Below are 228,989 nucleotides of genomic sequence, written 5' to 3'. Positions count from 1 at the left end.
GATCTTGCTTGCCCTGGCGGGCTGCGCCACGCAGGGCAAGCCACCGCCGACCATCTCGCTCGATGAGCCAGTGCAGGCCCAGCAGCTACCCGAGCCACCCGCGCCGGTGGAGGTGGTGGCGGTGCCCGAGGTGCTGCCGATGCCGGCGCAGTTGAAGCCATTGCCCGAAGCCGAGGACGCCAAGCCCACGCCGGAGCCAGCCGACGAGAAGGTGCGCGTCTCTCGGGCCAATGCCGAGGCGCGCGTCGCACCCACGCGCGAGGGATACGTCAACGCGATTCAGGTGTGGCCGTTCACCGATGGCGCGCTCTACCAAGTCTATGCAGCCGTGGGCCGCGTGACCGTGATTTCGCTCCAGTCGGGCGAGGAGCTGGTGACGGTGGCCGCTGGCGATACCGTGCGCTGGATCGTGGGCGATACGTCGAGCGGCAGCGGTGCTGACCTGCGCGTCAATGTGCTGGTCAAGCCGATCCGCTCGGGCCTCAAGACCAATCTCGTCATCACCACCAACCGCAGGACGTACCTGCTGGAGTTGGCTTCGACGGAAAAGACGTGGATGGCGTCGGCTTCTTGGGAGTATCCGCGTGACCGGATACTGGCCTTGCAGCGCCAGGCGCAGGCGGCCAGCGCCGCCGCGCCGGTGGACTCCGGCTTGTCGCTGGAAAACCTGCGCTTCCGCTACGCGGTCAGCGGTAGCAACCCGCCGTGGAAGCCGCTGCGCGCCTTCGACGACGGGCAGAAGGTCTATATCCAGTTCCCCGCCGGCATCGCGCAAGGCGAGCTGCCGCCGCTGTTCGTGATCGGGCCAGAAGGCGACGGGCAACTGGTCAACTACCGCTTCCGCTCGCCGTACTACATCGTGGATCGGCTGTTCGGTGCCGCCGAACTGCGCCTGGGCGGGGACAAGGGCGACGTGGTGCGAATCGAGCGCACGGACGGCGTTGCACGGAGGAACTGACCATGAGCCAGGACGACACCCCCGACCTCGCCACGCCGCAGACGGGCAAGGTAGCGCCCGAGGCGGTGGCGCTGCGCGCCCAGCCGCGCCCGGTCACGCGCCTGAACCGGCGCACGCTGGCCATCCTCGCCGGCGGCCTGTCGGTCGCCGTGCTCGGGGCCACGATCTGGTCATTGCAGCCGCAGCGGCGCGGGACCAGCGAGCAGGCCGAGCTTTACAACGTCGATCGCGTCTCGAAGTCCGAAGGGCTGGATGCGCTGCCGACGGACTACTCGAAGCTGCCACCAGCCTTGCCGCCCGATGTGCCCGAGCTGGGGCCGCCGTTGCCCGGCGACCTTGGCCCGGCCATCGTCGCTTCGCAGCAGCCGGTGACACCGGGCTATTCGCCGCCAGGCCATGATCCTGAAGATGCCTTGCGCAAGGAGGCGGACGCGGCGGCGGCCTCGTCGGTGTTCTTCCGCTCGGGCGGCCAAGGGCAGACCGCCGCCACGGTCGCGCAGGCAGCGCCGGGGACTGCAAGCACGCTTGCGGCCTTCGATCCGCTCGCTGCTGGGCCTGCCTCGACGGCGGCCCAGCCCGCCGACCCGACCGCCGTGCAGAACCGGCAAGACCAGAAGGAGGCGTTCCTGAAAGCCGGTTCTACGGAAACCCGCAATTCCGGCAATCTGGCGCTGCCCGCGTCGCCTTATCAGGTGATGGCCGGAACGGTGATCGCCGGCGCGCTGGTGACAGGCATCAAGTCGGACTTGCCGGGCGACGTGATCGGCACTGTGACGGAGCCGGTCTATGACACGGCCACCGGCAAGTTCCTGCTGATTCCCCAGGGGTCACGCATCCTCGGGCGCTACAACAGCCAGGTCAGCTACGGACAGAGCCGCGTGCAGGTGGTGTGGAACCGGATCATCCTGCCCGACACGTCCTCGCTAACGCTCGACAACCTTGTCGGCACCGACCCGGCCGGCTACGCGGGCTTGGAGGATGACGTGGACTGGCACTGGAACCGCATCTTTGCCGGTGCGGTGCTGACGACGCTGCTTGGCGTCGGCGCAGAGCTGGCCGCGCCGGAGAACCGCCAGGACGGCAACCGCATCGTCATCGCCGGACGTGACAGCGCCCAGGACAGCATCAATCAGGTCGGGCAGGAGATCACCCGGCGCAATATGAATATCCAGCCGACGCTGACCAGCCGGCCCGGCCTGCCGGTTCGCATCATCGTCAACCGGGATCTGGTGCTGCGACCGTACCAGCCGCTGTTCTTCAATCGGGGAACTTCGCAATGAGCACGACCAAGAAGCTGCGGCTCGGGCCACTGCCCAAGATCGAGAACGTCAAGCTGACATTTGCCTGCCCGGCCAGCTTGAAAGCCGACCTTGACCGCTACGCCGCGCTGCACGCGCAGGCATATGGCGAGGCGATCGATGCCGTGACGCTGATCCCGCACATGCTGGAGGCGTTCATGGCGGGGGATCGGGGATTCAAGCGCACACAGCCCAAGAACGGAAAAGCCGCCCCTGCGTGAACAGGGGCGGCTCTGGATTGGTGCCCGAGGCCGGAATCGAACCGGCACGCCTTTCGGCGAGGGATTTTCTTACCACTTCGACTTTCGCCGCCGCCCTGCTCAACGCAGGGCGTTCGTGGTCTGGAGCACGCCTTCACCATAGCCTTGCGGCCGTAGGTGCCCGCCGTCTGCTCTCTACACCTTCCCAAGCGGCAGCTTGGGCTTGGCTCGGCGTTGGCTCGGGTGCAAGAGCATCCAGGGCGTTCGCCGACTTTGACGGGCTTCACTTCGGGCGTTTCCCCCCGAAGGCTCAAATTGTTCAAGTCCCTTGTGTCTACCGATTTCACCACTCGGGCGTAGTGCTCAACGCACTGAAAACACCTACCTCCATCTACTGGCGCCTAGCTGGCCCCTGGCCGTCAAGCCTAGCTGCAAAGCTACAGCTCGGATGCCCGCAAACTGTTGTCACTATTGACCTTCTGGCTCGGTAGTTCTAGCAGAAAGGACTTGACAAAACAGATTTTAAGTCCGCTGTGTCTACCAATTTCACCACCGGGGCCAAACGTGCATTGTCGCAGGCTCGGCGGCCGGATGTGCCGCACGTGGGATAGGAGACAAGGGGAAAGAAGTGGAGGCGCGTGGCGGAGTCGAACCGCCCTGGACGGATTTGCAATCCGTTGCATAACCGCTTTGCTAACGCGCCAGTGTCGATACAAAAAAAGGAAGCCAAGCTTCCTTTTGTTGCAGCGGCCGGCTTGGTGGACCGGCTGCGAATCTGGAGCGGGAAACGAGGCTCGAACTCGCGACCTCAACCTTGGCAAGGTTGCGCTCTACCAACTGAGCTATTCCCGCGTTGCAAGCCTTGCATTGTAGCCTGAAATTCTCGCGCTTGGCAAGTGCCCGAAAAATTTTTAGGCGGTGCCTGCAAGGCGTGTTCCTTCAGTGTTTCACCGCCGCGCCGCGGGTCGACTTCTTGGCGGCTGCCGGTGCCGCAGCGGCCTCGGGCGGCGCCACGGCGTCGTCATCGGTCAGCGGCACGGGCAGGCGCTCCAGCGCCACTTCCAGCACCTTGTCGATCCACTTGACCGGCACGATCTTCAGACCCTCTTTCACGTTGGCCGGAATCTCCTGCAAGTCCTTCACGTTCTCTTCCGGAATGATCACCGTCTTGATGCCACCGCGCAGCGCGGCCAGCAGCTTCTCCTTCAGGCCACCGATGGCGGTGACCTCGCCGCGCAGCGTGATCTCGCCCGTCATCGCCACTTCGCCGCGCACCGGAATACCGGTGAGGGCCGAGACGATGGCGGTGGTCATGGCGATGCCGGCACTGGGGCCGTCCTTGGGCGTGGCGCCGTCGGGCACGTGGATGTGGATGTCGCGCTTCTCGAACGCCTCCTCCTTGATGCCGAGCCCGCGGGCGCGCGAGCGCACGACGGTGCGCGCGGCCTCGACCGACTCCTTCATCACCTCGCCCAGCTGGCCGGTGCGCTGGATAACGCCCTTGCCCGGCATGGTGGCGGCTTCGATGGTGAGCAGGTCACCGCCGACTTCCGTCCACGCCAGGCCGACCACCTGGCCGACCTGGTTCTGCTGTTCGGCGCGGCCGTAGTTGAACTTGCGCACACCCAGGAATTCGTTGAGGTTCTCGGATGTGACCTTGACCTGCGGTTCCATCTGCTTGAGCTGCAGTGCCTTCACCACCTTGCGGCAGATCTTGGACAGCTCGCGCTCCAGCGAGCGCACGCCGGCCTCGCGCGTGTAGTAGCGCACGATGTCGCGCACGGCGTCTTCGGAGATCGACAGCTCCTCATCCTTCACGCCGTTGTTCTTCATCTGCTTGGGCAGCAGGTACTTGATGGCGATGTTGGTCTTCTCGTCCTCGGTGTAGCCCGAAAGGCGGATCACCTCCATCCGGTCCAGCAGCGCCGGCGGGATGTTCATCGAGTTGCTGGTGGCCACGAACATCACGTCCGACAGGTCGAAGTCGACCTCGACATAGTGGTCAGAGAAGGTGTGGTTCTGCTCAGGGTCGAGCACTTCCAGCAGCGCGCTCGACGGATCGCCGCGGAAGTCCATGCCCAGCTTGTCGATCTCGTCCAGCAGGAACAGCGGATTGCGCGTGCCGACCTTGTTCAGGCTCTGCAGCACCTTGCCCGGCATGGCGCCGATGTAGGTGCGGCGGTGGCCGCGGATCTCGGCCTCGTCGCGCATGCCGCCCAGCGCCATGCGAACGTACTTGCGGCCGGTGGCCTTGGCGACCGACTGGCCGAGCGAGGTCTTGCCCACGCCGGGCGGCCCGACCAGGCAAAGGATCGGCGCCTTGACCTTGTCCACGCGCTGCTGCACCGCCAGGTATTCGAGGATGCGGTCCTTGACCTTCTCCAGGCCATAGTGGTCCTCGTTCAGCACCTCTTCGGCATAGGCCAGGTCGTGCTTGATCTTGGTCTTCTTGGCCCAGGGCAGGCCGACCAGCACGTCGATGTAGTTGCGCACCACGGTGGCCTCGGCCGACATGGGCGACATCAGCTTCAGTTTCTTCAGCTCGCCGTCGGCCTTCTTGCGCGCCTCCTTGGGCATGCGCGCGGCCTTGATCTTGCGCTCGATCTCCTCGATGTCGGCGCCTTCCTCGCCTTCGCCCAGCTCCTTCTGGATCGCCTTGACCTGCTCGTTAAGGTAGAAGTCGCGTTGGTTCTTCTCCATCTGGCGCTTGACGCGGCCACGGATTTTCTTGTCGACGTTGAGGATGTCGACCTCGCGCTCGAGTTGCTCGAACAGGTTTTCCAGCCGCTCCTTCACGCTGGCCAGATCCAGCACGAGTTGCTTGTTCTCCAGCTTGAGCGGCAGGTGCGCGGCGATGGTGTCGGCCAGGCGGCCCGGCTCGTCGATGCTGGCGATCGAGGTCAGGATCTCGGGCGGAATCTTCTTGTTCAGCTTGACGTACTGGTCGAACTGCTGCATCACGGCGCGGCGCAGCGCCTCGACCTCGGCGTTGTCCTTGTCGGCGTCCGACACCTCCAGCGGCGTGACGGTAGCGACGAAATGCGTTTCGTCGCCATCCTCGATGTGGGTCACGGTGGCGCGCTGCTGGCCCTCGACCAGCACCTTCACGGTGCCGTCGGGCAGCTTCAGCATCTGAAGGATGGTGGAGACGCAACCAACCTCGAACATGTCGCCCACCAGCGGTTCGTCCTTGGCGGCGGTCTTCTGTGCCACCAGCATGATGCGGCGGTCGGCGGCCATGGCGGTCTCGAGCGCCTTGATGCTCTTGGGCCGCCCCACGAACAGCGGGATGACCATGTGGGGAAACACCACCACGTCGCGCAGCGGCAGCAGCGGCAGGTCGATCGGGGTGGGTGGCAGGGGGGTGGTTCCGGACATGAAGAATCCTCAGGTGATCAGCCTGCAAATGGCTGCTCAGGTGTCATTTTCAACCCAGCAGCGGGCTGGGCGTGCAAAGCAGGGGTAAATCGTCAGGGCCAGCGCGGGCGCCAGCGAGATTCGCTATTCATTGAATAGCTGCTCGCGCTTGCTCCGCCTGGCCTGAAGCCCGAAAAGCCTTGAAATCAGGCTTTCTTCGCCGCTTCACGATAAACCAGCAGCGGCGGCTGGTTTTCTTCGATGGTGTTCTCGTCGACGACCACCTTGTCGACGTTCGCCGTGTGCGGCAGCTCGAACATGGTGTCGATCAGCGCCCCTTCCAGAATGGAGCGCAGGCCGCGCGCGCCGGTCTTGCGCGCCAGCGCCTTGCGGGCGATGGCCTTGAGCGCGCTGGGGCGGATTTCCAGCTCGACGCCTTCCATCTGCAGCAGGCGGCTGAACTGCTTGACCAGCGCGTTCTTCGGCTCGGTGAGGATCTGCACCAGCGCGTCCTCCGTCAGCTCGGCCAGCGTGGCCACCACCGGCATGCGGCCGACCAGTTCGGGGATGATGCCGAACTTGATCAGATCCTCGGGCTCGACGTCCTGGAACGATTCGCTGATCGAGCGCTGCTGCTTGCTGCGCACGGTGGCGCCAAAGCCGATGCCGCTGGCCTCGGTGCGCGCCTCGATCACCTTCTCCAGCCCCGCGAAGGCGCCGCCGCAGATGAACAGGATGTTGGTGGTGTCGATCTGCAGGAAGTCCTGGTTCGGGTGCTTGCGCCCGCCCTGCGGCGGGATGCTGGCCATGGTGCCCTCGATCATCTTGAGCAGGGCCTGCTGCACGCCCTCGCCCGACACGTCGCGCGTGATGCTGGGGTTGTCGGCCTTGCGGCTGATCTTGTCGATCTCGTCAATGTAAATGATGCCGCGCTGGGCGCGCTCGACGTCGTAGTTGCAGCTCTGCAGCAGCTTGCTGATGATGTTCTCGACGTCCTCGCCCACGTAGCCGGCTTCGGTCAGCGTGGTGGCGTCGGCCATGACGAAGGGCACGTCAAGCTGGCGCGCCAGCGTCTGCGCCAGCAGCGTCTTGCCGCTGCCGGTGGGGCCGATCAGCAGGATGTTGCTCTTGGCCAGTTCCACATCGCCGCCCTTGGCCTCTTCCTTGTGCTTCAGGCGCTTGTAGTGGTTGTAGACGGCCACCGACAGGGTGCGCTTGGCCTTTTCCTGGCCGATCACGTAGTTGTCGAGGTTGGCCTTGATGTCGGCGGGCGTGGGCAGGTCGCCCCGGGCCTCGCCCGCGGCATCATCGGCGGGCACTTCCTCGCGGATGATGTCGTTGCACAGGTCGATGCACTCGTCGCAGATGAACACCGACGGGCCGGCGATCAGCTTCTTCACCTCGTGCTGGCTCTTGCCGCAGAACGAGCAGTAAAGCGTCTTTTCGCTGGAGGATGCGCCCTTCTTATCGGCCATTGCGTGTCAGTTTCATGATGGATCGGGGCATGATAACCAAATTGACAGCGCGCCACGGGGCGCGGCGTGGGTCATCCGCAACGGGCCAGCGGTGCTGGATTGTAAAAAAACAATAGCTGCTGGCGCTTGATGTGCCTTGATTTCAGATGAAAATCGGCCTGAAATCGCCTGCTGACAAGCGCAAGCAGCTATGAATTCAAGAGGGGGCAAGCCCCTCCCGGTCATGGCCGGTTGGCGATGACCTGGTCGACCAGGCCGTAGTCCTTGGCCTCGTCGGCGGTCATGTAGTAGTCGCGCTCGGTGTCCTGCTGGATCTTCTCCAGCGTCTGGCCGGTGCGCTCGGCCAGGATGCGGTTCATCTGCGCCTTGGTGCGCAGGATGTCGCGCGCCTGGATCTCGATGTCGGTCGCCTGGCCGCGCGCGCCGCCCAGCACCTGGTGGATCATGACCTTGCTGTTGGGCAGGCTGTAGCGCTTGCCCTTGGCACCGGCCGCCAGCAGGAAGGCGCCCATGCTGGCCGCGAAGCCCAGGCACATGGTCGACACGTCGGGCTTGATGAACTGCATGGTGTCGTAGATCGACATGCCGGCCGTCACACTGCCGCCGGGGCTGTTGATGTAGAGCGAGATGTCCTTGTCGGGGTTTTCGCTTTCCAGGAACAGCAACTGCGCCACCACCAGGTTGGCGGTCTGGTCGTTCACCTCGCCCACCAGGAAGATCACGCGCTCTTTCAGCAGGCGCGAGTAGATGTCGTACGAGCGCTCGCCGCGGCCGGACTGCTCGATGACCATGGGGATGAGGCCGAGGTTTTTCTGCGTTTCGTATTCGCTCATGAAAGAAAGCTCCGGGAAGGGTGTCTGGAAAGGCAAATGGGGCCGGAACCGGCCGATTCCAAGCCCCATTGTCGCCGCTCCGCCGTGGCCTGCAGGTTCAATGCCAAATTGGCCTTGAGCGCCCGCCAATTCAGCGCCAACAGCTATCTTATACGTAGCAATCTCCCATTTCAGGGATCGCCTCACTCGGCGGGCTGCGCAGCAAGCCCGCACCAGGTGGCCGCGGAGCAGGCCATGCAGAAACGCCGTGGCCGGGGTTTCCCCTGCCACCAGCGTTGTCCACCTTGGGGGAAGGCGCGTCAGCGCCTCTCAGGGGGTACGTCAGTTATTGCCCCATCAGCTCGTCAAAGCCCAGCGCCTTGTCGGTCACCTTGGCCTGCTTCAGCACGTAGTCGGTCACATTGTTCTCGATCACCATGGCCTCGACGTCGGCCAGGCGGCGGTTGTCGGCGTAGTAGTAGCGCACCACCTCGTCGGGCTTCTCGTAGCTGGCGGCCAGCTCCTCGACCTGGGCCTTCAGCTGCTCGGGCGTGGCCTGCAGGTTCTGCGTCTTCACCAGTTCGGCCACCACCAGGCCCAGACGCACGCGCTGCTCGGCCTGCGGGCGGAAGGTGTCCTCGGGGATCGGCAGCTTCTCGACATCCTTGATGCCGCGCGCCTTCAGGTCGGCGCGGGTGGCCTGCGTCATGCGGTCGATCTCGGCCTGCACGCTGGACTTGGGGATGTCCAGCTCGGCCTTGGCCACCAGCGCATCCATCACGGCCTGCTTGTTGCGCTGGTTCAGGCGGAACTTGACCTCGCGCTCCAGGTTCTTGCGGATGTCGCTGCGCAGGCCCTCGACGGTGCCGTCGGCCACGCCCAGCGACTTGGCCAGCTGCTCGTTCACCTCGGGCAGGTGCGATGCCTCGATCTTGCTCACGGTGACCATGAAGTCGGCGGTCTTGCCGGCCACGTCCTTGCCGTGGTAGTCCTCGGGGAAGGCCAGCGGGAAGGTCTTGCTTTCGCCCACCTTCATGCCGCGCACAGCGTCCTCGAACTCCTTCAGCATCTGGCCCTCGCCGACCACGAACTGGAAGTCCTCGGCCTTGCCGCCCTCGAACGGCTCGCCGTCGATCTTGCCGGCGAAGTCGATGGTCACGCGGTCGCCGTCCTCGGCGGCGGCGTCCTTGGCGCGCTGGGCAAAGCTGCGGCGCTGCTTGCGCAGGATGTCGATGGTGCGCTCGATGGCCTCGTCGCTCACGTCGGCGGCCACCTTCTCGATCTCGGCCGTCGCCAGGTCAGCGATCTTCACCTCGGGGAACACCTCGAACACCGCGTCGAACGCCATCTGGCCCTCGGGCGCGCCTTCCTTCTCGGTGATGGTGGGCTGGCCGGCCACGCGCAGGTTCGCTTCGTTGGCGGCGTTGAAGAAAGCCTCGCCCACCTTGTCGTTCATCACCTCGTACTGCACCGAGTAGCCGTACTGGCGCGCCACCACGCTCATCGGCACCTTGCCGGGGCGGAAGCCGTCCATCTTCACGGTGCGGGCCAGCTTGCGCAGGCGCGCGTCGACCTCGCTCTGGATGGATTCGACGGGCAGCGTCAGCGTCATCTTGCGCTCGAGCTTTTCAAGGGTTTCGACATTCACGGCCATGGTGTTCTCTCTCAAGGTTGATATCGTGGTGCGCGGGGGGGGACTCGAACCCCCACACCCTTGCGGGCGTCAGGACCTAAACCTGGTGCGTCTACCAATTTCGCCACCCGCGCGACGAGCTGAAACAAGGCAGGCGGTCGCAGGGCTGCAACCGCCCGACGGAATCTGGCGAACCGAGCATTTTACCCGGACACGGGCCGCCCGCTCAGGCCAGCGTGGGCTGCGGGGGCCTGACCCGGAACCATGCGGGTCACGCGCTGCGCGCGGGCCCCGCCGGGGCGGATTCATGGAACGCCGGTGTTCCGGGTTTCACCCGGAACCATGCGGCGTACATCGCCGGCAACGCCAGCAGCGTCAGCGCCGTGGCCACGATCAGCCCGCCCATGATGGCCACTGCCATCGGCCCCCAGAACACGCTGCGCGACAGCGGGATCATGGCCAGCACCGCCGCGGCAGCCGTCAGCACGATGGGGCGCAGGCGCCGCACGGCGGCTTCGACGATGGCGTCCCACGTGGGCACGCCGCGTGCACGGTCCAGCTCGATCTGGTCGATCAGGATCACCGAGTTGCGCTGGATCATGCCCATCAGCGCGATCACGCCCAGCAGCGCCACGAAGCCGAACGGCCGGTTCAGCACCAGCAGCGCCGCCGCCACGCCGGCCAGCCCCAGCGGCCCGGTCAGGAACACCAGCATGGCGCGGCTGAAGCTGTGCAACTGCAGCATCAACAGCGTGAAGGTGATGAACAGCATAACGGGCACGCCGGCGGCGATCGAGGCCGAGCCCTTGCTGGTTTCCTCCACCGCGCCGGCCACCTCGATGCGGTAGCCCGTGTCGCCCGCGCGCGCCCACCCGGCCTCCAGCGCGCGCAGGCCGGGCAGCAGCTGGTTGGTCACCGTGGCGCCCTGCAGGCCCTCCACCACGTCGGCGTTCACGGTGATGGCGTAGTCGCGGTTCTCGCGCCACAGCACGCCGGGCTCCCAGGCGAACATGGGTTTGGCGATCTGCGTCAGTGGGATCGATTTGCCGCTGGCCGTGGGCAGGTAGGCGTTGGCGATGTCGGTGATGGCGTCGCGCTCGGCGAGCGGCTGGCGCAGCACGATGTCGATCAGCTTGTCCCCCTCGCGGTACTGGCCCACGGTGCTGCCGCTCAGCATCACGCGGCCGGCCTGGGCGATGGACTGGCTGGTCACGCCCAGGGCGCGCGCCTTGTCCTGGTCCACCTCCAGCCGCATGGTCTTGACCGACTCGTTCCAGTTGTCGTTCACGCCGCGCGTGTTGGGGCTTTCGCGCAGCGCGGCCACCACCTCGTCGGCGTGCGCGCGCAGGCGCGCCGGGTCGGGGCCGATCACGCGGAACTGCACCGGGTAGGCCACCGGCGGCCCGTTGGGCAGCAGCTTGACGCGGCCGCGCACCTCGGGAAATTCCTGTGCCAGCACCGCCGGAATCTGCTTGAGCAGTTGCGCTCGCGTGGCCAGGTCATGCGGCATCACGATCAACTGCGACACGTTGGTCTGCGGAAAGATCTGGTCCAGCGGCAGGTAGAAGCGCGGCACGCCGGCGCCGATCCACTGCGTCACGCCGGTCACGCCGGGCTCGGCCAGCAACCGGGCCTCCGCGCGCCTGGCGACATCCTCGGTGGCGGCGAACGAGGTGCCCTCGGGCGACCACAGGTCGACCAGGATTTCCGGCCGCACCGAATCCGGGAAGAACTGCTGCTGCACCTTGGTCATGCCGAACACGCCCAGGCCGAACAGCGCCGCCGTGGCGCCGATGGTGAGCCAGCGGTGCACCACGCACCAGCGCACCAGGCGCCGGAAGCTGTTGTAGAACGGCGTGTCGAACACCTCGTGCGGCTGATGGACCGCCGGCTCGCCGCTGTTCAGCGCCTGCGCGCGCGCCGCGGCCACGTGCGGCGGCACGCGCAACAGCCAGGCGCCCAAGAGCGGCACGAACACCACCGATGCCACCCAGCTCACCAGCAGCGCGATCACCGTGACGGCGAAGATGGCGAAGGTGTATTCGCCCGTCATCGACTTGGCCAGCCCGATGGGCAGAAAGCCCACCGCCGTGATCAGCGTGCCCGTCAGCATGGGGATGGCGGTGATCTCGTAGGCGAAGGTGGCGGCGCGGAACTTGTCGTAGCCCTCCTCCATCTTGCGCACCATCATCTCGATGGCGATGATGGCGTCGTCCACCAGCAGGCCCAGGGCGATGATGAGCGAGCCGAGCGAGATCTTGTGCAGCCCGATGCCCCAGTACTGCATGAACAGGAATGTCACCGCCAGCACCAGCGGAATGGTGATGCCCACCACCAGGCCGGGGCGCATGTCCAGCGTCCAGCGGCGCCACAGCGGCTGCCGGCCCGCGCGCCTGTGCAGCCCCAGGCTGAGAAAGCTCACCGCCAGCACGATCACCACCGCCTCGATCAGCACCTTGACGAACTCGTTCACCGAGCTGGCCACCGCGCGCGGCTGGTCCTGGATCTGCGCCAGCTCCACGCCCAGCGGCAGCGACTGCTCGATGCGCGCGCTGGCTTCCTTCAGCGCCTTGCCCAGCGCGATCACGTCGCCGCCCTTGGCCATCGACACGCCCAGCGCCACCACCTCGCGCCCGTTGTGGCGCACCTTCACCTGCGGCGGATCGACGTAGCCGCGCGTGATCTCGGCCATGTCGCCCAGCCGCAGCTGCGTGCCCGTGGCGCCCCGTATCGGCATGGCGCGCAGTTGCTCGACGTCGTTGAACTGCCCGCCCACGCGCACCTGGATCACGTCCAGCGGCGTCTGCACCGCGCCGGCCGATTCCACCGCGTTCTGCGCGCCCAGCTGGCCGATCACCTGGTTCATGTCCAGCCCCAGCTGGGCCAGGCGCCGCTGCGAGATCTCGATGTAGAGCTTCTCGTCCTGCACGCCGAACAGCTCGACCTTGGCCACGTCCTTCACGCGCAGCAGGCGCTGGCGCACGTCGTCGGCGAAGGTCTTGATCTCGGCGTAGCTGAAGCCCTCGCCCGACAGCGCGTAGATCACGCCGTACACGTCGCCGAAGTCGTCGTTGAAGAACGGCCCCTGCACGCCCTGCGGCAGGGTGAAGCGCATGTCGCCCACCTTCTTGCGCACCGTGTACCAGACCTGCGGCACCTCGCGCGGGGGCGAGTTGTCCTTGAGCTGGAAGATGATCAGCGACTCGCCCGGCTTGCTGTAGCTGCGGATCCTGTCGGCATACGGCACCTCCTGCAGCGTGCGCTCGATCTTGTCGGTCACCTGCTCGGCCACCTGCGCCGCCGTGGCGCCGGGCCAGAAGCTGCGCACCACCATCACGCGGAAGGTGAAGGGCGGGTCCTCGTCCTGCCCGAGCTGGAAGTAGGCCGCCACGCCCAGCAGCATCAGCACCACCATCAGGTAGCGCACCAGCGCCTGGTGCTGCAGCGCCCAGCGCGACAGGTTGAAGCCCGGCTTGGGCTGCTCCGGCGCGGCAGCGCCGTCGATGGGCGAGGCTTGTTCGCTCATGCGGGCCCTCAGCGCGACGCGGCAACGGCCGGCGGCGCGGGCTCGTTAGCTACATTATTGGTAGCTGCCTGCGCAGTCTTGGCGGGTGCTGTAGCCGTTTTTGACTGATAAACCGAGACCTTCTGCCCCGGTGCCAGCACGTGCACGCCGCTGGCCACCACGCGCATGCCCGGCGTCAGGCCGTCCGCTATCACAGCCTCGTTGCCGTCGGCGCCGGCCACCTGCACCGGCTGCGAGCGCACGCTGCTGCTGGCCTCATCGAACACCCACACCGCCGTGCCCGCCCCTTCGCGGCGCAGCGCCGAGGTCGGCAGCTTGATCACCGCCGCGCCCTGCGCGCCGCTTTGCTGCGGCACCACCGTCACGGTGGCGCCCAGTGGCGGCGCCTCGCCCGCCAGCGCCACCTTCACGGCGTAGGTGCGCGTCACCGGGTCGGCGGCGGCGGCCACCTCGCGCACGCTGCCGTGCCATTGGCCATCGCTGGCCCAGGCCCGCACCGTCACCGGCTGGCCCACGCGCACGGCGGCCACGCGGTCTTCGGGCACGGCAAACACCACGTCGCGCGGGCCGTCCTGCGCCAGCCGCACCACCGGCGTGCCGGCGGCCACCACCTGGCCGACCTCGGCGTCCACGCCCGTCACCACGCCGCCGGCATCGGCCAACAGCTGCGTGTAGGCCGCCTGGTTGCCCTGCGACGACTGCTGCGCCCGCGCCTGGTCCAGCGTGGCCTGCGCGGCCTTCAGCTGGGCGCTGCGGCGCTCCATCTCGGCGCCGCTGATGAAACCCTGGTCGCGCAGGGACTGAAAGCGCTTCAAATCCGCCGCCGCCAGGTCGCGCTGCGTGGTGGCCGACGCCACCTGTGCGCGTGCCGCGTCGGCGGCCAGCTGGTAGTCGCGTGCATCCAGCTGCGCCAGCAACTGCCCGGCCTGCACGCGCTGGCCCGGCTCCACCGCGCGGCGCACGATCTTGCCCGCCACGCGAAAGCCCAGGCGCGACTCCACCCGCGCCCGCACCTCGGCGGCGTATTCGTGGCCGGCTTCGTAGGCCGTTTCGCCCACCGTCACCAGCTTGACGGCGCGCACCGGCTCCTCGGGCGGCGGCGCCTTGCCGCAGGCGGCCAGCAACGCGACCAGCAAGGCGCCACCCAGGGCGCGCCAGGGCGGAGAAACGAGCGGCATAAGGTCCTTGATGGCCCGGTCGGGCCGTGTGAAGAATTAATGACTGACTGGTTAGTAATCTACTGGAGCCGCTTGGGGGCTGTCAAGAAACCGGCCGCCGAACAGGGCCGCGCCGCGCGTGGGCCGGCCCTGCAGCGCGCCCTGGCCGCCGCTTCGTGCGAATGGGCTTTCAAAAATGCTTGTGCTTGGCCATCCAGCAGTCTCGGATGCCGCGCGGACCGCATCCGCTGTGTGGGAGCGGGCTTGCCCGCGATGCGGCATCTCGTCGCAACCGCCGCTTGATCGCGGGCAAGCCCGCTCCCACAACGCTGTCTGAGACTGTTGAGTCATCCAGCAAGAAAGACAACTGACTTCGCTGCGCTTCCGTGACCAAGACGCCATTCGTCAGGGGTCATGCGGCGGCAGCCGCGGTCATGGGTCATCGTTGGAGCGCCAAACGATCTCAGCCGCCCCGCCGACCAAGTTCAGGCCAGCCGGCCTGTATCCGCCACCCCGCCCTGCGGCACCACCACCACCTTGCCGCGCCGCTCGCGCGACAGCGTGGCGCGCAGCGCATCGGCGGCCTGCGCCAGCGTGAAGCGGGTCATCCCGGGCGGCGGCAGCACGCCGTCGCGCACGCGCCGGAACAGCGAGCCGCGCACCTGCCGCGCCCGCTCGGGCTGCGTGGCCAGAAAGTGCCGCACGTCCACGCCCAGCAGATCGGCGTTCTTCAGCAGCGCCAGGTTGGCCGGCAGCCGCCCGATGGCGCCGCCGGCAAAGCCCAGCACCAGGTGGCGCCCGTCCTTGGCCAGCGAGCGGAAGGCCGGCTCGAACGCGTCGCCGCCCACCGGATCGACCACCACGTCCACCGCGCCGCCCGGCGCACAGGCCTTCAGCGCCTCGCGCCAGTCGGGCTGGCGGTAATCCACCGTGGCCTGCGCGCCCAGCGCCCGCGCGGCCTGGCGCTTGTCGTCGGCCCCGGCGGCGGCGATCACGAACGCCCCCGCGCGCGCCGCCAGCGCCACCGCCGCCGCGCCCACGCCACCGGCGGCGCCCAGCACCAGCACACGGTCGGTGGCGGTCAGGCGCCCGCGCTCGAACAGCGTGAAATGGGCGGTCTGGTAATCCACCAGCATCGCCGCCGCCACCGGCAGGGGCAGATCGCCGGGCACCCCGTCCACGTCGGCCGCATCCACCACCACGCAGTCCGCCATGCCGCCGCCCAGCTGCCAGGTCACCACCCGGTCGCCCACCGCCAGCGTGCTGACGCCCGCGCCCACCGCCTCCAACACACCCGCGATCTCGCCGCCCGGCACGTAGGGCAGCGGGGGTTTGATCTGGTAGCGCCCCTGCGCCATCAGGCCATCCACGTAGCCCAGCGCCGTGGCGGCCACGCGCAGGCGCACCTGGCCCGGCCCCGGTTCGGGCACGGGCAACTCGGTCAGCGCGTAGCTGTCCAGCGAATCGAACGAGGTTCCGGCAAAGGCCTGCATGGCGTGTGTCCTGACGAAGTGGCCGCGCCAGCTTAGCAGCGGCATCGTCACGGCCGCCAGCGACAATCGCCGCGTGACAACCCCCGCCGCCATCGACCATTACGAGAACTTCCCCGTCGCCAGCTGGCTGTGCCCGCCGCGGCTGCGCCCGCCCATCGCGGCCATCTACCACTTCGCGCGCACGGCCGACGATATCGCCGACGAGGGCGACGCCGCGCCCGCCCAGCGCCTGGCCGACCTGGCCGCCTACCGTGCCGATCTGCACGCCATCGCCCGCGGCGCGCACCCCTCGCCGCGCTGGCCCGCCGTGTTCACGCCGCTGGCGGCGCAGATGCGGGCCTTCGCCCTGCCCCTGCAGCCGCTGGACGACCTGCTCAGCGCCTTCGCGCAGGACGTGGCCAAGACCCGCGACGGCGCCGCCTACGCCGACATGGCCGAGCTGCTCGACTACTGCCGCCGCAGCGCCAACCCCGTGGGCCGCCTGCTGCTGCACCTGTACGGCGTGACGGGCGACGAAGCGCTGGCCGAAAGCGACGCCATCTGCACCGCGCTGCAGCTCATCAATTTCTGGCAGGACCTCAGCGTCGACATCCCGCGCGGCCGCTACTACCTGCCGCTCGCCGACTGCGCGGCCCACGGCATCGCCATCACCCACCCCGCCACGCAGTTCGCCGCCCTGCGCTCTGACGAGAATACTACGCAATTGATAGCTGCCTGCGCCCGCCACGCAAGGGCCAGCATGCAAAAAGGCTTGAAACTCGTGCACCGCATCCCCGGCCGCGCCGGGTGGGAGCTGCGCGCCGTGGTGCAAGGCGGCCTGCGCATCCTCGACAAGATCGCCGCACTCAACCACCGCACGCTCGAGCACCGCCCCACCGTCGGCACGGCCGATGCGCCCGTCATCCTGTGGCGCATGTTGTGGATGTGAGGCCGCCGCCCCGCAAGCCGATGGGACAATCCCCCGCGTGACTTCCGCCGTCCAATCCCCGCAGGACTACGTCCAGCAGAAAGCCGCCGCCTCGGGCAGCAGCTTCTATTACGCCTTTCTGTTTCTGCCGCCGCCGCGCCGCGCCGCCATCACGGCGTTCTACGCCTTCTGCCGCGAGGTCGATGACGTGGTGGACGAAGTCAGCGACCCCGGCGTGGCCGCCACAAAATTGGCGTGGTGGCAGTCCGAGGTGGGCCGCGCCTACGCCGGCCAGCCCTCGCACCCGGTGATGCAGGCGCTGATGCCGCACGCGGCCGAATTCGGCATCGAGGCGCGGCATCTGCTGGCCATCATCGAAGGCTGCCAAATGGACCTGACGCAGACGCGCTACCTCGACTTTGCCGCGCTTGAAAAGTATTGCCACCTCGTCGCCGGCATCGTGGGGGAGGTATCTGCACGCATCTTCGGCCAAGTCGACGCCAAAACCACCGAATATGCGCACAAACTGGGCCTGGCCTTCCAGCTCACCAACATCATCCGCGACGTCGGCGAAGACGCGCGGCGCGACCGCATCTACCTGCCGGTGAACGAGCTGCAGCAATTCGACGTGAAGGCGCACGAGATCCTGAAAGGCGTGTATTCCGAGCGCTTCACGGCGCTGATGAAGTTCCAGGCCGAGCGCGCGCACGCCCTGTACGACGAGGCCCTGGCCCTGCTGCCCGCCGCCGACCGCCGCAGCCAGAAGCCCGGCCTGATGATGGCCAGCATCTACCGCACGCTGCTGCGCGAAGTCGAGGCCAGCGACTTCCAGGTACTGCACCAGCGCATCGCCCTGACACCGCTGCGCAAGCTGTGGCTGGCGTGGAAGATGCAGGCTTTAGGGCGCTTCTGAACCGGGCCAGGCGCTCAGTCCGCTCTGCGGCGACTCATGAATTGATAGTGTCTTGCGCCCGTACAGCAATGATTTGAAGCGAAAATGTTCTGAAACTGTTTGCTGGCGGGCGCGACCAGCTATCGTTTTTCATAGCTCATCAAGATGCTCTGGATGACGCGCCGCCCGTATCCGCTGTGTGGGAGCGGGCTTGCCCGCGATCAAGCGACTCGTGGCAACCAGCGCTTAATCGCGGGCAAACCCGCTCCCACAGCGCTTTCCAAGACTTGTTGCTGACCCAGCGTTCTGGATGATGAAGCCTTCCCCACCCGCACCGTCCACCGCGCCCTTGCGCCTTGCCATCCTCGGCGCCGGTTGGGCCGGCATGGCCGCGGCCGTGCGCGCGGTGGAACTGGGGCACCACGTCACGGTGTTCGAGGCCGCCCGCACCCTGGGCGGCCGCGCGCGCGGCGTGGCGCTGGCGCTGCCCGACGGACGCGAAGTCATGGTCGACAACGGCCAGCACATCCTGATCGGCGCCTACAGCGACAGCCTGCGCCTCATGCGCACCGTCGGCGTCGACCCCGACACCGCCCTGCTGCGCCGCCCGCTGGCGCTGCAATACCCCGACGGCAGCGGCCTCGCCCTGCCCGACTGGCCCGCCCCGCTGGACGCCGCCGCCGGCATCCTGGCCGCGCGCGGCTGGGCCTGGCGCGAGCGGCTGGCGCTGCTGCGCGCGGCGCTGGGCTGGCAGCGTGCGGGCTTTCAGTGCGACGAGCAGCTCAGCGTGGCCGACCTGTGCGCCGCCTTGCCGCAGCGCCTGCGCGATGAATTCATCGAGCCGCTGTGCGTGTCCGCGCTCAACACGCCCATCGCCCAATCCAGCGCGCAGGTATTCCTGCGCGTGCTGCACGACGCACTGTTCAGCCAGCGCGGCGGGTCCAACCTGCTGCTGCCGCGCGTGGACCTGAGCGCGCTGTTTCCGCAGTCCGCGGCGCGCTGGATCAGCGCACGCGGCGCCCGCGTCGTCGCCGGCCAGCGCGTCGACGCGCTGCACTGGGAGGCCCCGCACTGGCACATCGACGGCCAGCCGTTCGACCGCGTGCTCGTCGCTACTTCCGCATCGAATGCGGTGCAAATCGCCGTCCAGTCTGCGCAGGCAGCTGCGCCTTCGATAGCAAACCAGCTCCACGCCTGGGCCCATGGCGCCGCCCAATTGCGGCACCAGGCCATCACCACCGTGTACGCCCAGGCCGCCGCGCCCGCCCCGCGCCTGCGCGCGCCCATGCTGGCGCTGCGCCCCGGTGTGGATGCGCCGGCCCAGTTCGTGTTCGACCGCGACGCCATCACGCCTGCCGCGCAGCCCACGCGCCTGCTCGCCTTCGTCGTCAGCGACAGCCAGGGCGAGCGCGCCACGCTGCAGGCCGCCATCACCGCGCAGGCCGCGCGGCACTTGAAGGTGCAGGTCACGCCGCTGCTCACCATCACCGAAAAGCGCGCCACCTTCGCCTGCACGCCCGGCCTGCAGCGCCCCGCCAGCGCCATCGCGCCGGGCCTGCTGGCCTCCGGCGACTACATCGCCGGCCCCTACCCCGCCACGCTGGAAGGCGCCGTGCGCAGCGGCCTGCAGGCGGCCGAGGCGCTCCGCTAGAATCGCCGCTCAGCCATCGCGCGGGCGTCGTTCAATGGCAGGACCTGAGCTTCCCAAGCTCAAGACGTGGGTTCGATTCCCATCGCCCGCTCCACTTCGACTTTCCAGGGCCTTCCGCCGAACGCCAAGGAACATCGTAAGTGCTTGTCAGGATTGAGATTTTTTAGCTGATCTCGATCTGCTGACTTCCAGCGAAATCCACTCCCAGCCGCATCGAAACGGTACATTGAGTGGTACATCGGCAATGCGGAGGTTCTCAGTTCCGCATTGTTTCTGGAGGAGCCGGGGTCCGCTCGGGAACATGGCATCCAACTCGCTTCGCAGGAGTTGGTTCATGCTTTCAGACCTCCAGGTACGACAGGCCAAGACGAGCGGCAAGGCGTATGCGCTTGCCGATTTCGATGGCCTTTACCTCCACATTTCAGCCAACGGCTTCAAGGCGTGGCACTTCCGCTTCACCTGGGGCGGCAAGCGCGAGCGCATGTCCTTCGGCGGCTATCCCGCCCTTTCCCTGAAAGACGCCCGTGATCTGCGCGACGAGGCCCGGGCACTTCTGGCCAAGGGTGTCAACCCGCACTCCGACCGCAAGCGCAAGCGCCACGCCATCGTTCTGGCGGGCGAGCACACCTTCAAGGCCATCTATGACAAATGGCTGGCCCACCGTAGCCTGTCTCTGGAAGATGAAGGACGGCAAAGCACACCGAAGCAGATCGAGCGCGTTTTCAAGAAGGACGTATTTCCGGTTCTCCGGCACCTGACCATCTACGACGTCACCCGTGCGCATCTGCTGGACATCATCGGCAGAGTGGAAAAGCGTGGGTCTTTTTCGGTGGCCGAGAAGCTGCGCACTTGGTTCACCCAGCTATTCACCTACGCCTCGGTGATGGTGCCCAACATGGGCGACAACCCGTCCAAGGATCTGGATGTGGTGGCGATGCCGCTGCCGCCGGTCGAAAACAATCCCTTCCTGCGCATGCCCGAACTGCCGGCGATGCTGCAGACGCTGCGCAAGTACCGTGGCCGCCTCAACACGCAACTGGGTCTGCGGTTGCTGCTGCTCACGGGCGTGCGCACCGGCGAGCTGCGCTACGCCACGCCAGACCAGTTCGATCTGGATCGGGGCCTGTGGATCATCCCCGTCGTCAGGCTCAAGCAACGCAAGCAGCTCACCAAGAAGAAGCGCCAGCGCTTCACTGACATTCCGCCGTACATCGTGCCGTTGTCGTTGCAGGCGCAGGAAATCGTTCGGCATCTGCTGGAGAAATTCAAGCCAGCGCAGGTTTACCTCATTCCCGGCGACTGGGACCTCAAGAGCCGCATCAGCGAGAACACGTTCAACGGCGGGCTCAAACGCATGGGATACGAAGACCAACTCACCGGGCATGGCATCCGTGCCACCATCTCGACCGCGCTCAATGAATTGGGATATCCGCCAAAGTGGGTGGATGCACAACTCTCACATGCTGACCCGGACAAGACCAGCGCGACCTACAACCACGCCGAGTACGTGGAGCAGCGTCGCGTCATGATGCAGGACTGGGCGGACCGTCTGGATTTGTTCGAGCAAAATCAGGTCGAAGTTGCCAGCACGCACCTGACCATCACGCTGCAGGGCCTGCCCACTATTGCCGGGCATGCGGCCGCGCATCCGCCTGTCCTGAACCCCAACGCTCCCCAGTTGATCGTTGCTCCGATACCCGATGCGCCAGCGGTTCCGGCTTCCGTGCACCGGCTGTCTGCCGTGCATCTGCCCGAATACGCGCGGCCCAGGCTCTCGGAAGTACAGCGCGAGCGGTTGCAGTTGCTGGAAACGTTCGAGGCGCCGCACAATCTGCCGGTGCCCGAGTACGCCAAGCTGGTGGGCAAGTCGCGCCGCTGGATCTCCTACGAAATTCAGGCAGGCAATTTGCTGTCGATTCAGATGGGAAACCGCGGGCAGCGTGTTCCGGACTGGCAGCTCGACCCCCTCAAACGCAAGCTGATTCAGGCCATCTTGAAGCAGGTGCCGAGAAGCATCGATACCTGGCACATTTACCACGCGCTTCTGCGGCCATACGACGCCTTGGGCAAACTCCCTGCCATCGAGGCGGTCGGCCCGACAAACCTACACCTTGCAGCTCGCCTGGTAGCCGCGCAGAGCATTGAGGCCGATGAGCTTGCCGCGCATGCGGACTTGCCGATGCACGCCAGGCAGACCGTGCAGCAGTTGGTGCAAAAGGCCATGATGGTCGATGCGCCCGAAGACTTGGCCGCGCCCTAAGTGAGTAGGCTGGGCGGCCCCGTCGTCCTGCCGGCTAAGCGGCAATGTCGATCAACGCAGCCAGTAGGCGCTGGGGCTATCCAATGTCAGGCCGTTGACCAGCACAGCTCGATGTCACGTGATGCTATATGGCTATATCAGCATTCCGAGTAGGCATGAGCGCCCCGGATTCACCCAGCCAATCGTGGACATTAGGCATCAAATTCCTATCCGCGTTCTTCGTGAAACCGTGCGAATATCAAGCCATATCGAATCGGTCTTGATGGGCTTTGCGCCACCCATGACGCTGGTACCGTGAGCGCCAATATCGAGCCTGCGTCCTCATCGCTCGATGGGCCGGCACCCGATCGATTCTTGCACATCGAGCAAGACGAGGCCACCTGCGGCGGATGCCAATCATCTCGCCCGCCTACTATCAGGGCATCGTTCCAGGCAACCGCCGCAGGTCATAACGACACAACAGCCCTTGGCAGGGCAAGAAAGGAGCCGGTGATGTAGCGCTTCCGAAAGGAGACGAAGACATGCACAAGGACATTCCAACATCGAAGGTGTTCTATCGTCCCATCGAAGCCGCCATACGGTGGGCCGGGTTGCTGCGGTACCTGCCGATGATCCTGGCCGCGATCGCATCACCGCGCTTCCTGCCTCCATCGTTGAATTGCCCGCGATGGAATGAGTGCCGGCTGTACTCGGAGCGCATCTATGACGGCATCCTCAACGGGGAGCTGCCCTACGGCCACAACGGGATCACGCTCAATGACCCGAAGCTGCTGCAGTCGCCAGACTTGACCGTTCGCCATGTCGATCTGAAGCGCTGGATGCGCACCCACTATCCCGAGCACCGGCCAGGATTCCTGTTCAGCCGTGGCGAACGCATGGCGCATCCTTTCATCACCATGGAAACTGGACAGGCGATCCTGATCGAGCGGCTGGCCGTCGCCGTGTCGTCGCGCGTGCAGTGCCGGTGCCAATACTTCGCATTGGACACCGCACTTCGCGCTGCCTCCGGCGCAGCCGTCCAACGTGCAGGCGTCTTGCCTCGAACGCGGCTGGCCTTCGGCCATCGCTGCGTTCGCCGGGGCGCTGGCTGTCGGTACAGCCGCGCCACCGGGCCGCAATTGCCGGGAGCGGATGCGGGAGGCAAATGCGGAAGGCAAGACAAAAGGGTGCGGCACCTGTCGGCCCGCAAAGCCAGTCTGCACGTGGGAGTGGCGCGGCACGGAGCGGCTTCGCCGCCGTGCCGCGTGGGGCGCGAGCCCCGCGCCAATGCAGGCATGTCCGCGTGCTTCGCACGACCGGACACGCCGCAGCTCTCGGAGAGCGCAAGTGCAGATTGAACGCTTCAACGAGCCACGACTGCACCGCCAGCGCCTGCTGCTGATCGGCCGCCTGCAGCGCTTGCAGCGCCTGGGCCTGGCCGATGAAGTGCAGCCCGGCACCTGGGCCATTCATGCCGATGCCGAGAAGACCTTGCGCGCCCTGGGCGAGCGCGGCGACATCATCCGCACCATGCAGCGTGCCATGAGCGGCCAGCCGCGCGAGCTGGCGGTGTTCGAGCCGGGCGACGATGGCCGCACGATCATCGGGCGTGTCGCCGCGAAAGGGCTGGCCGACGAACTGCACGACCGGGGCTATCTGGTCATCGACGGCGTGGACGGCAAGGCCCACTACGTCGCGCTCAATGCCCGTGACGAGCTGGCGAACTACCCGGCCGGAGCCGTGGTGGAGGTGAAGGGTTCGGCCGACGTGCGCGCGGCCGACAAGAACATCACCGCGCTGGCGAGCGGTGGCCTGTACCGCACCGACCATCACCTTGCCATCGCGCAGGGCCAGGCCGTGCCCGGCCGCGATCCGCAGGAAGTCGTGGCGGCCCATATTCGGCGGCTCAAAGCCCTGCGTCGGGCGGGCATCGTGGAGCGCGTGGCCGAAGGGCTGTGGAAGGTGCCGGACGACTTGGCCGAACGTGGTCGCCAGTACGACGCCCAGCGCCTGGGCGGCGTGGCCGTGGAGTTGAAATCGCACCTGCCCATCGAGCGACAAGCGCGCATCATCGGCGCCACCTGGCTGGATCAGCAATTGATCGGCGGAGGCAAGGGGTTGGGCGACCTGGGCTTTGGCAGTGAGGTCAAGCAGGCGTTGCAGCAGCGCGCCGACTTCCTGGCCGAACTGGGATTGGCTGAGCGGCGCGGGCAGCAGGTGATCCTGGCGCGCAACCTGCCGGGCACACTGCGCAACCGTGAGGTGGCGCAGGCTGCCAAGGACATTGCCGCCGACACCGGCCTGGAGCATCGCCCAACGGCAGACGGGCAGCGCGTGTCCGGCATCTACAGGCGCAGCGTCATGCTCGCCAGCGGGCGCTACGCGATGCTCGATGATGGCATGGGGTTCAGCCTGGTGCCTTGGAAGCCGGTGATCGAGCACCGGCTGGGGCAGCAGCTCGCCGCGACGGGACGCGGCGGTGGGGTGTCTTGGGAAGTTGGACGCCGGCCTGGGCTGTCCCCAAGTTAGTCAGGCTGATGTCAACGATCCCACAGAATGGATTCAACGTAATCCGCTGCCACCCCAACTGGGGGCCATCAACCCCGGTAGTAGAGGCGCAGACGCGCGTCGCGTTCGACAGGCGACTCGCTGCGCAGTTCGTTGATCACTTGCTCACGCGTCTTGCCAGGACCTGCATCGGGCGTGCGGATCGGGTAGTTGCTCTCACCATAAGAAAGGCGGCCTTCCCGCATCGGAGCTTCGGCCTCCGCCTTGACTTGGGCGCGGGTTTTCTCGCTCTTGAAGTGTTCTGGATGAACGATGACGCCCTTTTCGTTGTTGGCGGGATGCTCGTACGCTGCCGAAGCCATCCCTGGAAGGCCCAGGGCAGCCACTGCGGCCGCGGCGGCGATCATGGAAGAAAGGGAGAGGCGTTGTTGGGTCATGATTGAAGCTCCTGACGAAGGTGGATGAAACTTGCATCTCTCATGCCTTGGTTAGGCGCTGAGGAGATGTGTTCATGGTAGAAACCCCTACCCAACAAAACCTAGACAGCCGAATGACATTTCCGACAGCTTTCCTCGTGGTCAGCGTCATGCTTGGATCGCACGATGCGGAAACACCAGGGCAAAGCATGTACGTCCATTGGATGATGTGACGGTGACGCGGCCGCCGTGGGCCTCGGCGATGGCGCGCGTGATGGCCAAACCCAAGCCCGATCCGTCAGTGTCCAGATGGGTCCTGGACGCATCGGCGCGGTAGAAACGGTCAAATAGCCGGGGCAGGATCTTGGCATCGATGTCGGCGCCGGTGTTTTCCACGGCCACCGTCGTGGCCTGTGCTGTGGCAGCGATGCGGATGGTGACGTCGCCGGCTTCGGGCGCGTGGCGCAGGGCGTTGGACAGCAGGTTGCTGACCGCGCGGCGGAACATCAGGCGGTCACCTTCGATCTCGCCATCGCCTTCCAGCCGCAGCCGGATGTGCTTTTCCTCGGCCACGGCCTCGTAGAAGTCGAGTAGCGCCAGCCCGTCCAGGCGGGCGGAGAACCGCTCCTTGTGCGGCAGGTCTACGCCACGCGCGGTCTTGGCCAGCAGCAGCATGTCGGACACCATGCGCGCCAAACGCTGAAATTCCTCGGCGTTCGAGGCCAGGATGTCGCGGTAGGTTGCAGCATCGCGCTTGGTCGCCAGCGCCACCTGGGTTTGCGTCAACAGATTGCTGATGGGGGTGCGCAGCTCGTGCGCGAGGTCTGACGCGAAATCGGTCAGGCGCTGGAAGTCCTCCTGCAGCCGATCCAGCATGCGGTTCAGCTCTTGCGCCAGGTCGGCCATTTCTACCGGCACGGCCTGCACGGGCATGCGCTCGCCGAGCTTCTGGCCCGTCACCCTGGCGGCCCGTGACTTCATGTCGCGCAAGGGCGCCAGCCCCTGGCGCGCGGCGAACCATGAGAGCAAGCCGCAGAGGGTGATGGCGGCGAGCACATACAGGGTCAAGCTGCGCCGCAGGCGGTCGAGAAACTGCGTGTGGTGATCCGTATCCGCAGCGATCCAGACCGTCAGGGGGGGGCTGGAGTAGGCAGTAGCTGCCTGAAAGGCCAGTGTATGAAACCTGGCATCGCCGTGCCGCCACACCCCGAACACCTTGTTTTCACCGACGCGCAGGGGCTTGTCGCCGCGCATGGGGGAAATGAACCCCGGGGACTGAAAGATCACCGCACCCCGCCCATCTTGCACCAGGGCGAAAAGGTCATGGTGATAGCTCAGCGCCTCACCCAGGCGCCAGCGCGTGTCGTCTGCCGAGCTTGCATTGCGCAGTATTTCCTCGATCAGATGCCGCTTGTCTTCCAGTGTTATCTGATCCAGCTCCACGAAGTGCCGCTCGGTCTCCACCAGGAACAAGGCGCCAAGACCCAGCACCACCGAAGCCGCTACCGCAGTGAAGAGCAGGGTCAGGCGCTGCGTCAGCGGCAACCGACCCCAACGAGCGCGAATCAACACCTATTCCTCCTGCGGTACGTCGAGCACATAACCCATGCCGCGCACGGTCTGGATCAGCTTGACCGGGTGGCCCTCGTCGATCTTCACGCGCAATCGGCGCATCGCCACTTCGATCACGTTGGTGTCGCTGTCGAAGTTCATATCCCACACCTGCGATGCGATCAGGGAGCGTGGCAACACCTCACCGTGGCGCCGCATCAAGAGTTCCAGCAGACCGAACTCCTTGGCCGTCAGGTCCACGCGCTTGCCGTTGCGCGAGACCCGGCGGCGCCGCAGATCCAGCTCCAGATCGGCAACCCGCAACATGGTGCTTTCGTTGCCCGCCGGGCTGCGGCGCAAGATGATGCGCACGCGGGCCAACAGCTCCGCGAACGAGAACGGCTTGACCAGATAATCGTCGGCACCAAGCTCCAGCCCCTTGACGCGATCCTCCACCTGGTCGCGTGCGGTCAGGAACAGCACTGGCATCTGCAGGCCGCGCTCGCGCAACGATTGCAGCACCTGCCAGCCGTTCAGCCCGGGCAGCATGACATCCAGGATCACGAGGTCGTAGGCACCGTGCAAGGCCATATGCAGCCCATCGGTGCCATGGGGCACCAGGTCCGCGACATACCCGGCCTCGCTCAAGCCCTGGCGCAAATATTCACCAGTCTTGGGCTCGTCTTCGACGATCAGTATCTTCACCCGCATGCTCCGTTAAAGGTCCCCACGCAAGTGTGCCGCGTTGGATGGCTGCCGACACGAAGCTAACAAGAATGTAATGTTCCAAACATCTTGCTGAAAGGGCGGGCTCTCCAGAATCTTCGACGTGAGATCAGAGATGCTTTCAGAGGAGACCATGGCCCATTCCCATCACCTGCCATCCTTCAGGGTCTTGTTGCCTTTGGCACTGGCGTTGTTCGCAGGGGCGGCTTTTGCACAAGCCCCAGCAGATCCCGAAGCTCCCCAGCCTCCGCTGCCGACGAGGCTGCAGTATTCGTCCGCCATCGATGCATACCAGGCCTATGCGGATCAACAGGTGCAATCCTGGCGAGAGGCCAATGATCGCGTGGGCCAAATCGGCGGTTGGCGCGCCTATGCCAAGGAAATCAAGACGGGCCAGCCCGCGTCCGCCAAGGACACTGCCCCCGCCAGCGATCCGCATTCTGGCCATCATGGGGGAGGCAAGCCATGATGCGTTTGCGTGCCACGCATGCCAAGCTGACCCTGTCCGCCCTTGGACTGGCGGTGCTGACCGGATGTGCCAGCGTCAGCCTGGATCAGAACATCAATCGTGTCAACGTCGAAGCGGGCGGTTTCACCGAAGGCAAGCTCGCCCTGGCGCGTACCCAGGAGGAGCGCGACCAGCAAGCACAGGCAGCTCAAAGCTTGCTGGCGCAGCCTCTGGGTCAAAAAGATGCTGTCCAGTTGGCCTTGGTGAACAGTCCGTCTTTGCAGGCCCTGCTGGCGCAAGGCTGGGCAGAGTCGGCCGATGCCGCGCAGGTGGGGCGGATTGCCAACCCCATCTTCAGTTTTGAGCGCATGAGGGCCGGAACTGAGCTGGACTTGGGGCGTGCGCTTTCCTTTGGCCTGTTGGATCTGCTGACCCTGCCGACCCGGTACGGTGTCGCCACCCGGCAGATCGAACTGTCCCAGTTGCGCCTGACAGGCAACGTGCTGGATCAGGTCACGCGCGTGCGCCAGGCCTGGGTGCGGGCCGTGGCCGCACAGCAGACGCTCCAGTATGCCAAGCAGGTCTATGACAGCGCCGAAGCGGGCGCCGAATTGGCCCGGCGCATGCAGGGCGTGGGCAACTTCAACCGTATCACCCGTGCGCGCGAGCAGGCTTTTTATGCAGATGCCGCCACTCGACTGAGCACGGCCCAACACCAGGTCACGGCCAGCCGGGAAGAGCTGGTGCGTTTGTTGGGACTGGATGAGAGCCAAGCGCAAGCGCTGAAGCTTCCAGAACGTCTGCCCGATCTCCCCAAGCAAGCACTAGATCCGCAGGCGGTTGGCTCGCTGGCGACCAAGGCACGCCTGGACATCCGTCTGGCGCAAACCGCGTTGGATGGTGCCGCCAAGGCCCAAGGGCTGAATATGGTGACCAGCTTCACTGATATCGAGCTCACCGGGCGTCGCAATACCACCTTCGACAATGCCGAGGGCACCCGCTCCAACGCACGCGGCTGGGAAATCGATGTGCGCCTGCCCATCTTTGACTGGGGTGGAATGCAGCGTGATGCGATGAACGCTCGAACGCTGGCGGCCGCCAACCAGCTCGAAGCCGCGGCCCGCGCCGCTGGCTCCAGCCTGCGGGAAAGCTATTCGGCCTATCGGACGGCCTACGACGTGGCGCGGCACTACAGGGACGAAGTGGTTCCGGTGCGCAAGGTGATCGCGGAGGAGAACCAGCTTCGCTACAACGGCATGCTGATCAGCGCCTTCGAACTGCTGGCCGATGCGCGCGACCAGGTCGGTGCCGTCACGGCGGCCCTGGACGCGCAGCAGCAATTCTGGCTGGCCGATGCCGCATTGCAGGCATCCGTGATCGGACGCCCCACCAACACCACCTTGTCGGTCACCACCAGCGCCCCCAGCGACGCGGGTGCCGGACACTGATGCAGAGACGATTGCCATGACATCCAGAAGAGATTTTTTCAAATTTGCCGGTATTGCTGGCGGCGCCGTTGCGGCCGGCGCGGTCAGCCGTGTCGCCATGGCGGCATTGCCCGAGCCGGTGATTCAGACTAGCCCAAACACCATGGCCCCGCTGATGCCCAATTCTGGACGGCCGTACAACCCAGTGGTGACGCTCAACGGCTGGACGCTGCCGTGGCGTATGAACCAGGGCGTCAAGGAGTTCCACCTGGTGGCCGAACCGGTGGTGCGCGAAGTGGCCCCAGGGATGAAGGCTCACCTGTGGGGCTACAACGGGCAGAGTCCCGGCCCGACCATCGAGGTCGTCGAAGGCGACCGTGTGCGCATCTTCGTGACCAATAGGCTGCCCGAGCACACCAGTGTTCACTGGCACGGCCAGCGCCTGCCCAACGGCATGGATGGCGTAACCGGTCTGACGCAGCCGGCCATTCCGGCCGGCAAGACCTTTGTCTACGAGTTCGTGGCGCGCCGCCCCGGCACGTTCATGTACCACCCGCACGGCGACGAAATGGTGCAAATGGCCATGGGGATGATGGGCTTCTGGGTCACGCACCCGAAAGCCAGGCACCCGATGATCGACGAGGTGCAACGGGACTTCTGCTTCCTGCTCAGTGCGTATGACATCGAGCCCGGGGCCGCGACGCCCAAGGTCGCGGAAATGACGGACTTCAACCTGTGGACATGGAACAGCCGTGTCTTTCCCGGCATTGACTCTCTGAACGTGCGCCTCAACGACAAGGTGCGCATTCGCATGGGCAATCTCACTATGACCAATCACCCGATGCACGTGCATGGCCACGAGTTTGTGGTCACGGGTACCGATGGCGGCCCGACGCCCAAAAGCGCACGCTGGCCCGAGGTGACCACCGACGTGGCAGTGGGGCAGATGCGCCAGATCGAGTTCGTCGCCGACGAGGAAGGCGATTGGGCCTTCCACTGCCACAAGAGCCACCACACCATGAACGCCATGGGCCACGACGTGCCAACCATGATCGGCGTGGATCACAGCGGCCTTGCCAAGAAAGTCAACAAGCTGATTCCGGACTACATGGTCATGGGCGAGCGCGGCATGGCCGACATGACGGAGATGGAAATGCCGATTCCCGACAACACCATCCCGATGATGACCGGCCAGGGGCCGTTCGGCTCGGTGGAGATGGGCGGCATGTTCAGCGTGCTCAAGGTACGCCGTGACCAGAAGCCGGGCGACTACAAGGATCCGGGCTGGTACAAGCATCCGGCAGGCACGGTGGCGCATGAGTACACCGGCCTCATGGCCGAGCCGGCGCGCTTCAGCGCCGAGGGCGGCCAATCCATGCCGCGCGCACGCAAGCCGGCAACGCCGACCGAAGTCAAGGTACGCAAGCCCACTTCGCATGGCGAGCATTGAGTTTCCCCTTCCATTTTCAACGAGAGACCACCCATGAAATTCACACGAACCACCATCTCGCAATTCTTCGCCATGGCTGCACTGGCCACATCGGGGGCAGCCTTCGCTAGCGGCACCCATGCAGGTGGCCACGGTGACGGGGGGGAGACAGCCATTGGCAAACCCGGCGTCGCCACCAAGGCCAGTCGCAGCATCACCATCGAAATGAGCGACAACATGCGTTACACGCCCTCAAACATTCAGGTCAAACAGGGCGAAACCGTACGCTTCGTTGTCAAGAATGTCGGCCAGGTCAAGCACGAACTCAGCCTGGGCACTGAGAAGGAACTGCTGGAGCACCTGGAACAGATGAAGAAGTTCCCGGACATGGAGCACGACGAACCCGGCAAGGTCACGCTCGCACCGGGAAAGCAGGGTGAAATCGTCTGGCAGTTCACCAAGGCGGGAGCCGTGAACTTCGCCTGCCTGATGCCTGGCCACTATGAGGCCGGTATGAAGGGCGCCATCAAGGTGGGCCGCAAGTGATGGCCTGAAACGCCGACTACAGCCGGCCCAGCCATAGATCCATCCATTTACCCAGAGGTCACCATGAAAACCATCCAACGTCTGCTCACCATCTCCGCCCTGGCTATGGGCGTTGCCCTGCCGATGGCGGGCCATGCCCAGGTCAGTCCCAGTACAGGTCAGGTCGCGGCGCCTGCATCGGACTCCATGACCGATGGCGAGGTCAAGAAGGTCGATCTGGACAACAGCAAGATCACCCTCAAGCATGGGGACATCAAGAATCTGGACATGCCCGGAATGACCATGGTCTTTACCGTTCGTGACAAGGGCCAGCTCACCAACCTTAAGCCCGGCGACAAGGTCAAATTCATGGTCATCCAGGAAGGCGGGAAGATGATCGTCACCGACATCCAGCCCGTGCGCTGAGCAAGGTCACAACCGCACCATGCCGCCGGACGCGGCTGCCCGAGTCCATCCACGGCCAGAAGGAAGCATCATGATTCACATTCGCCATTCCCTGATCGGTTTCTGTGTCGCCGCCGCCTCCATGGGTGTGCTGGCACAAGGCTCCGACGAGCACAAGGACCACCACCCGGCGGACGCTGCCGCCCCAGCAGCTACCGCGGCACCGGCTCCTTCGGCGGCATTGCCATCGCCCGGCCAGGCCATGGGCTCGGGCGACATGGCCGCCATGGATCGGCACATGCGGGCCATGCAGGCCATGCACGAGAAGATGGCAGCCGCCAAGACGCCCCAGGAGCGCCAGGCGTTGATGGCCGAACACATGAAGACCATGCAGGACGGCATGCGCATGATGAAGTCGATGCACGGCCAGATGGCATCGGGCAACCCACCCGCCGGTATGGCTGGCATGCAGCACGACCCGCAGATGATGGAAAAGCGCATGGCCATGATGGAGTCGATGATGCAGATGATGATGGATCGAATGTCCATGCCGCAAACCCCCACTCCCGGCACAAAGTGAGGAGGCCGTCATGACCCATGACCATGCATCCCATCCGCAGAGTGTGCAGACCGGCGGGTTCTGGCGCTCGCGCTATGCCATCGGCCTGCTCGTGTTCGGCGCCGTCGCCGGGTACTTCCTATGGACCGAACACCGTGCCCACCTGGCGCAATGGTGGCCCTATGCCTTCCTGCTGGCCTGCCCGCTGATGCATGTCTTCATGCACAAAGGCCATGGTGGTCATGGCGGCCACGGTGGTGGCTCCGGAGCCACTGGCCAGGGCACTGGACAAAACTCCGACAGGGGCTGACGCCATGGAGCACACGGGATCGTCGTATGGCCTGTGGACTCTGGTGGTGCTCAACGTGGCGATCTTCGTCATGTTCGCCTTCAGCTTCTTCAAGCCGGCCAGCGCGCGCGACTGGCGCAGTTTCGGGGCGTTCACAGCGTTCATCGTGGCGCTGTTCGTGGAGATGTATGGCTTCCCGCTGACCATCTACTTCCTGTCGGGCTGGCTGGGCCAGAAGTTTCCGGGCGTGGATCTGCTGAACCACAACGCCGGCCACCTGCTGGAACTGTTGTTCGGCTGGGGCGGCGACCCGCACCTTGGGCCGTTCCACATTCTCAGCTACCTGTTCATTGGCGGCGGCTTCTGGCTGCTGGCCACGGCCTGGCCCGTGCTCTACCAGGCCCAGCGGCAGGGGCGGCTGGCTGAAACCGGCGTTTATGCGCGGGTGCGGCATCCGCAGTACATCGCCTTCGTCCTGATCATGTTCGGCTTTCTCCTGCAATGGCCGACCCTGCTGACGCTGCTGATGTTCCCGATCCTCGTGGCGATGTACGCCCGGCTGGCGCACAACGAGGAACAGGAAAGTGCACGCCGTTTTGGACAGGCCTGGCAGGAGTATGCGCAGCGCGTGCCACGCTTCATTCCGCGCAGGGGCGCAAGGACGCGGTCTTGAGCGACGCATCCGCTGACCAGAATGTGGCCATGGGCATGAAATCAAGGAAGTTGCAATGACGTTGAAACCGCCGGCCTTGTGGGCCGCAGGACTGCTGGCCCTGCTGCTGGTGGCAGGGGCGGGTTACTTTTCCCTGCGCGCCGGTGAGCGGCAGGCGACGCCGCACAGCCTGCGTCCCGATGATCCCCAGGTGCTGCGCGTCGGCGCCCGCATCTACGCGCAGCAGTGTGCGGCTTGCCATGGGGCCAAGGGCGAGGGCCAGCCCAACTGGCGTGATCGTGGATCGGATGACTTGCTTCCTGCGCCGCCGCACGATCCCAGCGGCCACACTTGGCACCATCCCGACGAGCAACTGTTCGCCATCACTAAGCAGGGACTGGCCCAATTGATCAATCAGCCCGACTACCGTACGGCGATGCCCATCTATGGTGGAGTATTGAGCGACGACGAGATCGTGGCCGTGCTGTCATGGATCAAGGCGCAATGGCCGCCAGAGATACGGCGCCGCCACGACGAAATCAATGTCCAGTACCGCCAGTCTTTGTCCCGATAGCCATCGGGGCATGGGCCAATGCGGACCGAATGCGTCCACAAGGAAAGGGACTTGACCTTGCCGCGATGGCAAGGTCAAGAATCGAGATAACTCAACAAAGGCATGGGCATGAACCAACACCTGCATCACCACGGCCATACCGCAGACGAACAGACCCCGGCAACTTCTGCCGCGGTGCCCATGGAGGCCCCGGCGGGCACCATCTACACCTGCCCCATGCACCCGGAAGTGCAGCAGGATCATCCCGGCAATTGCCCGAAATGCGGCATGTCGCTCGAAGCGGTGATTCCGCTGGATGAGGAGGACAACAGCGAACTAATCGATTTCCAGCACCGCTTCTGGTGGACGCTGCCGCTGACCGTGGTGGTCACCATCCTGGCCATGTTCGGCCACCGCCTCGGCTGGTTCGACATGAAGACCCAGACCTGGGTCGAGCTGGTGCTGTCGCTGCCGGTAGTGTTGTGGACGGGATGGCCATTCTTTGTCCGCTGCTGGCAGTCCATCGTCAACCGCAGCCCCAATATGTGGACGCTGATCGGCCTAGGCACCGGCGCCGCCTTTGTTTACAGCGTGGTCGCCACCCTCGCGCCCGGCGTGTTTCCCGACTCGTTCATCGCCCACGGCCGCGTCGCCGTCTATTTCGAGGCGGCGGTCGTCATCATCTCGCTGACCATGCTGGGTCAGATCATCGAATTGAAGGCGCGCTCGCAGACTTCGGCGGCCATCAAGGCTCTGCTCGGCCTGGCCCCCAAGACGGCGCGCCGCATCAATACCGACGGCAGCGAGGAGGACGTGCCTTTGAACCATGTTCACGTCGGCGACCTGCTGCGCGTGCGGCCCGGCGAGAAAGTGCCCGTCGATGGCGTGGTGACCGAGGGCAGCAGTGCCGTCGATGAATCCATGCTCACCGGCGAGCCCGTGCCGGTGACCAAGCGCGCCGGCGATGGCCTGATCGGCGCCACGATGAACACCAGCGGCGCACTGGTGATGCGCTCGGAGAAGGTCGGCGCCGCCACCATGCTGTCGCAGATCGTGCAGATGGTGGCCAATGCCCAGCGCTCCAAGGCGCCGATGCAGCGCATGGCCGACGTGGTGGCCGGCAAGTTCGTGGTCGTGGTGGTGTTGATCGCAATCGCGACTTTCTTCGTCTGGGGATTCTTCGGCCCCGAGCCGAGCTGGGTGTTCGGCCTGATCAACGCCGTGGCGGTGCTGATCATTGCGTGCCCGTGTGCGCTGGGCCTGGCGACCCCGATGTCCGTGATGGTCGCCACCGGCCGCGCGGCCACGCAGGGGATTCTATTCCGCGATGCCGGCGCCATCGAAAAAATGCGCGAAGTGGATACGCTGATCGTGGACAAGACCGGCACCCTGACCGAAGGCAAGCCGGCCTTCGACACCGCCGTCGCCGACTCGGGCTACACGCCGGATGAGGTGCTGCGCCTGGCGGCCAGTCTGGATCAGGGCAGCGAGCACCCGCTGGCGGATGCCATCGTCCGCGCCGCGCGGGACAAAGGGCTGAGCCTGACCAAGGCCGACGACTTCGAATCGGGCAGCGGCATCGGCGTGCGCGGCACGGTCGAAGGCAAGCATCTGGTGCTGGGCAACACCGCCTTGATGCAGCAGGAGAACGTCGCGACCGATGCGCTCAAGACGGACGCCGAGCGCTTGCGCGGCGAGGGCGGTAGTGTGATGCACCTGGCCGTGGATGGCCGGTTGGCCGGCATCCTGGCCGTCACCGACCCGATCAAGGCAACCACGGCCGACGCCATCAAGACGCTGCACGACAGTGGCCTGCGCATCGTCATGGCGACGGGCGACGGCCTGACCACGGCCCGGGCGGTGGGCGCCAAGCTCCGCATCGACGAAGTGCATGGCGAAGTCAAGCCGGCCGACAAACTGGCCTTGGTGGAGCGGCTGCAGAAGGAGGGGCACGTCGTCGCCATGGCCGGCGACGGCATCAATGATGCGCCGGCACTGGCCAAGGCCGACGTGGGCATTGCCATGGGCACCGGCACCGACGTGGCGATGAACAGCGGACAGATCACCCTGGTCAAGGGCGATCTGCGCGGCATCGCCGCCGCGCGCGACATCTCCATCGACACCGTGCGCAACATGCGCCAGAACCTGTTGTTCGCCTTCATCTACAACGGTATCGGCGTGCCCATCGCCGCCGGCGTGCTTTATCCCATCACGGGCTGGTTGCTGTCTCCATTGATTGCAGCGCTGGCCATGAGCCTGAGCTCGGCCTCTGTCATCTTCAACGCGCTGCGGCTGCGGCGCGCACGAGGCTAACCCGCATCGAGACAATCAAAGAAAGGATATCGATCATGATGAACGGAATGTATATGAACGACATGGCCTGGTGGTTTGGCGCCCACTGGCTGACGATGCTGCTGGGTGCGGTGGTAATCGTGTTTCCATTCTGGAAGATCTTTGTCAAGGCGGGCTTTTCGGGCTGGCTCGGTCTATTGATGATCATCCCCATGATTAACCTGATCGTGCTGTATGTGCTCGCGTTTTCAGACTGGCCGAGTTCGAGGCGCGCCGACAAGCTGGATCCTGGAGAAACGAAGCTGAGCCCTCGGTGATCTTTCATGCACAGCGATCAGGTAGTCACGGGTGGATCCTTTGACGCTTCCACCCCGTGACTGGATTTTGATCCACGTCAATTCGTCACACATCCAGCGCAAAGAACATCCCACCATGGCTTCCATCCGACGCATCGTCACGCAATGGGGCCGCCGGATTGCCGGCGGCCTCATCTTGGCCTTGCTGTTCTCGCAGATGGCGCTGGCGATGTATGCCTGCCCCAAACCGGACTCTGCGGGACATATCGCCTCCATGCAGGCTGCAGGCATGGCTATGGAGGATCCGGTAGACATGCCATCCCTGCCCGACTGCCATGCCATGTCAGGTACGATGGATGATGAGGCGCCACAGTTGTGCCGTGCCCATTGCGACAGCGACGGGCAACTCGTGTCTTCGCTGCAGGGACTGGATACCCAATCCATTGCAGCCCATGCGGTCTGCATCACTTATCTGCTTCCGGAAATATTCGAAACGCAGCCAACGGCCGGCCCTATGGCTGGCTACGTTCAGCCCGACCCTCGAGCGGGTTTCCCTCCGATCTATCTCGCGCTCCAGGTTCTGCGGAATTGAAACACCAAGTCGCGCCCGCCGTGTATTGACGCGGCAGAACACGTGACTTCGTGGATATCAATTTCGAGGACCATCATGCTTATCTCTTCCTCCGGTGCTCCCGGCGAGCGCCGCCCCGCGCCTAGTCATGGCGCAATGCGTGCGATCTCGTGCGGCCCCCGGGTACATCGCCTGAGCATTTTGACCATTGCTCTCATGGGCGGCGTGTTTGCATCAAGCCAGGCCTAGCCGTGCAGCCGGCGCGACTTGCGCGGCCCCGTGACTTCGCAGGTCCAGATGTTCAGCCCGCTCGGCTGCTTGCGGTGCTGTCCCAGCTTCTCGAAGCGTTTCTGTACCCACTGCCACCCCTCCAGCTTCTCCTGCTTGGCCAGCGCGGCGACTTGAAGGTACTCCTGCGCGTAGCGCTGGAACACACCGGGGCTGACGAGGTAGCTCGTACCGGCGACGGTATGCACCAGGGCCTTGGCGTCGTTGATGATGAGCTTGCGCGTCTGGATGCTCTGACGCAGCCAGGCCATGAAGTGCGCCCCGGAGGGCTCCGCGCGATCCTGGGAAGGCGCGAGGCTCATCTGCGGCGGGGGCACGGTCGAAGGGGCCGGCTCGGGCTCGGCAACAGGGGAACTCGGGATCTCCGGTGCCGTGGGTGGAGCGGCGTCGCCCAGCAGGTCGAGCAGCGCGGCCACGCCGGTGTCCATGGCTGCGGATGCGATCGGCGCCGTGCTCGCGGATGCAGCTTCGATGCCTTCGGCGCGCGGCCCATCGGCCACCGTTGTCGCCTGCGGCGTCGGCTCCGCCTGTTCCTCTTCGACCTGCACACGGCCTGCGAACGGCGCCGGCCGGTCGGCGGCATCCCAGATCATCGCCGGCGAGAGTTTCAGGAAGGTGAAGGCGTGCGACCAGCCGGCGTCGCTGGTGACAGAAGCCTTCCAGATCGCCTTGCCATCCGGCGTCGGTTGCACGATGCCGTGATCCTGCAGTACGTTGAACACCGCCGTATTGCTCGCCGGAATGCCGTCGATGCCTTGCGATAGCAGATGTGCGCGCAGCTTGTCGGAGACGGTCTTGCTCACCAGCCACAAGGCGTCCTGGGTCAGCCAACCGTCCGCCGGACCGGCCTGGTTCAATTTGAATTCTTCCTTGAGCAGGTAGCGCAAGCCGTCGAGCAATTTGCGTTGCAGCGCATGCTTGGGCGCCGCCAGCGCCTTGCTGGGATCGCCGCCGAGTTCCTGGGCGACCGATGCCTGGTCGGCCTGCACGACCAACTCGCCGAGCGTGCCGGCGTGCTCGTACTGGCCGGCCAACACGTACAGCAGCGCTGCCCAGAGGTCGGGATAGCCGCAGAGCCAGTCGAAGATGTCCCGATCGAGAAGGCGCGCGTAGAGCAGCCCGGTGGCGGCGCTGTGCAGGCGGTACTCACGCTCCTTTCGGTAACGGAAGCGGTAGGGCTTTCGCAGCGGGCCGTGCCAGGGATGCCAGACGCTGCCGTCGGCATGTTCGACGTGCAGATCGACGGCAATCTTGCCGATGTCGTGCAGCAGGGCCGCGTAGGCCGTGCCTGCGGTCCAGGCTTCGGCCTGGGCCGCCTGTGCTTCCGGCGTGACGCCCGCAGGCAGCAGGTATGACTGCCGCAGCTTCAGCGCATAGGCGACGATCTCCAGGCCGTGGTCCAGCATGCCGCCCGGATAGGCGTGGTGGTGGTTCTCGGAGGCCGGGAACTGCTGGACCAACTCGGCGTAGCGCTCCAGTGGGGCGAGGTAGAGCGTGGCGAACTGCCGGCGCGAGAGCGATGTGCGCTGCCAGATGTGTTCCAGCAGTTTCTGCCGGCGCGGCGTGGCCAGCAGCGATGCGGCCGACTCCGGCCGCATCGACCCTTTCGGAGTTTCGATGGCGGAGGTGGGCGGCGTGCCGGCGGTGGGTGGCACCCTTTTGCGCTGGAACAGCGAGAGCATGGCGAACCCCGGATGACGGGCTGCTCGGGGCGCCTTTTGGCCTTTTCAGGATAGGGCCTTTCCCCTTGGCGCCCTTCCTTTGCCCCTTCCCAGCCCTTTGGCCTTTATCGGAAGCCTTTGGGTATAGGGCCGCTGCTGCGCGGGGCGCCACGATGAATGCGGCATGGGGCAATCCCGGCAAGTGGGGCGCTGCGGGACGCTCGTCAGCTCTGGCCCAAGCCGGTGTCGAGGGCGGCGGATTGCGCTGCGAAGTCGTCGGGACGGCGCTTGCGGAAGGTCTCCAGATTGGCGAGCTTCCAGCGCAGTGCCGGCAGTTGCGCGGCGTGCTGGCACTGCACCAGCGACCAGTCCGGTTCTGCGCGCGCCAGCCCGCTCAGAAACTGCTTGTGCGCGGTGCTCAGTCGCTGTGGCAGCTCGCGCCGCATCCTGGCGCGAGCATCGAGCAGTGTCTCCAGGGAGCAGTCCACTTCGGTCATGCCGACAAAGGCCCGCTCGTACTCGCCGGCGATGTCCTTGTCGTTGCCGAACAGCACTTCGTGGGGCGGCCGGTTGTGGCCCGCCAGATAGATCACGAAGCACTCGACCATGCCGTCGCTGATGTCGCCCGATTCGTAGAGCTGCCACACGTCGAACAGGTCGCGGGGGTGCTGCCGATCCAGCGCGGCCACCAGCTTGCTGGCGTACAGCTCGTCCGGTGCCAGAACCGGCAGCTCGAACTCGACGCCGAACAAATCGCTGGTCTTGGCACTCAGCGGCCGCCGCTCGACGGGCAGCACGCTGCCTCGGAACACGACGTTGACCTCGATCTTCACCTGGCTGGCATCGTTCTCGACGATCAGCTTGGTGTCCCCCAGGTCCTTGGCGCGAACCAGGCGTGTCTGCACGCCCAGCGGTGCAAGGCGCGCGGCGATGGCGGCCAGCTCCTGGTTGATGGCTTGCAGCGCTTCGTCGCGCGGCGTCTGCCACGGGAGGTATACCACGTCGATGTCCACCGACAGGCGCGGCATGTCCCGCACGAAGAGGTTGATGGCCGTGCCGCCCTTCATGGCGAAGATGTCGTTGGCGAACACGTCGGGCGCGACGGCCAGCAGCAGGCGAACGGTGTCCGCGTAGGTCTTATCCATGAGGTCTCAGGCTCAGCAAGGTGCCGTCATCGAGCCGGCTCATCCAGCGCGTGTTGCTGCCGGTGCGAACCGGGTACTGCTCCAGCAGGGCATCCACATCCACGAGGCTGGTCTCGCGTGCCCAGGTGAGGAACAGGCGCACGGCCTTCACGCTGGCGCAGCAGGACAGCAGTTGTCCGAGCAAGTCCTTGCGGGGGGAACGCAGTCCATCGAAGATGTTGCGGGCCTCTTCGAGGCTCTGCTTGACGCCGGCTTCGTACAGCAGCTCCAGAACGGCACGCTCGGAGGCAGCCACCCGCAGATCCTCGGGCAGGCCAGGCGGCGTGGTCAGGGTCTTGCCGGCCAGCGCCGTGTCCGGCCAGTCGAACAGGCGGGCGTGGACGTAGCGGGCCGGAAAGCGCGAGGTGAACCAGGCTGGCAACACGAAACGACCGTCGCCCCACAGCACCAGCGCCTCCCGGCTGCCCAGGTTGTGCCGCACACCCTGCAGGGCCAGGGCGCTCTTGCCGCCGACGTGCAGGCCGGGCACGCGCTGTTGCAGGAACTTCAGCGCACCGTAGACCCCGAATTCATCGTTCGGGAAGGCATAGACGCCATGGGCCAGGCGCACGAGCCACCCGCCGTCGGCATAGTGGGCGGCGAGCTGGGGCGACACCCCGAACTGGCTCAGGGTGGCAAGGTCGAACGGCGCCCCGCGGGGAAGTCCCGCCTGCAGCCGCTTGATTACCTGGTGCCTAGAATTTCCATCCATGTTATAAAAATAACACAGAATCCAATCGACCCTAGAGCCATTGCAGGAACGCGCAGGGAAAGTAGCATAAGGTTTGATTTCCATCGCAGAATCTAATCGACCTGCGACCCAGGCCGACCGGCTCTGCCAGCCGCAACCCGCCCTCCTGATCGCGGTCTATGCTGGAGGGCAGGCCCCGACCGGCCGCTCCATGAGGTGAGGTACCACTGAAGCCGAGGCACATGAGCATGACCACCAACACGCACAACGGGAGCTGGAGCCACCGGCTGGGCCGGGGGGCTGGCCGTGCCTGGCGTGGATACCAGCGCCGCGAGCAGCGTGTCGCCGGCCGGCTGGTGACGCGCGGGGTGCCAGCGGGCGCGGCGACGGCGGTGCTCTGGGTCGTCAAGCTGGCCGTGCTCGGTGCGCTGCTCTACTCCGCGTTCTGGCTGGCGCTGCTGCTGGCCTTTGCAGCGATCGCTGCCTGGATGGTACGCAACGCTGATGCCGACGAAAGCAGTGATGATGACGAGCCTCAATGGCGAAACGGCCTGGACGGATACGGTCTCTACCGGGGCGAGGTACGCATCGACGGCGGCAGCGCGGACGACGAGTAGCTCGCCACTCTCGGCGCTACTTCGCCTTCGCTGCTTTGATTGCAAGGTCAGCGCCTTTGCCTCCCGCAGATTTGGCGCCATCGGTGGCTGCTGAGAGCATCTGCGAAATGTTGCCTACGCGGACACCAACCCACGCGAGCGCAGCTACCCAGAAACCCGGTAGCACGATGAACATCATCGCCATGACGAAGTTAAGGAGCATGTCTGCTGTGGTCCATTCCCTCCCCCCGTCAATCCGGCATCACCATGTTCTCCGGCACGCGCTGCCAGAGCGGCGAGATGTTGTCCAGTTCGCGCACGAACTGCTCGAACAGCGCCTCGCTGTCGATGTCGTGGCCGGGCGCCACCTGGTCCAGCGCCTCGGCTAGCGCGAAGCGGGCCTGCGGGCCAAGGTGGTTGAGGACGGCGATGAGTCGAATGGTGGGCATGGCCCGGTTTCTAGAAGCCGGCCGTGACGGGCGCGTGTCAGGCGCCCGGCAGCCAGTGCGGCGCGCGCATTCCGTCACGCAACGCGCGACTTCAATACCGAGCCGCACGGTACCCCGCCTGAGAGATTTTCAGGCCAAATCAGCCCCCAGCGCTTGCCAGCCAAGCGCCAATAGCTATTTATACGATAGCGAATCGAGCGCCGATCATGCGCGCCCACACGGCGAGTCGTGCGCCGCACTCATGCCGTTTCGCGGTCCAAACGTTGGCTTTAGACGGATGACGCCATGACTTTGCCGCTGCGCGGGGTGATGACGAAATGACTATCGAAAATTCCGTAATACATGACACGCTGCCGGCCCTCACCCCAGCCCTCTCCCAGAGGGAGAGGGAGCTTTCTTTGGCGCGGCACGCGCTGTCATGCTTTTAGAAAACGTCGATAAATGACGAAACGACCAAACGACAGCAGTAATGGCGGAATGCCTCGCACGCGACTGGCGTCATGGCGGCGCAGCCCCCGTCATCAAAGCGCAGCGAGGTCGTTTCGTCATCGCATCGCGCAAGCTGCTGTCTTTCGTGACTGGCCGCCCCTCTCAGCCAGCGTTGTGGGAGCGGGCTTGCCCGCGATAGGGCGATGACCGGGAGCGCGGACGCCGCCATCGCGGGCAAGCCCGCTCCCACACCGCGGATGCGGTCCGCGCGGCATCCGGGACGGCTCGAGGATCAAGCCCTCTTTTGCACGCGCAGCAGCATCAGGCGTTCACATCCACCACCACCCGCCCGCGCACCTGCCCGGCCAGCAGGCGGGCGGCCACGGCGGGCGCGTCGGCCAGGGCGATGGTTTCGGTGTTGGCGGCCAGCGCCTCGGCCGGCAGTTCGCGCGCCAGGCGCTCCCACGCCTTGGCGCGGCGCACGTAGGGCGCCATCACGCTGTCCACGCCCGCCAGCGTCACCCCGCGCAGGATGAACGGCGCCACCGTGGCCGGAAAATCCATGCCCTGCGCCAGCCCGCAGGCCGCCACCACGCCGCCGTACTGGATGCTGGCGCACACGTTGGCAAGCGTGTGGCTGCCCACGCTGTCCACGGCGGCGGCCCAGCGCTCCTTCTGCAGCGGCTTGCCGGGCGCGTTCAGCGTGGCGCGGTCCACCAGCTCAGTGGCGCCCAGCGCCTTCAAATGCTCGGCCTCGTGCAGCCGCCCCGTCGATGCATGCACCGTGAAGCCCAGGCGCGACAGCAGCGCAATGGCGATGCTGCCCACGCCGCCGTTGCCGCCCGTCACCAGCACCGGGCCTTGCTCGGGCGTCACGCCGTGTTGCTGCAGCGCCATCACGCACAGCATGGCGGTGTAGCCGGCGGTGCCGATGGCCATGGCCTGGCTGGGCGCCATGCCCGCCGGCAGCGGCACCAGCCAGTCGGCCTTCACGCGCGCCTTCTGCGCCAGCCCGCCCCAGTGCGCCTCGCCCACGCCCCAGCCGTTCAGCACCACGCCGTCGCCCACGCGGTAGCGCGCGTCGCTCGATTCCAGCACCGTACCCGCAAAGTCGATGCCCGGCACCATGGGCCAGGTGCGCACCACCGGCGCCTTGCCGGTAATGGCCAGGCCGTCCTTGTAGTTCAGGGTGGAATGGCTCACCTGCACCAGCACCTCGCCGGCGGGCAGTTGGGCGTCGTCCAGCTCGGTCACGGCGCAGTGCGGCGCGCCGGGTTCGGTCTTGGTCAGCAGCAGGGCTTTGAACATCAGTGGTCTCCTCGTCAGTGCGGTGAATTGCGAACGACTATAAGCCGCGCACCCGACGGGCCTAGACTCCAAGGCGTCATGCCCCGCCCCCTGCGCCCTGCCGATTTCGCCGCCGACGCCCCCGCCGTGGCGCACGCGCTCATCGGCGCCACGCTGCTGGTCGACGGCGTGGGCGGCACCATCGTCGAGACCGAGGCCTACGACATGGCCGACGCCGCCTCGCACACCTTCGGCGGCCCCACCGCGCGCAACCGCGCCATGTTCGGCCCGCCCGGCCACGCCTACGTGTACCGCAGCTATGGCATCCACTGGTGCCTCAACTTCGTCTGCCGCGAGGCCGGCCACGGCGCCGGCGTGCTGATCCGCGCCCTGCAGCCCACCCACGGACTGCCCGCCATGCGCGCGCGCCGCGGGCTGCACGACGAGCGCCTGCTGTGCGCCGGCCCCGGCCGCGTGGGCCAGGCGCTGGGCATCACGCTGGCGCACTACGGCCTGCCGCTCGATGCGCCGCCCTTCAGCGTGCTCGGCGCCCCGCCCGGCACCCCGGTCGACGTGCTCACCGGCCCGCGCATCGGCATCAGCAAGGCCGTCGACACGCCCTGGCGCTTCGGCCTGGCCGGTTCGCGCTACCTCAGCCGCCGGTTCTGAGGCCTGTTGCACGGCGAGCGCCCCGCGCCGCCCCTTTGCTACCATGCCCCGCCATGCAGCAAGGCCCCGCATGACCCCCGCCGACTTCATCGCCAAATGGGGCCCCGGCGGCCCCGCCCACTCCTTAAGCGAACGCGCCGGCGCCCAGCCCCACTTCATCGACCTGTGTCGCCTGCTCGGCGTGCCCGAGCCCGGCGCCGTGCCCGGCGAAGACTACGTGTTCGAACAGCACACCCTGCTGCTGGGCGAAGCGCGCGGCTACGCCGACGTGTACTGGCGCAACCGCTTCGCGTGGGAGAACAAGGCGCCGGCCAAGAACCTCGACGCCGCCCTGCGCCAGCTGCAGCAATACAGCCTGGCCCTCAGCAACCCGCCCCTGCTGGTGGTGTGCGACCGCCTCGTCATCCGCATCCACACCCAGTTCAACGGCCACCCCAGCGAGCAGCACACCGTCCGCATCGACCAGCTCGACCAGCCCGCCACCCAAAGCCTGCTGCGCCGCGTCTGGCTCGACCCCGAAAGCTTTCGCCCGCAGAAAACCACGCGCGACATCACCGAAGCCGCCGCCCGCAGCTTTGCCACCCTGGCCGAGCAACTGCGCAGCCGCGGCAACGATGCCGAAACCGTGGCCCACTTCCTCACCCAGTGCCTGTTCTGCTTCTTCGCCGAAGACGTGGGCCTGCTGCCCGGCCGCATGTTCGAGCGCCTCGTCGGCAACCGCCAGCTCACCTCAGGCCGCCTCACCACCGGCCTGCAAAGCCTGTTCGCCACCATGCAGGGCGGCGGCCTGTACGGGCCGGACGACATCCCCTGGTTCAACGGCGGCCTGTTCCAGCGCATCGACGTGCCCCGGCTCGAAATCGTCGACATCACCGAGCTGCGCAACGCCGCCGCCCTCAACTGGTCCGCCATCGACGTCTCCATCTTCGGCACCCTGTTCGAGCGCGGGCTCGACCCCGCCAAGCGCAGCCAGCTGGGCGCCCACTACACCGACCCGGCCACCATCGCCCGCATCGTCGAGCCCGTCGTCACCCGCCCCTTGCTGCAAAAATGGGAGCTGACCGCGCAGGAGCTGCGGGCGCAAACGGCCAAAATCAAGAAACACGGCGACGCCGCCCACCGCAAGGCCCACGCCCGCTTCGTGCTGTGGCTCGAAGAACTGCGCGCCTTCCGCATCCTCGACCCCGCCTGCGGCAGCGGCAACTTCCTGTTCCTGGGCCTGAAGGCGCTGAAAGACGTCGAACTGCTCACCATCACCCAGGCCGCCGACCTGGGCCTCGACCGCGAGCAGGATCTGGTCACCGGCCCGCACAACGTGCTCGGCATCGAGCTGAACGAATACGCCGCCGAACTGGCCCGCGTCAGCATCTGGATCGGCGAGATTCAATGGCGCATCGCCCACGGCTACCCGCCCAAGACCAACCCCGTGCTCGAGCCGCTGGAGCAGATCGAATGCCGCGATGCGCTGCTGCAATTCCTCCCTCCCCCGCTGGGGGAGGGCCGGGGTGGGGGCACGCCCGCCCAGCCAGCCACCGCCCCGCCCCTCACCCCCACCCTCTCCCCAGAGGGGCGAGGGAGCCAGCCCGCCACCGAAGCCCCCTGGCCCGCCGCCAGCGTCGTCATCGGCAACCCGCCCTTCATTGGCGACAAGAAGATGCGCGGCGAGCTGGGCGATGCCTATACCGAAACGCTGCGCAAGACCTACGCCGGCCGCGTGCCCGGCGGCGCCGACTTCGTCTGCTACTGGTTCGAAAAAGCGCGTGCAGCGCTTGTCAGTCAAGCGCTGACTGCTGCGGGATTTGTAGCAACCAACTCCATCCGAGGCGGCAAGAACCGCGCCGTGCTCGACGCCATCGTCAAGAGCAGCCGCATCTTCGATGCGTGGAGCGACGAGCCGTGGGTGAACGACGGCGCGGCGGTGCGGGTGTCGTTGGTGGCGTTTGGGGAGGCTGGGCAACCGGTCCAACTGAACGGCCAACCATCTGAAGCCATTCACTCGGACTTGACTGGTTATCAGTCGGCCAAATCCGCAGTGGATTTGACATCTGCAAAGACGCTACTGCCCAACTTGAACGCCTGCTTCGTCGGCACGTCCAAGAAAGCTTCGTTCGACGTTCCGGGTGAACTTGCGAGATCGTGGCTCGGGAAACCCAATCCAAACGGCCGAAGCAACGCTGAAGTCGTCAAACAATGGATCAACGGCGCCGACATCGTGCGACGGCCGTCAGATACTTGGATCGTTGATTTTGGTGTCGACACGAAAGAGAGTGACGCTGCACTGTTTGAACTGCCTTACGAACACATCTTGCGGATAGTTAAGCCTGAAAAGGCGGCAGTACGCAATGAGGCCGAACGTCGGCGCTGGTGGCTTCACGCGCGCGCAGCGCCAGATATGCGTACGGCCCTGACATCTGTCTCGCGCTTCTTCGCAACATCGATCGTCGCAAAGCATCGCGTGTGGGTATGGTTCAGTTGCAATGTTCTGCCGAGTCATGCGACGTGCATAGTCGCCCGCGCCGACGACACCACCTTCGGCATCCTGCACAGCCGCTTCCACGAACTCTGGTCGCTGCGCATGTGCACCTGGCTGGGCGTGGGCAACGACCCGCGCTACACCCCCACCACCTGCTTCGAAACCTTCCCCTTCCCCGCCGGCCTGACGCCCGCCGACACGGCGCACCAGCAGACCGAGGCGCTGCCCAGCGGCGCCCGCATTCCGGCCGGGCTGGGGGCGCCGGCGGCGGCTGCGGATTCCAAGCCAAAAACGGCGCCAGCCCCGGCAGGGCAAGCGCCGGCGGCTATCGAAACCAAAGCAAGCAAGGCCCACGCCAGCGCCATTGCCGAGGCCGCGCACCGGCTGGATGCGCTGCGCCAGAACTGGCTGAACCCGCCCGAGTGGACGGTGAAGGTGCCCGAGGTGGTGCCGCTGGGCCTGGCCGCTTCGCCCTACCCCGACCGCATCGAGCCGCGCCCCGGCCTGCCCGAGGCCGACGCCAAGGCGCTGCAAAAACGCACCCTGACCAACCTCTACAACCAGCGCCCCGCCTGGCTGGCGCAGGCGCACGAGCAGCTCGACGCCGCCGTGGCCGCCGCCTACGGCTGGGCCGACTACACGCCGCAGATGCCCGACGACGAAATCCTGCGCCGCCTGCTGGCGCTGAACCTGGCGCGGGCTGGCAGCGGGGCTTGAGCGGGGTTGGCAAGACCATATACTCCCCAACTACCTGGCCGCTAGCGCCCGTCCGTCGGGCGCTGAGCATGCATACTCCACCATCATCTGCGCCCGATGCCCTGCGCTTGGACGTGACTGGGCAGCGCCCGCGGGCGGCCGCAGCACCGTCCTACACGGCGGCGCCACGCGCGCAGGCACAATGGGCGGGATCGCCCTTTTGCGGGGCCGCAACCTCTGGAGCACACGCATGACCACAGTGACCAACCCCGACAAGCTGGACTACGTGCCCGGCCAGGACGGCCTGCAGCCGGGCCAGACGGCGCGCGCCAAGGCGCCGGGGCGGCTGGAGTTTCGCGCCGGCGACGGCCCGCTGATCACCATCGAGCCCGATTACCAGCTGACGCTGGAGCGCGCGCCGCAAAGCCTGGTGATGAGCTGGCAGGAGGACGGCCAGCCAATGAACGCCGCCATTCCGGTGGTGGAGTTCGACGAGTACCTGAAGACGGGCAAGATCGTCATCCAGAAATAAGGAACCCACGCGCGCAGCGCCCGCACGGCGCGCGCGCCGGCGTCCTTTGATTGCGCGCAGCGGCCTTGCTCGGCTATTTCGAAAAACTTCTTCCGCCCTACCCCGACCCGGAGCCAGGACTGCCCCCCAAGGGCTTCCTGGCTTTCGTGTGGAGCGCTACCACGGGCCTGCGCGGCCATGTGGCGCTGATGGCGCTGCTGTCGGCGGGCACGTCGGTTTACGACGCGCTGCTGTTCGCCCTGCTGGGCCACGTGGTGGACTGGCTGGGCAGCGTGGCGCCGGGCCAGCTGTGGGCGGCGCGCGGCGGCACGCTGTGGCTGCTGGCGGGGGTGCTGGTGGCGTCGATCGGGCTGGTGGCGCTGCAAACCATCGTCAAGCACCAGGTGCTGGCGATCAACTTTCCGCTGCGGCTGCGCTGGAACTTTCACCGCCTGATGCTGGGCCAGAGCATGGCCTTCTACGCCGACGAGTTTGCCGGCCGCATCACCACCAAGATCATGCAGACGGCGCTGGCGGTGCGCGACATGATCTTCACCACCACCGACGTGGTGATCGGCATGGGCGTGTACATGCTCACCATCCTGGTGCTGGCGGCGGGTTTCGACGGCTGGCTGATGCTGCCGTTCGGGCTGTGGGCCATTGCCTACGGGCTGGCGTGCTGGTGGTTCGTGCCGCGCCTGGGCGCGGTGAGCCGCGCGCAGGCCGATGCGCGCAGCGTGATGACGGGGCGCATCACCGACGCCTACACCAACATCGCCACCGTGAAGCTGTTCTCGCACACGCGGCGCGAGGCGCACTTTGCCCGCGCGGCGATGGAGGACTTTCGCGCCACGGGCTACGCGCAGATGCGGCTGGTGAGCCTGTTCGAGACGCTGAACCACGCGCTGATCGTGGCGCTGATCATGGGCGCCTGCGGCACGGCGCTGTGGCTGTGGTCCATCGGCCAGGTGGGCACGGGCGCGGTGGCGGCGGTGACGGCGATGGCGCTGCGCCTGTCGGGCATGAGCCACTGGGTGATGTGGGAGATGACCAGCCTGTTCGAGAGCGTGGGCACCATCCAGGACGGCATCAACACGCTGGCGCGCCCGCGCGCGGTGGTGGACGCGCCCGATGCGAAGCCGCTGGTGGTGACGCGCGGCGAGGTGCGGTTCGAGGACGTGACCTTTCTGTACCGCGACGGCAGCCAGGCGGTGATCGACAAGCTGAACCTGACGATTCGCCCTGGCGAGAAGATCGGCCTGATTGGCCGCAGCGGCGCGGGCAAATCCACGCTGGTGAACCTGCTGCTGCGCTTTCACGACGTGCAGGGCGGGCGCATCTTGATCGACGGGCAGGACATCGCGCGGGTCACGCAGGACAGCCTGCGCCAGCACATCGGCATGGTGACGCAGGACACCTCACTGCTGCACCGGGCGATGCGCGACAACATCCTGTACGGCCGCCCCGATGCGAGCGAGGCCGAACTGGTGGCCGCCGCCACGCGCGCCGAGGCGCACGATTTCATCCAGCACCTGACCGACCTGCAGGGCCGCACCGGCTACGACGCCCATGTGGGTGAGCGCGGCGTGAAGCTGAGCGGCGGCCAGCGCCAGCGCGTGGCGATTGCCCGCGTGATGCTGAAGGACGCGCCCATCCTGCTGCTGGACGAGGCCACCAGCGCGCTCGACAGCGAGGTGGAGGCGGCCATCCAGGCCAGCCTGTACGAGCTGATGAAGGGCAAGACGGTGATCGCCATCGCGCACCGGCTGTCGACCATCGCCGCGCTCGACCGGCTGATCGTGCTGGACCGCGGCCGCATCGTGGAGCAGGGCACGCACGCCGAACTGCTGGCGCGCGGCGGCCTGTACGCCGGGCTGTGGGCGCGGCAAAGCGGCGGCTTTCTGGGCGAACAGGTGGACGACGCGGTGCCGGGGTGAGCGCTGGGCGCGGGCGGCACCTTGGCCGCATCGGTCATTGCGCGGCGCTGTTCCCCTCTCTTTGTAGGAGCGGGCTTGCCCGCGATAGGGCGATGGCTGGGGGCAGGAACGCCGTCATCGCGGGCAAGCCCGCTCCCACACAAGCCCGCATGGAGAGAACGATCTGACAGATGGCGCGTGAAAGCCCCTTCCCCCGCTGGGGGAAGGTTGGGATGGGGGCCAGCGCACCGCAGCCTGCAAACCACCGCCGCGCCCCCACCCCTGCCCTCCCCCAGCGGGGGAGGGAGTCAAAACCCTGCGACGGATGCTGGCGCGGACGCCACCTCGGCCGCATCGGCCATCCCGCGGCCCGGCTCCCCTCTCTTTGTAGTAGCGGGCTTGCCCGCGATAGGGCGATGGCTGGGGGCAGGAACGCCGCCATCGCGGGCAAGCCCGCTCCCACAGGGATGGAGCAGCGCGGCGCCCCGGCAGCCACGGCGCCGCCATATACTCCCCTTATAGATACCCGCTAGCGCCCGTCAAACAAGCGCTAACAACCGATACTCCCAGTTAAAGCGAGCCACCCGCCACGCCGGCATCGCCCCGCTCGCCCCTTACCCGCGCCCCACGGTCGAACCACGACACCAGCGCAATCGCCGCGAAGCCCGCCGGCACGCCGAAGAAGCCGGCCGACACCGGGTGGATGCCCCACCACAGCCCGCCCGGTGGCAGGCCCCACCAGGCGCGCCAGGCGGGGCTGGCCAGCAGCATGTAGCCCAGGGTGAGCCCGGCGCCCGCCAGCATGCCGGCCACCACGCCGCGCCGCGTGGTGCCGCACCAGAACAGGCCCATGACCAGCGCCGGGAAGAAGGTGGCCGCGGCCAGCGAGAACGAGGCGGTGACCAGCCAGATGATCTCGGCCGGCTTGAGCGCCGCCACCGCCGCCGCCAGCATGGCCACGGCCAGCAGGGCGAACTTGGTCAGGATGACGCGGTTGTCGGACACGCGCACCACGCCGTTGCGGATGGGCGCCGTGTCGTGCACCAGCGCGTTGCTGATGGTGAGCAGCAGGCCATCGGCGGTGGACAGCGCCGCCGCCAGCCCGCCGGCCGCCACCAGGCCCGACACCACGTAGGGCAACCCGCCCAGTTCGGGCGTGGCCAGCATGATCATGTCGGCGGCCAGGCGGATTTCGCCGAACTGCAGCACGCCGTCGCCATTGATGTCCTGCACCGAGATCAGGCCGGGGTCGACGCGCGCCCACTGCGCGATCCAGTGCGGCAGCTGGTCGAAGCTGCTGCCGACCAGGCCTTGCATGACCTCGTACTTCACCAGCGCGGCCAGCGCCGGCGTGGTGAGGTACAGCAGCGAGATGAAGCCCAGCGACCACGCCACCGAGCGCCGCGTGTCGGCCACGCTGGGCGTGGTGTAGAAGCGCGTGAGCAGGTGCGGCAGGCTGGCGGTGCCGACCATCAGGCAGAACATCAGCGCCAGGAAGTTGAGCCGCGACTGCTGGAACTCGGCCCGCTCTTCCGACGTGCCGCGCGGGTCTCCCGCGAAGGCCTGGGTGTGCCGTGGCAGGCCGCCCAGCGGCTCGGTGCGCTCCAGCGACTCGTGCATGGCTCGGGTCCACTGCTCGCGCGCGCTGGCTTCGTCGCGCGGCAGGTGCGCCAGTTCGCGCCGCGCCTGCATCACCAGGGTGAAGTCGGCCCCCTGCGCGCGCAGCAGGCGGATGCGTTCTTCCAGCAGGTCGCGCTCGCGCGCCAGCGATTCGGCGGGGTTCTGCAGGCGCGCGGCGAACTCGCTGGCGCGCTGCAGGTGGATGGCGCGCACCTGCTGCTCGGCCGGCGAGGCGATGAGCTGGGTCTCCAGCCGCTCGATCTTGAGCAGCTGCTCGCCGAAGGCCAGCGGCGCCATCGGCGTGCCGAGCTGCTTGTAGGCCAGCCACGACACCGGGATCAGGAAGGCCAGCAGCAGCACGATGTACTGCACCACCTGCGTCCAGGTGATGGCGCGCATGCCGCCCAGAAAGCTGCACAGCAGAATGCCGCCCAGGCCGAGCAGGATGCCGATCTCGAACTGCACGCCGGTCAGGCGCGAGGCGATGAGGCCGACGCCGTAGATCTGCGCCACCACGTACATGAACGAGCACGCCACGGCGCCCAGCGCCGCCAGCAGGCGCGGCCAGCGGCCGCCGAAGCGCACGGCGAAGAAATCGGGCACGGTGTAGAGCTGCATGGCGCGCAGGCGCGGCGCGATCAGCAGGCCGACGAGGCAGAAGCCGCCCGTCCACCCCAGCACGTAGGCCAGCCCGCCCGGCTGCGCCGCGGTGCCGCCGAAGCCCTGCAGGTACAGCGCGCCGGCCAGGCTGATGAAGGAGGCGGCGCTCATCCAGTCGGCCGCGGTGGCCATGCCGTTGTACATGGCGGGCACGCGGCGGCCGGCGACGTAGAAGTCCTCCGGGTCGGTGGTGCGCGCGTAGATGCCGATGACGGCATACACCATGACCGACAGGAATAGGAAGATCGGCCCGATCCAGCCGCGCGACAGGCCGGCACGCTCGGCCCAGGCCATCAGCAGCAGGAAGGCGACGAAGCCGACCACGAACAGCCCCAGGTGGCGGTGCAGCCGCCACTCGTAGGCGCGCGTCGGGTCGGCCAATTCAGCCGTCCTTTCGCTCGGCCGCGGCTTGCCGGGCCTCGACGCGGTTCATCCACCAGGCGTAGAGCACCACGATGCCCATGAACACCAGCACCGCGCCCTGCGCCGCCAGCCAGTAGTTGAGCGGCCAGCCGGCCAGCACCTGGTCCAGGTCGCGGGCGAAGAACGCCACGCCGAACGACGCCAGCGCCCACACCACCAGCAGCGCGGCACGCATGCGCCACGCGCCGCCGGCTTCCTTCTCGATGGCAACCGGCGGCTCGGGCATGGTCAGCGGCGGGCGTTCACTGCGCGAGCAGGGTCCAGGTCTCGATCACGCTGTCGGGGTTGAGCGAGATCGAGGCGATGCCCTCGTCGGCCAGCCAGCGCGCGAAGTCGGGGTGGTCGCTGGGGCCCTGGCCGCAGATGCCGACGTACTTGCCCTGCGCCTTGCAGGCCGAGATGGCGCGCTTCAGCATGGCCTTGACGGCGGGGTCGCGCTCGTCGAAGTCGGCGGCCAGCAGCTCCATGCCGCTGTCGCGGTCGAGGCCCAGGGTGAGCTGGGTCAGGTCGTTGGAGCCGATGGAGAAGCCGTCGAAGAACTGCAGGAACTCGTCGGCCAGGATGGCGTTGCTGGGCACCTCGCACATCATCACCACCTTGAGGTCGTTCTGGCCGCGCGCCAGGCCCTGGTCGGCCAGCAGCTGCGTGACGCGCTCGGCCTGGCCCAGGGTGCGCACGAAGGGCACCATGACCTGCACATTGGTCAGGCCCATCTCGTCGCGCACGCGCTTGAGGGCCTCGCATTCCATGGCGAAGGCTTCGCGGAAGTCGTCGCTGATGTAGCGCGCGGCACCGCGAAAGCCCAGCATGGGGTTTTCTTCTTCCGGCTCGTAGCGGCTGCCACCGATCAGCTTGCGGTATTCGTTGCTCTTGAAGTCGGACAGGCGCACGATGACCGGCTTGGGCCAGAAGGCGGCGGCAATGGTGGCCACGCCCTCGGCCACCTTGTCGACATAGAAGGCGCGGGGACTGGCGTGGCCACGGGCCACGCTCTCCACCGCTTTCTTCAGGTCGGCATCCACATTCGGGTAGTCGAGGATGGCCTTGGGGTGCACGCCGATGTTGTTGTTGATGATGAACTCCAGCCGCGCCAGGCCCACGCCCTCGTTGGGCAGCTGGGCGAAGTCGAAGGCCAGTTGCGGGTTGCCCACGTTCATCATGATCTTCACGCCGATGGGCGGCATGGCGCCGCGCTGCACCTCGGTGACTTCGGTTTCCAGCAGGCCGTCGTAGATGTGGCCGGTGTCGCCCTCGGCGCAGCTGACGGTGACCAGGGTGCCGTCCTTCAGCTTGTGGGTGGCATCGCCGCAGCCCACCACGGCGGGGATACCCAGCTCGCGCGCGATGATGGCGGCGTGGCAGGTGCGCCCGCCGCGGTTGGTGACGATGGCGCTGGCGCGCTTCATCACCGGCTCCCAGTTGGGGTCGGTCATGTCGGTGACCAGCACGTCGCCGGGCTGCACGCTGTCCATCTGGCTGATGTCGTTGACCAGCCGCACCGGGCCGGTGCCGATCTTCTGGCCGATGGCCCGACCCTCGGCCAGCACGGCACCGCTGCTCTTGAGCTTGTAGCGGTGCTCGGTCTTGCCCTGCTGCTGGCTCTTCACCGTCTCGGGGCGCGCCTGCAGGATGTAGAGCTGGCCGTCGCCGCCGTCCTTGCCCCATTCGATGTCCATGGGGCGGCCGTAGTGCTGCTCGATCACCAGGGCGTAGCGCGCCAGCTCCAGCACGTCGTCGTCGGTCAGCGAATAGCGGTTGCGCTGCTCGGTGGGCACGTCGATGGTCTTGACCAGCTTGCCATCGGCGGCTTTCTCCTCGGGCGTAGCGAACACCATCTGAATCAGCTTGCTGCCGAGGTTGCGGCGGATCAGCGCCTTCTTGCCGGCCTGCAGCATGGGCTTGTGCACGTAGAACTCGTCGGGGTTCACGGCGCCCTGCACCACCGTCTCGCCCAGGCCGTAGCTGCTGGTGATGAAGACCACCTGGTCGAACCCGCTCTCGGTGTCGATGGTGAACATGACGCCGGCCGCGCCCAGGTCGGAGCGCACCATGCGCTGCACGCCCGCCGACAGGGCCACCACGTCGTGCGCGAAGCCCTTGTGCACGCGGTAGCTGATGGCGCGGTCGTTGTACAGGCTGGCGAACACCTCTTTCATCTTGTGCAGCACCTGCTCGATGCCGACGACGTTGAGAAAGGTCTCCTGCTGGCCGGCGAAGGAGGCGTCGGGCAGGTCCTCGGCCGTGGCGGACGAGCGTACGGCGAAGCTGGCCTCGGCGTTGCCGCCCTGCAGCGTGGCGAAGGCATCGCGGATGGCCTGCTCCAGATCGGCCGGGAAGGGCTGCGCCTCCATCCAGCCGCGGATTTCGGCGCCGGCTTCGGCCAGGGCGCGCACGTCGTCGATGTCGAGCGTGGCCAGGCGCTGGCTGATGCGCTCGGCCAGGCCGTCGTGCGCCAGGAACTGGCGGAACGCATGCGCCGTGGTGGCGAAGCCGGTGGGCACGCGCACGCCCTGCGGCAGCTGGCTGATCATCTCGCCGAGGCTGGCGTTCTTGCCGCCAACGGCCTCGACGTCGGTCATCCTCAGTTTCTCGAAAGGCACGACCAGGGCGGTCGGCTCGAACAGTGCAGACATGGGAAAGCTCCTAAGTTTGAAAACCGGGGCGAACGCGGGTCGAACGGGCCTTTGTGGTGCTTGTTCGTGGCCGGCGCGAAGCACGTTCGCATAATGGGCACCGATTGTAAGGAGCGAGCCCCCGCCATGCCCGACCGCACCGTGTTCTTCATCTCCGACGGCACCGGCATCACCGCCGAGACCTTTGGCAACGCCATCCTGGCGCAGTTCGACTTTGCCCCGCGCCGCGTGCGCCTGCCCTTCGTCGACACGCCCGACAAGGCGCACCAGGCGGTGCGCCAGGTCAACCACACGGGCGAGCTGGAGGGCAAGCGCCCCATCGTCTTCACCACGCTGGTCGACCGCGAGGTGCTGGGCATCATCCAGGGTGGCTGCAAGGCCATGATGCTGGACATGTTCGGCACCTTCGTGGCGCCGATCGAGCAGGAGGTCGGCATCACCAGCCACCACCGCGTGGGGCGCTTTTCGGACGTGAGCAAGAGCCAGGCCTACCACGACCGCATCGAGGCCATCAACTTCAGCCTGGCGCACGACGACGGGCAAAGCAACCGCGACCTGGAAGGGGCGGACGTGATCCTGATCGGCGTCAGCCGCAGCGGCAAGACGCCCACCAGCCTGTACCTGGCCATGCAGCACGGCCTGAAGGCGGCCAACTACCCGCTGATCCCCGAGGATTTCGAGCGCCGGCAGCTGCCGCCCGCGCTGGTACCGCACAAGAAGAAGATCTTCGGCCTGACCATCGCGCCCGAGCGGCTGTCGGAGATCCGCTCCGAGCGGCGGCCCGGCTCGCGCTACGCCAGCATCGAGAACTGCCGCATGGAGATCAGCGAGGCCGAGGCCATGATGCGCCGCTCGGGCATCCGCTGGCTGTCGACGACCACCAAGAGCATTGAGGAAATCGCCACCACCATCCTGCAGGAAGTGCGGCCGGAGCGGTTGAGTTACTGAACTACCGAGGGGCTCAAGCGCGCCACAGCGCCACGACTACATCATTTTTCATAGCTTCTTGCGCTTAATATACAAGGATTTCAGATACTTTTATACCTGAAATCCTTTTGTATCCAGCGCAAGCAGCTATGATTATTGATAGCGACCGCGCAGCGGCCAACTTATTGACGTTTTCTAAAAGCATGACAGCGCGTGCCGCGCCAAAGAAAGCTCCCTCTCCCTCTGGGAGAGGGCTGGGGTGAGGGCCGGCAGCGTGTCATGTATTACGGAATTCTCAATAGAACCCGTCGCCCAGCGCCGCGATGCCGGCGCGCGCCACCTGCGAATCCTCGGCCGACTTCACGCCGCTCACCCCCACGGCGCCGATGCACTGGCCGTCCTTCATGATCGGCACGCCGCCCTCCAGCAGGCCGTCGAGCCCCGGCGCCGACAGGAACGCCGTGCGCCCGCCGTTGACCATGTCCTCGTACACCTTGCTCTCGCGCCGCCCCAGCGCCGCCGTGCGCGCCTTGCCCGGCGCGATGTGGGCGCTGACCGGCGGCGCCCCGTCCATGCGGTGCAGGTGCAGCAGGTGGCCGCCGTCGTCCGTCACCGCGATCGTCACCGCCCAGTGCTGCTTCAGCGCCGCGGCTTCGGCGGCGGCCACGATGGCGCGGGCGTCGGCGGCTTCAAGAAAGGACTTGGTTTTCATGTGCGGGTCCTCAACTGAACATGCTGAAGAAAACAGGGCGGCCTGAACGGCGCCGGCACCGGCCGTGGCGGCCATCCCATCCGGCTGCGCCAGTCGCACTGTGCGCCCATCGCGCATCCATTTGATTTTGAAGGGAATTTTTCGCCGCGTCACACACTCTACGTAAAATGTTCCGCATGGTCGCCGTGGTGGCGGCCGCAAGGTCGCCCAACCATTGATTCACAAGGAGATCCTCTCGCATGAATGACCGCACACTGAACTACGCCGACGCCGGCGCCATCGTCTCCCAGGAGCAGCGCAACAAGGTATTGCGCAACACCTACTGGCTGCTGGCCCTGAGCCTGCTGCCCACCGTGGCCGGCGCCTGGTTGGGCGTGTCCACCGGCATCACCCGCGGCCTGAGCGGCGGCCTGGGCCTGATCGTGTTCCTGGGCGGCGCGTTCGGCTTCATGTACGCCATCGAGAAGACCAAGAACTCCGCCGCCGGCGTGCCCGTGCTGCTGGCCTTCACCTTCTTCATGGGCCTGATGCTGTCGCGCATCATCGGCATGGTGCTGGGCTTCAAGAACGGCTCGGAACTGGTCATGACCGCCATGGGCGGCACCGCCGGCGTGTTCTTCGTCATGGCCAGCCTGGCCAGCGTCATCAAGCGCGACATCTCGGGCATGGGCAAATGGCTGTTCGTCGGCGCCATGGTGGTGTTCGTGGGCGCCATCGTCAACGTGTTCGTCGGCTCCACCGTCGGCATGCTGGTCATCAGCACCCTGGTCATCGGCGTGTTCAGCCTGTACATGCTGTACGACCTGAAGCGCATCATCGACGGCGGCGAAACCAACTACATCAGCGCCACGCTGGCCCTGTACCTGGACATCTTCAACGTGTTCCAGGGCCTGCTCGCCCTGCTGGGCCTGGGCGGCAGCAGCGACTGACGCGCCACCTCACGGCGGCGCAGCCCGCCCCGTGAAACCCAAGCACAAGGGGCCTGAACAAGGCCCCTTGTTTTTTCTGCCCGCAACGCCGCCGTCGGCGTGCCCGGCATCAACGCACGGATGCGCGCTATAATCTGCGGTTTCCGACGGTGGCTGTAGCTCAGTTGGTAGAGTCCCAGATTGTGATTCTGGTCGTCGTGGGTTCGAGTCCCATCAGCCACCCCAAAAATTGCGCAAAGCCTGCTGCCGACCACGGCAGCAGGCTTTTTTGTTGATCAATCCCCCGACGACGGCGCGAAAGCCTTTCGCGCCATGGCCGGGCCTGTGGCCTGCCCACCCGCGCTACCAGCCTCCTCGGCTCAGCGCAGGATGCCGGCAAAGAACGCCGACAGCTCGTCGAACGCGTCCAGCGGCAGCACATGGGCCGTGTACTGGTCGGGGCGCACCACCACCATGCAGCCGCGCTCGCGGTCGATGCCGCGCATGTCGAAGATGTCGCCCAGACCCTTGTGGTCGACGCAGAAGACTTTCTCGTGGTCCTGCAGGCCCAGCTTGCCCGTTCTGGGCTTGAGCAGCGACGGCATGTCCTCGTAGGCGAGCTGGTCGAAGGTCTGCTGGAACACGGCGCGGAAGTCGATCACCGCGTCCACGTCCTCGCCGGGGCGGGTGTGCTTGACTACAGGCGATTTCGGGTCGTTCTGCAGCCAGTCGGCCAGCTTGTGGATGGCCGAGCCCGGCTTGGAGCTGTCGGCCTTGCCCGCAAAGGCGTAGAGGCGCCAGCGCGCATCGGCCTCGGCCACGTGGCCCAGCTGCATCTGCTTGGCGTCGGACAGGCGCACCACCGGCGCCGAATGGAAGCGCCGCCCGATCTCCAGCCCCTTGGCCAGCGCCTGGTGCGTGCCGGTGGCGAACAGCGTGGAGGGGTCGTACTTCACCGCGGTGCCGCCGGTGAATTCCAGGTTGGCCTTGAACTGGCGGATGATGCGCGGCTCCTCGCTGCCGTCGCGCTCGGCCTGAGTGGTGGGGGCCGACATGATGCGCGCCCACTCGTGGTCGGTCTCGACCAGGCGCTTGGCCTCGGTCAGACGCTCCTTCGAGTAACTGCGCAGCAGGCTGGCGTCGGCGCGGCCCTGCAGCACGTGCACCAGCTTCCAGCCCAGGTTGAAGGTGTCCTGCATCGACACATTCATGCCCTGCCCGGCCTTGGGCGAATGGGTGTGGCAGGCGTCGCCGGCGGTGAACACGCGCGGGTTGCGGCTGGAGCCCTCGGCCACGTCGTCGAACTTGTCGGTGATGCTGTGGCCGATGTCGTAGATGGACCACCACACCACCTCCTTCACGTCCAGCGAATAGGGCGCGATGATGCGGTTGGCCGCCGCGATCATGTCGTCCTGCGTGAACTTGCGGCTGGCAGCCTTCTCGCCGTCTTTCAGCTTGTCCAGCTCGACATACATGCGGAACACGTAGCCGCCCTCGCGCGGCAGGATCAGCACGTTGCCCTCGTTGGCCGAGGAGATCAGGCACTTTTGCCGCACGTCGGGGAAGTCGGTGTTGGCCAGGATGTCCATCACGCCCCAGGCCTGGTTGGCGGCGTCGCCGTGCAGCACGCCGCCGATGGACTTGCGCACCGCCGAGTGCGCGCCGTCGCAGCCCACCACGTAGTTGGCGCGCACGGTGCGGGTGGCCCACCAGTTGATGCCACTGGCGTCCTTCAGCGTCACCGTCACGGGGTGGTCGTCGGTGGTTTCGTCCACGGCCACGCTGACCAGTTCCCAGCCGTAGTCGGGCGCCAGGCGCGAGGGCGAGTTCTGCATCACCTCCAGGAACAGCTCGTGCAGCCGCGCCTGGTTGATGAGGATGTGCGGCATCTCCGAGCTGTCGTCGGCCACGTCCTGCACGCGGCCGACGCGCTTGATGTGCGCGGGGTTGGCCGGGTCGGGCATCCAGAACGCGGTCTGGTTGACCCAGTAGGTCTCGCGCTTGACCTTGTCGGCGAAGCCGAAGGCCTGGAACATCTCCATGGTGCGCGTGTTGATGCCGTCGGCCTTGCCCTTGATGATGTTGCTGGGCATGCGCTCGACGATCATGGTGTCGATCTCGGGGAAGCGTGCCAGCTGCGCCGCCAGGCACAGGCCGGCCGGGCCGGTGCCGGCGATCAGCACGTCCACCTTCTCCGGCAGCGGCTCGTTGGTACCCCGGTTGCGGCGGTTGGGCGCGGCCTGCTTGATGTCGGGATTGCCACCCCGGAAGCCATCTTTGTAGAACTGCATTCCTGTCGTCTCCTCGGATTGAAAAGCGCCGCAGGCACCCTGCCGGCGCGCCGGCGAATGCTATCTACGCTTACTATCGATTGTCAATACGATATGTATGCTTATTAACTGGCGCGCCACAACGTCTGCACCACGCTGGCCGCCCGCGTGGTGTGCCCGGCGGGCTGTCCGCTGCCACAGCGCCCCACCATCCATGACAAAGGCGCCCAAGGCGCCTTTGTTGCTGGATCGCACCGCTCAACGGGAAGCCGGCGCAGCCCCCATCGTCAGGGCCGACGGCGCTTCGGGCCTGGGCACCAGGATTTGCGCCTTGTAGCGTGCCTTGAGCGATTCGTAGTAGCTGAGCGCCTCGGCCATGCCCCACAGCTGCTCGTAGCGCAGGCGGCTCTGCGATGCGAGCTCCGCGGTCTGCTCGGCGTGCGGCAGCACCTTGTCGACACGCGCCACGGCATAGCCATCGGCCCCCAGATCGACGCCGACAAAGGTGGGCAGCTTGGCGGGGTCGGCGCGCAACACGGCCTCGACGAGCGCAGCCGGCTGGCCCTGGGCCTCGTCGCGCGACAGCGCCACCGGCGCGGGCAGCGAGGTGGCCGTCGCCGGCTGCTCCGTCCACGCCTTCAGGCGGGCCTGGCCCTCCTGGCGGGCCTGCTCGGCGCCGCGCTGGGAGAGGAAGGCCGCACGCACTTCGTCGCGCACCTCGGTGAACGGACGGGCGTGCGCTGCGCTGTGCGACACGATGCGGCCGGACACGAGCTGGTTGCCGCCGGCGTCCAGCGCCTCGGTGTTGCGTTTCTTGTCGAGCGCGTCGGCGCTGAACAGCGCGTCCAGGAAGCGCTGGTTGGCCAGCACACCCGTCGCGCCCGCGGCGGGTGTGCGGGTGACGTTGTCGGCCGTGTGGATCTGCAGCTTCAGCTTGTCGGCCACGGGCTGCAGGCTGTCGGACTGTTCGTAGACGGCGTTGCGGAATTCTTCGGCCAGTTCGCTGAAGTGCTTCTGCGCCTCCTGCGTGCGCAGTTGCTCCTCGAGTTGCGCGCGCATGGTCTCGAACGGCGGCACGGCGGCGGCCTTGACGCCGGTCAGCTGGACGATGTGGTAGCCGAAGTCGCTTTCGACCACATCGCTGATGTCGCCCTGCTTGGCCAACGCGTAGGTGGCCTGCGAGATCACGGGGTCGATGCCCTTGTCGCGCTGGAAGCTGCCCAGATCGCCGCCGCTGGCGGCGCTGGTGTCGTCCTGCGAGGACTTGCGCGCCACGTCGGCGAAGCTGCCGGGCGCCTGCCGCAGCTGGGCCAGCAGTTCGGTGGCCGTCGCCCTGGCCTTTTCGCGCTCGGCGGCTGGTGCGTCCTTGGGTGCCACGATCAGGATGTGGCTGGCGCGGCGCTCTTCGGGCGTGCCGAAGGTGGCGGCGTTCTGTTCGTAGTAGGTGCGCAGGTCCTGCTCGCTCACGTTGACGGCTTTCTTGACGCCGTCGAGATCGAGCACCACGTATTCGATCCTGGCCGATTCCGGCGCCTGGTAACGCGCCGCATGGGTCTTGTAGAAGGCCTCCAGCTCGGCGTCCGTCGGGTTCAGCTTGGCGGCGAATTCGGCCGGGGCGAAGCGCACCACGCGGGCTTCGCGCCGCTCAAGGAAGGCGTTCATGGCCACATCCGCCTGCGCCTGGCTGGCAAAGCCGGTTTCCACCACGCCGCCCAGCACCTGCCGCGAAGACAGGTCGTGCCGCACGTTGGCCTCGAAGCCCTCGGGCGTGAGCCCCTGCTGGGCCAGCAGCTGGCGGTAGCGGTCCATGTCCAGCGTGCCGTCGGCGCGGCGCAGGGCGCTGATGGTCGGGTCCTGCTGCAATTCGGCGGCCAGGCGCGCGTCGGTGGCGATCAGGTGGCCGTGGTTGGCCGCGGCGATCAGCACGCGATCGCGCACCAGACGCTCCAGCGTGGCGTACTTGAGCGCCGGCGAATCCAGCAGGCTGCCGTCCAGCGACGGGTTGCTGGCGCGCAGGCGATCGGTTTCCATGCGGTGCGCGTTGTCCCACTCCATCTGCGTGATGGCGTGGCCGTCCACCGTGGCGACCTTGCTCGCGCCTTCGTTGAAGCGCGTGTAATCACCCACACCGAACAGCACGAAGGACGGGATGATCAGAAGGAACAACACCCCCATGATGAGCTTGGTGTGCCGGCGGATGAATTCGAACATGCGCGAGACTCTTCGTGTAGTCGGTCGAGAAATGAAAAAGGCGAACCGGGGTTCGCCTTTGCCGTGATCGGTAGAGATCTGGTGGGTGCTGACGGGGTCGAACCGCCGACCTACGCCTTGTAAGGGCGCCGCTCTACCAACTGAGCTAAGCACCCCACCTGAACTGGCCTGAGCAGATCAGTTCAACGCGTCCTTCAGCGCCTTGCCGGGACGGAACTTGGGCACCTTGGCGGCCTTGATTTTAATCGTTGCGCCGGTGCGGGGGTTGCGGCCCGAGCGAGCGGCACGCTTGCCGACGGCGAAGGTGCCGAAACCCACCAGCGACACGGTGCCGCCCTTGCGCAGCGTGGTCTTCACGGCGCCGATGGTGGCCTCGAGGGCACGGGTGGCCGCAGCCTTGGAAATATCAGCGTTCTTGGCGATGTGCTCGATCAGCTCGGTCTTGTTCACGTAAGTGCCCTCTCTCAAGAAGATTCAAGAATTCGGATTGTGACTTCAGTCGGGGTTGGCGGTGTAACCAACCTGCCTTGCCAGCATACCCGCGACAGGGCGGATGGTGAATGGATCGGCGCTTTGAACGCCCGGCCACCCTCGATAACCCCGGTCAGCGAGCGATGCATTCTAGACGTAGTTGTCTACTGCCAAGGCGGTATCTACCCTGCATGTGCGCCAGCGCAACAACCGCCCGCGTTTTGCCGCGCCAACTTGTGACACATTAATTCCGGCGGCCTGCAAAAGCGCTTGTTCACCTGCCGAGGCTTGACACGGCCGCCGGTCGCACCACCAAAGCGACGCCGAAGGCGGTGACGGCGATGCCGATGACGGTGGTCAGCGTGATCGGCTCGCCGAACAGCAGCCAGGCCATCACCGCCGTGGTGGGTGGCACCAGGTACATCAGGCTGGTGACCGACGCTGCCGCGCCGCGCTGGATCAGCAAATACAGCAGCGAGCTGCCGCCCAGCGTGAGCCCCAGCACCGACCAGGCCATGGCGCCGGCCGACTGCGCGTTCCAGCGGAAGGCCTCCGGTTCCAGCAGCGCCAGCGGCGCGGTGACCAGCGCCGCCGCCAGCAGCTGCACGGTGTTGGCGGTGCGCACGTCGCAAGGCTTGACGAAGCGCTTCTGGTACAGCGTGCCGGCGGTGATGCACAGCAGCGCGAACACCGCCCACGAGAAGTTGACCAGCGTCACATGGTCGCCCGCCTGCCCCTGCGTGAGCTTGCGCCACACCACCAGCACCAGGCCGGCAAAGCCCAGCAGCAGGCCCAGCCACTGGCGCGCGCTGACGCGGCTCATCGCCGTGCCGGTGGCCGACAGCCAGATGGCCGTCAACACGGGCTGGATGCCGACGATGAGCGCCGACAGGCCCGAGCCCATGCCGCCCTTCACCGCCGCCCACACGCCGCCCAGGTAGCCGCCGTGCATCAGCGCGCCGGTCACGCCCAGGTGAATCCATTCCATGCCGGTCTGCGGCCAGCGCACGCGGGCGATGGCGATCCAGACGCCGAAGCAGACGATCGACAGCAGGTAGCGGATCAGCAGAAAGGTGAACGGCGGCGCATGCGGCATGCCGTAGCGCGCCACGATGAAGCCGGTGGCCCAGATCAGCACGAACACCGCCGGCATCCAGCGGATCAGCGCGGACGTGTCCCGATCCGTCATCACGAGGCAGCGCCCGGAAGCCGTGCGCCCATCGGGCGCCCCACCAGTGGCCGCGCAGCAGACCACGTCAAAAGGCCGCGGAGCAAGCCAGGCCAGCGAACGCCGCGGAGTGGGCTTGGCCCGGCCGCTGGCGTTGTCCCCCCTCCGGGGGGATGGCGCCGAAGGCGACTCAGGGGGGAACTCATTTCACCCGCGCACGGATCTCGGGCAGGGCTTTCTGCAGGTAGTACACCATCGACCACACCGTCAGCACCGCCGCCACCCAGATCAGCACATTGCCCCACCAGCGCGTGTCGATGCTACCCAGCACCGTGCCGTCGTACAGCAGGAACGGGATGGCCACCATCTGCACCGTGGTCTTGAGCTTGCCCAGCATGTGCACGGCCACGCTCTTGCTGGCGCCGATCTTGGCCATCCACTCGCGCAGGGCCGAGATGGCGATCTCGCGCCCGATGATGATGAGCGCCACGAACACGTCGGTGCGCTGCAGGTGCACCAGCACCAGCAGGCTGGCACAGACGAGGAACTTATCGGCCACCGGATCGAGGAAGGCGCCGAACGACGAGGTCTGGTTGAGCTTTCGTGCCAGGTAGCCGTCGAGCCAGTCGGTCCAGGCGAAGACGATGAACATCACCGTGGCCACCAGGTTGGCCGTGGCCGGCTGCCACTGCAGGTAGAACACGCCGACGATGAGCGGGATGGCGACGATGCGCGTCCAGGTCAGCAGCGTGGGCACGGTGAAGAACATGGCGGCGATTGTGTCACGCCCCAACGCCGCGCCCACCCCAGTGCCTGCCGCCCCGCCCGCCTGCTGCGCGGCCCTGTGCAAGCGCGGCGCCTCGCGCCCGAACGCCCGCACCCGCCCATGACCGCGGACCTTGGTAATAGCCTGCTAGCAAACCATATACTCCCTAACTATATGTCTTTTAGCGCCTATCAATAAATGATTTCATACATATACCCCCATATACCAACCCGAACACCTTATCGCAGGCAGCGCGCGTGATCGATGCCGCACGCGGCAAACTCTTTGCAAGCCGATAACAGCGCGCCGCACCAGGCGGCGCCTGGCGCAGAAGCACATGCGCCACGACAAGGCCAAAGCCGCCTCGTCGCGCAGCACGCCCCTCGTTGCCATCGGTGAGGGCGCTGGGCCAGCCGGGCTAACATTGCCCGCCCTGCCCGGCCCCACTCCCCCTCGCGCGCCATGACCCAGCCCCAACCCCGCCCCTTCTTCACCGCCCCCAGCCCCGCCGCGCAAAAACTGGAGCTGCTGCGCGAGCTGTTTCCCGCCGCCGTGCAGACCGACGAGCACGGCCACGTCAGCGTCAGCGCGGCCGCCATCCAGCAGGCGCTGGACCCGGCCAACCCCGCCGGCGTGCGTGTGGAAGAAGACGGCTACGAACTGCGCTGGGCCGGCAAGCGCGAGGCCTACCACAGCGCCTTCGTGCCCACGTCCAAAATCGTGCAGCCCCGGCCTGAAGACAGCGAGAGATGGGACGACACCGGCAACCTGCTCATCAAGGGCGACAACCTCGACGCGCTGCGCCTGCTGCGGCAAAGCTACTTTGGCGCCGTCAAGCTCATCTACATCGACCCGCCCTACAACACGCAGAGCGACGCCTTCATCTACCGCGACGACTTCAGCGCGCGCCAGACGGAAATCCTCAAGACGCTTGGCTACAAGGCCGATGCGCTCGAATACATCCAGAACATCTACGGTGCGCGCACCCATAGCGGCTGGCTCAGTTTCATGTACCCGCGGCTGCTGCTGGCGAAGGATCTGCTGCGCGAGGATGGTGTCATCTTCATCAGCATCGACGACCACGAGCAGGCGCAGTTGAAGCTGCTGTGCGATGAGGTGTTCGGCCAGGAGAATTTTGTCGGGCAGTTGACCCTGCTCTCCAATCCAAAAGGGCGCTCACAGGACAAGTTCTTCGCCTCAAACCACGATTTCATTCTTGCCTACAGTCGGACGACACTCGAAAAGGGTGCCCTTGCCATCGAGAAGGACGCGGAAGAAATCGAGGCCGACTACGACTTGGTGGATGACGAAGGCGAACGCTACCGGTTGCTCGAGCTCCGGAACACGCACCGAGAGTTCGGCAAGCACAACCGCAGGAATTTGCACTACCCGCTTTTCGTCAACCCGGATGGTGATGTCTCGCTGTATCGCACGAATGGCGATGTGGAAGTTGTCCCTGACTGGGATGACGGATTCGAGGGGTGCTGGACTTGGGATCGAACGAAAGCAGCCAAGGAAATCGACCTGTTGCTCGGCAAGGAAGTGAAAGGTCGTTGGAAGATTTTCCGAAAGAGTTATGCGAGCGGCTCCAGCAAGATGCTGAAAACGATTCTGCAAGACAAGCTGTTCTATACGGAAAAGGGACAGAGGGAATTGAACCAGCTATTCGGCACGAAATCGAAAATCTTCCCCTCCCCGAAGTCACCCTTCCTGATCAAGACACTTGCGCAAACGAGCACGGGCGACGACGACCTCATCCTCGACTTCTTCGCCGGCTCCGGCACCACCGGCGAGGCGGTGATGCGGCTGAATGCCGAGGACGGCGGCCAGCGCCGCTTCATCCTGGTGCAGATTCCGCAGCCCATCGAAGCCAAGAAGCAGAAAGACGCACACCACTTCGTGACCCAGACGCTGGGCAAGCCCGAGGCGACGATTTTCGAGATCACCGCCGAGCGGCTGCGCCGCGCGGGCGCGAAGATCAAGGCCGATACCACCAACGCCCACGCGACCGCCGTGGACACGGGTTTTCGCGTGTTCGAGCTGGTGGATGACCCCGACGCGCTGGTGCTGCACCAGCCGCTGGCAGATGCGGCGCAGGCCGATTTGCTGCGCTTTCAGGAGCTGCTTGCGCCCGCCACACAAGGGCTGGAGGCCAAAGTTCTTTACAACCTGCTGTTGGCCGAAGGGCTGCCGCTGACGGCACGGCTGGCGCCGCTGCTGGACGGCGCGGCGTGGCGCGCGGACGACGTGCTGTTCATTCTGCGGGCGGTGGACACCGAGGCGCTGCGCGCCCTGGTGGAGGACGCGCAGGCGGCGGGCGCGCCCATTCGCGCGCTGAGCGTGTACGCGCCCTGGGTGCATGACGACAACTTCCTGCTGGGGCTGAAAACGCTGCTGGAGGTGCTGCACCTGTCCGAGGACAAGCTGCGCCTGCGCGGCTGAGGCAGACCGGAGCGCACGATGATTCAGCCCCAATTTCAATACACCCGCCTGGCTTACCAGGCGCGCGCGGTGGACAGCGTGGAGCAGGTGTTTGCCGACGTGCGCTTTATCGCGCCGGCCGATGTACACGCCAACCCCACGTTTGCGCCGCACGAGGCAGCGGCCACGCTGCGCGCCAATATCGAGCGCATTCGCGCCGACAACCAGATTGACGCGGGCACGGTGCAGGTGGCCAGCACGGCCACGCCCGCGCTGCCCACGCCCGCGTTGCAACTGGACGTGCTGATGGAAACCGGCACGGGCAAGACGTTTACTTTCATCGAGACGATGCACCGGCTGTACCAGAAACACGGTCTGGCCAAGTTCATCGTGCTGGTGCCCAGCAACGCCATTCGCCAGGGCACGCTGCGCAGCCTGCAAACGACGGCGGCGTTTTTCGCGCGTGAATACGGCAATCAGCACATTCGCGTGACCAATTATTCGGACAAGGCGGTGGCGGGTTTCATTCACGCGCCGAACCGGGGCATTTCGGTGCTGGTGGCCACCTACCAGTCGTTCGCAGGCGATAGCAAGCTGATCAACCGGCGCGGGGTGGAGGCCAATCTGTTCGGCCATGCCAAGAGCTACATGGAGGCGCTGGCGGCGATGCGCCCGGTGCTGATCATCGACGAGCCGCACCGCTTCGAGGGCAAGCAGACGCAGGAGTATCTGACGCGCTTTCGCCCGCTGCTGACGCTGCGCTTTGGCGCCACGTTTCGCCGCGACGAGTTCATCAACCTGATCTACACGCTGGACAGCCTGGAGGCGTTTCGCCAGCGGCTGGTGAAAGGCATCACGGTGGACACGGTGGGCACGGGCGCCGACATGGCCGAGGCGCTGACGCTGACGCAGGTGAGCGGCACGGCCAAGGAGCGCGCGGCGCAGGTGCGCTACCAGCGGGCGGGCGGGCAGAACGCCACGGTGACCTTGCAGGCGCGCGACAACCTGGGCGAGCGCACGGGGCTGCCGTATCTGGACGGGCACGTGGTGGAGAAGATCACCAAGGGCGAGCTGCTGTTCACCAATGGGCTGGCGCTGCCGCTGGAGGTGCCGGTGGGTTACGGCATGCTGGCCGACGAGGTGCAGTCACAGTTGATCGCGCGCGCCATTGCCAACCATTTCGAGCGCGAGGCGATGCTGTTCGCACGCGGCATCAAGGCGATCAGCCTGTTCTTCATTGATTCGGTGGGCAAGTACCTGCCCGACGGCCAGCGCGCGCCGGTGTTGCGCGAGCTGTTCGAGCGGCACTACAGCGCGCAACTGGCCGCCATGCTGGCGCGCGAGGATCTGACGCCCGACTACCGCGCCTATCTGGCGCGCAGCGCGCATGATGTGGCGCGCGTGCACCGGGGCTACTTTGCCCGGTCGCACAGCGAAAAGGGCGAGGAGGAGGCGATCAAGCTCATCTTGCAGGACAAGGAGCGGCTGCTGTCGTTCGATACCGACCTGCGCTTCATCTTCAGCATGTGGGCGCTGCAAGAGGGCTGGGACAACCCGAACGTGTTCACGCTGTGCAAGCTGGCGCCGGGCCATTCGCGCATCACACGGCTGCAACAGATTGGGCGCGGGCTGCGGCTGGCGGTGGACCAGCGGTTGCAGCGCCTGCCGGCGGACGACCCGCAGTTCGACACCATCAACGACCTGGCGGTGGTGGTGCCGGCCAGCGAAGGCGATTTCGTGCGCGCGATCCAGGGCGAGATCAGCGCGGCCAGCGTGCGGCGGGTGTCGGCGGTGTTCGACGACGCGGTGCTGGCCGAATACGGCGTGGCCACCAGCACGCGCCAGGCCAACAAAGTGCTGGACGCGCTGGCCGCCATCGGGCTGATCGAGCTGGACGACGACAGCGGCCAGGCCACGCTGCTGTGGCCGCGCGCGCAGTACCAGGCGCAGCGCGAGCGCATCGTGGCGGCGCTGGCCACGGTGCCGAACCTGCCGCCCGAGAGCGCGCAGGCCATGCTGCGCTACCTGGACTTGTATTACGAAGGCAGCGGCCAGGTGAGGCACAAGCAAGACCGCACGCCGGCCGTGTTGACGCCGCGCGCCGACCAGTACGCGCATTTCAAGGCGCTGTGGGAGAGCCTGAACCGCGATGCGGTGCTGCGCTACGAGGTGGACACGCCAGAGCTGATCGAGCACGCGCTGGCCGCCATCGCTGCGCATTTCGAGGTAAAGCCGCTGGCCGTTTCGACCACACGCACGGCGGGCGTGCAGCGGCTGGACGGCGTGCGCAGCGAAGTGGCCGACTACCAGGTGCTGACGCACTCGGTCATGACGCTGGCGGGTTTTGTCCGCGAGCTGGCCAACAGCACGCGACTGTCGGTGCAGACGGTGAGCACGATCCTGGCGCGCATGCCAGCGGACAAGTTCGCGCAGATTCGCCTGAACGAGAACCGCGCGCTGGTGACGCTGCGCGAGCTGTTCACGCGCTGCATTCATGAGCTGGTGATCAACAAGATCAGCTACGAGTTGCGCGAGGTGCGGGTGAAAACCGCGCTGACCGACAACAGCGGTCATCTGCTGAAGACGATTCCACTGGCACTGTGCGGGGCGGAGACGCACGCCATCGCCAATCCGGCGGTGCATGAGCGCTCGCTTTACGCCGAGTCGCTGATGCCGGTGGACAGCCAGATCGAGCGCGACACAGTGGACGAATCGGCGCAGCCGGCGGTGACCGTGTTCGCCAAGCTGCCGCGCATCGACATTCCAACCCCGCTGGGCGCATACAACCCCGACTTCGGCTACGTGCTGCATCGGGGCGGCAAGGCGCAGGCGCTGTATCTGGTGGTGGAGACCAAGGGCTACGCGCAACGCGGCGAGATTCCGCAGCGCGAGCAGTGGAAGATTGCCAGCGCACGACATTTTTTCAGCGCGCTACAGGCGCAGGGCGTGCCGGTGGCGTTCAAGACCAAGATCAACGCCGAATCCATGAGCGCGCTGCTGGCGGATATGACGGACAAGAGCGCATGACGGCTTGACGCGCGCGCCGGTGCGCCGGTGTGCCGTGGCAGCGGCGCTACCGCGTCAATGCAGCGCCCGGTAAATCTCTTCCGCCAGGGCGCGCGAGATGCCGTCCACCGTCATCAGGTCGTCCACGCTGGCCGCCTCCACCCCGCGCACGCCGCCGAAGCGCTGCAGCAGGCGCGCGCGCTTCTTCGGCCCGACGCCTGGAATCTCCTCGATGCGGCTGCCGCCCACGCGCACCTTGGCGCGCTGCGCGCGCATGCCGGTGATGGCAAAGCGGTGCGCCTCGTCGCGGATCTGCGCCACCAGCATCAGCGCCGCCGAATCGTGGCCCAGGTACACCTTCTCGCGCCCGTCGGCGAACACCAGCTCTTCCAGCCCCACCTTGCGGCCCTCGCCCTTCTCGACGCCGACGATCAGCGACAGGTTCAATCCCAGCTTTTCGAACACCTCGCGCGCCATCGCCACCTGGCCCTTGCCGCCGTCGACCAGCACCAAGTCGGGCATGCGCGCGGCGCGCGTCAGCGCCTCGGCGTCGCCCTGCTCGTGCAATGCCTCGGCGATCTTGCCGTAGCGGCGCTCCAGCACCTGGCGCATGGCGGCGTAGTCGTCGCCGCCGGTGATGCCCTCGATCTTGTACCGGCGGTATTCGCCGCTCACCATGCGGTGGCCCTGAAAGACGACGCAGCTGGCCTGCGTGGCCTCGCCCGCCGTGTGGCTGATGTCGAAGCATTCGATGCGCAGGTCGTCGAGGTTCTCCACCGGCAGATCCAGTGCCTCGGCCAGCGCGCGGGTGCGGGCTTGCTGCGAGCCCTCCTCGGCCAGCAGACGCGCCAGTTGCAGCGCGGCGTTCTGCTGCGCCATCTCCAGCCACACGCGGCGCTGGCCGCGCGGCGCGTGGGTGGCGGTGATCTTCAACTCTTCCTTGTCGCACAGCGCCTGCAGCAGCGACTTCGACACCGGCTCGCTGGTGATCAGCTGCGCCGGCGCTGGTACGCCCAGGTAGTGCTGGGCGATGAAGGCGTCGAGCACCTGCGCCTCCACCGTGGGCAGTTCGTCGTCGTCGCGCTCGGTGGCAATGGCATGCGCGTCCTCGACGTGCGACGGGAAGTAGGCCCGATCGCCCAGGTGCCGCCCGCCACGCACCATGGCCAGGTTGACGCAGGCGCGCCCGCCCTGCACCTTGACGGCCAGGATGTCGACATCGGCATCGCCCCCCACCTCCACCGCCTGCTGGTGCAGCACGCGCGACAGCGCCGCGATCTGGTTGCGGATGTCGGCCGCCTGCTCGAACTCCAAGTCTGAAGCGTGCGCCATCATGCGCTGCTCCAGCCGGTGCAGCAGGTCCTGTGTTTCGCCGCGCAGAAACTGCTCGGCATGCGCCACGTCGGCAGCGTAGTCCTCCTGGCTGATGTAGCGCACGCATGGTGCCGTGCAGCGCTTGATCTGGTACAGCAGGCAGGGCCGCGTGCGGTTGGCGAACACCGTGTCCTCGCACGTGCGCAGGCGGAACACCTTCTGCATCAGCTGGATGGTTTCCTTCACCGCCCAGGCGCCGGGGTAGGGGCCGAAGTAGCGGTGGCGCTTGTCGGTGGCGCCGCGGTAATAGGCCATGCGGGCATAGGCCTCGGGGCGCGGCGCGCCGTCGGCCGAATCGTGGGCGTGGCCGGTGCCCGTGATCTTCAAGTAGGGGTAGCTCTTGTCGTCCCTGAACAGGATGTTGTACTTGGGCCCGAGCTGCTTGATGAGGTTGTTTTCAAGTATCAGCGCCTCGGCCTCGGAGCGCACCACCGTGGTGTCCAGCCGCGCGATCTTGCTCACCATGTGGCCGATGCGCGTGCCGCCGTGGTCGCGCGCGAAGTAGCTCGACACGCGCTTCTTCAGGTGCCGCGCCTTGCCCACGTACAACACGTTGCCGCCCGCGTCGTAATAGCGGTACACGCCCGGCAGGCCAGGCAGCGCGGCCACCTGCGCCAGCAGCTCGGGGCTGTGGCGCGGGGGCGTGTTGGCGGCAGGCAGATCGCCGGTGGGCGGTGCGGGTTCGCTCATGCGTGCGAGTGTACGGAGGGGCGCCGCACGCCCTTGGCTCGCCTATGCAAAGGCACAATCGCCGCGTGCCTGCTTCGCCGCCCCTGTGGGACATCTTCTGCCAGGTCGTGGACAACCACGGTGACCTCGGCGTGTGCTGGCGCCTGTCGCGCGAGCTGGCGACGCGCGGGCAACAGGTGCGGCTGTGGGTGGACGACGCCCGCGCCCTGGCCTGGATGGCACCCGGTGCCACAGAAGGCGCCGTGCCCAGCGTGCGCGTGCTGCCGTGGACGCAGCCCATCGCCCCCGGCCTGTTGAACCTGCCGCGCGCCGACGTGTGGGTCGAAGCCTTTGGTTGCGAGATTCCTCCTGAATTCGTAGCTGCCGGCGCAGTCCAGACAGGCGCTGAAGGCCAAAATGGCTGGAAACCGCCGGTGTGGATCAACCTCGAATACCTGAGCGCCGAATCCTATGTGGAGCGCATGCACACCCTGCCCTCGCCCGTGCTGCACGGGCCGGCGGCGGGCTGGACCAAATGGTTCTTCTACCCAGGCTTCACGCCCGCCACCGGCGGCCTGTTGCGCGAAGCCAATCTGCCCGCGCGGCAGGCCGCATTCAACCGTGCCGACTGGCTGCGCACCCACGGCGTCGACTGGCGCGGCGAGCGTCTGGTCTCGCTGTTCTGCTACGAACCGCCCGCGCTGGGCCAGTTGCTGCGTGCCTGGGCGGAGGGCGACGAGCCCACCCGCCTGCTGGTCGCCGCAGGCCGTGCCACCGATGCAGTGCAGCAGGTGATTCAGCATGAAAATGGCCTGCAGCGCTGGATTGACGAGCGCAAGCAGCTATCAATTTCATACCTTCCGCACTTGCCGCAAACGGCCTACGACGAGCTGCTGTGGGCGAGCGATGTGAACTTCGTACGCGGCGAGGATTCGCTGGTGCGGGCCCTGTGGGCCGGCGCGCCCTTTGTCTGGCACATCTACCCGCAGCCCGAGGACAACGCGCACCACGCCAAGCTCGACGCCTTCCTCGACTGGCTGCAGGCGCCCGCGTCGCTGCGCCGGTTTCACCACGTGTGGAACGGCGTCACCCCCGGCGCCCTGCCCTTGCCTGACCTGTCCGCCTGGCGCGCCTGCGTGCAGGCCGCGCGCGAGCGGCCGCAGGCACAGGACGACCTGGCCACCCAACTGCTCCGCTTCGTCGCCCGGAAGGGTTAGAATCCAAGGCTTCGCGAAACACGCCCGGCGCGGGCGAAAAGCGGGCACGCAAGCCCCGCCACACGCGCCGACACCTTCGCTCTCACGCCGCAGCGCACACGGCGGCTTCAGTCCGGTGCACGAGCGGCACCCGCTCACCTCTCACACTGGAACCACCATGAAAATCGCCCAGGAAATCCGCGCCGGCAACGTCATCATGCACGGCAAGGACCCGATGATCGTCCTGAAGACCGAATACGCCCGCGGCGGCCGCGGCGCCGCCACCGTGCGCATGAAGCTCAAGGCCCTGCTCAGCAACATGGGCACCGAGGTCGTGTTCAAGGCCGACGACAAGATGGACCAGGTCATCCTGGACCACAAGGAGTGCACCTACTCCTACTTCGCCGACCCGATGTACGTGTTCATGGACACCGAGTACAACCAGTACGAGGTCGAGGCCGAGAACATGGGCGACGCCCTGAACTACCTGGAAGACGGCATGGCCGTGGAGGTGGTGTTCTACGACGGCAAGGCCATCTCGGTCGAGCTGCCCACCGCCGTCGAGCGCGAGATCACCTGGACCGAGCCAGCCGTCAAGGGCGACACCTCGGGCAAGGTGCTGAAGCCGGCAAAAATAGCCACCGGCTTCGAAGTGGCCGTGCCGCTGTTCGTCAGCCAGGGCGACAAGATCGAGATCGACACCCGCACCGGCGAATACCGCAAGCGCGTCTGACGCGCGCGGCCCATCCGCCAACGCACGCCCAAGCCCCGTTTCGGGGCTTTTTTCATATGGGCGGGCGTGTATATTGCGCCAGCAGCTTCAATAACAATAGCAAATGATGGACAGCACCCAAGACATCAAGGATTCCACCCGCTCGCCCCTGGCCGATGCCTGGGCCGAACTGCAGGCGCATGCCGACCGCGGCGAGCCGCTGCAACCCGATTCGTACCGCCTGGCCTTTGCCGACCCCGAGTTCCTGCTGCGCCCCGAAACGCGCGGCATCCGCTTCCAGCTCGAACTGCTCAAGCCCGAACTGGCGCTGACGGCCGCCGGCGTGCACAGCACCGTGGTGGTGTACGGCGGCGCCCGCTTCGTCGCGCCCGAGATCGCGCAGGAGCAACTGGCCGCCGCCCAGGCCAGCGGCGACACCCAGGCCCTGGCGCTGGCCGAGCGCGCCGTGCGCACGTCGCGCTACTACCAGGCCTCGCGCGACTTCGCCCGCATCGTGGCCACCTACAGCCTGCGCCAGCCGCAGGAGGAAAAGCTGTTCATCTGCACCGGCGGCGGCCCCGGCGTGATGGAGGCGGCCAACCGCGGCGCAGCCGACGTCGACGTGCCCTCGGTGGGCCTGAACATCGCCCTGCCGCACGAGCAGTCGGCCAACCCCTACGTCACGCCCGAGCTGACCTTCAAGTTCCACTACTTCGCGCTGCGCAAGATGCACTTCCTGATGCGCGCGCGGGCGCTGGTGGCCTTCCCCGGCGGCTTCGGCACGCTGGACGAGCTGTTCGAGGTGCTGACCCTGGTGCAGACGCGCAAGGCGCGCCCCGTGCCCATCGTGCTGTTCGGCCGCGACTACTGGAGCCGCCTGCTGAACCTGGACATGCTGGTGGAAGAAGGCGCCATCGCGCCGGAAGACCTGGCGCTGTACGAGGTGGTGGACACGCCCGAGGAGGCCTGGGAAGTTATCCGCGCGTTCTACAAACTGTAGGCGCCACCCGATCCGCACCGCCCATGCTCGCCCCCGACCCGGCCACGCAACCGCGCGACTTCCTGCTGCACCTGTTCCAGGCCGCCGTGGCGCGCGCACAGCCGGCGCAGGTGCTGGCCGGCTTTCTGCCGCCCCCGCCACGCGGCCGCACCGTGGTGCTGGGCGCCGGCAAGGCGGCCGGCGCCATGGCCCACGCACTGGAGGCCGCCTGGCCGGCCGATGCGCCGCTGGGCGGACTGGTCATCACGCGCTACGGCCACGTGCCGCCGCGCCCGGCGGGGGTGCCGCAGCGCGTCGAGATCGCCGAGGCCGCGCACCCGGTGCCCGACGCCGCCGGCACGCAAGCCGCCGCGCGCCTGCTGGCGCTCGCCGAGGGCCTGACCGCCGACGACCTGGTGCTGTGCCTGATCTCCGGCGGCGGCTCGGCCCTGCTGACACTGCCGGCCGAGGGGCTGACGCTGGCCGACAAGCAGCGCATCAACCGCGAACTGCTGGCCAGCGGCGCCGGCATCCACGACATGAACGTGCTGCGCAAGCACCTGTCGCGCATCAAGGGCGGGCGGCTGGCAGCGGCCTGCGGGCCGGCGCGCGTGCTCACGCTGGCCATCAGCGACGTGCCCGGCGACGACTTGTCCGTCATCGCCAGCGGCCCCACGTTGCCCGACGAGAGCACCTGCGCCGATGCGCTGGCCGTGGCGCGGCGCCACCGCATCGCCCTGCCGCCCGCCGTGCTGCAGGCGCTGGAGCGCGGCGCGCTGGAAACACCCAAGCCCGGCGATCCGGTGTTCGCCCGCCACGAAACCCGGCTCATCGCCACGCCGCGGCAATCGCTGGCGGCGGCAGCCGAAGCAGCGCGTGCCATGGGTCTGGCGGCGCACATCCTCAGCGACGAGATCGAAGGCGAATCGCGCGACATCGGCGGCATGCACGGCGCGCTGGCCCGCGCCGTGGCGCAGGGGCATGGCGCCTTCAGCCCGCCCTGCGTGATCCTGAGCGGCGGCGAAACCACCGTCACGCTGGGGCCCCGGCCCGAAGGCGCCGCCCCCGGCCGCGGCGGGCGCGCGGGCGAGTTCTGCCTGGGCCTGGCCGCCGCGCTGCAGGCGCAGCCGCGCGTGTGGGGCCTGGCCGCCGACACCGACGGCATCGACGGCGTGGAAGACAACGCCGGCGCGCTGGTGGCGCCCGACACGCTGGCGCGCGCGCAGGCCGCCGGCATCAGCCTGCCCGAACACATCGCCCGGCACGACGCCTACGGCTTCTTCCAGGCGCTGGGCGACCTGGTCGTCACCGGGCCGACGCACACCAACGTCAACGACTTTCGCGCCCTGCTGGTGCTGTAACCCTGGAAACGTGCCCCAACCAGCCGCGCCGGGCCGATTGCCCGCCGGTTGACATGGGTCAATGCCCGGGGCACGGCCGCCGGGCAAAGTGGCCGCATGCTGACTCCCACCTCCATCGACTGGCCGGGTGAGCCGTGCATCCTGCAGCCCGGCACCGCGCTGATGCGCCGCGCTGAGCCTGCCGCGCACGTGATCCACATCGAGCGCGGCCGCGTGGCCCTGGGGATTGCCGAGAACGGCGCGCTGACGCACCAGCTGGGCATGATCGAAGGCCCCTGCTGGCTCGACGCCACCTGCGCCGTGCTGGGTCTGGCGCCGCTGGTCGACGCCATCGCCGATTCCGAGGTGAAGCTGCGCCGCATGCCGCTGGCCGACTTCGAAGCCGGTGTGCGCGCCCTGCCCGAGGCCGCCCGCAGCGTGCTGCGCGACGTGGCCCGCGCGCACCGCCAGCAGACCGAGCTGGCCGTCAGCCGCCTGGCCAAGGACGCCGAGGCGCGCTGCGCCGAATGGCTGCTGCGCCACGCCGAGCCGGCTCAGGACGCGCCGGGCACGCTGGCCGTGATGCTGCGCCAGCGCAAGCGCATGATCGCCGCGCAACTGGGCATCGCGCCCGAAACCCTGTCGCGCGTGCTGCGCCACCTGCGCGAACGCAGCCTGATCAGCGGCTCGGGCCGCGTGCTGAACCTGCTGGATCTGAACGGGCTGCGGGCGCTGGCCGGCGCCTGAGCTGGTCCGGCGCGCTGCCGCGCGAACCGGTGATGCCGCGCATCACCAGCATATACTCCCCACCATACAGGCCGCCAGCGCCCGGCAGACGGGCGCTGGAGACACATACTCCCCCTTTTTTAGACCATTGATGAACCATCAAGCCGGCAGCGGCGCATCGTTCACCGCCTTGGCAGCACCGCCTGCTGCGCGCTGACGACTTCCTCCAGCGCCTGCGCAAAGCGGTCGCATGCCGCCTCGTCGAACGGCAGCGACAGCGCCATGAAGCCGCGCCGCGCCATGAACACGCCGCGCGCCAGCAGCTCGAAGAACACCAGCGCCCGCGCGCGGTCGTCGCCCGCGGCCAGGTCGTCGGCGCTGCGCAGCGGGCCGGCCAGCGACTGCATCTGCATCAGCGACCCCAGGCCGGTGAACTGCATGGCCACGCCGCGTTCGGCCAGCAGCGCGTTGAGCCGCGCGCGCAGCGCCTCGCCGCGGGCGTTCAGCGCATCCAGCGCCTCGGCCGTCAGCACCTGCGTCAGCCCGGCCAGGCCGGCGGCCATGGTGAGCACGTTGTTGTTGAAGGTGCCGGCGTGCTGCAGCGCGCCGCTGTGGCGCGGGTCGTAGCGCTGCATCACGTCGGCGCCCCCGCCGAAGGCGCCGAAGGACAGGCCGCCGCCGAAGTACTTGCCCAGCGTGGTCATGTCGGGCCGGATGCCGAGCAGCGCCTGGCGGCCGCCGAAGGACAGTCGCGAGGTCATCACCTCGTCGAAGACCAGCAGCGCGCCGCACTCGTCGGCCAGCATGCGCAGGCCGTGCAGAAAATCGACTTCGCCGGGGATGCAGCCGCCCGAGCCCAGCATGGGCTCGACCAGGATGGCGGCCAGCTCGCCCCGGTGCGGCGCCACGCGCTGGAGCACGTCGGCCAGGTCGTTGTAGCGCGCCACGATCCACTCGTGTGGCACGTTGACCGGCGAGCCGCCGCCGGCAAAGGCCAGCACGCCGCCGTGGTAGCCGCCCTTGAACACCAGCACCTTGCGCCGCCCGGTGTGTGCGCAGGCCGAGGCCAGCGCCATCAGGTTGGCCTCGGTGCCCGAGTTGGTGAAGCGCAGCAGCTCCATGGCCGGAAAGCGCCGCTGCACCTCGCGCGCCAGCGCACCTTCGCGCGCGGTGTGCGACGACAGGCTGAGGCCGTCTTCCAGCGCCTCGGCGATGGCGGCGCGGATGGCGGGCTCGGAATGGCCGTACAGCCCCGCGGTGAACTCGCCCAGCGCGTCGAGGTAGCGGTGGCCGTCGGCGTCCCACAGCCAGCAGCCTTCGCCGCGCACCATGGCGGGCGGAAACGGCGCGAAGAACAGCACGCTGCGCGTGTTGCCGCCGGGCAGCACCAGCGTGGCGTCGTTGAAGATGCGCTCGCTGGCCGGGCGAGCGTGGCGGTAGCGGTCGATGGCCTGGCCCAGGGCTTGGTCGAGATTGCTCATGATTTGATGGCTGTCAACGCAGGCGGGATGGCGACACCACAGCGGGGTTGACGCCATGTCGCGTGAGTTCATCGGGCAGCGCATCGCCGGCGATCAGGCTGGCCGCCAGCAGGCTGGCGCCGGCGGCGCTCTGGATGCCATAGCCGCCCTGTGCGCACAGCCAGAAGAAGCCGGGCAGTGCGCCGTCGAAGCCGATGACGATTTCGCCGTCGCGCACGAAGCTGCGCAGGCCGGCCCAGGTGGCGGTGGGGCGGCGGATTTCCAGCGTGGTGGCTTCCTGGATCTGGTGGATGCCCAGCGCGATGTCGAACTCTTCCGGCTGCACGTCGTGCGGCGCCACCGGGTCGGCGTTGGCGGGCGAGCCGAGCAGCTGGCCGGCGTCGGGCTTGAAGTACCAGGTCTCGTCGACATCGGCCACCATCGGCCAGTTGGACACGTCCACGCCTTCGGGCGGGCGGAAGGTGAAGGCGCTGCGGCGGCGCGGCTCGATGCCCAGCGGCGCGGCGCCGAACAGCGCCGCCACCTCGTCGGCCCAGGCGCCGGCGGCGTTGACCACGGTGCGCGCCTGCACCGTCTCGCCGCTCGACAACGCCACGCGCCAGGCATCGCCCATGCGCCCGGCCTGCGTGGGCACAGCGCTCGTCAGCACGCGCGTGCCGGCCTGCCGTGCGCCGCGCAGAAAGCCCTGCAGCAGCGCGTCGACCTCGATGTCGTAGCCATCCACGTCGAGCATAGCTTGTTCAAACAAATCGGGCTTCAGCGCAGGTGCCGCCTGCGCCAGCTGCTCTGCATTCAATAGCTTCAGCGCGGTGCCGGTGGCGGCCAGCTCGTCGCGCAGCGCGGCCAGTGCGCTGCGCTGCGCGGGCGTGGCCACGAACAGCGCGTGGCGCGGGTGCAGCAGCGGCTGCTCGGCAAAGCCGGCGGGCGGGTTCAGGTAGAAGGCGCGGCTGGCCCGGGTGAGCGCGCGCACGCCGGGCGGGCCGTAGCTCTCCATGAACATCGCCGCCGAACGGCCGGTGCTGTGCGTGCCGGGCTGCGCCTCGCGCTCCAGCAGCAGCACCGAACGGCCCGCGCGCGACAGCCGCCAGGCCAGCGAAGCGCCGGCGATGCCGGCGCCGATGATGAGCACGTCACAGGTCTGCATGGGGGCATTCTTTCACGCGGAGACACGCCGCTCACACTCGGGGGAACCCGCCATTCAAGGCACGCCGCCCTCACCCCAACCCTCTCCCTGCAGGGAGAGGGAGAAAGCGCCAGCAGGGCTGCGCAGCAAGCCCGCAAAAGGCCGCGGAGCAGGCCACGCGCGGACGCCGTGGCCGGTGTCCCCCCGGCCACCAGCGTCGTCCCCCCTCAGGGGCGAAGGCGCGCCAGCGCCTCAGGGAGGTTACCGTGCCGCGCGCAGCTTCAGCGAAAAGTCGCGCAGCGCCGCGATGCCGCTGTCTTCGGCACGCCTGCACCAGGCCTGCAGGTCGGCCACCAGCTGCTCGCGCGTGCGGCCGGTGTTCAGCCACAGCTGGCGCAGCTCTTCGCGCATGGTCACCATCTGGTCGAGCACCGGGTAGGCGGCGCGCGCCTCGGCCAGTTGCGGCACGGCGGCGGCGGGCACTTTCTCGGCATCGCGGTGCAGCCAGCGGCGGGCCGAACGCAGCGCGCCCGTGGGCTGGCCGGCGCTGGCGGTCTGCTGGCGGAACACGGCACGCATCTGGCGCGCGTAGCTGGCCATGACCTCGTAGCGGTGGGCGATCAGCGCCTCCAGTGTCTGGTCGTCGGCCACCGGGCGCACGGCGCCATAGGCCAGGCGCGGCGGGGTCTTCTTGGGGCTGGCCAGTCCCAGTTTGGCAAGAATGCTGATGTAGACCCAGCCGATGTCGAACTCGTACGGCTTGACCGAGAACTTGGCCGACGTGGGATAGGTGTGGTGGTTGTTGTGCAGCTCCTCACCGCCGATCACGATGCCCCAGGGGATCAGGTTGGTGCTGGCGTCGTGGGCCTCGAAGTTGCGGTAGCCCCAGAAGTGGCCCACGCCGTTGACCACGCCCGCGGCCCAGAACGGAATCCACGCCATCTGCAGGGCCCACAGCGCCGCGCCCAGGGCGCCGAACAGCAGCAGGTCGATCACCAGCATCAGGCTGATGCCGAGCATGGACCAGCGGCTGTACAGCTTGCGCTCGATCCAGTCGTCGGGCGTGCCGTGGCCGTAGCGGCGCAGGGTTTCCTCGTTCGCGGCTTCGGCGCGGTACAGCTCGGCGCCCTGCCACAGCACCTTGCGCAGGCCGTACACCTGCGGGCTGTGCGGGTCTTCGGCCTGCTCGCACTTGGCGTGGTGCTTGCGGTGGATGGCAGTCCACTGCTTGGTCGTCATGCCCGTGGTCATCCACAGCCAGAAGCGGAAGAAGTGCTGCACGGCCGGGTGCAGATCGAGCGCGCGGTGCGCCGAATGGCGGTGCAGGTACAGGGTGACGCTGACGATGGTGATGTGCGTCAGTACCAGGCCGATCAGCACCACCTGCCACCAGGCCAGGCCCAGCAGGCCATGGGCCAGCCAGCCGGCGGCTGCGCTCAGGGCCGGGGAATCGAAAAGCAGCGTCATGAAGCGGGGAGTCTTTCGCGGATGGAGCGCGCGGCAAAGGCCGGCGGCTCAAGGAATACAACGGTTGCGGCGCCCATAACGCCGACCGGGGCACCGCAACCCTGGCACCCTCATCCGATTCTAGGGATGGCCCCGCGCAAAGGGGCGCTGCGCCCCCCGATCAAGGGGATCGACCCCGGCTTTCGTGCGGTTTGCCCGGATCGCGTTCAGCCCTTGCGCTGCCACGCGGCGGCAAAGAAGCCGTCGGTGCCGTGCCGGTGCGGCCACAGGCGCAGGTACTGGCCGGGCTGCGCCGCATCGGTGGTGCACAGCGCCGCGGCGTCGGGCAGCTTCAGCGCCTGCAGCAGTTCGGCCACGTTCAGCGGCTCGAAGTCCGCGTGCTCGGCGCCGAAGGCGGCGGCGATGGCCTCGTTCTCGTCGGGCAGCACGCTGCAGGTGGCGTACACCAGCCGGCCACCGGGCTTCACCAGGCGCGCCGCACTGGTCAGGATGGCGAGCTGCCTGGCCTGCAACTCGGCCACGTCCTTCGGCTGTTGGCGCCACTTCAGGTCGGGGTTGCGGCGCAGCGTGCCCAGGCCCGAGCACGGCGCATCGACCAGCACGCGGTCCATCTTGCCCTTCAGGCGCTTCACGCGCTCGTCGCGCTCGTGCGCGATGGCGACGGGGTGCACGTTGCTCAGCCCGCTGCGCGCCAGCCGGGGTTTCAGCGCATCCAGCCGGTGCGCCGACACGTCGAACGCATAAAGCCGGCCGGTGTTGCGCATGGTGGCGCCAATGGCCAGCGTCTTGCCGCCGGCGCCAGCGCAGAAGTCGGCCACCATCTCGCCGCGCCGCGCATCCAGCAGCAGCGCCAGCAGTTGCGAGCCTTCGTCCTGCACCTCGACGGCGCCGCGCGTGAAGGCGTCGAGCTTCTGCAGCGCCGGCTTGCCGTCGATGCGCAGGCCCCAGGGCGAATACGGCGTCTCTATGGCTTTGATAGCTGCCTGCGCAAGCTCTGCCTGCGCTGCGGCACGTTTTTCCTTCAAGGTATTGACACGCAGGTCGAGCGGCGCGGGCTCCAGCAGCGCCGCAGCCAGGGTGTCGAACTCGTCGCCCACCTGCGCGCGCAGCGGCGCCACCAGCCAGCTTGGCAGGTTGTGGCGGTACTCGGGCGCCAGCTCGGCCGGCGGCACGGCATCGCAGGCGTCGAGCCAGGCTTTCTCGGGCTCGCTCAGCGCCTGCTTGAGAAAGTCGCGCGGCGCATGAAAGCCCAGGATGGCCAGCCGCCGCTCGCGCGACCCCGAGCCTGCGCGCGCCAGGTGCTCGTACAGCGGCTTGCGGCGCAGCACGGCGTAGGCCGTCTCGGCCAGCGTGGCGCGCTCGCGCGGGCCCAGCGCGCGGTGTTCGCGGAAGAAACGCGACACCACGGTATCGGCCGGGTGGTCCAGCAACAGAACACGCCGCACCAGTTCGGTGGCGGCGTCGAGCAGGGCTTTGGGGTGCATGGCGGCATTGTCGCACCTTGGGCGGTGCGTTTCGAATGAAAACTGGCTTCAGCGCTTGTGCAGCAAGCGCCAGCAGCTACATTGTTTGAAGCAAACCAGCCACGGCACGCGGGTAGATGATGTGCTCCTGCGTCAGCACCCGCGCGGCCAGCGCATCGGCCGTGTCGCCCGGCAGCACCGGCACCGCCGCCTGCGCCAGGATGTGGCCATGGTCCAGCTCGGCCGTCACCTGGTGCACCGTGGCCCCCGCCAGCTTGCAGCCTTCGTCGATGGCGCGCTGGTGCGTGTGCAGGCCCGGAAAGGCTGGCAGCAGGCTGGGGTGGATGTTGACCAGCCGCCCCGCGTAATGGGCCACGAACCCCGGCGTGAGGATGCGCATGAAGCCCGCCAGCACCACCAGCGCGGGCTGGTGGCGGTCGATCTCGGCCTGCAGCGCGGCGTCGAAGGTTTCACGGCTGTCGAAAGCCTTGTGATCCACCACGCCGGTGGCAATGCCCTGCTCGCGCGCAAAGTCGAGCCCCTTGGCGCCCGGACGGTTGCTGATGACTGCCGCCACGCGCGCCCCCAGGCGCACGCCCCAGCGCTCGCGCTCCGCCGCGCGCACGATGGCGGCCATGTTGGAACCGGTGCCGGAGATGAGGATGACGATGTGCTTCATGGCGCGCGGATTATCCTTGCCCGCTTGAACCCGATCCGCCCCCTGACCCCGCTAGAAGCCCGCGTGCTGGCCACGCTGATGGAAAAAGCGCGCACGGTGCCCGACACCTATCCGCTGTCGCTCAACCTCGTCGTCACCGGCTGCAACCAGAAGACCAGCCGCGAGCCGGTGATGACCGTGACCGACGCGCAGGCGCAGGAGGCGCTGGATGATTTGAAGGCGCTCAGCCTGGTGGTCGAATCGCACGGCAGCCGGGTGGCGAAGTACGAGCACAACTTCCAGCGCGTCTATGGCGTGCCCGACCAGTCCGCCGCACTGCTGGGCCTGCTGATGCTGCGCGGCCCGCAGACGGCGGGCGAGCTCCGCATCAACGCCGAGCGCTGGCACCGCTTTGCCGACATCTCGTCGGTGGAAGGCTTTCTGCACGAGCTGGCCGAGCGCCCCGACGACAAGGGCGGCCCGCTGGTGGTGCACCTGCCGCGTGCGCCAGGCGAACGCGAGGCGCGATGGGCGCAGCTGCTGTGCGGGCCGGTCGAGATCGCAGCCACTTCCGATTCGATAGCTGCTCGCGCCCTACCAACGGGCGCTGCAGGCCAAAATGACCGCATATCCGCGCTGGAAGCCGAAGTGGCCGCGCTGCGCGCCACGGTGCAACGCCTGTGCGCCGAGCTGGGCATCGTGTCGCCGGGCGGACGCGACAACGGCGACGAGCGTGATAAAAATCAGCCAGCTGACAAGGAGACGATCTGATGGATCTGGCATTCACCCCCGAAGAACTGAAATTCCGCGACGAGATCCGCGAGTGGGTCAAGGGCGCCCTGCCCAAGGAAATCTCGGAGAAAGTGCACAAGGCACAACGCCTGAGCCGCGACGACATGCAGCGCTGGGCGCGCATCCTGGGCAAGAAAGGCTGGCACGGCTACGGCTGGCCCCAGCAGTTCGGCGGCCCGGGCTGGACGGCGGTGCAGAAGCACCTGTTCGAGGAAGAACTGGCCATGGCCGGCGCGCCGCGCATCGTGCCCTTCGGCCCCGTCATGGTGGCGCCGGTGATCATGGCCTACGGCAACAAGGAGCAGCAGGAGCGCTTCTTGCCCGGCATCGCCAGCGGCGACGTGTGGTGGAGCCAGGGCTACAGCGAGCCGGGCTCGGGGTCCGACCTGGCCTCGGTGCGCACCAAGGCCGAGCGTCAGGGCGACAAGTACATCGTCAACGGCCAGAAGACCTGGACCACGCTGGGCCAGCACGGCGAGTGGATGTTCAACCTGGTGCGCACCAGCAACGAGGGCAAGCCGCAGACCGGCATCTCCTTCCTGCTGATCGACATGAAGTCGCCCGGCGTGAGCGTGCGGCCGATCAAGCTGCTGGACGGCGAGTGCGAGGTCAACGACGTGTTCTTCGACAACGTCGAGGTGCCGGCCGAGAACCTGATCGGCGAGGAAAACAAGGGCTGGACCTACGCCAAGCACCTGCTGAGCCACGAGCGGACCAACATCGCCGACGTGAACCGTGCCAAGCGCGAGCTGGAGCGCTTGAAGCGCATCGCCAAGGCCGAAGGCGTGTACGACGACCTGCGCTTCCGCGACCAGATCGCGCTGCTCGAAGTCGACATCGTGGCACTCGAGATGCTGGTGCTGCGCGTGCTGTCTGCCGAGAAGTCCGGCCGCAACGCGCTCGACATCGCGGGCCTGCTGAAGATCAAGGGCAGCGAGATCCAGCAGCGCTACACCGAGCTGATGATGCTGGCCGCCGGCCCCTACGCCATGCCCTACATCTTCGAGGCCATGGAAGCCGGCTGGCAGGGCGACCAAGCCGCGGCTGCCGGGCTGCAGGGCTTTCCGGGCGGCGACGTGGCCAACGCCACGCTGGCGCCGAGCTACTTCAACTACCGCAAGACCACCATCTACGGCGGCTCGAACGAAGTGCAGCGCAACATCGTCGCGCAAACCGTTCTCGGCTGAGCATGCATTTCTCCCTCTCCCCTCGGGGAGAGGGTTGGGGTGAGGGCGGATCGCGCATCGACAGGACACGCCGCACCCTCGCCCCTGCCCTCTCCCACAAGTGGGCGAGGGAGCCAGGACAGACAAAGGAAGACAAACATGGACTTCGATTTCTCAGACGACCAGCAGGCCCTGCGCGACGCCGTCGCCAAATGGGTCGAGAAAAGCTACGACTTCGAGCGTCGTCAAGCCACCGTCAAGGCCGGCGGCTTCGACCGCGGCATCTACAACGAACTGGCCGAGCTCGGCCTGACCGGCATCTACGTGGACGAAGACCACGGCGGCATGGGCATGGGGCCCGTGGAGGCCATGGTGGTGATGGAAGAATTGGGCCGCGGCATCGTCACCGAGCCGCTGACGCAGGCCTTCATCACCAGCGCGGTGATCCATGCCTACGGCGGTGATGACGTGAAATCCGCCTGGCTGCCCAAGATCGCCAGCGGCGAGGCGCTGGTGGTGCTGGCGCATCAGGAGCGCAAGGCGCGCTACAAGCTCGACGTGTGCGAGGCCACTGCAGCCAAGAGCGGCGATGGCTACACCGTCACCGGCCTGAAGAACATCGTGCCCGCGGGCGACCAGGCCGACGCCTTCGTGGTGCCCGCGCAGCTGGGCGGCAAGCTGTCCCTGTTCCTGGTCGCACGCTCGGCCAGCGGCGTAAGCACGCGCGGCTACCTGACGCAGGACGAGGCGCGCGCCGCCGACGTCAAGCTCGACAACGCCCCCGCCACACTGATCACCACCGACGGCCTGACGGCGCTGACGCACGCGGTCGACATCGGCATCGCCTGCCTGTGCGCCGAAGGCGTGGGCGCGATGGAGCAGACGCTGAAGCTGACAACCGAATACATGAACCAGCGCAAGCAGTTCGGCGTCACCATCTCCACCTTCCAGGCGCTGCGCCACCGCGTGGCCGACATGAAGATGCAGCTGGAGCTGGCGCGCAGCATGAGCTACTACGGCACGCTGAAGCTGAACGCGCCCGAGGCCGAGCGCCGCCAGGCGCTGTCGCGCGCCAAGGTGCAGCTGGGCCAGTCGATGCGCTTCGTCGGCCAGCAGTCGGTGCAGCTGCACGGCGGCATCGGCGTGACGGACGAGTACGCCGGCAGCCACTACTTCAAGAAGCTGACGCAGATGGAGATGACCTACGGCGACACGCTGCACCACCTGGGCGAGGTGAGCGAGCGCATGACGGAGACCGCTGGCGTCTTTGCCTGACAGCGCGGCGCACCGGCGCCGCCTATCATCCCGAGCGTGGTGCCCCGCAAGGCGCCACGCTTTTTTTCTGCCCCGCGCCGTGCCCGCCGCCGCCCCCACGCCCACCGCCAACCCACGCATCCTGCTGTGGCTGGTGGCCATCGGCTTCTTCATGCAGACGCTGGATTCGACCATCGTCAACACCGCATTGCCCGCCATGGCGCGCAGCCTGGGCGAATCGCCGCTGCGCATGCAGGCCGTGGTGGTGGCCTATGCGCTGACGATGGCGGTCATCATCCCGGCCACCGGCTGGCTGGCGGACCGCTTCGGCACGCGGCACATCTTCCTGCTGGCCATCGTGCTGTTCACCGCCGGTTCGGCGGCCTGCGCGGCGGCGCCCAGCTATAACGCGCTGGTGGCGGCGCGCGTGCTGCAGGGCGTGGGCGGCGCCATGTTGCTGCCGGTGGGGCGGCTCACCGTGCTGCGGCAGTTTCCGAAGGACCAGTTCGTCGCTGCCATGAGCTTCGTCGCCATCCCCGGCCTGATGGGCCCGCTGATCGGCCCCACCCTCGGCGGCTGGCTGGTGGAGGCGGCCTCGTGGCACTGGATCTTCCTCATCAATATCCCCGTCGGCATCGTCGGCGCGCTGGCCACGCTGCGCTTCATGCCCAACCTGCGCCATGCCGACCCCGGCCGGTTCGACCTGGGCGGCTACGCGCTGCTGGTGCTGGCCATGGTGGCCATCTCGCTGGCGCTGGATGGCATGAGCGGGCTGGGCTGGGCGCGCACGCTGGTGGTGCTGCTGCTGGTGGCGGGGCTGGCGGCGCTGGCCGCCTACTGGCTGCACGCCATGCGCAGCCCGGCGCCGCTGTTCACACCGGCGCTGTTCGGTGTGCACAGCTACCGCGTGGGCGTGCTGGGCAACCTTTTCGCGCGCATCGGCTCGGGTGCCATGCCCTACCTGATTCCGCTGCTGATGCAGCTGGCCATGGGCTTCTCGCCGGCGCAGGCCGGCATGCTGATGCTGCCGGTGGCGCTGGCCGCCATGGCCACCAAGCGCCTGGTCACCCGCATCATCACCCGCTGGGGCTATCGGCCGGTGCTGGTGGGCAACACGCTGCTGCTGGGCGCGCTGATCGCCGCCTTTGCGCTGATGACGCCCGAGCAGCCGCTGTGGCTGCGCGTGCTGCAGATGGCGGTGTTCGGCGGCGTCAACTCGATGCAGTTCACCGCGATGAACGCGGTGACGCTGAAAGACCTGGAGCCGGCGCGAGCGGCCAGCGGCAACAGCCTGTTCTCGATGGTGCAGATGCTGGGCATGAGCCTGGGCGTGACCTGTGCCGCCGCGCTGCTGCACGCCTTTGCCGACTGGCTGGACACCGGCGCGGGCCTCAGCGCGCTGCCGGCGTTCCGCGCCGCCTTCGTGGTGATCGGGCTGATGACGATGCTGTCGGCCGCCATCTTCTGGCAGCTGGACCGCGGGCTGCCCAGGCGGCCGGTGCCGCCGGAATCGCCGGATCCGGCTTGAGCGCATGCGGTGGGCGGCGGGCGAGCGCCCTCAGCCACCTCGCAAAAATAAAGGGGAGTATCCACCTCCAGCGCTTACAGGTCGGGCGCTAGCGTCCAGCATGCAGGGGAGTATGCAGCCCATTCCGATGTGGGAGCGGCCTTGGCCGCGATGGCGGCGCGTCGATGGCAGAGGCGCCTATCGCGGCCACGGCCGCTCCTACAAAAGACACAGCTGCTCGCGCCCCCCATGGGGCGCCGGCTCATTTCATTCCGAACCCTTGGCCAGCGCCTGCATCAGCGCATCGAACTCGGGCGCGCCGGCGGCCGTGTTGTCGAACATCAGCAGTTCAGGGTACTCGGCCGGATCCAGCGTGAACAGGCGCGTGCGGTAGTCGTCCCAGTGCGCCAGCTTCCACGCATCGTTGGCGTTGCCGCGCGCGGCGATGCGGCGGCGCGCCTCGGCCTCCTGCAGCGTCACCCAGACGATGCGCACCTGCACGTCGTCGGCCACGCCCAGCCATGCGCGGTCGGCCAGCTGGTGGGCCTTGACCTCGCGCGACAGCGGCCCGACCACGATGGTGCTGACGCCCAGGCCCAGGTTCTCGCGCGCGGTCTTCATCAGGCCGTGGTACTCGGGGTTGCGCAGGTGCTGCAGGTAGGGCGGGCTGTCGCGGTCGTTCGGGTCGCCCGTCAGCACGCCCATCACGGCCGAGCTGTAGTCGCCGTACAGCGTGTCCTTGTCGAGCAGGCAGAACGATTCGCCGGTGCACTGCACGTGCGCCTCGGCCATCAGCGCGGCGATGGTGCGGCGCGCCAGCGTGGTCTTGCCGGTGCCGGCGTGGCCGCAGAAGAAGATCAGTCGGGGCATGGCCGCAGCATACCCGCGCTGGCGGCGGTGCTCAGCCGTGCAGCCGCGAACTCTTGGGCAGGTGCGCCATCAGGAACTCCATCTGGTCCGCCAGGATGCGGCGGTTGCGCAGGATGAAGTCTTCCCACAGGCTGGGCACATAGGGCGCGTACAGCAGCGGCATGCGCGCCTGCTCGGGCGTGCGGTCGCGCTTGCGGTGGTTGCAGCCGCGGCAGGCGGTGACCACGTTCATCCAGCCGTTGCGGCCCCTCTGCGCCAGGGGAATGATGTGCTCGCGCGTCAGCTCGGTTTCGTGAAAGTGGCCGCCGCAGTAGGCGCACACATTGCGGTCGCGCGCGAACAGCTTGTCGTTGGTCAGGCCCGGGCGCAGGTCGAACGGGTTGATGCCCGGCACGCCCTTGGTGCCAATGATGCTGTTGACGGTGATGATGGACTGCTCGCCCGTCACGGCGTTGTGCCCGCCGCGGAACGTGGCCACGCGCTGGCCCACCTCCCAGCGCACCTCCTCGGCGGCGTAGTGGATCACCGCCTGCTGCAGCGATATCCAGGATTGCGGCAACCCTTGTGCCGACAGCTTGAGCACCTTCACAAAACGACTCCTCTTGCTGGAAGAAACCATCGTCTGTGGCCGGCGGCGCCAGTGCTGGCCACCCCTAGGCATGGGCAGGCCCATGTCAGCCAGACAATATACTCCGTTTTCATGACGTTTTTGCGTCCGGGCGCTTGACTGGCAAGCGCAACACGCTATCAAAAAAATACCACCCCGACCATGAAGATCTTCCGCGGCCTGCGCCACCCCGGCATCGCGCCCGGCTGCGCGTTGACGATCGGCAATTTCGACGGCGTACACCGCGGCCACCAGGCCATGCTGGCGCTGCTGAACAACGAGGCCGCGCACCGCGGCGTGCCCAGCTGCGTGATGACCTTCGAGCCGCACCCGCGCGACTACTTTGCCGCCGTCACCGGCAAGCCCGACCTGGCGCCGGCGCGCGTCTCCACCTTCCGCGACAAGCTGTGCGAGCTGGCCGCCTGCGGGGTCGACCAGTGCATCGTGCTGCCCTTCAACGCCGCCCTGGCCAGCCAGCCGCCGCAGGCCTTCATCGACGAGGTGCTGGTGCAGGGCCTGGGCGTGCGCTACGTGCTGGTGGGCGACGACTTCCGCTTTGGCGCCAGGCGCGCGGGCGACTACGCCATGCTGGACGCGGCCGGCATCGCCCAGGGCTTCGAGGTGGCGCGCATGCAGTCGTACGAGGTGCACGGGCTGCGCGTGTCGTCCACCGAGGTGCGCGCGGCGCTGGACGAAGGGCGCATGCAAGACGCGGCACGGCTGCTGGGCCGGCCGTATTCGATCAGCGGCCACGTGGTGCACGGCCGCAAGCTGGGCCGCGCGCTGGCTGAAACGGCGCCGGGCAAGGCGGACGGCTTTCGCACCCTCAACCTGCGCTTTTCGCGCCGCGCCCATGCCTGGAAGCCGGCTGCCAGCGGCATCTTCGTGGTCGAGGTGCACGGCCTGGGTGATGCGCCCCTGGCCGGCGTGGCCAACCTGGGCGTGCGCCCATCGCTGGACCCCAACGACGTGAACGGCGGCCGCGTGCTGCTGGAAACGCATGTGCTCGACTGGCCGCCGCACCTCGGCCCCGAGGGGGCCTACGGTAAAATCATCCGCGTGGACCTGCTGCACAAACTGCACGACGAGTTGCGCTATCACAGCCTGGCGGCGCTGACCGAAGGCATCGCGCGCGACTGCGCCGATGCCCGTGCCTGGCTGGCCGGCCGCCCGGCGCGAATTTGAAGGGGCGGCGGACGCCCCTCGCCCTCACCCGTCCGCACCAGCGCCCCACTCCTGTTTTCATAGCTTCTTGCGCTTGCTACGCCTGCGCAAACGGCCGATTTGATTCATATTTTTCGCACGGTTTCACACCATGAGCACCGAGAACAAGACCGACTACAGCAAGACGCTCAACCTGCCCGACACGCCCTTCCCCATGCGCGGCAACCTGCCCCAGCGCGAGCCGGGCTGGGTGCAGCAGTGGGACGAGGGCGGCCTGTACAAGCGCCTGCGCGCCGCCCGCGCCGGGCGCGAGAAATTCATCCTGCACGACGGCCCGCCCTACGCCAACGGCCAGATCCACATCGGCCACGCGATCAACAAGGTGCTGAAGGACATGATCGTCAAGGCGCGCCAGTTGAAGGGCCTGGACGCGCGCTACGTGCCCGGCTGGGACTGCCACGGCCTGCCGATCGAGAACCAGATCGAGAAGCTGTACGGCCGCAACCTGAGCCGCGATGAAATGCAGGCCAAGAGCCGCGCCTTCGCCACCGAGCAGATCGGCCTGCAGATGAAGGACTTCAAGCGCCTGGGCGTGCTGGGCGAATGGGACAACCCCTACAAGACCATGAACAAGCCGAACGAGGCGGGCGAGCTGCGCCTGTTCAAGCGGCTGATCGAAAAGGGCTTCGTCTACCGCGGCCTCAAGCCCGTGTACTGGTGCTTCGACTGCGGCTCGGCGCTGGCCGAGGCCGAGATCGAATACCAGGACAAGCGCAGCCACACGCTGGATGTGGCCTTCGAATCCGCCGAGCCCGAGAAGCTGGCCGCCGCCTTCGGCGTGCCGGCCTTCGACAAGCCCGCATTCGTCGTCATCTGGACCACCACCGCCTGGACGATTCCGGCCAACCAGGCGCTCAACCTGGGCCCGCACATCGAATACGCGCTGGTCGACACTTCGCGCGGCGTGCTGCTGCTGGCCAAGTCGCGCGTGGAGGATGCGCTCAAGCGCTACGGGCTGGAAGGCACCGTCATCGCCACCGCGATGGGCGACCAACTGGGCGGCCTGAACTTCAAGCACCCGCTGTACGACGTGGCCAGCCCCGACGGCAGCTACGGCTACCGCCGCCTCTCGCCGGTGTACCTCGCCGACTACGCCACCGACAGCGACGGCACGGGTATCGTGCACTCGTCGCCTGCCTACGGTGTGGACGACTTCAACTCCTGCGTCGCGCACGGGATGAAGCACAGTGAGATCCTCAACCCCGTGCAGGGCGGCGGCAGCTACGCGGCCGACTTCCCGCTGTTCGGCGGCATGGACATCTGGAAAGCCGCGCCGGTCGTCACCCAGACGCTGGCCGACGCCGGCCGCCTGCTGGCCACCGCCCCGCTGGACCACAGCTACCCGCACTGCTGGCGCCACAAGTCGCCGGTGATCTACCGCGCCGCCTCGCAATGGTTCGTGCGCATGGACGAAGGCGAAGGCGTGTTCACCAAGGACAAGGCCACCGAGACGCTGCGCACCACCGCCCTGCGCGCCATCGAGCAGACCGCCTTCTACCCGCCCGCCGGCAAGGCGCGTCTGCGCGACATGATCGCCAACCGCCCCGACTGGGTCATCAGCCGCCAGCGCGCCTGGGGCGTACCAATCCCGTTCTTCCTGCACAAGGAGACGGACCAGCTGCACCCGCGGACCATGGAGATCATCGACCAGGCCGCCGACATCGTTGAAAAGGGTGGCATCGAAGCCTGGAGCCGCGTGACCACCGAGGAAATCCTCGGCCCCGACGACGCGCCGCACTACAACAAGAGCAACGACATCCTGGAGGTGTGGTTCGACTCCGGCTCCACCTTCTGGCACGTGCTGTGCGGCACGCACCCCGACGAGCACCACGCCAGCGGCCCCGAGGCCGACATGTACCTCGAAGGCCACGACCAGCACCGCGGCTGGTTCCATTCGTCGCTGCTGCTGGCCAGCGCCATCCGTGGCCGCGCGCCCTACCGCAGCCTGCTCACGCACGGCTTCGTGGTCGACGGCCAGGGCCGCAAGATGAGCAAGAGCCTGGGCAACATCGTGGTGCCGCAGGAAGTCAGCAGCAAGCTGGGCGCCGAGATCATCCGCCTGTGGGTGGCCTCGACCGACTACTCGGGCGACCCGAGCATCGACGACAAGATCCTGGCCCGCGTGGTCGACAGCTACCGCCGCATCCGCAACACGCTGCGCTTTCTGCTGGCCAACGTGAGCGACTTCGACCCCGCCAAGGACGCCGTGGCGCCCGAGCAGATGCTGGAGATCGACCGCTGGATGCTCGCGCGCGCCGCCGAGTTCCAGAAGGACGTGATCGCCCACTACGAGGTGTACGAGTTCCACCCCGTGGTCGCCAAGCTGCAGCTGTTCTGCTCCGAAGACCTGGGCGGCTTCTACCTCGACGTACTGAAGGACCGCCTGTACACCACGGCACCGAAGTCGCTGGCACGCCGCAGCGCCCAGACCGCGCTGTGGCAGCTGACGCACGCCATGCTGCGCTGGATGGCGCCTTTCCTCAGCTTCACCGCCGAGGAGGCGTGGAAGGTGTTCGGTGATTCCGAATCGATCTTCCTGGAGGAGTATGCGCAGTTCGCCGAAACCGACGCCGCGCTGCTGGCCAAGTGGGCGCGCATCCGCGACATCCGCGAGGTGGTCAACAAGGACATCGAGGCGCTGCGCGAGAAGGGCGAAGTCGGCTCGTCGCTGCAGGCCAATGTCACGCTCACGGCGCCGCCGGAAGACCATGCGCTGCTGGCCAGCCTGGGCGATGACCTGAAGTTCGTCTTCATCACCTCTGCTATCGAACTGAAAGCTGGCAGCGCCCTGTCCACGGCGGTTACGGCCTCGAAAGCCGTGAAATGCGAACGCTGCTGGCACTACCGCGACGACGTGGGCGCCGACGCCGCGCACCCGACGATCTGCGGCCGCTGCGTGAGCAACCTGCACGGCGCGGGCGAAACCCGCACGGCGGCCTGATCGCCGCTTCGCGCTTATAGTCCATCGTCATTCCGGCGCAAGCCGGAATCCACCAGCTTGTCCACGAACCGCCGCGCTTGAAGGAGCACTGGATTGCGGTTTGCGCCGGAACGACGGTGACTTGAGCACCCTACGGAAAACAAGGAAACGGATCAAACCCCATGTCACGCAGAAAATCCGGTGCGCCCGGTCTGGCACTCTGGCTGGCGCTGGCCGCGCTGGTGGTGGTGCTCGATCAGTTCACCAAGCAACTGATCCTGGGCAATTACCAGCTCGGGGACAGCACGTATGTGACGAGCTTCTTCAACATCGTGCGCGCCCACAACACCGGCGCCGCGTTCTCGTTCCTGGCCGGCGCGGGCGGTTGGCAGCGCTGGTTCTTCGTCGCGCTGGCCGTGGCGGCCTCGCTGTTCATCGTCTGGCTGCTGCGTTCGCACCCGGGGCAGAAGCTGTTCGCTTTCAGCTTGAGCATGATCCTCGGCGGCGCCGTCGGCAACGTCATCGACCGGCTGCTGCACGGCTACGTGGTGGATTTCCTCGACTTCCACTGGTCGTTCTTGAGCCCGATGTTCTACCGGGGGCACTTCCCGGCCTTCAACATCGCCGACGCGGCCATCACGGCCGGAGCCATCGGCCTGATCCTGGACGAAATCCTGCGGGTGCGGCGCGGGCGGTAAAGCTCAGTACCCGCGCAACATGAACTCGATGCAGGCCTCCGCCACGGCCTGCTCGCCGTCGCTCAAGCGGCGTATCGGCGCACGCAGCAGGCGCGTGGGCACGGCCAACACGTTCGGAGTGTCCAGCACATAGAGGTCGCCGCCCACCGTCACGCTGCTTTGCGCGCGCTGCATCACTGGCTGGCCGGGCACGGCAAGCCGCAGCGGAACGCACCAGCGCGTGGCCGTCGTGACCAGATCGCTCTGCACGTCCAGAAACAGGGCATGACTGGCGCGCGGGTTGGGGTTGCGATAGAGGTCGAAGCGGGGCATGGCGGCTCAGCCGACGGCGCGCGCCGCTGCGTCCAGGTATTGCTGTAACTGCTCGGCGGCAGTTCCGTGCCCATCCACCTCGGCGGCATACGCCTCCAGCGCCTCCCGGTTCGCCAGCGCCCAGTCGTTGGCCTGCAGGTAGCCACCCGGTGGTCGCCAATCCGCGCTTGAGCGCGCGGGCGCTGACGCGCGCTTGCCGGCCACGACGCTCATGGGAATCAGTTCCACCCGTTGGTCGGCATGCACCACCATCTCGAACAACTGACCGGCAAAGCGCTTGCCCAGCGATATCTGGCCGCTGGCGCCGACTTCTTTCAACATGATGCACCTCAGAATGCTGACCATGCAATCATGCGGCATGATTCTGGGGCGGGTCAAGGCATGCCGCCTGCGCGACCAAGTGCAGCCAAGCTGCCTTGACAAAGGGTGCAGCGCCCTATTTCTGTCCAAATCAAGACCGCTGCATAACTGGTAGCACTCCTGATGCGCGTCCTTGGCCGATGCGCTCCAATCGCCCCAGGAGGTGATGACCGATGGACAGCTTCTTTCTGATGGGCGCGCGCCCGCTGGTCGAGTTCAGCCCGAGCATGAAGCTGCACGAGTTGCTTGACTGGAGCGCCATTGCTGGGCAGTTGACGGGCCTGTACCAGCGCGAGATCAGCGGCGCCGGTGGTCCCCAGCCCTATTCGCCGCTGGGCATGTTCAAGCTCATGCTGCTGGGTCAGTGGCACGGTCTGTCCGATACCCAACTGGAGCAGGCCCTGCGCGTGCGCCTGGACTTCATGGTCTTCACTGGTTTCGAACCCTCGGCCGGTGAGTTGCCCGATGCCAGCACCATTTGCCGCTTCCGCAACCGCCTGGTCAAGGCCGAACTCGACACGAGGCTGCTGGCGCTCATCAACAGCCAGTTGGAGCAACGAGGCCTGAAGGTGCAAGGCGCGCGCGGGGCCATCATTGATGCCAGCATCATCCCCAGCGCTGCACGCCCGAGGCAGCACGTCGAAGGTGAAGGCGAGCAAGCCAGACTCGTTGACAGCGCCGACAGTGAAGCGCGCTGGGTCAAGAAAGGCAAACACGCCTTCTTCGGCTACCGGGGCCACACGGCAGTCGACAGCGAAGACGGCTACGCCCGGCATGTGCAGGTGCACCCAGCCAACGAAGCCGAGATCAACAAGTTGCCTGAGATCGTCGAGGCACTCTCGCCTGGGATAGAGGCCGTGCTGGCCGACAAGGGTTATGCGAGCAAGGCCAACCGGCAGTGGCTCGCCGAGCGTGGCATCGGTGATCTGATCCAGCACAAGGGCAGCGCGGGCAAGCCGGTGCATGCGCTACTCAAGCAATTCAACAAGCAGATCGGCTCCATCCGCTTCAAGGTGGAGCAGGCCTTCGGCACGATGAAGCGCAGGTTCCACTTGGGCAGGGCGCGCTACTTCGGCACAGCGAAGGTACAGGCGCAGATGTGCTGGGCGGCATTGGGGATGAATCTGCTGAAGGCCCATCGCAAGCTCAAAGCGATGGAGCTTGCTGGGGCAGGTGCGCCCTGAAAGGCGAAACGGGGCGCTGAAACGCCCCCAAGCACAGAAATCCGGGGCAACAAACGCTCGAAAACATCCAAGATGGCGCCGTAGACCAGCATCACGCCTCAATCCGAGCGGTTATGCAATGGTCTTAAATCGCGGGCGCAGCGGCTTGCCAAGGGCGGACCGAAGTATTACCATGAATTTCAACGTAATACCCAGGAACGCCAATGACCACCACCATCACCGTCAAGGGCCAGGTCACGGTGCCCAAGCACATCCGTGACGCGCTCGGTCTGGTGCCGGGCACGCAGGTCGGTTTTGCGCTCAACGACGAAGGCGACGTGGTACTGCGCGCCGCCCAGCGCCAGCGCGGCAAGCCCACGGACCGCTTTGAAGCGGCCCGCGGCAAGGCCGACGTGAAGTGGCGCACGCAGGACCTGATGAAGCTGCTGCGCGCTGACTGATGCTGGTCGACACCAACGTCCTGGTCGATGTGCTGGAGGACGATCCGGAGTGGGCGGACTGGTCAATCGGGCAGTTGCGCACGCAGTCGCGCGTGCACCGGCTGGTCATCAACCCGGTGATCTATGCCGAGTTGTCGCTCACCTTCTCCACCGTCGAGGCGCTGGACGAGGTGCTGGCTGGGATGCAATTGCCCGTGGTCGAGATGCCTCGTCCCGCGCTGTTCCTGGCGGGCAAGGCATTCGCCCAATACCGGCGCCGTGGTGGCACCAAGGGCAATGTGCTGGCCGACTTTTTCATCGGTGCTCATGCCGCTGTCGCCGGCTGGCCGATCCTGACGCGCGACGGCAGCCGATACCAAAGCTACTTCCCCACGGTGAACCTGGTCATGCCCTGACGCTGCCATGGGCCGCGCCGAGATCAGAGCGTGAGGATCGTGCTGCCCGTGGTCTGCCTTGCCTCCAGCGCCCGGTGCGCCGCCTGCACCTCCGCCAGAGGGAAGCGCTGGTCGATGTGGATCTTCACCTTGCCACTGCGCACCACGTCGAACAACTCGTCGGCCATCGCCTGGCAGCGCTCGCGCGTGGCGATGTGCACGAACAGCGTGGCGCGCGTGACGTACAGGCACTTGGGTGCCAGCACGGCGGGCGCGAACGGAGGCACGGGGCCGCTGGCGTTGCCGAAGCTGGCCATCAGGCCGAAGGGGCGCAGGCACTCCAGCGATTTTTCCCAGGTGTCCTTGCCGACCGAGTCGTAGACCACCTTGACGCCCTGGCCGCCAGTGATTTCCTTCACCCGCGCGGCAAAGTCTTCCACTCTGTAATTGATAGCGTGCGCCGCTCCATTGGCGAGCGCCAACTGGCATTTTTCATCCGAACCCGCGGTGGCGATCAGTTGGTAGCCCAGGGCCCTGGCCCATTGGCAGGCGATCAGGCCCACACCACCGGCCGCCGCGTGCCACAGGATGTGGTCGCCCGCCTGCAGGCCTTCCGCCGGCAGCGTCTTGCGCAGCAGGTATTGCGCCGTCAGGCCCTTCAGCATCATGGCGGCGCCGGTCTCGAAAGGGATGTCGTCGGGCAGCTTGCACACGGCCAGTGCGGGCATCACGCGCGCCTCGCTGTAGCTGCCGGGCGGGTTGCTGGCGTAGGCGGCGCGGTCGCCGGCTTTCAGGTGCGTCACGCCCTCGCCCACCGCCTCGACGATGCCGGCGCCCTCCATGCCCAGGTTCAGCGGCATCGGCAGCTGGTACAGGCCGCTGCGCTGGTAGACGTCGATGAAGTTCAGGCCGATGGCGTGGTGGCGGATGCGGATCTGGCCCGGCCCGGGTTCGCCTACGGGCAGGTCGACAAGCTGCATTTCTTCTGCGCCGCCGTGGCGGGCAATCTGGACGGTCAGGGGCATGGCGGGTTCCTCGGGTGAATCGTTGCAGGGCACGATGGTGCCACGAAGGCCACTGCCCCGCGCAAGCCGGACCGCAGCGGAATCGGTTACTATGTATTCAATAGCTGCTTGCGCAGTATGGGCGTGCGCTGAAGGTCGATTTGGCTTATAAACCAGCCCGCGGCGCCAGCCGCCGATCCGCTACAGTCCGCCCTTCATGTCCGCGCGCCTCACGCCCCGCACCGCCGCCCTGCTGACGTTGCCGCCCCTGCTGTGGGCCGGCAACGCCGTGGTCGGGCGGCTGGTGACCGATCTGGTGCCGCCGATCACGCTGAACTTTCTGCGCTGGGTGCTGGCCTTCGCCATTCTGCTGCCGCTGGCCGCCTGGGTGCTGCGCCCGGGCAGCGGGCTGTGGGCGCACTGGCGGCGCTTTGCGCTGCTGGGGCTGCTGGGCGTGGGGCTGTACAACGCGCTGCAGTACCTGGCGCTGCACACCTCGACGGCGCTGAACGTGACGCTGGTCGCCTCCAGCATGCCGCTGTGGATGATGGCGCTGGGGCGGCTGTTCTTCGATGCGCGCATCACGCGGCCGCAGCTGCTGGGCGCGCTGCTGTCGATGGCGGGCGTGGCGGTGGTGCTGGCGCGCGGCAATCTGGCGCAGCTCGCCCAATTGCAGCTGGTGCCGGGCGATCTGTACATGCTGGCGGCCACCATCGCCTGGGCCTGGTATTCGTGGCTGCTGGCGCGCCGGGCCGAGCCCGATGCCATCCGCGCCGACTGGGCGGCTTTCCTTCTGGCACAGATCGTGTTCGGCCTCGGCTGGTCGGGCCTGATGACGGCGGGCGAGTGGGCGCTGACCGACGCGCGCATCCAGTGGGGCTGGCCGCTGGCGGCGGCGCTGCTGTTCGTGGCCGTGGGCCCGGCGGTGCTGGCCTACCGCTGCTGGGGTCTGGGCGTGCAGAGCGCGGGGCCCACGGTGGCGGGCTTCTTCGGCAACCTCACGCCGCTGTTCGCCGCCGTGATGTCGGCGCTGTTCCTGGGCGAGGCGCCGCGCCTGTACCACGCGGCGGCGTTCGCGCTGATCGTGGCGGGCATCGTGGTGTCGGCCAGGCGGTAGCGGCATGAAGACGCCACCACCGCCCTGGCCCCTGCCCCCGCCCACCGGCTGGTGGCGCTGGGCGCCGGGCGTGCACGTGCTGTTCAACTACCAGCGCGACTGGCTGGCCAGCGACATCGTGGCCGGGCTGGTGCTGTCGGCCATCCTGGTGCCGGTGGGCATGGGCTATGCCGAGGCGGCGGGCGTGCCCGCCATCCACGGGCTGTACGCCACCATCATCCCGCTGCTGGTGTATGCGCTGCTGGGGCCCAGCCGCATCATGGTGCTGGGGCCGGATTCGACCCTGGCCGCCGTCATCGCCAGCCTGATCCTGCCGCTGGCCGGCGGCAGCGTGGAGCGCGCCATCGCCCTGGCCGGTGTGCTGGCGCTGATGACCGGCGCCTTCCTGCTGCTGATCGGCTTCGCGCGGCTGGGGGTGATGGCCGATCTGTTCTCCAAACCGATCCGCCTGGGCTTCTTCAACGCCATCGCGCTCACGGTCATCATCAGCCAGTTGCCCAAGCTGATGGGCTTTTCGGCCTCGGTGGGCGGCTCGCTGGAGCGGCTGGTGGCCATGGTGCAGGGTTTTCTGGACGGGCGCGGCAACCCGGTGGCCATGGCCATCGGCATGGGCACGCTGGGGCTGATTCTGGGCATCCGCCAGGCGCGCCCGCAATGGCCGGCGGTGCTGATCGCGGTGGTGGTGGCCACCGGTCTCTCGGCGCTGCTCGATCTGTCGGCCACGGCCGGGCTGGACGTGATCGGCCCGGTGCCGCACGGCCTGCCGGTGCCCACCTGGCCGCTCACGCTGGTCACGCTGTCCGACCTGCGCGTGCTGGCACCGGGCGCGGCCATCATCGCGCTGCTGGTGTTTGCCGATTCCAGCGTGCTGTCGCGCCTGCTGGCCAAGCGCGCCGGCACCCGCGTGCAGCCCGACCAGGAACTGCTGGCGCTGGGCAGCGCCAACCTGGCGGCGGGGCTGATGCAGGGCTTTCCCATCAGCAGCAGCAACTCGCGCACGCCGGTGGCCGCCAGCGCCGGCGCGCAGACGCAACTGGCCAACCTGGTGGGCGCCGGCGTGATCGCGCTGCTGCTGGTGCTGGCGCCGGGCCTGCTCAAGGACATGCCGCAGGCCGCGCTGGGCGCGGTGGTCATCACCGCCTGCATCTCGTTCACCGACTGGCCCGGCATGATGGCCCTGCTGCGGCAGCGGCGGGTGGAGTTCATGCTGGCGGTGAGCAGCTTTCTCGGCGTGGTGTTCTTCGGCGTCATCCAGGGCATCGCCGGCGCCATCGCCCTGTCGCTGCTGGTGATGGTGTGGAACGCCTGGCACCCCTACCACACGGTGCTGGTGCGGGTGGCCGGGCGCAAGGGCTACCACGACTTCTCGCGCCACCCCGAAGGCCGCTTCGTGCCCGGCCTGGTGCTGTTCCGCTGGGACCAGCAGTTGTTCTTCGCCAATGCCGAGCTGTTTCGCGAGGCGCTGCTGCACGCCGTCGAGCAGGCCCCCACGCCCACGCGCCACGTCATCGTGGCCGCCGAGCCGGTGAACGACATCGACGTCACCGCCGCCGACATGCTGGCCGAGCTGGACCACGAGCTGGAGGCGCGCGGCATCGAGCTGCAGTTCGCCGGCCTGCCCGGCCACGTGCGCGATTTGATCATGCGCTACGGCCTCAGCCCGCGCTTCGACGCCGACCACTTCCACCCCACGGTGGGCAACGCCGTCAACGTCTACCGCGGGCGCCACCCCGTGGACTGGAAGGACTGGGACGAGCGCTGACTTCACGGCCAGCGCCTACAGCCCGCCCCCGCACCACGGGCCTACACTGGCACTTTCTCCAACCATCCTTCGAGGAGCCCCCATGCCCGTGAACCTGAGCGAAGAAGAATTGCAACTGCTGGCCGCGCTGCCGCAATCCATCGGCTCGGCCGTGGCCTTTGCCGGGCGCAGCGGCCTGTTCGGCACCGGCAAGGAGATGTTCGCCAGCGGCCAGGCGCTGATGGCCGGCGTGAAGGACTACCCCGGCAACGAGCTGATCCAGGCCATCGTGCCCGACCCCAAGGCCGCCGACAAGAGCGCCGAGCTGGAGCAGGCCCGCAAGACGCGCGACTGGGCCATGGCCCGCATGAAGGCCAAGGGCATCACCTCGGCCGAGAAGCTGACCGCGCAGACACTGGAAGACGCGCGCGAGGCGGCGCAGCTGCTCGACAGCAAGGTCGACGCCACGCAGGCCGCTCAATACCGCGAATGGGCGCTGAGCGTGGCCGAGAAGGTGGCCATGGCCTCGACCGAGGGCGGCTTCCTGGGCTTTGGCGGCACGCGCCTGAGCGACCCGGAGAAGGCGCTGATCGAGCAGATCAAGACCGCGCTGCGCGCCTGACGCGGGCGTGGCCGCCTGCCTGGCACAAGGTCGAACGCCGGCGCCAGGCGTTCATATACTCCCCCTATAACAGGCCGCTAGCGCCCGTCAGTCGGGCGCGAAAGCAGCATACTCCCCTGAAAACTTGTGGTCATGGGTTGGGGCGAATGCCGTGCGTACCACCACGCCCGTGCATCGGCAGCGCGGCCGGTCGGATTTCGCGCCACCCAACGCCGGCCCGCGGGTTACCGGCGGCGCCCCCTCATCTCGTCATCCAGGCGAAGCAAGGTCATGCGCCGCCAGGCGCGTCATGTCAGGGCTTCACCAGCCGATAGTGGTGCGCCACCCGCTTGGCCAGCACGGCCGAGGCCAGGTAGGCGTTGGCCGTGTCCTGCCGGTGCGTGACCAGCGTGATCGGCACGCGCGCGCCCATGATCAGGCCCGAGGCCGTGGCGCCCGCCAGGTACTGCAACTGGCGCCCCAGCATCGAGGCGGTTTCCATGTCCGGCGCCAGCAGCACGTCGGCCTGGCCGGCCACGGGCGACTGCGGGTGCTTGTCGTGCGCCGACTGCGCCGACACGGCGCTGTCGAAGGCCAGCGGCCCGTCGATCAGCCCGCCGGCAATCTGCCCGCGCTCGGCCATCTTGCACAGCGAAGCGGCGTCGATGGACGAGGGCACGCTGGCGTCGATCTCCTCGGCCGCCGACAGCACGGCCACGCGCGGCGTCTCCACGCCCATGATGCGCGCCAGATCCATCGCGTTGCGCGCGATGTCGGCCTTCTCGGCCAACGTGGGCGCGGCGTGCAGCACGGCGTCGGTCAGCAGCAGCGGCTTGGCGTAGGTGGGCACGTCGAAGCGGAACACGTGCGACAGGCGGCGACGCGTGTGCAGCGCGGGCACGGCCTGCACGGCGGCCAGCAGTTCGTCCTTGCGCAGGCTGCCGGCCATCAGCGCCTCCACCTTGCCCTCGGCCGCCAGCACGGCGGCCGTGGCCGCGGCGGCGGCGCTGTGCGGCGCGGCAATCAGCTCGATGCCCTGCAGGTCCAGCCCGGCCAGCTCGGCGGTTTCGCGGATGCGCTCGGGCGGGCCGATCAGCACCGGCTCGATCAGGCCCTCGCGCGCGGCGCGCAGCGCCCCTTCCAGCGCGCCCGCGTGGCACGGGTGCACCACGCCGCAGCGCACCGCGCTCAGACCCTGGCCCTGCGCCAGCAGCGCCTTCAGGCGCGCCTCGGGGTCGAACAGCTGGATGTGCGGCGCATGAATGCGCGGCTGGCGCACCTTCTCGGTGGGCGCCAGCACCTTGGCCACGCCCGACAGCACCTTGTCGCCGTGCTGGTTGGTCACCACGCAGTCCAGCTCCACGCGCTTCTTCTCGGGCTCCTTGGTCAGCACGGTCACGGTGACGGTGAGCGTGTCGCCAATCCGCACCGGGCGCGAAAAGCGCAGCGACTGCTCCATGTAGATGGTGCCCGGCCCCGGCAGCGTGGTGCCCAGCACGGCCGAGATCAGCGCCCCGCCCCACATGCCGTGGGCAATGACGCCGTGGAACATGCTGGCGTCGGCATAGGCCTGGTCCAGGTGCGCCGGGTTGGTGTCGCCCGAGACGGCGGCAAAGGCGCGGATGTCGTCCTGGCTCAGCGTGCGCACCAGGCGCGCCGTCTGGCCGATCTGCAGCTCGTCGAGGGTGACGTTCTCGATCATGTCGGGTTCGTTCAGGGTATCGGTGGGGGAAGAAGACATCAGCAGCACGGCCGGGGGTCGGAAAAAACCTATGGATAACCCTATCATGCCCAAGGCGTGTGGCAGGGTGATGAAACGCCTTGCCGCGCCGGGCGCCGATGCGTGCGAAAGGGCCGATGTGGGGGATTTGGTGGGGCCGGCCCTCACCCCCGCCCTCTCCCGCAAGCGGGAGAGGGAGCCCATGCCCCGACCGTGGCCGGCCGGCCAGCGAAAACTCCCTCGCCCCTCTGGGGAGAGGGCTGGGGTGAGGGGCCGCGGCGCGGGCGGGTGGAACGGCCGGCCCCCAACCCCAGTCCTCCCCCAGCGGGGGAGGAAGCCCATGCCCTCAACGGCAACCAGCCGCGGGCACCGGCTCCCCCTCAATACGTCCCCGGATACGCCCCCCCATCCGGCAGGATGTTCTGCCCCGTCAGGTAGCCCGCCTGCTGGCTGCACAGAAACGCGCAGATGGCGCCGAACTCATCCGGCGTGCCGAAGCGCCCGGCCGGAATCTGCGCCTGCTGCGCCGCGCGGATGTCGTCGATCGACTTGCCCGTCTTCTGCGCCGCGCCGGCCATCGTGCCCTTCAGCCGGTCGGTGTCGAACTTGCCCGGCAGCAGGTTGTTGATCGTCACGCCCTTGGCCGCGATCTCGGGGTTGCGCGCCAGCCCGGCCACGAAGCCCGTCAGCCCCGAGCGCGCCCCGTTCGACAGCCCCAGGATGTCGATCGGCGCCTTCACCGCGCTCGACGTGATGTTGACGATGCGCCCGAAGCCGCGCGCCAGCATGCCGTCGATGGTGGCCTTGATCAGCTCAATGGGGGTGAGCATGTTGGCGTCGATGGCCTTGATCCACGCGTCGCGGTCCCAGTCGCGGAACGCGCCCGGCGGCGGGCCGCCCGCGTTGGTCACCACGATTTCGAAATCCGCGCGCTGCGCGAACACCGCCGCGCGCCCCTCGGGCGTGGTGATGTCCACGGCGACCGGGATCACCTCGGCCTTGCCATTCAATTCGGCCCGCAGCGCGGCGGCAGCGGCATCCAGCGCCTCCTGGCCACGCGCCACCATCACCACGTTCACGCCCTCGCGCGCCAGCGCCTGCGCGCAGCCCAGGCCCAGCCCCTTGCTGGCGCCGCCGACCAGCGCCCATTTGCCTGCGATACCCAAGTCCATCAGATTTGCTCCTTGCTTGAAAACCTTGAATTTATCCGAGCCGCACAGAGCGCTGCGCTGGTGGTCGCACCGTTGATCTGCCGAGTCAGACCAGCCAGAAACTCAGTAACAGTGCCAGGCCAATGGCGACCAAACCAAGCATCACGATCAACAGCGCACGCCCGAAAAAATCTGGGTCGTAGTCAGGACTGTCGGGGTTACCAAAGTCGTACCTGCGCCCACGAATCAGTGATCGCATTCTTTTGCCAGCGGGCTGAGTCGTATCGGTGTGTTTGAAATACCGGTAGAACATATATCCCCACCAGGCAAGCACCCCCCAAAAGAGCCACTCAAAGTCCAGGTGAGTTACAAACTTCATCAGAACCCCCTTATCACCGCCCTGCCCGGCCGAACAGGAAGATGCCCGCCACCACCAGCGCGGTGCCGGCGGCCAGCCAGGGGGTGAAGGGCTCGCCCAGCAGCACGATGCCCATGGCGATGGTGGAGAGCGGGCCGATCATGCCGACCTGCGCGGCCAGCGTGGGGCCGATGCGCTCCACGGCCATCATCACCAGCAGCACCGGCACGGCGGTGCACAGCGTGGCGTTGAGGATGGACAGCCAGATGACCTGCGGCGCCACCTGGGCGGCCGCCAGCGGCTTGACCAGCACGAACTGCGCGATGCAGCACACGCAGGCAAAGGCCGTGGCCAGGCCCACCAGACGCAGCGAGCCGAGGCGTTGCACGAATTCGCCGCTGTAGAACAGGTACAGCGCGTAGGTGAAGGTGGAGATGAACACCAGCAGCGCGCCCCAGGCGGTGGCGCCGGTGGGGGCCACGCGCAGTTCCAGCCCGAAGACAAGCAGCGCGCCCGCATAGCTGACAGCCGTGGCCAGCAGGTGCCCGCGCGTGATGCGCCGCCCGCGCAGCGCCCAGCCGAGCAGCAGCACCAGCGTGGGGCCGAGGTACAGGATGAGCCGCTCAAGACTCGCGGTGATGTATTGCAGGCCCGCGAAGTCGAGCATGCTGGACAGGTAGTAGCCGATGAAGCCCAGGCCCAGCACGCCGGCCCAGTCGCGCCGCGCGAGCGGCGGCTTGCCGCGCCCGGCCCGCCACGCCATGACGACGAAGAACGGCAGCGCGAACAGCATGCGGTACATGATGAGCGTGACCGCATCCACGCCGTAGCGGTAGGCCAACTTGACGATGATGGCCTTGCCGCTGAAGGCGATGGCGCCCAGGGCGGCGAACAGGAGGCCGGTCGCTCTGCTATTCATAGCTGTTTGCGCTTGGTCCGCGGGCGCTGAGGGCTGATTTGGCTTGGAATTCAAGATGCGGGGTTGCTGAGGTGGCCGAGGTCACAAGTTGTGGAAGCGGGCTGGCCCGCGATGGCAGCGGCAGTGGTGGGCATCACGTTCATCGCGGGCAAGCCCGCTCCCACAGTGTGGGGAAGACGGCACGCGTGGGCCGCTGCCTGAAACGCGTGGCCCATCAAGCGCTGCGTGCCTGAAACCCATGCCGCACACGATGCGTGCACGCCTCAAAACCCCGCCACCAGGCCGTCGCGCCGGCTGTCGCTGGCGCCGATGTAGCCCTCGGTCTTCGGATCGCCCAGGCGCCAGATGAACTGGCCGGCGCCGAAGTCCTGGTAGCTGTCGGCCAGGGCTTCGATGCGGTGGCCGCGGTCTTTCAGGCCCTGCACGACGGCAGGGTCGGCGCTGGCCTCGACGTTGAGGGTGCCATCCGGGTTGGCGCGCCAGCGCGGGGCGTCGCACGCGGCCTGCGGGTTCTGGCCGTGGTCGAGCATGCGCACCAGCGTCTGCACGTGGCCCTGCGGCTGCATGTGCGCGCCCATCACGCCGAAGCTCATCACCGGCTGGCCATCCTGGCTGAGGAAGGCCGGAATGATGGTGTGGAAGGGCCGCTTGCCCGGCGCCACGACGTTGGGGCTGTCGCCCTGCAGGCTGAAGCCGTGGCCGCGGTTCTGCAGGCTGATGCCGAACCCGGGCTCGACACAGCCCGAGCCGAAGCCGAGATAGTTGCTCTGGATGAAGCTGACCATCATGCCGCTCTCGTCGGCCGCGGTGAGGTAGATGGTGCCGCCCTGGCGCGGCAGGCCGGGGCCGAAGTCCTGTGCCTTGTTGATGCGGATGAGTCTGGCACGGCTTTTGAGGTACGACTCGTCGAGCATTTGCGCGGGGGTCACCGCCATCCACGAGGGCTCGGCCACGTGGCGGTACACGTCGGCAAAGGCCAGCTTCATGGCCTCGATCTGCACGTGCTTGGCGCTGACGCTGTGCGCGCCCAGCGCGCCGAGGTCGAAGTGGCCCAGGATGCCCAGCGCCATCAGCGCGGCAATGCCCTGGCCGCTGGGGCCGATCTCGTGCAGGGTGTAGCCGCGGTAGCCGACGCTGAGCGGCTCGACCCATTCGGGCTGGTAGCGCTCGAAGTCGCTGGCCTCGATGACGCCGCCCTGCGCGGCGGCAAAGCGCTGGATGGCGTGCGCGATCTCGCCGCCGTAGAAGGCCACGCCGCGCGAGGCCGCGATGCGCCGCAGCGCCTGCGCCGCCGCCGGAAAGCGGAACAGCTCGCCCACCTGCGGCGCGCGGCCCCAGGGCATGAAGGCGTCGGCAAAGCCGGGCTGCGACTGCAACTCGGGCACGGCGGCGGCCCACTTCTGGCACACCACAGGGGGCACCAGGTAGCCGCGCTCGGCGATCTCGATGGCCGGCGCCAGCACGTCGGCCAGCGGCAGGCGGCCGAAGCGTTTGTTGAGCTGCACCCAGGCCGCCACGGCGCCGGGCACGGTGACGCTGTCGATGCCGCGCTTGGGCGGCGCGCTGGCATCGTCGCCGTATTTGCGGCGGAAGTAGTCCACGCTCCACTTGGCGGGCGCGCGGCCGGCGGCGTTCAGGCCGTGCAGCTGCTGGCCGTCCCACAGGATGCAGAAGGCGTCGCTGCCCAGGCCGTTGCTGACGGGCTCGCAGATGGTCATGGCGGCGGCGCTGGCCACGGCGGCATCGACCGCGTTGCCACCCTGCTGCAGCATGCGCAGCCCCGCCTGCGCCGCCAGCGGGTGCGAGGTGGCGACCATGTTGCGCGCGAACACGGGGTGGCGGGTGGTGGCGTAGGGGTTGTCGTAGCTGAAGGTCATGGCGAATATCGTCTGGGGCCGCACCGCGGCATGGACCAGGGTTCTACAAAAAACATAGCTGACTGCGCTTGATTTACCTGTATTTCAAGACGTTTTTTCTTGAAATCCTTGCTGGGTGGGCGCAAGGCACTATCAAATTCATACTTTCCCGATGCGATGACGAAATGACCTCGCTGCGCTTCGATGACGGCGGCTGCGCCGCCATGACGCCAGCCAAGGGCGAGGCACTGCGCGCATCACTGATGTCATTTCGTCATTTCGTCATCACGCCGCGCAGCGGCGAAGTCATGGCGTCGTCCATCAACAGCCGCCGTCTGGAACGCGAAACGGTATCAGGCATCGGGCCCGCGCCCCATCACGCGGTGGTGCAGCTGGCGCAGCGACCACCACACCAGCGCCACCACCAGCGGCACGGCCACGGCGATGCTGGCCTCGGCGCTGAAAGGCCAGCCCAGCGACTGCGCGCCCTTGAACAGGTAGCCCAGCAGCCCCAGCACGTAGTACGAGATGGCCGCCACCGACAGCCCCTCCACAGTGGATTGCAGCTTGAGCTGCAGCTCCTGCCGCCGGTTCATGCCGGCCAGCAGTTCGCGGTTGCTTTGCTGCTGCTCGACCTCGACACGCGTGCGCAGCAGGCTGCTGGTGCGTTCGATGCGCTGCGACAGCGCGGCCTGGCGCCGGTCGGCCGAGCGGCAGGTGTGCATGGCCGGCAGCAGGCGGCGCTGCATGAAGTCGTGCAGCGACTGCATGCCTTCGATGCGCGTCTCGGCAATGTCGGCCAGGCGCTGTTCGACCAGGCTGAAGTACGCCGCGCTGGCCGAAAAGCGCGTGTGCGTGGCGGCGTAGCGGCTTTCCAGCGCGGCGGCCAGGCGCGTCAGGCGGTCCAGCAGGGCGGCTTCGTCGGCCTTGGCGGCGCCCTGCACCTGCTCGGCCAGGGCGGCCAGTTCGGCCTCACCATCGGCCAGCCAGGCGCCGGTCTCGCGCGCCGCCGGCAGGCCCATCAGGGCGGCCATGCGGTAGGTCTCGATGTCGAGCAGGCGCTGCACCAGCCGCCCCAGGCGGCGCGGCGAGACCTGGCCGGGCGCCGTGTCGCCCACCAGCACCAGCATGCGGATGCTGCCGTCGGCCTGCAACTGCATGTCGGTGTGCAGGTCGGAGCTGCCGCTGATGACGGTGGAGCCGGTCACGCTGCCGGCATCGAACAGGCGGCGCACGGTGGCCGCACCATCGACGGCATCGCGCGGCACGGCCCACAGCTGCAGCTGCGTCAGGCACTGGCCCGGCAGCGCGCGGCGCCACGCGGGTGGCGCGGCCACGTCGGCGGCCTGCGGCTCGCCCTGGCCCAGCGCCAGCACCTCGTCGGCGGGCATCTCGCGCAGGAAGGTCCAGGAGACGAATTCGGTGTGCAGCTCCCAGCGCAGGTCGAACCCCGGCAGGTGGGCGCGGAAGTAGTTGGCGCCTTCGGGCGGCCCCTCGACGCCGGCGCCGGCCAGCAGATCGCGCAGGTGGGCGCGGCTGGCGGCGCGCGCGGCGGCGTCGGCCCACATCACGTGGTGGGCGATGGCCAGCGGCGCGTGCAGGGCCTCGGGCGGGCGGGCGTGCACTTCGCCGTGCAGGGCAGCGCGCAAGGGGTGGGAATCGGTCATGTTGGGGAAGAAGGAACTGCAAAGGACGCGCGAAGCGCCTTATTGTGGCCCACGCCCCTGGCGCCGGGCCCAGCAAAAACGGCGCCCGCAGGCGCCGTTTTGCTCGAAAAAGGCCGGCGTTGGCCGTCAGTCCTCGACGAAGGCCTCTTCGCGGCTCTTCTTGACCGCCGGCATCAGCACGATGATCAGCAGCGCCGCCGCCATGGCCAGCAGCGTGGCCGACAGCGGGCGCGTGACCAGCACGCTCCAGTCGCCGCGCGACAGCAGCAGCGCGCGGCGCAGGTTCTCCTCCATCATTGGGCCCAGGATGAAACCCAGCAGCAGAGGCGCCGGCTCCATGCCCAGCTTGATGAAGACGTAGCCGATGATGCCGAACCAGCCCACCATCCACACGTCCCAGGTGTTGTTGTTGGTCGAGTACACCCCGATGGCGCAGAACAGCACGATGGCCGGGAACAGCCAGCGGTAGGGCACCGTCAGCAGCTTGATCCACAGGCCGATCAGCGGCAGGTTCAGGATGATCAGCATCAGGTTGCCGATCCACATCGAGGCGATCAGGCCCCAGAACAGCTCGGGGTTGCTGGTCATCACCTGCGGGCCGGGCTGGATGTTGTGGATGGTCATGGCGCCCACCATCAGCGCCATCACGGCGTTGGGCGGAATGCCCAGCGTGAGCAGCGGGATGAACGAGGTCTGCGAGCCGGCGTTGTTGGCCGATTCGGGCGCCGCCACGCCGCGGATGTTGCCCTTGCCGAACGGCACTTCGCCGGGCTTGAGCTTGGTCTTCTTCTCGATGGTGTACGAGGCGAAGGCCGACAACATGGCGCCACCGCCGGGCAGGATGCCCAGGGCCGAGCCGATCAGGGTGCCGCGCAGGATGGCGGGCGTCATCAGCTTCCAGTCTTCCTTGCTGGGGTAGATGTGCTCGACCTTGCCGGTGAAGACTTCGCGCTTTTCGGACGGGTGCGACAGGTTGGCGATGATCTCGCCGTAGCCGAACACGCCCATGGCGATGACGATGAAGCCGATGCCGTCGGTCAGCTCGGGAATGTCGAAGCTGTAGCGCGCCACGCCGGAGTTGACGTCGGTGCCCACCATGCCCAGCAGCAGGCCGAGCACGATCATGCCGATGGCCTTGACCAGCGAGCCCGAGGCCAGCACCACGGCGCCGATCAGGCCCAGCACCATGAGCGAGAAGTATTCGGCCGGGCCGAACTTGAAGGCCACCTCGGTCAGCGGCACGGCAAAGCCGGCCAGCACCAGCGTGCCGAAGCAGCCGGCGATGAACGAGCCGATGCCCGCCGATGCCAGCGCCGGGCCGGCGCGGCCCTTGCGCGCCATCTGGTAGCCGTCGATCACCGTCACCACCGACGACGATTCACCCGGCAGGTTGACCAGGATGGCGGTGGTGGAGCCGCCGTACTGCGCGCCGTAGTAGATGCCGGCCAGCATGATGAGCGCGGCCACCGGCGGCAGCGCGTAGGTGGCCGGCAGCAGCATGGCGATGGTGGCCACCGGGCCCACGCCGGGCAGCACGCCGATCAGCGTGCCCAGCAGGCAGCCGATGAAGGCGTAGATCAGGTTCTGCATCGTGAAGGCGACGCCGAACCCCAGTGAGAGATGTTCAATCAGTTCCATGGTGTGCGTCTCCCACTCAACCAGAAATGAAGCTGGGCCAGACCTGGAATTGCAGGTTCAGACCCCAGACGAAAGCGGCCCAGCTGCCGACGGCCAGCAGGATGGCCAGGATCAGCACCTCGATGAACTTGAACTCGTCGCCGGCCAGCGCGGCCACGAAGGTCAGCACGACGATGGCGATGATCAGCCCCATGGCCGGGATGCCCAGCAGCGGCCAGCCGCCCAGCAGGATGCCGAACAGGAAGTTGGCCGCGATGATGAAGGCCAGCGGCTTCCAGGCCCAGCGGCCGATCGGGTCGCCGTCGGGTGTCTCCACCACCAGCGCGCGGGCCATCACGATGCCGCCGATGATGGCCAGGATGACACCCAGCAGCAGCGGGAAGTAGCCGGGGCCCATGCGGGCGCCGTCACCGATGTTGTATGTCGTCGCCCCCCAGGCGAATGCGATGCCGATCACCATGTACAGCAACCCGGCGAAGAAGTCCTTCTGACTCTTGATGCGCACGCGTCATCTCCTCAGTTCGATGAATCAGCGCGCATTGTCACCACCGGACACGGGTCGAATCATGTGGATTACACCTACTTTGCACAGGGATTACCCGCGGGAAAAAGCTGTCGCCTCGGGCACAGTGCGGCGCCTGGTTTTCGGCTAGCGGCACGCGCTCAGCGGCCTTGATAAGCTACGCTTTCAGTAGCTGCTGGCGCCCTGTCCACGGCGCCAACGGGCCCTTCGGCCTGAAATCGCAGCGCGCTATTCCAGCGGCGGCGTGGCGGCGATGACCTCTTCCAGCGTGGTCAGCCCATCGGCCGCGCGCATGGCGCCGGCCAGGCGCAGCGGCCGCATGCCGTCGGCAATGGCCTGCTTGCGCAGCGGCGACGGCCCCACGTCGTGCTGGATGACGCCCTTGAACGCCTCCGACACCGTGAGCAGCTCGTAGATGCCCATGCGGCCGCGAAAGCCGGTCATGCGGCAATCCACGCAGCCCACCGGCTTGTAGGGGCGGTAGTTGCCACTGTTGATCTTCCAGGGCTTGATGGCCTCGGCCAGCAGCTCGGTGGTGCCGCGCTCGTCGGGCTGCTTGCAGGCCGGGCACAGCGTGCGCACCAGGCGCTGCGCCAGCACGCCCAGGATGGTGGCATTGAGCAGGTAGGCCGGCACGCCCAGTTCCATCAGGCGCGTCAGCGCGCTGGGCGCGTCGTTGGTGTGCAGGGTGCTGAAGACGAGGTGACCGGTCAGCGCGGCCTGCACCGCCATCTCGGCGGTTTCCAGGTCGCGGATCTCGCCGATCATGATGATGTCCGGGTCTTGCCGCATCAGCGCGCGCACGCCCTCGGCAAAGCTGAATTCGAGCTGCGGCTGCACCTGCGTCTGGTTCAGCGCCGGGTCGATGCGCTCGATCGGGTCCTCGATGGTGCTGACGTTGACCTCTTCCGTGGCCACACGGCGCAGGGTGGAATACAGCGTCGTCGTCTTGCCCGAGCCCGTGGGCCCGGTGACCAGGATGATGCCGTGCGGGCGCTGCACCAGCTGCTCCCAGCGCGCCGCGTCGTGAGGCGAGAAGCCCAGCGCCGCCAGGTCCTTCACCGCCGTGTCGGGGTCGAAGATGCGCATCACCAGCTTCTCGCCGAAGGCCGTGGGCAGCGTCGAGAGGCGCATCTCGATCTCGTCGCCGCCGGGGTTGCGCGTCTTGATGCGGCCGTCCTGCGGGCGGCGTTTTTCCACCACGTCCATGCGGCCCAGCAGCTTGACGCGCGCGGTGATGGCGTTCATCACGCCCGGCGGCACCTGGTACACCGGGTGCAGCACGCCGTCGATGCGAAAGCGGATCACGCCCTGGTCGCGCCGCGGCTCCAGGTGGATGTCGCTGGCGCGCTGGTCGAAGGCGTACTGCCACAGCCAGTCGACCACCTGGATCACGCCCTGGTCGTTGGCGTCGAGCTGCTTGCCGCTCTTGCCCAGTTCCACCAGCTGCTCGAAGCTGGTGGTGCCGGCGCCGCTGCCGCTCTTGATGGCCGCGCGCACCGACCTGGCGAGGGCGAAGAACTCGCCCGTGTAGCGCTTGATCTCGGCCGGGTTGGCCACCACGCGGCGCACCGTGCGGCGCGACTGGCGCTCCACCTCGGCCACCCAGTCGTCGATGAAGGGCTCGCTGGTGGCGACCACCACCTCGGCCGCGGTGACCTGCACCGGCAGCACCTTGTGGCGCTCGGCATAGCTGGCGCTCATGGTGTCGGAGACCTTGCCGGCATCCACCTTCAGCGGGTCGATGCGCAGGTACTCCAGCCCGGCGCGGCGCGCCAGGTGCTGCGTCAGCTCTTCCACGTCCATCGGCGCGCCGTCGCTGGCGCGCGCCACGCCCACGGCGGCCAGGCGCACCAGCGCGGGCTGCGCGCTTTCGGCCTGCGAGCAGCGGGCGATGGTGCGCTCGGCCTCGGCGGGGGTGATCACGCCATCGTCACGCAGCCATTCGACCAGGTGCCGCCAGTGCACGGGGCCGACGTAGGGAACGACCGTGGCGAGCGGCGCGGGGCGGGTGGAGCGCTTCATTTTTCGAGTGCCTTGAAAACCTTGAGCCACTTGGTGGCCGGCAGATCCCAGCGCGCCTCGATGGCTTCGGCGCGCAGCTGCAGCACGTCGCGCTTGGGGCGGCTGGGCGTGCGCTGCGCCAGCACCACGGTGTTGCCCTCGCGCGTGGGCTTGAACTGCCACACGGCGCGGGGGCCGAAGGCGCTGGCAATGCTTTCCAGGCTGCGCTCGAAGCTGGCGGTGCGGCCGAACAGGTTCACCGTCATGCAGCCCTCGTCGGTCAGCAGGTGGCGGCAGTCGGCGTAGAAGTCGGGGCTGTCGAGCACCGGCGCGGCGGCCTGCGCGTCGTACAGGTCGACCTGCAGCGCGTCCACCGTGCCCAGCCATTCGGCCTGGCGGATTTCGCGCGCAGCGTCGGCAATGACCACGCGCAGGCGCTCGTCCTCGGGCGGCAGGCGCATCCAGGCGCGGCACACGTCGGCCACGCGCGGGTTGATCTCGACCGCGGTGCAGGTCATGCGCAGTTTCTTGTAGCAGAACTTGGTGAGCGCCGCCGCGCCCAGGCCCAACTGCATGGCGTGGCGGCCGGCCACGTTTTCAGGCGGCACGAACAGCAGCCAGGCCATCATGCGCTGCACGTATTCCAGGTCGATGTCGAACGGCGCATTGATGCGCATGCTGCCCTGCACCCATTCGGTGCCCAGGTGCAGGTAGCGGATGCCGTCGGCTTCGGAAAGATTGACCTCGGACGAGGCCAGCGAATCGCGTTTCACAGTGCGGGGATTATCGCCAGTGCGTCCGCGCCCTGATGACTTGGCCGCGCTCGATGGCCGCGGCGTCAGCGCCGGCCATCGAGCGCCAGCCCGGACAGCAGAAAAATGGGGGGGGACCTTGCAAATTTTTCTGACCATGAAAACCGGGTCTACCGCCCGAATGACGGGCGCCAGCAGCTCTCATTTTGAAGATTCAAAATGGTGCCAAATGGCTATCGCTTGTTTTTGGCGCCCCCCAACGCCAGCGCATGCCGGCAGCCGTCGCCATCAACCCTCCAGAATCGTCGCCGCCAGCCGCTCGGCGCACGCCTGCGCCTGGGCGGCGTCCTGCGCCTCGACCATCACGCGCACCAGCGGCTCGGTGCCGCTGGCGCGGATCAGCACGCGGCCGGTGCCGGCCAGTTCAGCCTCGACGGCGCGGGTTTCGTCCTGCAGCCGCGCGTTCTGCTGCCAGTCCTGCCCGGGCTGCAGGCGCACGTTGATGAGCGTCTGCGGGAACAGCTGCACGCCGGCCAACTGCTCGGCCACGGTGCGCCCGCTGGCGGCGCAGGCGCGCAGCACCTGCAGCGCCGACACCAGGCCGTCGCCCGTGCTGTGGCGGTCCAGCATCAGCAGGTGGCCCGAGCCCTCGCCGCCCAGGATCCAGCCGCGCCGGTGCAGCTCTTCCAGCACGTAGCGGTCGCCCACCTTGGCGCGCACGAACTCGTAGCCCAGGCGCTGAATGCCCAGTTCCACCGCCAGGTTGGTCATCAGCGTGCCGACCACGCCGCCCAGCTCGGTGCCGCGCGGCTTGCCCTTGGCCTGGCGGTGCGCCAGCCGGTCGGCGGCCAGCACGTACAGCAGTTCGTCGCCGTTGAACAGGCGGCCGCTGGCATCCACCATCTGCAGGCGGTCGGCGTCTCCATCGAGCGCGATGCCATAGTCGGCGCCCCGCGCGATGACCTCGCGCACCAGCGCCTCGGGGTGGGTGGCGCCCACGCCGTCGTTGATGTTCAGGCCGTCGGGCGCGCAACCGATGGCCACCACCTCGGCGCCCAGCTCGTGGAACACCTGCGGCGCGATCTGGTAGGCAGCGCCGTGGGCGGCGTCCACCACGATCTTCATGCCGCGCAGGCGCAGGTGGCTGCTGAAGGTGCCCTTGCAGAACTCGATGTAGCGGCCGGCCGCGTCATCGAGCCGGCGCGCGCGGCCCAGGTGGGCCGAGTCGGCCCATTGCGGCGGCTCGGCCAGCGCGGCCTCCACCTGCTGCTCCCATTCGTCCGGCAGCTTGGTGCCCTGGGCGCTGAAGAACTTGATGCCGTTGTCGGGATAGGCGTTGTGGCTGGCGCTGATGACCGCGCCCAGGCTGGCGCGCTGCGCCCGCGTGAGGTAGGCGACGGCGGGGGTTGGCACCGGGCCCAGCAGCACCACGCTGGCGCCGGCGGAGTTCAGGCCCGACTCCAGCGCGCTCTCCAGCATGTAGCCCGAGATGCGGGTGTCCTTGCCGATCAGCACCAGCGGGTTCGGCTCGTGCCGCTTGAGCACGCGGCCCACGGCATGGCCCAGGCGCAGCACCAGGTCGGGCGTGATGGGGTGCTGCCCCACGGTGCCGCGGATGCCGTCGGTGCCAAACAGTTTTCGACTCATGGGCCTGCCCTCCCTGCGCTGGAAGCTATGGTTTTGGTAGTTCAGGCCGGATTATCGGCGCGAATGAAAAAACCCCGCGCGGGTGCGCGGGGCCACAGGGCAGAGCAAGCGCCGCGGCGCCCCACAGGCGCCGCGTGGTCGCTCACTTCTTGGCGTTGGCCAGCAGGAAATCCAGCACCGTCTTCTGCTGCGCATCGTCCAGGCCGGCACGCTGGAACATGCTGGGCGTGATGCCGAGCCACTGCTTCTCGGTGAACTGGCCCGGATCGCGCGGGCCGTGGCACACGGTGCAGCGCTGGTAGTAGATCTTCTCGGCCGGCGAGAGCGAGGCCATCGATTTCTCGCGCAGCGCGGCGCCGCGGTCGAAGCCGTAGAACTTCTCGTCGAACTTGACGTCGCTCTTGACGATCTTCGGCGGATCGAAGGCCTTGGTGCCACCCGGATCGGCGTCGGTGCACTTGCGGATCGAGGCGATGCAGGTGTTGGCTGTCGTCGCCTGCGTCAACCCGCTGGAGCGCCGGCTGCTGGTCAGGAAGTTGATCAGGCCGTTGTTGCAGCGCCCCTTGCTGTCGAGTTGCGGCCAGGCGCCCTCCTGCAGGCTCACCACGCCGGGCATGATGTGCTTGGACACGCGGGCACCCACCACCACCGCGCCGCGGTCGTTGTACAGCTCCACCAGGTCGCCATCCTGGATGCCGTTGGCCTTGGCGTCTTCTTCGCTCAGCACCAGGGGCTCGCGCGTCTGCACCGTGTAGCGCTTGCGCAGGCGTGCCGAGTTGTTCATCTGCGAATGCAGGCGCCAGTAGGGGTGCGGGCTGACCACGTGCACCTGGCCCTTGCGCGCGTTGCCCAGCCACTCGCCCGGCTCCAGCCACTTGGGCATGGGCGGCATGTCGGGGATGTTCATCTTGTCGATGGTCGACGAGTACATCTCGATCTTGCCGCTGGTGGTGTGCAGCGGGTTCTGCGCCGGGTCGGCGCGGAAGTCGCCATGGCGCACCCACTTGCGCGCCTCGGGCGGCACGGGGATGCGGGCCATGCCCTCTTTCCAGAACTTCTCGAACGGCGTGTCCTTGGCCGCGCTGCTGGCGTTGTAGGCGGCCTTGACGTAGTCCATGGGCGTCAGGCCTTCGGTGAAGGCGTATTCGATGCCCAGCAGCGCCGACAGGCGGCGGAAGATTTCGTAGTCGTCCAGCGCATCGCCCTGGGGCGCCACGATCTGCTTCATGGCGTACACCTTGTCGATGCTGTAGGTGCCGGCCGAGGAGATGTCGTTGCGCTCCACCGTGGTGGTGGCGGCCAGCACGATGTCGGCCCAGCGGGCCGAGCCGTTCCACCAGGGTTCGTGGCAGATGATGGTGTCGACATCCTGGATGGCGCGCGCCAGTTCGTTCAGATCCTGCTGGTGCGAGAACGCGTTGTTGCCGGCGTTGTAGATCAGCTTGACCTTGGGGTAGGTGTATTTGCTGCCGTTGTAGGTGAACTCCTTGCCGGGGTTCAGCAGCATCTCGCTGATGCGCGAGGCGGGGCAGATTTTCTTGACCGGGTTGCGGCCCTGTGACAGGCCGGTGGGCGCCGTGCCGCCCGACTGCGCGGTGCCGCCACCGCCGTAGTGCCACGAGAAGCCGACGCCCTGCCCCGGCAGACCGATGTTGCCCAGCACGCAGCAGAAGTTGACGATGGCCCAGTAGGGCATCTCGCCATGGTGCGCGCGCTGGATGGCCCACGAAGCCGCCAGTTGCGTGCGCTTGGAGGCCATCAGCTCGGCCAGCTCGCGGATCTTCGCGGCCGGGATGCCGGTGATCCTGGCCGCCCACTCGGGCGTCTTGGCGGGCGTGCCGTCCTTGTCCTTGCCTTCCAGGTAGGCGCGGAACTTGTCGAAGCCGACGGTGTACTTGTCGATGAAGGCCTGGTTGTGCTTTTTCTGGCTGATGAGGTGGTAACTCATGGCCAGGAACAGGGCGGTGTCGGTGTTGGGGATGATCTTCACCCACTCCGAACCCATCTTCTCGTCGGTGGTGGTGACCTGCGGGTTGATGGAGATGAACTTGACGCCCGCCTTCTTGATGGCGTCCCAGCCGCTGTACATCTCGTGGTCGCACACGGTGTATTCGACGCGGTTGTTCTTGTCCGGGTCGCAGCCCACGAACACCACCAGTTCGGTGTTGTCGCGCAGGGTTTCCCAGGCGCTCTGGGCCGAATAGACCTCCATGTCACCAATCACCATTGGCAGCACCACCTGGCCGGCGCCGGCCGAGTAGTCCCCAGTGGTAATCGACGAGCCGCCCAGCAGGTTGAAGAAGCGGCCTTGCAGCACATTGGGGCGGAAGATGCCGGCGTGCGACCAGCCACCGTAGCTGGAACTGAAGCAGCCTTCGTTGCCATGCTTCTCGATGGTGTCGAGGATGGCCTTGGCGGTCAGGCCGAGGGCGGTGTCCCAGCTCACCTGGACCCATTCGTCCTTGCCGCGCAGTTCGGGCTTGCTGCTGCCCTGGTAACCGTTCTGCACCCAGTCCAGGTAGCCCTTGCGCACCATGGGGCCGGCCACGCGGGTCTTGTCGTAGGTGCGGTCCAGCACGCCCTCGGTGAGGATGGGCGTGGGCATCCTGTCGGTGGCGTGCGGCTCGACCTTGACGATCCTGCCCTTCTGCACCGTGGCGATCATCGGTCCGTAGTGCGTGGCATGGGGTACCTTGCCGCTGAAGCTCTTCAGCGCGGCCAACTGCGCTGCGGCATCCGGCTCGGCCGCGAAAACCTTGGCCAGAGGCGACAGCTCGGCACCGGCCACCACTGCGCCCATCGTGCCTGCGGCACTGGCGCCCATCCATTGACGTCGGGTGAATTTCATGGTCTCTTCCTCGTGTTGATGGTTGAATTTTGCGACCATCAAATGCGTCCGAGGTTGATATTCATCAAAACCGTGCCGGGCGTCGGATTCTGCCGACGGTGGTGCGCCAGCCGCCGCCGGGCGCGGGCGGCGGCGGCGCGAAGGCCGCGTCAGGCGCCGGGGCGCTCGCCGGCGGCGCGCACGGCGGCCAGCACCTGCAGCGCCTGCACCGTCTCGCGGACATCGTGCACGCGCACGATGGCGGCGCCGCGCTCCACCGCCATCAGCGCGGCGGCGACGCTGCCGGTCACGCGGGCAGCGGGTGGCGGTGGCTCCGCCGCATCGCCCTGCAGCGCCGCACCGATGGAGGACTTGCGCGACCAGCCCAGCAGCAGCGGATAGCCGGCCTGCAGCAGCTCGGCCTGGCGCGCCAGCAGCGCGAAGTTCTGCGCCACGGTCTTGCCGAAGCCGACGCCGGGGTCCAGCACGATGCGATTCTTTTGTACCCCCTGCGCTTGCAGGGTTTGACCGGCCTGCTCCAGAAAATGAAGCACCTGCGGCACCACATCGCCATCCATAGGGGCCACCTGCATGGTCTGCGGATCGCGGTGCATGTGCATCAGGCACACGCCGCAGGCCGGGTGGCCGCGCACCACGTCGAGCGCGCTGGGGCCACCCGCTTCGCCGGCGCGGCGCAGGCCCCAGATGTCGTTGATGATGTCGGCGCCCGCGTCCAGCACCGCCGCCATCACCTCGGGCTTGTAGGTGTCGACGGAGATCGGCACGCCCAGCTTGACCGCTTCACGCACCAGCGGCACCACGCGCGCCAGCTCCACTCCCAGCGGTACCGCGGCGCTGCCCGGGCGGGTCGATTCGCCGCCGATGTCGAGGATGTGCGCGCCGTCCTTCAGCAGCTGCTCGCAATGCCGCAGCGCCGCGGCGGTGTCGGCATGTTCGCCGCCATCAGAAAACGAGTCGGGCGCGACGTTGACGATGCCCATCACCCGCGGCTGGCCGAGGTCGATCTCGAAGCGGGTGGTCTTCCAGGAATTCATGGGCTAGAAAACGCAACAGCCGGACGCGAAGGGCGCAAAAGATTCGCGAAGGACGCAAAAAAGAAAACCAAATTTTGGCTGTCCTTTTGCGTCCTCTGCGTAATCTCTGCGTCCTCTGCGTCCGGCTGTTGGGTATTGAGTGTGGAGCTCAGGCCACCGTCGGTGCCGCGTCGGCCGGCTTGGCGGCGGGCGTGCCGCCGCTGCCGCCGGACGACGGCGTGCGCGGCGTGAAGTCGCGCGGCGGGCGCGGCGCGCGGCCGGCCATGATGTCGTCGAGCTGCTCGCCGTCGATGGTTTCCCAGTCCAGCAGCGCCTTGGCCATGGCGTGCATCTTGTCCTGGTTGTCCTCGATCAGCTTGCGCGCCAGCGCGTACTGCTCGTCGATGATGCGGCGCACCTCGGCGTCGACCTTCTGCATGGTCTCTTCCGAGATGTTGGTGGTCTTGGTCACGCTGCGGCCCAGGAACACCTCGCCCTCGTTCTCGGCATAGACCATGGGACCCAGCGCCTCGCTCATGCCGTACTTCATGACCATGTCGCGTGCCAGGTTGGTGGCGCGCTCGAAATCGTTGCTGGCACCGGTGGTCATCTGGTTCATGAACACTTCTTCGGCGATGCGGCCACCGAACAGCATGCTGATCTGGTTCAGCATGTATTCCTTGTCGTAGCTGTAGCGGTCCTGCTCGGGCAGGCTCATGGTCACGCCCAGCGCGCGGCCGCGCGGGATGATGGTGACCTTGTGCACCGGGTCGCACTTCGGCAGCAGTTTGCCGATCAGCGCGTGGCCGCTCTCGTGGTAGGCCGTGTTGCGGCGCTCTTCCTCGGGCATGACCATGCTCTTGCGCTCGGGACCCATCAGGATCTTGTCCTTGGCCTTCTCGAAGTCCTGCATCTCGACCACGCGGGCGTTGCGGCGCGCGGCCATCAGCGCGGCCTCGTTGCACAGGTTGGCCAGGTCGGCGCCGCTCATGCCGGGCGTGCCGCGCGCGATGACGCTGGGGCTCACGTCCTGGCCGATCGGGATCTTGCGCATGTGCACGTTCAGGATCTGCTCGCGGCCGCGGATGTCGGGCAGCGTGACGTAGACCTGGCGGTCGAAGCGGCCGGGGCGCAGCAGCGCGGCGTCCAGGATGTCGGGGCGGTTGGTGGCCGCGACCACGATCACGCCCAGGTTGGTCTCGAAGCCGTCCATCTCGACCAGCATCTGGTTCAGCGTCTGCTCGCGCTCGTCGTTGCCGCCACCCAGGCCCGCGCCACGCTGGCGGCCGACGGCGTCGATCTCGTCGATGAAGATGATGCAGGGCGCGTTCTTCTTGGCGTTCTCGAACATGTCGCGCACGCGCGCCGCACCCACGCCGACGAACATCTCGACGAAGTCGGAACCCGAAATGCTGAAGAACGGCACCTTGGCCTCGCCGGCGATCGACTTGGCCAGCAGCGTCTTGCCGGTGCCGGGCGGGCCGACCAGCAGCAGGCCGCGCGGAATGCGGCCGCCGAGTTTCTGGAATTTCTGCGGGTCTTTCAGGAAGTCGACGACCTCCTTGACTTCTTCCTTGGCTTCGTCGCAGCCGGCCACGTCGGCGAAGGTAACGGTGTTGTTGTTCTCGTCCAGCATGCGCGCCTTGCTCTTGCCGAAGCTGAACGCGCCGCCCTTGCCACCGCCCTGCATCTGGCGCATGAAGTAGACCCACACGCCGATCAGCAGCAGCATCGGGCCCCAGCTGACGAGCAGGGTCATCAGCAGCGAGCCTTCCTCGCGCGGCTTGACGTCGAACTTGATGCCGTGGTTGATCAGGTCACCGACCAGGCCGCGATCCAGGTAGGTGGCTTGCGTGCGCACGCGGCGGTCGTCGTTCATCGTCGCCACGATGTCGGTGCCGCCCTGGCCCTCCTGGATGGTGGCGCTTTTCACACGGTTGTTGCGCACTTCTTCCAGGAAGTCGGAATAGGCCATGTGACTGGCGCTGGCCATGCGGCCGCCGTCGAACTGCTTGAACACAGTGAACAGCACCATGGCGATCACCATCCAGACGGCGATCTTCGAGAACCATTGATTTTTCAAAGCCTTGCGCTCCAGTCAGAAAACCCGGCAATGCCGGGTACATGCGGGTCATTTTAGGCATTTCAACCTGGCGCCGACGTCAGACGAAGCCGGTGTCCCTGCGGGGAGAACCCGTATTAATGCCGAAAAGCGGCGGGGAATCACCCGCATCCGAAACACATTCAGCTTCAACCCTTGACACGGGTCAAGACTGTGCGCTCACGCAGCGTTCTTCAGACCGATGCCCACCAGAAAGGTTTCCGACGATTTGTCGCGCGAGGCCTTGGGTTTGATCGGCTTGACGACCTTGAAGCGCTCCTTGAACAGCTTGACCAGCTGGCTGTAGCCGCTGCCGTGAAACAGCTTCACCACCAGCGCCCCGCCGGGCTTCAGGTGCGCCTGCGCAAAATCCACCGCCAGTTCCACCAGGTGGCTGATGCGCGCCGCATCGCTCGATTCGATGCCCGACAGGTTGGGCGCCATGTCGGACACCACCACGTCCACCGGCTGGCCGCCCACGACCTCGCTCAGCTGCGCCAGCACGGCGTCCTCGCGGAAGTCGCCCTGCAGAAACTGCACGCCCTCGATCGGCTCCATCGGCAGGATGTCGAGCGCGACGATGACCCCATCGAGCGCGCCCATCGCCGCGCCGCCGGGCGACAGGCGCCGGCGCAGGTACTGGCTCCAGGCACCGGGCGTGCTGCCCAGATCGACCACGCGCATGCCGGGCTTGATGAGCCCCAGCGTCTCGTCGATCTCCTTCAGCTTGTAGGCCGCACGGGCGCGATAGCCGTCCTTCTGCGCCTGTTTGACGTACGGGTCGTTCAGGTGATCGGCCAGCCATGCCTTGTTGACCTTCTTGCTCTTGGTTTTGACCTTCATGGCGCTATTGTCCAATGCCGGCACCGCTGGCGCGGCGCCATGACCTGGGTGCTGCGCACCGTCGATGACGGAATGACCACGTTCAGTTGATCAGCGCACCCCGTGCCCGGTTTCATGGCCGCGTCAGCGGCCGTCATGGCGGTGCGCAGCACCGGGATCATTTCGTCATCCGCGCGGCACCACGATAATCACGCCCATGCCGCACATCGAACTGACCCCTGCCGAGCGCAAGGCGCACCGCGCCGAAGCGCACCACCTCGACCCCGTGGTCATGATCGGCGGCGACGGCCTGACGCCCGCGGTCATGAAGGAGACCGACGCGGCGCTGAACGCCCACGGCCTGATCAAGATCCGCGTGCACGGCGACGACCGCGCCGCGCGCGAGGCGATCTACCAACAACTGGCCGACGAGCTGAACGCCGCGCCCATCCAGCACATCGGCAAGCTGCTGGTGCTGTGGCGGCCCCAGCCGAAGAAGGCGCGCGCCGAGGACGAAGACCGCATGGCCGGCCCCAAGGACGTGAAGGTGCTGAAGTACAGCAAGCGCGGCGGCCAGCGCCCGCAAGTGCGCGTGGTGCGCGTGCTGGGCAACCAGCGGCTGACGCCCGGCGGCAAGCTGAAGAAAGCCGCGCCCAAGCAAAAATCAGTCAAGAAGAACCGGACATGACACCCCCCCTGAGTCGCCTTCAGCGCCTTCCCCCAGAGGGGGACGACGCCAGCGGCCGGGCCAAGCCCGCTCCGCGGCGTCCTCGCACGGCTTGCTCCGCAGCCACTCGTTTCTATAAAAAACAGAGCTACTAGCGCATGTCGGACAAGGGCCAGCGGCACATTCTGTGCATGAAGTGGGGCACCAAGTACGGGCCCGAATACGTCAACCGCCTGTACGGCATGGTGCGCCGCCACCTGCACGGCGACTTCAACTTCGTCTGCCTGACGGACGACGCCAGCGGCATCCGCCCCGAGGTGCAATGCCTGCCCATCCCGCCGCTGAACCTGCAGCTCAAGCCCGGCCAGCGCGACGGCGCGTGGAAGAAGCTGACCACCTTCGAGGCCGACCTGCACGGCCTGCGCGGCACGGCGCTGTTCCTCGATCTGGACGTGGTGATCGTCGGCAGCCTGGACGACTTCTTCACCCAACCCGGCGAGTTCCTGATCATCAAGGACTACCCGCGCTTCTGGCGCTTCGGCGAGCGCATCGTGGGCAACTCGTCGGTGTACCGCTTCACGCTGGGCGCGCATGCCGATGCGCTGGCGTACTTCCGTGGCCACATGGAGGAGGCGCAAAAGGAATACCGCAACGAGCAGGACTTCCTCTCGCATTTTCTGCACAGGCAGGGCAAGCTGAGCTACTGGCCCGTCGGCTGGTGCCCCAGCTTCAAGTACCACTGCATCCCGGCCTGGCCGACCAATTACTGGAAGCCGCCTTTCGTGCCGCAGGGCGCGCGCATCATCATCTTCCACGGCGAGGTGAACCCGCACGACGCACTGGCGGGGCGGCGCAACAAGCGCTTTCACCACATCCAGCCGGCCACCTGGGTGGCCGATGCGTGGAAGGGCTGAAGCAGCGTCAGCCCCTTCCTGAATTGATTTTAGGGGAGTATGCACCACCAGCGTCCGTATTTCGGGCGCTAGCGGATCGCATGGCTGGGAGTATGTGGCGTGCCGCGCCTTTCCCGGCCGGTGCTGCAGCCGCTCGCACTGGCAGCAGGCAGCGCGCCGGCGCGTGCCCCCTGAGACGCATCGGCTTTCAAGAACGCTTGATCATCAAGCAGTCTCGGTTGACGCGCGGACCGCATCCGCGGTGTAGGAGCGGGCTTGCCCGCGATGGCGGCGCCTCGTCGTCACGAACGCTTGATCGCGGGCAAGCCCGCTCCCACAACGCTGCCGGAGACGGGTGACTCGGCAAGCAACCATGACGAATGGCTGCGCTGCGCTTCAATGACCCGGAAACCATTCACCATGGTTCATGCGGCGCCAGCCACGGACATGGGTCATCGTTCGGTGCGCAAAGCGGCATGAAAGGTCTGCCGAGGATCACATACTCCCCCAGCGCCCCATCGCCAGCGCCCGCCAATCAAGAGTTACAGCCAGATACTCCCCTTATCCAGCTGATCAGGATGACTTTGCGAAGGCGCGGCGGCGGCGCGAATCGCGGCGCTTTCAGCGCGCCGTGCGCGCACCCACGCCCACCAGCGGGCGGCCCATCAGCCGGGTCAGGATCGCCAGCGGGCTGGCCTGCGGATCGACCTCCTTGCCGGGCGGCAGGTACAGCGTCTGCTCCATCATGAACTGGCCGCTCATCACCGCGTGCGTGGCCTGATCCGAGAAGCACACCCACACGCTGCCGGGCGGAAACGGCACCGTCACCTGCGTGCCGTTCTTCTGGTACGCCTCGTCGAACTTCATCAGGTCGTGCAGTTGCAGCATCAGGTGGTCGTACTCGCTGCGCAATGACTTGGTGGCGTGCACGGCGTTGAGCACCTTGGCTTGCCACAGTCGGTAAGGCTTGGCCTGGGGCAGGTAGCGGCGCGCGATGGTCTCGAAGTCCTCGCCCACGCGCCACACGCGTGGCACGCCCTGCGGGTTCAGGTTGGTGAACACGCGCAGCAGCCGCTCGCCATAGCTGGGGCGCGAGGGGAAGGCATCCACGTGCATGCGCTGGTCGTCGGCGCGCACCGACTGCGCGCGCGTCTCCACCTGCCTGGGACGAAAGCTGGTGGGCGCGATGCGCAACAGGCCCTGGTATTCGGGCAGCAGGTCGTCCACCAGCCGCAGCGCCTGCTGGCGAAAACGGCCCACCATCGCCGCCAGCGCCTGCTGCTCGGCGGCGCTGCCGGCCGCACCCTTCAGCACGCCGTCGGCGCCCAGACTGACGTTGCGCGACTTCGGCGCCAGCATGTCCTCGCGCAGCAGCGCCTGCTCGTCGGGCTGCACGGCAAAACCCAGGCGCGGAAAGAACAGCACCTTGCCGGCCTCCAGCGCGGCCGTCCACTCGGGCCGGCTGTGGGCCTGGGCCCAGTCGTTGAAGTCGATCTCGACGATCTGCGAATCCATGCCATCACCCCCGCTTGTCATCGGCCAGGCGCCACAGCACGATGGCGGCGCACAGCCATTGCACGGCGTACATCAGCGTGCCCACGCCGTGCCACAGGCGCAGATTCTCGCGCGCCACGATGCGCGGCGCCACGGCAAACTCGATCAGCAAGGCCAGCAGCAGGCCGAGAACTACAAAAAACAGAGCTGACCGCGCCCTGCCCGCCTGCGCCGTGGCCTGATTCTTCAGGGAAAGCAGGAGCACCACACCGCACGCCACCGCCACCCAAGTCTGCGCCGTGAACAGCCGGGCCGCCATGTTGCCGGCCAGGGCCGGCGTGGGCAGAAACTTGAACAGCAGCGGCACCACCATGAAGCCGACCGCCGTCAGGCTGCCCCACCACAGGGCGCTGGCGAAGGTGACGATGCGCGCGTTCAGCATGGCAACCGCCCCGGTCAGACGTAGCGGACGGCGATGATTTCATAGTGCCGGTCACCACCCGGCGCCTGCACCACCGCCGTGTCGCCCTCTTCCTTGCCGATCAGCGCGCGGGCGATCGGGCTGCTGATGTTGATCAGCCCGTGCTTCAGGTCGGCCTCGTCCTCGCCGACGATCTGGTAGGTCACCTGCTCGCCCGAGTCTTCCTCTTCCAGATCGACCGTGGCGCCGAACACCACCTTGCCGCCGGCATCCAGCGAGGCCGGGTCGATCACCTGGGCGGCGGCCAGCTTGCCCTCGACCTCCTTGATGCGGCCTTCGATGAAGCCCTGGCGGTCCTTGGCGGCGTCGTATTCGGCGTTCTCGCTCAGGTCGCCCTGCGCGCGCGCCTCGGCGATGGCGTTGATGACCTCGGGGCGGTCCTTGGTCTTCAGGCGGTGCAGCTCTTCCTTCAGCTTCTCGGCGCCGCGCTTGGTGATGGGGATGGTGGCCATGGCTTGTCTCTCGATTCAAAAAAGGAAACCGCCGAGCGTTGCCCCTCGGCGGTGTGGTGAATGGGGCGGATTATGCCGCCCCGGTGGTGGGTGTCCGCCGTTCCTACGCCAGTTCGGCGTGCATCTCCTGCACCGACACCACCCCCAGTTTGTCCATGAACTTCATGCCTTCGACGGCCGCCTCGGCGCCGGCGATGGTGGTGATGGTGGGCACGCGCGCCAACAGCGAGCTGGTGCGGATGGCGCGGCTGTCGGCAATGGCGTTGCGGCGCTCTTCCACCGTGTTGATGACCAGCGAGATCTCGCCGTTCTTGATCATGTCGACGATGTGCGGGCGGCCTTCGGTGACCTTGTTCACCGTGTCGCAGGCCACGCCCGCATCGCGGATGGCCTGCGCCGTGCCCTTGGTGGCCACCAGGCTGAAGCCCATGGCCGCCAGGTCGCGCGCGATCTGCACCGCGGTCGGCTTGTCGCTTTGCTTCACCGTCAGGAACACCTTGCCGGCCGGCGTGCCGTCGGCCTTCAGGGGCTTGGGCAGGCGCTCGCCGGCGCCCATCTGGGCCTTGATGAAGGCTTCGCCGAAGGTCTTGCCCACGCCCATCACCTCGCCGGTGGACTTCATCTCGGGGCCGAGGATGGTGTCCACGCCGGGGAACTTGACGAAGGGGAACACGGCCTCCTTGACGCTGAAGTACGGCGGCGTGACCTCGGCGCCCACGCCTTGCGCATCCAGCGACTGGCCGGCCATGACGCGCGCGGCCACCTTGGCCAGCTGGATGCCGGTGGCCTTGCTGACGAAGGGCACGGTACGGCTGGCGCGCGGGTTCACCTCCAGCACGTAGATCACGTCCTTCTTCGTGCCATCGTCCTGCGGCACTTCCTGGATGGCGAACTGCACGTTCATCAGGCCGACCACGTTCAGGCCTTCAGCCATGGCGGCGGTCTGGCGCTTGAGTTCGTCGATGGTGGCCTGCTTGAGGTAGTACGGCGGCAGCGAGCAGCCCGAGTCGCCCGAGTGCACGCCGGCCTGCTCGATGTGCTCCATCACGCCGCCGATGAACACGCGGCCGGTGCTGTCGCGCACGGCGTCGACGTCGCATTCGATGGCGTCGCTCAGGAAGCGGTCCAGCAGCACGGGCGAGTCGTTGCTGACCTTCACCGCCTCGCGCATGTAGCGCTCCAGGTCGCGCTGCTCGTGCACGATTTCCATCGCACGGCCGCCCAGCACGTAGCTGGGGCGCACCACCAGCGGGTAGCCCAGTTCGGCGGCCTTCTCCAGCGCTTCACTTTCAGTGCGCGCGGTGGCGTTGGGCGGCTGCAGCAGCTTCAGCTCGTGCAGCAGCTTCTGGAAGCGCTCGCGGTCTTCGGCGGCGTCGATCATGTCGGGCGTGGTGCCGATGATGGGCACGCCCTCGGCCTCCAGCCCCAGCGCCAGCTTCAGCGGCGTCTGGCCGCCGTACTGCACGATCACACCGGTGGGTTTTTCCTTGTCGACGATCTCCAGCACGTCTTCCAGCGTCAGTGGCTCGAAGTACAGGCGATCGGAGGTGTCGTAGTCGGTGGACACCGTCTCGGGGTTGCAGTTGACCATGATGGTCTCGTAGCCGTCCTCGCGCATCGCCAGCGCGGCGTGCACACAGCAGTAGTCGAACTCGATGCCCTGGCCGATGCGGTTGGGGCCACCGCCCAGCACCATGATCTTCTTCTTGCTCGAAGGCTCGGCCTCGCACTCGTCCTCGTAGGTCGAGTACATGTAGGCGGTGTCGGTGGCGAATTCGGCGGCGCAGGTGTCGACGCGCTTGAACACCGGACGCACGTTCAGCGCGCGGCGGCGCTCGCGCACGGCCTTGTCGGTGGTCTTCAGCAGCTTTGCCAGACGGCGGTCCGAGAAGCCTTTCTGCTTCAGCGTCAACAGCTCCTCTTTCGAGAGCATCTCGAGCGCCTTGTCACCGTGCTTCGCGGTGTGCTGATCCAGCTCCAGCTCGATCTTGACGATCTCCTCGATCTGCACCAGGAACCACTTGTCTATTTTTGTGAGGTCGTGCACTTCGTCCAGCGACCAGCCGGCGGCGAACGCGTCGCCGACGAACCAGATGCGGTCGGGGCCGGGCTCGCCAAGCTCCTTCTCCAGCCACTCGCGGTCCTGCGTCTTCTCGTTCATGCCGTCGACGCCGACCTCCAGCCCGCGCAGCGCCTTCTGGAACGATTCCTGAAAGGTGCGGCCAATCGCCATCACCTCGCCCACGCTCTTCATCTGCGTGGTCAGGCGGTTGTCGGCGGCGGGAAATTTCTCGAACGCGAAGCGCGGAATCTTGGTGACCACGTAGTCGATGGTCGGCTCGAACGAGGCCGGTGTGGCGCCGCCCGTGATGTCGTTCTTCAGCTCGTCCAGCGTGTAGCCCACCGCCAGCTTGGCCGCCACCTTGGCAATGGGAAAGCCCGTGGCCTTGGACGCCAGCGCCGACGAGCGGCTCACGCGCGGGTTCATCTCGATGACGATCATGCGCCCGTCCTTGGGGTTGACCGCAAATTGCACGTTGGAACCACCCGTGTCCACGCCGATCTCGCGCAGCACCGCGATGGAGGCGTTGCGCATGACCTGGTATTCCTTGTCGGTCAGCGTCTGCGCCGGGGCGACGGTGATCGAATCGCCGGTGTGCACGCCCATCGGGTCCAGGTTCTCGATCGAGCAGATGATGATGCAGTTGTCGGCGCGGTCGCGCACGACTTCCATCTCGAACTCCTTCCAGCCGAGCAGCGATTCCTCGATCAGCAGCTCGTTGGTGGGCGAGGCCTCCAGCCCGCGCTTGCAGATGGTCTCGAACTCTTCCGGGTTGTAGGCGATGCCGCCGCCGGTGCCGCCGAGCGTGAAGCTTGGGCGGATGACGGTCGGGAAGCCCACGTGCTTCTGCACCGCCCAAGCCTCGTCCATGCTGTGGGCGATGCCGCTCTTGGCCGAGCCGAGGCCGATGCGCGTCATCGCGTCCTTGAACTTCAGGCGGTCTTCGGCCTTGTCGATGGCCTCGGGCTTGGCGCCGATCAGCTCGACGTTGTACTTGGCCAGCACGCCGTGGCGCCACAGATCGAGCGCGCAGTTCAGCGCCGTCTGGCCGCCCATGGTGGGCAGGATGGCGTCGGGACGCTCCTTGGCGATGATCTTCTCGACTGTGGGCCAGGTGATAGGCTCGATGTAGGTGACGTCGGCCGTGGCCGGGTCGGTCATGATCGTGGCGGGGTTGCTGTTGATCAGGATGACGCGGTAGCCCTCCTCGCGCAGCGCCTTGCAGGCCTGCACGCCGGAGTAGTCGAACTCGCACGCCTGGCCGATGACGATGGGGCCGGCGCCGATGATGAGGATGCTCTTGAGGTCGGTTCTTTTGGGCATTTCTTTGGATCAGTAAAGCAGCTTGACCGGAATGTGGCAGCTGAGAAAGGCGTCGGTCAGGTGGTGCACCAGCAGCCCTTGGGCCACGCCTCGACCACCTTGGATCGCCTGGCTGGACTGGGTACTGGCGCCGAGCATTTGTGCGACGCCGGTGGCACGCCGCAAGTCAGCGTACCGCGGCTCCAGCACGAAAGCGGCCACTGCGCGCGCTTCCGCCGCCGTGGCACCGGCCAGCGGTTGCGTGGTCTTGCCTTCGGCGCCCCACACCATGGCCTGGCCGAGCACCCGGGCAGCACCCGCTTCCAGGATCTGCAGATCAGCCTGCAGCGTGGCCGGGTGCGCGTGCGCGTAGTCGCGCGCTGCCTGGCGCTGGCGTGGCGTGACCACTGGCGACGACATCGCGCGGCGCACGCAGCCCAGTTGCGCGCCGCTCACCATCCCGGCCTTCTCGCCGAGAGGCCAGTGCGCATCTTTCGCAGCAGCCAGATCCATCACGCGGCCAAGGGGCAGCAGCTGGACGTAGGCGTCGGCAAACCGCTCGACCAGATCGGCCGGAGCCTGCGGCGGCTGCGCGCACCCCGCCGCCAGCAGCGCCAAGGCCGTCGCGCCCAGGCGCGAACGGCCCGCGCGGCGGGCATGGCGGGGTGAACGCAGCGCGCGCCGTTCAGGCATGGCGGTCTTCGTTCAGCTTGGTGAGCAGCGCCTGCACGCGCTCGGGCGGCATGTTCTTCTGCATGAGCTGGATCACGCCATCGCCTTCCACCATCGGGCGCAGCACCTCGGCTTCGGCGTCGTAGAACTTGACGCCCCACGCGGAAAGCTCGCTGTTGAAGGTCTCTTCGTCCCAGGTCTTGCCCTTGGCCAGCAGCGTGATCAGCGGCATGGCCTTGTGCTCGATGAAGGACTTCTTGTAGGGCTTTTGCGACCAGCGGTCGGCAAACCATTCCCTGTGCGGCGGCGGCAGGGTGAGCATGCGCTTGGCAATGGCCTTTTCCAGCGCGGCTTGGGGAAAGCTGTACAGCTTCATGTGTTCACTCCCATAACGATAGCTGCTTGCGCTTATTTGGCGGGCGCTGCAGCCATTTTTTCCATGAAGCGGTCGAACAGGTAGCCGACGTCGTGGGGGCCGGGCAGCGCCTCGGGGTGGCCCTGGAAGCAGAACGCCGGCTTGTCCACGTAGGCCAGGCCCTGCAGCGTGCCGTCGAACAGGCTCACGTGCGTGGCGCGCACGTTGGCGGGCAGCGTCTTCTCATCGACCGCGAAGCCGTGGTTCTGGCTGGTGATGGACACGCGGCCATCCTGCAGATCCTTCACCGGGTGGTTGGCGCCGTGGTGGCCGAACTTCATCTTGTAGGTTTTGGCGCCGCAGGCCAGCGCCATGATCTGGTGGCCCAGGCAGATGCCGAACACCGGCGTGCCACTGTCGATCAGCTCGCGCGCGGCGGCGATGGCGTAGTCGCACGGCTCCGGGTCGCCCGGGCCGTTGGAGAGGAATACGCCGTCCGGCTTGCGCGCCAGCACTTCCGACGCCGGGGTCTGCGCCGGCACAACAGTGACGGCACAGCCGCGCGCAGCCAGCATGCGCAGGATGTTCTTCTTGACGCCGAAGTCGTAGGCGATGACCTTGAAGCGCGGTTTGTCCTGCGTGCCGAAGCCGCCCTCGATCGACCACTCGGTCTGGTTCCAGTCGTAGGGGCGCTGGGTGCTGACCACCTTGGCCAGGTCGAGCCCGACCATGGAGGGCGCGTTGCGCGCCGCGGCCAGGGCCTCGTCGATGCGCGCGGGCGTGGGCTGCTCGCCCGCGGGCAGGCCGACGATGGCGCCGTTCTGCGCGCCCTTGGTGCGCAGGATGCGCGTGAGCTTGCGGGTGTCGATGCCGGCGATGGCGACGGTGTTCTCGGCCTTCAGGTAGTCGCTCAGGCTGCGCTGGGCGCGGAAGTTGCTGACCAGCAGGGGCAAGTCCTTGATGATCAGCCCGGCGGCCTGCACCTTGGAGGATTCGACGTCTTCGTCGTTGACACCGACGTTGCCGATGTGCGGATAGGTCAGCGTGACGATCTGCTGGCGGTAGCTGGGATCGGTCAGGATTTCCTGGTAGCCGGTCATGGAGGTGTTGAACACCACTTCGCCCGTGGTGGTGCCGGTGGCGCCGATGGACTGGCCCAGAAAACAGCTGCCGTCGGCAAGCGCCAGGATGGCGGGCGGGAATTTCCCCTCGAGAGACGAAAGCACTGGGTTCTCCGTGTGAGATTCGGTCGCCCGTGCACGCTGGCCGCAACGGCACGCGCGGCAGCTCTCAGATAGACAAGGGTTGCTTTTGGTGCGGTCGGGCGACGCTGTTTCGAGAAAAGCCTCTGATTATAACGGCGCGCCTGCGGCAGAAAAGTGCCGTCAGGCGCGAGAAACCCCGCTGGCGTGCAGGCAGATCGCCGCCGCGGCGGCCACGTTCAGCGACTCTTCGCCGCCTGGCTGCGCAATGCGCACCGCCTGGGCGGCGCGTGCGGCCAGCGCGGCGTCAACGCCCTGCCCTTCGTGCCCCAGCACCCAGGCGCAGGGCCAGGGCAACGCGGCGCGGTGCAGCCAGTCGCCCTCGTGCGAGCTGGTCACCAGCAGCGGCACCTGCAGCGCGGCCAGGTCATCGGCCACCAGCCCTTCGACCAGCCGCAGGCCGAAGTGCGCGCCCATGCCGGCCCGCAGCACCTTGGGCGACCACAGCAGCGCCGTGCCCTTGAGCGCCGCCACCTGCGTGAAGCCGAAGGCCGCGGCGCTGCGCAGGATGGAGCCGACGTTGCCGGCGTCCTGCACGCGGTCGAGCACCACGGTGGGCGCCTGCACGTCGAGCGTGGGCGCCGCGGGCAGATCGAGCAGGAAGGCCATTGGCGCGGGCGATGGCAGATCGCTGATGGTCTTCATCAGCGCATCGTCGATCACTACGTTTTTGGTAGCTGCTTGCGCAATATGGGCGGTCGCCAGAGGCCAATATGACTCGGAAAACACAGCGAGCGCCGGCCGCCAGCCGCGCAGCAGGGCGGCGCTGCACAGGTGATCGCCTTCGATCCACACACGGCCCTGCTTGCGGTATTCGCCATTGCCTTGCGCCAGGCGGCGCAAATCCTTCAGCAACGCGTTGTCGCGCGAGGTGATGCGCTGCGGCTCGTTCACGCTCATGCGCGCTCCACGGCTTGCAGCAGCACCGCCGCCACGGGCGCGAAACTGCGGCGGTGGTGCTCGCAGGCCCCGTGCGCGCGCAGCGCCGCCAGGTGCGCGGCGGTGCCATAACCCTTGTGCGCGGCAAAGCCGTACTGCGGCCATTGCGCATCCACCTCGGCGCACCAGCGGTCGCGCTGCACCTTGGCCAGGATGGAGGCGGCAGAGATGGCGGGCACGGTGGCATCGCCATCGACGATGGCCTCGGCCAGCACGCCCAGGGTGGGCAGGCGGTTGCCATCGACCAGCACCTTGGCCGGCGGCAGGCGCAGGCCGGCCACGGCGCGCTGCATGGCCAGCAGCGTGGCCTGCAGGATGTTGAGGCGGTCGATTTCGGCCACGCTGGCCAGCGCGATGGAGCAGCACAGCGCCTTGGCGCAAATCTCGTCGTACAGGCGCTCGCGCCGGCGCGCCGTGAGCTTCTTCGAATCGGCCAGGCCGGCGATGGGCTGGCGCGGGTCGAGGATGACGGCGGCGGCCACCACCGGCCCGGCCAGCGGGCCGCGCCCAGCCTCGTCCACGCCGGCCAGCAGGCCGGGCGTGTCCCAGTTCAGGGCGCCTTGCTCAGCGCGCAAGAAGCGTTTCGATCGCATCGGTGGCGAGTTGGGCGGTGTCGCGTTGCAATTCGTGGTGCAGCGCGGTGAAGCGCTGCTGGACTGCCGCGATTTTCTCAGGCGCCGCCAGCCAGTCCAGCACCGCGCGGGCCAGCGCGTCGGGCGTGGCGGCGTGCTGGATCAGCTCGGGCACCACGAAGGGCGCTCCGGGGCGGTCGGCCCAGTCGTGCGGCGCCACGCTGGCGGGCCGGTGCAGCCAGCCGCGCGGCGCGCACAGCACGTTGGGCAGGCCAATCCAGGGCAACTGGCGCTTGGCCGCCATCAGCCGGTAGCTGAAACCCGGCATGGCGTAGGCGATGACCATGGGGCGCTTGAACAGCGCGGCTTCCAGCGTGGCGGTGCCGCTGGCGATCAGCGTCACGTCGCAGGCGGCCAGCGCGGCGTGCGACTGGCCGCGCAGCACCTTGACGGCATCGCCCAGCCCGCTGGCGCGGGCGGCAGCTTCGATCTGCGGCTGCAGATGCGGCACTGCCGGCACTATGAATTGCGTAGCGGGTTGCGCTTTCTGGATCAGCGCTGCCGCCTGAAAGAACCGGGCACCCAGATGCATGACCTCGGCGGCGCGGCTGCCCGGCAGCAGGGCCACCACGGTGCCCTGCTCGGCCAGCCCCAGCGCGCGGCGCGCGGCGGCGCGGTCGGGCTTCAGCGGAATCACGCTGGCCAGCGGATGGCCCACGTAGGTGGCACCAATGCCGTGTTCGGCCAGCAGCTCGGGCTCGAACGGGAACAGGCACAGCACGTGGTCGGCGGCGGCTTTCAGCTTGGCCAGCTTCTCGGGCCGCCAGGCCCAGAACGACGGGCTGACGAAGTGCAGCGTCTTGAGGCCGGCGCCTTTCAGCCGCGCCTCCAGGTCGAAATTGAAATCAGGCGCATCGACGCCTATGAACAGGTCGGGCCGCTCGGCCAGCAGGCGGTCGCCCAGCTGCTTGCGGATACGAAGCAGCTCGGGCAGGCGCGGCAGCACCTCCAGGTAGCCGCGCACCGAGAGCTTCTCGACCGGCCACCAGGCCTCGAAGCCGCGCGCCGCCATCTGCGCGCCGCCGATGCCCGCCGCCTGCAGGCCAGGCCAGCGCGCGCGCAAGCCGTCGAGCAGCAGGCCCGCCAGCAGATCGCCCGAGGCTTCGCCAGCGACAAGGCCCAGGCGCGGTGACGCTGGATGCGCGTTCATGCGGTGAGTATAGGAACCAGGCCCAGGCGCATCGCCCCCCAGGCGGTCATTTATTGATAGTGGCTTGCGCCTGATTCTAGCCACTCTCAAGAGAAAACGACCTGAAAACCTCTATTTACCGGCGCAAGCAGCTATGTTAATTGAAGCATTCAGCGCACGATACCGCGCGTGGCCGACGTCAGGAAATCCTGCATCAGGGCGATGTCGGCATCCGCCTCGGCCACCTCGCCGCGCAGCGCGTCGATCTGCTGGCGCGCAGCATGAAGCGTCAGGCCCTGGCGGTAGAGCAGCCGGTACATCTGCTTGATGAGCGTGATGCGCTCGGGCGAAAAGCCGCGGCGCTTGAGCCCCTCGGCGTTGATGCTCTGCGCCTCGGCCGGGTTGCCGCCGGCGGTGACGAAGGGCGGCACGTCCTGCGCCAGCCGGGTCTGGAAGGCCGTCATGGCGTGCGCGCCGACGCGGCCGAACTGGTGCACGCCGGTCAGGCCGCCCAGGAACACCCAGTCGCCCAGGTGCACATGGCCCGCCAGTTGCACGGCGTTGGCCAGGATGATGTGGTCGCCCAGGCGGCAATCGTGGGCGATGTGGACGTAGGCCATGATCCAGCAGTCGTGGCCGATGCGGGTCAGGCCCTCGTCCTGCACGGTGCCGGTGTTGATGGTGACGAACTCGCGGATTGTGTTGCCGTCGCCGATCTCCAGCCGGGTCGGCTCGCCGGCGTATTTCTTGTCCTGAGGCTGCGCGCCCACGCTGGCGAACTGGAAGATGCGGTTGTCCTGCCCGATGGTGGTGTGGCCCTCTATCACGCAGTGCGCCCCGACCGTGGTGCCGGCGCCGATGCGCACGTGCGGCCCGATGACGGCGTAGGGGCCGACGCTGACGCTTGAATCCAGTTGGGCCTTCGGGTCGACCAGCGCAGTAGGATGAATCGCAGCCATGCCCAACCAGCAATCAGATGGCCGCGGAGCAGGCCATGCCAGCGGCCACCGTGGAGCGGGCTTGGCCCGGCCACTGGTGGTGTCCCCCCCGTGGGGGGAAGGCGCGAAGGGACTCAGGGGGACAGGTCATGCCGCGGCTCAGGGGGGTCACACCACTTTCCTCATGGTGCACATGATCTCGGCCTCGGCCGCCACCTCGCCGTCCACGTCGGCATGGCACTTGAACTTATAGATGCCGCCGCGCGAGCGGTCCATGGCGGCGTGCAGCACCAGCTGGTCGCCCGGCTCCACCGGCCGCTTGAAGCGCGCGCCGTCGATGCCGACGAAGTAGAACACCGACTCGTCGTCGAGCGCGATGCCCTCGGTCTCGAACGACAGCAGTGCGCACGACTGGGCCAGCGCCTCCAGGATCAGCACGCCGGGAAACACCGGGCGCTTGGGAAAGTGGCCGGTGAAGCAGGGCTCGTTCACCGTCACGTTCTTGATCGCGCGGATGGTCTTGGCCTGCAGGTCGATGTCCAGCACGCGGTCGACCAGCAAGAAGGGGTAGCGGTGCGGCAGCTTGGTCAGGATGTGATAGATGTCCATCATGGCATTTTGCTCATCAATTGATAGCTGTCAACGCCTGTACCACGGCGCCTGACGGCCGATTTCATTCTTGATCCTGCTCGGGCAGCATCTGCTCGAGGTGCTTGATGCGGTCGCGCAGGCGATGGATCTGCTTGAGCGTGGCCGCGTTCTTTTCCCACTCGCGATTCTCGGCGATGGGGAAGAAGCCGGTGTAATGCCCCGGCTTGAGGATGGAGCGGGTGACGAACGAGGCCGCCGACACATGCACGTGGTCGGCGATGGTCAGGTGACCGGCGATCATGCCCGCGCCGCCCACCGTGCAGTAGGCGCCGATGCGTGCGCTGCCGGCCACGCCCACGCAACCGGCCATGGCCGTGTGCTGGCCGATGTGGCAGTTGTGGCCGATCTGGATCAGGTTGTCGAGCTTGACGCCGTCCTCGATCACGGTGTCGTCGAGCGCGCCGCGGTCGATGCAGGTGTTGGCGCCGATCTCCACGTCGTCGCCGATGCGCACGGCGCCGAGCTGCTCGATCTTCTCCCAGGCACCCTCATGCGGCGCGAAGCCGAAGCCGTCGCCGCCGATCACGGCGCCGCTCTGGATGACACAGCGCGCGCCGATCACGCAGTCCTCGCCGATGGTCACGCGCTCCTTGACCAGGGTGTCTTCGCCGATGCGCGCACCGCGCCCGACGAAGCACAGCGCGCCCACGCTGGCCGTGGGATGCACGAAGGCGCCCTCCTGGACCACCGCGCTGGGGTGCACGCCGCGCCGCGCCGCGCCGCCGTGCAGGCGCTTCCACATCTGCGTGACGCGGGCGAAGTACAGGTGCGGGTTGTCGGCCACGATGCAGTCGCCGCGGGCGCGGGCGGCCTCGGCCATGGCGGCGCCGACGATCACGCAGCCGGCCTGGCTGCCGGCCAGCACCTGGGTGAGCCGGGGGTTGACGAGGAAGCTCAGCTCGGACGGCTGCGCGCTTTCCAGCGGCGCCAGCCGGGTGATGAGGCGATCGGCATCGCCAAACAGTTCGCCGCCCAAGGCCTGGACGATGGCTCCGGTTCTCAGTGTCACGTCGCGTGCCTCAGGACAGTCCGATGCCGGGCAGGGTGCCCGGCCGCCGCGCTCACTTGCCGGCGTTCAGCGCCTTGATCACCTTGTCGGTGATGTCGAGCCGCGGGTTGACGTACACGGCTTCCTGCAGGATGACGTCGTACTTCTCGGCCTCGGCCACCTGCTTGACGACGCGGTTGGCGCGGTCGAGGATGTGCTGCAGTTCTTCCTGCTTGCGCGCGTTCAGGTCTTCCTGGAATTCGCGGCGCTTGCGCTGGAACTCGCGATCCTGCTCCAGCAGCTGGCGCTGGCGCGTGTTGCGCTGGCTTTCGCTCATGGTCGGCGCCTCGCGCTCGAAGCGCTCGGAGGCGGTCTTCAGCGCCAGGCCGGCGTCGTCGATCTCCTTCTCGCGGCGCGAGAACTCCTGCTCCAGCTTGGTCTGCGCGGCCTTGGCGGGCGCGGCCTCGCGCAGCATGCGGTCGGTGTTGACGAAGCCGATGCGCGCGGCATCCTGCGCCTGCACCGATGGTGCCAACATGACCGCCCCGGCCCACAGGGCCAGCCACAGGCTGCGAGAAAGATACTGCTTCAAAACGAGGTTCCGATCTGGAATTGGAAACGCTGGATTCTATCGCCCGGGCGCTTGCGCAGGGGCACCGCGAAGGCAAAGCGCAGCGGACCCAGGGGCGAAATCCAGCTCAGGCCGACACCGGTGGAATAGCGCAGCGCATCGCCGCTGATCTTCTCGCCTTCGCCGTACAGCGCGCCGGCGTCGACAAAGCCGAACAGGCGCAGCGTGCGGTCGTTGCCGGCGCCGGGGAAGGGCATGATGAGCTCGGTGTTCAGCGTGACCTTGCGCGTGCCGCCGATGTAGGCGCCGGTCACGTCGCGCGGGCCCAGGGTGGACTGTTCGTAGCCGCGCACCGAACCCAGACCGCCGGAGTAGAAGTTCTTGAACACCGGGAACGGCCGCCCGCTCAGGCCCTTGCCCCAGCCCAGCTCGCCGTTGAAGGCCAGCGTGTAGAACTTGTTGAGCGGCATGTACTGCTGGTACTGGTAGTTGGCCTTGACGTAGCGCGCATCGCCGAACAGGCCCAGCTCGCCCAGCAGGCGCTGGTAGCGGCCCGAGTTGGGCGCCAGCGCGCTGTCGCGCGAATCGCGCGACCAGCCCAGCGTGAACGGGAAGGCCGAGCTGGTGTAGCCGAAACGCTCGGCGTAATCCAGGTAGGCCGCGGGAATGTTGGTGCCGGGCTTGATGCGCGTGCGCTCGGCGTTCATGCCCAGGTAAACGGTGTCCAGCTCGGTGACGGGCACACCGAACTTCAGGCCCGCGCCCATGGTGATCAGCGTGTAATTGCCGCCCTGGTCCTGGTACGGCTTCTGGGTGCGGTAGTACACGTCCACCGTGCGCGACACGCCGTTGGCGGTGAAGTACGGGTCGGTGGCGCTGACCACCACGGTGCGGTTGTACTTGCCGGTGTTCAGCTGCAGATCGAGCTTGTTGCCGGAGCCGAAGGCGTTGTCCTGCGTCAGGCCGAAGGTGAAGGCCAGCTTCTCGGCCGACGAATAGCCGGCGCCGATGGTGACGTTGCCGGTGGGCTTTTCCTTCACGTCGACGTTCAGGTCGACCTGGTCGGGCGCGCCCGGCACCTCGGCCGTGGTCACCGACAGCTCGGTGAAGTAGCCCAGGCGGTCGACGCGGTCGCGCGACAGGCGGATCTTCTCGGCGTCGTACCAGCTCGATTCGAACTGGCGGAATTCGCGCCGGATGACTTCGTCGCGCGTGCGCGTGTTGCCCTGGATGTTGATGCGGCGTACGTAGGCGCGGCGCGACGGCTCGGCCTTGATGACGATGGCCACACGGTTGTTGACGCGGTCGACCTCGGGCACGGCCTCGACGTGGGCGAAGGCGAAGCCGTAGTTGCCGAAGTGCTCGGTGAAGGCCTGCGTGGTCTCGGCCACCAGGTCGGCGTTGTAGGCCTCGCCCGGCTTGATCTTGATGAGCGACTTGAACTCGTCGTCGCGCTCGAGGAAGTTGCCGTCCAGCGACACGCCGGAGACCACGAAGCGGTCGCCCTCGGTGACGTTGACGGTGACGCTGATCGATTCCTTGTCCGGCGCCATGGCGACCTGGGTGGAGTCGATCTTGAAGTCGAGGTAGCCGCGTGCCAGGTAGAACGAGCGCAGCGCCTCCAAGTCGGCGTTGAGCTTGGCGCGCGAGTACTGGTCGCTCTTGGTGTACCACGACATCCAGTTGCCGGTGTCGAGGTCAAACAGGTCCTTCAGCCGCTTGTCCGAGAACGCCTGGTTGCCGACGATGTCGATGTCCTTGATGCGCGCGGGCCGGCCTTCGGTGACGTTGAAGGTCAGGCGCACCTGGTTGCGCTCGGACGGCGTGACGGTGGTCTGCACCTCGGCCCCGTACAGGCTGCGGTTGATGTACTGGCGCTTCAGCTCCTGCTCGGCGCGGTCGGCCAGGGCACGGTCATACGGCCGGCCGGCGGCCAGGCCGGCATCGCGCAGCACGCCCTGCAGCACTTCGTTGCTGAACTCGCGGTTGCCGGCGAATTCGACCGAGGCCACGGTGGGCCGCTCCTGCACGATGACCACCAGCACGTCGCCCTGCACCTCCAGACGCACGTCGTTGAACAGGCCCAGGCCGAACAGCGAGCGGATGGCGGCGGCGCCCTTCTCGTCGTTGTAGGTCTCGCCCACGCGCACCGGCAGCGAGGCGAAGACGGTGCCCGGCTCCACGCGCTGCAGGCCTTCGACGCGGATGTCGCGCACGGTGAACGGGTCGATCGCCCAGGCCAGTTGCGTGGCGAACGCCATGGCCACCAGCGAAGTCACGGACCGCAGGCGGAATCGTTGAGCGATGGATTTCATGAATGCTTCGAGAGGACGGCGGCCGCGCGAGGCCGGTAGGATGGTTCGGTTCGATCAGCCCAGGCGAGCAACGACGTCGTTGTACATCGCGATGGCCATCATGGCCAGCAGCAAGGACATGCCCACGTATTGCAGGCGCTCCAGCCACACACCGGTGACGGGTTTGCCCGTCACGGCCTCCCAAAGATAATACATCAGGTGCCCCCCATCGAGGACCGGCACCGGCAGCAGGTTCAGGATGCCCAGGCTGACGCTGATGAAGGCCAAAAAGCCGAGGTAATAGGTCAGCCCCAGCGCCGCCGACTTGCCCGCGTAATCGGCGATGGCGATGGGCCCGCTGAGGTTCTTCAGCGACAGCTCGCCCATCAGCATGCGGCCCAGCAGCTTGAGCGACAGGGCCGAGACCTCCCACACCCGCACCGCGCCCGACCACAGGCCGTCCAGCGGCCCCTGGCGCACCTTCACCATCTCGGGGAGGCCGCCCACGTAGGCGCCGATGCGGCCCACGCGCTGGCCCTTGTCGTCCTGCGCCTCGGGCTGCACCTGCAGCGTCAGGCTGCGGCCGTCGCGCTCGATCTGCCAGTCCGTGGCGGGCGGCGCGCCGTCGGCCGCCGAGGCGCGGATCAGCTCGCGCAGTTGCTGGCCGTCCTGCACCGGCGCGTTGCCGACGCGGCGCACCACGTCGCCGGGCTGCAGGCCGGCGCGCTGCGCGGCGCCGCCGTCCATCACCTCGCCCATGGTGGGCGTGGTGAGGGGTGAGACGATGCCGATGGCGCGGAACAGCCGCGCATCGGGGTCGCGCAGCTTCAGGCTCGACAGCGGCAGCGTCAGCTCGCGGCCGCGGCCATCGGTGCGCGCCACTTCCAGCACCACGTCCTGCCCGTCGAGCGCGCCGCGCGTCAGCACCCAGCGCAGCGATTCGAACGAGGCGACGGGCTTCAGCTCATCCCCGGCCAGCGCCGCCTGGCGCACGGTTTCGCCGCCCTGCAGACCGGCCTGCGCGGCCAGCGAGCCAGCGACCGGCGGCGACAGGATGGCGCGCGGCTCGTTCACGCCGATCCAGTTGACCAGCGCGTACAGCAGCACCGCCAGGATCAGGTTGGCCGCCGGCCCGGCGGCGACGATGAGGGCGCGCGACTTCAGCGGCTGGGTGTTGAAGGCCAGGTGCCGCTCTTCTGCCGCCACGGGCGCCTCGCGCTCGTCCAGCATCTTCACGTAGCCGCCGAAGGGGATGGCGCCGATGACGAATTCGGTGTCCTGGCCGGGGCGCTGGTTCTTCGGCTTGAAGCGCGCGATCTGCTTGCCGAAGCCGACCGAAAAACGCAGCACCTTGACGCCGCGCGCTACGGCCATGCGGTAGTGGCCCCACTCATGCACGGCGATCAGCAGGCCGAGGGCGACGATGAAGGCAATCAGTGTCAACAGCATGGGGCGTATTGTCCGTGTTGGCGGGGAAAAGTTCAGTGCGCGGGCGGGCGGTACGTTGAAGATTCGGCAGGAACATCAAAAAAACATAGCTGCTTGCCCCCGTCACACAATGATTTCAGATCGTTTCGGCTTGAAATGATTGACTGGCCTGCGCTGCCCACTATCAATATTGGAGTTCGGTCTTGTGGGAGCGGACTTGCCCGCGATGCAGGAGGCAGCGGTGAGAAGGTGCCGTATCGCGGGCAAGCCCGCTCCTGCAAGGATGCTCAAGCCGCCAGCAGGCGCACCGTGGCCAGCGCGGCGGCGCGCGCGCGGGCGTCCAGGTCGAGCAGCGCCTCCAGCCCGTCGGGTGCGTTCGGCTGCACCTCGTCCAGCGTGGCACGGTTGACGGCGTGGATCTGGTCGAAGCGGATCTGCCGCTCCAGGAAGGCCGCCACGGCCACCTCGTTGGCCGCGTTCAGCACGGCGCAACTGCCCGATTCGCCGCGCAGCGATTCCCAGGCCAGCGCCAGGCCGGGGTAGCGCTCGCGGTGGCCGTCGCCGTCGATGGGCTCGAAGGTCAGGTTCTGCAAGTTGCGAAAGTCGAGCGCGCCGGCGCCGCTTTCGATGCGCTCGGGCCACGACAGGCCGTAGGCGATGGGCACGCGCATGTCGGGCGTGCCCAGCTGCGCGACGACCGAGGTGTCGCGGTACTGCACCATCGAGTGGATCACGCTCTGCGGGTGGATCACCACGTCGAGCTGATCGGGCGACACGCCGAACAGGTAGCGCGCCTCGATCACCTCCAGCGCCTTGTTCATCATGGTGGCCGAGTCGACCGAGATCTTGCGGCCCATCACCCAGTTGGGGTGGGCGCAGGCCTGTTCGGGCGTGACCTCGCACAGGCTGGCCGGCGCGCGGGTGCGAAACGGCCCGCCCGAGGCGGTGAGGATGATCTTGTCGATGCGCTGGCCCCAGGTGGCCGGATCGTCGGGCAGCGACTGGAAGATGGCGGAATGCTCGCTGTCGATGGGCAGCAGCGCGGCGCCGCCCTCGCGCACGGCGCGCAGGAACACCTCGCCGCCGACCACCAGCGCCTCCTTGTTGGCCAGCAGCAGCCGCTTGCCGGCGCGCGCCGCAGCCAGGCACGGCGCTAGGCCGGCGGCGCCGACGATGGCGGCCATGACGGTGTCGACCTCGCCCGAAGATGCTACTTTTTCAAGAGCATCTGGCGCTTGATCCACCTGCGTCGGAAGGCCTTTTTGCTTTATTTTCTCGGCCAGTTCGGCGGCGTGCGGCGCGCTCGCCATCACCGCCACGCGCGGGCGGAACTGCTCGCACTGCGCCAGCATGGCGTCGACCTGGGTGGCCGCCGTCAGCGCGACCACCTCGAAGCGGTCCGGGTGGCGCGCCACCACATCGAGCGTGTTGCCGCCAATCGACCCGGTGCTGCCCAGCACCGCCAGGCGCTGCTTCTTCATGCGCCCTGCCCCAGCGTGACCAGCATCATCGCCAGCGGCAGCGTGGGCAGCAGCGCGTCGATGCGATCCAGCACGCCGCCGTGACCGGGCAGCAGGTTGCTCGAATCCTTCATGCCCGCGCTGCGCTTGACCAGCGATTCGAACAGGTCGCCCACCACGCTCATGGCAGACAGAAACACCGCACCCAGCACCAACAGCATGGCGCCGGACTCATACAGCCGGGTGTACAGGCTGGCAGCGCCCGTCTGGTAAGCGCTGTCAAGGCATACCCACCCTATCGCCACCAACAGCACGCCCAGCATGCCGCCCCACACGCCTTCCCAGCTCTTGCCGGGGCTGATGGCCGGCGCCAGCTTGCGGCCGCCCGTCAGCTTGCCGCCCAGCGCGCGACCGAAGAAGTAGGCAAAGATGTCGGCCGCCCACACCAGCACCATCACCGACAGCAGAAAGTTGACGCCGATGCGCCGCGCCTGCGCCATCGCCAGCCAGGCCACGCACAGTGCACTGATGCCGATGACCCAACGCAACACCAGCGGCAGCTGCGGCCAACCCGCCACACCGCGCCGCAGCACCACGGCACCGCCCAGCACCCAGGCCAGCGCGACAGCGATCCACAGCAGGGGCAGCGGCCGCTCGACCGCGCCGCCCCACCACAGGGCCACGCACACGGCCAGGCAGGCCGCGCCGGTGGCGATGGCGGCGCCGCCTTTCAGACCATTCAGCCGCGCCCACTCCCACGCCGCGGCGGCAATCAGCACCAGCGACAGCGCAATGAACGGCACGGGCGTGGACGCGAATAGCGCCGGCAGCAGGATGGCCAGCAGCACCAGCGCGGTGATGACACGTTGCAGCAGCATGGTCCGGCTCCCCTCGTCAGCCCGTGGCCTGCTGCGCGACCTGCTCGGAGGTCTTGCCGAAGCGGCGCTCGCGCTCGGCGAACGCGGCCATGGCTTCGTCCAGCGCGGCTTCGTCGAAGTCGGGCCACAGCCGGTCGCTGAAATACAGCTCGCTGTAGGCGCATTGCCACAGCAGGAAGTTGCTGATGCGCTGCTCGCCGCCGGTGCGGATCAGCAGGTCGGGGTCGGGCACGTGGGCCAGCGCCATGGCGCGGCCCAGCGCCGCTTCGGTGATCGGCTCGCCACGCGCGGCCAGCCTGGCGGCCGCCTGCGCGATGTCCCAGCGGCCACCGTAGTTGAAGCACACGTTCAGCACCATGCGGGCATTGTCGGCGGTCTGGCCTTCCGCCTGCGTCAGGCCTTGCCGCATGCGCTCGGACAGCGATTGCCGGTCACCGACGAAATACAGGCGGATGCCGCTCTTCTTTAGCTCGGGCACTTCGCGCGTCAGCGCCTTGCCCATCAGCTCCATCAGGCCGCTGACCTCGTCCTCCGGCCGGTTCCAGTTCTCGGACGAGAAGGCGAACACGGTGAGCACCTTCACACCGCGCTCGGCGCAGGCGCGGATGCAGCGGCGCAGCGACTCGACCCCCTGCCGATGGCCGGCCACGCGCGGCAGCAGGCGGCGCCGGGCCCAGCGGCCGTTGCCGTCCATCACGATGGCGATGTGGTGAGGTACAGCGCTGAAAGAAGCTTGTGCCATGCGCGCGGGTGTGAACGAATCAAAGGGCTGCCAAGCCAGCCCGTTCCAGAGGCCGCGGAGCAGGCCATCCCAGAACGCCGTGGCCGGGGTGCCCCCGGCCACCAGCGTAGTCCCCCTGGGGGAGGCGCGCAGCGCCTCGGGGGGAGCATCACACCTCCATGATGTCCTTTTCCTTGGACGCCACCAGCGCATCGATCTCGGCGATGTGCTTGTCGGTGACCTTCTGGACATCGGCCTCGGTGCGCTTCTGGTCGTCCTCGGTGGCTTCCTTGTCCTTGACCAGCTTCTTCACCGCCTCGTTGGCGTCGCGGCGCAGGTTGCGGATGGCGATCTTGGCGTTCTCGCCCTCGGAGCGCACGATCTTGGTCATCTCCTTGCGGCGTTCCTCGCTCATCGGCGGCATCGGCACGCGGATCAAATCGCCCATGCTGGCGGGGTTCAGGCCCAGGTCGCTCTCGCGGATGGCCTTCTCGATCTTGGCCCCCATGCCCTTTTCCCACGGCTGCACGCTGATGGTGCGCGCATCCAGCAGCGACACGTTGGCCACCTGCGACAGCGGCACATGGTTGCCGTAGTACTCGACGTGGATGGTGTCCAGCAGCGCGGGGTTGGCGCGGCCGGTGCGGATCTTGGTGAGGTTGTTCTTGAACGCGGCAATGGACTGGTCCATCTTGACCTGGGCGTTCTGCTTGATGTCGGCAATGGTCATATCGGTCTCTCCAGAGGTCGATTATTGCGCCACGCTGACGGGCGCGCGAAGAGGGCCGCGGCGCCTGGGCGCGCGGCGGCTGCAACGGTGCTCAGGCGTGCACCAGCGTGCCTTCGTCGGCACCCAGCACCACGCTTTTCAGCGCGCCGGGCTTGAAGATCGAGAACACCTTGATCGGCAGTTTCTGGTCGCGGCACAGGGCGAACGCCGTGGCATCCATGATGCCCAGATTGCGCGTCATCGCCTCGTCGAAGCTCAGTTCGGCGTAGCGCGTGGCCTTGGGGTCTTTCTTGGGATCGGCGGTGTACACGCCATCCACCTTGGTGGCCTTGAGCACCAGTTCGGCGCCGATCTCGGCCCCGCGCAGCGCGGCGGCGGTGTCGGTGGTGAAGAAAGGATTGCCGGTGCCTGCGGCGAACACCACCACCTTGCCTTCTTCCAGGTACTGCAGCGCCTTGGGGCGCACGTAGGGTTCGACCACCTGCTCGATGCCGATGGCGCTCATCACGCGCGCCGTCAGGCCCTGATGGTTCATGGCGTCGGCCAGCGCCAGCGCGTTCATCACGGTGGCCAGCATGCCCATGTAGTCGGCGGTGGCGCGGTCCATGCCCTCGGAGCCGCCGGCCACGCCGCGGAAGATGTTGCCGCCGCCGATCACCACCGCCACCTCGACACCCATGCGCGTCACCTCGGCGATCTCGCCCACGATGCGCTCGATGGTGGGACGGTTGATGCCGAAGGCATCGTCGCCCATCAGGGCTTCACCGGAGAGCTTGAGCAGGATGCGCTTGTGGGCGGGTTTGGCTTTGGTCATTGGCGAAGGCTCCGGGATGGCGGCGGGCAAGAGTCTACAGGTTGGATTCACGAAGGGCCGCGGAGCAGGCCAAGTCAGCGGACGCCATGCCCGGACCTGCGCCGGGCATCGGCGTTGCCCCCCTCACCCAGTGAGAGGGGGAAGCGGCGTCAGCCGCTCAGGGGTGTCAGGCGTTCTTGGCCGCGGCCACCTGGGCGGCCACTTCGGCGGCGAAATCGTCCACCTTCTTCTCGATGCCCTCGCCCACCACGTACAGCGTGAAGCCGGTCACCTGGGTGGCCTTTTCCTTCAGCATCTGCTCGACGGACTGCTTGTCGTTCTTCACGAAGGGCTGGTTGAACAGCGACACTTCCTTCAGGTACTTCTGCACCGATCCTTCCACCATCTTGGCGGCGATGTCGGCCGGCTTGCCCGATTCCTGCGCCTTGGCGGCGGCCACGCTGCGCTCTTTCTCGATCAGCTCGGCCGGCACGTCGCTGCTGGCCAGCGCCACGGGCTTCATGGCGGCCACGTGCATGGCGACATCCTTGGCGGCGGTCTCGTCGCCGGCGTACTCGACCAGCACGCCGATGCGCGTGCCGTGCACATAGCTGGCGATCTTGCTGCCCGACTTGCGCACGAAGCGGCGGAAGCTCATGTTCTCGCCGATCTTGCCGATCAGGCCGACGCGCACGTCTTCCAGCGTGGGGCCGTAGCCGTCCTGCTCGTAGGGCAGCGCGCCCAGGGCAGCGACGTCGGCGGGGTTCTGCTCGGCCACCAGCTTGGCGGCGGCGGCGGCCATGTTCAGGAACATGTCGTTCTTGGTCACGAAGTCGGTTTCGCAGTTGACTTCGATCATGGCGCCGGTGTCGCCGGCCACGTGGGCGGCGATCACGCCCTCGGCCGTCACGCGGCTGGCGGCCTTGCCGGCCTTGGTGCCCAGCTTGACGCGCAGCAGCTCCTCGGCCTTGGCCATGTCGCCGTCGGCCTCGGTCAGGGCTTTCTTGCACTCCATCATGGGGGCGTCGGTCTTGGCGCGCAGTTCGGCGACCATGCTTGCGGTGATTGCTGCCATGTGTTTACTCCAGTGGTCCTTGGGTGCGGGCCCGGCCGTCGTGGCCGGGCTCATCAAGATGAAACATTAAAAAAAAGGGGCCATGACGCCCCTTTGCCTGCGGCCGCGATGGCGCGGCGCACGCGGTCGTCAGGCGGCGTTTTCGTCCTCGACCTCTACGAACTCGTCGTCGCCTTCGGCGGCCTGCACGGCCTTCACGACGTCGTTGACGGCGTTGGCCTTGCCTTCCAGCACGGCGTCGGCCATGCCACGGGCGTACAGCGTCACGGCCTTGGCGGAGTCGTCGTTGCCGGGGATCACGTAGTCGATGCCGTCCGGGTTGTGGTTGGAGTCGACCACGCCGATCAGCGGGATGCCCAGTTTCTTGGCTTCCGACACGGCAATCTTGTGGTAGCCCACGTCGATCATGAAGATGGCGTCGGGCAGCGCGGTCATGTCCTGGATGCCGCCGATGTCCTTCTCCAGCTTTTCCATCTCGCGGGTGAACATGAGCTGCTCTTTCTTGCTCATGCTTTCCAGGCCGGCTTCCTGCTGGGCCTTCATGTCCTTCAGGCGCTTGATGGAGGTCTTGACGGTCTTGAAGTTGGTCAGCATGCCGCCCAGCCAGCGCTGCTCGACGTAGGGCATGCCGCAGCGGCGGGCTTCCTCGGCCACGATCTCGCGCGCCTGACGCTTGGTGCCGACGAACAGGATGGTGCCGCGGTTGGCGGTCAGCTGCTTGGCGTATTTCTGCGCCTCCTGGAACATCGGCAGCGATTTTTCCAGGTTGATGATGTGGATCTTGTTGCGATGGCCGAAGATATACGGGGCCATCTTGGGGTTCCAGAAGCGCGTCTGGTGGCCGAAGTGGACACCGGCTTCCAGCATTTGACGCATGGTCACGGACATGGGTAAAGCCTTTTTCTCGAAGGTTGGGTCTTAAAGCCAGCCCGCTCATCGCCGCCTGAACGCCTGTGAAAAGGCCGGCGGCAACACCTCGTGGGGCTGGTTTGCGATTTGTTCCGCGCCGTGCGGGCACCCGGCCAGCGGGTCGGCAACGCAAAACCTGCGGATTATAGCAGTGCGCCCCATGCTCGCGGCCGGGCCGATGCCTGGGGTGCAGCGGGCGCGTACGGCACGCGACAGCCCGGCCCCGTAGAATCCGCCGCGCCCTTCCCCCTCGTTGCAGTCTTCATGAACATCGCCATCCTCGGCGCCGGCATCATCGGCGTGACCACGGCCTACGAACTGGCGGCCGATGGACACCAGGTGACGGTGTTCGAGCGCCACGCCAGCGTGGCCGAGGGCGCGAGCTTTGCCAACGCCGGCGTGGTGGCGCCCGGCTACGTCACGCCCTGGGCCGCGCCCGGCATGCCGGCCAAGGTGCTGGGCCACCTGCTGGCGCGCCACGCGCCGGTGCGCGTGCGGCGCCCGCTGGCGGCGGCCGACCTGGCCTGGATGCGCCAGTGGCGCGCCGCCTGCGACCCGGCGACCTACGCCGCCAACCGCACGCGCATGCTGCGCCTGGCCTTCTACAGCCGGCATCGCCTGCACGAGGTGGCCGCGCGCATGGCCTACGACTTCGACCGCAGCAGCGGCTACATGGTGCTGCTGCGCGGCGACCGGGACCGGCAGATGGTGCAGCCCGGCCTGGCGCTGCTGCGCGAGCTGGAAGTGCCCTTCCACGAAATCACCGCCGACGAGGCGCGCCAGATCGAGCCGGCGCTGCACCCGCACACGCCGCTGGCCGGCGCCGTGCACCTGCCGCAGGACGAAGTGGGCAATTGCCGCCAATTCGCCGTGATCCTGCGCGACGCGGCCGAGCAGCTGGGCGCGCGTTTCGTGTTCAATACGGCCGTCAGTGCCGTGGATACAGCGCAGACAGCTACGCTTTATATAGCAGGCGAAACGGCACCGCAGCGCTTCGACGCCATCGTGCTGTGCGCCGGCGTGCAGTCGGCGGCGCTGCTGCGACCGCTCGGCCTGCGCCTGCCGTTGCGGCCGGTGTACGGCTATTCGATCAGCGCCCACATCCCCGAGCCGGTGTACGCCCCGCGCAGCGGCGTGATGGACGAGCGCTACAAGGTGGCCATCACGCGCATGGGCCAGCGCGTGCGCGTGGCCGGCTCGGCCGAGATCGGCGGCACGCCCGATGCGATGAACGATGCCGCCATCCAGACGCTGTACAAGGTGCTGGCCGACTGGTTTCCGGGCGCGGCGCGGCTGTCCAGCGGCGTGCAGGTGTGGAAGGGCGCGCGGCCCATGCTGCCCGACGGCCCGCCCATCGTCGGCGCCAGCGGCATCCCCAGCCTGTGGCTCAACCTGGGGCACGGCTCCAGCGGCTGGGCGCTGTCGTGCGGCTCGGCCCGCGTGCTGGCCGACCAGATCGCGGGGCGCGCGCCGGAGATCGACACCGAGGGGCTGGACGTGCGGCGGCTGGCAGGTTGATCGTAAAAAAATATAGCTGCTGGCGCCCTCCAGCAAACGATTTCAGACATTTTTCGCTTGAAACCATTGAAGGGCAAGCGCAAGCCACTATCAATTCATGAGTTCCGCGCCAGCGCGCTGAACCCATAATGGGCCATGCCCCACCTGCTGCCGCTCGACCGCCCCGCCCCGCTGTTCGACCTGGCCGCCACGCGCCGCATCGAGGCCACGGCCCAGGCCGCGCTGCCGCCGCACACGCTGATGCAGCGCGCCGGCCTGGCCACGGCGCGGCTGGCGCTGGCGCTGGCGCCGCATGCGCGCACGGTCTGGATCGCCTGCGGCCCCGGCAACAACGGCGGCGACGGGCTGGAAGCCGCCCTGCACCTGCGCCAGTGGGGCATGAACCCCGTGGTGACGTGGCTGGGCGACGAGGATCGCCTGCCGGCCGACGCCCGCGCCTCGCTGCAACGCGCGCGCGCGGCGCAGGTCACCTTCACCGACGAACCGCCCGTGCTGGGCGCACAGGACCTGGGCATCGACGCGCTGCTCGGCATCGGCACCACGCGCGCACCGGAGGGGCGCATGGCCGAACTGCTGGCGCAGCTGCATGCCAGCCCGGCCATGCTGCTCACCGTCGACGTGCCCAGCGGCCTGCAGGCCGACAGCGGTATCTGGCCAACCCCGAATACTGCTGATTTCATAGCTGATTGCGCTTGTCCACCAAGCGCTGAAGGCCGATTTGGCTTGAAACCGCCCGGTCACCGCCGGCACACGCTGAGCCTGCTCACCCTGAAGCCCGGCCTGTTCACCGCACAAGGCCGCGACGCCTGCGGCACGCTGTGGTTCGACGACCTGGGCGTGGCGCCCGGCGACGAGCCGCCCACCGCCTGGCTGAACGCCCCACCACCCGCCGCGCCGCGCCCGCACGCCAGCCACAAGGGCAGCTTCGGCGACGTGGCCGTGATCGGCGGCGAAACCGACGCCACGCGCGGCACCGCCATGGCCGGCGCCGCGCTGCTGGCGGCCAGCGCCGCACTGCACGGCGGCGCGGGGCGCGTGTACGTTGGCCTGCTGGGCGATGGTGCGCTGGCGCTTGACGTGTCGCAGCCCGAACTGATGTTCCGCCGCCCCGATGCCCTGCCGCTGACCGCCATGACGGTGGTGTGCGGCTGCGGCGGCGGCGAGGCCGTGCGCGGCGTGCTGCCGGCCGTGCTGGCCCAGGCCCCGCGCCTGGTGCTGGATGCCGACGCGCTGAACGCCATCGCGCAGGACCCAGCCCTGCAGGCCGCGCTGACCGGGCGCGCCGCACGCGGCCAGGCCACGGTGCTGACGCCCCACCCGCTGGAAGCCGCGCGCCTGCTGGCCACCGACGCCCGCCAGGTGCAGGCCGACCGGCTGGCCGCCGCTGCGGCGCTGGCGGCACGCTTTCAATGCGTGGCGGTGCTCAAGGGCTCGGGCAGCGTCATCGCAGCGCCGGGCGAAGTGCCGCGCATCAACCCCACCGGCAACGCGCGGCTGGCCACGCCGGGCTCGGGTGACGTGCTGGCGGGCTTGGTCGGCGCCCTGCTGGCGGGCGGACAAGCGGCGTTCAGTGCCGCCTGCGCCGCCGTGCAGCGCCACGGCGCCGTGGCCGATGCCTGGCCCGAAGGCCGCAGCCTGACGGCCAGCGCCTTGGCCGCCCGGCTGGCGCCTTAAGCTCTCAAGTCTTCAGAGCGTGCCGTCGTCGAACGACACCACGTCCTGGCCGGACAGCAGGTGCTCGTACAGCGCCGCGGCCATGTCGGGATTGGGGCCGTCCAGCAGGCGGTCCACCATCTGCGGCACCAGGGCGCGCGGCAGCAGGTCGGCGATCTTGTAGCCCACCCGCAGCGTGCGGCTCCGGTCGCCGGCGCGAAACAACAGCTCCAGCAAGCCGCCTGCATAGGTCAGCACGGCCTCCGGGTCCGTGGTCCTGCTGTAGGCCAACACCAGTTCACGAGCGAGGGTCGTGCCCAGCGACTGGGCCACCACCGTGATGAAATCCCGCGTATGCGTCAGCCGCGTCTGCAGCCGGGCGGATGCGAAATCCGGTGCCGCCTGCAACACACCCGCCGGATGCGGGGTCGGATCGGGCAGACGGCGGACGGCCTGAAGGTAGCCTTGGACGACGAGTTCGTGCAACTCGCGCACCACGGATTCGCCGAACAGCTCGATCAACACCTGCAGCGGGCGCTGTCCGCTGCACATGAGCATGATCTGCCGCTCCCGGGCATTCAGCCCCGGGCCGCGGGCGTTCATCTCCTCCTGCCCGGCCGGGGTCTTGATGTAATAAATGTGCAGCATGCCAACGCGCTCGCCGCACATCGCCTGCGGGTGCCGATGCACCGCATGGCCGTCCGGTCGAGGGCGCAAGAGTGTAGCCGCCAGCAATACGGCCGTCATACCCGAACCTGTACCAAACCCGAGCAATTTACTCGTGCTTGGCCGAGCGGCAGGGGATTCAGCGCCTCGGTTTGCGCGCCTTGCCGTTCTTCTGGACCTTGGTCGCGGCCTTCTTGACAGCGGACTTCAGCGCCTGGATCGGCGAGGGTCGCGCGCCGCGTTCGGCATCGCGCTGCTTGCGCGCGGCGCGCTTGTCCGCCGCCTTGGCGGGCTGCCCGCGCTCGCCGGCCGGCGCCACGCCCTTGTCGCGCATGGCACGCGACAGCAGCTCGTCACCCTCGCGCACCAGGCGGAAGTCGATCTTGCGGCCGTCCAGGTCGACGCGGCTCACCTGCACCCGCACACGGGTGCCCAGGCCATAGCGGATGCCGGTGCGCTCGCCGCGCAGTTCCTGGCGGATTTCGTCGAAGCGGAAGTACTCGCCGCCCAGCTCGGTGATGTGCACCAGCCCTTCGACGTGCAGGTCGTCCAGCGTGACGAACAGGCCGAAGCTGGTGGCCGCACTGACCGTGCCGCCGAACTCCTCGCCCAGGTGCTCCTTCATGTACTTGCACTTGAGCCAGGCCTCGACGTCGCGGCTGGCTTCGTCGGCGCGGCGCTCGTTGGCGCTGCAATGCAGGCCGGCGGCCTCCCAGGCCAGCATCTCGGGCGACTGGCGCCGGAGCTGCGGCGTCTCGTCGTCGCTGCGACGACGCGCCGCGCTGTTCTTCTGCAGGCGCGCCTTCAGCTTCTCGTGCGCCTCGCCCGGCGTGGGCAGCGCCGGCAACTGGTACTTGCGCGCTTCGAGGATCGCCTTGATCACGCGGTGCACCAGCAGATCGGGGTAGCGCCGGATGGGGCTGGTGAAGTGGGTGTACGCGTCATACGCCAGGCCGAAATGGCCGCTGTTGACGGGCGTGTACATGGCTTGGCTCATCGAACGCAGCAGCATCATGTGGATCTGCTCGGCGTCGGGCCGGTCCTTGGTGGCGTCGGCGATGCGCTGGAACTCGCTCGGGTGTGGCGTGTCGCTGATCGACAGGCCCAGCCCCAGCGCCTTCAGGTAGGCGCGCAGGATGTCCTGCTTCTCGGGCGTCGGGCCCTCGTGCACGCGGTACAGGCCGGGCTGCTTGCCCTGCTGAATGAAATCCGCGCTGCACACGTTGGCGGCCAGCATGCATTCCTCGATCAGGCGGTGGGCATCGTTGCGCACGCGCGGCACGATCTTCTCGATGTGGCCCGCCTCGTCGCAGACGATCTGTGTCTCCACGGTGTCGAAGTCGACCGCGCCGCGGGCCTGGCGGCCCTTGAGCAGCGCGCGGAACACGTCGTGCAGGTTCAGCAGATCGGGCACCCGATCCTTGCGACGCGCCGCCTCGGGGCCGCGCGTGTTGGCCAGGATGGCCGCCACCTCGGTGTAGGTGAAGCGGGCGTGGCTGAACATCACCGCCGGATAGAACTGGTACGCCACCACCTCGCCCTTGGCATCGACCAGCATGTCGCACACCATGCACAGGCGCTCGACATCGGGGTTGAGCGAGCACAGGCCGTTGCTCAGCTTCTCGGGCAGCATCGGAATCACGCGGCGCGGAAAGTACACGCTGGTGGCGCGGTCGTAGGCGTCCACGTCGATCGGGCTGCCGGTCTTGACGTAGTGGCTCACGTCGGCAATGGCCACCAGCAGGCGCCAGCCATTGGGCTTCTTGCCGCGGCCGCTGACCACCGCCGGCTCGCAGTACACGGCGTCGTCAAAGTCGCGCGCGTCCTCGCCGTCGATGGTGCACAGCGGCATGTCGGTCAGGTCGACACGGCCCTGCCGGTCGGCCGGCTGCACCGTGTCGGGCAGGGCACGCGCCTCACCGATGGCGGCATCGGAAAACTCGTGCGGCACGCCGTACTTGCGCACGGCGATCTCGATCTCCATACCGGGGTCGTCGATCTCGCCCAGCACTTCCTTCACGCGGCCCACGGGCTGGCCGTAGAGCGCGGGCGGTTCGGTCAACTCGACCACCACCACCTGGCCCGTCTTGGCCGCGCCAATAGCGGTCTTGGGGATCAGCACGTCCTGGCCGTAGCGCCGATCCTCGGGCGCCACCAGCCAGATGCCGCCTTCGTGCAACAAGCGCCCGATGATCGGGTGCGGGGGACGCTGCACGATCTCGAGCACGCGCCCTTCGGGCCGGCCGCGCCGGTCCTGGCGCACGATGCGCACCTTGACACGGTCGCGGTGCAGCACCGCGCGCATCTCGTTGGCGGGCAGATAAATGTCCGGATCACCATCGTCGCGCACCACGAAACCGTGGCCGTCGCGGTGGCCTTGCACCGTGCCTTCAATTTCATCCAGCAGGCCGCTGGAAAAGTCTGAATTTTTGATATAGAATCCTTGCTTTCCTGAAATGCCCAGGTGGCGGAATTGGTAGACGCACTAGTTTCAGGTACTAGCGCTGAGAGGCGTGGAGGTTCGAGTCCTCTCCTGGGCACCAACTAAAACCGCAACACGTTTGAAGATAACAGACGGGTTGCAACGAAAAGCCACCTTCGGGTGGCTTTTTTGTGGCCCGCAGACGGCACCACCGGGCAGGTTGTTGCCAGCGCGCATCAGATCGGCAAGGCCACCAAATCGTGCCCTTGCGCACCCACGATGCGCGCCCGCGTGAACTCGCCCACCTTCAGCTGCTTGCTGATTTTTTCGGGTGGCAGCAGTTGCACCACGCCATCGATCTCGGGTGCATCGGCGTAACTGCGCCCCACCCCGCCGCGTCGGCCCATGGCGGGCGCCGCATCGACCAGCACCCGCATCGTCGTCCCGATGCGCTCGCGCAGCTTGGCGGTCGACACCTCCTCGGCCACGGCCATGAATCGGGCGCGGCGCTCTTCGCGCACTTCGGCGGGCAGCATGCCGGGCAGATCGTTGGCAGCGGCGCCTTCGACCGGCGAGTAGGCAAAGCAACCCGCGCGGTCGATGCGTGCTTCACGCATGAAGTCGAGCAGGTGCTCGAACTCTTCTTCCGTCTCGCCCGGAAACCCGGCGATGAAGGTGGAGCGGATGACCAGATCGGGACACATCTCGCGCCAGCGCGCGATGCGCTCCAGATTCTTCTCGCCGCTGGCTGGGCGCTTCATGCGCCGCAGCACATCGGGATGGCTGTGCTGCAACGGCACGTCCAGATAAGGCAATACCTTGCCTTCGGCCATCAGCGGCAGGATGTCATCGACATGTGGGTACGGGTAAACGTAATGCAAGCGCACCCACGCGTCGTGCGGCGCGGCCAGTTCGCCCAGCGCCTGCACCAGCTCCAGCAGCCGCGTCTTCACCGGGCGCCCGTCCCAGAAGCCGGTGCGGTACTTCACATCGACGCCGTAGGCCGAGGTGTCCTGGCTGATGACCAGTAGCTCCTTCACGCCGCCTTCGAACAGCGCGCGCGCCTCCTTCAGCACATCGCCGATCGGGCGGCTCACCAGGTCGCCGCGCATCGACGGAATGATGCAGAAGGTGCAGCGGTGGTTGCAGCCTTCGCTGATCTTCAGGTAGGCGTAGTGGCGCGGCGTCAGCTTCAGCCCCGCCTCGCCGAAGGCGCCCGGCACCAGGTCGAGGAACGGGTCGTGCGGTTTCGGCAGGTGCTGGTGCACCGCGTCCATCACCTCCTGCGTGGCATGCGGGCCGGTGACGGCCAGCACCGACGGGTGCAGGTGCTTGATCAGGTTTTCCGAATCATTTTGGCCTTCAGCGCCCGTCCCACCTGCGCCAGCAGCTATGGTTTTTGCACCAAGACAGCCGGTGACGATGACCTTGCCATTGACCGACAGCGCCTCGCCGATGGTGTCCAGGCTTTCCTTCACGGCCTCGTCGATGAAGCCGCAGGTGTTGACGATGACGAGGTCGGCGCCCTCGAAGGTCTTGCTGGTCGCATAGCCCTCGGCCGAGAGCTGCGTCAGGATCAGTTCCGAATCGGTCAGCGCCTTCGGGCAGCCCAGCGACACGAAGCCGATGCGCGGCGCGGGCATGTTGGTTTCACTCATGCCGCAATTGTCGCAGCCCGGCGCCGGTCAGCGCTTGATGCCGAACGCCCCCAGCATCTGCTCGGTCTGCCGGGTCATTTGCTCCTGCATCTGCAGAAACATGGTCTTCGACTGCTCCAGGTAGTTGCCCATCATGCCCTGCATCATGGGCGACTGCATGCTCATGAATTGCGCCCAGCTCTCCGGCGACAGACCCGTGGACTGTTCGGCCAGCTTGGCCTGGATTTCGATGAAGGCCTGGATGTTCTTCTCCAGGTACGTCCCCATGAAGCCCTGCAGTGCATGGCCGTAGAAGCGGATGATGTGCGCCAGCACCGCCTCGGTGAACATCGGCGCGCCGCCGGCCTCTTCTTCCAGAATGATCTGCAGCAGGATGCTGCGCGTGAGGTCTTCGCCGCTCTTGGCATCGCGCACCACGAACGCCTCGTGCGCCATCACCAGTTCACGCACCTGCGCCAGCGTGATGTAGGACGAGCTGCTGGTGTCGTACAGCCGCCGGTTGGGGTATTTCTTGATCACCCGCGCATCGCTGGCTGGCGACGTCGCAGGTGCCTTGGCGGTGGACGCTGAAGCTCTGGATCGGCTCATGGACAGGGAGTAGAAGACTGCTGCACTGCAACAGATTCTAGGTCGCAGGCCACACGAGACCGGGCATGAGTTACCCTGATGCGCTTGTCCGTACTTTCTTCATGCCGGCAAGAAAAAAAGCACCTACGGTTTCCCGCAAGTGCTTGATTTCATTGGTAGGCGCGATTGGACTCGAACCAACGACCCCCACCATGTCAAGGTGGTGCTCTAACCAGCTGAGCTACGCGCCTGAAAGATTCGAAGCCGCAGAGTATAGCCGATTGGCGATGGCTGGCCGCGGAAGGCGGTGGAAATTTCAGCGCCGGCGCGCCACGCGCACGCCGGTCACATCCTGCACCTGGCGCAGCACATGGGCCAGGCGCTGCGTGTCGCTGACTTCGACGGTGAAGGTCATCCATGCCCAGCCCTTGACGGACTGGGTCTGCACGCCGATGACGTTCATCTTCTCGCGCGCGAACAAATCCGAGATGTCGCGCAGCAGGCCCTGGCGGTCCAGCGCCTCGACCGCCACGTCGACCGGGTAGGCCGGCGAATGGCCGGTGGCGGGCGTGCTCCAGCCGACCTCGATCACGCGTTCGGGCTCGCGCGCCTGCAGTTCGCGGAAGGTGTTGCAGTCGCGCCGGTGCACGCTGACGCCGCGCCCGCGTGTGACGTAGCCCGCGATGTCGTCGGGCGGCGCGGGCTTGCAGCAGCGCGCCGGCTGCGTGAGCAGCGAATCCAGCCCCACCACCAGCACGCCGCCGCGGGCACCACCGCCGCCATCGGTGCGCGCCTTGCGCAACACCTGCTCGTCGGCATCGGGCACGGGCTCGGGGGGGCGCAGCACGGTCTCGATGGCGCGCAGCGACAGCTCGTCCTTGCCGACGGTCTCGAACAGCGCGTCGGGCGTCTTGAAGCCCAGTTCACCGGCCAGGTGATCCAGCGCAATGGCGGTGCGGCCTTCGCGCTGCAGCAGCTTCTCGACCATCTCGCGCCCGCGGGCGATGGTCTCGCGCGTCTGCTGGGCGTTGAACCAGGCGCGCACCTTCGACTTGGCGCGCGACGAGGCCAGGAAATGCAGATCGGGATTCAGCCAGTCGCGCGACGGGCCGCCCTCCTTGGCCGAGATCACCTCGACCGTCTGGCCGTTCTTCAGCGGCGTGTGCAGCGGCACCATGGCGCCGTCGACGCGCGCACCGCGGCAGCGGTGGCCCAGCTCGGTGTGCAGCGTGTATGCGAAGTCCACCGCCGTCGCGCCCGCCGGCAGTTCGACGATGGCGGCTTGCGGCGTGAGCACGTAGATGCGGTCGTCGAACAGGCCGTATTGCGGCGCCGCGCCCGAGAGGTCGCGCTCCCATGCCAGCAGCTGGCGCAGCACGGCGATCTTGGCGTCGTAATCGCTTTCGGCGCTGACGCCGACATAGCCCTTGGTGCCCGCCTCCTTGTAGGCCCAGTGCGCGGCCACGCCGTGCTCGGCGTGCTGGTGCATCTGGTGCGTGCGAATCTGGATTTCCCACGCGCGGCCATCGCCGTCGCGCACCACGGTGTGCAGCGACTGGTAGCCATTGCCCTTGGGCTTGGCGATGTAGTCGTCGAACTCCTGCGGCACCGGCATGAAGCGCTGGTGCACCCAGCCGAGCGCCCGGTAGCAGTCCTCCACCGTGGGCACCAGCACGCGCAGCGCGCGCACGTCGAACACCTGGTCGAAGTCCAGCGCCTTGCCGCGCATCTTGCGCACGATGGAACTGATGTGCTTGGGCCGCCCCGTCACGCTGGCGTCGATGCCCTGGGCGCACAGCGCCGACTCGATCTCGGCGCGGCGCTGCTCCAGCGCGGCTTCGCGCTCGACGCGCTTTTCGTCCAGCAGCGAGGCCACCATGCGGTAGGTCTCGGGCTCCTGGAAGCGGAAGATCAGGTCCTCCATCTCCCACTTGATCTGCCAGATGCCCAGGCGGTTGGCCAGCGGCGCGAACACCTCGTGCGATTCGCGCAGCAGGCTGGGTGCCGGCACCTTGCGCGCCGATGCGCACCAGCGCAGCGTCTGCAGGCGCGATGCCAGGCGCAGCAGCACCACGCGCAGGTCGCGGCTGAAGGCCAGCAGCATCTTGCGCACGAACTCGGTCTGCTGGCCGGCCAGTTCCGAATCGCCCAGTTGGTCGTGCCGGCTGGCGCGCGAGCGCTGCTGCACCCGCTCCAGCTTCGAGGTCTCGATGGCCAGCCGGGCAAAGCTGTCGCCGAAGGCCTTGCCGATCACCTCGTCCGGGCGGTTGAGCTGGCTGCTGGCGTAGCTCAGGTACACCGCGGCCTGGATGTCGTCGGAGCCGCCGATGCCGGCCAGGATGTCGGCCGTGGCATCGGCATGGGCCAGCACGTTCTCGCCCGACGAGGTGGCTTCGCCCGCCAGCAGCGGCTCGGCAAAGGCGCGGGCGCGCGCGCGCATCTCGCCGACGACGTCGCTGCCACCGCCCGTGGCCGTGACCACGTCGGCCAGCGGCTGGCGCGAGGTCTGAGATGGCAGCGCCAGCGTCTTCATGGCGCGGGCAGCAGAAAGTCGAGCACCGTCGCCACCTGATCGGCCGCCACCAGCGTGGGTGCGTGGCCCACACCGGCAAATTCGACCACGCGCGGGCGCGGGCCGCGCGCCGCCATGGCCTGCGCGGTGGCGGGTGACAGCAGGTCGGAGTCGGCGCCGCGGATCACCAGCGTCTCGGCCTGCACGCGGTCGTACAGCTGCCACAGCGCGGCTTCGCCGTCGGCCGCAGATTGCTGCGTGAGCGCGCCATACGGCACGGCGATGGCCGGGTCGTAGTGCATGCGCCAGCTGCTGCCCGGCACCGGGCGCAGCATGGGGCGCGACAGCGCCAGCCACTGCTCGTCGCTGTGCGGGCCGAAGCCGGCGGAAATCTCGCGCATGCGCGCGGCCGCCGCCTCGACGGAGTCGAAGGTGCCGGCCTTGCCCAGGTACTGGCCGATGCGCTCCAGCGCCTGCCATTCGATGACCGGGCCAACATCGTTCAGCACCAGCCGGTGCAGGGGCGCGGGCAGCGGCAGGTCGGGCATGCCGGCCAGCGTCATGCCGATCAGGCCGCCCATGCTGGTGCCCACCCAGTCGAAGGTGGCGATGGGCGCCTGCGCCTGCAGCGTGTTCAGCAGCACCAGCATGTCGCCGACGTAGGTGGGGAACTGGTAGCCCATCGGGTCCTTCAGCCAGTCGCTTTCGCCGCGGCCCACCACGTCGGGGCAGACCACGCGCAGCGCCTGCCCCTGCGCAGCGGCGCGCGCCAGCAGGGCGCGGGCCAGCACGTCGAAGTCGCGCCCCTGGCGCGACAGGCCATGCGTGCACACCACCAGGTGCGGCGCCGCCGCATCGCCCCATTGCCAGTAGGCCATGCGGTGGCCGCCGTGCGCGTCAGGACAGGCAACGTGAGCGAGGGTGGGCGGGGTCATGGGCGGCAGGAAGATGGGACGAGCCCATGGTAAAGCAAGGCGGCAATCCGATGGATCAACGAGCCGGGATCATGAAAAAAACAGGAGCTGCTTGCGCTTTGTACAAGACAGATTCAGATAGTTTTATATCTGAAACGCTTTAAAAACGCGCGCAAGCAGCTATCAATACAGAAGCAATGATGGCACTCGAACCATCAGAGGCCGTCCCGCGGAATGCCGCCAGCGCGGCCGGCCAGCCTAGTGGCAACGCGCGGCCCGATGCCTGCGCCCGCCAGCGGTGCTGCCCGGGCGGCGCCAGGGCGCGCTTACCTGGCCTGCACCGAGCCCGACACCGTGACCTGCACGATGCTCTTGCCCGGCTCCACCGGCACCGGGGCGGCCTCGGCGCTCATGGCCTGGGCCTTGGCCATACCGTACATGCGCGGCTGAAAGCCCGAGTCGTCGCTGCTGACGCTGACTTCGCGCAGCGTGTAGCCGGCGAAGCCGAAGGCCTTGGCGATCTCGGCCGCCCGGGCCTTGAAGCGCTCGATGGCCAGCGCCTGCGCCTCGCCCTCCACCCTGGCGCGCTGTTCGCGGCTGAGGCCGAAGGCGATGTTGCCGATGGTCAGGCTGCTGGCGCGCGCGGCGGCCTGCGTGATGCGTGCGAAGTCGCGCCCTTCCAGCACCAGCTCGGCCCGGCCCTGCCAGCCGCTGATCTTGCCGTCGCGGTTGTAGCGCGGGTGGATGCTGAAGTCGCCCGTGCGCACGTCCATCTGCCCCGGCTGTGCCGTGGTCTTGACCTGCGCCAGCGCGGCGTCCAGCGCCTTGCGCAGCTCGGCCTGCACGCCGGCGGCGTCGGCGCCCTCGCGCGAGGTGGTGAGCGACAGCGTGAGCAGGTCCTGCTGCACCTCGACCTGGCCCGTGGCCGAAAGCTGCAGCACGTTCTGGGGCGGGGCAATGGTCATGGCACTGATGGGGGTGGTTTGCGCGTGGGCCAGCGCGGCGCCCAGGCCAAACAACAGGCCCATCGCCACGGTGCGGGTGATGCGTGTGGTCATGCGGAATGAGGGATCGACAAGCGCCTGATCGGCGCGGGGGAGTATCTTGTCATGACTGACTCGGCACGCCTGTCAGACAAGGGCGGCAGTTGCGGCGCCTGCCCTGGCCCAGCGTGTGCAGCGTCAGCGCTGGCCGATCTGCGCGGTGGTTGGTGGCTCCAGGTCGGGCCGCATCGATGCGCGCCGGATCTGCTCGCGCAGCTGCAGGCGCTGCTCGGCGGTCAGGCGACGGTCGGGGCTGCCGGCCTCGCGCTGGCGGTGCACGGCGTCCACCGCCATCCACAGCGGGCTGCGCTGGTCGGCAGCCGACGCGGCCACGCTGGGCCGCAGTTCGGCGCGCGGGCCCATGTCGGTCGACTCGCCGCTAAGCTGCGCCAGCGCCATGGTCGGCGCCGCGCACAGCCCCAGACTCAGCCACAGAAAAGGAACGCGGTTCATGGTCATCACAACGCTCCAACGATCCCATGCCGGTACGTGTTTGTCCTTCAGATAGGCACCGCGCGGGGCAACAGATGTAACACTGTGAAAGGCACGCCGGGTAAACCCGAATTTTTTTCGGCATCAGGGCCACAATGGGTCTGTTACAAATAAGACCGAAGGGTTTGAATGAACCAGGCAACCAACCGAACCGACAAGATCGTCGTCGTCGATGACGATGCGCGCATCCGCGACCTGCTGCGCCGCTACCTGGCGCAGGAAGGCTTCGAGGTGATCGTGGCCGAGGACGCCAAGGCGCTGTCGCGCATCATGCTGCGCGACACCATCGACCTGATCGTGCTCGACCTCATGATGCCCGGCGAGGACGGCCTGTCGGTGTGCCGCCGCCTGCGCGCGGCGGGCGACAAGACGCCGATCATCATGCTCACCGCCAAGGGCGAGGACGTGGACCGCATCGTCGGCCTCGAAGTCGGTGCCGACGACTACCTGGGCAAGCCGTTCAACCCGCGCGAGCTGCTGGCGCGCATCCACGCCGTGCTGCGCCGCCGCCCCCCGCAGGAGGCGCCGGGCGCGCCGTCGGCCGAGAACGAATCCGTCACCTTCGGCCCCTTCGCCTTCGACCTCGGCGCGCGCACGCTGCACAAGAACGGCGAGGAGATTTCGCTCACCACCGGCGAATTCGCCATGCTGAAGGCGCTGGTGCGCCACCCGCGCCAGCCGCTGAGCCGCGAGAAGCTGGCGCAACTGGCACGCGGGCGCGAGTTCGAGCCCTTCGACCGCAGCCTGGACGTGCAGATCTCGCGCCTGCGCAAGCTGATCGAGGCCGACGCCGCCAGCCCGCGCTACATCCAGACCGTGTGGGGCGTGGGCTACGTGTTCGTGCCCGACGGCACGAGCTGATGCGCCACCCCCTGCGCTGCCTTTTGCGCCCCGCCGCCACGGCAGGCCGGCGGCGCAGGATCTGCTGCGCCGCGCGCAGGCTGCCGGCGCACACGCCGGCACCGGCGGCGGCGCACGGTGGCGGCTTGGCCGAGCAGCCAGCACCGCAGCCATGAGCGCGGTGGTGCAGCCGCCGGGCGCCGACGTGGCCGCGCCCAGCACGCGGCCCGACCTGCTGACCGACTCCATGAACGCGCCGCTGGAGGTGGAGCGCGAGGCACGCCCACCCATCGGCCTGAGCCTGTTCTGGCGCACCTTCTTCATGCTGGCGCTGCTGCTGCTGGGCAGCTCGGTCGGCTGGTACCAGATGTTCCGCACGCTCGAGTACGAGCCGCGCGTGATCGACAACGCACGCCAGATCGCGTCGCTCGTCAACCTGTCGCGCGCCGCGCTGATCCACTCCGACGCCATCGCCCGCGTCTCACTCATCAAGACGCTGGCCGAGCAGGAGAAGGTGCGCATCCTGCCGCGCGAGCCGGGTGACCGCTTCGACCTGTTCAACCAGACCGAGCTGGAACGCCGCATGAGCGCCGAGATCATGGCCCGCCTGGGCCCCGGCACCGTGGTGGCCAGCCGTGTGAACGACGAGGCGGGGCTGTGGGTGGGGTTCCAGATCGAGGGCGACTCGTACTGGCTGCTGACCGACCGCTCGCGCGTGGGCGCGCTGCTGGGCGGCAGCGCGTGGCTGCTGTGGCTGGCCATGCTGGGCATGGTGTCGCTGATCGGCGCGGCGCTGCTGGCGCGCTTCATCAACCGGCCGCTGCGGCAGCTGTCGATTGCCGCCGCGCGCGTGCGCGGGGGCGACTATCTGCAGGGCCGGCTGGACGAGAACGCGCGCTCGGCCGAGATCCGCGAGGTCAATGTCGGCTTCAACCGCATGGCCGACCAGCTGTCGAAGATCGAGCAGGACCGCGCCGAGATGCTGGCCGGCATCTCGCACGACCTGCGCACGCCGCTGGCGCGCCTGCGGCTGGAAACCGAGATGAGCGTGCCCGACGCCGAGGCGCGCGACCACATGGTGGCCGACATCGAGCAGGTCGACACCATCATCGACAAGTTCCTCGACTACGCCCGGCCCGACCACGTGACGCTGCAGGCGCTGCCGCTGGCCGAGCTGGCCGATGCCGCCGCGGCGCCCTTCACCCTGCGCGACGACATGCAGGTGCAGATCGACATCCCGCCCGAGTTGCGCGTGATGGGCGACGACGTGGAGCTGTCGCGCGTGCTGGGCAACCTGCTGGAGAACGCGCGCCGCTACGGCAAGACGCCCGGCACCGGCGTCACGCGCGTGCGCATCGCCGCCACCGTGCGCGACCAGTGGGTCACGCTGCGCGTGCGCGACCACGGCCCCGGCGTGGCGCCCGACGTGCTGCCCAGCCTGACGCGCCCGTTCTTCCGCGGCGACAGCGCCCGCACCGCCGCCACCGGCGCCGGCCTGGGGCTGGCCATCGTCGCCAAGATGGTGCAGAACATGGGCGGCTCGCTGGACCTGAGCAACAGCCCCAGCGGCGGCCTGATGGCGGTCATCCGCCTGCAGCAGGCGCCCGAGCAGCGCGGCGGCTCGTCGCTGCTGAAGAAGCGGCGCACTGGCGGCACCTCATAGTCAAAACAGGCTCCAGCGCCCGTCCAGTGGGCGTGAGCAGCTACCGAAACAATAGTATCGTGGCACGCGCCTCGATCGCCGCGCCCTGCCCCACCGTGCCCAGGCGCTCGGCCGTCTTGGCCTTCACGTTGACCTGCGGCGCGGCCACCTCCAGGACCTCGGCAATGCGCGCCACCATGGCGGGGATGTGCGCCGCCAGGCGCGGCGCCTGCGCCACCACGGTGCTGTCCACGTTGCCGATGCGCCAGCCGGCGGCACGCACGCGGCGCGCCGCCTCGGCCAGCAACGCGGCCGAATCGGCGCCCTTGAAGCGTGCGTCCGTGTCCGGAAAATGCCGGCCGATGTCGCCCAGCCCGGCCGCGCCCAGCAGCGCGTCGGTGATGGCATGCAGCAGCACATCGGCGTCGGAGTGGCCCAGCAGGCCGTGCGTGTGGGGCACGCGCACGCCGCCGATCATGAGCGGCCGCCCGGGCACCAGGGCGTGCACGTCCCAGCCTTCGCCGATGCGGAACGGGGGCGCGTCTTGAATCGGGTTCATGCGATTCGGCTCCTCAGCACGGCCTCGGCCAGCGCAAAGTCCTCGGGATAGGTGACCTTGAAGTTCTGGGCGCTGCCCGGCACCAGCAGCGGCGCCAGGCCGGCCAGTTCGATGGCGCTGGCCTCGTCGGTGATGCCGGCGAAGCCACCCGCCGCGTGCGCCGCCAGGGCGTCGCGCAGCAGGCCGATGCGGAACATCTGCGGCGTCTGGGCCAGCCATTTGTGCGCGCGGTCGATGGTGGCGTCGACGCGCCCGTCGGCGCCCGCGTGCTTCAGCGTATCGGGCAGCGGCAGCGCCAGCAGGCCACCCACGGCATCGGGCAGGCAGGCGTCGATCAGGGCGTCGATCTGCGCCGGCGCGATGAGGCAGCGCGCCGCGTCGTGCACCAGCACCCAGTCGGTGGGCCGCGCGCCCTCGGCCAGCAGGCGCTGCAGACCATTGAAAACGCTCTCGGCGCGCGTGGCGCCGCCGCAGTTTGCTACCAAGATCGAAGTGCTCTGCGGCTGTAGAAAGCCGTCGCCCGGCGCCACCACCACCAGCACGCGGGCGATGCGCGGCACCCCCGCGAACGCCGCCAGCGTGTGCTGCACCATCGGCCGCCCGGCGACCGGCTGGTATTGCTTGGGCTGCGCCGTGCCGGCGCGCGAGCCCGTGCCGGCGCAGGGCAGCAGGGCAAAACAACGTGCGGTGGAGGAATCGGCAGGCATGAGCGCCGCATTGTAGTGACACCGCCGCACACACTACACTTTCAATAGCTTGCCGCGCTTGCTGGGCGGCGGATGAAGCCATGTTTCTTCATGAATCAACGTGGCGCGGCAGGGCCCGCAGGCACACCGGCGCCGGCGATGACCGTCGCCTCGGCGCCATCACGGTCGAAACTATTATTTCGATAGCTTCTCGCGCTTTCCACACAAGCGCTGGCGGCCAAAATCATTCGAAAATCCCGTCGGCATAAAATCGTGCCCGCACCCCCGCCCAGCCCGGCCGGGGGTTTTTGTCGTTTCCGCCGTCCCCATCTGCCTGCCCATGGACCTGCCCAAGCTCATTCCCGGCAAACGCCACGCCATGCCGCGCCCGCCCGGCTCGGCCGATGCTCTGCTGCTGGCACAACTTGCGCGGCGCGAAGCCGGCCACAAGAAGTTGACCGCCGTCGTCACCGCCGACGCGAGCGATGCGCTGCGGCTGCTGAACGAGCTGGCCTTCTTCGCGCCCGACCTGCGCAGCGTGCTGTTCCCCGACTGGGAGACGCTGCCTTACGACAGCTTCAGCCCGCACCAGGACCTGATCAGCGAGCGCCTGGCCACGCTGTGGGCCATTCGCCAGCAACAGGCCGACCTGGTGGTGATGCCCGCCACCACCGCGCTGTATCGCCTCGCGCCGCCCAGCTTCCTGGCCGGCACCACCTTCCACTTCAAGCAGGGGCAGAAGCTGGATGAGGCGGCGTTGAAGTCGCAGCTCACCCTGGCCGGCTACACGCACGTGACGCAGGTGGTGAGCCCCGGCGAATACGCGGTGCGCGGCGGGCTGATCGACCTGTTCCCGATGGGCAGCCCGCAGCCCTTTCGCGTCGATCTGTTCGACGACGAGATCGACTCGATCCGCGCCTTCGACCCCGACACCCAGCGCAGCCTGTACCCCGTGCCCGAGGTGCGCCTGCTGCCCGGGCGCGAGTTTCCGACGCATGAAGAGGCGCGCGCCAAGTTCCGCAGCCGCTGGCGCGAACTGCTGGAGGGCGACCCGACGCGCAGCCGCATCTACAAGGACATGGGCAACGGCGTGGCCACCGCGGGCATCGAGTACTACCTGCCGCTGTTCTTCGACGACACGGTGACGGTGCTTGATTACCTGGGCGCCGACGCCACGCTGGTGCTGCACGGCGACCTGGAAGCCGCCTTCAGCCAGTTCACGCAGGACACGCGCGAGCGCTACCGCCTGGCGCAGGGCGACCCAGAGCGCCCGGTGCTGCCGCCCGAGGCGCTGTTCCTGAGCGCCGAGGATTTTTACCTGGGCGCCAAGGCGCACGCGCAGCTGGCGCTGCGCCCGGCTTCACTCCCTCTCCCCTCTGGGGAGAGGGCTGGGGTGAGGGGCGCGGCGTCTGATGGAGGCGCCGCCAGCCTTCCCCCAGAGAGAGAGGGAGCCAACCCCGACTTCGCCGAATTCGACTGCCTGCCCGATCTGACCGTGGTACGCGGCGCCGACGACCCGCTGGCGCGGCTGCAGGCCCACATCGCCGGCACCGCGCAGCGCGTGCTGGTGCTGGCCGAAAGCGCGGGCCGGCGCGAGAGCCTGCTCGACTTTCTGCGCGCCAGCGGCCTGAACCCGCCCGCCTTCGATTCGCTGGCCGAGTTCCAGCAAAGCGCCGATGAGCCCACCGGGATCGCCACCGCCGCGCTCATGCAGGGCTTCGCCTGGCTCGAAGGCGGCATCGACTTCGTCACCGAGACCGAGCTGTTCGCCGCCGGCCCCACCACGCGCAAGCGCCGCAAGCAGGAGCAGGTCAGCGACGTCGATGCCCTGATCAAGGACCTGAGCGAGCTGAGCCTGGGCGACCCGGTGGTGCACGCGCAGCACGGCATCGGGCGCTACCGCGGGCTGGTGAACATGGACCTGGGCGCCCGCAACGCCGACGGCACACCCGCGCTGCAGGAGATGCTGCACCTGGAATACGCCGGCGCCGCCACGCTGTACGTGCCGGTATCGCAACTGCACCTGATCGGCCGCTACACCGGCGTGAGTGCCGACGAGGCACCGCTGCACAAGCTGGGCAGCGGCCAGTGGGAAAAAGCCAAGCGCAAGGCGGCCGAGCAGGTGCGCGATGCGGCCGCCGAGCTGCTCAACATCTACGCCCGCCGCGCCGCGCGCGAGGGCCATGCCTTCCGCTACAGCCCGAACGACTACGAGCAGTTCGCGGCCGACTTCGGCTTCGAGGAAACCGCCGACCAGAAGGCCGCCATCCACGCCGTGGTGCAGGACATGATCAGCCCGCAGCCCATGGACCGCCTGGTGTGCGGCGACGTCGGCTTCGGCAAGACCGAGGTGGCGCTGCGTGCGGCCTTTGTGGCGGTGACGGGCGGCAAGCAGGTGGCCTTCCTCGCGCCCACCACGCTGCTGGCCGAGCAGCATTACCTGACGCTGGCGGATCGCTTTGCCAAGTGGCCGGTGAAGGTGGCGGGCATGAGCCGCTTCAACTCGGCCAAGGAAGTCAACGCCACGCTGAAAGGGCTGGCCGATGGCAGCGTAGACATCGTCGTCGGCACGCACAAGCTGCTGAGCGAGAAGACGCAATTCAAGAACCTGGGCCTGCTCATCATCGACGAGGAGCACCGCTTCGGCGTGCGCCACAAGGAACAGATGAAGCAGTTCCGCGCCGAAGTGGACGTGCTCACGCTGACCGCCACGCCGATCCCCCGCACCATGGGCATGGCGCTGGAGGGCCTGCGGGACTTGAGCGTGATCGCCACCGCGCCGCAGCGCCGCCTGGCCATCAAGACCTTCGTGCGCAATGAGGGCACGGGCGTGATCCGCGAAGCCGTGCTGCGCGAGCTGAAGCGCGGCGGGCAGGTCTACTTCCTGCACAACGAGGTCGAGACGATCGAGAACCGCCGCCAGGCGCTGGAAAAAATCCTGCCCGAGGCGCGCATCGCCATCGCCCACGGCCAGATGCCCGAGCGCGAACTGGAGCGCGTGATGCGCGACTTCGTCGCCCAGCGCCACAACCTGCTGCTGTGCTCGACCATCATCGAGACCGGCATCGACGTGCCCACGGCCAACACCATCGTCATCGCCCGCGCCGACAAGTTCGGCCTGGCGCAGCTGCACCAGTTGCGCGGGCGCGTGGGCCGCAGCCACCACCAAGCCTATGCGTATCTGATGGTGCCCGAAATCGAAAGCCTGACCAAGCAGGCCGCGCAGCGCCTCGACGCCATTCAGCAGATGGAAGAGCTGGGCAGCGGCTTCTACCTGGCCATGCACGACCTGGAGATTCGCGGCGCCGGCGAGGTGCTGGGCGAGAACCAGAGCGGCAACATGATGGAGATCGGCTTTCAGCTCTACAACGAGATGCTGGCCGAGGCGGTGCGCAGCTTGAAGGCCGGCAAGGAGCCCGACCTGCTGGCACCCATGCAGGCGGTGACCGAGATCAACCTGCACGCCCCCGCCCTGCTGCCCAACGACTACTGTGGCGACGTGCACCTGCGCCTGTCGTTCTACAAGAAGCTCGCCACGGCCAAGACCAACGACCAGATCGACGCGCTGCTCGAGGAGATCGTCGACCGCTTCGGCAAGCTTCCCGCCCAGGCACAGACGCTGATCGATGTGCACCGCCTGCGCGTGCTGTCGGCACCCTACGGCGTGCAGAAGGTGGACGCGGCGCCGGGCGTGATCAACATCGCCTTCCGCCCCAACCCACCGATCGACCCCATGGCCATCATCCAGATGATCCAGAAGAACAAGCACATCAAGCTGGCCGGCAACGACAAGCTGCGCGTGGAAAAGGCGCTGCCCGAGGCGGCGGCACGTGCCCAGATGGTGCGCGACGTGCTGCGCGGCTTGCGCCTGGCAGCCGCGCCCGCCTGACTGGCGGCGCGGAAAGCGTCCTACAGCCCAAGAAGCTTCATTTGCACAGCCCGCGACCAGGGTGGCGCCTAGAGTCCAACTCAGGCTTTGCGTCAGCGAGATGTACCCGGCGATTCGCAGGCCCTTTTCCATACCTTCAAGGAGTGACAAATGACAAGACTGAAGTCAGTGGCCCTGTTCGCCGTGGCAGCCGCCCTGAGCAGCCCCGTGCTCGCCCAGGACGACCCCAACCAGAGCGCAGTCAACAGCGACACCTCGTTCCCCAATTCGCCCTACAAGGTCGAGAAGGGTTTCCCCGACGCCGGCGAGTTCAACCCCACCGGCCGTTACGTGCCGCCCCCGCCGCCCGTCGCCGTGGTGCCGCCGCCCCCGCCGCCTGTGGCACCGCCTCCGCCGCCCCCGCCGGCCGTGGCGCCCCCGCCTCCGCCGCCCCCAGCGCCGCCGCCTCCCCCACCGCCGCCTCCGCCCCGTGCGGACCGCGGTTGATCAACGCACGGTTGATCTGCAACCAAGCCTCGGCCCGCCGGGGCTTTTTCGTCATCTTTACCCGGTCTGAAGACCCACGCATGAACGCTGCGGGCGTTTAGGCCGTATAAAGATCCCTGTGGTGAACGCAGTAGTCTTTCCCTATGCCGATGTTTGACCGTCTTTCCATCCATGCCAGCCGCTCGCTGGCCACCGCAATGGGCGCTGCCTTGTGTGCGCTGGCGCTGCAGGCACAGGCGTCCACCCCGTCCGGCATGGTGCCGCCCGCGTCCGAGACGTCTGGCACGGTGCAACAGTTCGCACAGGACGTGGTTCGCTCGGCCGATGCCGAGGGTCGCACCTTCGGCGTCATCGACAAACCCTCGGCCACGCTGTGGATCTTCGACGCGCAGGGTCGCCCGGTGGCCAGTTCGCCGGTGCTGGTCGGCCAGGCCGTGGGCGACGTGGCGCCGCCCGACATCGGCATGCGCCCGCTGTCCAAGGTCAAGCTGCACGAGAAAGTGACCAACGCCGGCCGCTTCGTCACCGAAGCCGGCAGCAATCACAAGGGCGAAGACATCGTGTGGCTGGACTACAACGCCGCCCTGTCGATGCACCGCGTGCGCAACGTGCCAGGTGAAAGCCGCACCAAGCGCCTGCAAACACCCACGGTGGCCGACAACCGCATTTCTTTCGGCTGCGTCAACATCCCGGCCAGCTTCTACGACCGCTACATCGACCCCCTGTTCAGTCGCTCAAGGGGGGTGGTCTACGTATTGCCGGAAACCAAACCCATCGCCAGCCTGTTCCCGTTTGCCGATGGCAGCGTGCCTGCGCAGGCTGTGGCACAGCAAATCCCCGCCGCACGCTGAGCGATTGGCTCAGGCAAACTTCTGATGCGGCCGGCGGTGCTTGGTCGTCTCGCATCATTCCCTCGTGCATTCAACGGGCTATCGATGAACGGTGGCACGCTGTTGAAATGCCGTGCGTGCCTCTATTGGTTGATGAGCAGCCACCTGCGCATGGCCGCCATGGGGCCCGCACCGCGCGTCATGCCGCAGGCCGATTGGGGCTCCACGATAATGATGTTTTCGGCCGCTGACCGCCGAACCACCGGCGCGAACAGCTATCAATCTGCAAGCAATGAACCCGACCTCTCCATCAGAAATCAGACCCGGCCTCACGGTGCGTGGCTTCACGCCCCCACTTCATCTGCATGACTTCAAGCTGATCGCCTTCGACATGGACTCGACGCTGATCAACATCGAGTGCGTGGACGAGATCGCCGACGCCGCGGGCCGCAAAGCAGAGGTCGCGGCCATCACCGAAGCCGCCATGCGCGGTGAAATCACCGACTACAAGGAAAGCCTGCGTCAGCGTGTGGCGTTGCTGAAGGGCGTGACGGTGGCGCACATGCAGCAGGTCTACGACCAGCGCCTGCAACTCAACCCCGGCGCTGCCGAACTCGTCGCCGCCTGCCAGGCCGCTGGGTTGAAAACGCTCCTGGTGTCGGGTGGTTTCACGTTCTTCACCGACCGCATCCGCGACCGGCTGGGGCTGGACTTCACGCGCTCCAACGTCCTGGACGTGCAGGACGGCGTCCTCACCGGCCGCATGGTCGACCAGCCCTGGGGCGACATCTGTGACGGCGCCGAGAAGCGCCGCATGCTGCTCGAAACCTGCGCGCAACTGGGCATCGAGCCACGCCAGGCCATCGCCATGGGCGACGGCGCCAACGACTTGCCGATGATGGGCGCCGCGGGCCTGTCCGTCGCCTACCACGCCAAACCAGCCGTGCGTGCCCAGGCCATGGTCGCCATCGACAGCGGCGGGCTCGACCGCCTGCTGGAGGTTGTTCAGGCTGATTGAGCGCTTCGCGCAGTGCTGCTTTGAGCAGCGCGAGGAAACAAAAAAAAGCGACCAGCAAGGTCGCTTTTTTGTTTCTGGGTTTCTGGCGGAAACGGAGGGATTCGAACCCTCGATGAGGCTCTACACCCCATACTCCCTTAGCAGGGGAGCACCTTCGGCCACTCGGTCACGTTTCCAGCGCGAAGCCCGCATTATAGCCACCATCAGGCGGCGGCAGGCTGGTCCAGGTCGAACGCGCGGTGCAGGGCGCGAACGGCCAGTTCCATATATTTCTCGTCGATCACAACGGACGTCTTGATCTCGCTGGTGGAGATCATGATGATGTTGATGCCCTCCTCGCTCAGCACCCGGAACATCTTGCTGGCCACACCCACGTGGCTGCGCATGCCGATGCCGACGATGCTGACCTTGCAGATCTTCGGGTCGCCGATCACGTCGGCGGCGCCCAGCGCGGGCACGATCTTGTCCTTCAGCAGGTCGATCGTCTTCGTGTAGTCGTTGCGGTTGACGGTGAAGCTGAAGTCGGTCTTGCCGTCCTTGCTGACGTTCTGGATGATGACGTCGACCTCGATGTTGGCGTCGGCCACGGCGCCCAGAATCTGGTAGGCGATGCCCGGCTTGTCGGGCACGCCGAGCACGGAGATCTTGGCTTCGTCGCGGTTGAAGGCGATGCCGGAAACGACGGCGTGTTCCATTTGTTGGTCTTCCTCGAAAGTGATCAGGGTGCCGGAGTTGGCCTCTTCGGTCAGGTCGATGTCCCAGGGCGTGAAGCTGGAGAGCACGCGCATGGGCACCTTGTACTTGCCGGCGAATTCGACCGAGCGGATCTGCAGCACCTTGCTGCCCAGGCTGGCCATCTCCAGCATTTCCTCGAAGCTGATGGAGGCCAGGCGGCGTGCCTCGGGCACGATGCGCGGGTCGGTGGTGTAGACGCCATCCACGTCGGTGAAAATGAGTGCCTCGTCGGCCTTGAGCGCGGCCGCCACGGCCACGGCCGAGGTGTCGCTGCCGCCACGGCCGAGCGTGGTGATGTTGCCGCCTTCGTCGACGCCCTGGAAGCCGGTGATGATGACCACTTTGCCCGCATTCAGGTCGGCACGCACGCGCACATCGTCGATGCTGTCGATGCGCGCCTTGGTGTAGGCGTTGCTGGTCTTGATGGGCACCTGCCAGCCGGCGTAGCTGACGGCGGGCATGCCCTCGGCCTGCAGCGCGATGGCCAGCAGGGCGGACGAGGCCTGCTCACCCGTGGCGGCCAGCATGTCCTGCTCGCGGAAGTAATCCTGGGTCAGCTTGCCGGGCGCCAGCTCCTTGGCCAGGGCGAGCAGCCGGTTGGTTTCGCCGCTCATGGCGCTGGGCACTACCACCACCTGGTGGCCGGCGCGCGCCCACTTGGCCACGCGCTTGGCAACCTGCGCGATGCGCTCGGTCGAGCCCATCGACGTGCCGCCGTATTTCTGAACGATCAATGCCATGACTGTGTTTTTCTCAAGCGCCGCGGCACCAAGGCTGGGCTGCGGCCAACTGCGCATTTTAGCCGCGGTGGGCGGGGCTTTCCTGACTGTCGGACCAGGCCAGAACCTCACCCTGGCGCTGCAGCCAGCCGGCGCCGATTTTCAGCGAGATGCGGTGCCCGCGCGTGGTACAGGCGGCGATCTGTGCCAGCAGTTCCGTCATCTGCGCCGTGCTGGCCGCTGCCCCCTGCTGCGCCAGCCAGTGGCGCAACAGGTTGGTCTGCCGTGCGGGCGACAGGGTCTGCAGGGCGGCAATGTGCGGCGGCAGGCCCACCAGCGCGAGATCCTGCGCCGCCAGCTCCTGCAGCAGGGCCTGCGCCTGCGCGGCGTGCGCGGCGCTGCGGGCGAAGGTGGCGCGAAACTGCGGAAAGGCGGCCTCCAGCGCCGGCAACAGCCGGGCGCGGATGCGGTTGCGGGTAAAGCGCTCGTCGGTGTTGGAAGGGTCTTCCACCCAGCGCTCGCCCAGCCCGCGCAACCAGTCGCGGATCAACGGCCCCGGCACGTCCAGCAGCGGCCGCCAGAACACCACATCGCCCCGCTGCCAGCGGCGGGGCATGGCGGCCAGGCCCGCCAACCCGGCACCGCGCGACAGCGCCAGCAGCACGGTTTCCGCCTGGTCGTCGGCATGTTGCGCGATTACTACTGTTTTAATAGCTGCCCGCGCTTGCTGGGTAAGCGCCAGGGCATCAAAAGCCTTGTAGCGCGCACGGCGGGCCGCATCTTCGGGGCTGTCGCCGGCAGCGGCCTGCGCATCGACGCGCCGCACCTGCAGCGGCACACCGAGGCGCTGGCACAGTTGCACGCAATGCCGCTCGAAGTCGTCCGCCGCCGCCTGCAGGCCGTGGTGGATATGCCAGGCATGCACCTGACCGGGCCAGCGCTGCGCGCATGCCAGCAGCAGCGCCGTCGAATCCGCACCGCCGCTGAACGCCACCGCCAGCGGCAGCGCCGGCGCGCTGGCAGCAAACGCGGCCATCGCGCGTTCCATCGCCTCGGCGGCGCGGCTGGCCGATGGTGACGGGGGTGATGATCGGGACTCCATGGGCGCGGCTTCGGAACGGCCGCATGTTAAGGCCGGGGCTGTACACCCGCCCCCGGCCGTGAGAAAACGCACACATCGCGGCAGACGACTCTTGTCATCCCCCTGCCCGTCCCAACGTTATGTGGTCTGAAGGCCGCGCCGCGGCCCGCTGAACTGACCGGAGGTGTGACCGATGTGGAAACTGGGCCGAATCGTCGCGATGTTCCGCAAGGAGCTGTTGCTGGCCTGGGCCGTGCTGCGCGACCCGCGCACGCCCAACGCGGCCAAGCTGACCACCGTGCTCGCCATCCTGTACGTGATCAGCCCGGTCGATCTGGTGTCGGATTTCATCCCCATCCTCGGCTGGGTGGACGATGGCCTGATCGCCTACTTCCTGCTGCAACTGGCGTTCAAGTTCCTGCCGCCCGATCTGCTGGCCGCGCTGCGCAGCAAGATCGACGCGCGGGCACGCCGCACGGTTCAACCTTGATGGATGGCGCAACACCATGAAACAAGGGGCCCGCAGGCCCCTTTTTCGTGCACGCGCACAGCTGGCCCGGTCAGCGCTCCGCCTTGGTGTCGTTGAAGCGGCCGTAGCTCATCAGGCGCTCGTAGCGGCGGTCCAGCAGCTCCTTCACCTTCAGATCGCTCACCTGCCGCCAGGCATCGCCCAGCGCGCGCTTGAGGAAGGCCGACATCTGCCGCATGTCGCGGTGCGCGCCGCCCACCGGCTCGCTCACGATCTTGTCCACCAGACCCAGTGCCTTCAGCCGGTGCGCCGTGATGCCCAGTGCCTCGGCGGCGTCCTGCGCCCTGTCGCTGGTCTTCCACAGGATCGACGCGCAGCCCTCGGGGCTGATCACGGAGTAGATCGAGTATTGCAGCATCAACACCTGGTCGGCCACCGCAATCGCCAGCGCGCCGCCCGAGCCGCCCTCGCCGATGATGGTGCTGATGATCGGCACCTCCAGCTGCGCCATCTCGTAGATGTTGCGGCCGATGGCCTCGGACTGGCCGCGCTCCTCGGCGTCGATGCCCGGAAACGCGCCCGGCGTGTCGACGAAAGTGAACACCGGCAGCTTGAACTTCTCGGCCGTCTTCATCAGGCGCAGCGCCTTGCGGTAGCCCTCGGGCCGCACCATGCCGAAGTTGCGCGCCGTGCGCTCCTTGGTGTCGCGGCCCTTCTGGTGGCCGATCACCATGCAGGCGTTGCCGTTGAAGCGCGCCAAGCCGCCGACGATGCTCTGGTCGTCGGCGAAATGCCGGTCGCCGTGCAGTTCGACAAAGTCGGTGAAGCAGTCGCGCACGTAGTCGAGCGTGTAGGGCCGCTCGGGGTGGCGCGCGATCTTGGTGATCTGCCACGGCGACAGATCGGAATAGATGTCCTTGGTGAGCTGCAGGCTCTTCTTGTCGAGCTGGTCGATCTCTTCGCTGATGTCGACCGCGCTCTCGTTCTGCACGTAACGCAGTTCTTCGATCTTGTTTTCCAGCTCCGCAATGGGCTGCTCGAAATCAAGAAACGTTCGTTTGGCCAAGATTGGCTCCTTGGATACGAAACACCCGGCGATGTTACCGGATGTGGCCGCGCCATCAGTACGCGACCGGGGTGGGTTCGAGCGAGCGCCACATGTACCACGTGGCCACGCTGCGCCAGGGCGCCCAGGCCTCGGCCACCTCGCGCGCCTCGCTGCGACTGACCGGCTCGCCCGAGAAATAGTTGAGACTGATGCCCTTGATCAGCCCTGCATCGTCCAGCGGCAGCACGTCGGGGCGCAGCAGGTGGAACATCAAAAACATCTCGGCCGTCCAGCGGCCGATGCCGCGGATGGCCACCAGCTCGGCGATGATGGCCTCGTCGTCCATGCGCTGCCACTGGTTCACGCGCAGGCGCCCGCTGTCGAAGTGCAACGCCAGGTCCACCAGGTATTCGACCTTGCGCGCCGACAGCCCAGCCGCCCGCATGTCGTCCACCTTCAGCTTCAGCACGTTGGCCGCCGTCATGCGCCGCGGCAGCGCCTCGAAGCGGTTCCACACCGACTGCGCCGCCTTGACCGAGATCTGCTGGCCAACGATGGAGCGCGCCAGCGTGACGAAGGCATCGCCGCGCGACTCCAGGCAGGCGTCGCCGAACAGCGGGATCACGCGCTTCATCACGCGATCGCGCCGCGCCAGGTGGTCGCAGGCCTCGGCCCAGAAGCCGGGCGTGATGACCTCGATCGCTTTGCTTTTTGTAGCTGCCACCGATTTAACCGCCTGCGCTGAAGGCCGATTTGGCTTTGAAAATCATCACTGCGCGGCTTCCCAGGTGGTACCGCCCGGGCCGTCCTTCAGCACGATCCCGGCGGCCAGCAGTTCGGCACGGATGCGGTCGGCTTCGGCGAAATTTTTGGCCTGCTTGGCGGCGGCGCGGGCGTCGATCTGGGCCTGGATGGCCGCTTCGTCGAGTGTGCTGCCGGCGCGCAGAAAGGCCTTGGGGTCGCCCTGCAGCAGGCCCAGCACGCCGCCCAGGCCTTTCAGCAGACCCGCATCCTGCGCATCGCGCGTGCGGTTGACCTCGCTGGCCAGATCGAACAGCACGGCCACGGCCTCGGGCGTGCCGAAGTCCTCGTCCATCGCCGCCTTGAAGCGGGCGGCGAACGGGCTCGCCCAGTCGATGACCACCTCGGCCGGCGCCACCGCGTCGAGCGCGGTGTACAGCCGCTTGAGCGCCGCGCGCGCGTCCTGCAGGTGCACGTCGCTGTAGTTCAACGGGCTGCGGTAATGGCTGCGCACGATGAAGAAGCGGATGGTTTCGGCGTCGAACTGCTCCAGCACCTCGCGGATGGTGAAGAAGTTGCCCAGCGACTTCGACATCTTCTCGTTGTCGATGTTGACGAAGCCGTTGTGCATCCACACGCTGGCCAGCGGCACGCCGTGCGCGCCCTCGCTCTGGGCGATCTCGTTCTCGTGGTGCGGAAACTGCAGGTCGGCGCCGCCGCCGTGGATGTCGAAGGTTTCGCCCAGCAGCGCGCAACTCATGGCCGAGCACTCGATGTGCCAGCCGGGGCGGCCCAGGCCGTAGGGGCTGTCCCATTTCGCGCCCTCGGGCTCGGTGGGCTTGGCGGATTTCCACAGCACGAAGTCGAGCGGATCGTGCTTGCCGTCGGCCACGGCCACGCGCTCGCCGGCCTGCAGCTCGTCCAGCGACTTGCCCGACAGCTTGCCGTAACCCGGAAACTTGCGCACGGCATAGTTCACGTCGCCGTTGTCGCTTTGGTAGGCCAGCCCCTTGTTCTTGAGCTTGCCGACGATGTCGAGCATCTGCGGCACGTAGTCGGTGGCGCGCGGGTCGTGCTGCGGGCGCTCGATGCCCAGCGCGTCGAAGTCGCGGTACATCTCGGCGATCATGCGGTCGGTGAGCTGGCGGATGGTCTCGCCGTTCTCCAGCGCGCGGCGGATGATCTTGTCCTCGATGTCGGTGATGTTGCGCACGAAGGTCACGCGCATGCCGCTGCTTTTCAGCCAGCGCTGCGCCACGTCGAAGGCCACCGCCGAGCGCGCATGGCCGATATGGCACAGGTCGTACACCGTGATGCCGCACACGTACATGCGCACGTGGCCCGGTTCGATAGGGGAAAAGTCCACCAGCCCACGCGAAAGCGTGTTGTAGATGCGCAAGGTCATGGAAAGCGAAGAAAAGTGCCGGCGAACTGCGGAAGGGTTGGATTCGACAGGTGCGGGCAGCAACGAAGGCGTTGGCACGCCGGAAGCAGCAGGGTGCGAGGCCCGGCGGCGCAAGGCTGCTTGGCTACAATGCCTCGCAGTATAAGGCGCCATCCCCGAGCGGCCAATGCGTGTCTTTCCCCATCGCCTCGCATGAACCTCCCCCGCATTTCACTCATGGCCCCGGCCCGCGCGCTGGCGCTGGCCTGCGGGTTGCTGCTGCCCGCCACCGCCGCGCTGGCCGACGAGTACGCCGAGGTGCAGCGCCTGCAGCGCAGCGGCCAGACCACCGAGGCGCTGGCGCGTGCCGACAAGTACATCGCCGCCAACCCGCGCGATCCGCAGATGCGCTTCGTCAAGGCCGGCGTGCTCAGCGCCGCCAGCAAGACCGCCGAGGCCGAAGAACTGCTGGTGCAGCTGACGCGCGATTACCCCGAGCTGCCCGAACCCTGGAACAACCTGGCCGTGCTGCACGCCAGCCGCGGCCAGCTCGACAAGGCGCAGGAAGCGCTTCAGGCGGCGCTGCGCATCAACCCCGCCTACGCCACCGCGCTGGAGAACCTGGGCGACGTGCGCCTGCGCCAGGCCAACGAGGCCTACCAGCGTGCACGCCAGATAGACCCCGGCAACACCCGCCTGGCGCCCAAGATCGAGGCCTTGCGCGGGGCGCTGGGCACGCCAGCCAAGCCCGGCGGCTGACGCCCCACGGCAGCGCGTGCCGGGAACTTGCAGCGCGCCGGTCGGCACCAAACCACTTTCCTCATCGCCTGTTTCAGGAGTCCTGTTTCATGACCGTTTCAAGAAGAACACTCGCCCGCCTGGCCACCACGCTGGCGGCCACCGCCGCGCTGGGCACCGCCCTGCCCGCCTTCGCCGCCGACCCGCGCGTGAAGTTCGTCACCAGCGAGGGCGATTTCGTGGTCGAGCTGTATCCCGACAAGGCGCCCAAGACCGTGGAGAACTTTCTGCAGTACGTCAAGGACAAGCACTACGACGGCCTCATCTTCCACCGCGTCATCAAGAACTTCATGGTGCAGGGCGGCGGTTACGACAAGGATTACAAGCAGCGGCCCACGCGCCCCACCATCAAGCACGAAGGCCGCGAGGCGCTGGCCAAGGGCCTGAAGAACCTGCCCGGCACCATCGCCATGGCGCGCACCAACGATCCGCACTCGGCCAGCTCGCAGTTCTTCATCAACGTGGTCGACAACACCCGCCTCGACCCGGTGATCCTGCCGCCCGGCGACCCGGTGACCTTCGAGTTCCAGGGCCAGGTGCAGAAGGACATTCCGCGCAAGAACGTCGAGAACCACCCTGCCCTGTTCGGCTACACCGTGTTCGGCAAGGTGGTGAGCGGCATGGACACGGTGGAGAAAATCCGCAACACGCCCACCGGCCCCGGCGGCCCCTTCCCCACCGATGTACCGCAGAAGCAGGTGGTGATCCAGTCCGCCACGCTGGTCAAGTAACCCCCCAACGACAAGAAAGACCCCATGAGCAACCCTCAAGTCGAACTGCACATCGCCGGCCACGGCGTCATCACGCTGGAGCTGGATGAAGCCAAGGCACCCAAGTCGGTCGCCAACTTCCTTCAATACGTCAACGCCGGCCACTACAACAACACGGTGTTCCACCGCGTGATCAAGAACTTCATGATCCAGGGCGGCGGCTTCGAGCCCGGCATGAAGCAGAAGCCCACGCAGGCGCCCGTCACCAACGAGGCCGACAACGGCCTGAAGAACGACAAGTACACCGTGGCCATGGCGCGCACCAGCGATCCGCACTCGGCCACCGCGCAGTTCTTCATCAACACGGTCGACAACGACTTCCTCAACTTCAAGTCGCCCACGGCGCAAGGCTGGGGCTACGCGGTCATCGGCAAGGTGGTCAAGGGCCAGGACGTGGTGGACGCCATCAAGGCCGTGCCGACCACGCGCAAGGGCTTTCACGACGACGTGCCGCGCGACGACGTGGTGATCGAAAAAGCCGTGGCGCTCTGATCGGCGTGGCAGGCCGCGCCCGCGTCGCCCCGCAGCGCAGCCTGCCTGGCATCAGGCCGGCTCGTATACTCCCCAGATGCCAATCCGCCATCGCCCGCCAATCAGGCGCTGGCGACTGATACTCCCCATATTCATATCCGCACTGCGGCCCTGCCCCAGGCCTGCCGCGATGCGTGCATGATGCGGCCCATGTCGCCTGGATCGGCGCCCACGCCCTGAACCCGCACCATGTCGGAACCCCAGCCCGCCCATCGCCCCGCCGTGCCGCCCCTGGCCGAACTGCGCGCGCGCCCGCACTGGCGCACGGTCGATTTCATCTCCGACCTGCACCTGAAGGCCGAGGAGCCGCACACCTTCCAAGCCTGGCAGCACTACATGCTGCACACGCCGGCCGATGCGGTGTTCATCCTGGGCGACCTGTTCGAGGTCTGGGTGGGCGACGACAGCGCGCTGCCCGGCAGCTTCGAGGACCACTGCGGCCAGGTGCTGCGCGCGGCCGGCGCGGCCATGGACGTGTTCTTCATGCGCGGCAACCGCGACTTCCTGGTCGGTGCCGACTTCCTCGCGCGCTGCGGCGTGCACGACCTGGCCGAACCCACGATGCTCTCGTTTCAGGAGCAAACCTGCCTGCTCACGCACGGCGACCTGCTGTGCACCGACGACGTGGCCTACCAGCGATTCCGCCGCCAGGTGCGCACGCCTGAATGGCAGGCCGCCTTTCTGGCGCGCCCGCTGGCCGAACGCCAGGCCATGGCGCGGCAGATGCGCGAACACAGCGAGGCGCACCATGCGGCGCAGGGCGTGTATGCGCACATCGACGCCCAACTTGCGCGCCGCTGGCTGGCCGAGGCCGGCGCCACCACGCTGATCCACGGCCACACGCACCAGCCGGGCGATCACGCGCTGGGCGCGGACGCGGCGGGCCGGCCGCTGACGCAGGTGGTGCTGAGCGACTGGCACGTCACCGCCGCCGAACGCCGCACACAAGTGCTGCGCCTGACGCCCGCCGATGGCCTGCAGCGCGTGACGCCGCGACTGGGGTGAGCGCCGGTGCCATGCTGAAGGCCATCACCCAATGGATGCGCCGCGCCGCCGGCGGGCCCACCCCGATCCCCGAGCCGCTGTGGCGCGACACGCTGGAGCACTACCCCTTTCTGGCGCGACTGCCCGCCGATGAAGCCGCGCGCCTGCGCCGCCTGGCCGAGCACTTCATCGACCGCAAGGAATTCACCGGCGCGCACGGGCTGGAAGTGACCGACGCCATGGCCGTGGCCGTGGCCGCGCAGGCCTGCCTGCCGCTGCTGCACCTGGGCCCGGCCGAGCGGCCCGAGGACGCGCTGCACTGGTACGACGATTTCGTCGGCATCGTGATGCACCCCGACGCCGCGGTCGCGCCGCGCAAGGCGATGGACGAAGCCGGCGTGATGCACCACTACGACGAGGTGCTGTCGGGCGAGGCCATGCACCACGGCCCGGTGATGCTGAGCTGGCCCGCCGTGCAGCGCGCCGGCACAGAGCACGATGCCGGCTACAGCGTGGTGATCCACGAGTTCGTGCACAAGATGGACATGCAGGCCGGCGGCGCCGACGGTGCGCCGCCGCTGCCGCGCGGCTTCATGGGCGCCGCCAATGCGCGCGAGGCCGCCGCGCACTGGTACCGCACCTGGGCGCCGGCCTACGAGCGCTTTCGCGAACAGGTGGTGATGGCCGAGCGCTTCGGCGCGCCCGCGCCCTGGCTGGATGCCTATGGCGCCACCGCCCCGGCCGAGTTCTTCGCCGTCGCCTGCGAAGCCCACTTCGTGCAGCCGCAGCGCTTTGCCACCGAATTTCCCGCGCTGAGCGCGGCGCTGCGGGCGTTGTTCAGGCAGCCGTAGCCGTTCTCGACGCCAGGCACCCTGGTGCAGGAGCGGCGGAAGCCGCGAAGGGCAGCGTGAAGCGCGAGCGCCGTTCCGTGCGTTCGCGGCTCCCGCCGCTCCTGCATCGAGTTCAATTACGATAGCTTCTTGCGCCTGTTATAGGGCGATTTCAGATGCAAACATATCTGAAAACCCCTTGTAACGTGCGCAAGCAGCTTCTTTTTCAATAGCAGATCACTGCGCCGGCCAGCGCACCGTCACCCGCAGGCCGCCCAGCGTGGGGCTGCGGTCCAGCGCCACGTCCAGCCCATGCAGCCGCGCCAGCCGCCGCACGATGGACCAGCCCAGGCCGCTGCCGCTCTGGCCGCTACCCAGCACGCGGAAGAAGCGCTCGCCCAGGCGCGCGCGGTCGGCGTCCGACAGGCCCGGGCCGGCGTCCTCCACCACCAGCCGCGCGCCCTCGCCCGCCGTGGCCGGGGCCACCTGCACCGCCACGCGGCCGCCATCGGGGCCGTAGCGCAGCGCGTTGTCGAGCAGGTTGCGCAGCAGCACGGCGGCCAGCGGGCCGTTCATGGGCACGGGCACGGGCTGCCCGGGCCGTTGCAGGTCGATGTGCTGGCCGCGCGCCTGCGCCGTGCGCTGCAGATCCTGCGCCTGCTGCGCAGCGACGGCGGCCAGGTCGCACTGGCCACGCCCGCCCGCGCGCGCGTCGGCATCGGTCACCTCGGCCTCCAGCCGCGCCAGTTGCAGCAGTTGCTCCACCAGCCGCGTGGCGCGGTCGCAGCCGGCAATGGTGGCGGCCAGCGCGGCGCGGCGCTCGTCGTCCTGCGTGGCGCCCTGCGCCACCTGCGCCTGCATGCGGATGCCGGCGATCGGTGTGCGCAGCTCGTGCGCGGCGTCGGCGGTGAAGCGGCGCTCGCTCGCCAGCTGCGCGTGCACGCGTTCGAACAGGCCGTTCAGCGCCTGCACCAGCGGGCGCACTTCGGGCAGCACGCCGTCTTCGGGCAGCGGCTCCAGCGTGTGCGGGCGGCGCGCGGCCACGCTGGCGCCCAGGGCGCGCAGCGGGCGCACGGCGCGGCGCACCGCCCACCAGATGCCGGCCGCCAGCAGCGGCAGCGCCACCAGCAACGGCAGCAGCGAGCCGCGCAGGCTGGCCAGCAGCACGTGGCGGCGGGCCGAGGCCTGCTCGCCGACGTGGATGACGTCCTCGACCCTGTCCTTGTCGAGCCGGGCGACGGTGAACACGCGCCAGCGGGCGCCGCCGATGCGCTGGTTGGACAGGCCGCGCGTGGCCGCCGGCGCCATCGGCGCCTCGGGCGCGTCGGCCGAGCGCGCGTGCAGCCTGCCCTTGTGCCAGATCTGGAACGCCACGCGCGACTGGTACTTGTGCAGCAGCGTCGGCGCCTCCACCACGGCATCGTCCTCGGCGTCGTCCACCTCGCCGGTGGCCAGCAGCGCCGCGTTCTGTGCCAAGTGCGCATCCAGCAGCTCGTTCAGCTCGTGCTGGGTGACGAACCACGCCACCGCCACCGTGCCCAGCCAGGTGAGCAGCACGAAGCCCAGCACCATCGCCGTCAGGCGCTGGGCGAGCGACCAGGTGCGCAGAGCAGTGCCGTTCATCTCAAAAGACCAAAGCGTCGCACATCGTCGGCAACCGATGATTCACCAGGAGCCAACCGGCCGCGGAGCAGGCCACACGCGGGCACCCGCGCAAGGGCTTGGCCCGCCCGCTGGGTGCGCCCCCCTTCCCGCGAAGCGAGAGAAGGGGGAAGCGGCGCAAGCCGCTCAGGGGGATGATCATCATTTCCTGGCCACGTAGCCCACGCCGCGAATGGTCTCGATCAGTTCCGCCCCCAGCTTGCGCCGCAGGTTGTGGATGTGCACTTCCACCGCGTTGCTGCTGACCTCGCTGCCCCATTTGTACAGGTGCTGCTCGATCTGCTCGCGCGACAGCACGCGGTCGCCGTTGAGCATGAACACGTGCAGCAGGTCGAACTCGCGCACCGACAGCTCCACCAGCTCGTCGCCGCGCCACACCTGGCGCGCGGCCGGGTCGAGGGAGACTGCCCCCAGCGTGAGGCGCGTGGTGGGCACGCCGTGGGCGCGCCGCACCAGCGCGCGCAGGCGCGCCGCCAGCTCGCCCAGGTCGACGGGCTTGACGAGGTAGTCGTCGGCCCCGCCGTCCAGCCCCTGGATGCGCGTGTCGATGGCGTCGCGCGCGGTCAGGATCAGGATCGGCGTGCGCACGCCCTGGGCGCGCACCGCGGCCAGCGCGTCCAGCCCGTCCTGGCGCGGCAGGCCGAGGTCGAGCACGGCCACGGCGTGCTGCTGCGTCAGCAGTTCGCGCTCGGCGGCCACGCCGTCGCGCACCCAGTCCACCGCAAAGCCCTGCTGGCCCAGGCCGGCCTTCAGGCCCGAACCCAGCAGTTCGTCGTCTTCAGCCAGCAGCACGCGCATGGGGCAGCACCTCAATCGTCGTCGTCATCGTCGTCATGGTGCGATTGTGCGGCGTGGCCCGCATCGCCCGCCGCCGGCGCGGTCTGCCACTGCCAGGCCCAGAAGGCCAACACCGCCATCAGCAGCAGCGCGGCCACGCCGGTGTATGAACGCTTGACCAGATCCGGCTCCGCGCCGGCCGTGCGACCCGTCAGCATGGGCGCCACCAGGTTGCGCCGGCGCAGCAGCGACAGGCCCAGCACCACGCCGATGTGGGCCAGCACCAGCGCCAGCATGCCGTTGCCGAAGAACTCGTGCACCTCTTCCAGCCAGTCGCCGCCGGCTCGTTGCCGGTACACGCCCAGGCCACTCAACGTGAGCGGCGCGATCACGGCCAGCAGCAGCGCCACGGTGCCGGCCGGCCGCAAGGGACGCTGCATGGACGATTGATAGGAGTATGCCTTTTAAGCGCCCATCATTCAGGCGCTGGCGGATAGCCATGGTGGGAGTATGTGAGCAACAGGCGAGCGCGGGACAGGTGTTGCTGACGCCATCGCGGGCAAGCCCGCTGCCACAGACCGATGGCGGGCGCCACGATCATATATGGTGGGTATATGACTTCAGCGCCCTGAGGACGGGCGCTAGCAGATGGGTATGTGGGGAGTATATGGTCCCTGCGTGACCGCGGCGCGGGCGCGGGCACCGCCATCGCGGGCAAGCCCGCTGCCACAGACCGATGGCGGGCGGCGGGTGGCTCAGCCCGCCTGCGCGATCTGGCGCAGCGCCTGCTCGAACACCTCGGGCGGCTGGCCGCCGCTGATGAGGTGGCGCTCGTTGATGACCACCGCCGGCACCGAGCGGATGCCCGCCTGCTGCCAGAAGGCCTCGGCCTGGCGCACTTCGGCGGCGTAGTCGTCGCCCGCCAGAATCTCGCGCGCCCGCGCCGCATCCAGCCCCGCAGCCTCGACCGCGGCCAGCAGCACGTCGTCCTGCTCCACCGCCTCGCCGCGGCCGTGGTAGGCGTCGAGCAACGCGCGCTTCAGCGCCAGTTGCGGCTCGGCGCCCTGCAGGCCAGCCCAGTGCAGCAGGCGGTGCGCGTTGAAGGTGTTGTAGATGCGCCCGCGCCCGGCCGGGTTGAAGCTGAAGCCCACGGCGGCGCCGCGCTCGCGGATGGCGGCGCGGTTGGCCTCGAACTGCGCCGGCGTGCCGCCGTACTTGCGCGCCAGGTGTTCGTTGATCTCCTCGCCGCCGGGCGGCATGTCGGGGTTCAGCTCGAAGGGCTGGAAGTGCAGCGTGGCCTGCACCGCGTCGGCGCTTTGCGCCAGCGCGCGCTGCAGCGAGGCCAGGCCGACGGCGCACCAGGGGCAGGCGATGTCGGAGACGAAGTCGATCTTGAGGGGGGTGGTCATGGGCGTCCTTGGGGCGTGAGCAGGAGACAGAATACCGGACGCAGAGGACGCAAAGGACGCAGAAGAAACCAGTTTTCCTGGATGTTCCTTTGCGTCCTCTGCGCAATCTCTGCGTCCTCTGCGTCCGGCTGTTGTGTTGGCGTCATGCCGACGACAGCGCCCGCTCCAGCGCCGCATCGAAGGCCTCGGGCGCCTCGAACTGCACCCAGTGGCCGGCGCCCTCGATCAGCTGCATGCCGCGAAAGGCGGGCGCGGCGGCGGCGAAGGCGTCTTCCAGCTGGTGGATGTACTGGCGGTAGATGGCGTCGTGCGCGCCGTAGATGGTGTGCACCGGGCACGGCACCTGCGGCAGGCTGCGCGCCAGGATGTCGGTGTGCGCCAGCCGGCGGCGCGGCAGGCGGTCGCGCTGCACGTTGGCGATGTGCACCTCCAGCGCCAGGCCGTCGATCAGGTCGTGGTCGTGCAGCATCAGCACGCCCAGGTTGTGGCGGTGGATGTCGGCCTGCTCCTGCGGCGTCTTCAGGTGGCGCCAGGCCTTCAGCTCGAACTGGCGCCGCGGCACCACGCCCATGGCCGGCGCGCCCACCAGCACCAGGCGTCGCGCCAGTTGCGGGTGCGCGGCCAGCAGCAGGCCGGCCGTCATGCCGCCGAAGGAAAAGCCGACCAGATCGACCGGCTCGTCGCCCATCAACTGACGCAGGCTGGCGGCCAGCGGCGCGACCATCGCATCCGCATCGCTGCCGCCGGTGGGCGGGCCCGAGTCGCCAAAGCCGGGCAGATCGACCGCCCACACGCTGCGGCCGGCATCGACCAGGGGCAGGATGTTCTTCACCCAGTGCGTCCAGCTGCCGCTGCCGCCATGGAACAGCACCAGCGGCGGCACGCCGGCGCGCGGCTCGCCCCAGGCGTGCCAGACCAGTTCGCCATCGCCGCACGGCGTGGTGAGGCGGCGGGCCTGGGCCAGGCGTGCGCGCTCGGCCAGGGGCAGGAAGGTGGGGACGGTGATGTCGCTCATCGGGATCGGTGTGATGCTGCGCGGCCGGCCCGTGCCGGTGCTGGCCGATTCTGGCACCGCCCGCGGGGCGGCGCAGCGGCGGGGCGCATGCGGTGGCGCGTTCAGAGGCACGACAGCGTGGGGGCTGGGCCTGCCGAAGCCTTGCCGGCGCTGGCGCAACGCCCACGGGCGCTGCGGCGTCGGGCGCCCGCGGGCATCAGTCGTCCAGCGACGCCGACCAGCGCTCGCCCCAGTCGCCGCGCCGCTGCTGGTCGATGGCGCGGCGGTCGCGCTTGGTGGGGCGGCCCTGCGCGATGGCGTGCGCGGGCTCCGGCGCCAGCCGGCGCGCGGCCGCCGCTTGCTCGCGCGCGGCGATGCTCTCGGGGGTTTCGTCGTACAGCTGCTGCGCCACCGGCGCCGGCCCGCGCTGGGCGCTGAGGCCGCGCACCACGACCTGGCGCGCCACGGCGCCCCGCCGCACCGTCACCACGTCGCCCGGCCGGATCTCGCGCGCGGGCTTGACGCTGGCCCCCGCCACCAGCACACGGCCACGGCCGATCTCCTCCACCGCCAGCGCGCGGGTCTTGTAGAAGCGCGCGGCCCACAGCCACTTGTCCAGGCGCATGCTGTCGGCTGGGGCGGCGGTGGCACTCATGAAAGCGGCAGGGTGACGATGGCGTCGAGACCGACGATGCGCCCATTCTGCCTGCGGTTGAGCAGCTGGATGCTGCCGCCCAGCGCCTGGGTGATCTCGTGGCAGATCGCCAGGCCCAGGCCGAAGCCCGAGCCGCCGGCGCCGGAGCGGAACGGCTGGAACAGGCGTTTGGCCAGGTCCGGCTCGACCCCCGGCCCGCCATCGGCCACGGTGAGGCGCGCCTGATCGCCCACGCGCGCCAGGGTGATGCACAGCGGCCCGCCCGGCGGCGTGTGCCGCACGGCGTTGTGCAGCAGGTTGCGCGTGAGTTCGCGCAGCATCCATTCGTGCGCCGGCAGCGTCAGCGGCTCGACCTGCAGGCTGAAGTCGAGCGCGCGTTCGGCGATCAGGGGCGACAGCTCCAGCGCCACGTCGCGCACGATGGTGTCGAAGGCGCTGGCCGACGCGTCAGCCTGCTGCCGGAGCTGCGCCACCTTGGCCAGCGCCAGCATCTGGTTGGCCAGCAGCGTGGCGCGGTCGACGGTGTCCTCGATCTCGGCCAGCGCCTGCGCGGGCGGCACGTCGCCGCGCCGGGCCGACTGCACCTGCGCCTTCAGCACCGCCAGCGGCGTGCGCAGCTGGTGCGAGGCGTCGCGCACGAAGCGCTTCTGCTGCGCCGCCATCTCGCCGTGGCGGCGCATGTGGGCGTTGGTGGCGGCGATCAGCGGCTGCAGCTCGCGCGGCGCGTCGGGCGCGGCGATGGGGCGCAGGTCGTCGTCGGGCCGGCCCTGCAGCTCGTGGCTGAGGCGCCGCACCGGCCGCGTGGCGAGCTGGACGACGGCGATCACGGTGGCGGCGATCAGCGCGATCAGCGCCGCCTGGCGCGCCAGCGTGTCCCACAGGATCTGCCGCGCCAGCGCGTGGCGTATCTCCAGCGTCTCGGCCACCTGCACCACGGCCACGTCGCGCCCGCTGCCGCTAGCCACCGGCTGCAGCAGCACCGCCATGCGCACCGGCTCGCCGCGGAACGCGCCGTCGTAGAAGTCGACCAGCGCGGCATACGGCGGCTGCATGGGAATTTCGCCATGCCACATCGGCAGGTCGTCGTAGCCCGACAGCAGCAGCCCCTGGCGCGTGGAGATGCGGAACGCCATGCGGCTGCGCAGGTCGGCCTCGAACGCCTCCAGCGCCGCCGAGGGCACGTTGGCCTGCAGGCGCGCCGCATCGCCCTCGCCCTGGATATCGAGCCATTCGCCCAGGCTCTTGGCCGAGGCCAGCAGGGTGCGGTCGTAGGCGGTGTTGAGCGCCCCGAGCGCCTCGCGGTACAGGCTCCAGGTGTTGAAGGCGACGATCAGCAGCAGCGGCAGCAGGATGCCCGCCAGCAGCTGGCGCCTGAGCGAGCGCGTGCGCGCAACGCTCACGGCGCCGCCCGCATCAGGTAGCCCAGGCCACGCAGCGTGACCAGCTCCAGCCCGGTATCGGCCAGCTTGCGGCGCAGGCGGTAGGCCACCACTTCGATGGCCTCGTAGCGCACCTCGGCCTCGCCGGGGAACACCTGCTCGAACAGCCGCTCCTTGGCCACCGCGTGGCCGGGGCGCGCCAGCAGCGCATGCATCAGCGCCAGCTCGCGCGGGGTCAGCTCCATAGGCACACCATCGCGGTAGATGGCGCCGCCGTCGCGCTCGAAGCGAATTCGGCCGATCTGCACGCCGGCCGCGGGCATCGCGTCGTGCTCGGGCGCGCTGCGGCGCACCAGCGCGCGCAGGCGGGCCTCCAGCTCGTCCAGGTCGAAGGGCTTGGGCAGGTAGTCGTCGGCGCCGGCGTTCAGCCCCAGCACCCGGTCGCCCACGGCGCCGCGCGCGGTGAGGATGAGCACCGGCGTGCGCAGGCCCTGCGCGCGCGCCTGCGCCAGCACCTGCAGGCCGTCCAGGCCCGGCAGCGACAGGTCGAGCACCACCGCGTCGGGCAGGCTGGCGGCCCAGCGCTGCAGCGCGGCCGGGCCGTCGCCGACGGCGGCCACCACGAAGCCGCGCCGCGCGAACGTGCGCACCAGCGTGGCCTGCAACGCCGGGTCGTCCTCCACCACCAGCAGCTTCATGCGCGGCACGATACCGCAGCGCCCGCAGCGCCCCGCGCCCGGGTAAACCCCGAGGCGGCGGACAGCCGATTGACAGCCTCGCTCCACATCATCGATCCGTTCCATTCCGTTCTACACAAGGAGACAAGCATGCGCCGCGACACCTTCCTCAAGACCCTCGCCGCCCTGGCCGCCACCGGCGCCCTGCCCGTTGCCTGGGCGCAGCCCGGTGCCAACCTGAAGATGCTGATCCCGGCCAACCCGGGCGGCGGCTGGGACACCACCGGGCGCGCGCTGGGCAAGGCCATGCTGGATGCCAAGCAGGCCGCCACCGTGACCTACGACAACAAGGGCGGCGCGGCCGGCGCGCTGGGCCTGGCGCCTTTCCTGGCCGGTGCCAAGGGCGACGGCCACCAGATGATGGTGATGGGCGCGGTGATGCTGGGCGGCCTGATCACCAGCCGCTCGCCGCTGAACCTGATGCAGGCCACGCCGCTGGCGCGCCTGACGACCGAATACAACGTGTTCGTGCTGCCGGCCAACTCGCCGCACAAGACCATGGCCGACGTGATCGCCCAGCTCAAGAAGGACCCGGGCAGCGTGAAGTGGGGCGGTGGCTCGCGCGGTTCCACCGAGCACATCGCCGCGGCCATGATCGCGCGCGAGGCCGGTGTCGACCCGGCCAAGATCAACTATGTCGCCTTCCGCGGCGGCGGCGAGGCGACGGCGGCCATCCTGGGCGGCAACGTGACGGTGGGCGGCTCGGGCTACAGCGAGTTCGCCGAGTACATCGCCACCGGCAAGATGAAGCCCATCGCCGTGACCAGCGCGCAGCGGCTGGCCAGCATCAAGGACGTGCCCACGCTCAAGGAGCAGGGCATCAACGTCGAGATCGGCAACTGGCGCGGCGTGTTCGGCGGCCCCGGCATCACGCCGGCGCAGCGCAAGACGCTGATCGACGCCATCGTCGCCACCACGCAATCCGCCTCGTGGCAGGAAGCGCTGAAGAAGAACGACTGGACGTCGGCCGTGCTCACCGGCGATGCCTTCAGCAAGTTCGTCGACGACGAATTCGCCAGCCTGCGCGCCATCATGGCCAAGTCGGGCATGATCGCCGGTTGATGATGAAAAAGCCCTTGAACCCCTGTCCAAAGGGCGCCAGCAGCTATCAATAACAGAGTGAACGAGCCCTGCCGCTCCCCTGGGCGGCAGCGGCTGCGTGGCGCCGGAGGAGACACCCGATGAGCAGTCCGCAACCCAATATCCCGCTCGAGCTGCGGCCCGATCACCCCGAGCCGGCGCACCCCTCGCGCAAGACGCTGATCTGGGAAACCGTGGTCAGCGCCGGCCTCATCGGCGTCGGCCTGGCGATGGCCGTCGGCGCCGTCGACATCTCGGCCGAAGCCGGCTACGGCGGCGTCGGCGCCAACTTCCTGCCCTGGGTCGTGGCCATCACGCTGATGGCGTGCGGTGCCGTGCTGCTGTGGCACGCGCGCACCGGCGGCTACCGCAACATGGAGGAAGTGCCCGGTGACGAAAGCCCGGATTGGACGGCCTACGTCTGGGTGTCCGCCGGCCTGCTGCTGAACGCGGCGCTGATCGAACGCATCGGCTTCGTGCTGAGCTGCGCGCTGGCCTACGTGCTGGCCGCGCAGGGCCTGCGGCGCGCCTTCGGCCAGCGGCACGACACCTGGCTGGTCGACATCCTGAGCGGCGTGGCGATTGCGGCGCCGGTGTTCTGGCTGTTCACCAAGTTCCTGGCGATCAACCTGCCGGGCCTGACGAACACCGGCTGGATCTGACGGGGAGCCGCGCATGGACACCTTCAACATGCTCATGGACGGCTTCGGCACGGCGCTGACGCTCTCCAACCTGCTGTGGGCGCTGTTCGGCTGCGCCCTGGGCACGGCTGTCGGCGTGCTGCCCGGCATCGGCCCGGCCACCACGGTGGCGATGCTGCTGCCGATCACGGCCAAGGTCGACATCACGGCGTCGATGATCTTCTTTGCCGGCATCTACTACGGCGCCATGTACGGCGGCTCGACCACCTCGATCCTGCTCAACACGCCGGGCGAAACCGCCAGCATGGTGACGGCCATGGAAGGCAACAAGATGGCCAAGAGCGGCCGTGCCGGCGCGGCGCTGGCCACTGCGGCCATCGGCTCGTTCGTGGCCGGCACCATTGCCACGGTGGTGGTCACGCTGTTCGCGCCGGTGGTGGCCGAGTACGCCGTGCGCCTGGGCCCGCCCGAGTACTTCCTGCTGATGGTGCTGGCCTTCACCACCGTGAGCGCGGTGCTGGGCAAGAGCACGGTGCGCGGCCTGGCGGCGCTGTTCATCGGCCTGGCCGTGGGGCTGATCGGCATGGACCAGATCAGCGGCCAGCCGCGCTACACCGGCGGCAAGCCGGAGTTCCTCGACGGCATCGAGATCGTGCTGGTGGCCGTGGGCCTGTTCGCCGTGGCCGAGGTGCTGCACGCCGCGCTGTTCGAGGGCAAGGTGGTGGAAACGCAGAACACGCTGACGCGCGTGCACATGAGCGCGCGCGACTGGCGCCGCAGCGTGCCGGCGTGGCTGCGCGGCGCGGCCATCGGCGCGCCGTTCGGCTGCATTCCGGCCGGCGGCACCGAGATTCCCACCTTCCTGAGCTACGCCACCGAGAAGAAGCTGGCCAAGGGCGAGGACAAGGCCGAGTTCGGCACCCGGGGCGCCATCGAGGGCGTGGCCGGCCCCGAATCGGCCAACAACGCCACGGTGACCACGGCGCTGATCCCGCTGCTGACGCTGGGCATCCCCACCAGCAACACCACCGCCATCCTGCTGGGGGCGTTCCAGAACTACGGCATCCAGCCGGGGCCGCAACTGTTCAGCACCTCGGCGGCGTTGGTGTGGGCGCTGATCGCCTCGCTGTACATCGGCAACCTGATGCTGCTGGTGCTGAACCTGCCCATGGTGGGGCTGTGGGTGAAGCTGCTGAAGATCCCGAAGCCGCAGCTGTATGCCGGCATCCTGATCTTCGCCACCGTGGGCGCGTATGGCATGCGGCAGAGCGCGTTCGACGTGTTCCTGCTCTACGTGATCGGCGCCGTGGGCGTGGTGATGCGGCGCTTCGACTTTCCGACCGCGCCGGTGGTGATCGGCATGATCCTCGGGCCGCTGGCCGAGGCGCAGCTGCGCAACGCGATGTCGATCGGCGAGGGCAAGTGGACCGTGTTCCTGGATCGCCCGGTATCGGTCTTTCTGCTGGTCGTCATCGCTGCCGTGCTGGTGATGCCGCGCCTGGCGCGCTGGCACCGCGCCCGCCGCGCCTGACCGCCAAAGGGAACACCACACTGTCAGGGTGTAGGACAAGTTTCCTACAGCTGCCGCCTGCGCTGGATGACGTGATGAGGCCATGGGGCTTTCCACAATGACTTCACGACGAGCACACGAACGTCGGACTCGGAAAAACAAACCCCACTCATCACCGCAAGGAGATTTGAAAATGAACCTCATCATCTGGCTGATCGTCGGCGGCATCCTGGGCTGGCTCGCCAGCATCGTGATGCGCCGTGATGCCCAGCAAGGCATCCTGCTGAACGTTGTCGTCGGCATCGTCGGCGCGTTCCTGGGCGGCTTCCTGCTGTCGCCGCTGCTGGGCGCCGGCACCATCAACATGAACGACTTCTCGGTCATGGGTTTGGTCGTGTCCTTCCTGGGCGCCGTCATCCTGCTGGCCATCGTCAACCTGTTCAAGCGCGGCAGCGTGCGCTGATCTCCGCGACCAACCAACACAAAACACCGGCGTCTGCCCAAGCCTGACGGTCAGGCAACGCCCCCTTACAACCGCGCGGTCACCCGCGCGGTTTTTTCTTGCGCCGCGCTACCATCGTGCGCATGCCTGCCCTTTCCGCCACCGCGTCGTCCCTGCCGCGCGACGCCGCCAGCATCCTGGAGCTGGCCGCGCGCAGCATGTTCGACCTGTTCGCAGGCGCCAGCGAGGGCATGCTGCTGGTGGACCGCGATGCGCGCGTGGTGTGGATCAACGACCAGTACCGCCGTTACCTGCCGGCGCTGGGCTTTCCGCGCGAGGAGGACTTCGTCGGCCACCCGGTGTCCAGCGTGATCCAGAACACGCAGATGCACCAGGTGCTCAAGACCGGCAAGCCGATCCTGATCGACCTGCTGAGCAACCGCGCCGGCACCTTCGTGGTCAGCCGCATCCCGCTGCGCGACGACAGCGGCGAGGTGATCGGCGCGCTGGGCATCGTGCTGTTCGACCAGACCGGCACCAGCATGCAGCCGCTGGTGGCCAAGTTCGCCCAGCTGCAGCAGGAACTGCAGGAAGCGCAGCGCGAGCTGGCGGCACAACGCAGCAACCAGCCGGCCGGCCAGCGTCAGTCGCGCTACACGCTGGCCAGCTTCGTCGGCAGCAGCCCGGCGGCGGCCGAGGTCAAGCGCCAGGCGCGCCGCGCCGCGCAATCGCACAGCCCGGTGCTGCTGCTGGGCGAGACCGGCACCGGCAAGGAACTGCTGGCGCACGGCATCCACGCGGCATCGCTACGCGCGGGGCAGCCCTTCGTCAGCGTCAACATCGCCGCCGTGCCCGACACGCTGCTGGAGGCCGAATTCTTCGGCACCGCGCCCGGCGCCTACACCGGCGCCGACCGCAAGGGCCGCGTGGGCAAGTTCAAGCTGGCCGACGGCGGCACGCTGTTCCTCGACGAGATCGGCGACATGCCGCCCGGCCTGCAGGCCAAGCTGCTGCGCGCGCTGCAGGAGGGCGAGATCGAGCCGCTGGGCAGCAACCAGCTGGTGCCCTTCGACGTGCGCGTGATCGCCGCCACCAGCCGCGACCTGCCGGCCCTGGTGCAGTCCGGCCAGTTCCGGGAAGACCTGTATTACCGCCTCAACGTGCTGCCGGTGCGCGTGCCCCCGCTGCGCGAGCGGCGCGGCGACGTTCCGGCGTTGATCGAGGTGCTGGGCGACGACATGGCGCACCGCGGCAGCCCGCCGCCCGAGCTGAGCGAAGGCGCCATCGCGCTGCTGGCGGCGCAGCAGTGGCGCGGCAACATCCGCGAACTGCGCAACGTGCTGGAGCAGGCGGCCTTGCGCAGCGACTCCGACCGGCTGGACGCCGCACTGATGGAAACGGTGCTACGCGAATCCGGCCTGGCCCAGGTGCAGCCCGCGCTGCCGCCCGAGCCGGCGCCACCCGATGCCGGCGCCCTGCTGCGGCCGCTGGCCGAGCAGGTGGCTGAGCTGGAACAGCGCGCCATTGCCACCGCCCTGCAGTCCACCGGCGGCAACAAGCTGGCGGCGGCGCGGCTGCTGGGCATCTCGCGCGCGACGCTGTATGAGCGGTTGCAGGCGCGTGAGGCGCGCTCAGCCAGCGTGGCCTGAACGCCAGAGGGCGCAGGCGATGCTACGGACAAACCCTGAACAAATTTCAGACAATTGACTGATATTCGAACAATTAATTTGTCTTTTTTTTAGTCAATTCGAGTCGCTTTCGATTGACGTCTGTTTGAAATCAACCGCTTAGCGCCTGGCACGTACTGTGCATTGGTTGTCTCGTCCTATTTCGTTTTGCATTGACAGGAGACGCACCATGCAACGCCGCACCCTCATCGCCATTGCCGCCCTGGCCGCCGCCGTGGGCGCCCCCGCCCTGGCCCAGTCCGACATCAAGATTGCCCACATCTACAGCAAGACCGGCCCGCTGGAGGCCTACGGCAAGCAGACCCAGGCCGGCCTGATGATGGGCCTGAACTACGCCACCGGCGGCACCATGGCCGTGAACGGCCGCAAGATCACCGTGATCGAGAAGGATGACCAGGGCAAGCCCGACCTGGGCAAGAGCCTGCTGGCCGCCGCCTATTCCGACGACAAGGTCGACCTGGCCGTCGGCCCCACTTCCAGCGGCGTGGCGCTGGCCATGCTGCCCGTGGCCGAGGAATACAAGAAGATCCTGCTGGTCGAGCCGGCCGTGGCCGACTCGATCACCGGCGACAAGTGGAACAAGTACATCTTCCGCACTGGCCGCAACTCCAGCCAGGACGCCATCAGCAACGCCGTCGCCATCGACAAGGCCGGCACCAGCATCGTCACGCTGGCGCAGGACTACGCCTTCGGCCGCGACGGCGTGAAGGCGTTCAAGGACGCCGTCAAGTCCGCCAAGATCGTGCACGAGGAATACCTGCCGCAGAACACCACCGACTTCACCGCCGGCATCCAGCGCATCGTCGACAAGCTGAAGGGCGAGCCGGGCCGCAAGGTGGTCATGGTGATCTGGGCCGGCGGCACCCCGCCGTTCGGCGCGCTGGCGGCGCAGGAGCTGAACAAGCGCTTCAACATCGACGTCGCCACCGGCGGCAACATCCTGCCGGCCATGGCCTCGTACAAGGCCTTCCCGGGCATGGAAGGCGCCACCTACTACTACTTCGGCATCCCGAAGAACCCGGTGAACGAGGCCATGGTGGCCGCCCACTACAAGGAATACAAGACCCCGCCCGACTTCTTCACCGCCGGCGGCTTCTCGGCCGCCATGGCCATCGTCACCGCGCTGAAGAAGACCAACGGCGACACCAACACCAACAAGCTCATCAGCACCATGGAGGGCATGAGCTTCGACACGCCCAAGGGCAAGATGACCTTCCGCAAGGAAGACCACCAGGCCATGCAGAGCATGTACCACTTCAAGATCAAGGCCGACCCGGCCTTCACTTGGGGCGTGCCTGAGCTGGTGCGCGAGATCAAGCCGGAAGAGATGCACGTGCCGATCCGCAACAAGCGGTAAACCGCCCACCCTGTGCCGGCTGCGCCGGCTGCGCTCAAGGGGCGTCTTTGGCGGCCCGGCCAAGCCGGCTGCGCGGCGACCTGGGATCGCACTTTGTGAGAGCGGGCTTGCCCGCGATGGCGTGGTTCGCAAGAACCACCGCCTGCTCGCGGACAAGTCGGGTTTCGCCACGCGCTGGCCAAGCCGGCATTTCACCGATAGAAACTGCCTCCAGCGCTTATCCAGCAAGCGCCAGCAGCTACTGAATCATGAGCACCCTGTCCACCCAAGATCTCACCATACGCTTCGGCGGGCACGTGGCCGTGAACGCGGTCACCTGCGCGTTCGAGCCCGGCACGCTGACGGCCATCGTCGGGCCCAACGGCGCGGGCAAGACGACCTACTTCAACCTGATCTCGGGCCAGCTCAAGGCCAGCAGCGGCACGGTGCACCTGGGCGGGCAGGATCTGTCGAACCTGTCGCCCTCGGCCCGCACCAAGGCAGGCCTGGGGCGCGCCTTCCAGCTCACCAACCTGTTCCCTTCCTTGAGCGTGCTGGAGAACGTGCGCCTGGCGGTGCAGGCCACGCTGGACGGCCGCCACAAGCGCGGCCTGAACCTGACCAGCATCTGGAGCGACCACCAGAACCTGACGCAGCGCGCGGTCGAGATCCTCGAATCCGTCGCCATGGCCGACAAGCAGGACATGCCCGTGGCCAGCCTGCCGCACGGCGACCAGCGCAAGCTGGAGGTGGCGCTGCTCATGGCGCTGGATCCGCAGGTCTACATGTTCGACGAACCCACCGCCGGCATGAGCCACGACGAGGCGCCCGTGATCCTGAACCTGATCCGCGCGCTGAAGCAGGACAAGAGCAAGATCATCCTGCTGGTGGAGCACAAGATGGACGTGGTGCGCGAGCTGGCCGACCGCATCATCGTGCTGACCAACGGCAGCCTGGTGGCCGACGGCGACCCGGCTGAGGTGATCGCCTCGCCGGTCGTTCAAGAGGCCTACCTGGGCGTGACGAAAGAGGAGGCCGAGGTATGAGGGCAGCCTTCAACAAGCTTGCGCAGAGGACGCAAAGGCCACGCAGAGAACGCAGAAAAGAAATTTTCTCTGGCTGCTTCTTCTGCGTTCTCTGCGAAATCTCTGCGTCCCCTGCGTTCGGTTTTCGGGGAGTATCCGTATGAGCGACATCCTGCTGAAACTCGAGGGTGTGCACACCCACATCGGCGCCTACCACATCCTGCACGGCGTCGACCTCGAAGTGCCGCGCGGCCAGCTGACCATGCTGCTGGGCCGCAACGGCGCCGGCAAGACGACCACGCTGCGCACCATCATGGGCCTGTGGCAGGCCAGCCAGGGTCGCATCAGCTTCAACGGCCAGGACATCACCAAGAAGCACACGCCGCAGATCGCGCACCTGGGCATCGCCTACGTGCCCGAGAACATGGGCATCTTCGCCGACCTGACGGTGAAGGAGAACATGGTGCTGGCCGCGCGCCAGGCCAAGACCGCGGCGCACATCGACGAGGCGCGCCTGCAGTGGATCTTCAAGCTGTTCCCGGCGGTCGAGAAGTTCTGGAACCACCCCGCCGGCAAGCTGAGCGGCGGGCAGAAGCAGATGCTGGCCGTGAGCCGCGCCATCGTCGAGCCGCGCGAGCTGCTCATCATCGACGAGCCCAGCAAGGGCCTGGCGCCGGCCATCATCAACAACATGATCGAGGCCTTCCAGCAGCTGAAGGCCAGCGGCGTGACGATTCTGCTGGTGGAGCAGAACATCAACTTCGCCAAGCGCCTGGGCGACACCGTGGCGGTGATGGACGACGGCCGCGTGGTGCACAGCGGCACCATGGCCGCGCTCGCACAGGACGAGGCACTGCAGCAGCGGCTGCTGGGCCTGTCGCTGTAAACCGATTTATAAGAAATAGGCCTCTAGCGCCCGTCCAGCAAGCGCAAGCAGCTATTCATTCAGAAGCATTCACCTCGCCATGAAATCCCTCGACATCGACTACAAGCCGCTGCTGCTGGTTCCCCTGCTGGCGCTGGTGGCGCTGCCGCTGATTGGCTCCGGCTCCACCTGGCTCACGCTCACCGTGGCGGGCCTGGCCATGGGCATGATCATCTTCATCATCGCCTCGGGCCTGACGCTGGTGTTCGGGCTGATGGACGTGCTGAACTTCGGCCACGGCGTGTTCATCGCGCTGGGCGCCTTCGTCGCCACCAGCGTGCTGGGCGCCATGGGCGACTACACCAACTCGGCCGACATCTGGCGCAACCTGATGGCCGTGGTGCCCGCCATGGTAGTGGCCATGCTGGTGGCCGGCGCCGTCGGCCTGGCGTTCGAGCGCTTCATCGTGCGCCCGGTGTACGGCCAGCACCTGAAGCAGATTCTCATCACCATGGGCGGCATGATCATCGGCGAGGAGCTGATCAAGGTCATCTGGGGCCCGGCGCAGATTCCGCTGCCGCTGCCCGAGGGCATGCGCGGCTCCTGGCTGATCGGCGATGCCGCCGTCGAGAAATACCGCGTGGTCGCTGTCATCGTCGGCGTCCTCGTGTTTGCCGCCTTGGCCTGGACCTTGTCGCGCACCAAGGTCGGCCTGCTGATTCGCGCTGGTGTTCAGGACAGGGAAATGGTCGAATCGCTCGGCTACCGCATCCGGCGCCTTTTTATCGGTGTGTTCGTGGTGGGCAGCGCCCTCGCCGGCCTGGGCGGCGTGATGTGGGGCCTGTACCAGCAGAACGTGATTCCGCAGATGGGGGCACAGGTCAACATCCTGATCTTCATCGTCATCATCATCGGCGGGCTGGGCAGCACCACGGGTGCGCTGATCGGCGCGCTGATGGTGGGCCTGATGGCCAACTACACCGGCTTTCTGGCGCCCAAGGTGGCGCTGTTCTCCAACATCGCGCTGATGGTGGCCATCCTGCTGTGGCGCCCGCAAGGTGTCTACGCTGTCGCCAACCGCTGAGCGAACCGCTATGAACACGATAGCTTCCAGCGCCCGCACCACGGCCTCTGATGCCGGTTTTTCTTCAAACCCATTGACACCGGCTCCGCGCCGCCCCGCCATGCTCAGCCGCCTGCTCTCACACGATTTGCCACGCAACAAGTTGCTGGCCCTGATCCTCGTCGCCATCGTGCTGGGGCTGGCCTTCGCGCCCTTCCTGTTCCCCGGCGTCAAGGCGCTGAACGTGGCGGCCAAGGTGCTGATCTTCGTGGTGCTGGTGGCGGCGTTCGACCTGCTGCTGGGCTACACCGGCATCGTCAGCTTTGCGCACACCATGTTCTTCGGCATCGGGGCCTATGGCATCGCCATCGCCAGTTCGCGCATGGGCGCCAGCTGGAGCGCGCTGGCCGTGGGCGTGGGTGGCGCGCTGGTGCTGTCGCTGCTGCTGTCATTGGCGATCGGGCTGTTCTCGCTCAGGGTGCGGGCCATCTTCTTCGCCATGATCACGCTGGCCGTGGCGGCGGCGTTCCAGACGCTGGCCTCGCAACTGTCCGAATGGACCGGCGGCGAGGACGGCCTCACGTTCCGCCTGCCCGAGGTGCTCAGCCCCAGCTTCGAGCCGTTCGAGACCGAATTCCTCGGCGTGCTGATCGACGGCAAGATCATCACCTACTACCTGCTGTTCGTGGTCGCCGTGGTGCTGGTGCTGGCGCTGCTGCGCATCGTCAATTCGCCATTCGGCCGCGTGCTGCAGGCCATCCGCGAGAACGAATTCCGCGCCGAGGCCATCGGCTACCGTGTCGTCGTCTACCGCACGCTGTCGTCGGTGCTGTCGGCGCTGTTCGCCACGCTGGCCGGCTGCATGCTGGCGATCTGGCTGCGCTACAACGGGCCGGATACATCCCTTAGCTTCGAGATCATGATGGACGTGCTGCTGATCGTGGTCATTGGCGGCATGGGCACGATCTATGGTGCGGTCATCGGCTCGGTGCTGTTCCTGGTGGCGCAGAGCTACCTGCAGGATCTGCTGCGGCTGGCGAGCGAAGCCACGGCCAGCGTGCCGCTGCTGCCCGCCCTGCTCTCGCCCGACCGCTGGCTGCTGTGGCTGGGCGTGCTGTTCGTGCTCTCGGTCTATTACTTCCCCACCGGCGTCGTCGGCAAGCTGCGCGCACGCAGCGCGGCCAAGGCTGCGGCGCACTGAAGCCCGCGCACCGATCAGTCCCAAAGAAAACGACACCAGGAGACAAGCCATGAAACATCGCATCCATCCCATTGCCCTGGCCGCGCTGGCCGCCGGCGTGCTGTCCGCGTGCGGCGGCAGCAGCGGCGGCGACAAGCCGGAAGCGCCGCTGAACAGCGTGCCGGCGGGTGTCTGGGGCGTGCAGTTTCGCAGCTACGACGGCGCCGCAGACGACCTGCTGACCGCGGGCCTGGGCAAGACCGGCCTGCAGTCCGTCACGCCACCCGCCTACACCGATCCACTCAACCCCACGGCGGTGGAACTGCGTCGCGCGGCCATCTACAACAGCTATCGTTCACTGGTCGACATGACCGCGGCAGGCGGCTACGGCGTGCTCTATGGCCCCAACGTGGCGGCCGATGGGTCGGTGGGCACCGGCGAGGGAAAGATCGCCGGCACCGAAGTGGTGGGCGTACTCGACGACGGCAGCGGCAAGCAGACCGTGACGCTGATGGCGCAAGTGCCGTCCACGTTCGACCCCAGGAATCCGTGCATCGTGACCGCTACCTCGTCGGGATCGCGCGGCGTTTACGGCGCCATCTCCACCGGCGAATGGGGGCTCAAGCGCGGCTGCGCGGTGGCCTATACCGACAAGGGCACCGGCGGTGCCCCGCACGATCTGCAGAATGACACCGTGCCCATGGTCGATGGCACGCGCAAGCGCGCGGCTGATACGGGCGGGCACTTCGCAACCGGCCCGCATTTTTGGGATCTGGTCTCCTTCAACGCCGGCCTCAGCGCCGCCGAGCTGACCGCCTTCAACACCGCCACGCCCAACCGCTTTGCCTTCAAGCACGCGCACTCGGGCCGCAACCCGGAGAAGGACTGGGGCCAGTTCACGCTTGCGGCGGTGCGTTTCGCGCTGTACGCCGTCAACCAGCAGTTCGGCGACGTCAACGACAAGGGCGAGCGCCTCGTCACCTTCACCCCGAACAACACGCTGGTCATCGCCTCCAGCGTCTCCAACGGCGGCGGTGCTGCGATTGCCGCCGCCGAGCAGGATGCAGACGGCCTGATCGACGGCGTGGCCGTGTCCGAGCCTGCCATCGAGCTGCCCGCCAACGCCGGTGTGGCCGTGCAGCGCGGCAGCGCGCGGGTGGCCACCGTGGGCCGGAACCTGATCGACTTCACCACCTACGCCAACCTTTACCAGGCCTGCGCCTCGCTGGCGCCGTCGCTGGCCGGTGCACCCTTCGGCGCCGCCTTTGCCGGGCTGTACAACCTGCCGGCGCTGCCCATTGCCGCCAGCCGCTGCACGGCGCTGCGGCAGGAGGGCCTGCTGAGCGCCGCCGCCAGCACCACCGCCCAGCAGGCCGAAGAGGCCCTGCTGCGCCTGCGCGACTACGGCTGGGAACCCGAATCGCTGGCACTGACGCCCTCGCACGCCGCGTTCGAGATTGCGCCCGCCGTGGCCGTGACCTTTGCCAACGCACTGGCGCGCGCCCGCGTCAGCGATCACCTGTGCGGCTTCAGCTTTGCCGCCACCGCCGCCGACGGCAGCGTGACCACGCTGGCCCCCGCCGCACTGGCCGCCATGTTCGCCACCGGCAACGGGGTGCCGCCATCGGCCGGCGTCAACCTGGTGAACAACCGCGCGGCGCAAGGGCCGGTGCGCGACTTCCTGAGCCTGGCCGCCAACGGCCTGCCCGACTGGAACCTGGACGGCGCGCTGTGCCTGCGCGATCTGGTCACCGGCAGCGGCGCCGCCGCGCAGCGCCTGCAGGCCGGCATGAGGGAAACCCAGCGCAGTGGCAACCTGCAGGGCAAGCCGGCCATCATCGTGCACGGCCGCGACGACGCGCTGCTGCCCGTCAACCACACTTCGCGCCCCTACTACGCGCTGAACAAGAAGGTGGAAGGCGCGGCCAGCAAGCTGAGCTACCTGGAGGTGGCCAACGCTCAGCACTTCGACGGCTTCATCGGCCTGCCGGCCGTGCTGCCAGGCTACGACAGCCGCTACGTGCCGCTGCATGTGTACCTGAACCACGCGCTGGACGCCGTGTACGACCACCTGAAGAACGGCAAGCCGCTGCCACCCAGCCAGGTGGTGCGCACCGTGCCACGCGGCGGCACCGCCGGCCAGGCGCCCGCCATCACCGCCGCCAACGTGCCTTTGCCCGCCGCCGTGCCGGCCGCGGCCGACCGCATCAGCGTGACGGGCGGGGACACCGTCGTCATCCCGGACTGACGCCGCCCACCCCTTCATCATCCGCAGAGAAGTCCATGTCGTTCACCTCCCACTACCTCACCTGCGCCGGGCGCGAGCTGCACTACACCGACTGGCGGCCCGCCGCCCCCGTGCGCGGCACCGTGGTCGCCTGGCACGGCCTGGCGCGCACCGGGCGCGACATGGACGAACTGGCCGCGCACCTGTCGGCGCGCGGCTGGCGCGTGCTGTGCCCCGACATGGTGGGCCGCGGCCTCAGCCAGTGGGCCGAGCACCCGAAGGACGAGTACTGCCTGGCCTTCTATGCCCGCATCGCACGCGAGCTGCTGGTGCAACTGGGCATCGAGCACTGCCACTGGGTCGGCACCTCGATGGGCGGCGCCATCGGCACCGTGGCGGCGTCGGGCTACTTCGAGCCCGAACTCAAGAAACGCATCCGCAGCCTGACGCTGAACGACAACGCGCCGCAACTGGCACAGCCAGCCATCGAGCGCATCAAGGCCTACGCCGGCCAGCCGCCCGCCTTCGACCGCGTGACCGAACTGGAGGCCTTCCTGCGCACGGCGTACAAGCCCTACGGCTTTCTCACCGACGCGCAGTGGCGCCGCCTGACGGAAACCAGCACGCGCCGCCTGCCCGACGGCCGCGTGACGCCGCACTACGACCCGGCCATCGTCGGCCAGTTCATCCACTACCCCGACGATTACCTGATCTGGCACCACTACGACGCGCTCGACATCCCGGTGCTGCTGCTGCGCGGCGTCGACTCCGACCTGGTGCTGAAGGACACGGCCGAGCAGATGAGCACGCGCGGACCGGGCGCACGCGGCCAGCTGCAATGGGTGGAGGTGCCGGGCTGCGGCCACGCCCCGGCGCTGAACGTGGCCGAGCAGCTGAAGCTGGTCACCGACTTCATCGAACGCGCGCACCAGCCGGCCGCTGCCGTAGCGGCGTGATTTGAATGAAATCGGGCTTCAGCGCGCATGCAGCAAGCGCCAGCAGCTATTGTTGATATAGCAAACTGATCACGCCTTGGCCCCGGCCGCCAGTGCACGCTCGCGCGTGGCGGCGGCTTCGGCGGCTTGATCGGCACCGCGCGTCGGCCAGCCCTGCAGGTGGTCCTGCACGATCTCCGCCAGCGCTGCCAGCCAGGTGGGGTTGTCGTTCAGGCAGGGCACGTAGTGAAACTCCTGCCCACCCGCGGCCTTGAAGGCATCGCGCCCTTCAATGGCGATCTCCTCCAGCGTCTCCAGGCAGTCGGCCACGAAGCCGGGGCACACCACGTCCACGCGCTGCGTGCCGGCACGGCCCAGTTGCTCCAGCACCGTCTGCGTGGCCGGCTCCAGCCATTTCGCCTTGCCGAAGCGCGACTGAAAGCTCACCACCCACTCGCCGTCCTTCAGCGCCAGCCGCTCGGCCAGCAGGCGGGCGGTCTTCAGGCATTCGCAGTGGTAGGGGTCGCCCAGCGTCAGCGTGCGTTCGGGCACGCCGTGAAAGCTCATCACCAGCTTGTCGGGCCGGCCGTGCGCCTGCCAGTGCTGGTGCATCACGCGGGTCAGCGCGCGAATGTAGCCCGGGTCGTCGTGAAAGCGGTTGACGAAGCGCAGTTCGGGCACGTGCCGCACGCCGCGCGCCCAGGCGCCCACGGCGTCGATCACGCTGGCCGTGGTGGTACCCGAATACTGCGGGTACAGCGGCACCACCAGGATGCGGGTGCAGCCGCGTGCCTTCAGTTCATCGAGCTGCGACGCGATGGACGGGTTGCCGTAGCGCATCGCCAGCCGCACGCTCACGCTGTGTCCGCGCTCGCCCAGGTAGCCGCGCAGCATCGTCGACTGCTTGCGGCTCCACACCATCAGCGGCGAGCCCTCGGGCAGCCAGATCTGCTGATACTTGGCGGCCGATTTGGCCGGCCGCGTGCGCAGGATCACGCCATGCAGGATCGGCTTCCAGGCCGCGGGCGGGATCTCCACCACGCGCGGGTCGCTCAGAAACTCGGCTAGATAGCGCCGCGTGGCCGCGGCCGTGGGTTCGTCGGGGGTGCCCAGGTTGCACAGCAGCACGCCGGTGCGCGCCGGCTGGCCATGCTGGTGGGCCGGTTCAGGTCGAAAACGCATGCGCTATTCTCGGTCATGCCCGTCGACCACCGTTTGCCCGCATGACCCATCAGCTGGACGTGTCCCGCATCCGCGCCATCACGCTTGATCTGGACGACACGCTGTGGCCCGTGTGGCCCACCATCCACCGCGCCGAGGATGTGCTGCGCGCCTGGCTGGACACCCAAGCCCCGCGCACCGCCGCCCTGGCGCGCGACAAGGAGACATCGCACCGCGCACGCCAGCAGGTGCAGATCAGCAGGCCCGATCAGACGCACGACCTGGCCGTGATGCGGCGCGAAGCCATCCGCCAGCTGCTGCACTGGGCCGGCGACGACCCGGCGCTGGCCGAGCCGGCCTTCGAGGTGTTCTTCGACGCGCGCCAGCAGGTCACGCTGTTCGACGATGCGCTGCCTGCGCTGCAGGCCTTGAGCGCGCGCTATCCGGTGGTCGCCCTCTCCAACGGCAACGCCGACGTGCACCGCATCGGCATCGGCCAGCACTTCCACGCTGCCATCAGCGCCGCCCAGTTCGGCGTCGGCAAGCCCGACCGCCGCATCTTCACCGCCGCCGCCCAGGCCGCCGGCGTACCCGAGAGCGCGGTGCTGCACATCGGCGACGACGCCCACCTGGACGGCGCGGGTGCCTTGGCCGCGGGCATGCAGCTGGCATGGATCAACCGCACGGCCGAGGCCTGGCCCGACGCCATCGACGGCCAGCCGCATGCCGTGGCGCAGGACATGCAGGCGCTGTGCCGCCTGCTGGGCATCTGAGGCCGGAAAAAACAAAACCCGCTACCTTTTGAGTAGCGGGCTTGCCTTACTGCTGGCGGAGAAGGAGGGATTCGAACCCTCGATACGGAGAACCGTATACCGGATTTCGAGTCCGGCGCATTCGACCACTCTGCCACCTCTCCTGCTTTCGTGTCGAATCGCGCATTCTAGCAGCAGTCAGGGCGCGGGTTGCAGCACTTCCAGTCCGCCCAGGTAGGAACGCAGCGCCTTGGGCACGGTGATGGAGCCGTCGGCGTTCTGGTGGTTCTCCAGCACGGCGACGAGCGCGCGGCCGACGGCCAGGCCGCTGCCGTTGAGGGTGTGCACCAGTTCGTTCTTGCCGGCAGCGTTCTTGAAGCGAGCGTGCATGCGGCGCGCCTGGAAGGCTTCGCAGTTGCTGACGGAGCTGATCTCGCGGTAAGTGTCCTGCGCGGGCACCCACACTTCAAGGTCGTAGGTTTTACTGGCGCCGAAGCCCATGTCGCCGGTGCTGAGCAGCACCACGCGGTAGGGCAGTTCCAGCGCCTGCAGGATGGCCTCGGCGTGGCCGACCATTTCTTCCAGCGCGTCGTAGCTCTTGTCGGGGTGCGTGATCTGCACCATCTCGACCTTGTCGAACTGGTGCTGGCGGATCATGCCGCGCGTGTCGCGGCCGGCGCTGCCGGCTTCGGAGCGGAAGCACGGGGTGTGCGCGGTGAGCTTGATGGGCAGATCGGCCTCGGTCACGATCTCGTCGCGCAGCATGTTGGTCAGCGACACCTCGGAGGTGGGGATCAGGTACAGCAGTTCGCCCTCGCCTTCCTGCCCGCCTTTCTTGACGGCGAACAGGTCGGCCTCGAACTTGGGCAACTGGCCGGTGCCGCGCAGCGTGTCGGCGTTGACGATGTAGGGCGTGTAGCACTCGGTGTAACCGTGCTGCGTGGTCTGCACGTCCAGCATGAACTGCGCCAGTGCGCGGTGCAGGCGCGCGACGGGGCCGCGCATGAATGAAAAGCGCGTGCCGGCCAGCTTGACGCCGGTCTCGAAGTCCAGCCCCAGCTTCTCGCCCAGGTCGACGTGGTCGCGCACGGGGAAGTCGAACGCGCGCGGCGCCAGGCCGTGCGGCGCCCAGCGGCGCACTTCGTGGTTGGCGGTTTCGTCGGCGCCCACGGGCACGCTGGCGTGCGGCAGGTTGGGCACGGCCAGCAGCAGCGCGCCAAGTTCGTCCTGGATCGCATCCAGCCGCGCGGCCGAAGCATCGAGTTCGTCCTTGATCGACGCCACCTGCGCCATCAGGTCGTCGGCGCTTTCGCCCTTGGACTTGCGCTGGCCGATCTGCTTGCTGGCGCTGTTGCGCTGCGCCTGCAGCTCTTCGGTGCGGGTCTGGATGGTCTTGCGCTCGGCTTCCAGCGCGGTGAAGGCGGCTTCGTCGAGGAAGGGCTGGGGATTCTTGCGGGTGGCCAGGCGCGCCAGAACGGTGCCCAGGTCTTTGCGGAGCAGCAGGGGATCAAGCATGGGCGCGATTGTAGGTGGCGCCCGCCGGCGTGCCCCGCCGGTGCGGGGCCGCTGGCACCATGGCGCAAGGCAGGGTCCAACAAGGGGGGGATCTTGCAGATTTTTTGTATACGAGAATCAGGCTCTAGCGCCCATTGATCGGGCGCAAGCAGCTATCAGTTTGAAACTGCAATATGGCGCCAAATGGCTATCGCCTGATTCAGACGCCTGGAGTGCCCACGGCCGGATGCGCCAGGCTCAGCTCAGATGCCCCAGGCTGGATTCACCCGCATCGTCCAGCTTCAGGCCCTTGGGCAGCGGGAACTTGATGGTTTCCTCCACGCCATCAAGCTTGCGCACCGACAGCGCGCCCAGCGCGCGCAGCCGCTCGATGACCTGCTGCACCAGGATGTCGGGCGCCGAGGCGCCGGCCGTGAGGCCGATGCGCGTCTTGCCTTCGATCCACTCGGCCCGCAGCTCCTCGGCGCTGTCGACCATGTAGGCGTCGGTGCCCAGCTTCAGCGCCACCTCGCGCAGGCGGTTGCTGTTGCTGCTGGTGGGACTGCCGACGACGATGACCACGTCGACCGCTTTCGACATCAGCTTCACCGCGTCCTGCCGGTTCTGCGTGGCGTAGCAGATGTCCTGCTGCTTGGGCTCGCGCACGTGCGGAAAGCGCGCCTTCACCGCCGCCGTGATGTCGGCCGCGTCGTCCACGCTCAGCGTGGTCTGCGTCACCACGGCCAGCTTGTCGGTCTGCGCGGGCTGGATGCGCGCCACGTCGGCCACGTCTTCCACCAGGTGGATGCCGCTGTCGAGCTGGCCCATGGTGCCTTCCACCTCGGGGTGGCCCTTGTGGCCGATCATGATGAATTCGTAGCCCTCGCGGTGCAGCTTGGCCACCTCGACGTGCACCTTGCTGACCAGCGGGCAGGTGGCGTCGAACACGCGAAAACCGCGCTGCTCGGCTTCGCGCTCGACCGACTTGGGCACACCGTGCGCGCTGAACACCAGCGTGGCGCCCGGCGGCACGTCGGCCAGCGCTTCGATGAAGATCGCGCCCTTGGCCTTGAGGTCGTTCACCACATAGGTGTTGTGCACGATCTCGTGGCGCACGTAGATCGGCGCGCCGAACTTGGCCAGGGCGCGCTCGACGATCTCGATGGCGCGGTCAACGCCGGCGCAGAAGCCGCGCGGCTCGGCCAGCAAAACTTCAGAGGGTTTCATCAGAGGATTCCGATCACTTCGACTTCGAAGGTGACGGGCTGCCCCGCCAGCGGGTGGTTGAAGTCGAGCCGCAACGCGCCATCGTCACGCACCGCCTGCACCACGGCGGCGAACTGGCCCTGGCCGTCGGGCGTCGGCAGGTGGATCACGTCGCCCACGGCATAGCGCTCCTGCGGGTCGCCCATGGCGTCCAGCTCCTTGCGCGCCAGCCACTGGATCATGTCGGGGTTGCGCTCGCCAAAGGCCTCGCCCGCGGGGATGTCGAACGCGGCGCGCGCGCCCTCGGCCAGGCCGACCAGGCGCTGCTCGACCACGGGCGACAGCTCGCCCGCGCCCAGCGACAGCGTGGCCGGCTTGCCGCCGAAGGTGTTGACGACATCGCCCTGCGGGCCGGCCAGGCGGTAATGCAGGGTGAGAAAGGAACCGGGTTCGACGACGCTCATGCCATGGGGTGGGCAGACTGCCCCAGATAAACTGCCCCGATTGTAGAAACCGCCCTGCCCCGCTGCCCGCATGTCGCTCAAAGACCTTCCCGCCGATGCGCGTCCGCGCGAGAAGCTGCTGGCCCGCGGCCCCGGCGCGCTGAGCGATGCCGAGCTGCTGGCGCTGCTGCTGCGCACCGGCACCGCCGGGCGCGGCGTGCTGCAGATGGCGCAGGAGGTGCTGCAAACATTCGGCGGCATCGCCGGCCTGCTGCACGCGGGCGCCGACGACCTGAAGCGCGTGAAAGGCCTGGGCGGCAGCGCCAAGCGCGCCGAGCTGATGGCCGTGCTGGAGCTGGCACGCCGCGCGCTGGCCGAGCAGCTGAAGGAGCGCGCCGCGTTCGACTCAGCCGCCGCCGTGAAGGACTACCTGCAACTGCACCTGGCGGCGCGCCCGCACGAGGTGTTCGCCGTGCTGTTTCTCGATGCGCAGCACAAGCTGATCGCGCTGGAGGAGCTGTTTCGCGGCACGCTCACGCAGACCAGCGTGTACCCGCGCGAGGTGGCGCTGCGCGCGCTGCACCACCACGCGGCGGCGGTGATCCTGGCGCACAACCACCCCAGCGGCGGCGTGCAGCCCAGCCGCGCCGACGAGGCGATCACGCAGAACCTGAAAAGCGCGCTGGCGCTGATCGACGTGCGCGTGCTCGACCATGTGATCGTGGCGCCGGGCCAGGCGTTGTCGATGGCCGAGAAAGGCCTCATATGACCCCCCTGTGCCGCTGCGCGGCTTCCCCCAGGGGACAACGCCACTGGTCGGCGCAGGTCCGGCCACGGCGTTCTGGCGCGGCCTGCTCCGCGGCCAGCGGTTCAGTCGAGCGGCGTGCATCCTGCGGATGCCGGAGATGAAGGTGAAATCGTTCCAGGAGCTGAAGGCCATCCGCGCCCGCCTGGCCGAGGCCGAAGCCCGCGCCGCCGAGGAAGCCGCCGCGCGCGCCGCGGCGGCGAAGCGGGCGCAGGCCGAGCAGAACCTGTTCGCCCGCGCCATCGGCCCCACGCAGCCGCTGCGCGCGCACGGGCGCGTGGTGCATGCGCCCGCGCCCACGCCGCCCGAGCCGCGCCAGCGCGTGCTGGACGAGCAGGCCGCGCTGCGCGAGGCGATTTCCGACGAGTTCGACACCAGCACCCTGCTGCACACCGACGAGCACCTGAGCTTTCGCCGCCCCGGCGTCGGCCCCGACGTGACGGCCAAGCTGCGGCGCGGCCACTGGGCGGTGCAGGCACAGATCGACCTGCACGGCCTGCGCACCGATGCGGCACGCGAGGCGCTGGGCCAGTTCCTGCGCGAGGCGACGAAAGCCGGCCTGCGCTGCGTGCGCGTGGTGCACGGCAAGGGCCTGGGCTCGCCCGGCAAGGCGCCGGTGCTGAAGGCCAAGGTGCACGGCTGGCTGATCCAGAAGAAGGAAGTGCTGGCCTACGTGCAGGCCCGGCCGCTGGAAGGCGGCGCGGGGGCCTTGATGGTGCTGCTGGCGGCGGCGGGGCGGGCGCCGCGCAGCGATTCATAGCCCAATCGGCCTCCAGCGCCCGTCCAGCAAGCGCTGGCAGCTATTTATTTTGATTAGCAACCGACCTCAGGCAGCGTGGTAGGAGCGGGCTTGCCCGCGATCAAGCGCTGGTTGCGACGAGACGCCTCATCGCGGGCAAGCCCGCTCCCACACAGCGGATGCAGCCCGCGCGTCATCTGATTCCAATTCCAGATCAAGGCTGCAATAGCTCGTCATTCCGGCGCAAGCCGGAATCCCGGCCTTCGCCGGGATGACGGTGATTGACGCATTGAATTGGAAATGGAATGAGACTTCTGGATGACCAGGTTATTAGGCAGCCTCCGGGGCTTGCAGCGCCGCCTCGCGCCGCACCTGCCTCGCCCGCCACAGCAGCAGCCCCAAGGCCAGTGCCGCCGGCAGCGCCAGCGCGGCGAAGGCGAGGCGGTAGCTGCCGCTGAAGCCCGCCAGCGCACCGAATGCCGGCGAGCCCAGCACCACGCCCATGAAGGTGAACATCAGCGTGCCGCCCGTGGCCGTGGCCGCCTGCCCCGGCGGCGCCTGGCGTGCCACGGTGGCCAGGTACACGCCGTTCCAGCCGATGGCCGAGGCACCCAGCAGCGCAACGATGGCCCAGATCAGCGCCGTCGGCCAGCCCGGCTGCAGCAGCGCCGTCAGCACGCTGCCCACGATCATCAGCACGGCCAGCAGCATCAGCGTGTTGCGCGGCCCCAGGCCGCGGTCGGCCACGGCGCCCCAGGCGATGCGGCCGACCACGCCGGCCAGCTGCGACACCGACAGCGCCGCGCCCGCGGCCAGCAGCGTCATGCCCAGCGACCCGTTCAGGTAGGTGACCATGTACGCCGTCACCGACACCTGCACCGCCGAGAACAGGAACGAGCACGCCGCCAGCACGGCCAGCGAGCGGTGCCCCAGCACCATGCCCACCGGCCTGAACAGCGCGCCCAGTGCCAGCGCCTGGCTGGGCTGGCGGTCGGCATCCAGCGCCGCGCGCAGCGGCTGCGACAGCACGGCGCACACCGCGCACACCCCCGCCACCACGGCCAGCGTGCCCTGCCAGCCGAGCCACAGCGACAGCCCCGGCACCAGCGCACCCGCCAGCATGCCGCCCGCAGGCACGCCAGTCTGCTTGATTGAGAACACCAGCGCCATGCGGTGCGCCGGCGTGGTGAGCGCCAGCAGGTGCGAGCTGGCCGGCGTGATCGGCCCGTAGCCCGCGCCGATGCAGAGCGCGCCCAGCGCCACCGCCGGCAGCCAGGGCACGGCGCACAGCAGCAGGCCGATGGCGCACAGCGCCAGCCCGAGCTGGCTCACGCGGATGGCCCCCAGGCGCCGCACCAGCGTGCCACCGATCAGGCTGGACAGCATGGCCGCCAGATAGCACAGCGCCACGTAGGCACCCACCAGCGCGGGCGGCACGCCCAGCCCCTGCGCCGCCACGGGCGCCATGGCCGGCAGCGTGAGCAGCGCCATCGACACCATGGCCTGGATGGCGGTGGTGACGGCCAGGCTCCACCAGGCGCTGGGTGGCTTCGGTGCGGCTGGGTCGCTCATGGCAAGTTGCGGTGGAACCGGCCTTGACGGTGATGACTCACGCGCGGTGCGCGAGCGCTGCATCGCGGGCAAGCCCGCTCCCACAACACGAAGGCGTCCGCAGGGACGAGCACGTGGCGCCGCAGGCGACTCAGCGGCGATGTCATCTGTTCCGCATGAAGTCCGCCGTCTGGAAGAAGCTCTGGTTCAGGCGCTGGCGCAGCGCATCGTCGACGCCGGTTTCGCGCATCGCCTGGTCCATGCACAGCACCCATTCGTCGCGCTCGCGGATGCCGATGGCGAACGGCAGGTGGCGCATGCGCAGGCGCGGGTGGCCGAAGCGTTCGATGTAGTGATCGGGCCCGCCGAGCCAGCCGCACAGGAACCAGAACAGCTTCTGCCGCGCGTCATCCAGCGTGCTGCCGTGGGTGGCGCGCACGGCGGCGTATTGCGGCTCCAGGTCCATCAGGTCGTAGAAGCGCTCGACCAGCGCACGCACCGCCGGCTCGCCGCCGATCCAGTCGAACGGCGTGGCGGTGTCGGTTTCTTGAGTCAAATCGGGCTCCAGCGCTTATGGGACGGGCGCTGACAGCTATCTTTAATGAAGCAACCAGCACCCGGATGCAAGCCTTCGATTCTAGGCGGCGCAGCGCGCTCAGGCTGGCGCCGCGGCCGTGGGTGCATCGCCTTCCGCGGCTGGCGGGTCCGCCAGCCCGTTGGCCGCGCGCACGGCCCGCTCGGTGGCGGCGGCCGCGGTGCTGGCGGCGTGCGCCTGCTCCTCGGTCGACCACAGAAAATGCGTCAGCGCCGCATCGCCATCGGGGTCTTCGGCGTCGGCATCGGCGGCCGGCTCGAACTCCAGCTTCAGCGGGTCGCCGTAGTCGCGCTGCAGGTTGATGCTGCTCTTGACGCCCACGGCGTCGAAGCTGCGCTTGAGCCAGCGCTTGGCGCTCTCCTGCCCCAGCTCGAACAGCTTCTCCAGCGTGGCGCGCTGCGGCGTCACCTTGCTGGAGGCCGGCATCCCGGCCAGCGCCGCGCCGCCGTCGATGCGGTGCATGTGCACGGGCTTCAGCCCCTCGCGCGCCACGCCGCTGGCCACAAGCTCGTTGACGAGCGCGATGGTGCGCATCTGCGCGATCAGGCTGGCGTTGAAGGTCAGGTCGTTGGCGCGGTCGGTGATCTCGGCCGCCGAGGTGGGCTTGCCGGCGCGCCGCAGCGGGTTGATCTGCACCAGCAGGATGTCGCTGGAGTCGCCCAGCGCCACCAGCGGGCCGAGCGCCGGGTTGGCCGAATAGCCGCCGTCCCAGTAGGTCTTGCCGTCGATCTCGGGCGCCTGGAACAGCTGCGGCAGGCAGGCCGAGGCCATCACCGCCTGCGCGGTCAGGCGCTTGCCGCTGAAGATTTCGGCGCGACCGGTTTCCACGTCGGTGGCGGCCACGTACACGCGCAGCGAGCGCAGCCGGCCCAGGCGGTCGAAGTCGATCTCGCGCTCGATCAGCTGGCGCAGCGGGTTGATGTCGAGCGGGTTGGTCTGATAGGGCGAAAAGCGCGTCAGCGCGCCGGGCAGCGCGCCCATCATCAGCCGGGTCAGGCGCGCGGTGCTTTCGCTGGCGGCGCCCAGCTCCATCACCCGCATCCACACGCGGGCCAGCGCCGCACGGGCGCCTTCGTACGGGTCCTGCCGCTCGGCCTGCGCCTGCGCCCAGCCGTGGGCCAGCGCCACGGCGTTGACGGCGCCCGCGCTGGTGCCGCTGATGCCGGAGGGCCGCAGCCGGCCGTCCATCAGCAGGGCGTCCAGCACGCCCCAGGTGAAGGCGCCGTGCGCGCCGCCGCCCTGCAGCGCAAGGTGAATGATTTTCGAGGTCTCGGTGGTGGTGTCACTCATGGCAGCAGTGGACCACATGCAAGCCGAAAGACTTAGGCATTAACCCTGACTATCGGCCTTCGCCTACAGAGCGCCGACTCTAATTCACCAAGCTGGTGCACGCTGGTGGCCGCCGCGCCACGCGCGGGCCACTCATCGGCCACGCTCACTGGCCCAGGTCGATGCGGTACACCGTGTAGGTGCCGGTGCCGTTGTTGACGCCGGTGTCGTCGGCCCTGTCGACGCTGACGTTGGCCAGGCCCGCCGCCTGCGCCACGCCGAGTTCGTCCTTGCCGGACTTGAACAGCACCTTGCCCGCCGTGGCCACCCTGGCAAAGCGCCAGCTGCTGGTGGCGCCGTTGGCGGCGCGGGTGATGTTCTGCCGCGCCTTGACGTAGTTCAGCACCACCTCGCGGTTGGCGTCGGGCGCGGCCCAGATGATGTCGAAGCTTTGGCCCGTGCCCAGGATGTAGCGCGCGCTGCTGTTGGCGCGGTAGTTGTTGGTGGCGACGATGAATTCCTGCGCCGGGTCCATGGGCTGGCCCTGGTAGGTCAGGTTCTTGATGCGTTCGCCGCCCTGGCCGGGGTTGTTGACGTTGTACGTGGGCTGCGTCACGTCGATCTCGTAGCCGATGTCGGGCGAGGTGAACACGTCGTAGTTGTAGCCGGGGAAGGCCGAGCCGGGCTGCACGCCGGTCTTGCTGTCGTTGATGAGCCACTGGTCGGCGGTGCTGGTGGGGTCGATGCGGTTGAAGCGGTGGGCCGCGTTCTCCAGCCACAGTTTGATCTGCGCGCCCGTCACCTTGACGGCGTGGATGGTGTTGTTGTCGTACAGGTACAGGTCGGCGGCGGCGGCCACGGTCATGGTGCCGGCCTTGACGTCGGTGTAGTCGGTGGCACTGGCGTAGCCGGCCTTGAACGGCGCGGTGACCGACAGCACCGGCAGGTGCGCGTACTGCGGCAGGCTGGCCTTCACGTAGCGGGCCACGTAGTCCTGCTGCGCCTGGTTGACGATCTGCAGCGCGCCGACGTCGCCCACGTCGGCAAACATGGAGCTGAGGCGGAAATCGCTGGTACCAATGGGCGAGGCGACGTAGGCGCGGGTCTTGTCGTGCAGCGGCTGAACCGCGGCGGCCACGGCGGCGTCGGGCGCGACGTAGGTGTTGGGGTTGCTGCCGGTCTGGATGCTGCGCACCTGCACGTCGGTCCTGGCGGTGTCGGGCGACCACTTCTTCGCCGCGCCGTCCCACTTGAGCGCGTAGTTGATGACACCCAGCGCCTTGCCCCACGAGCTGGGCATGACGGCGGGCACGCCGTTGACGGTGCCCCTGGCGTTGTCGGCGCCGTCGAAGCGGTAGGCCGGGTTGGCGCCGCGGTCGGGGAACACGCCGTGCTCATGGCCCATCACGATGCCGTCGATGCCCGGCACGTCCTTGGTGATGTAGTGGCCGGGGTTTTCCATCAGCGGGACATAGCCATTGGCGTTCATGCCGCCGTGCAGCAGCACGAACACCAGATCGGCCCCCTTGGCGCGCACCTCGGGCACGTATTTGGCGGCGGTGTCGCGGCCGTCCTGGGTGCTGACCTTGCCGTCGAGCTTGTCCTTGTCCCAGTTCAGGATGCCGGGGGTGGTGATGCCGATGACGCCGATCCTGATCGGCAACGTGACGGTCTTGCCGTCTTCCTGGGTCGCGGTCAGATTGCGCTCCAGGATGACGTAGGGGTCGACCAGCGGCTTGCCGGTCTTCAGGCTGGTGACGTTGGCCGTGACGACTGGGAAGCCCGGGCCCTTGTCCTTGCTGCCGATCTTCGGATCGACACCGTCGACCTCCAGGCCACCGCCCAGAATCTGGCTCAGGTAAGGCAGGCCGAAGTTGAATTCGTGGTTGCCCAGCACGCCGGCGTCGTACTTCAGCACGCCCATGGCCTGGTACATGGTCAGCTGCTGCGTGGGCGGGATGGGCGCGACCTGCGCCTCGTAGGTGCCCAGCACCGAGCCCTGGATGGTGTCACCGTTGTCCACCAGCAGGTTGTTCGGAAATTCGGCGCGCGCCTGGCGGATCAGCGTGGCGGTGCGCTCCAGGCCCACGGACGGGTCTTCGCGGCCGGCGTAGTAGTTGTAGCTGCGCGCGTAGTAGTGCAGGTCGGTGGTGCTCAGCAGCGCCAGTTGCGCGGTGGCGTTCTGCGCGGCGGGCGCCGGGGTGTCGTCATCGCTGCCGCCGCACGCGGTCAGCGCGGTGGCGACGAGCAGCGAGAGCATGAAGGGGCGACGGGCAAGAAAGGAATGAGCGTGGGGCATGGCGCGCGGGGCTGGGATAAAAGCCGGATGCTGACCACCGCACATGACAGCGCGTTGAAGCCGGGGTGGCGATGATGTAACCCTTCATGACACGGCCCTGCTCGCCGCCCCCGATTTGGAGTGATTTCGGCCCTCAGCCCTTGTCCATCAAGCGCCAGCAGCTATTCAATACATAGCAATCTTCACTCTGCTGCGCGCCGCAGCGTCTCCACCACCGGCCGCCGCAGCACCTCGCGCAGGCCCCACCAGCCGGCGATCAGCGCCAGCACGGCGCCCACAACGCTGCCCGCCAGCGGCACCCAGGGCGACGCCGTCCAGCTGAACTCGAAGGCATAGCGCGCCATCGCCCAGCCCACGCCGATGGCCACCACGCTGGCCAGAAAACCGGCCAGCAGGCCCACGCCGGCCAGCTCGGCGCGCTGCACGCTGCCCAGCAGGCGGCTGCCGGCGCCCATGGCGCGCATGATGGCGAACTCGCGCGCGCGCTCTTCGCGCGTGGCGCTGACGGCCGCAAACAGCACGATCAGCCCCGCCACCAGCGTGAAGCCGAACAGGAATTCGACCGCGCGGATCACCTGGTCCAGCACGCGCTGCACCTGCGCGATGGTGCTGCTCATGTCGACGTTGGTGATGTTCGGAAACTGCCGCACCAGGGCGTTGTCAAAGCCCGGTTGGTCGGGGGCGCGGTAGGCGGCAATGTAGGTGATCGGCATCTCAGGCATCTCGGCCAGCGGGAACATGACGAAGAAGTTGACGTGCATCGAGGCCCAGTCGACCTTGCGCAGCGAGGTGACCCGGCCCTCCGTGGGCGTGCCGGCGATGTCGAAGGTCATCGTGTCGCCCAGCTTCAGGCCCAGCGTCTCGGCCAGGCCGGTCTCGACGCTGATGGCGCCCGCCTCGCCCGCGCGCCACTGGCCGGCGGCGATCTCGTTGTGCGGCGGCTTATCGGCCGCGTGCGACAGGTTGAACTCACGATCCACCAGCCGCTGCGCGCGCTCCTCGGTGAAGTCGTCCGGGTTGATGGGTTGGCCGTTGATGGCCACCAGGCGGCCGCGGAACATCGGGTACCAGTCCATCTTGGCCACTCCCGCATCCTTGAGCGTGGCACGGAAGGCCTCGCCCTGGTCGGGCATCACGTTGATGACGAAGCGGTTGGGCGCATCGGCCGGCGTGGCGGCGCGCCAGCTGGCGATCAGGTCGGTGCGCAGCAGCACCAGCAGCACCAGCGCCAGCAGGCCCACGGCCAGGCTGCTGACCTGCACCACGGCGTAAGCGGGCCGCGCCGAGATCTGCCGCGTGGCCAGCACCAGCCAGCGCGGCGCCGTCTGTTCGTTGACCACGGCCCGCAGCAGCCGCACCGCGCCCCACGACAGCAGCGCAAACACGGCCACGGCACCGGCAAAGCCGCCGACGGCGATCAGCCCCAGCGTGACATCGGCGCTGACGGCCACCAGCAGCGCCGCGAAGCCCGCCACGCCCAGCGCCAGCACCGCCAGCGAGGCCGGCCGCAGCGCGCCCACGTCGCGCCGGATCACGCGCAGCGGCGGCACCTGCGCCAGCTGCAGCACGGGCGGCAGGCCGAAGGCGATGAGCAGCGTCAGGCCGATGCCCAGCCCGAACAGCACCGGCCAGGCGCTGGGCGCCGGCAGCGCGGTTTCGACCAGCCCCGCCAGCAGCGCCACGAACACGTGGTGCACGGCAAACCCGATCAGCACGCCCGCCACGCTGGCGGCCAGGCCGACCAGCACGAATTCGACCGCATACGCGCCCGCAATGGCGCGCTGCGGCAGGCCCAGCACGCGCAGCATGGCGCAGTCGTCGAGCCGGCGCGACGCGAAGCCGCGCGCGGCCAGCGCCACCGCCACGGCGGCCAGCAGCGCCGCCAGCAGCGCGACGAGGTTGAGGAACTTCTCGGCCCGGTCCAGCGTGCGCATCATCTCGGGCCGGCCGCTGTCGAGCGACTCGAGCCGCACGCCGTGCACCTCGGGGTTCTTCAACTCGGCCTCGGCCCAGGTGATGAACTGACGCACGGCTGGCTCATCGCCGGCCACGGCGAGGCGGTAGGTGATGCGGCTGGCCGGCTGCACCAGCCCGGTGGCCGGCAGGTCGGCGGCGTGCAGCATCACGCGCGGCGCGAAGGTCATGAAGCCGGAGCCGCGGTCGGGCTCCTGCGCGATCAACTGCGCGATGCGGAAGCTGCCGTCGCCCAGCAGCAGCGTGTCGCCCAGCGCCAAGCCCAGCGCCTCCAGCAGCGCCGCATCGACCCAGGCGGTGCCGCGCGCCGGGATGTCTGGCGTGGGCTCGCCGGTGCGGTCCGTGGGGCTGCGCGCGAGGCGCATCTGGCCCCGCAGCGGGTAGCCGGCATCGACCGCCTTCAGCGCCACCAGCCGCGTGGCGCCGCCCTGCGCGTCGGGCGCGCGGCCCATGGTGGGAAAGGTCAGGTTCAGCGCATGCCGCAGGCCGAGCTGCTCGGCGCGCTGCGTCCAGGCGGCGGCGGGCGGGTTGTCGCTGACCACCACGGCGTCGCCGCCCAGCAGCTGGCGTGCGTCGCGCTGCAGGCCGCCCTGCAGCCGGTCGGAGAAAAAGCCCACGCTGGTCAGCGCCGCCACGGCCAGGGTCACGGCCACCATCAGCAGCCGCAGTTCGCCCGCGCGCAGGTCGCGCCACAGCGTGCGCCAGCCGAGGGACCAGAAGGAGGTGTTCATGGGGCAACCTTAGCGCATGCGGGCGCGGGGCGTGACGGGGGCGAAGACTTCTTTTTTGATAGCTGCCTGCGCCCGTCCATCAATGATTTCAGAACGAAATCATTTGAAAACAAGCATTGGCGAGCGCAACCAACTATCAATTTTGAGACGATGGCGCCGCCAGCTCCGGCTGCCATTGCAGCCGCTCGGGCGCGCTGTAGCAGATGAAGCGCTTGTTCATCGCCCGCCCGATGGCGCACAGCCCCAGGCGCTTGGCCACGTGCAGCCCCATTTGCGTGATGCCGCTGCGCGAGACGACGATGGGCACGCCCATCTGCGCCGACTTGATGACCATCTCGCTGGTCAGGCGGCCGGTGGTGTAGAACACCTTGTCGCTGCCGCGCTGCGTGGCGGCGCCTTGCAGCCACATCCAGCCGGCGATGGTGTCGATGGCGTTGTGGCGGCCCACGTCCTCGACGAAGATCAGCATGCGCTCGCCCGCGAACAGCGCGCAGCCGTGCACCGAGCCGGCGGACTTGTACGTGCTCTCCTGCAGGCGGATGGCGTTGAGCAGGCCGTAGAGCTGCGCCTGCGTCAGCGTGGCGTCGCCCAGGTGGATGCTGTCCAGGTCGGCCATCAGGTCGCCGAACACGCTGCCCTGCCCGCAGCCGGTGGTGACCACGCGCTGCGCCGTGCGCTCCTCGATGCGATCGATGCCGTGGCGCGTCTTCACGGAGGCAGCGCCGACTTCCCAATCCACCGTGATCGACTCGACCTCGGCCAGCGCGCCGATCAGGCGCTGGTTGCGCAGGTAGCCCAGCACCAGCCATTCGGGGTGCGCGCCCAGCGTCATCAGCGTGACCAGTTCGCGCTTGTCGACGTACACCGTCAGCGCGCGCTCGGCCGGAATCGACACCTCGGCGGCCTGACCATGCTCGTCGATGGCCAGAACGCGCTCGGTCAGCGGGGCGCTGGCCTGGGTCAGGTGCGGCTGGGGGAATTCCGGTCGATCAGGGTTCATCGTTCAGAAGCGAAACAGGCCACGCCGGGCAGCCCGGGTGGCCTGGGTCAGTGTAGCGAGTGCGCGGAGCCGCGCGACCAATCAGGGCTTGGCAGCCGACGCGGCGCTGGCGGGCGCGGTGGCAGGTGCCGCCTGGGTCTTCACCTCGGCCTGGGTCTGCGGCGTGGTCACCGGCGGCGTGGCGGCGGTGGCGGCGGGCGAATGCGCGCCCGCCTGCTCGATCGGCTTGGCCTGCGGCGGCGTGTAGACGAACGGGCCCGGATCGGTGCACGCGGGCGTGCCCACCACCTCGCCCGGCGCCGGGCGCCCCGCGGGCACGCTGGCGCGGTAGCGCGCGGCGACGCGGTCCTGCGCCTGGCACAGCTTGTAGGCATCGACCTTGCCCTGCCACGCGGTGCGCGCAGCGGCCTCGTCGGCCTTGGCCTTGGCCTCGGCGCTGAGCGGTGGCAGCTTGGCGCTGGCTGCGCCGCACAGTGCCAGCGCGGCGATCATCAACAGGTGTTTCTTCATGGTGCCGATCTCTTTCACACGGAGGCGGTCTGCACGGGCGGCTGGGCCGATGCACCCTGCCCCGAACGCTGCGCCGGAATCTTGCCGGCCACGATGTCGTCGTACCACAGCTCGTGGTGTTCCTTGGCCCATTCCTCGTCGACCCAGCCGGTGCGCATGGCCTTGTAGGCACCGCGCACGCCCAGCGTGCCCATGTAGATGTGGCCGAACACCATCGACATCATGATGACGGTGGCCACCAGGTGGATCATGTGGGCAATCTGCATCTCGCCGCGGGTAATGCCCAGGCCGGGGATGAGCTTGTCCAGCACCAGGCCCGAAACGACGGCGAGCAGGCCGGGGAAGAACATGCCCCACCAGTACATGCCTTTCTCAGCCGGGTTGAAGCGGTGCGAAGGCACCTGCTTGCCGCCGAACATGCCGCCGGCGTTCTTCAGCCACAGCAGATCCCAGATGCTGGCGATGTTGTCCTTCAGGAAGGTGATGAGCACGATCACCAGCGACACGGCGAACAGCGGGCCGGCGAAGTTGTGGATGTTCTTGAGCAGGTAGCTCAGCCAGCCGAACAGGTGCAGGCCCAGCACCGGCTGCAGGAAGAACTTGCCGAAGGCCATGACGATGCCGGACACCGCCAGCAGCACGAAGGCGATGGCGTTGAGCCAGTGGGCCGAGCGCTCGAACGGCGTGAAGCGTTCGATCACCGGCGGGCCGTCGTTGCGGGCCTGCCCCAGGCTGCCCTTGGCGAAGTACAGGATCGCCAGCGCGACCAGCGCGATCAGCACCAGCGAGCCGCCGTACGGGATCAGCCAGTTGTTGCGCACCTGGCGCCAGGCTTCGCCCGCCGTGGTGAAGCGCGAACCGGGGTACTGCACCATGGGCTGGATCAGGTTGCCGGCTTCGGGCGCCTGCGACACCGGCAGGCTGCTGTAGCCGGTGACGCCGCTGCCCACCGCGCGCCACATGGGTGCGTTGTTGCCGGGCTGGACGCGGTTGCGCTCGGCATTGGTCTGCTGGCCGTAGTCGGGGTCGGACGCGGCGCCGGGCGCGATCTCGAAGATGTTGGCACTTCGGATGCCGCCCATGGCCGGTGCCGCGGTGGTGGCCGCGGGGCTTGGGCTGAAGCTGGGCTGTGCCGCCGGAGCGGAGGCCGAAGCCGCCGTCACGGCTGCAGATGCCGCGGCCTCTGCAGCGGCGGCGGCCTCGGGCGCCGACTGCGCCCAGGCGCCGCCGATCAGGCCCAGGGCCAGCGCACCGGCTCGAAGAAACGGGATGAGTCGCATGGTCGACCCCCTTACCTGGACGACGCGCGGTTGTATTCGTTCTGGCCGTACTGCCCGCGCGCGCGCAACTGCTGCTGCCAGCTGTTGGCGTCACCCGCCGTCCAGCCCGGTTGGGTGAACGACGCCACGCCCGTGCCCTTGAAGGCGGCGCTGTCGGCCTTGGCACCGGTCTGCTCCTGCGGCTTCTCGCCGCAGGCGGCCAGCGCGACCATGGCCACGGCGGCCAGAGTCCAGGTCAGGCTTTTCATGATTTCGCTCCTTCGGGCTTGGCGCCCTTCTGGTTGCCGTAGGCCGTGCCCCAGCCCCACACCTCGGCGCCCTTGCCGCGGCTGAGCACGCGGGTGCGGAAGATGTCGGCCACCATGTCGCCGTCGCCGGCCAGCAAGGCCTTGGTCGAGCACATCTCGGCGCAGGCGGGCAGCTTGCCCTCGGCCAGGCGGTTGCGGCCGTATTTCTCGAACTCGGCCTGGCTGCCGTTCTTCTCGGGGCCGCCGGCGCAGAAGGTGCACTTGTCCATCTTGCCGCGCACGCCGAAGGTGCCCTTGCTGGGGAACTGCGGCGCGCCGAACGGGCAGGCGTAGCTGCAGTAGCCGCAGCCGATGCACACGTCCTTGTCGTGCAGCACCACGCCCTCGTCGGTGCGGTAGAAGCAGTTGACCGGGCAGACCGCCATGCAGGGCGCGTCGGAGCAATGCATGCAGGCGACCGAGATCGACTTCTCGCCCGGCACGCCGTCGTTGAGGGTGACCACGCGGCGGCGGTTCACACCCCAGGGCACCTCGTGCTCGTTCTTGCACGCCGTCACGCAGCTGTTGCACTCGATGCAACGCTCCGCGTCGCAAATGAATTTCATCCGTGCCATCGCTGCCTCCTTATGCGCGTTCCACGTTGCAGATCGTGGTCTTGGTTTCTTGCATCATGGTCACGACGTCGTAGCCATACGTTGTCGCGGTGTTCACGGCCTCGCCACGCACCAGAGGCGCTGCCCCCTTGGGGTAATACGCCAGCATGTCGGCGCCCTGCCAGCGGCCTGAGAAGCTGTATGGCATCCAGCAGGTGTCGGGCGCTACGCGCTCGGTCACCAGGGCCTGCACATTCAGGCGCGCGCCCGTGGGGGTGCTGAGCCACACGCGGCTGCCGTTGCGAATGCCACGGTCGGCAGCGGTCTTGGGGTTGATTTCCACGAACGCTTCCTGCTGCAACTCGGCCAGCCAGGGGTTGGAGCGGGTTTCCTCGCCACCACCTTCGTACTCGACCAGGCGGCCCGAGGTGAGGATGAGCGGAAACTTCTTGTCCAGCCCGTCGGCGATGTTCTTGTCCTGCACGCTCTTGTAGAGGGTGGGCAGGCGCCAGAACGCGCGCTTGTCGTCGTGCGTCGGGTACTTGGCCATCAGGTCGGGCCGGGTGCCGTACAGCGGCTCGCGGTGCTGCGGGATCGGGTCGGGGAAGTTCCACACCACCGCACGCGCCTTGGCGTTGCCGAAGGGGTGGCAGCCGTGGTTCTTCATCACCACGCGGATGATGGCGCCCGTGGGGTCGGTCTTCCAGTTCTTGCCCTCGGCCTTGGCCTGCTCGTCGGGCGTGAGTTCGCCCCACCAGCCGAGCTTCTTCAGCAGCACATGGTCGAACTCGGGATAGCCGGTGGTGATGTCGGCGCCCAGCGAGTGCGAGCCGTCCTCGGCCAGCAGGCTGACGCCGTCGCGCTCCACGCCGAAGTTGGCGCGGAAGTTGCCGCCGCCGTCCATCACGTGCTTGCTGGTGTCGTACAGGTTGGGCGAGCCGGGGTGCCGCATCTCGGGCGTGCCCCAGCACGGCCACGGCAGGCCGAAGTAGTCGCCGGTCAGGTCCACGCCAGAGACCTCGTCCTTGGCGCTGCCCTTGAACTTGAGCGTCTTGACGTCGAACGAGCCCATGTGCTTCATGTGGGCCTTCAGGCGCTCGGGGCTCTGGCCGGTGTAGCCGATGGTCCACACGCACTTGTTGATCTCGCGCAGGATGTCCTCGGGCACGGGCTCGTCCAGGCCCTTGACCTTCTGCATCGCGTAGTTCTTGCACAGCTCCTTGTCGAAGCCTAACTTCTGCGCCAGCTGGTACATGATCATGTGGTCGCTGCGGCTTTCCCACAGCGGCTCGATGACCTTCTCGCGCCACTGCAGCGAGCGGTTGGATGCGGTGGCGGAGCCGCTGGTCTCGAACTGCGTGCAGGCCGGCAGCAGGTAGACGGCGCGGTTGGGGTTGAGGTCGCCCGGCGCGCTGGTCATGGCCGCCATGGCGGCGGTGGCCGACGGGTAGGGGTCGATCACCACCAGCAGATCCAGCTTGTCCATGGCCTTCTTCATTTCCAGGCCACGGGTCTGCGAGTTGGGCGCATGGCCCCAGAACAGCACGCCGCGGATGTTGCTTTCCTGGTCGATCAGTTCGTTCTTCTCCAGGATGCCGTCGATCCAGCGGCTGACGGTGATGCCGCTCTTGGTCAGCATCGCCGGGCTGGCGTACTGTTTCTTGATCCACTCGAAGTCGACGCCCCAGGTGGCGGCGAAGTGCTTCCACGAGCCTTCGGCCAGGCCGTAGTAGCCGGGCAGCGAATCGGGGTTGGGGCCGACGTCGGTGGCGCCCTGCACGTTGTCGTGGCCGCGGAAGATGTTGGCGCCGCCGCCCGACACGCCCACGTTGCCCAGCGCCAGCTGAAGGATGCACGAGGCGCGCACCATGGCGTTGCCGATGGTGTGCTGCGTCTGGCCCATGCACCAGACGATGGTGCCGGGCTTGCTCTCGTGCAGCATGGTGGCCACCTTGATCATCTGCGCCTCGGGCACGCCGCAGGCCTCCTCGACCTTGTCGGGCGTCCACTTGGCCAGCACGTCCTCGCGCACCTTGTCCATGCCGAACACGCGATCATGGATGTACTGCTTGTCTTCCCAGCCGTTCTTGAAGATGTGGTACAGCAGGCCGAACAGGAACGGGATGTCGGAGCCCGAGCGGATGCGCACGTACTCGTCGGCCTTGGCGGCCGTGCGGGTGAAGCGCGGGTCGACCACGATCATCTTGCAGCCGGTTTCCTTGCTGTGCAGCATGTGCAGCATCGACACCGGGTGGGCCTCGGCGGCGTTGGAGCCGATGTACAGCGCGACCTTGCTGTTCTGCATGTCGTTGTAGCTGTTGGTCATGGCGCCGTAGCCCCAGGTGTTGGCCACGCCGGCCACCGTGGTGCTGTGGCAGATGCGCGCCTGGTGGTCGCAGTTGTTGCTGCCCCAGAAGCTCATCCATTTGCGCAGCAGGTAGGCCTGTTCGTTGCTGTGCTTCGACGAGCCGATGACGTAGAGGCTGTCGGGCCCGCTCTGCTTGCGCAGATCCAGCATGCGGGCGCTGATCTCGTTCAGCGCCTCGTCCCAGCTGATGCGCTGGTACTTGCCGTTCACCAGCTTCATCGGGTAGCGCAGGCGGTATTCGCCATGGCCGTGCTCGCGCAGCGCGGCGCCCTTGGCGCAGTGCGCGCCCAGGTTGATGGGCGAATCGAACACCGGCTCCTGCCGCACCCAGACGCCGTTCTCCACCACCGCATCCGACGCGCAACCGACCGAGCAGTGCGTGCACACCGTGCGCTTGACCTCGACGGTGCCGCTGCCGTCGATGCTCTTGGCGGCGCCGGCCGCGTCGGCCTTTTTCACCAGCGTCAGCTGCGTGGCCGCCAGTCCGGCGCCGACGCCGAGGCCGGAGCGGCGCAGGAAGGCGCGGCGGTCCATCGTCGGCACGGCCTGCGACAGGCCATGGCGCAAGCGGTGCACGAAGGACGAGGAGACAGGAGCGCCTGCAGCGGCGCCGGATTTCTTGGTCAGCAACATGGGGGAACCCTCACGCGGTCGGGGGTGGAATCGGGTGGGACGCCGGCGCTCAGAGGCGCGTGGTCTTGTAGTACTGCTTGACGTGCTCGCTCAGCACGTAGCCGCCGCCGCGCTCGGGCGGCTGGCGCGGCGTCTCGGCCACGGCGGCCTGCGGCTGGCGCACGGCGGGCAGCACGGCGGCCACCGCTGCCACTGCACCGGCGGTACCGGCGCCGGCAAACAGCACGCGGCGCGAGAGCTTGTGATCGGTGTTGGAACGGGACATGGCGATGATCCTCGTGGTGGACTGCGCAGGCGTACCTATGCAATCTGATACATGGGTTGGTACGGCGAATGATATACGAGCCCCCCGACGGCGGGTCGGTGTAAACCCGAGCGCGAACAACGTCTATAGGTTTGACAGCGCTTTTCAATTGATAGCAACTCGCGCCGGCCACAGCTGCGCAAACAACCCAAATGATTCAACGGTACCGCAAAGCGTCGTTGGACAGTACCTTTCAGGCCGTCAGATCGAAGCCCTGCGCCTCGACGCTGATGAACGCACGGGTGAACTGGGCGACCGCGCGGTAGAAGCGCGCCGCCGGGTGCGCCGCCAGGTCGTCGCACAGGCGATCCGCCCAGGGTTGCAGGTGCGTGGCAAAGAAGCGCTGCTGCTGCGTCAGGTTGGCCACGGCCACGTCGTCGCCGGCAATCAGGTAGCGCATCACCTCGCACAGGTAGGCGATGTGGTCTTCCGTCTCGGCCAGGGCCTCGTCGCGCGTCAACCCCAGTTGCGCCAGGTCGGTGCGCAGCTGGGCCAGCGGCTTGTCGTTCAGAAAACCGCTGAGGTAGTGCGAGCCGAACAGCAGCACCTCGGGCTTGCCGACGCCGCCGAACAGCGCGTCGTACTCATCGGCGATCTGCGCATCGGTCTGCGCGCGCGCCGCCCCCACCACCTGGCGCCAGGGCTCTTCGAGAAAGCCGCCGGCGGTCGGTGCCTCGGTCACGGCCACGCGCAGGTTGGCCAGCAAGTCAGGCGCTGGCGGCGCCTGGTACAGCTGCGCCAGCAGCCCATAAACCTCGGCGCGGGCGATTTCCTCGTCGAGCCCTTCGTCGGACAGATGCAGCTCGCTCATGGCTTCCACCCCTGCAGGTTGCGGCCATCGGCCACGTCGTCGATGCCGACTTCGTTGTCGGCCGAATAGATGTCGATCACGCGGCAGTCGGCGCACATCTTCAGGCGCTCCAGCGCCGCGCCCTGGAACATGGCGTGCCCGGCCAGTCGCCCCAGCATGGCCTCGATGGCCTGCACGGTGCCGAAGGGTCTGCCGCAGCGGATGCAACCGTAGGGCTGGGCCGCGTTCAACACGCGTGGCTGCCGCCGCTCGGGCGCCAGCGACAGGCGCGGCAGCAGCGCCATCGCATCCTCGGGGCAGGTGCTCACGCACAGGCCGCACTGCACGCAGTTCTTCTCGATGAAGCGCAGCTCCGGCCGCTCCTCGTTGTCCTGCAGGGCCGCGGCCGGGCAGGCGTTGACGCAGGACAGGCACAGCGTGCACTTGGCCTGGTCGACCACCACGGCGCCAAGGGGCGATGCGGCAGGCAGCGCGATGGCCTCGGGCCGCTCGGCGGCCTTCAAGGGCGACTGCGCGATCAGGTGATCCAGCGCCAGTTCCAGCGTGCTGCGCTTTTCGGGCACCAAGGCAAAGCGCGCCGGCTCGCGCGGCGTGCGCTGCTGTGTCTGCTTCAGGTTTTGAAGCGCGTGGTCCAGATCCTGCGGCGTCCTGGCGCGCAGCAGCTTCAGGTGCGTGCCGCTGTAGCCCAGGCCGTTCAGCAGCGCCTGGGCCACGTCCATCTGGGCCTGCACGCCGTCCAGATACTGCGGCGCCTCCTCGTCGGTGGTCAGCACCACCACCTGCTGGGCGCCCCAGGCGACGGCGGCGAGCCACACGTCGATCCCCAGGCTGGCCGTGTGCCACAGCGCCAGCGGCAGCACGTTGTGCGGCACGCCGTGCATCAGCTTGAGCTGCGCGGCGCGGCCCAGCTCGTCGATCAGCGCCTGGCCCTTGTCCTGGCTGTGCAGCAACAGCACAGCGCCTTGCCCGCCGGCCGCGGCGTAGGTGGACAGCAGGGTCTTGATGCGCGCGCCCTGCTCCGGCGCCCGCGGGTAGGCGTAGGTGATGGCGCCCGTGGGGCACACGGTGGTGCAGGCGCCGCAGCCCACGCACAGGTTGAAGTTGACCTTTACGCGGTTCTGCGATTTCTCGCTGCTGATCGCCTCGGCCGAGCAGATGTCGATGCAGGCGCTGCAACCCACCTGTTCGTTGCGCGCATGGGCGCAGATGGCGGGCTTGTATTGCACGAAGCGCGGCTTCTCGAACTCGCCCACCAGCTCGCGCAGCTTCAGCAGCGTGCCGGCGTCGCGCCCGTCCCCCCTTAGATAACCCTGCGGCGGCGCGTGCTGCAGGAAGGTCGGCGTGGCGTCGGGTGCGCGCAGGTCCAGGATCAGGTCGAAGCGCTCCTGCTGAAGATTCGCCGGCCTGTCAAAATCGATAGCACCCGCCGCAGTACAGGCGGCCACGCAGGCCCGGTGCGACTTGCAGGCCGCCAGGTCGATCTGGTAGTCGAGCCCGATGGCGTTCTCGGGGCACACGGCCACGCAGGCATTGCAGCGCGTGCACAGGTCCAGGTCGATCGGGTTGCTGGCCGACCATTCGACGTCGAACGCGCCCAGCCAGCCTTTCAGCGATTTCAGCTGCCCGCCCAGTACCGGCCAGCGCCGCGCCTGCGCACCGCCGGCGTTGCCGGGGCCGGTGGTGAACAGCGTCACGTCCAGCACGTCCTGCACCAGCGCGGCGGCGCGCTCGGCGTCGTCGAGCGCGCCGATGATGAGCAGGCGGCCGGCGCTCTGGTAGTTCACCGTGGGCACCGGCTCGGGATCGGGCAGTCGCGCGGCCGCCAGCAGCGCGGCGATCTTGGGCGTGGCCTGTTTCGCGTCGCGGCTCCAGCCACCGGTTTCGCGGATGTTGACGAAGCGGATCACCGAAGTGCGCGCACCCTCGGTCTGGTCGGCCAGTTCGGCGAACAGGCGCTGCTCCTGCGTGCAGGCCACCACCAGTGACTCGCCGCCCTGCAGCGCGCGCTGAAACGCCGGCGCCTCGCGGCGGCACAGCGTGGAATGCGGGGTCAGCTCCTCATGCAGCGCCAGGCCGATCCGCTTCGCATCGAGCGGCATCGTCTGGTTGCAATCGCAGATCAGGGTGCGCATCGGCGGGCGCCCCCGTGGGTTCGGCCAGCGGGGCCGACATAGGCAAATCTTTGCATGCGTCGGACTGTGCCACATCGCCCTCGGCCGCATCGGCGCGGGGTTGCTCGGCCGCGCCCTCCGCGGGCACCTGGGCCACGGGCGGTTCGTCGGCCGCGGGCGCATCGCCCGGCACCTCGGGTTCGTCCTCGACCAGGCGCAGAAACTTCGCGCTCGCCATCTGCTTGAGCATGCTGGCGGGCAGCGGATCGGGCTGGGTGTAGTCGTCGATGTAGATGTCCAGCCCGTCCATCACGTTGAAGTGCGGATCGGCAAACAGCTTCTTGAAGGCAGCGTTGCGCACCTCAGGCGTCACGCTGCGCGCCACGAAGGGCTTGAAGTCGGAATCGATGGTGAGCGCCTTCACGTCGTCCAGCGTCGGTGCTGGCGCGGGCTCTTTTGCTTCATTATTGATAGCTGCCTGCGAAGTATCAACGAGCTCTGGAGGCCGATTGGACTCGGAAACCTCCAGGTCATCGACCGCAGGCGCCGGTGCCGGCACAGCCGCCACCGGCGGCACGCTTGGCTCGGCCAGCGGCTGCCCGGTGCGCGCCTGCACCTTGCGGCGCGACCAGCGGCCCAGGAATCCGTCGCTCTGCTCGTCGCTCATCGCTTCACGCCCCGCCCCCGCCGCGCCGCTTCTGCTCGGTCGACACGCGCGCCGGGTTGCCGAAGCGGTCCGTCAGCGGCTGAAAGCTCTGCGGCCGCTGGCGGCGCTTGGGTTCGGGCTGGTAGTGCGCATCGACGAAGGCGCGCAGCCACTCCACCACCTCGGGCGGCGCGGGCACTTGCTCCACCGTCTCCTGCGCGTCCAGCCAGCGGCCGGCGTCGTGGTAGCTCAGGCTGACGGCCTGCGGCTGCGGTATTGGCTCGCCACCTTCCGCGGTCTCGTCCATGCGCCACAGCACGAACCAGCCCGGCGCGGGCGTGGTCACGTTCAGGTAGTAGCCCTCGGCATCGTCCTTGAACAGGCTGACGGTGTGGCCGGGAAAGATCCAGCATTGCCCGCTGTCGTTGTCGTACAGCTGGTGCGGCGCATCGCCGTGCTGCGGCTGCTGCGGCACCACGTCACCCAGCACCCAGCGCCAAGGCTGCCAGCGCGCGGCGGCGCCGTGGTTGGGCACGCGCTGCATCAGGACCGATACACGGATGGTCGGGCGGGCGGCATGAATGGGTGCAGGTTCGACTGCCGAAGAATCAGAAGCGGCGTTCACGGCCCGATTATCCCGAGTACGCCCGTCTTGTGCGGCCGACGGGGCAGCAAGCCCACCAGCACCGGGGCGACTCGCGCATCGGCACTGGCAGCTTGCGGCGCCTGCCCTCACGCACACGCCGCCATCCATTAAGCTGCGAGTGAAATCACTCACGCTGCGCCCATGTCCGTTTTCGAATGGCTCAACAACCAGTTGCTGCGCATGCAGTGGCTGTCCGATCTGGTGCGCTGGGGGGTCGAGGCCCTGGGGCTGGACATGAACAGCCGCCTGGGCGGCAGCGTGCATTTCTTCGTCTACGACGTCGTC

Annotated in this window: 194 protein-coding genes, 10 tRNA genes and 3 pseudogenes (2 of these 207 running past the window's edge); 83 read left to right on the top strand and 124 right to left on the bottom strand. The window is 67.9% G+C overall.

The genetic code is table 11. The annotated features are described in order from the left end of the window. The 3 genes in view from trbG to ACFSCU_RS06925 are tightly spaced (at most 2 nt apart) and all read left to right on the top strand, a layout consistent with a single transcriptional unit that may run on beyond the window. Positions 1–958: the 3' portion of a P-type conjugative transfer protein TrbG gene (trbG, locus tag ACFSCU_RS06935; protein ID WP_167814618.1), read on the top strand. The gene continues 35 nt to the left of window position 1, outside the view; the window shows 958 of its 993 coding nt (coding positions 36–993); its start codon lies beyond the left edge, outside the window; the stop codon is at positions 956–958. 2 nt (positions 959–960) lie between these two features. Then, positions 961–2,238, top strand: a complete 1,278-nt coding sequence (locus ACFSCU_RS06930) for a TraB/TrbI/VirB10 family type IV secretion system protein (RefSeq protein WP_110140683.1) — start codon at positions 961–963, stop codon at positions 2,236–2,238. After that, positions 2,235–2,477 carry a DUF2274 domain-containing protein gene (locus tag ACFSCU_RS06925; RefSeq protein ID WP_058907016.1) on the top strand — a complete coding sequence of 81 codons (243 nt, stop codon included), beginning with the start codon at positions 2,235–2,237 and terminating at the stop codon, positions 2,475–2,477. The genes ACFSCU_RS06930 and ACFSCU_RS06925 overlap by 4 nt, the downstream gene beginning before the upstream one ends. 608 nt (positions 2,478–3,085) lie before the next feature. Here the strand turns inward: ACFSCU_RS06925 and ACFSCU_RS06920 are convergent. The 10 genes from ACFSCU_RS06920 to ACFSCU_RS06875 form a co-directional block, all read right to left on the bottom strand. Beyond that, positions 3,086–3,159 (bottom strand) — tRNA-Cys (locus ACFSCU_RS06920). A gap of 73 nt (positions 3,160–3,232) precedes the next feature. Next, positions 3,233–3,308: transfer RNA gene (locus ACFSCU_RS06915), tRNA-Gly, on the bottom strand. An 87-nt stretch (positions 3,309–3,395) separates the two neighbouring features. Continuing rightward, on the bottom strand, positions 3,396–5,834 hold the full coding sequence (lon, locus tag ACFSCU_RS06910) for an endopeptidase La (protein ID WP_377560244.1): 2,439 nt from the start codon (positions 5,832–5,834) through the stop codon (positions 3,396–3,398). Positions 5,835–6,019: 185 nt separating this feature from the next. Further along, a complete protein-coding gene (gene clpX, locus ACFSCU_RS06905) occupies positions 6,020–7,288 on the bottom strand; it encodes an ATP-dependent Clp protease ATP-binding subunit ClpX (protein WP_180551027.1) in 1,269 nt (422 codons plus the stop codon). A gap of 221 nt (positions 7,289–7,509) precedes the next feature. Continuing rightward, positions 7,510–8,121, bottom strand: a complete 612-nt coding sequence (clpP, locus tag ACFSCU_RS06900; protein ID WP_180551026.1) for an ATP-dependent Clp endopeptidase proteolytic subunit ClpP — start codon at positions 8,119–8,121, stop codon at positions 7,510–7,512. 325 nt (positions 8,122–8,446) lie between these two features. Then, the gene (gene tig, locus ACFSCU_RS06895) at positions 8,447–9,754 is read right to left on the bottom strand and encodes a trigger factor (RefSeq protein ID WP_180551025.1); all 1,308 of its coding nucleotides are present in this window, start codon (positions 9,752–9,754) and stop codon (positions 8,447–8,449) included. Between the two features lie 26 nt (positions 9,755–9,780). After that, positions 9,781–9,867 (bottom strand) — tRNA-Leu (locus ACFSCU_RS06890). 137 nt (positions 9,868–10,004) lie between these two features. Continuing rightward, positions 10,005–13,259, bottom strand: coding sequence for an efflux RND transporter permease subunit (locus tag ACFSCU_RS06885; RefSeq protein ID WP_377560243.1), 3,255 nt, complete (start codon positions 13,257–13,259; stop codon positions 10,005–10,007). An 8-nt stretch (positions 13,260–13,267) separates the two neighbouring features. Next, positions 13,268–14,437, bottom strand: coding sequence for an efflux RND transporter periplasmic adaptor subunit (locus ACFSCU_RS06880; RefSeq protein WP_180551024.1), 1,170 nt, complete (start codon positions 14,435–14,437; stop codon positions 13,268–13,270). A gap of 464 nt (positions 14,438–14,901) precedes the next feature. Beyond that, positions 14,902–15,909, bottom strand: coding sequence for an NADPH:quinone oxidoreductase family protein (locus ACFSCU_RS06875; protein ID WP_180551023.1), 1,008 nt, complete (start codon positions 15,907–15,909; stop codon positions 14,902–14,904). Positions 15,910–15,982: 73 nt separating this feature from the next. Here ACFSCU_RS06875 and hpnC point away from each other — a divergent pair, with 73 nt between their 5' ends. From hpnC to ACFSCU_RS06840, 7 genes and pseudogenes are all read left to right on the top strand, one after another. Beyond that, complete coding sequence (gene hpnC, locus ACFSCU_RS06870; protein ID WP_377560242.1) at positions 15,983–16,837, top strand: squalene synthase HpnC; 855 nt, start codon at positions 15,983–15,985, stop codon at positions 16,835–16,837. A gap of 37 nt (positions 16,838–16,874) precedes the next feature. After that, positions 16,875–17,729 (top strand): presqualene diphosphate synthase HpnD, encoded by an 855-nt coding sequence (hpnD, locus tag ACFSCU_RS06865; protein ID WP_377560241.1) that lies wholly within the window; start codon positions 16,875–16,877, stop codon positions 17,727–17,729. A gap of 289 nt (positions 17,730–18,018) precedes the next feature. Continuing rightward, positions 18,019–19,359 (top strand): hydroxysqualene dehydroxylase HpnE, encoded by a 1,341-nt coding sequence (gene hpnE, locus ACFSCU_RS06860; RefSeq protein ID WP_377560240.1) that lies wholly within the window; start codon positions 18,019–18,021, stop codon positions 19,357–19,359. A gap of 20 nt (positions 19,360–19,379) precedes the next feature. Further along, positions 19,380–19,453: transfer RNA gene (locus ACFSCU_RS06855), tRNA-Gly, on the top strand. A gap of 240 nt (positions 19,454–19,693) precedes the next feature. Further along, positions 19,694–21,619 (top strand): tyrosine-type recombinase/integrase, encoded by a 1,926-nt coding sequence (locus ACFSCU_RS06850; protein WP_377560239.1) that lies wholly within the window; start codon positions 19,694–19,696, stop codon positions 21,617–21,619. A 521-nt stretch (positions 21,620–22,140) separates the two neighbouring features. Continuing rightward, positions 22,141–22,956 carry a hypothetical protein gene (locus ACFSCU_RS06845; RefSeq protein WP_377560237.1) on the top strand — a complete coding sequence of 272 codons (816 nt, stop codon included), beginning with the start codon at positions 22,141–22,143 and terminating at the stop codon, positions 22,954–22,956. Further along, positions 22,907–24,127 (top strand): annotated as a pseudogene (locus ACFSCU_RS06840) (DUF3363 domain-containing protein); the annotation flags it as partial. The gene ACFSCU_RS06845 and the pseudogene ACFSCU_RS06840, both read left to right, overlap by 50 nt. A 68-nt stretch (positions 24,128–24,195) precedes the next feature. On the opposite strand, the gene ACFSCU_RS06835 reads toward ACFSCU_RS06840, so the two are convergent. The 3 genes from ACFSCU_RS06835 to ACFSCU_RS06825 form a co-directional block, all read right to left on the bottom strand. Next, positions 24,196–24,543, bottom strand: coding sequence for a DUF4148 domain-containing protein (locus ACFSCU_RS06835; protein ID WP_180551020.1), 348 nt, complete (start codon positions 24,541–24,543; stop codon positions 24,196–24,198). A gap of 147 nt (positions 24,544–24,690) precedes the next feature. Next, a complete protein-coding gene (locus tag ACFSCU_RS06830; protein ID WP_377560236.1) occupies positions 24,691–26,094 on the bottom strand; it encodes a heavy metal sensor histidine kinase in 1,404 nt (467 codons plus the stop codon). Then, complete coding sequence (locus tag ACFSCU_RS06825) at positions 26,095–26,778, bottom strand: heavy metal response regulator transcription factor (protein WP_377560235.1); 684 nt, start codon at positions 26,776–26,778, stop codon at positions 26,095–26,097. Between the two features lie 124 nt (positions 26,779–26,902). On the opposite strand from ACFSCU_RS06825, the gene ACFSCU_RS06820 reads away from it, so the two are divergent. The 12 genes from ACFSCU_RS06820 to ACFSCU_RS06765 all read left to right on the top strand — a co-directional run bounded on the left by ACFSCU_RS06820 (position 26,903) and on the right by ACFSCU_RS06765 (position 36,266). After that, on the top strand, positions 26,903–27,268 hold the full coding sequence (locus ACFSCU_RS06820) for a hypothetical protein (protein ID WP_377560232.1): 366 nt from the start codon (positions 26,903–26,905) through the stop codon (positions 27,266–27,268). Further along, on the top strand, positions 27,265–28,695 hold the full coding sequence (locus ACFSCU_RS06815; protein ID WP_180551019.1) for a TolC family protein: 1,431 nt from the start codon (positions 27,265–27,267) through the stop codon (positions 28,693–28,695). Before ACFSCU_RS06820 ends, ACFSCU_RS06815 begins: the two co-directional genes overlap by 4 nt. Positions 28,696–28,711: 16 nt before the next feature. Continuing rightward, complete coding sequence (locus ACFSCU_RS06810) at positions 28,712–30,124, top strand: multicopper oxidase family protein (RefSeq protein ID WP_180551018.1); 1,413 nt, start codon at positions 28,712–28,714, stop codon at positions 30,122–30,124. Between the two features lie 33 nt (positions 30,125–30,157). Continuing rightward, a complete protein-coding gene (locus ACFSCU_RS06805; RefSeq protein ID WP_377560231.1) occupies positions 30,158–30,649 on the top strand; it encodes a cupredoxin domain-containing protein in 492 nt (163 codons plus the stop codon). Positions 30,650–30,712: 63 nt separating this feature from the next. Continuing rightward, entirely contained in the window at positions 30,713–31,054 is a 342-nt protein-coding gene (locus tag ACFSCU_RS06800) for a copper-binding protein (protein ID WP_180551016.1), read from the top strand. A gap of 70 nt (positions 31,055–31,124) precedes the next feature. Further along, positions 31,125–31,613 (top strand): hypothetical protein, encoded by a 489-nt coding sequence (locus ACFSCU_RS06795; RefSeq protein ID WP_180551015.1) that lies wholly within the window; start codon positions 31,125–31,127, stop codon positions 31,611–31,613. A 10-nt stretch (positions 31,614–31,623) separates the two neighbouring features. Continuing rightward, entirely contained in the window at positions 31,624–31,902 is a 279-nt protein-coding gene (locus ACFSCU_RS06790) for a DUF2933 domain-containing protein (protein WP_377560229.1), read from the top strand. 4 nt (positions 31,903–31,906) lie between these two features. Beyond that, the gene (locus tag ACFSCU_RS06785; protein ID WP_180551013.1) at positions 31,907–32,554 is read left to right on the top strand and encodes a methyltransferase family protein; all 648 of its coding nucleotides are present in this window, start codon (positions 31,907–31,909) and stop codon (positions 32,552–32,554) included. A gap of 55 nt (positions 32,555–32,609) precedes the next feature. Beyond that, positions 32,610–33,107, top strand: a complete 498-nt coding sequence (locus tag ACFSCU_RS06780; protein ID WP_377560227.1) for a c-type cytochrome — start codon at positions 32,610–32,612, stop codon at positions 33,105–33,107. Between the two features lie 180 nt (positions 33,108–33,287). Beyond that, entirely contained in the window at positions 33,288–35,399 is a 2,112-nt protein-coding gene (locus tag ACFSCU_RS06775) for a copper-transporting P-type ATPase (RefSeq protein ID WP_377560266.1), read from the top strand. A gap of 35 nt (positions 35,400–35,434) precedes the next feature. Further along, a complete protein-coding gene (locus ACFSCU_RS06770) occupies positions 35,435–35,695 on the top strand; it encodes a DUF805 domain-containing protein (RefSeq protein ID WP_180551012.1) in 261 nt (86 codons plus the stop codon). Positions 35,696–35,810: 115 nt separating this feature from the next. After that, positions 35,811–36,266, top strand: a complete 456-nt coding sequence (locus tag ACFSCU_RS06765; protein ID WP_377560226.1) for a hypothetical protein — start codon at positions 35,811–35,813, stop codon at positions 36,264–36,266. A gap of 227 nt (positions 36,267–36,493) precedes the next feature. Here the strand turns inward: ACFSCU_RS06765 and mobH are convergent. From mobH to ACFSCU_RS06750, 3 genes and pseudogenes are all read right to left on the bottom strand, one after another. Beyond that, positions 36,494–38,215 (bottom strand): annotated as a pseudogene (gene mobH / locus ACFSCU_RS06760) (MobH family relaxase); the annotation flags it as partial. A 203-nt stretch (positions 38,216–38,418) separates the two neighbouring features. Next, the gene (locus ACFSCU_RS06755) at positions 38,419–39,339 is read right to left on the bottom strand and encodes a nucleotidyl transferase AbiEii/AbiGii toxin family protein (protein WP_016851972.1); all 921 of its coding nucleotides are present in this window, start codon (positions 39,337–39,339) and stop codon (positions 38,419–38,421) included. Beyond that, complete coding sequence (locus ACFSCU_RS06750; RefSeq protein WP_377560225.1) at positions 39,332–40,090, bottom strand: type IV toxin-antitoxin system AbiEi family antitoxin domain-containing protein; 759 nt, start codon at positions 40,088–40,090, stop codon at positions 39,332–39,334. Before ACFSCU_RS06750 ends, ACFSCU_RS06755 begins: the two co-directional genes overlap by 8 nt. A gap of 221 nt (positions 40,091–40,311) precedes the next feature. On the opposite strand from ACFSCU_RS06750, the gene ACFSCU_RS06745 reads away from it, so the two are divergent. Further along, positions 40,312–40,686: a DUF3742 family protein gene (locus ACFSCU_RS06745; protein WP_377560224.1), complete on the top strand. Its 375-nt coding sequence runs from the start codon at positions 40,312–40,314 to the stop codon at positions 40,684–40,686. A gap of 16 nt (positions 40,687–40,702) precedes the next feature. Here the strand turns inward: ACFSCU_RS06745 and ACFSCU_RS06740 are convergent. The 3 genes and pseudogenes from ACFSCU_RS06740 to acuI all read right to left on the bottom strand — a co-directional run. Beyond that, positions 40,703–40,891: pseudogene (locus ACFSCU_RS06740) on the bottom strand (conjugal transfer protein TraG N-terminal domain-containing protein); the annotation flags it as partial. A gap of 25 nt (positions 40,892–40,916) precedes the next feature. Then, positions 40,917–41,114 (bottom strand): hypothetical protein, encoded by a 198-nt coding sequence (locus ACFSCU_RS06735; protein WP_180551011.1) that lies wholly within the window; start codon positions 41,112–41,114, stop codon positions 40,917–40,919. 750 nt (positions 41,115–41,864) lie between these two features. Next, positions 41,865–42,851, bottom strand: a complete 987-nt coding sequence (gene acuI, locus ACFSCU_RS06730) for an acrylyl-CoA reductase (NADPH) (protein ID WP_180551010.1) — start codon at positions 42,849–42,851, stop codon at positions 41,865–41,867. Between the two features lie 78 nt (positions 42,852–42,929). Here acuI and ACFSCU_RS06725 point away from each other — a divergent pair, with 78 nt between their 5' ends. From ACFSCU_RS06725 to ACFSCU_RS06710, 4 genes are all read left to right on the top strand, one after another. Next, on the top strand, positions 42,930–43,499 hold the full coding sequence (locus tag ACFSCU_RS06725; protein WP_377560222.1) for a DNA-3-methyladenine glycosylase: 570 nt from the start codon (positions 42,930–42,932) through the stop codon (positions 43,497–43,499). Positions 43,500–43,569: 70 nt separating this feature from the next. Further along, positions 43,570–46,689: a class I SAM-dependent DNA methyltransferase gene (locus ACFSCU_RS06720; RefSeq protein WP_377560220.1), complete on the top strand. Its 3,120-nt coding sequence runs from the start codon at positions 43,570–43,572 to the stop codon at positions 46,687–46,689. Positions 46,690–46,918: 229 nt separating this feature from the next. Beyond that, a complete protein-coding gene (locus tag ACFSCU_RS06715) occupies positions 46,919–47,200 on the top strand; it encodes a hypothetical protein (protein ID WP_257645810.1) in 282 nt (93 codons plus the stop codon). 65 nt (positions 47,201–47,265) lie between these two features. Further along, complete coding sequence (locus ACFSCU_RS06710) at positions 47,266–49,116, top strand: ABC transporter ATP-binding protein (RefSeq protein WP_377560219.1); 1,851 nt, start codon at positions 47,266–47,268, stop codon at positions 49,114–49,116. A 549-nt stretch (positions 49,117–49,665) separates the two neighbouring features. Here ACFSCU_RS06710 and ACFSCU_RS06705 read toward each other — a convergent pair. From ACFSCU_RS06705 to ppsA, 3 genes are read right to left on the bottom strand one after another with little or no spacing between them, the layout of a single operon-like run. Beyond that, positions 49,666–51,756, bottom strand: a complete 2,091-nt coding sequence (locus tag ACFSCU_RS06705; protein WP_257645809.1) for a VC_2705 family sodium/solute symporter — start codon at positions 51,754–51,756, stop codon at positions 49,666–49,668. A 1-nt stretch (position 51,757) separates the two neighbouring features. After that, the gene (locus tag ACFSCU_RS06700) at positions 51,758–52,024 is read right to left on the bottom strand and encodes a DUF4212 domain-containing protein (protein WP_180551008.1); all 267 of its coding nucleotides are present in this window, start codon (positions 52,022–52,024) and stop codon (positions 51,758–51,760) included. A 16-nt stretch (positions 52,025–52,040) separates the two neighbouring features. Then, complete coding sequence (gene ppsA, locus ACFSCU_RS06695) at positions 52,041–54,431, bottom strand: phosphoenolpyruvate synthase (protein ID WP_180551007.1); 2,391 nt, start codon at positions 54,429–54,431, stop codon at positions 52,041–52,043. Positions 54,432–54,557: 126 nt separating this feature from the next. On the opposite strand from ppsA, the gene ppsR reads away from it, so the two are divergent. Next, the gene (gene ppsR / locus ACFSCU_RS06690; protein ID WP_180551006.1) at positions 54,558–55,379 is read left to right on the top strand and encodes a posphoenolpyruvate synthetase regulatory kinase/phosphorylase PpsR; all 822 of its coding nucleotides are present in this window, start codon (positions 54,558–54,560) and stop codon (positions 55,377–55,379) included. A gap of 274 nt (positions 55,380–55,653) precedes the next feature. Here the strand turns inward: ppsR and ACFSCU_RS06685 are convergent, their stop codons facing one another. Further along, the gene (locus ACFSCU_RS06685) at positions 55,654–56,070 is read right to left on the bottom strand and encodes a GlcG/HbpS family heme-binding protein (RefSeq protein WP_180551005.1); all 417 of its coding nucleotides are present in this window, start codon (positions 56,068–56,070) and stop codon (positions 55,654–55,656) included. Between the two features lie 239 nt (positions 56,071–56,309). Here ACFSCU_RS06685 and ACFSCU_RS06680 point away from each other — a divergent pair, with 239 nt between their 5' ends. Together ACFSCU_RS06680 and ACFSCU_RS06675 are read left to right on the top strand one after the other, a co-directional pair. Then, complete coding sequence (locus tag ACFSCU_RS06680; RefSeq protein WP_180551004.1) at positions 56,310–56,999, top strand: Bax inhibitor-1/YccA family protein; 690 nt, start codon at positions 56,310–56,312, stop codon at positions 56,997–56,999. 149 nt (positions 57,000–57,148) lie between these two features. Further along, positions 57,149–57,224 (top strand) — tRNA-His (locus ACFSCU_RS06675). A 134-nt stretch (positions 57,225–57,358) separates the two neighbouring features. On the opposite strand, the gene ACFSCU_RS06670 is transcribed toward ACFSCU_RS06675, so the two are convergent. The 6 genes from ACFSCU_RS06670 to pgsA form a co-directional block, all read right to left on the bottom strand. Then, entirely contained in the window at positions 57,359–59,269 is a 1,911-nt protein-coding gene (locus tag ACFSCU_RS06670) for an FAD-dependent monooxygenase (RefSeq protein ID WP_377560217.1), read from the bottom strand. A 237-nt stretch (positions 59,270–59,506) separates the two neighbouring features. Further along, positions 59,507–61,459, bottom strand: coding sequence for a SurA N-terminal domain-containing protein (locus ACFSCU_RS06665; protein WP_377560216.1), 1,953 nt, complete (start codon positions 61,457–61,459; stop codon positions 59,507–59,509). 79 nt (positions 61,460–61,538) lie between these two features. Further along, positions 61,539–61,614, bottom strand: a tRNA-Val gene (locus tag ACFSCU_RS06660). A 22-nt stretch (positions 61,615–61,636) separates the two neighbouring features. Further along, on the bottom strand, positions 61,637–61,909 hold the full coding sequence (locus ACFSCU_RS06655; RefSeq protein ID WP_124862790.1) for an HU family DNA-binding protein: 273 nt from the start codon (positions 61,907–61,909) through the stop codon (positions 61,637–61,639). A gap of 295 nt (positions 61,910–62,204) precedes the next feature. Beyond that, complete coding sequence (locus ACFSCU_RS06650) at positions 62,205–63,119, bottom strand: DMT family transporter (protein WP_180551003.1); 915 nt, start codon at positions 63,117–63,119, stop codon at positions 62,205–62,207. Positions 63,120–63,300: 181 nt separating this feature from the next. Further along, on the bottom strand, positions 63,301–63,867 hold the full coding sequence (gene pgsA, locus ACFSCU_RS06645; protein ID WP_180551002.1) for a CDP-diacylglycerol--glycerol-3-phosphate 3-phosphatidyltransferase: 567 nt from the start codon (positions 63,865–63,867) through the stop codon (positions 63,301–63,303). Between the two features lie 549 nt (positions 63,868–64,416). On the opposite strand from pgsA, the gene ACFSCU_RS06640 reads away from it, so the two are divergent. Both ACFSCU_RS06640 and ACFSCU_RS06635 read left to right on the top strand, forming a co-directional pair. Continuing rightward, the gene (locus tag ACFSCU_RS06640; RefSeq protein ID WP_377560214.1) at positions 64,417–66,306 is read left to right on the top strand and encodes a site-specific DNA-methyltransferase; all 1,890 of its coding nucleotides are present in this window, start codon (positions 64,417–64,419) and stop codon (positions 66,304–66,306) included. An 18-nt stretch (positions 66,307–66,324) separates the two neighbouring features. After that, on the top strand, positions 66,325–69,312 hold the full coding sequence (locus ACFSCU_RS06635; RefSeq protein WP_377560213.1) for a restriction endonuclease: 2,988 nt from the start codon (positions 66,325–66,327) through the stop codon (positions 69,310–69,312). A gap of 54 nt (positions 69,313–69,366) precedes the next feature. On the opposite strand, the gene uvrC is transcribed toward ACFSCU_RS06635, so the two are convergent. Beyond that, positions 69,367–71,355 (bottom strand): excinuclease ABC subunit UvrC, encoded by a 1,989-nt coding sequence (uvrC, locus tag ACFSCU_RS06630; protein WP_377560212.1) that lies wholly within the window; start codon positions 71,353–71,355, stop codon positions 69,367–69,369. A 65-nt stretch (positions 71,356–71,420) separates the two neighbouring features. Between uvrC and earP the strand changes: the two genes are divergently transcribed. From earP to ACFSCU_RS06605, 5 genes are all read left to right on the top strand, one after another. After that, on the top strand, positions 71,421–72,551 hold the full coding sequence (gene earP, locus ACFSCU_RS06625; protein ID WP_308645863.1) for an elongation factor P maturation arginine rhamnosyltransferase EarP: 1,131 nt from the start codon (positions 71,421–71,423) through the stop codon (positions 72,549–72,551). A gap of 157 nt (positions 72,552–72,708) precedes the next feature. Further along, positions 72,709–73,263 carry an elongation factor P gene (gene efp, locus ACFSCU_RS06620; protein ID WP_180550997.1) on the top strand — a complete coding sequence of 185 codons (555 nt, stop codon included), beginning with the start codon at positions 72,709–72,711 and terminating at the stop codon, positions 73,261–73,263. 106 nt (positions 73,264–73,369) lie between these two features. Next, entirely contained in the window at positions 73,370–74,242 is an 873-nt protein-coding gene (locus ACFSCU_RS06615; protein ID WP_180550996.1) for an LOG family protein, read from the top strand. Between the two features lie 23 nt (positions 74,243–74,265). Next, a complete protein-coding gene (locus tag ACFSCU_RS06610; protein ID WP_377560211.1) occupies positions 74,266–75,582 on the top strand; it encodes a glycerate kinase type-2 family protein in 1,317 nt (438 codons plus the stop codon). Positions 75,583–75,678: 96 nt separating this feature from the next. After that, the gene (locus ACFSCU_RS06605; protein ID WP_180550995.1) at positions 75,679–76,308 is read left to right on the top strand and encodes a Crp/Fnr family transcriptional regulator; all 630 of its coding nucleotides are present in this window, start codon (positions 75,679–75,681) and stop codon (positions 76,306–76,308) included. A 161-nt stretch (positions 76,309–76,469) separates the two neighbouring features. On the opposite strand, the gene ACFSCU_RS06600 is transcribed toward ACFSCU_RS06605, so the two are convergent. From ACFSCU_RS06600 to purN, 5 genes are all read right to left on the bottom strand, one after another. Next, positions 76,470–77,768, bottom strand: coding sequence for an aspartate aminotransferase family protein (locus ACFSCU_RS06600; RefSeq protein WP_180550994.1), 1,299 nt, complete (start codon positions 77,766–77,768; stop codon positions 76,470–76,472). Between the two features lie 13 nt (positions 77,769–77,781). After that, on the bottom strand, positions 77,782–78,912 hold the full coding sequence (locus ACFSCU_RS06595) for an NAD(P)/FAD-dependent oxidoreductase (protein ID WP_180550993.1): 1,131 nt from the start codon (positions 78,910–78,912) through the stop codon (positions 77,782–77,784). 240 nt (positions 78,913–79,152) lie between these two features. Then, positions 79,153–80,358 (bottom strand): DesA family fatty acid desaturase, encoded by a 1,206-nt coding sequence (locus ACFSCU_RS06590; protein ID WP_180550992.1) that lies wholly within the window; start codon positions 80,356–80,358, stop codon positions 79,153–79,155. Positions 80,359–80,564: 206 nt separating this feature from the next. After that, positions 80,565–81,842 (bottom strand): RsmB/NOP family class I SAM-dependent RNA methyltransferase, encoded by a 1,278-nt coding sequence (locus ACFSCU_RS06585; RefSeq protein WP_180550991.1) that lies wholly within the window; start codon positions 81,840–81,842, stop codon positions 80,565–80,567. Between the two features lie 76 nt (positions 81,843–81,918). Further along, the gene (purN, locus tag ACFSCU_RS06580; RefSeq protein ID WP_180550990.1) at positions 81,919–82,500 is read right to left on the bottom strand and encodes a phosphoribosylglycinamide formyltransferase; all 582 of its coding nucleotides are present in this window, start codon (positions 82,498–82,500) and stop codon (positions 81,919–81,921) included. Between the two features lie 24 nt (positions 82,501–82,524). Between purN and ACFSCU_RS06575 the strand changes: the two genes are divergently transcribed. From ACFSCU_RS06575 to mdtD, 4 genes are all read left to right on the top strand, one after another. Further along, the gene (locus ACFSCU_RS06575; RefSeq protein WP_377560210.1) at positions 82,525–83,250 is read left to right on the top strand and encodes a YceH family protein; all 726 of its coding nucleotides are present in this window, start codon (positions 82,525–82,527) and stop codon (positions 83,248–83,250) included. Next, positions 83,250–84,458: an acyl-CoA dehydrogenase family protein gene (locus ACFSCU_RS06570; RefSeq protein ID WP_180550989.1), complete on the top strand. Its 1,209-nt coding sequence runs from the start codon at positions 83,250–83,252 to the stop codon at positions 84,456–84,458. The genes ACFSCU_RS06575 and ACFSCU_RS06570 overlap by 1 nt, the downstream gene beginning before the upstream one ends. 138 nt (positions 84,459–84,596) lie before the next feature. After that, a complete protein-coding gene (locus ACFSCU_RS06565; protein WP_257645807.1) occupies positions 84,597–85,712 on the top strand; it encodes an acyl-CoA dehydrogenase family protein in 1,116 nt (371 codons plus the stop codon). A 79-nt stretch (positions 85,713–85,791) separates the two neighbouring features. Beyond that, positions 85,792–87,219, top strand: coding sequence for a multidrug transporter subunit MdtD (mdtD, locus tag ACFSCU_RS06560; protein ID WP_308645862.1), 1,428 nt, complete (start codon positions 85,792–85,794; stop codon positions 87,217–87,219). A 246-nt stretch (positions 87,220–87,465) separates the two neighbouring features. Here the strand turns inward: mdtD and ACFSCU_RS06555 are convergent, their stop codons facing one another. Together ACFSCU_RS06555 and ACFSCU_RS06550 are read right to left on the bottom strand one after the other, a co-directional pair. Continuing rightward, positions 87,466–88,068, bottom strand: a complete 603-nt coding sequence (locus ACFSCU_RS06555) for a P-loop nucleotide/nucleoside kinase family protein (protein ID WP_180550988.1) — start codon at positions 88,066–88,068, stop codon at positions 87,466–87,468. Positions 88,069–88,099: 31 nt separating this feature from the next. After that, positions 88,100–88,657, bottom strand: a complete 558-nt coding sequence (locus tag ACFSCU_RS06550) for an HNH endonuclease (protein ID WP_180550987.1) — start codon at positions 88,655–88,657, stop codon at positions 88,100–88,102. Positions 88,658–88,837: 180 nt separating this feature from the next. Here ACFSCU_RS06550 and ACFSCU_RS06545 point away from each other — a divergent pair, with 180 nt between their 5' ends. From ACFSCU_RS06545 to lspA, 3 genes are all read left to right on the top strand, one after another. Next, positions 88,838–89,860 carry a bifunctional riboflavin kinase/FAD synthetase gene (locus tag ACFSCU_RS06545; protein ID WP_377560208.1) on the top strand — a complete coding sequence of 341 codons (1,023 nt, stop codon included), beginning with the start codon at positions 88,838–88,840 and terminating at the stop codon, positions 89,858–89,860. 130 nt (positions 89,861–89,990) lie between these two features. Further along, entirely contained in the window at positions 89,991–92,840 is a 2,850-nt protein-coding gene (gene ileS / locus ACFSCU_RS06540) for an isoleucine--tRNA ligase (RefSeq protein ID WP_377560207.1), read from the top strand. Positions 92,841–93,001: 161 nt separating this feature from the next. Next, a complete protein-coding gene (gene lspA, locus ACFSCU_RS06535; RefSeq protein ID WP_180550986.1) occupies positions 93,002–93,517 on the top strand; it encodes a signal peptidase II in 516 nt (171 codons plus the stop codon). A gap of 3 nt (positions 93,518–93,520) precedes the next feature. Here the strand turns inward: lspA and ACFSCU_RS06530 are convergent, their stop codons facing one another. Beyond that, positions 93,521–93,829 carry a CcdB family protein gene (locus tag ACFSCU_RS06530; RefSeq protein ID WP_180550985.1) on the bottom strand — a complete coding sequence of 103 codons (309 nt, stop codon included), beginning with the start codon at positions 93,827–93,829 and terminating at the stop codon, positions 93,521–93,523. A 6-nt stretch (positions 93,830–93,835) separates the two neighbouring features. Then, complete coding sequence (locus tag ACFSCU_RS06525) at positions 93,836–94,174, bottom strand: hypothetical protein (RefSeq protein ID WP_377560204.1); 339 nt, start codon at positions 94,172–94,174, stop codon at positions 93,836–93,838. Positions 94,175–94,362: 188 nt separating this feature from the next. On the opposite strand from ACFSCU_RS06525, the gene ACFSCU_RS06520 reads away from it, so the two are divergent. From ACFSCU_RS06520 to ACFSCU_RS06510, 3 genes are all read left to right on the top strand, one after another. Further along, positions 94,363–95,373 (top strand): IS5 family transposase, encoded by a 1,011-nt coding sequence (locus ACFSCU_RS06520; protein ID WP_180550983.1) that lies wholly within the window; start codon positions 94,363–94,365, stop codon positions 95,371–95,373. A gap of 203 nt (positions 95,374–95,576) precedes the next feature. Beyond that, positions 95,577–95,813: an AbrB/MazE/SpoVT family DNA-binding domain-containing protein gene (locus ACFSCU_RS06515; RefSeq protein ID WP_180550982.1), complete on the top strand. Its 237-nt coding sequence runs from the start codon at positions 95,577–95,579 to the stop codon at positions 95,811–95,813. Continuing rightward, complete coding sequence (locus tag ACFSCU_RS06510) at positions 95,813–96,208, top strand: type II toxin-antitoxin system VapC family toxin (RefSeq protein WP_257645805.1); 396 nt, start codon at positions 95,813–95,815, stop codon at positions 96,206–96,208. The genes ACFSCU_RS06515 and ACFSCU_RS06510 overlap by 1 nt, the downstream gene beginning before the upstream one ends. A 23-nt stretch (positions 96,209–96,231) precedes the next feature. On the opposite strand, the gene ACFSCU_RS06505 is transcribed toward ACFSCU_RS06510, so the two are convergent. Further along, positions 96,232–97,212 (bottom strand): quinone oxidoreductase family protein, encoded by a 981-nt coding sequence (locus tag ACFSCU_RS06505; RefSeq protein WP_377560203.1) that lies wholly within the window; start codon positions 97,210–97,212, stop codon positions 96,232–96,234. Positions 97,213–97,408: 196 nt separating this feature from the next. Here ACFSCU_RS06505 and ACFSCU_RS06500 point away from each other — a divergent pair, with 196 nt between their 5' ends. The 3 genes from ACFSCU_RS06500 to ACFSCU_RS06490 all read left to right on the top strand — a co-directional run bounded on the left by ACFSCU_RS06500 (position 97,409) and on the right by ACFSCU_RS06490 (position 100,671). After that, complete coding sequence (locus ACFSCU_RS06500) at positions 97,409–98,308, top strand: DMT family transporter (RefSeq protein WP_180550981.1); 900 nt, start codon at positions 97,409–97,411, stop codon at positions 98,306–98,308. 4 nt (positions 98,309–98,312) lie between these two features. Next, on the top strand, positions 98,313–100,070 hold the full coding sequence (locus ACFSCU_RS06495) for a SulP family inorganic anion transporter (protein WP_180550980.1): 1,758 nt from the start codon (positions 98,313–98,315) through the stop codon (positions 100,068–100,070). A gap of 82 nt (positions 100,071–100,152) precedes the next feature. Continuing rightward, positions 100,153–100,671 (top strand): hypothetical protein, encoded by a 519-nt coding sequence (locus ACFSCU_RS06490; RefSeq protein WP_180550979.1) that lies wholly within the window; start codon positions 100,153–100,155, stop codon positions 100,669–100,671. A gap of 292 nt (positions 100,672–100,963) precedes the next feature. Here ACFSCU_RS06490 and ACFSCU_RS06485 read toward each other — a convergent pair whose 3' ends face one another. The 15 genes from ACFSCU_RS06485 to ACFSCU_RS06415 all read right to left on the bottom strand — a co-directional run bounded on the left by ACFSCU_RS06485 (position 100,964) and on the right by ACFSCU_RS06415 (position 121,690). Next, on the bottom strand, positions 100,964–102,391 hold the full coding sequence (locus ACFSCU_RS06485; RefSeq protein WP_377560202.1) for a bifunctional enoyl-CoA hydratase/phosphate acetyltransferase: 1,428 nt from the start codon (positions 102,389–102,391) through the stop codon (positions 100,964–100,966). Between the two features lie 359 nt (positions 102,392–102,750). Then, positions 102,751–103,542, bottom strand: a complete 792-nt coding sequence (locus ACFSCU_RS06480; protein WP_377560201.1) for an SDR family oxidoreductase — start codon at positions 103,540–103,542, stop codon at positions 102,751–102,753. 85 nt (positions 103,543–103,627) lie between these two features. After that, the gene (locus ACFSCU_RS06475; RefSeq protein ID WP_377560200.1) at positions 103,628–103,900 is read right to left on the bottom strand and encodes a hypothetical protein; all 273 of its coding nucleotides are present in this window, start codon (positions 103,898–103,900) and stop codon (positions 103,628–103,630) included. A gap of 13 nt (positions 103,901–103,913) precedes the next feature. Next, a complete protein-coding gene (locus tag ACFSCU_RS06470) occupies positions 103,914–104,798 on the bottom strand; it encodes a DMT family transporter (RefSeq protein ID WP_180550978.1) in 885 nt (294 codons plus the stop codon). Between the two features lie 263 nt (positions 104,799–105,061). Continuing rightward, positions 105,062–106,675 carry a gamma-glutamyltransferase family protein gene (locus tag ACFSCU_RS06465; protein ID WP_377560199.1) on the bottom strand — a complete coding sequence of 538 codons (1,614 nt, stop codon included), beginning with the start codon at positions 106,673–106,675 and terminating at the stop codon, positions 105,062–105,064. A gap of 332 nt (positions 106,676–107,007) precedes the next feature. Continuing rightward, positions 107,008–108,321 (bottom strand): DUF3422 family protein, encoded by a 1,314-nt coding sequence (locus tag ACFSCU_RS06460; protein ID WP_180550977.1) that lies wholly within the window; start codon positions 108,319–108,321, stop codon positions 107,008–107,010. Between the two features lie 126 nt (positions 108,322–108,447). Continuing rightward, positions 108,448–109,959, bottom strand: coding sequence for a tripartite tricarboxylate transporter permease (locus ACFSCU_RS06455; protein WP_180550976.1), 1,512 nt, complete (start codon positions 109,957–109,959; stop codon positions 108,448–108,450). Positions 109,960–109,975: 16 nt separating this feature from the next. Continuing rightward, positions 109,976–110,464, bottom strand: a complete 489-nt coding sequence (locus ACFSCU_RS06450) for a tripartite tricarboxylate transporter TctB family protein (protein WP_333706782.1) — start codon at positions 110,462–110,464, stop codon at positions 109,976–109,978. Between the two features lie 246 nt (positions 110,465–110,710). Beyond that, positions 110,711–112,507, bottom strand: a complete 1,797-nt coding sequence (locus ACFSCU_RS06445) for a GspE/PulE family protein (protein WP_180550975.1) — start codon at positions 112,505–112,507, stop codon at positions 110,711–110,713. Continuing rightward, entirely contained in the window at positions 112,504–113,259 is a 756-nt protein-coding gene (locus tag ACFSCU_RS06440; RefSeq protein WP_180550974.1) for a class I SAM-dependent methyltransferase, read from the bottom strand. Before ACFSCU_RS06440 ends, ACFSCU_RS06445 begins: the two co-directional genes overlap by 4 nt. 267 nt (positions 113,260–113,526) lie before the next feature. Then, complete coding sequence (glmM, locus tag ACFSCU_RS06435) at positions 113,527–114,885, bottom strand: phosphoglucosamine mutase (protein WP_377560197.1); 1,359 nt, start codon at positions 114,883–114,885, stop codon at positions 113,527–113,529. A 142-nt stretch (positions 114,886–115,027) separates the two neighbouring features. Then, positions 115,028–117,733, bottom strand: a complete 2,706-nt coding sequence (locus tag ACFSCU_RS06430) for a molybdopterin-dependent oxidoreductase (RefSeq protein ID WP_257645804.1) — start codon at positions 117,731–117,733, stop codon at positions 115,028–115,030. Between the two features lie 149 nt (positions 117,734–117,882). Further along, a complete protein-coding gene (folP, locus tag ACFSCU_RS06425; RefSeq protein WP_377560196.1) occupies positions 117,883–118,767 on the bottom strand; it encodes a dihydropteroate synthase in 885 nt (294 codons plus the stop codon). Positions 118,768–118,915: 148 nt separating this feature from the next. Continuing rightward, positions 118,916–120,829, bottom strand: coding sequence for an ATP-dependent zinc metalloprotease FtsH (gene ftsH, locus ACFSCU_RS06420; protein ID WP_180550973.1), 1,914 nt, complete (start codon positions 120,827–120,829; stop codon positions 118,916–118,918). A gap of 198 nt (positions 120,830–121,027) precedes the next feature. Next, positions 121,028–121,690, bottom strand: a complete 663-nt coding sequence (locus tag ACFSCU_RS06415; RefSeq protein WP_180550972.1) for an RlmE family RNA methyltransferase — start codon at positions 121,688–121,690, stop codon at positions 121,028–121,030. A gap of 196 nt (positions 121,691–121,886) precedes the next feature. On the opposite strand from ACFSCU_RS06415, the gene ACFSCU_RS06410 reads away from it, so the two are divergent. Both ACFSCU_RS06410 and ACFSCU_RS06405 read left to right on the top strand, forming a co-directional pair. Continuing rightward, a complete protein-coding gene (locus tag ACFSCU_RS06410) occupies positions 121,887–122,357 on the top strand; it encodes a YhbY family RNA-binding protein (protein WP_180550971.1) in 471 nt (156 codons plus the stop codon). Between the two features lie 170 nt (positions 122,358–122,527). Then, positions 122,528–123,250 (top strand): glycosyltransferase, encoded by a 723-nt coding sequence (locus ACFSCU_RS06405; RefSeq protein ID WP_377560194.1) that lies wholly within the window; start codon positions 122,528–122,530, stop codon positions 123,248–123,250. 600 nt (positions 123,251–123,850) lie between these two features. Here the strand turns inward: ACFSCU_RS06405 and ACFSCU_RS06400 are convergent. The 23 genes from ACFSCU_RS06400 to rpsB form a co-directional block, all read right to left on the bottom strand. Next, positions 123,851–124,744: a Kdo hydroxylase family protein gene (locus tag ACFSCU_RS06400; RefSeq protein ID WP_377560193.1), complete on the bottom strand. Its 894-nt coding sequence runs from the start codon at positions 124,742–124,744 to the stop codon at positions 123,851–123,853. Between the two features lie 4 nt (positions 124,745–124,748). Continuing rightward, positions 124,749–125,165 (bottom strand): DUF4149 domain-containing protein, encoded by a 417-nt coding sequence (locus ACFSCU_RS06395; protein ID WP_377560191.1) that lies wholly within the window; start codon positions 125,163–125,165, stop codon positions 124,749–124,751. A gap of 14 nt (positions 125,166–125,179) precedes the next feature. After that, positions 125,180–125,656, bottom strand: coding sequence for a transcription elongation factor GreA (gene greA / locus ACFSCU_RS06390; RefSeq protein ID WP_180550970.1), 477 nt, complete (start codon positions 125,654–125,656; stop codon positions 125,180–125,182). A gap of 103 nt (positions 125,657–125,759) precedes the next feature. Continuing rightward, positions 125,760–129,041: a carbamoyl-phosphate synthase large subunit gene (gene carB, locus ACFSCU_RS06385; protein ID WP_377560190.1), complete on the bottom strand. Its 3,282-nt coding sequence runs from the start codon at positions 129,039–129,041 to the stop codon at positions 125,760–125,762. Between the two features lie 9 nt (positions 129,042–129,050). After that, a complete protein-coding gene (locus tag ACFSCU_RS06380) occupies positions 129,051–129,713 on the bottom strand; it encodes a hypothetical protein (RefSeq protein WP_377560189.1) in 663 nt (220 codons plus the stop codon). Beyond that, positions 129,706–130,068 carry a hypothetical protein gene (locus ACFSCU_RS06375; RefSeq protein ID WP_377560187.1) on the bottom strand — a complete coding sequence of 121 codons (363 nt, stop codon included), beginning with the start codon at positions 130,066–130,068 and terminating at the stop codon, positions 129,706–129,708. Before ACFSCU_RS06375 ends, ACFSCU_RS06380 begins: the two co-directional genes overlap by 8 nt. A gap of 32 nt (positions 130,069–130,100) precedes the next feature. Beyond that, positions 130,101–131,273, bottom strand: coding sequence for a glutamine-hydrolyzing carbamoyl-phosphate synthase small subunit (gene carA / locus ACFSCU_RS06370; RefSeq protein ID WP_377560186.1), 1,173 nt, complete (start codon positions 131,271–131,273; stop codon positions 130,101–130,103). Between the two features lie 159 nt (positions 131,274–131,432). Next, positions 131,433–132,209: a TrmH family RNA methyltransferase gene (locus ACFSCU_RS06365; RefSeq protein ID WP_180550968.1), complete on the bottom strand. Its 777-nt coding sequence runs from the start codon at positions 132,207–132,209 to the stop codon at positions 131,433–131,435. Continuing rightward, positions 132,206–132,841 (bottom strand): ribonuclease HII, encoded by a 636-nt coding sequence (gene rnhB / locus ACFSCU_RS06360; RefSeq protein ID WP_180550967.1) that lies wholly within the window; start codon positions 132,839–132,841, stop codon positions 132,206–132,208. The genes ACFSCU_RS06365 and rnhB overlap by 4 nt, the downstream gene beginning before the upstream one ends. Then, positions 132,813–134,030 carry a lipid-A-disaccharide synthase gene (lpxB, locus tag ACFSCU_RS06355; RefSeq protein WP_377560184.1) on the bottom strand — a complete coding sequence of 406 codons (1,218 nt, stop codon included), beginning with the start codon at positions 134,028–134,030 and terminating at the stop codon, positions 132,813–132,815. Before lpxB ends, rnhB begins: the two co-directional genes overlap by 29 nt. Before the next feature lie 149 nt (positions 134,031–134,179). Next, positions 134,180–134,968, bottom strand: coding sequence for an acyl-ACP--UDP-N-acetylglucosamine O-acyltransferase (gene lpxA / locus ACFSCU_RS06350; protein WP_180550966.1), 789 nt, complete (start codon positions 134,966–134,968; stop codon positions 134,180–134,182). Between the two features lie 147 nt (positions 134,969–135,115). Next, a complete protein-coding gene (fabZ, locus tag ACFSCU_RS06345; protein ID WP_180550965.1) occupies positions 135,116–135,559 on the bottom strand; it encodes a 3-hydroxyacyl-ACP dehydratase FabZ in 444 nt (147 codons plus the stop codon). A gap of 61 nt (positions 135,560–135,620) precedes the next feature. Continuing rightward, positions 135,621–136,607, bottom strand: a complete 987-nt coding sequence (gene lpxD, locus ACFSCU_RS06340; protein ID WP_180550964.1) for a UDP-3-O-(3-hydroxymyristoyl)glucosamine N-acyltransferase — start codon at positions 136,605–136,607, stop codon at positions 135,621–135,623. A gap of 52 nt (positions 136,608–136,659) precedes the next feature. Further along, a complete protein-coding gene (locus tag ACFSCU_RS06335) occupies positions 136,660–137,124 on the bottom strand; it encodes an OmpH/Skp family outer membrane protein (RefSeq protein WP_180550963.1) in 465 nt (154 codons plus the stop codon). A 50-nt stretch (positions 137,125–137,174) separates the two neighbouring features. After that, entirely contained in the window at positions 137,175–139,472 is a 2,298-nt protein-coding gene (gene bamA, locus ACFSCU_RS06330) for an outer membrane protein assembly factor BamA (RefSeq protein ID WP_377560183.1), read from the bottom strand. Between the two features lie 54 nt (positions 139,473–139,526). Then, entirely contained in the window at positions 139,527–140,900 is a 1,374-nt protein-coding gene (gene rseP, locus ACFSCU_RS06325) for an RIP metalloprotease RseP (RefSeq protein ID WP_333705898.1), read from the bottom strand. 266 nt (positions 140,901–141,166) lie between these two features. After that, positions 141,167–142,360: a 1-deoxy-D-xylulose-5-phosphate reductoisomerase gene (locus ACFSCU_RS06320; RefSeq protein WP_377560182.1), complete on the bottom strand. Its 1,194-nt coding sequence runs from the start codon at positions 142,358–142,360 to the stop codon at positions 141,167–141,169. Further along, on the bottom strand, positions 142,357–143,217 hold the full coding sequence (locus tag ACFSCU_RS06315; protein ID WP_180550961.1) for a phosphatidate cytidylyltransferase: 861 nt from the start codon (positions 143,215–143,217) through the stop codon (positions 142,357–142,359). The genes ACFSCU_RS06320 and ACFSCU_RS06315 overlap by 4 nt, the downstream gene beginning before the upstream one ends. A 16-nt stretch (positions 143,218–143,233) precedes the next feature. After that, positions 143,234–143,959 (bottom strand): polyprenyl diphosphate synthase, encoded by a 726-nt coding sequence (gene uppS / locus ACFSCU_RS06310; RefSeq protein ID WP_377560181.1) that lies wholly within the window; start codon positions 143,957–143,959, stop codon positions 143,234–143,236. Between the two features lie 148 nt (positions 143,960–144,107). After that, positions 144,108–144,668 (bottom strand): ribosome recycling factor, encoded by a 561-nt coding sequence (gene frr, locus ACFSCU_RS06305; RefSeq protein WP_180550960.1) that lies wholly within the window; start codon positions 144,666–144,668, stop codon positions 144,108–144,110. A 91-nt stretch (positions 144,669–144,759) separates the two neighbouring features. After that, positions 144,760–145,482 carry a UMP kinase gene (gene pyrH / locus ACFSCU_RS06300; RefSeq protein ID WP_180550959.1) on the bottom strand — a complete coding sequence of 241 codons (723 nt, stop codon included), beginning with the start codon at positions 145,480–145,482 and terminating at the stop codon, positions 144,760–144,762. Positions 145,483–145,648: 166 nt separating this feature from the next. Then, positions 145,649–146,536: a translation elongation factor Ts gene (tsf, locus tag ACFSCU_RS06295; protein WP_180550958.1), complete on the bottom strand. Its 888-nt coding sequence runs from the start codon at positions 146,534–146,536 to the stop codon at positions 145,649–145,651. 129 nt (positions 146,537–146,665) lie between these two features. Next, positions 146,666–147,424 (bottom strand): 30S ribosomal protein S2, encoded by a 759-nt coding sequence (rpsB, locus tag ACFSCU_RS06290; protein ID WP_180550957.1) that lies wholly within the window; start codon positions 147,422–147,424, stop codon positions 146,666–146,668. A gap of 285 nt (positions 147,425–147,709) precedes the next feature. On the opposite strand from rpsB, the gene ACFSCU_RS06285 reads away from it, so the two are divergent. Together ACFSCU_RS06285 and ACFSCU_RS06280 are read left to right on the top strand one after the other, a co-directional pair. Next, positions 147,710–148,963 (top strand): D-amino acid dehydrogenase, encoded by a 1,254-nt coding sequence (locus ACFSCU_RS06285; protein WP_377560180.1) that lies wholly within the window; start codon positions 147,710–147,712, stop codon positions 148,961–148,963. A gap of 135 nt (positions 148,964–149,098) precedes the next feature. Further along, on the top strand, positions 149,099–150,637 hold the full coding sequence (locus tag ACFSCU_RS06280) for an NAD(P)H-hydrate dehydratase (protein ID WP_377560179.1): 1,539 nt from the start codon (positions 149,099–149,101) through the stop codon (positions 150,635–150,637). Positions 150,638–150,649: 12 nt separating this feature from the next. Here ACFSCU_RS06280 and ACFSCU_RS06275 read toward each other — a convergent pair whose 3' ends face one another. Then, the gene (locus ACFSCU_RS06275; RefSeq protein WP_180550956.1) at positions 150,650–151,363 is read right to left on the bottom strand and encodes a hypothetical protein; all 714 of its coding nucleotides are present in this window, start codon (positions 151,361–151,363) and stop codon (positions 150,650–150,652) included. A gap of 58 nt (positions 151,364–151,421) precedes the next feature. Then, positions 151,422–153,689, bottom strand: coding sequence for a ribonuclease R (gene rnr / locus ACFSCU_RS06270; protein ID WP_377560264.1), 2,268 nt, complete (start codon positions 153,687–153,689; stop codon positions 151,422–151,424). 51 nt (positions 153,690–153,740) lie between these two features. On the opposite strand from rnr, the gene ACFSCU_RS06265 reads away from it, so the two are divergent. Beyond that, positions 153,741–153,825 (top strand) — tRNA-Leu (locus tag ACFSCU_RS06265). 115 nt (positions 153,826–153,940) lie between these two features. Here the strand turns inward: ACFSCU_RS06265 and rimO are convergent. From rimO to ACFSCU_RS06230, 7 genes are all read right to left on the bottom strand, one after another. Continuing rightward, positions 153,941–155,362: a 30S ribosomal protein S12 methylthiotransferase RimO gene (gene rimO / locus ACFSCU_RS06260; protein ID WP_377560177.1), complete on the bottom strand. Its 1,422-nt coding sequence runs from the start codon at positions 155,360–155,362 to the stop codon at positions 153,941–153,943. A 27-nt stretch (positions 155,363–155,389) separates the two neighbouring features. Further along, positions 155,390–155,950 carry a polyhydroxyalkanoate synthesis repressor PhaR gene (phaR, locus tag ACFSCU_RS06255; protein WP_180550955.1) on the bottom strand — a complete coding sequence of 187 codons (561 nt, stop codon included), beginning with the start codon at positions 155,948–155,950 and terminating at the stop codon, positions 155,390–155,392. Positions 155,951–156,103: 153 nt separating this feature from the next. Then, positions 156,104–156,180: transfer RNA gene (locus ACFSCU_RS06250), tRNA-Val, on the bottom strand. Positions 156,181–156,245: 65 nt separating this feature from the next. Then, positions 156,246–158,462, bottom strand: coding sequence for a RelA/SpoT family protein (locus tag ACFSCU_RS06245; RefSeq protein WP_377560176.1), 2,217 nt, complete (start codon positions 158,460–158,462; stop codon positions 156,246–156,248). After that, positions 158,459–159,376, bottom strand: a complete 918-nt coding sequence (locus tag ACFSCU_RS06240) for an alpha/beta fold hydrolase (protein WP_180550954.1) — start codon at positions 159,374–159,376, stop codon at positions 158,459–158,461. Before ACFSCU_RS06240 ends, ACFSCU_RS06245 begins: the two co-directional genes overlap by 4 nt. A 305-nt stretch (positions 159,377–159,681) precedes the next feature. Then, positions 159,682–160,413, bottom strand: a complete 732-nt coding sequence (locus tag ACFSCU_RS06235) for an SIMPL domain-containing protein (protein WP_373368306.1) — start codon at positions 160,411–160,413, stop codon at positions 159,682–159,684. 123 nt (positions 160,414–160,536) lie between these two features. Continuing rightward, on the bottom strand, positions 160,537–160,857 hold the full coding sequence (locus ACFSCU_RS06230; RefSeq protein ID WP_180550952.1) for a hypothetical protein: 321 nt from the start codon (positions 160,855–160,857) through the stop codon (positions 160,537–160,539). A 162-nt stretch (positions 160,858–161,019) separates the two neighbouring features. Here ACFSCU_RS06230 and ompR point away from each other — a divergent pair, with 162 nt between their 5' ends. Then, positions 161,020–161,751 carry an osmolarity response regulator transcription factor OmpR gene (gene ompR / locus ACFSCU_RS06225; protein WP_333705885.1) on the top strand — a complete coding sequence of 244 codons (732 nt, stop codon included), beginning with the start codon at positions 161,020–161,022 and terminating at the stop codon, positions 161,749–161,751. A 226-nt stretch (positions 161,752–161,977) separates the two neighbouring features. Continuing rightward, on the top strand, positions 161,978–163,393 hold the full coding sequence (locus tag ACFSCU_RS06220; RefSeq protein WP_377560263.1) for a sensor histidine kinase: 1,416 nt from the start codon (positions 161,978–161,980) through the stop codon (positions 163,391–163,393). Between the two features lie 40 nt (positions 163,394–163,433). On the opposite strand, the gene ispF is transcribed toward ACFSCU_RS06220, so the two are convergent. Then, positions 163,434–163,931, bottom strand: a complete 498-nt coding sequence (ispF, locus tag ACFSCU_RS06215) for a 2-C-methyl-D-erythritol 2,4-cyclodiphosphate synthase (protein ID WP_180550951.1) — start codon at positions 163,929–163,931, stop codon at positions 163,434–163,436. Next, positions 163,928–164,638: a 2-C-methyl-D-erythritol 4-phosphate cytidylyltransferase gene (gene ispD, locus ACFSCU_RS06210; RefSeq protein WP_377560173.1), complete on the bottom strand. Its 711-nt coding sequence runs from the start codon at positions 164,636–164,638 to the stop codon at positions 163,928–163,930. The genes ispF and ispD overlap by 4 nt, the downstream gene beginning before the upstream one ends. A 319-nt stretch (positions 164,639–164,957) precedes the next feature. Between ispD and mfd the strand changes: the two genes are divergently transcribed. From mfd to serB, 4 genes are all read left to right on the top strand, one after another. Beyond that, positions 164,958–168,506: a transcription-repair coupling factor gene (gene mfd, locus ACFSCU_RS06205; RefSeq protein ID WP_377560172.1), complete on the top strand. Its 3,549-nt coding sequence runs from the start codon at positions 164,958–164,960 to the stop codon at positions 168,504–168,506. Between the two features lie 150 nt (positions 168,507–168,656). Next, positions 168,657–168,992 carry a hypothetical protein gene (locus tag ACFSCU_RS06200; RefSeq protein WP_377560171.1) on the top strand — a complete coding sequence of 112 codons (336 nt, stop codon included), beginning with the start codon at positions 168,657–168,659 and terminating at the stop codon, positions 168,990–168,992. Positions 168,993–169,141: 149 nt separating this feature from the next. Continuing rightward, positions 169,142–169,843, top strand: a complete 702-nt coding sequence (locus ACFSCU_RS06195) for a L,D-transpeptidase (protein WP_377560170.1) — start codon at positions 169,142–169,144, stop codon at positions 169,841–169,843. 271 nt (positions 169,844–170,114) lie between these two features. Beyond that, positions 170,115–170,840: a phosphoserine phosphatase SerB gene (gene serB, locus ACFSCU_RS06190; RefSeq protein ID WP_180550949.1), complete on the top strand. Its 726-nt coding sequence runs from the start codon at positions 170,115–170,117 to the stop codon at positions 170,838–170,840. An 83-nt stretch (positions 170,841–170,923) separates the two neighbouring features. Here the strand turns inward: serB and ACFSCU_RS06185 are convergent. The 3 genes from ACFSCU_RS06185 to tilS form a co-directional block, all read right to left on the bottom strand. Continuing rightward, positions 170,924–171,016, bottom strand: a tRNA-Ser gene (locus ACFSCU_RS06185). 27 nt (positions 171,017–171,043) lie between these two features. Further along, on the bottom strand, positions 171,044–172,315 hold the full coding sequence (locus ACFSCU_RS06180) for an aspartate kinase (RefSeq protein ID WP_377560169.1): 1,272 nt from the start codon (positions 172,313–172,315) through the stop codon (positions 171,044–171,046). 58 nt (positions 172,316–172,373) lie between these two features. Beyond that, the gene (gene tilS / locus ACFSCU_RS06175) at positions 172,374–173,342 is read right to left on the bottom strand and encodes a tRNA lysidine(34) synthetase TilS (RefSeq protein ID WP_180551823.1); all 969 of its coding nucleotides are present in this window, start codon (positions 173,340–173,342) and stop codon (positions 172,374–172,376) included. Between the two features lie 226 nt (positions 173,343–173,568). Here tilS and ACFSCU_RS06170 point away from each other — a divergent pair, with 226 nt between their 5' ends. Then, positions 173,569–173,865, top strand: coding sequence for a YkvA family protein (locus ACFSCU_RS06170; protein WP_180550948.1), 297 nt, complete (start codon positions 173,569–173,571; stop codon positions 173,863–173,865). A gap of 70 nt (positions 173,866–173,935) precedes the next feature. Here ACFSCU_RS06170 and ACFSCU_RS06165 read toward each other — a convergent pair whose 3' ends face one another. From ACFSCU_RS06165 to cysS, 3 genes are read right to left on the bottom strand one after another with little or no spacing between them, the layout of a single operon-like run. Then, positions 173,936–174,910, bottom strand: coding sequence for an acetyl-CoA carboxylase carboxyltransferase subunit alpha (locus ACFSCU_RS06165; protein WP_180550947.1), 975 nt, complete (start codon positions 174,908–174,910; stop codon positions 173,936–173,938). A gap of 55 nt (positions 174,911–174,965) precedes the next feature. Further along, positions 174,966–175,616: a DNA-3-methyladenine glycosylase family protein gene (locus tag ACFSCU_RS06160; protein ID WP_377560167.1), complete on the bottom strand. Its 651-nt coding sequence runs from the start codon at positions 175,614–175,616 to the stop codon at positions 174,966–174,968. Between the two features lie 45 nt (positions 175,617–175,661). Continuing rightward, positions 175,662–177,038: a cysteine--tRNA ligase gene (gene cysS / locus ACFSCU_RS06155; protein WP_377560166.1), complete on the bottom strand. Its 1,377-nt coding sequence runs from the start codon at positions 177,036–177,038 to the stop codon at positions 175,662–175,664. A 192-nt stretch (positions 177,039–177,230) separates the two neighbouring features. On the opposite strand from cysS, the gene ACFSCU_RS06150 reads away from it, so the two are divergent. The 5 genes from ACFSCU_RS06150 to ACFSCU_RS06130 all read left to right on the top strand — a co-directional run bounded on the left by ACFSCU_RS06150 (position 177,231) and on the right by ACFSCU_RS06130 (position 180,951). Beyond that, on the top strand, positions 177,231–177,776 hold the full coding sequence (locus ACFSCU_RS06150) for a tetratricopeptide repeat protein (RefSeq protein ID WP_377560165.1): 546 nt from the start codon (positions 177,231–177,233) through the stop codon (positions 177,774–177,776). Positions 177,777–177,865: 89 nt separating this feature from the next. Beyond that, a complete protein-coding gene (locus tag ACFSCU_RS06145; RefSeq protein WP_180550945.1) occupies positions 177,866–178,546 on the top strand; it encodes a peptidylprolyl isomerase in 681 nt (226 codons plus the stop codon). Positions 178,547–178,570: 24 nt separating this feature from the next. Continuing rightward, the gene (locus ACFSCU_RS06140; RefSeq protein WP_180550944.1) at positions 178,571–179,077 is read left to right on the top strand and encodes a peptidylprolyl isomerase; all 507 of its coding nucleotides are present in this window, start codon (positions 178,571–178,573) and stop codon (positions 179,075–179,077) included. A 228-nt stretch (positions 179,078–179,305) separates the two neighbouring features. Beyond that, positions 179,306–180,121 carry a UDP-2,3-diacylglucosamine diphosphatase gene (locus tag ACFSCU_RS06135; protein ID WP_180550943.1) on the top strand — a complete coding sequence of 272 codons (816 nt, stop codon included), beginning with the start codon at positions 179,306–179,308 and terminating at the stop codon, positions 180,119–180,121. 11 nt (positions 180,122–180,132) lie between these two features. Continuing rightward, positions 180,133–180,951, top strand: coding sequence for a M90 family metallopeptidase (locus ACFSCU_RS06130; RefSeq protein ID WP_180551822.1), 819 nt, complete (start codon positions 180,133–180,135; stop codon positions 180,949–180,951). Between the two features lie 216 nt (positions 180,952–181,167). Here the strand turns inward: ACFSCU_RS06130 and ACFSCU_RS06125 are convergent, their stop codons facing one another. From ACFSCU_RS06125 to ACFSCU_RS06090, 8 genes are all read right to left on the bottom strand, one after another. Further along, positions 181,168–182,553 carry an ATP-binding protein gene (locus ACFSCU_RS06125; protein ID WP_180550942.1) on the bottom strand — a complete coding sequence of 462 codons (1,386 nt, stop codon included), beginning with the start codon at positions 182,551–182,553 and terminating at the stop codon, positions 181,168–181,170. A gap of 180 nt (positions 182,554–182,733) precedes the next feature. Further along, positions 182,734–183,390 carry a response regulator gene (locus ACFSCU_RS06120; protein WP_377560164.1) on the bottom strand — a complete coding sequence of 219 codons (657 nt, stop codon included), beginning with the start codon at positions 183,388–183,390 and terminating at the stop codon, positions 182,734–182,736. A gap of 11 nt (positions 183,391–183,401) precedes the next feature. Continuing rightward, complete coding sequence (locus tag ACFSCU_RS06115; protein WP_180550941.1) at positions 183,402–183,809, bottom strand: cytochrome b/b6 domain-containing protein; 408 nt, start codon at positions 183,807–183,809, stop codon at positions 183,402–183,404. Positions 183,810–184,124: 315 nt separating this feature from the next. Beyond that, the gene (locus tag ACFSCU_RS06110) at positions 184,125–184,778 is read right to left on the bottom strand and encodes a DsbA family oxidoreductase (protein ID WP_377560163.1); all 654 of its coding nucleotides are present in this window, start codon (positions 184,776–184,778) and stop codon (positions 184,125–184,127) included. Positions 184,779–184,920: 142 nt separating this feature from the next. Then, positions 184,921–185,793, bottom strand: coding sequence for an alpha/beta fold hydrolase (locus ACFSCU_RS06105; protein ID WP_180550939.1), 873 nt, complete (start codon positions 185,791–185,793; stop codon positions 184,921–184,923). A 196-nt stretch (positions 185,794–185,989) separates the two neighbouring features. Next, positions 185,990–186,427, bottom strand: coding sequence for an RNA-binding S4 domain-containing protein (locus ACFSCU_RS06100; RefSeq protein WP_377560162.1), 438 nt, complete (start codon positions 186,425–186,427; stop codon positions 185,990–185,992). Further along, a complete protein-coding gene (locus ACFSCU_RS06095; protein WP_377560161.1) occupies positions 186,424–187,827 on the bottom strand; it encodes a sensor histidine kinase in 1,404 nt (467 codons plus the stop codon). Before ACFSCU_RS06095 ends, ACFSCU_RS06100 begins: the two co-directional genes overlap by 4 nt. After that, positions 187,824–188,504: a response regulator transcription factor gene (locus ACFSCU_RS06090; protein WP_180550938.1), complete on the bottom strand. Its 681-nt coding sequence runs from the start codon at positions 188,502–188,504 to the stop codon at positions 187,824–187,826. Before ACFSCU_RS06090 ends, ACFSCU_RS06095 begins: the two co-directional genes overlap by 4 nt. 129 nt (positions 188,505–188,633) lie before the next feature. On the opposite strand from ACFSCU_RS06090, the gene ACFSCU_RS06085 reads away from it, so the two are divergent. From ACFSCU_RS06085 to ACFSCU_RS06030, 12 genes are all read left to right on the top strand, one after another. Continuing rightward, the gene (locus ACFSCU_RS06085; protein ID WP_180550937.1) at positions 188,634–189,605 is read left to right on the top strand and encodes a Bug family tripartite tricarboxylate transporter substrate binding protein; all 972 of its coding nucleotides are present in this window, start codon (positions 188,634–188,636) and stop codon (positions 189,603–189,605) included. 119 nt (positions 189,606–189,724) lie between these two features. Further along, positions 189,725–190,285, top strand: a complete 561-nt coding sequence (locus tag ACFSCU_RS06080) for a tripartite tricarboxylate transporter TctB family protein (protein ID WP_180550936.1) — start codon at positions 189,725–189,727, stop codon at positions 190,283–190,285. Between the two features lie 13 nt (positions 190,286–190,298). After that, complete coding sequence (locus ACFSCU_RS06075) at positions 190,299–191,795, top strand: tripartite tricarboxylate transporter permease (protein WP_180550935.1); 1,497 nt, start codon at positions 190,299–190,301, stop codon at positions 191,793–191,795. A gap of 172 nt (positions 191,796–191,967) precedes the next feature. Continuing rightward, entirely contained in the window at positions 191,968–192,237 is a 270-nt protein-coding gene (locus ACFSCU_RS06070; RefSeq protein ID WP_180550934.1) for a GlsB/YeaQ/YmgE family stress response membrane protein, read from the top strand. Between the two features lie 122 nt (positions 192,238–192,359). Further along, positions 192,360–193,865, top strand: coding sequence for a sigma-54 interaction domain-containing protein (locus ACFSCU_RS06065; RefSeq protein ID WP_333707090.1), 1,506 nt, complete (start codon positions 192,360–192,362; stop codon positions 193,863–193,865). Positions 193,866–194,073: 208 nt separating this feature from the next. After that, complete coding sequence (locus tag ACFSCU_RS06060) at positions 194,074–195,261, top strand: substrate-binding domain-containing protein (protein ID WP_377560160.1); 1,188 nt, start codon at positions 194,074–194,076, stop codon at positions 195,259–195,261. A gap of 248 nt (positions 195,262–195,509) precedes the next feature. Then, complete coding sequence (locus tag ACFSCU_RS06055) at positions 195,510–196,286, top strand: ABC transporter ATP-binding protein (RefSeq protein WP_377560158.1); 777 nt, start codon at positions 195,510–195,512, stop codon at positions 196,284–196,286. 139 nt (positions 196,287–196,425) lie between these two features. Further along, the gene (locus tag ACFSCU_RS06050; protein ID WP_180550933.1) at positions 196,426–197,151 is read left to right on the top strand and encodes an ABC transporter ATP-binding protein; all 726 of its coding nucleotides are present in this window, start codon (positions 196,426–196,428) and stop codon (positions 197,149–197,151) included. A 79-nt stretch (positions 197,152–197,230) separates the two neighbouring features. Further along, positions 197,231–198,214 carry a branched-chain amino acid ABC transporter permease gene (locus ACFSCU_RS06045; RefSeq protein WP_180550932.1) on the top strand — a complete coding sequence of 328 codons (984 nt, stop codon included), beginning with the start codon at positions 197,231–197,233 and terminating at the stop codon, positions 198,212–198,214. A gap of 100 nt (positions 198,215–198,314) precedes the next feature. Then, positions 198,315–199,394 (top strand): branched-chain amino acid ABC transporter permease, encoded by a 1,080-nt coding sequence (locus ACFSCU_RS06040; RefSeq protein ID WP_180550931.1) that lies wholly within the window; start codon positions 198,315–198,317, stop codon positions 199,392–199,394. Positions 199,395–199,443: 49 nt separating this feature from the next. Then, a complete protein-coding gene (locus tag ACFSCU_RS06035) occupies positions 199,444–201,621 on the top strand; it encodes a 3-hydroxybutyrate oligomer hydrolase family protein (protein ID WP_377560156.1) in 2,178 nt (725 codons plus the stop codon). A 35-nt stretch (positions 201,622–201,656) separates the two neighbouring features. Continuing rightward, on the top strand, positions 201,657–202,556 hold the full coding sequence (locus ACFSCU_RS06030) for an alpha/beta fold hydrolase (protein WP_377560155.1): 900 nt from the start codon (positions 201,657–201,659) through the stop codon (positions 202,554–202,556). Between the two features lie 69 nt (positions 202,557–202,625). Here the strand turns inward: ACFSCU_RS06030 and hemH are convergent, their stop codons facing one another. Next, positions 202,626–203,717: a ferrochelatase gene (gene hemH / locus ACFSCU_RS06025; RefSeq protein WP_377560154.1), complete on the bottom strand. Its 1,092-nt coding sequence runs from the start codon at positions 203,715–203,717 to the stop codon at positions 202,626–202,628. A 41-nt stretch (positions 203,718–203,758) separates the two neighbouring features. Here hemH and ACFSCU_RS06020 point away from each other — a divergent pair, with 41 nt between their 5' ends. Then, positions 203,759–204,469: an HAD family hydrolase gene (locus ACFSCU_RS06020; protein WP_180550930.1), complete on the top strand. Its 711-nt coding sequence runs from the start codon at positions 203,759–203,761 to the stop codon at positions 204,467–204,469. A 53-nt stretch (positions 204,470–204,522) separates the two neighbouring features. On the opposite strand, the gene ACFSCU_RS06015 is transcribed toward ACFSCU_RS06020, so the two are convergent. The 4 genes from ACFSCU_RS06015 to ACFSCU_RS06000 all read right to left on the bottom strand — a co-directional run bounded on the left by ACFSCU_RS06015 (position 204,523) and on the right by ACFSCU_RS06000 (position 207,612). After that, a tRNA-Ser gene (locus tag ACFSCU_RS06015) sits at positions 204,523–204,612 on the bottom strand. 34 nt (positions 204,613–204,646) lie between these two features. Next, positions 204,647–205,963 carry a serine--tRNA ligase gene (gene serS / locus ACFSCU_RS06010; RefSeq protein ID WP_377560153.1) on the bottom strand — a complete coding sequence of 439 codons (1,317 nt, stop codon included), beginning with the start codon at positions 205,961–205,963 and terminating at the stop codon, positions 204,647–204,649. Positions 205,964–206,200: 237 nt separating this feature from the next. Beyond that, positions 206,201–207,169 (bottom strand): 4-hydroxy-3-methylbut-2-enyl diphosphate reductase, encoded by a 969-nt coding sequence (gene ispH / locus ACFSCU_RS06005; RefSeq protein WP_180550929.1) that lies wholly within the window; start codon positions 207,167–207,169, stop codon positions 206,201–206,203. Then, positions 207,169–207,612, bottom strand: coding sequence for an FKBP-type peptidyl-prolyl cis-trans isomerase (locus ACFSCU_RS06000; protein WP_180550928.1), 444 nt, complete (start codon positions 207,610–207,612; stop codon positions 207,169–207,171). The genes ispH and ACFSCU_RS06000 overlap by 1 nt, the downstream gene beginning before the upstream one ends. A 70-nt stretch (positions 207,613–207,682) precedes the next feature. Here ACFSCU_RS06000 and radC point away from each other — a divergent pair, with 70 nt between their 5' ends. Both radC and ACFSCU_RS05990 read left to right on the top strand, forming a co-directional pair. Then, a complete protein-coding gene (gene radC, locus ACFSCU_RS05995; protein ID WP_180550927.1) occupies positions 207,683–208,360 on the top strand; it encodes a RadC family protein in 678 nt (225 codons plus the stop codon). 136 nt (positions 208,361–208,496) lie between these two features. Beyond that, positions 208,497–209,156 (top strand): Smr/MutS family protein, encoded by a 660-nt coding sequence (locus ACFSCU_RS05990; RefSeq protein ID WP_180550926.1) that lies wholly within the window; start codon positions 208,497–208,499, stop codon positions 209,154–209,156. Between the two features lie 309 nt (positions 209,157–209,465). Here the strand turns inward: ACFSCU_RS05990 and ACFSCU_RS05985 are convergent, their stop codons facing one another. The 16 genes from ACFSCU_RS05985 to ACFSCU_RS05910 all read right to left on the bottom strand — a co-directional run bounded on the left by ACFSCU_RS05985 (position 209,466) and on the right by ACFSCU_RS05910 (position 228,602). Continuing rightward, entirely contained in the window at positions 209,466–210,707 is a 1,242-nt protein-coding gene (locus ACFSCU_RS05985) for an MFS transporter (RefSeq protein ID WP_377560151.1), read from the bottom strand. A 142-nt stretch (positions 210,708–210,849) separates the two neighbouring features. Beyond that, positions 210,850–211,242 carry a group II truncated hemoglobin gene (locus tag ACFSCU_RS05980; RefSeq protein WP_180550925.1) on the bottom strand — a complete coding sequence of 131 codons (393 nt, stop codon included), beginning with the start codon at positions 211,240–211,242 and terminating at the stop codon, positions 210,850–210,852. A gap of 99 nt (positions 211,243–211,341) precedes the next feature. After that, on the bottom strand, positions 211,342–212,571 hold the full coding sequence (locus ACFSCU_RS05975; protein ID WP_180550924.1) for a patatin-like phospholipase family protein: 1,230 nt from the start codon (positions 212,569–212,571) through the stop codon (positions 211,342–211,344). Between the two features lie 145 nt (positions 212,572–212,716). After that, the gene (locus ACFSCU_RS05970) at positions 212,717–214,810 is read right to left on the bottom strand and encodes a bifunctional 2',3'-cyclic-nucleotide 2'-phosphodiesterase/3'-nucleotidase (RefSeq protein ID WP_257645800.1); all 2,094 of its coding nucleotides are present in this window, start codon (positions 214,808–214,810) and stop codon (positions 212,717–212,719) included. A gap of 221 nt (positions 214,811–215,031) precedes the next feature. After that, on the bottom strand, positions 215,032–217,554 hold the full coding sequence (locus ACFSCU_RS05965) for an ABC transporter permease (protein ID WP_180550922.1): 2,523 nt from the start codon (positions 217,552–217,554) through the stop codon (positions 215,032–215,034). A gap of 136 nt (positions 217,555–217,690) precedes the next feature. Further along, positions 217,691–218,554 carry a formate dehydrogenase accessory sulfurtransferase FdhD gene (locus ACFSCU_RS05960; RefSeq protein WP_180550921.1) on the bottom strand — a complete coding sequence of 288 codons (864 nt, stop codon included), beginning with the start codon at positions 218,552–218,554 and terminating at the stop codon, positions 217,691–217,693. Positions 218,555–218,635: 81 nt separating this feature from the next. After that, a complete protein-coding gene (locus ACFSCU_RS05955) occupies positions 218,636–219,064 on the bottom strand; it encodes a hypothetical protein (protein WP_180550920.1) in 429 nt (142 codons plus the stop codon). A gap of 14 nt (positions 219,065–219,078) precedes the next feature. Further along, positions 219,079–220,344, bottom strand: coding sequence for a formate dehydrogenase subunit gamma (locus ACFSCU_RS05950; protein ID WP_180551820.1), 1,266 nt, complete (start codon positions 220,342–220,344; stop codon positions 219,079–219,081). Positions 220,345–220,355: 11 nt separating this feature from the next. Continuing rightward, entirely contained in the window at positions 220,356–220,592 is a 237-nt protein-coding gene (locus ACFSCU_RS05945; RefSeq protein ID WP_333707026.1) for a hypothetical protein, read from the bottom strand. Then, positions 220,589–221,206: a formate dehydrogenase FDH3 subunit beta gene (fdh3B, locus tag ACFSCU_RS05940; protein WP_180550919.1), complete on the bottom strand. Its 618-nt coding sequence runs from the start codon at positions 221,204–221,206 to the stop codon at positions 220,589–220,591. The genes ACFSCU_RS05945 and fdh3B overlap by 4 nt, the downstream gene beginning before the upstream one ends. 10 nt (positions 221,207–221,216) lie before the next feature. Beyond that, positions 221,217–224,186, bottom strand: coding sequence for a formate dehydrogenase subunit alpha (locus tag ACFSCU_RS05935; RefSeq protein ID WP_377560149.1), 2,970 nt, complete (start codon positions 224,184–224,186; stop codon positions 221,217–221,219). 49 nt (positions 224,187–224,235) lie between these two features. After that, positions 224,236–224,451: a formate dehydrogenase gene (locus ACFSCU_RS05930; RefSeq protein WP_180550918.1), complete on the bottom strand. Its 216-nt coding sequence runs from the start codon at positions 224,449–224,451 to the stop codon at positions 224,236–224,238. A 232-nt stretch (positions 224,452–224,683) separates the two neighbouring features. Then, the gene (locus ACFSCU_RS05925; RefSeq protein WP_333707029.1) at positions 224,684–225,301 is read right to left on the bottom strand and encodes a TorD/DmsD family molecular chaperone; all 618 of its coding nucleotides are present in this window, start codon (positions 225,299–225,301) and stop codon (positions 224,684–224,686) included. After that, the gene (locus ACFSCU_RS05920) at positions 225,298–227,400 is read right to left on the bottom strand and encodes a 4Fe-4S binding protein (protein ID WP_377560262.1); all 2,103 of its coding nucleotides are present in this window, start codon (positions 227,398–227,400) and stop codon (positions 225,298–225,300) included. Before ACFSCU_RS05920 ends, ACFSCU_RS05925 begins: the two co-directional genes overlap by 4 nt. Beyond that, on the bottom strand, positions 227,360–228,079 hold the full coding sequence (locus ACFSCU_RS05915; protein WP_180550917.1) for a DUF3306 domain-containing protein: 720 nt from the start codon (positions 228,077–228,079) through the stop codon (positions 227,360–227,362). The genes ACFSCU_RS05920 and ACFSCU_RS05915 overlap by 41 nt, the downstream gene beginning before the upstream one ends. Positions 228,080–228,083: 4 nt before the next feature. Next, the gene (locus ACFSCU_RS05910; protein ID WP_180550916.1) at positions 228,084–228,602 is read right to left on the bottom strand and encodes a DUF3305 domain-containing protein; all 519 of its coding nucleotides are present in this window, start codon (positions 228,600–228,602) and stop codon (positions 228,084–228,086) included. A 243-nt stretch (positions 228,603–228,845) separates the two neighbouring features. Between ACFSCU_RS05910 and ACFSCU_RS05905 the strand changes: the two genes are divergently transcribed. Then, positions 228,846–228,989, top strand: partial view of a permease gene (locus ACFSCU_RS05905; RefSeq protein ID WP_377560148.1) — the 5' portion only. Its footprint extends 858 nt past the window's final position; only the first 144 of its 1,002 coding nucleotides appear in the window; its start codon is at positions 228,846–228,848; the stop codon falls past the right edge of the window.

The organism is Ottowia beijingensis (assembly GCF_042680925.1).
Taxonomy (GTDB): domain Bacteria; phylum Pseudomonadota; class Gammaproteobacteria; order Burkholderiales; family Burkholderiaceae_C; genus Ottowia; species Ottowia beijingensis.
Note: the sequence above shows the minus strand (reverse complement) of the source record. Positions and strands in the feature narration are given on the sequence as shown.

Bases quoted from the DNA above. Each gene is read 5' to 3' on its own strand.
- ACFSCU_RS06930 (WP_110140683.1), top strand. From the start codon at position 961: ATGAGCCAGGACGACACCCCCGACCTCGCCACGCCGCAGACGGGCAAG.
- ACFSCU_RS06925 (WP_058907016.1), top strand. From the start codon at position 2,235: ATGAGCACGACCAAGAAGCTGCGGCTCGGGCCACTGCCCAAGATCGAG.
- lon (WP_377560244.1), bottom strand. From the start codon at position 5,834: ATGTCCGGAACCACCCCCCTGCCACCCACCCCGATCGACCTGCCGCTG.
- clpX (WP_180551027.1), bottom strand. From the start codon at position 7,288: ATGGCCGATAAGAAGGGCGCATCCTCCAGCGAAAAGACGCTTTACTGC.
- clpP (WP_180551026.1), bottom strand. From the start codon at position 8,121: ATGAGCGAATACGAAACGCAGAAAAACCTCGGCCTCATCCCCATGGTC.
- tig (WP_180551025.1), bottom strand. From the start codon at position 9,754: ATGGCCGTGAATGTCGAAACCCTTGAAAAGCTCGAGCGCAAGATGACG.
- ACFSCU_RS06885 (WP_377560243.1), bottom strand. From the start codon at position 13,259: ATGAGCGAACAAGCCTCGCCCATCGACGGCGCTGCCGCGCCGGAGCAG.
- ACFSCU_RS06880 (WP_180551024.1), bottom strand. From the start codon at position 14,437: ATGCCGCTCGTTTCTCCGCCCTGGCGCGCCCTGGGTGGCGCCTTGCTG.
- ACFSCU_RS06875 (WP_180551023.1), bottom strand. From the start codon at position 15,909: ATGCAGGCCTTTGCCGGAACCTCGTTCGATTCGCTGGACAGCTACGCG.
- hpnE (WP_377560240.1), top strand. From the start codon at position 18,019: ATGATGAAGCCTTCCCCACCCGCACCGTCCACCGCGCCCTTGCGCCTT.
- ACFSCU_RS06850 (WP_377560239.1), top strand. From the start codon at position 19,694: ATGCTTTCAGACCTCCAGGTACGACAGGCCAAGACGAGCGGCAAGGCG.
- ACFSCU_RS06845 (WP_377560237.1), top strand. From the start codon at position 22,141: ATGCACAAGGACATTCCAACATCGAAGGTGTTCTATCGTCCCATCGAA.
- ACFSCU_RS06835 (WP_180551020.1), bottom strand. From the start codon at position 24,543: ATGACCCAACAACGCCTCTCCCTTTCTTCCATGATCGCCGCCGCGGCC.
- ACFSCU_RS06815 (WP_180551019.1), top strand. From the start codon at position 27,265: ATGATGCGTTTGCGTGCCACGCATGCCAAGCTGACCCTGTCCGCCCTT.
- ACFSCU_RS06810 (WP_180551018.1), top strand. From the start codon at position 28,712: ATGACATCCAGAAGAGATTTTTTCAAATTTGCCGGTATTGCTGGCGGC.
- ACFSCU_RS06805 (WP_377560231.1), top strand. From the start codon at position 30,158: ATGAAATTCACACGAACCACCATCTCGCAATTCTTCGCCATGGCTGCA.
- ACFSCU_RS06800 (WP_180551016.1), top strand. From the start codon at position 30,713: ATGAAAACCATCCAACGTCTGCTCACCATCTCCGCCCTGGCTATGGGC.
- ACFSCU_RS06795 (WP_180551015.1), top strand. From the start codon at position 31,125: ATGATTCACATTCGCCATTCCCTGATCGGTTTCTGTGTCGCCGCCGCC.
- ACFSCU_RS06790 (WP_377560229.1), top strand. From the start codon at position 31,624: ATGACCCATGACCATGCATCCCATCCGCAGAGTGTGCAGACCGGCGGG.
- ACFSCU_RS06785 (WP_180551013.1), top strand. From the start codon at position 31,907: ATGGAGCACACGGGATCGTCGTATGGCCTGTGGACTCTGGTGGTGCTC.
- ACFSCU_RS06780 (WP_377560227.1), top strand. From the start codon at position 32,610: ATGACGTTGAAACCGCCGGCCTTGTGGGCCGCAGGACTGCTGGCCCTG.
- ACFSCU_RS06775 (WP_377560266.1), top strand. From the start codon at position 33,288: ATGGAGGCCCCGGCGGGCACCATCTACACCTGCCCCATGCACCCGGAA.
- ACFSCU_RS06770 (WP_180551012.1), top strand. From the start codon at position 35,435: ATGATGAACGGAATGTATATGAACGACATGGCCTGGTGGTTTGGCGCC.
- ACFSCU_RS06765 (WP_377560226.1), top strand. From the start codon at position 35,811: ATGGCTTCCATCCGACGCATCGTCACGCAATGGGGCCGCCGGATTGCC.
- ACFSCU_RS06755 (WP_016851972.1), bottom strand. From the start codon at position 39,339: ATGGATAAGACCTACGCGGACACCGTTCGCCTGCTGCTGGCCGTCGCG.
- ACFSCU_RS06750 (WP_377560225.1), bottom strand. From the start codon at position 40,090: ATGGATGGAAATTCTAGGCACCAGGTAATCAAGCGGCTGCAGGCGGGA.
- ACFSCU_RS06745 (WP_377560224.1), top strand. From the start codon at position 40,312: ATGAGCATGACCACCAACACGCACAACGGGAGCTGGAGCCACCGGCTG.
- ACFSCU_RS06735 (WP_180551011.1), bottom strand. From the start codon at position 41,114: ATGCCCACCATTCGACTCATCGCCGTCCTCAACCACCTTGGCCCGCAG.
- acuI (WP_180551010.1), bottom strand. From the start codon at position 42,851: ATGTTCAAAGCCCTGCTGCTGACCAAGACCGAACCCGGCGCGCCGCAC.
- ACFSCU_RS06725 (WP_377560222.1), top strand. From the start codon at position 42,930: ATGCCCCGCCCCCTGCGCCCTGCCGATTTCGCCGCCGACGCCCCCGCC.
- ACFSCU_RS06720 (WP_377560220.1), top strand. From the start codon at position 43,570: ATGACCCCCGCCGACTTCATCGCCAAATGGGGCCCCGGCGGCCCCGCC.
- ACFSCU_RS06715 (WP_257645810.1), top strand. From the start codon at position 46,919: ATGACCACAGTGACCAACCCCGACAAGCTGGACTACGTGCCCGGCCAG.
- ACFSCU_RS06700 (WP_180551008.1), bottom strand. From the start codon at position 52,024: ATGCCCGAGCCGCCGGTTGCCATCGAGAAGGAAGCCGGCGGCGCGTGG.
- ppsA (WP_180551007.1), bottom strand. From the start codon at position 54,431: ATGTCTGCACTGTTCGAGCCGACCGCCCTGGTCGTGCCTTTCGAGAAA.
- ppsR (WP_180551006.1), top strand. From the start codon at position 54,558: ATGCCCGACCGCACCGTGTTCTTCATCTCCGACGGCACCGGCATCACC.
- ACFSCU_RS06685 (WP_180551005.1), bottom strand. From the start codon at position 56,070: ATGAAAACCAAGTCCTTTCTTGAAGCCGCCGACGCCCGCGCCATCGTG.
- ACFSCU_RS06680 (WP_180551004.1), top strand. From the start codon at position 56,310: ATGAATGACCGCACACTGAACTACGCCGACGCCGGCGCCATCGTCTCC.
- ACFSCU_RS06670 (WP_377560217.1), bottom strand. From the start codon at position 59,269: ATGCAGTTCTACAAAGATGGCTTCCGGGGTGGCAATCCCGACATCAAG.
- ACFSCU_RS06665 (WP_377560216.1), bottom strand. From the start codon at position 61,459: ATGTTCGAATTCATCCGCCGGCACACCAAGCTCATCATGGGGGTGTTG.
- ACFSCU_RS06650 (WP_180551003.1), bottom strand. From the start codon at position 63,119: ATGACGGATCGGGACACGTCCGCGCTGATCCGCTGGATGCCGGCGGTG.
- pgsA (WP_180551002.1), bottom strand. From the start codon at position 63,867: ATGTTCTTCACCGTGCCCACGCTGCTGACCTGGACGCGCATCGTCGCC.
- ACFSCU_RS06635 (WP_377560213.1), top strand. From the start codon at position 66,325: ATGATTCAGCCCCAATTTCAATACACCCGCCTGGCTTACCAGGCGCGC.
- uvrC (WP_377560212.1), bottom strand. From the start codon at position 71,355: ATGAGCGAACCCGCACCGCCCACCGGCGATCTGCCTGCCGCCAACACG.
- efp (WP_180550997.1), top strand. From the start codon at position 72,709: ATGAAAATCGCCCAGGAAATCCGCGCCGGCAACGTCATCATGCACGGC.
- ACFSCU_RS06615 (WP_180550996.1), top strand. From the start codon at position 73,370: ATGGACAGCACCCAAGACATCAAGGATTCCACCCGCTCGCCCCTGGCC.
- ACFSCU_RS06610 (WP_377560211.1), top strand. From the start codon at position 74,266: ATGCTCGCCCCCGACCCGGCCACGCAACCGCGCGACTTCCTGCTGCAC.
- ACFSCU_RS06605 (WP_180550995.1), top strand. From the start codon at position 75,679: ATGCTGACTCCCACCTCCATCGACTGGCCGGGTGAGCCGTGCATCCTG.
- ACFSCU_RS06600 (WP_180550994.1), bottom strand. From the start codon at position 77,768: ATGAGCAATCTCGACCAAGCCCTGGGCCAGGCCATCGACCGCTACCGC.
- ACFSCU_RS06595 (WP_180550993.1), bottom strand. From the start codon at position 78,912: ATGCAGACCTGTGACGTGCTCATCATCGGCGCCGGCATCGCCGGCGCT.
- ACFSCU_RS06590 (WP_180550992.1), bottom strand. From the start codon at position 80,358: ATGACGCTGCTTTTCGATTCCCCGGCCCTGAGCGCAGCCGCCGGCTGG.
- ACFSCU_RS06585 (WP_180550991.1), bottom strand. From the start codon at position 81,842: ATGCACCCCAAAGCCCTGCTCGACGCCGCCACCGAACTGGTGCGGCGT.
- purN (WP_180550990.1), bottom strand. From the start codon at position 82,500: ATGAAGCACATCGTCATCCTCATCTCCGGCACCGGTTCCAACATGGCC.
- ACFSCU_RS06570 (WP_180550989.1), top strand. From the start codon at position 83,250: ATGGATCTGGCATTCACCCCCGAAGAACTGAAATTCCGCGACGAGATC.
- ACFSCU_RS06565 (WP_257645807.1), top strand. From the start codon at position 84,597: ATGGACTTCGATTTCTCAGACGACCAGCAGGCCCTGCGCGACGCCGTC.
- ACFSCU_RS06555 (WP_180550988.1), bottom strand. From the start codon at position 88,068: ATGCCCCGACTGATCTTCTTCTGCGGCCACGCCGGCACCGGCAAGACC.
- ACFSCU_RS06545 (WP_377560208.1), top strand. From the start codon at position 88,838: ATGAAGATCTTCCGCGGCCTGCGCCACCCCGGCATCGCGCCCGGCTGC.
- ileS (WP_377560207.1), top strand. From the start codon at position 89,991: ATGAGCACCGAGAACAAGACCGACTACAGCAAGACGCTCAACCTGCCC.
- lspA (WP_180550986.1), top strand. From the start codon at position 93,002: ATGTCACGCAGAAAATCCGGTGCGCCCGGTCTGGCACTCTGGCTGGCG.
- ACFSCU_RS06530 (WP_180550985.1), bottom strand. From the start codon at position 93,829: ATGCCCCGCTTCGACCTCTATCGCAACCCCAACCCGCGCGCCAGTCAT.
- ACFSCU_RS06525 (WP_377560204.1), bottom strand. From the start codon at position 94,174: ATGGTCAGCATTCTGAGGTGCATCATGTTGAAAGAAGTCGGCGCCAGC.
- ACFSCU_RS06520 (WP_180550983.1), top strand. From the start codon at position 94,363: ATGGACAGCTTCTTTCTGATGGGCGCGCGCCCGCTGGTCGAGTTCAGC.
- ACFSCU_RS06515 (WP_180550982.1), top strand. From the start codon at position 95,577: ATGACCACCACCATCACCGTCAAGGGCCAGGTCACGGTGCCCAAGCAC.
- ACFSCU_RS06510 (WP_257645805.1), top strand. From the start codon at position 95,813: ATGCTGGTCGACACCAACGTCCTGGTCGATGTGCTGGAGGACGATCCG.
- ACFSCU_RS06505 (WP_377560203.1), bottom strand. From the start codon at position 97,212: ATGCCCCTGACCGTCCAGATTGCCCGCCACGGCGGCGCAGAAGAAATG.
- ACFSCU_RS06500 (WP_180550981.1), top strand. From the start codon at position 97,409: ATGTCCGCGCGCCTCACGCCCCGCACCGCCGCCCTGCTGACGTTGCCG.
- ACFSCU_RS06495 (WP_180550980.1), top strand. From the start codon at position 98,313: ATGAAGACGCCACCACCGCCCTGGCCCCTGCCCCCGCCCACCGGCTGG.
- ACFSCU_RS06490 (WP_180550979.1), top strand. From the start codon at position 100,153: ATGCCCGTGAACCTGAGCGAAGAAGAATTGCAACTGCTGGCCGCGCTG.
- ACFSCU_RS06485 (WP_377560202.1), bottom strand. From the start codon at position 102,391: ATGTCTTCTTCCCCCACCGATACCCTGAACGAACCCGACATGATCGAG.
- ACFSCU_RS06480 (WP_377560201.1), bottom strand. From the start codon at position 103,542: ATGGACTTGGGTATCGCAGGCAAATGGGCGCTGGTCGGCGGCGCCAGC.
- ACFSCU_RS06475 (WP_377560200.1), bottom strand. From the start codon at position 103,900: ATGAAGTTTGTAACTCACCTGGACTTTGAGTGGCTCTTTTGGGGGGTG.
- ACFSCU_RS06470 (WP_180550978.1), bottom strand. From the start codon at position 104,798: ATGAATAGCAGAGCGACCGGCCTCCTGTTCGCCGCCCTGGGCGCCATC.
- ACFSCU_RS06465 (WP_377560199.1), bottom strand. From the start codon at position 106,675: ATGACCTTCAGCTACGACAACCCCTACGCCACCACCCGCCACCCCGTG.
- ACFSCU_RS06460 (WP_180550977.1), bottom strand. From the start codon at position 108,321: ATGACCGATTCCCACCCCTTGCGCGCTGCCCTGCACGGCGAAGTGCAC.
- ACFSCU_RS06455 (WP_180550976.1), bottom strand. From the start codon at position 109,959: ATGGAACTGATTGAACATCTCTCACTGGGGTTCGGCGTCGCCTTCACG.
- ACFSCU_RS06445 (WP_180550975.1), bottom strand. From the start codon at position 112,507: ATGAAGCGCTCCACCCGCCCCGCGCCGCTCGCCACGGTCGTTCCCTAC.
- glmM (WP_377560197.1), bottom strand. From the start codon at position 114,885: ATGAGTCGAAAACTGTTTGGCACCGACGGCATCCGCGGCACCGTGGGG.
- ACFSCU_RS06430 (WP_257645804.1), bottom strand. From the start codon at position 117,733: ATGAAATTCACCCGACGTCAATGGATGGGCGCCAGTGCCGCAGGCACG.
- folP (WP_377560196.1), bottom strand. From the start codon at position 118,767: ATGAATTCCTGGAAGACCACCCGCTTCGAGATCGACCTCGGCCAGCCG.
- ACFSCU_RS06415 (WP_180550972.1), bottom strand. From the start codon at position 121,690: ATGAAGGTCAAAACCAAGAGCAAGAAGGTCAACAAGGCATGGCTGGCC.
- ACFSCU_RS06410 (WP_180550971.1), top strand. From the start codon at position 121,887: ATGCCGCACATCGAACTGACCCCTGCCGAGCGCAAGGCGCACCGCGCC.
- ACFSCU_RS06405 (WP_377560194.1), top strand. From the start codon at position 122,528: ATGAAGTGGGGCACCAAGTACGGGCCCGAATACGTCAACCGCCTGTAC.
- ACFSCU_RS06400 (WP_377560193.1), bottom strand. From the start codon at position 124,744: ATGGATTCGCAGATCGTCGAGATCGACTTCAACGACTGGGCCCAGGCC.
- ACFSCU_RS06395 (WP_377560191.1), bottom strand. From the start codon at position 125,165: ATGCTGAACGCGCGCATCGTCACCTTCGCCAGCGCCCTGTGGTGGGGC.
- greA (WP_180550970.1), bottom strand. From the start codon at position 125,656: ATGGCCACCATCCCCATCACCAAGCGCGGCGCCGAGAAGCTGAAGGAA.
- carB (WP_377560190.1), bottom strand. From the start codon at position 129,041: ATGCCCAAAAGAACCGACCTCAAGAGCATCCTCATCATCGGCGCCGGC.
- ACFSCU_RS06380 (WP_377560189.1), bottom strand. From the start codon at position 129,713: ATGCCTGAACGGCGCGCGCTGCGTTCACCCCGCCATGCCCGCCGCGCG.
- ACFSCU_RS06375 (WP_377560187.1), bottom strand. From the start codon at position 130,068: ATGAAGCTGTACAGCTTTCCCCAAGCCGCGCTGGAAAAGGCCATTGCC.
- ACFSCU_RS06365 (WP_180550968.1), bottom strand. From the start codon at position 132,209: ATGAGCGTGAACGAGCCGCAGCGCATCACCTCGCGCGACAACGCGTTG.
- rnhB (WP_180550967.1), bottom strand. From the start codon at position 132,841: ATGCGATCGAAACGCTTCTTGCGCGCTGAGCAAGGCGCCCTGAACTGG.
- lpxB (WP_377560184.1), bottom strand. From the start codon at position 134,030: ATGAACGCGCATCCAGCGTCACCGCGCCTGGGCCTTGTCGCTGGCGAA.
- lpxA (WP_180550966.1), bottom strand. From the start codon at position 134,968: ATGGCTGCGATTCATCCTACTGCGCTGGTCGACCCGAAGGCCCAACTG.
- fabZ (WP_180550965.1), bottom strand. From the start codon at position 135,559: ATGATGGACATCTATCACATCCTGACCAAGCTGCCGCACCGCTACCCC.
- ACFSCU_RS06335 (WP_180550963.1), bottom strand. From the start codon at position 137,124: ATGTTGGCACCATCGGTGCAGGCGCAGGATGCCGCGCGCATCGGCTTC.
- bamA (WP_377560183.1), bottom strand. From the start codon at position 139,472: ATGAAATCCATCGCTCAACGATTCCGCCTGCGGTCCGTGACTTCGCTG.
- rseP (WP_333705898.1), bottom strand. From the start codon at position 140,900: ATGCTGTTGACACTGATTGCCTTCATCGTCGCCCTCGGCCTGCTGATC.
- ACFSCU_RS06320 (WP_377560182.1), bottom strand. From the start codon at position 142,360: ATGAAGAAGCAGCGCCTGGCGGTGCTGGGCAGCACCGGGTCGATTGGC.
- ACFSCU_RS06315 (WP_180550961.1), bottom strand. From the start codon at position 143,217: ATGCTGCTGCAACGTGTCATCACCGCGCTGGTGCTGCTGGCCATCCTG.
- uppS (WP_377560181.1), bottom strand. From the start codon at position 143,959: ATGGCACAAGCTTCTTTCAGCGCTGTACCTCACCACATCGCCATCGTG.
- frr (WP_180550960.1), bottom strand. From the start codon at position 144,668: ATGACCATTGCCGACATCAAGCAGAACGCCCAGGTCAAGATGGACCAG.
- pyrH (WP_180550959.1), bottom strand. From the start codon at position 145,482: ATGACCAAAGCCAAACCCGCCCACAAGCGCATCCTGCTCAAGCTCTCC.
- tsf (WP_180550958.1), bottom strand. From the start codon at position 146,536: ATGGCAGCAATCACCGCAAGCATGGTCGCCGAACTGCGCGCCAAGACC.
- rpsB (WP_180550957.1), bottom strand. From the start codon at position 147,424: ATGTCCGTGACCATGCGTCAAATGCTGGAAGCCGGTGTCCACTTCGGC.
- ACFSCU_RS06285 (WP_377560180.1), top strand. From the start codon at position 147,710: ATGAACATCGCCATCCTCGGCGCCGGCATCATCGGCGTGACCACGGCC.
- ACFSCU_RS06280 (WP_377560179.1), top strand. From the start codon at position 149,099: ATGCCCCACCTGCTGCCGCTCGACCGCCCCGCCCCGCTGTTCGACCTG.
- ACFSCU_RS06275 (WP_180550956.1), bottom strand. From the start codon at position 151,363: ATGACGGCCGTATTGCTGGCGGCTACACTCTTGCGCCCTCGACCGGAC.
- rimO (WP_377560177.1), bottom strand. From the start codon at position 155,362: ATGAGTGAAACCAACATGCCCGCGCCGCGCATCGGCTTCGTGTCGCTG.
- phaR (WP_180550955.1), bottom strand. From the start codon at position 155,950: ATGAGCCGATCCAGAGCTTCAGCGTCCACCGCCAAGGCACCTGCGACG.
- ACFSCU_RS06245 (WP_377560176.1), bottom strand. From the start codon at position 158,462: ATGAAGACGCTGGCGCTGCCATCTCAGACCTCGCGCCAGCCGCTGGCC.
- ACFSCU_RS06240 (WP_180550954.1), bottom strand. From the start codon at position 159,376: ATGACCCCGCCCACCCTCGCTCACGTTGCCTGTCCTGACGCGCACGGC.
- ACFSCU_RS06235 (WP_373368306.1), bottom strand. From the start codon at position 160,413: ATGACCACACGCATCACCCGCACCGTGGCGATGGGCCTGTTGTTTGGC.
- ACFSCU_RS06230 (WP_180550952.1), bottom strand. From the start codon at position 160,857: ATGACCATGAACCGCGTTCCTTTTCTGTGGCTGAGTCTGGGGCTGTGC.
- ompR (WP_333705885.1), top strand. From the start codon at position 161,020: ATGAACCAGGCAACCAACCGAACCGACAAGATCGTCGTCGTCGATGAC.
- ACFSCU_RS06220 (WP_377560263.1), top strand. From the start codon at position 161,978: ATGAACGCGCCGCTGGAGGTGGAGCGCGAGGCACGCCCACCCATCGGC.
- ispF (WP_180550951.1), bottom strand. From the start codon at position 163,931: ATGAACCCGATTCAAGACGCGCCCCCGTTCCGCATCGGCGAAGGCTGG.
- ispD (WP_377560173.1), bottom strand. From the start codon at position 164,638: ATGCCTGCCGATTCCTCCACCGCACGTTGTTTTGCCCTGCTGCCCTGC.
- mfd (WP_377560172.1), top strand. From the start codon at position 164,958: ATGGACCTGCCCAAGCTCATTCCCGGCAAACGCCACGCCATGCCGCGC.
- ACFSCU_RS06200 (WP_377560171.1), top strand. From the start codon at position 168,657: ATGACAAGACTGAAGTCAGTGGCCCTGTTCGCCGTGGCAGCCGCCCTG.
- ACFSCU_RS06195 (WP_377560170.1), top strand. From the start codon at position 169,142: ATGTTTGACCGTCTTTCCATCCATGCCAGCCGCTCGCTGGCCACCGCA.
- serB (WP_180550949.1), top strand. From the start codon at position 170,115: ATGAACCCGACCTCTCCATCAGAAATCAGACCCGGCCTCACGGTGCGT.
- ACFSCU_RS06180 (WP_377560169.1), bottom strand. From the start codon at position 172,315: ATGGCATTGATCGTTCAGAAATACGGCGGCACGTCGATGGGCTCGACC.
- tilS (WP_180551823.1), bottom strand. From the start codon at position 173,342: ATGGAACGCGCGATGGCCGCGTTTGCTGCCAGCGCGCCGGCGCTGCCG.
- ACFSCU_RS06170 (WP_180550948.1), top strand. From the start codon at position 173,569: ATGTGGAAACTGGGCCGAATCGTCGCGATGTTCCGCAAGGAGCTGTTG.
- cysS (WP_377560166.1), bottom strand. From the start codon at position 177,038: ATGACCTTGCGCATCTACAACACGCTTTCGCGTGGGCTGGTGGACTTT.
- ACFSCU_RS06150 (WP_377560165.1), top strand. From the start codon at position 177,231: ATGAACCTCCCCCGCATTTCACTCATGGCCCCGGCCCGCGCGCTGGCG.
- ACFSCU_RS06145 (WP_180550945.1), top strand. From the start codon at position 177,866: ATGACCGTTTCAAGAAGAACACTCGCCCGCCTGGCCACCACGCTGGCG.
- ACFSCU_RS06140 (WP_180550944.1), top strand. From the start codon at position 178,571: ATGAGCAACCCTCAAGTCGAACTGCACATCGCCGGCCACGGCGTCATC.
- ACFSCU_RS06135 (WP_180550943.1), top strand. From the start codon at position 179,306: ATGTCGGAACCCCAGCCCGCCCATCGCCCCGCCGTGCCGCCCCTGGCC.
- ACFSCU_RS06130 (WP_180551822.1), top strand. From the start codon at position 180,133: ATGCTGAAGGCCATCACCCAATGGATGCGCCGCGCCGCCGGCGGGCCC.
- ACFSCU_RS06125 (WP_180550942.1), bottom strand. From the start codon at position 182,553: ATGAACGGCACTGCTCTGCGCACCTGGTCGCTCGCCCAGCGCCTGACG.
- ACFSCU_RS06120 (WP_377560164.1), bottom strand. From the start codon at position 183,390: ATGCGCGTGCTGCTGGCTGAAGACGACGAACTGCTGGGTTCGGGCCTG.
- ACFSCU_RS06115 (WP_180550941.1), bottom strand. From the start codon at position 183,809: ATGCAGCGTCCCTTGCGGCCGGCCGGCACCGTGGCGCTGCTGCTGGCC.
- ACFSCU_RS06110 (WP_377560163.1), bottom strand. From the start codon at position 184,778: ATGACCACCCCCCTCAAGATCGACTTCGTCTCCGACATCGCCTGCCCC.
- ACFSCU_RS06105 (WP_180550939.1), bottom strand. From the start codon at position 185,793: ATGAGCGACATCACCGTCCCCACCTTCCTGCCCCTGGCCGAGCGCGCA.
- ACFSCU_RS06100 (WP_377560162.1), bottom strand. From the start codon at position 186,427: ATGAGTGCCACCGCCGCCCCAGCCGACAGCATGCGCCTGGACAAGTGG.
- ACFSCU_RS06090 (WP_180550938.1), bottom strand. From the start codon at position 188,504: ATGAAGCTGCTGGTGGTGGAGGACGACCCGGCGTTGCAGGCCACGCTG.
- ACFSCU_RS06085 (WP_180550937.1), top strand. From the start codon at position 188,634: ATGCGCCGCGACACCTTCCTCAAGACCCTCGCCGCCCTGGCCGCCACC.
- ACFSCU_RS06080 (WP_180550936.1), top strand. From the start codon at position 189,725: ATGAGCAGTCCGCAACCCAATATCCCGCTCGAGCTGCGGCCCGATCAC.
- ACFSCU_RS06075 (WP_180550935.1), top strand. From the start codon at position 190,299: ATGGACACCTTCAACATGCTCATGGACGGCTTCGGCACGGCGCTGACG.
- ACFSCU_RS06070 (WP_180550934.1), top strand. From the start codon at position 191,968: ATGAACCTCATCATCTGGCTGATCGTCGGCGGCATCCTGGGCTGGCTC.
- ACFSCU_RS06065 (WP_333707090.1), top strand. From the start codon at position 192,360: ATGCCTGCCCTTTCCGCCACCGCGTCGTCCCTGCCGCGCGACGCCGCC.
- ACFSCU_RS06060 (WP_377560160.1), top strand. From the start codon at position 194,074: ATGCAACGCCGCACCCTCATCGCCATTGCCGCCCTGGCCGCCGCCGTG.
- ACFSCU_RS06055 (WP_377560158.1), top strand. From the start codon at position 195,510: ATGAGCACCCTGTCCACCCAAGATCTCACCATACGCTTCGGCGGGCAC.
- ACFSCU_RS06050 (WP_180550933.1), top strand. From the start codon at position 196,426: ATGAGCGACATCCTGCTGAAACTCGAGGGTGTGCACACCCACATCGGC.
- ACFSCU_RS06045 (WP_180550932.1), top strand. From the start codon at position 197,231: ATGAAATCCCTCGACATCGACTACAAGCCGCTGCTGCTGGTTCCCCTG.
- ACFSCU_RS06040 (WP_180550931.1), top strand. From the start codon at position 198,315: ATGCTCAGCCGCCTGCTCTCACACGATTTGCCACGCAACAAGTTGCTG.
- ACFSCU_RS06035 (WP_377560156.1), top strand. From the start codon at position 199,444: ATGAAACATCGCATCCATCCCATTGCCCTGGCCGCGCTGGCCGCCGGC.
- ACFSCU_RS06030 (WP_377560155.1), top strand. From the start codon at position 201,657: ATGTCGTTCACCTCCCACTACCTCACCTGCGCCGGGCGCGAGCTGCAC.
- hemH (WP_377560154.1), bottom strand. From the start codon at position 203,717: ATGCGTTTTCGACCTGAACCGGCCCACCAGCATGGCCAGCCGGCGCGC.
- ACFSCU_RS06020 (WP_180550930.1), top strand. From the start codon at position 203,759: ATGACCCATCAGCTGGACGTGTCCCGCATCCGCGCCATCACGCTTGAT.
- serS (WP_377560153.1), bottom strand. From the start codon at position 205,963: ATGCTTGATCCCCTGCTGCTCCGCAAAGACCTGGGCACCGTTCTGGCG.
- ispH (WP_180550929.1), bottom strand. From the start codon at position 207,169: ATGAAACCCTCTGAAGTTTTGCTGGCCGAGCCGCGCGGCTTCTGCGCC.
- ACFSCU_RS06000 (WP_180550928.1), bottom strand. From the start codon at position 207,612: ATGAGCGTCGTCGAACCCGGTTCCTTTCTCACCCTGCATTACCGCCTG.
- radC (WP_180550927.1), top strand. From the start codon at position 207,683: ATGTCGCTCAAAGACCTTCCCGCCGATGCGCGTCCGCGCGAGAAGCTG.
- ACFSCU_RS05990 (WP_180550926.1), top strand. From the start codon at position 208,497: ATGAAGGTGAAATCGTTCCAGGAGCTGAAGGCCATCCGCGCCCGCCTG.
- ACFSCU_RS05985 (WP_377560151.1), bottom strand. From the start codon at position 210,707: ATGAGCGACCCAGCCGCACCGAAGCCACCCAGCGCCTGGTGGAGCCTG.
- ACFSCU_RS05975 (WP_180550924.1), bottom strand. From the start codon at position 212,571: ATGAGTGACACCACCACCGAGACCTCGAAAATCATTCACCTTGCGCTG.
- ACFSCU_RS05970 (WP_257645800.1), bottom strand. From the start codon at position 214,810: ATGCTCTCGCTGCTCGTCGCCACCGCGCTGACCGCGTGCGGCGGCAGC.
- ACFSCU_RS05965 (WP_180550922.1), bottom strand. From the start codon at position 217,554: ATGAACACCTCCTTCTGGTCCCTCGGCTGGCGCACGCTGTGGCGCGAC.
- ACFSCU_RS05960 (WP_180550921.1), bottom strand. From the start codon at position 218,554: ATGAACCCTGATCGACCGGAATTCCCCCAGCCGCACCTGACCCAGGCC.
- ACFSCU_RS05955 (WP_180550920.1), bottom strand. From the start codon at position 219,064: ATGAAGAAACACCTGTTGATGATCGCCGCGCTGGCACTGTGCGGCGCA.
- ACFSCU_RS05950 (WP_180551820.1), bottom strand. From the start codon at position 220,344: ATGCGACTCATCCCGTTTCTTCGAGCCGGTGCGCTGGCCCTGGGCCTG.
- ACFSCU_RS05945 (WP_333707026.1), bottom strand. From the start codon at position 220,592: ATGAAAAGCCTGACCTGGACTCTGGCCGCCGTGGCCATGGTCGCGCTG.
- fdh3B (WP_180550919.1), bottom strand. From the start codon at position 221,206: ATGGCACGGATGAAATTCATTTGCGACGCGGAGCGTTGCATCGAGTGC.
- ACFSCU_RS05935 (WP_377560149.1), bottom strand. From the start codon at position 224,186: ATGTTGCTGACCAAGAAATCCGGCGCCGCTGCAGGCGCTCCTGTCTCC.
- ACFSCU_RS05930 (WP_180550918.1), bottom strand. From the start codon at position 224,451: ATGTCCCGTTCCAACACCGATCACAAGCTCTCGCGCCGCGTGCTGTTT.
- ACFSCU_RS05925 (WP_333707029.1), bottom strand. From the start codon at position 225,301: ATGAGCGAGCTGCATCTGTCCGACGAAGGGCTCGACGAGGAAATCGCC.
- ACFSCU_RS05920 (WP_377560262.1), bottom strand. From the start codon at position 227,400: ATGCCGCTCGATGCGAAGCGGATCGGCCTGGCGCTGCATGAGGAGCTG.
- ACFSCU_RS05915 (WP_180550917.1), bottom strand. From the start codon at position 228,079: ATGAGCGACGAGCAGAGCGACGGATTCCTGGGCCGCTGGTCGCGCCGC.
- ACFSCU_RS05910 (WP_180550916.1), bottom strand. From the start codon at position 228,602: ATGCAGCGCGTGCCCAACCACGGCGCCGCCGCGCGCTGGCAGCCTTGG.